The organism is Gloeocapsopsis sp. IPPAS B-1203 (genome assembly GCF_002749975.1).
In the GTDB taxonomy this organism is placed as follows: domain Bacteria; phylum Cyanobacteriota; class Cyanobacteriia; order Cyanobacteriales; family Chroococcidiopsidaceae; genus Gloeocapsopsis.
On sequence record NZ_PEIG01000003.1, the window covers coordinates 230,686 to 461,371 of the forward strand.

182 protein-coding genes, 1 tRNA gene, 1 other RNA gene and 8 pseudogenes (2 of these 192 running past the window's edge) are annotated in these 230,686 nt (G+C 41.9%); 108 read left to right on the plus strand and 84 right to left on the minus strand.

Annotated elements, in window-relative coordinates:
- Together CSQ79_RS07065 and cysH are read right to left on the minus strand one after the other, a co-directional pair.
- Positions 1–114 carry the start of a Crp/Fnr family transcriptional regulator gene (locus CSQ79_RS07065; RefSeq protein ID WP_099700475.1) on the minus strand. Its footprint begins 468 nt before the window's first position, so the window shows 114 of its 582 coding nt (coding positions 1–114); its start codon is at positions 112–114; its stop codon lies beyond the left edge, outside the window.
- A gap of 74 nt (positions 115–188) precedes the next feature.
- Positions 189–917, minus strand: coding sequence for a phosphoadenosine phosphosulfate reductase (cysH, locus tag CSQ79_RS07070; RefSeq protein ID WP_099700476.1), 729 nt, complete (start codon positions 915–917; stop codon positions 189–191).
- A 349-nt stretch (positions 918–1,266) separates the two neighbouring features.
- Here cysH and cysK point away from each other — a divergent pair, with 349 nt between their 5' ends.
- The gene (gene cysK / locus CSQ79_RS07075; RefSeq protein WP_099700477.1) at positions 1,267–2,244 is read left to right on the plus strand and encodes a cysteine synthase A; all 978 of its coding nucleotides are present in this window, start codon (positions 1,267–1,269) and stop codon (positions 2,242–2,244) included.
- Between the two features lie 241 nt (positions 2,245–2,485).
- Positions 2,486–4,159 carry a hybrid sensor histidine kinase/response regulator gene (locus tag CSQ79_RS07080; protein WP_099700478.1) on the plus strand — a complete coding sequence of 558 codons (1,674 nt, stop codon included), beginning with the start codon at positions 2,486–2,488 and terminating at the stop codon, positions 4,157–4,159.
- A 55-nt stretch (positions 4,160–4,214) separates the two neighbouring features.
- On the opposite strand, the gene CSQ79_RS07085 is transcribed toward CSQ79_RS07080, so the two are convergent.
- The 5 genes from CSQ79_RS07085 to CSQ79_RS07105 form a co-directional block, all read right to left on the minus strand.
- Positions 4,215–5,204 (minus strand): glycosyltransferase, encoded by a 990-nt coding sequence (locus CSQ79_RS07085; RefSeq protein ID WP_099700479.1) that lies wholly within the window; start codon positions 5,202–5,204, stop codon positions 4,215–4,217.
- 96 nt (positions 5,205–5,300) lie between these two features.
- Complete coding sequence (locus tag CSQ79_RS07090) at positions 5,301–6,203, minus strand: sulfotransferase family protein (RefSeq protein WP_099700480.1); 903 nt, start codon at positions 6,201–6,203, stop codon at positions 5,301–5,303.
- A gap of 54 nt (positions 6,204–6,257) precedes the next feature.
- Complete coding sequence (locus CSQ79_RS27485) at positions 6,258–6,494, minus strand: hypothetical protein (protein ID WP_099700481.1); 237 nt, start codon at positions 6,492–6,494, stop codon at positions 6,258–6,260.
- A gap of 21 nt (positions 6,495–6,515) precedes the next feature.
- A complete protein-coding gene (locus CSQ79_RS07100) occupies positions 6,516–7,916 on the minus strand; it encodes an arylsulfatase (RefSeq protein WP_099700482.1) in 1,401 nt (466 codons plus the stop codon).
- Positions 7,917–8,303: 387 nt separating this feature from the next.
- A complete protein-coding gene (locus CSQ79_RS07105; protein ID WP_099700483.1) occupies positions 8,304–8,792 on the minus strand; it encodes a DUF2243 domain-containing protein in 489 nt (162 codons plus the stop codon).
- 147 nt (positions 8,793–8,939) lie between these two features.
- Here CSQ79_RS07105 and ybiA point away from each other — a divergent pair, with 147 nt between their 5' ends.
- Positions 8,940–9,410 carry a riboflavin biosynthesis intermediates N-glycosidase gene (gene ybiA / locus CSQ79_RS07110; protein ID WP_099700484.1) on the plus strand — a complete coding sequence of 157 codons (471 nt, stop codon included), beginning with the start codon at positions 8,940–8,942 and terminating at the stop codon, positions 9,408–9,410.
- Positions 9,411–9,530: 120 nt separating this feature from the next.
- On the opposite strand, the gene CSQ79_RS07115 is transcribed toward ybiA, so the two are convergent.
- Positions 9,531–10,718 carry a glycosyltransferase family 4 protein gene (locus CSQ79_RS07115; protein ID WP_099700485.1) on the minus strand — a complete coding sequence of 396 codons (1,188 nt, stop codon included), beginning with the start codon at positions 10,716–10,718 and terminating at the stop codon, positions 9,531–9,533.
- A gap of 274 nt (positions 10,719–10,992) precedes the next feature.
- Between CSQ79_RS07115 and CSQ79_RS27490 the strand changes: the two genes are divergently transcribed.
- Entirely contained in the window at positions 10,993–11,163 is a 171-nt protein-coding gene (locus tag CSQ79_RS27490; RefSeq protein WP_289500758.1) for a hypothetical protein, read from the plus strand.
- 350 nt (positions 11,164–11,513) lie between these two features.
- A complete protein-coding gene (locus CSQ79_RS07120) occupies positions 11,514–12,500 on the plus strand; it encodes an RNA polymerase sigma factor, RpoD/SigA family (RefSeq protein WP_099700486.1) in 987 nt (328 codons plus the stop codon).
- 167 nt (positions 12,501–12,667) lie between these two features.
- Here CSQ79_RS07120 and CSQ79_RS07125 read toward each other — a convergent pair whose 3' ends face one another.
- Together CSQ79_RS07125 and CSQ79_RS07130 are read right to left on the minus strand one after the other, a co-directional pair.
- On the minus strand, positions 12,668–18,130 hold the full coding sequence (locus CSQ79_RS07125) for a non-ribosomal peptide synthetase (RefSeq protein ID WP_099700487.1): 5,463 nt from the start codon (positions 18,128–18,130) through the stop codon (positions 12,668–12,670).
- Positions 18,127–21,372 carry a non-ribosomal peptide synthetase gene (locus tag CSQ79_RS07130; protein WP_099700488.1) on the minus strand — a complete coding sequence of 1,082 codons (3,246 nt, stop codon included), beginning with the start codon at positions 21,370–21,372 and terminating at the stop codon, positions 18,127–18,129. Before CSQ79_RS07130 ends, CSQ79_RS07125 begins: the two co-directional genes overlap by 4 nt.
- A 152-nt stretch (positions 21,373–21,524) precedes the next feature.
- Between CSQ79_RS07130 and CSQ79_RS07135 the strand changes: the two genes are divergently transcribed.
- On the plus strand, positions 21,525–22,973 hold the full coding sequence (locus tag CSQ79_RS07135; protein ID WP_099700489.1) for an alpha/beta hydrolase: 1,449 nt from the start codon (positions 21,525–21,527) through the stop codon (positions 22,971–22,973).
- A 34-nt stretch (positions 22,974–23,007) separates the two neighbouring features.
- Here CSQ79_RS07135 and CSQ79_RS07140 read toward each other — a convergent pair whose 3' ends face one another.
- The 3 genes from CSQ79_RS07140 to CSQ79_RS07150 all read right to left on the minus strand — a co-directional run bounded on the left by CSQ79_RS07140 (position 23,008) and on the right by CSQ79_RS07150 (position 25,306).
- On the minus strand, positions 23,008–23,763 hold the full coding sequence (locus CSQ79_RS07140; RefSeq protein ID WP_099700490.1) for an SPOR domain-containing protein: 756 nt from the start codon (positions 23,761–23,763) through the stop codon (positions 23,008–23,010).
- Between the two features lie 296 nt (positions 23,764–24,059).
- A complete protein-coding gene (locus tag CSQ79_RS07145; protein WP_099700491.1) occupies positions 24,060–24,758 on the minus strand; it encodes an MBL fold metallo-hydrolase in 699 nt (232 codons plus the stop codon).
- 161 nt (positions 24,759–24,919) lie between these two features.
- Positions 24,920–25,306: an ArsR/SmtB family transcription factor gene (locus CSQ79_RS07150; protein WP_289500764.1), complete on the minus strand. Its 387-nt coding sequence runs from the start codon at positions 25,304–25,306 to the stop codon at positions 24,920–24,922.
- 163 nt (positions 25,307–25,469) lie between these two features.
- Here CSQ79_RS07150 and CSQ79_RS07155 point away from each other — a divergent pair, with 163 nt between their 5' ends.
- The gene (locus CSQ79_RS07155) at positions 25,470–25,925 is read left to right on the plus strand and encodes a protein tyrosine phosphatase family protein (protein ID WP_099700492.1); all 456 of its coding nucleotides are present in this window, start codon (positions 25,470–25,472) and stop codon (positions 25,923–25,925) included.
- 443 nt (positions 25,926–26,368) lie between these two features.
- On the opposite strand, the gene CSQ79_RS07160 is transcribed toward CSQ79_RS07155, so the two are convergent.
- Positions 26,369–27,181 (minus strand): type 1 glutamine amidotransferase, encoded by an 813-nt coding sequence (locus CSQ79_RS07160; protein WP_099700493.1) that lies wholly within the window; start codon positions 27,179–27,181, stop codon positions 26,369–26,371.
- 34 nt (positions 27,182–27,215) lie between these two features.
- Positions 27,216–28,556: a Mur ligase family protein gene (locus tag CSQ79_RS07165; protein WP_099700494.1), complete on the minus strand. Its 1,341-nt coding sequence runs from the start codon at positions 28,554–28,556 to the stop codon at positions 27,216–27,218.
- Positions 28,557–30,058: 1,502 nt separating this feature from the next.
- On the opposite strand from CSQ79_RS07165, the gene CSQ79_RS07170 reads away from it, so the two are divergent.
- Positions 30,059–31,480: a helix-turn-helix domain-containing protein gene (locus tag CSQ79_RS07170; RefSeq protein ID WP_099700495.1), complete on the plus strand. Its 1,422-nt coding sequence runs from the start codon at positions 30,059–30,061 to the stop codon at positions 31,478–31,480.
- Between the two features lie 31 nt (positions 31,481–31,511).
- On the opposite strand, the gene CSQ79_RS07175 is transcribed toward CSQ79_RS07170, so the two are convergent.
- The 10 genes from CSQ79_RS07175 to CSQ79_RS07220 form a co-directional block, all read right to left on the minus strand.
- The gene (locus CSQ79_RS07175) at positions 31,512–32,492 is read right to left on the minus strand and encodes a UDP-glucuronic acid decarboxylase family protein (protein WP_099700496.1); all 981 of its coding nucleotides are present in this window, start codon (positions 32,490–32,492) and stop codon (positions 31,512–31,514) included.
- A gap of 118 nt (positions 32,493–32,610) precedes the next feature.
- Entirely contained in the window at positions 32,611–32,868 is a 258-nt protein-coding gene (locus tag CSQ79_RS07180; protein ID WP_099700497.1) for a hypothetical protein, read from the minus strand.
- A 136-nt stretch (positions 32,869–33,004) separates the two neighbouring features.
- The gene (locus CSQ79_RS07185; RefSeq protein ID WP_099700498.1) at positions 33,005–33,757 is read right to left on the minus strand and encodes a sugar transferase; all 753 of its coding nucleotides are present in this window, start codon (positions 33,755–33,757) and stop codon (positions 33,005–33,007) included.
- Positions 33,758–34,372: 615 nt separating this feature from the next.
- Positions 34,373–35,656, minus strand: coding sequence for a glycosyltransferase family 2 protein (locus CSQ79_RS07190; protein WP_099700686.1), 1,284 nt, complete (start codon positions 35,654–35,656; stop codon positions 34,373–34,375).
- 41 nt (positions 35,657–35,697) lie between these two features.
- The gene (locus tag CSQ79_RS07195; protein ID WP_099700499.1) at positions 35,698–36,627 is read right to left on the minus strand and encodes an NAD-dependent epimerase/dehydratase family protein; all 930 of its coding nucleotides are present in this window, start codon (positions 36,625–36,627) and stop codon (positions 35,698–35,700) included.
- A gap of 80 nt (positions 36,628–36,707) precedes the next feature.
- A complete protein-coding gene (locus CSQ79_RS07200) occupies positions 36,708–37,724 on the minus strand; it encodes a glycosyltransferase family 2 protein (protein WP_099700500.1) in 1,017 nt (338 codons plus the stop codon).
- Positions 37,725–37,772: 48 nt separating this feature from the next.
- Complete coding sequence (locus CSQ79_RS07205; protein ID WP_099700501.1) at positions 37,773–38,810, minus strand: polysaccharide deacetylase family protein; 1,038 nt, start codon at positions 38,808–38,810, stop codon at positions 37,773–37,775.
- The gene (locus tag CSQ79_RS07210) at positions 38,807–40,486 is read right to left on the minus strand and encodes a glycosyltransferase (RefSeq protein ID WP_099700502.1); all 1,680 of its coding nucleotides are present in this window, start codon (positions 40,484–40,486) and stop codon (positions 38,807–38,809) included. The genes CSQ79_RS07205 and CSQ79_RS07210 overlap by 4 nt, the downstream gene beginning before the upstream one ends.
- Positions 40,487–40,547: 61 nt before the next feature.
- Positions 40,548–41,774: a glycosyltransferase family 2 protein gene (locus tag CSQ79_RS07215; protein WP_099700503.1), complete on the minus strand. Its 1,227-nt coding sequence runs from the start codon at positions 41,772–41,774 to the stop codon at positions 40,548–40,550.
- A gap of 17 nt (positions 41,775–41,791) precedes the next feature.
- Positions 41,792–43,585 (minus strand): ABC transporter ATP-binding protein, encoded by a 1,794-nt coding sequence (locus CSQ79_RS07220; protein WP_099700504.1) that lies wholly within the window; start codon positions 43,583–43,585, stop codon positions 41,792–41,794.
- A 707-nt stretch (positions 43,586–44,292) separates the two neighbouring features.
- On the opposite strand from CSQ79_RS07220, the gene CSQ79_RS07225 reads away from it, so the two are divergent.
- Entirely contained in the window at positions 44,293–45,405 is a 1,113-nt protein-coding gene (locus tag CSQ79_RS07225; protein WP_289500767.1) for a hypothetical protein, read from the plus strand.
- 304 nt (positions 45,406–45,709) lie between these two features.
- On the opposite strand, the gene CSQ79_RS07230 is transcribed toward CSQ79_RS07225, so the two are convergent.
- The 16 genes from CSQ79_RS07230 to CSQ79_RS07310 form a co-directional block, all read right to left on the minus strand.
- Positions 45,710–46,846, minus strand: a complete 1,137-nt coding sequence (locus CSQ79_RS07230; RefSeq protein ID WP_099700505.1) for a glycosyltransferase — start codon at positions 46,844–46,846, stop codon at positions 45,710–45,712.
- Positions 46,847–47,006: 160 nt separating this feature from the next.
- Positions 47,007–48,293 carry a lipopolysaccharide biosynthesis protein gene (locus CSQ79_RS07235; protein WP_099700506.1) on the minus strand — a complete coding sequence of 429 codons (1,287 nt, stop codon included), beginning with the start codon at positions 48,291–48,293 and terminating at the stop codon, positions 47,007–47,009.
- The gene (locus CSQ79_RS07240) at positions 48,293–49,738 is read right to left on the minus strand and encodes a glycosyltransferase family 4 protein (protein ID WP_099700507.1); all 1,446 of its coding nucleotides are present in this window, start codon (positions 49,736–49,738) and stop codon (positions 48,293–48,295) included. Before CSQ79_RS07240 ends, CSQ79_RS07235 begins: the two co-directional genes overlap by 1 nt.
- Positions 49,738–50,715, minus strand: coding sequence for a glycosyltransferase family 2 protein (locus tag CSQ79_RS07245; protein ID WP_099700508.1), 978 nt, complete (start codon positions 50,713–50,715; stop codon positions 49,738–49,740). The genes CSQ79_RS07240 and CSQ79_RS07245 overlap by 1 nt, the downstream gene beginning before the upstream one ends.
- 38 nt (positions 50,716–50,753) lie before the next feature.
- On the minus strand, positions 50,754–51,719 hold the full coding sequence (locus CSQ79_RS07250) for a glycosyltransferase family 2 protein (protein WP_099700509.1): 966 nt from the start codon (positions 51,717–51,719) through the stop codon (positions 50,754–50,756).
- A gap of 55 nt (positions 51,720–51,774) precedes the next feature.
- Positions 51,775–52,770 (minus strand): methyltransferase domain-containing protein, encoded by a 996-nt coding sequence (locus CSQ79_RS07255; protein WP_099700510.1) that lies wholly within the window; start codon positions 52,768–52,770, stop codon positions 51,775–51,777.
- A complete protein-coding gene (locus CSQ79_RS07260) occupies positions 52,767–54,230 on the minus strand; it encodes an O-antigen ligase family protein (protein WP_099700511.1) in 1,464 nt (487 codons plus the stop codon). The genes CSQ79_RS07255 and CSQ79_RS07260 overlap by 4 nt, the downstream gene beginning before the upstream one ends.
- The gene (locus CSQ79_RS07265; protein WP_099700512.1) at positions 54,217–56,376 is read right to left on the minus strand and encodes a GumC family protein; all 2,160 of its coding nucleotides are present in this window, start codon (positions 56,374–56,376) and stop codon (positions 54,217–54,219) included. The genes CSQ79_RS07260 and CSQ79_RS07265 overlap by 14 nt, the downstream gene beginning before the upstream one ends.
- Before the next feature lie 275 nt (positions 56,377–56,651).
- On the minus strand, positions 56,652–57,809 hold the full coding sequence (locus CSQ79_RS07270; protein ID WP_099700513.1) for a glycosyltransferase family 4 protein: 1,158 nt from the start codon (positions 57,807–57,809) through the stop codon (positions 56,652–56,654).
- Positions 57,810–57,819: 10 nt separating this feature from the next.
- On the minus strand, positions 57,820–59,061 hold the full coding sequence (locus CSQ79_RS07275) for a glycosyltransferase (protein ID WP_099700514.1): 1,242 nt from the start codon (positions 59,059–59,061) through the stop codon (positions 57,820–57,822).
- A 676-nt stretch (positions 59,062–59,737) separates the two neighbouring features.
- Positions 59,738–62,104 carry an NACHT domain-containing protein gene (locus CSQ79_RS07280; protein WP_099700515.1) on the minus strand — a complete coding sequence of 789 codons (2,367 nt, stop codon included), beginning with the start codon at positions 62,102–62,104 and terminating at the stop codon, positions 59,738–59,740.
- Between the two features lie 226 nt (positions 62,105–62,330).
- Positions 62,331–62,549: a hypothetical protein gene (locus tag CSQ79_RS07285; RefSeq protein ID WP_099700516.1), complete on the minus strand. Its 219-nt coding sequence runs from the start codon at positions 62,547–62,549 to the stop codon at positions 62,331–62,333.
- Between the two features lie 1,433 nt (positions 62,550–63,982).
- Complete coding sequence (locus CSQ79_RS07295) at positions 63,983–64,705, minus strand: Stp1/IreP family PP2C-type Ser/Thr phosphatase (RefSeq protein WP_099700518.1); 723 nt, start codon at positions 64,703–64,705, stop codon at positions 63,983–63,985.
- A gap of 15 nt (positions 64,706–64,720) precedes the next feature.
- Positions 64,721–66,406 (minus strand): ABC1 kinase family protein, encoded by a 1,686-nt coding sequence (locus tag CSQ79_RS07300; protein ID WP_099700688.1) that lies wholly within the window; start codon positions 66,404–66,406, stop codon positions 64,721–64,723.
- Between the two features lie 145 nt (positions 66,407–66,551).
- The gene (locus tag CSQ79_RS07305; protein ID WP_099700519.1) at positions 66,552–66,887 is read right to left on the minus strand and encodes a DUF6825 family protein; all 336 of its coding nucleotides are present in this window, start codon (positions 66,885–66,887) and stop codon (positions 66,552–66,554) included.
- Between the two features lie 97 nt (positions 66,888–66,984).
- On the minus strand, positions 66,985–69,732 hold the full coding sequence (locus CSQ79_RS07310) for a CBS domain-containing protein (protein WP_099700520.1): 2,748 nt from the start codon (positions 69,730–69,732) through the stop codon (positions 66,985–66,987).
- Positions 69,733–70,034: 302 nt separating this feature from the next.
- Here CSQ79_RS07310 and psbZ point away from each other — a divergent pair, with 302 nt between their 5' ends.
- The 5 genes from psbZ to CSQ79_RS07335 all read left to right on the plus strand — a co-directional run bounded on the left by psbZ (position 70,035) and on the right by CSQ79_RS07335 (position 73,078).
- Positions 70,035–70,226, plus strand: coding sequence for a photosystem II reaction center protein PsbZ (gene psbZ / locus CSQ79_RS07315; protein WP_099700521.1), 192 nt, complete (start codon positions 70,035–70,037; stop codon positions 70,224–70,226).
- A 230-nt stretch (positions 70,227–70,456) separates the two neighbouring features.
- Positions 70,457–71,032 carry a 6,7-dimethyl-8-ribityllumazine synthase gene (gene ribH, locus CSQ79_RS07320; RefSeq protein WP_099700522.1) on the plus strand — a complete coding sequence of 192 codons (576 nt, stop codon included), beginning with the start codon at positions 70,457–70,459 and terminating at the stop codon, positions 71,030–71,032.
- A 94-nt stretch (positions 71,033–71,126) separates the two neighbouring features.
- Positions 71,127–71,198: transfer RNA gene (locus CSQ79_RS07325), tRNA-Gly, on the plus strand.
- Positions 71,199–71,400: 202 nt separating this feature from the next.
- Entirely contained in the window at positions 71,401–71,811 is a 411-nt protein-coding gene (locus CSQ79_RS07330) for a hypothetical protein (protein ID WP_099700689.1), read from the plus strand.
- Positions 71,812–71,815: 4 nt separating this feature from the next.
- A complete protein-coding gene (locus tag CSQ79_RS07335; RefSeq protein ID WP_099700523.1) occupies positions 71,816–73,078 on the plus strand; it encodes a glutamate-5-semialdehyde dehydrogenase in 1,263 nt (420 codons plus the stop codon).
- Between the two features lie 9 nt (positions 73,079–73,087).
- Here CSQ79_RS07335 and CSQ79_RS27495 read toward each other — a convergent pair whose 3' ends face one another.
- Positions 73,088–73,222, minus strand: a complete 135-nt coding sequence (locus tag CSQ79_RS27495) for a hypothetical protein (protein WP_289500772.1) — start codon at positions 73,220–73,222, stop codon at positions 73,088–73,090.
- Between the two features lie 329 nt (positions 73,223–73,551).
- A complete protein-coding gene (locus CSQ79_RS07340) occupies positions 73,552–74,376 on the minus strand; it encodes an acyl-CoA desaturase (protein WP_099700524.1) in 825 nt (274 codons plus the stop codon).
- Positions 74,377–74,448: 72 nt separating this feature from the next.
- On the opposite strand from CSQ79_RS07340, the gene CSQ79_RS07345 reads away from it, so the two are divergent.
- Together CSQ79_RS07345 and CSQ79_RS07350 are read left to right on the plus strand one after the other, a co-directional pair.
- Positions 74,449–75,681 carry a methionine gamma-lyase family protein gene (locus CSQ79_RS07345; RefSeq protein ID WP_099700525.1) on the plus strand — a complete coding sequence of 411 codons (1,233 nt, stop codon included), beginning with the start codon at positions 74,449–74,451 and terminating at the stop codon, positions 75,679–75,681.
- 128 nt (positions 75,682–75,809) lie between these two features.
- The gene (locus CSQ79_RS07350; protein ID WP_099700526.1) at positions 75,810–76,352 is read left to right on the plus strand and encodes a sll1618 family protein; all 543 of its coding nucleotides are present in this window, start codon (positions 75,810–75,812) and stop codon (positions 76,350–76,352) included.
- 327 nt (positions 76,353–76,679) lie between these two features.
- On the opposite strand, the gene CSQ79_RS07355 is transcribed toward CSQ79_RS07350, so the two are convergent.
- Both CSQ79_RS07355 and CSQ79_RS07360 read right to left on the minus strand, forming a co-directional pair.
- A complete protein-coding gene (locus CSQ79_RS07355; RefSeq protein WP_041918760.1) occupies positions 76,680–77,162 on the minus strand; it encodes a TspO/MBR family protein in 483 nt (160 codons plus the stop codon).
- 54 nt (positions 77,163–77,216) lie between these two features.
- The gene (locus tag CSQ79_RS07360) at positions 77,217–78,005 is read right to left on the minus strand and encodes a class I SAM-dependent methyltransferase (RefSeq protein ID WP_099700527.1); all 789 of its coding nucleotides are present in this window, start codon (positions 78,003–78,005) and stop codon (positions 77,217–77,219) included.
- A gap of 153 nt (positions 78,006–78,158) precedes the next feature.
- Between CSQ79_RS07360 and CSQ79_RS07365 the strand changes: the two genes are divergently transcribed.
- The 6 genes and pseudogenes from CSQ79_RS07365 to CSQ79_RS27500 all read left to right on the plus strand — a co-directional run.
- Entirely contained in the window at positions 78,159–79,124 is a 966-nt protein-coding gene (locus CSQ79_RS07365; RefSeq protein WP_099700528.1) for a polyphosphate kinase 2 family protein, read from the plus strand.
- 176 nt (positions 79,125–79,300) lie between these two features.
- A complete protein-coding gene (locus tag CSQ79_RS07370; RefSeq protein WP_099700529.1) occupies positions 79,301–80,281 on the plus strand; it encodes a helix-turn-helix transcriptional regulator in 981 nt (326 codons plus the stop codon).
- 34 nt (positions 80,282–80,315) lie between these two features.
- The gene (locus CSQ79_RS07375) at positions 80,316–80,897 is read left to right on the plus strand and encodes a Uma2 family endonuclease (protein WP_099700530.1); all 582 of its coding nucleotides are present in this window, start codon (positions 80,316–80,318) and stop codon (positions 80,895–80,897) included.
- A gap of 27 nt (positions 80,898–80,924) precedes the next feature.
- Positions 80,925–81,626 carry an ABC transporter substrate-binding protein gene (locus CSQ79_RS07380; RefSeq protein ID WP_143755436.1) on the plus strand — a complete coding sequence of 234 codons (702 nt, stop codon included), beginning with the start codon at positions 80,925–80,927 and terminating at the stop codon, positions 81,624–81,626.
- Positions 81,627–81,684: 58 nt separating this feature from the next.
- A complete protein-coding gene (locus CSQ79_RS07385; protein WP_289500775.1) occupies positions 81,685–81,873 on the plus strand; it encodes a hypothetical protein in 189 nt (62 codons plus the stop codon).
- A 284-nt stretch (positions 81,874–82,157) separates the two neighbouring features.
- A pseudogene (locus CSQ79_RS27500) lies at positions 82,158–82,268 on the plus strand (type II toxin-antitoxin system HigB family toxin); the annotation flags it as partial.
- 73 nt (positions 82,269–82,341) lie between these two features.
- On the opposite strand, the gene CSQ79_RS07395 reads toward CSQ79_RS27500, so the two are convergent.
- From CSQ79_RS07395 to CSQ79_RS07405, 3 genes and pseudogenes are all read right to left on the minus strand, one after another.
- Complete coding sequence (locus CSQ79_RS07395; protein WP_099700533.1) at positions 82,342–82,563, minus strand: ribbon-helix-helix protein, CopG family; 222 nt, start codon at positions 82,561–82,563, stop codon at positions 82,342–82,344.
- Positions 82,564–82,574: 11 nt separating this feature from the next.
- Positions 82,575–82,817: pseudogene (locus CSQ79_RS07400) on the minus strand (PIN domain-containing protein); the annotation flags it as partial.
- Positions 82,799–82,936, minus strand: a complete 138-nt coding sequence (locus tag CSQ79_RS07405) for a hypothetical protein (protein WP_289500778.1) — start codon at positions 82,934–82,936, stop codon at positions 82,799–82,801. The gene CSQ79_RS07405 and the pseudogene CSQ79_RS07400, both read right to left, overlap by 19 nt.
- Before the next feature lie 199 nt (positions 82,937–83,135).
- Between CSQ79_RS07405 and CSQ79_RS07410 the strand changes: the two genes are divergently transcribed.
- From CSQ79_RS07410 to CSQ79_RS07440, 7 genes and pseudogenes are all read left to right on the plus strand, one after another.
- Complete coding sequence (locus CSQ79_RS07410) at positions 83,136–84,101, plus strand: helix-turn-helix transcriptional regulator (protein WP_099700534.1); 966 nt, start codon at positions 83,136–83,138, stop codon at positions 84,099–84,101.
- 75 nt (positions 84,102–84,176) lie between these two features.
- A pseudogene (locus CSQ79_RS07415) lies at positions 84,177–84,839 on the plus strand (Uma2 family endonuclease).
- 191 nt (positions 84,840–85,030) lie between these two features.
- Positions 85,031–86,011, plus strand: coding sequence for a helix-turn-helix transcriptional regulator (locus CSQ79_RS07420; protein WP_099700535.1), 981 nt, complete (start codon positions 85,031–85,033; stop codon positions 86,009–86,011).
- A gap of 33 nt (positions 86,012–86,044) precedes the next feature.
- A complete protein-coding gene (locus CSQ79_RS07425) occupies positions 86,045–87,004 on the plus strand; it encodes a DUF4351 domain-containing protein (RefSeq protein WP_099700536.1) in 960 nt (319 codons plus the stop codon).
- Between the two features lie 188 nt (positions 87,005–87,192).
- A complete protein-coding gene (locus CSQ79_RS07430) occupies positions 87,193–89,784 on the plus strand; it encodes a TonB-dependent receptor (protein ID WP_099700537.1) in 2,592 nt (863 codons plus the stop codon).
- A gap of 402 nt (positions 89,785–90,186) precedes the next feature.
- Positions 90,187–90,981 (plus strand): iron-siderophore ABC transporter substrate-binding protein, encoded by a 795-nt coding sequence (locus CSQ79_RS07435; protein ID WP_289500783.1) that lies wholly within the window; start codon positions 90,187–90,189, stop codon positions 90,979–90,981.
- Between the two features lie 34 nt (positions 90,982–91,015).
- Positions 91,016–92,014: a ferredoxin family protein gene (locus tag CSQ79_RS07440; protein WP_099700539.1), complete on the plus strand. Its 999-nt coding sequence runs from the start codon at positions 91,016–91,018 to the stop codon at positions 92,012–92,014.
- Here CSQ79_RS07440 and CSQ79_RS07445 read toward each other — a convergent pair whose 3' ends face one another.
- Positions 92,015–92,821 carry an Rpn family recombination-promoting nuclease/putative transposase gene (locus CSQ79_RS07445; protein WP_099700540.1) on the minus strand — a complete coding sequence of 269 codons (807 nt, stop codon included), beginning with the start codon at positions 92,819–92,821 and terminating at the stop codon, positions 92,015–92,017.
- Between the two features lie 6 nt (positions 92,822–92,827).
- Here CSQ79_RS07445 and CSQ79_RS07450 point away from each other — a divergent pair.
- Positions 92,828–92,983, plus strand: a pseudogene (locus tag CSQ79_RS07450) (DUF4351 domain-containing protein); the annotation flags it as partial.
- 70 nt (positions 92,984–93,053) lie between these two features.
- A pseudogene (locus CSQ79_RS07455) lies at positions 93,054–93,715 on the plus strand (Uma2 family endonuclease).
- A gap of 57 nt (positions 93,716–93,772) precedes the next feature.
- Here the strand turns inward: CSQ79_RS07455 and CSQ79_RS27505 are convergent.
- Positions 93,773–93,901 (minus strand): hypothetical protein, encoded by a 129-nt coding sequence (locus CSQ79_RS27505; protein ID WP_289500786.1) that lies wholly within the window; start codon positions 93,899–93,901, stop codon positions 93,773–93,775.
- On the opposite strand from CSQ79_RS27505, the gene CSQ79_RS07460 reads away from it, so the two are divergent.
- From CSQ79_RS07460 to CSQ79_RS07495, 7 genes and pseudogenes are all read left to right on the plus strand, one after another.
- On the plus strand, positions 93,900–96,497 hold the full coding sequence (locus CSQ79_RS07460) for a TonB-dependent receptor domain-containing protein (RefSeq protein WP_099700541.1): 2,598 nt from the start codon (positions 93,900–93,902) through the stop codon (positions 96,495–96,497). The genes CSQ79_RS27505 and CSQ79_RS07460 overlap by 2 nt on opposite strands.
- 160 nt (positions 96,498–96,657) lie before the next feature.
- The gene (locus CSQ79_RS07465) at positions 96,658–97,608 is read left to right on the plus strand and encodes a ferredoxin family protein (protein WP_099700542.1); all 951 of its coding nucleotides are present in this window, start codon (positions 96,658–96,660) and stop codon (positions 97,606–97,608) included.
- Entirely contained in the window at positions 97,609–98,616 is a 1,008-nt protein-coding gene (locus tag CSQ79_RS07470) for an ABC transporter substrate-binding protein (protein ID WP_289500787.1), read from the plus strand.
- Positions 98,617–98,638: 22 nt separating this feature from the next.
- A pseudogene (locus tag CSQ79_RS28830) lies at positions 98,639–99,354 on the plus strand (PDDEXK family nuclease).
- 142 nt (positions 99,355–99,496) lie between these two features.
- The gene (locus CSQ79_RS07480) at positions 99,497–100,483 is read left to right on the plus strand and encodes a helix-turn-helix transcriptional regulator (RefSeq protein WP_099700543.1); all 987 of its coding nucleotides are present in this window, start codon (positions 99,497–99,499) and stop codon (positions 100,481–100,483) included.
- Positions 100,484–100,720: 237 nt separating this feature from the next.
- A pseudogene (locus CSQ79_RS07485) lies at positions 100,721–103,261 on the plus strand (TonB-dependent receptor domain-containing protein).
- Between the two features lie 20 nt (positions 103,262–103,281).
- Positions 103,282–104,244, plus strand: coding sequence for an ABC transporter substrate-binding protein (locus tag CSQ79_RS07495; RefSeq protein WP_099700546.1), 963 nt, complete (start codon positions 103,282–103,284; stop codon positions 104,242–104,244).
- A 9-nt stretch (positions 104,245–104,253) separates the two neighbouring features.
- Here CSQ79_RS07495 and CSQ79_RS07500 read toward each other — a convergent pair whose 3' ends face one another.
- From CSQ79_RS07500 to CSQ79_RS07510, 4 genes are read right to left on the minus strand one after another with little or no spacing between them, the layout of a single operon-like run.
- Positions 104,254–104,838 carry a CPBP family intramembrane glutamic endopeptidase gene (locus tag CSQ79_RS07500; protein ID WP_502693913.1) on the minus strand — a complete coding sequence of 195 codons (585 nt, stop codon included), beginning with the start codon at positions 104,836–104,838 and terminating at the stop codon, positions 104,254–104,256.
- Positions 104,839–104,877: 39 nt separating this feature from the next.
- On the minus strand, positions 104,878–105,939 hold the full coding sequence (locus CSQ79_RS07505; protein WP_099700547.1) for a DUF3326 domain-containing protein: 1,062 nt from the start codon (positions 105,937–105,939) through the stop codon (positions 104,878–104,880).
- A 12-nt stretch (positions 105,940–105,951) separates the two neighbouring features.
- Complete coding sequence (locus CSQ79_RS27520) at positions 105,952–106,128, minus strand: DUF8621 family protein (protein WP_289500792.1); 177 nt, start codon at positions 106,126–106,128, stop codon at positions 105,952–105,954.
- A 15-nt stretch (positions 106,129–106,143) separates the two neighbouring features.
- Positions 106,144–106,470 carry a 2Fe-2S iron-sulfur cluster-binding protein gene (locus CSQ79_RS07510; RefSeq protein WP_099700548.1) on the minus strand — a complete coding sequence of 109 codons (327 nt, stop codon included), beginning with the start codon at positions 106,468–106,470 and terminating at the stop codon, positions 106,144–106,146.
- Between the two features lie 336 nt (positions 106,471–106,806).
- Between CSQ79_RS07510 and acnB the strand changes: the two genes are divergently transcribed.
- Positions 106,807–109,416 carry a bifunctional aconitate hydratase 2/2-methylisocitrate dehydratase gene (acnB, locus tag CSQ79_RS07515; RefSeq protein WP_099700549.1) on the plus strand — a complete coding sequence of 870 codons (2,610 nt, stop codon included), beginning with the start codon at positions 106,807–106,809 and terminating at the stop codon, positions 109,414–109,416.
- Between the two features lie 217 nt (positions 109,417–109,633).
- Positions 109,634–110,827: an endonuclease NucS domain-containing protein gene (locus CSQ79_RS07520; RefSeq protein ID WP_099700550.1), complete on the plus strand. Its 1,194-nt coding sequence runs from the start codon at positions 109,634–109,636 to the stop codon at positions 110,825–110,827.
- A 137-nt stretch (positions 110,828–110,964) separates the two neighbouring features.
- On the opposite strand, the gene CSQ79_RS07525 is transcribed toward CSQ79_RS07520, so the two are convergent.
- Positions 110,965–111,213, minus strand: a complete 249-nt coding sequence (locus CSQ79_RS07525) for a hypothetical protein (protein ID WP_289500793.1) — start codon at positions 111,211–111,213, stop codon at positions 110,965–110,967.
- Positions 111,214–111,367: 154 nt separating this feature from the next.
- Positions 111,368–111,658, minus strand: coding sequence for a hypothetical protein (locus tag CSQ79_RS07530; protein WP_099700552.1), 291 nt, complete (start codon positions 111,656–111,658; stop codon positions 111,368–111,370).
- Between the two features lie 504 nt (positions 111,659–112,162).
- Between CSQ79_RS07530 and CSQ79_RS07535 the strand changes: the two genes are divergently transcribed.
- The 3 genes from CSQ79_RS07535 to CSQ79_RS07545 all read left to right on the plus strand — a co-directional run bounded on the left by CSQ79_RS07535 (position 112,163) and on the right by CSQ79_RS07545 (position 114,916).
- Positions 112,163–112,702: a DUF7733 domain-containing protein gene (locus CSQ79_RS07535; RefSeq protein WP_502693917.1), complete on the plus strand. Its 540-nt coding sequence runs from the start codon at positions 112,163–112,165 to the stop codon at positions 112,700–112,702.
- Entirely contained in the window at positions 112,695–113,585 is an 891-nt protein-coding gene (locus CSQ79_RS07540; RefSeq protein WP_099700554.1) for a DMT family transporter, read from the plus strand. Before CSQ79_RS07535 ends, CSQ79_RS07540 begins: the two co-directional genes overlap by 8 nt.
- 305 nt (positions 113,586–113,890) lie before the next feature.
- On the plus strand, positions 113,891–114,916 hold the full coding sequence (locus tag CSQ79_RS07545; protein WP_099700693.1) for a helix-turn-helix transcriptional regulator: 1,026 nt from the start codon (positions 113,891–113,893) through the stop codon (positions 114,914–114,916).
- Here the strand turns inward: CSQ79_RS07545 and CSQ79_RS07550 are convergent.
- Entirely contained in the window at positions 114,889–115,233 is a 345-nt protein-coding gene (locus CSQ79_RS07550) for a type II toxin-antitoxin system RelE family toxin (protein WP_289500795.1), read from the minus strand. The genes CSQ79_RS07545 and CSQ79_RS07550 overlap by 28 nt on opposite strands.
- Positions 115,234–115,655: 422 nt before the next feature.
- Here CSQ79_RS07550 and CSQ79_RS07555 point away from each other — a divergent pair, with 422 nt between their 5' ends.
- The 3 genes and pseudogenes from CSQ79_RS07555 to CSQ79_RS07565 all read left to right on the plus strand — a co-directional run bounded on the left by CSQ79_RS07555 (position 115,656) and on the right by CSQ79_RS07565 (position 119,511).
- Positions 115,656–118,220: a TonB-dependent siderophore receptor gene (locus CSQ79_RS07555; protein WP_099700556.1), complete on the plus strand. Its 2,565-nt coding sequence runs from the start codon at positions 115,656–115,658 to the stop codon at positions 118,218–118,220.
- A 4-nt stretch (positions 118,221–118,224) separates the two neighbouring features.
- A pseudogene (locus tag CSQ79_RS28835) lies at positions 118,225–118,516 on the plus strand (TonB-dependent receptor domain-containing protein); the annotation flags it as partial.
- 14 nt (positions 118,517–118,530) lie between these two features.
- Positions 118,531–119,511 carry an iron-siderophore ABC transporter substrate-binding protein gene (locus tag CSQ79_RS07565; protein ID WP_099700557.1) on the plus strand — a complete coding sequence of 327 codons (981 nt, stop codon included), beginning with the start codon at positions 118,531–118,533 and terminating at the stop codon, positions 119,509–119,511.
- A 181-nt stretch (positions 119,512–119,692) separates the two neighbouring features.
- On the opposite strand, the gene CSQ79_RS07570 is transcribed toward CSQ79_RS07565, so the two are convergent.
- Positions 119,693–120,559 carry a DUF4351 domain-containing protein gene (locus CSQ79_RS07570; protein ID WP_099700558.1) on the minus strand — a complete coding sequence of 289 codons (867 nt, stop codon included), beginning with the start codon at positions 120,557–120,559 and terminating at the stop codon, positions 119,693–119,695.
- A gap of 460 nt (positions 120,560–121,019) precedes the next feature.
- Complete coding sequence (gene acs / locus CSQ79_RS07575) at positions 121,020–122,990, minus strand: acetate--CoA ligase (protein WP_099700559.1); 1,971 nt, start codon at positions 122,988–122,990, stop codon at positions 121,020–121,022.
- 345 nt (positions 122,991–123,335) lie between these two features.
- On the opposite strand from acs, the gene CSQ79_RS07580 reads away from it, so the two are divergent.
- Complete coding sequence (locus CSQ79_RS07580) at positions 123,336–124,097, plus strand: TerC family protein (protein ID WP_099700560.1); 762 nt, start codon at positions 123,336–123,338, stop codon at positions 124,095–124,097.
- Positions 124,098–124,192: 95 nt separating this feature from the next.
- Here CSQ79_RS07580 and ndk read toward each other — a convergent pair whose 3' ends face one another.
- Positions 124,193–124,642, minus strand: a complete 450-nt coding sequence (ndk, locus tag CSQ79_RS07585) for a nucleoside-diphosphate kinase (RefSeq protein WP_099700561.1) — start codon at positions 124,640–124,642, stop codon at positions 124,193–124,195.
- A gap of 266 nt (positions 124,643–124,908) precedes the next feature.
- Between ndk and speA the strand changes: the two genes are divergently transcribed.
- Positions 124,909–126,966: a biosynthetic arginine decarboxylase gene (gene speA, locus CSQ79_RS07590; RefSeq protein WP_099700562.1), complete on the plus strand. Its 2,058-nt coding sequence runs from the start codon at positions 124,909–124,911 to the stop codon at positions 126,964–126,966.
- A 197-nt stretch (positions 126,967–127,163) separates the two neighbouring features.
- On the opposite strand, the gene CSQ79_RS07595 is transcribed toward speA, so the two are convergent.
- Both CSQ79_RS07595 and CSQ79_RS07600 read right to left on the minus strand, forming a co-directional pair.
- Positions 127,164–128,327: a nucleotidyltransferase family protein gene (locus CSQ79_RS07595; RefSeq protein WP_099700563.1), complete on the minus strand. Its 1,164-nt coding sequence runs from the start codon at positions 128,325–128,327 to the stop codon at positions 127,164–127,166.
- 447 nt (positions 128,328–128,774) lie between these two features.
- Positions 128,775–129,599: a segregation/condensation protein A gene (locus CSQ79_RS07600; RefSeq protein ID WP_099700564.1), complete on the minus strand. Its 825-nt coding sequence runs from the start codon at positions 129,597–129,599 to the stop codon at positions 128,775–128,777.
- A 523-nt stretch (positions 129,600–130,122) separates the two neighbouring features.
- Between CSQ79_RS07600 and pdxH the strand changes: the two genes are divergently transcribed.
- On the plus strand, positions 130,123–130,767 hold the full coding sequence (gene pdxH / locus CSQ79_RS07605) for a pyridoxamine 5'-phosphate oxidase (RefSeq protein WP_099700565.1): 645 nt from the start codon (positions 130,123–130,125) through the stop codon (positions 130,765–130,767).
- Positions 130,768–130,805: 38 nt separating this feature from the next.
- On the opposite strand, the gene CSQ79_RS07610 is transcribed toward pdxH, so the two are convergent.
- Positions 130,806–131,639, minus strand: a complete 834-nt coding sequence (locus CSQ79_RS07610) for a DUF3153 domain-containing protein (protein WP_099700566.1) — start codon at positions 131,637–131,639, stop codon at positions 130,806–130,808.
- Positions 131,640–131,655: 16 nt separating this feature from the next.
- On the minus strand, positions 131,656–132,177 hold the full coding sequence (locus CSQ79_RS07615) for a tetratricopeptide repeat protein (RefSeq protein WP_099700567.1): 522 nt from the start codon (positions 132,175–132,177) through the stop codon (positions 131,656–131,658).
- Positions 132,178–132,364: 187 nt separating this feature from the next.
- On the opposite strand from CSQ79_RS07615, the gene gap reads away from it, so the two are divergent.
- From gap to CSQ79_RS07655, 8 genes are all read left to right on the plus strand, one after another.
- The gene (gene gap, locus CSQ79_RS07620) at positions 132,365–133,384 is read left to right on the plus strand and encodes a type I glyceraldehyde-3-phosphate dehydrogenase (RefSeq protein ID WP_099700568.1); all 1,020 of its coding nucleotides are present in this window, start codon (positions 132,365–132,367) and stop codon (positions 133,382–133,384) included.
- Positions 133,385–133,521: 137 nt separating this feature from the next.
- Positions 133,522–135,963, plus strand: a complete 2,442-nt coding sequence (gene ppsA / locus CSQ79_RS07625) for a phosphoenolpyruvate synthase (RefSeq protein ID WP_099700569.1) — start codon at positions 133,522–133,524, stop codon at positions 135,961–135,963.
- Positions 135,964–136,003: 40 nt separating this feature from the next.
- Positions 136,004–136,747: a 4'-phosphopantetheinyl transferase family protein gene (locus CSQ79_RS07630; RefSeq protein WP_099700570.1), complete on the plus strand. Its 744-nt coding sequence runs from the start codon at positions 136,004–136,006 to the stop codon at positions 136,745–136,747.
- A gap of 146 nt (positions 136,748–136,893) precedes the next feature.
- Positions 136,894–138,027: a cob(I)yrinic acid a,c-diamide adenosyltransferase gene (locus CSQ79_RS07635; protein ID WP_099700571.1), complete on the plus strand. Its 1,134-nt coding sequence runs from the start codon at positions 136,894–136,896 to the stop codon at positions 138,025–138,027.
- A 171-nt stretch (positions 138,028–138,198) separates the two neighbouring features.
- The gene (locus CSQ79_RS07640; RefSeq protein ID WP_099700572.1) at positions 138,199–139,092 is read left to right on the plus strand and encodes a TIGR02587 family membrane protein; all 894 of its coding nucleotides are present in this window, start codon (positions 138,199–138,201) and stop codon (positions 139,090–139,092) included.
- Positions 139,089–139,475, plus strand: coding sequence for a hypothetical protein (locus tag CSQ79_RS07645; protein ID WP_099700573.1), 387 nt, complete (start codon positions 139,089–139,091; stop codon positions 139,473–139,475). The genes CSQ79_RS07640 and CSQ79_RS07645 overlap by 4 nt, the downstream gene beginning before the upstream one ends.
- A gap of 212 nt (positions 139,476–139,687) precedes the next feature.
- Positions 139,688–140,383, plus strand: coding sequence for a hypothetical protein (locus tag CSQ79_RS07650; RefSeq protein WP_099700574.1), 696 nt, complete (start codon positions 139,688–139,690; stop codon positions 140,381–140,383).
- Between the two features lie 78 nt (positions 140,384–140,461).
- A complete protein-coding gene (locus CSQ79_RS07655; protein WP_099700575.1) occupies positions 140,462–141,037 on the plus strand; it encodes a DUF924 family protein in 576 nt (191 codons plus the stop codon).
- Between the two features lie 142 nt (positions 141,038–141,179).
- On the opposite strand, the gene CSQ79_RS07660 is transcribed toward CSQ79_RS07655, so the two are convergent.
- Positions 141,180–142,064, minus strand: coding sequence for a tetratricopeptide repeat protein (locus CSQ79_RS07660; protein ID WP_099700576.1), 885 nt, complete (start codon positions 142,062–142,064; stop codon positions 141,180–141,182).
- A gap of 347 nt (positions 142,065–142,411) precedes the next feature.
- Here CSQ79_RS07660 and CSQ79_RS07665 point away from each other — a divergent pair, with 347 nt between their 5' ends.
- Complete coding sequence (locus CSQ79_RS07665; protein WP_099700577.1) at positions 142,412–143,809, plus strand: LCP family protein; 1,398 nt, start codon at positions 142,412–142,414, stop codon at positions 143,807–143,809.
- Between the two features lie 238 nt (positions 143,810–144,047).
- Here CSQ79_RS07665 and CSQ79_RS07670 read toward each other — a convergent pair whose 3' ends face one another.
- A complete protein-coding gene (locus tag CSQ79_RS07670) occupies positions 144,048–144,974 on the minus strand; it encodes a homogentisate phytyltransferase (RefSeq protein ID WP_099700578.1) in 927 nt (308 codons plus the stop codon).
- 29 nt (positions 144,975–145,003) lie between these two features.
- Positions 145,004–145,852 (minus strand): methyltransferase domain-containing protein, encoded by an 849-nt coding sequence (locus CSQ79_RS07675; protein ID WP_099700579.1) that lies wholly within the window; start codon positions 145,850–145,852, stop codon positions 145,004–145,006.
- 116 nt (positions 145,853–145,968) lie between these two features.
- On the opposite strand from CSQ79_RS07675, the gene CSQ79_RS07680 reads away from it, so the two are divergent.
- The 3 genes from CSQ79_RS07680 to CSQ79_RS07690 all read left to right on the plus strand — a co-directional run bounded on the left by CSQ79_RS07680 (position 145,969) and on the right by CSQ79_RS07690 (position 149,521).
- Positions 145,969–147,303 (plus strand): TrkH family potassium uptake protein, encoded by a 1,335-nt coding sequence (locus tag CSQ79_RS07680; protein ID WP_099700580.1) that lies wholly within the window; start codon positions 145,969–145,971, stop codon positions 147,301–147,303.
- Between the two features lie 116 nt (positions 147,304–147,419).
- Positions 147,420–148,115, plus strand: a complete 696-nt coding sequence (locus tag CSQ79_RS07685) for a potassium channel family protein (protein ID WP_099700581.1) — start codon at positions 147,420–147,422, stop codon at positions 148,113–148,115.
- Between the two features lie 56 nt (positions 148,116–148,171).
- Positions 148,172–149,521 carry a four-carbon acid sugar kinase family protein gene (locus CSQ79_RS07690; protein WP_099700582.1) on the plus strand — a complete coding sequence of 450 codons (1,350 nt, stop codon included), beginning with the start codon at positions 148,172–148,174 and terminating at the stop codon, positions 149,519–149,521.
- A gap of 9 nt (positions 149,522–149,530) precedes the next feature.
- On the opposite strand, the gene CSQ79_RS07695 is transcribed toward CSQ79_RS07690, so the two are convergent.
- Positions 149,531–150,607, minus strand: a complete 1,077-nt coding sequence (locus CSQ79_RS07695) for an AI-2E family transporter (protein ID WP_099700583.1) — start codon at positions 150,605–150,607, stop codon at positions 149,531–149,533.
- Positions 150,608–150,800: 193 nt separating this feature from the next.
- Here CSQ79_RS07695 and minC point away from each other — a divergent pair, with 193 nt between their 5' ends.
- From minC to minE, 3 genes are read left to right on the plus strand one after another with little or no spacing between them, the layout of a single operon-like run.
- The gene (gene minC / locus CSQ79_RS07700; RefSeq protein WP_099700584.1) at positions 150,801–151,583 is read left to right on the plus strand and encodes a septum site-determining protein MinC; all 783 of its coding nucleotides are present in this window, start codon (positions 150,801–150,803) and stop codon (positions 151,581–151,583) included.
- Positions 151,580–152,383 (plus strand): septum site-determining protein MinD, encoded by an 804-nt coding sequence (gene minD / locus CSQ79_RS07705; protein ID WP_099700585.1) that lies wholly within the window; start codon positions 151,580–151,582, stop codon positions 152,381–152,383. Before minC ends, minD begins: the two co-directional genes overlap by 4 nt.
- Before the next feature lie 24 nt (positions 152,384–152,407).
- A complete protein-coding gene (gene minE, locus CSQ79_RS07710) occupies positions 152,408–152,689 on the plus strand; it encodes a cell division topological specificity factor MinE (RefSeq protein ID WP_099700586.1) in 282 nt (93 codons plus the stop codon).
- 1 nt (position 152,690) lies between these two features.
- On the opposite strand, the gene CSQ79_RS07715 is transcribed toward minE, so the two are convergent.
- Entirely contained in the window at positions 152,691–152,879 is a 189-nt protein-coding gene (locus CSQ79_RS07715; RefSeq protein ID WP_099700587.1) for a hypothetical protein, read from the minus strand.
- 138 nt (positions 152,880–153,017) lie between these two features.
- On the opposite strand from CSQ79_RS07715, the gene CSQ79_RS07720 reads away from it, so the two are divergent.
- Both CSQ79_RS07720 and CSQ79_RS07725 read left to right on the plus strand, forming a co-directional pair.
- Positions 153,018–154,319 carry a M28 family peptidase gene (locus tag CSQ79_RS07720; RefSeq protein ID WP_289500804.1) on the plus strand — a complete coding sequence of 434 codons (1,302 nt, stop codon included), beginning with the start codon at positions 153,018–153,020 and terminating at the stop codon, positions 154,317–154,319.
- Positions 154,320–154,518: 199 nt separating this feature from the next.
- Positions 154,519–155,007, plus strand: coding sequence for a hypothetical protein (locus CSQ79_RS07725; RefSeq protein WP_099700588.1), 489 nt, complete (start codon positions 154,519–154,521; stop codon positions 155,005–155,007).
- A gap of 170 nt (positions 155,008–155,177) precedes the next feature.
- Here the strand turns inward: CSQ79_RS07725 and atpC are convergent, their stop codons facing one another.
- Positions 155,178–155,591 carry an ATP synthase F1 subunit epsilon gene (gene atpC / locus CSQ79_RS07730; RefSeq protein WP_099700589.1) on the minus strand — a complete coding sequence of 138 codons (414 nt, stop codon included), beginning with the start codon at positions 155,589–155,591 and terminating at the stop codon, positions 155,178–155,180.
- A gap of 187 nt (positions 155,592–155,778) precedes the next feature.
- Positions 155,779–157,227, minus strand: a complete 1,449-nt coding sequence (atpD, locus tag CSQ79_RS07735) for a F0F1 ATP synthase subunit beta (RefSeq protein ID WP_099700590.1) — start codon at positions 157,225–157,227, stop codon at positions 155,779–155,781.
- A 343-nt stretch (positions 157,228–157,570) separates the two neighbouring features.
- Here atpD and CSQ79_RS07740 point away from each other — a divergent pair, with 343 nt between their 5' ends.
- The 3 genes from CSQ79_RS07740 to CSQ79_RS07750 all read left to right on the plus strand — a co-directional run bounded on the left by CSQ79_RS07740 (position 157,571) and on the right by CSQ79_RS07750 (position 161,635).
- On the plus strand, positions 157,571–159,490 hold the full coding sequence (locus CSQ79_RS07740; RefSeq protein ID WP_099700591.1) for a pentapeptide repeat-containing protein: 1,920 nt from the start codon (positions 157,571–157,573) through the stop codon (positions 159,488–159,490).
- 304 nt (positions 159,491–159,794) lie between these two features.
- A complete protein-coding gene (locus tag CSQ79_RS07745) occupies positions 159,795–160,604 on the plus strand; it encodes a pentapeptide repeat-containing protein (protein WP_289500808.1) in 810 nt (269 codons plus the stop codon).
- A gap of 26 nt (positions 160,605–160,630) precedes the next feature.
- Entirely contained in the window at positions 160,631–161,635 is a 1,005-nt protein-coding gene (locus tag CSQ79_RS07750) for a hydroxyacid dehydrogenase (protein WP_099700592.1), read from the plus strand.
- A 377-nt stretch (positions 161,636–162,012) separates the two neighbouring features.
- Here the strand turns inward: CSQ79_RS07750 and psb29 are convergent, their stop codons facing one another.
- Positions 162,013–162,744, minus strand: a complete 732-nt coding sequence (gene psb29, locus CSQ79_RS07755) for a photosystem II biogenesis protein Psp29 (protein WP_099700593.1) — start codon at positions 162,742–162,744, stop codon at positions 162,013–162,015.
- 681 nt (positions 162,745–163,425) lie between these two features.
- Between psb29 and CSQ79_RS07765 the strand changes: the two genes are divergently transcribed.
- From CSQ79_RS07765 to CSQ79_RS07785, 5 genes are all read left to right on the plus strand, one after another.
- A complete protein-coding gene (locus tag CSQ79_RS07765; RefSeq protein WP_099700595.1) occupies positions 163,426–164,484 on the plus strand; it encodes a chlorophyll a/b binding light-harvesting protein in 1,059 nt (352 codons plus the stop codon).
- A 70-nt stretch (positions 164,485–164,554) separates the two neighbouring features.
- Positions 164,555–166,057, plus strand: coding sequence for a chlorophyll a/b binding light-harvesting protein (locus CSQ79_RS07770; protein WP_099700596.1), 1,503 nt, complete (start codon positions 164,555–164,557; stop codon positions 166,055–166,057).
- Between the two features lie 77 nt (positions 166,058–166,134).
- Complete coding sequence (fldA, locus tag CSQ79_RS07775; RefSeq protein WP_099700696.1) at positions 166,135–166,644, plus strand: flavodoxin FldA; 510 nt, start codon at positions 166,135–166,137, stop codon at positions 166,642–166,644.
- A gap of 75 nt (positions 166,645–166,719) precedes the next feature.
- Positions 166,720–167,451, plus strand: a complete 732-nt coding sequence (locus CSQ79_RS07780) for an alpha/beta fold hydrolase (protein ID WP_099700597.1) — start codon at positions 166,720–166,722, stop codon at positions 167,449–167,451.
- 169 nt (positions 167,452–167,620) lie between these two features.
- The gene (locus tag CSQ79_RS07785) at positions 167,621–168,982 is read left to right on the plus strand and encodes an NAD(P)/FAD-dependent oxidoreductase (protein ID WP_099700598.1); all 1,362 of its coding nucleotides are present in this window, start codon (positions 167,621–167,623) and stop codon (positions 168,980–168,982) included.
- Between the two features lie 82 nt (positions 168,983–169,064).
- Here the strand turns inward: CSQ79_RS07785 and CSQ79_RS07790 are convergent, their stop codons facing one another.
- Together CSQ79_RS07790 and CSQ79_RS07795 are read right to left on the minus strand one after the other, a co-directional pair.
- Entirely contained in the window at positions 169,065–171,548 is a 2,484-nt protein-coding gene (locus CSQ79_RS07790) for an EAL domain-containing protein (protein ID WP_099700599.1), read from the minus strand.
- A gap of 222 nt (positions 171,549–171,770) precedes the next feature.
- Positions 171,771–173,339, minus strand: coding sequence for an NAD(P)H-hydrate dehydratase (locus tag CSQ79_RS07795; protein ID WP_099700600.1), 1,569 nt, complete (start codon positions 173,337–173,339; stop codon positions 171,771–171,773).
- A 249-nt stretch (positions 173,340–173,588) separates the two neighbouring features.
- Between CSQ79_RS07795 and CSQ79_RS07800 the strand changes: the two genes are divergently transcribed.
- Positions 173,589–174,419, plus strand: a complete 831-nt coding sequence (locus CSQ79_RS07800) for a DUF5995 family protein (protein WP_099700601.1) — start codon at positions 173,589–173,591, stop codon at positions 174,417–174,419.
- Between the two features lie 3 nt (positions 174,420–174,422).
- Here the strand turns inward: CSQ79_RS07800 and CSQ79_RS07805 are convergent, their stop codons facing one another.
- A complete protein-coding gene (locus CSQ79_RS07805; RefSeq protein WP_502693918.1) occupies positions 174,423–175,154 on the minus strand; it encodes an ABC transporter ATP-binding protein in 732 nt (243 codons plus the stop codon).
- A gap of 446 nt (positions 175,155–175,600) precedes the next feature.
- Between CSQ79_RS07805 and CSQ79_RS07810 the strand changes: the two genes are divergently transcribed.
- From CSQ79_RS07810 to CSQ79_RS27535, 3 genes are all read left to right on the plus strand, one after another.
- Positions 175,601–178,069 (plus strand): ATP-dependent Clp protease ATP-binding subunit, encoded by a 2,469-nt coding sequence (locus tag CSQ79_RS07810; RefSeq protein WP_099700603.1) that lies wholly within the window; start codon positions 175,601–175,603, stop codon positions 178,067–178,069.
- A gap of 163 nt (positions 178,070–178,232) precedes the next feature.
- Entirely contained in the window at positions 178,233–178,415 is a 183-nt protein-coding gene (locus tag CSQ79_RS07815) for a YlcI/YnfO family protein (RefSeq protein WP_099700604.1), read from the plus strand.
- A 101-nt stretch (positions 178,416–178,516) separates the two neighbouring features.
- Entirely contained in the window at positions 178,517–178,648 is a 132-nt protein-coding gene (locus tag CSQ79_RS27535) for a hypothetical protein (RefSeq protein ID WP_289500814.1), read from the plus strand.
- Between the two features lie 76 nt (positions 178,649–178,724).
- Here the strand turns inward: CSQ79_RS27535 and psbA are convergent, their stop codons facing one another.
- On the minus strand, positions 178,725–179,819 hold the full coding sequence (gene psbA, locus CSQ79_RS07820; protein WP_099700605.1) for a photosystem II q(b) protein: 1,095 nt from the start codon (positions 179,817–179,819) through the stop codon (positions 178,725–178,727).
- A gap of 205 nt (positions 179,820–180,024) precedes the next feature.
- Here psbA and CSQ79_RS07825 point away from each other — a divergent pair, with 205 nt between their 5' ends.
- The 12 genes from CSQ79_RS07825 to CSQ79_RS07875 all read left to right on the plus strand — a co-directional run bounded on the left by CSQ79_RS07825 (position 180,025) and on the right by CSQ79_RS07875 (position 191,623).
- Positions 180,025–180,684 (plus strand): TetR/AcrR family transcriptional regulator, encoded by a 660-nt coding sequence (locus tag CSQ79_RS07825; protein ID WP_099700606.1) that lies wholly within the window; start codon positions 180,025–180,027, stop codon positions 180,682–180,684.
- 318 nt (positions 180,685–181,002) lie between these two features.
- Positions 181,003–181,530: an Hsp20/alpha crystallin family protein gene (locus CSQ79_RS07830; protein WP_099700607.1), complete on the plus strand. Its 528-nt coding sequence runs from the start codon at positions 181,003–181,005 to the stop codon at positions 181,528–181,530.
- Between the two features lie 11 nt (positions 181,531–181,541).
- Positions 181,542–181,691 (plus strand): hypothetical protein, encoded by a 150-nt coding sequence (locus CSQ79_RS27540; RefSeq protein WP_289500820.1) that lies wholly within the window; start codon positions 181,542–181,544, stop codon positions 181,689–181,691.
- A 49-nt stretch (positions 181,692–181,740) separates the two neighbouring features.
- Positions 181,741–182,646, plus strand: a complete 906-nt coding sequence (locus tag CSQ79_RS07835; RefSeq protein ID WP_099700608.1) for a LysR family transcriptional regulator — start codon at positions 181,741–181,743, stop codon at positions 182,644–182,646.
- Positions 182,647–183,015: 369 nt separating this feature from the next.
- Positions 183,016–184,122, plus strand: a complete 1,107-nt coding sequence (locus tag CSQ79_RS07840) for a glycosyltransferase family 9 protein (protein WP_099700609.1) — start codon at positions 183,016–183,018, stop codon at positions 184,120–184,122.
- Positions 184,115–184,555 (plus strand): glycosyltransferase family 9 protein, encoded by a 441-nt coding sequence (locus CSQ79_RS07845; RefSeq protein ID WP_289500821.1) that lies wholly within the window; start codon positions 184,115–184,117, stop codon positions 184,553–184,555. Before CSQ79_RS07840 ends, CSQ79_RS07845 begins: the two co-directional genes overlap by 8 nt.
- Positions 184,556–184,586: 31 nt before the next feature.
- The gene (locus CSQ79_RS07850) at positions 184,587–185,567 is read left to right on the plus strand and encodes a glycosyltransferase (RefSeq protein WP_099700610.1); all 981 of its coding nucleotides are present in this window, start codon (positions 184,587–184,589) and stop codon (positions 185,565–185,567) included.
- A 5-nt stretch (positions 185,568–185,572) separates the two neighbouring features.
- Positions 185,573–187,513: a glycosyltransferase gene (locus tag CSQ79_RS07855; protein ID WP_099700611.1), complete on the plus strand. Its 1,941-nt coding sequence runs from the start codon at positions 185,573–185,575 to the stop codon at positions 187,511–187,513.
- A 49-nt stretch (positions 187,514–187,562) separates the two neighbouring features.
- Positions 187,563–188,135: a D-glycero-alpha-D-manno-heptose-1,7-bisphosphate 7-phosphatase gene (locus CSQ79_RS07860; protein WP_289500823.1), complete on the plus strand. Its 573-nt coding sequence runs from the start codon at positions 187,563–187,565 to the stop codon at positions 188,133–188,135.
- The gene (rfaE2, locus tag CSQ79_RS07865) at positions 188,125–189,600 is read left to right on the plus strand and encodes a D-glycero-beta-D-manno-heptose 1-phosphate adenylyltransferase (protein ID WP_099700612.1); all 1,476 of its coding nucleotides are present in this window, start codon (positions 188,125–188,127) and stop codon (positions 189,598–189,600) included. The genes CSQ79_RS07860 and rfaE2 overlap by 11 nt, the downstream gene beginning before the upstream one ends.
- On the plus strand, positions 189,597–190,688 hold the full coding sequence (gene waaF / locus CSQ79_RS07870) for a lipopolysaccharide heptosyltransferase II (protein ID WP_289500825.1): 1,092 nt from the start codon (positions 189,597–189,599) through the stop codon (positions 190,686–190,688). Before rfaE2 ends, waaF begins: the two co-directional genes overlap by 4 nt.
- A gap of 113 nt (positions 190,689–190,801) precedes the next feature.
- Positions 190,802–191,623 carry a glycosyltransferase family 2 protein gene (locus CSQ79_RS07875; protein WP_099700613.1) on the plus strand — a complete coding sequence of 274 codons (822 nt, stop codon included), beginning with the start codon at positions 190,802–190,804 and terminating at the stop codon, positions 191,621–191,623.
- Between the two features lie 307 nt (positions 191,624–191,930).
- Here the strand turns inward: CSQ79_RS07875 and CSQ79_RS07880 are convergent, their stop codons facing one another.
- Positions 191,931–192,203: a WGxxGxxG family protein gene (locus CSQ79_RS07880; RefSeq protein WP_099700614.1), complete on the minus strand. Its 273-nt coding sequence runs from the start codon at positions 192,201–192,203 to the stop codon at positions 191,931–191,933.
- Positions 192,204–192,408: 205 nt separating this feature from the next.
- Between CSQ79_RS07880 and CSQ79_RS07885 the strand changes: the two genes are divergently transcribed.
- Positions 192,409–193,422, plus strand: coding sequence for a glycosyltransferase family 9 protein (locus CSQ79_RS07885; RefSeq protein ID WP_099700615.1), 1,014 nt, complete (start codon positions 192,409–192,411; stop codon positions 193,420–193,422).
- Positions 193,358–194,497, plus strand: a complete 1,140-nt coding sequence (locus tag CSQ79_RS07890) for a glycosyltransferase family 9 protein (RefSeq protein WP_289500828.1) — start codon at positions 193,358–193,360, stop codon at positions 194,495–194,497. The genes CSQ79_RS07885 and CSQ79_RS07890 overlap by 65 nt, the downstream gene beginning before the upstream one ends.
- A gap of 101 nt (positions 194,498–194,598) precedes the next feature.
- Here CSQ79_RS07890 and topA read toward each other — a convergent pair whose 3' ends face one another.
- Complete coding sequence (gene topA, locus CSQ79_RS07895; protein WP_099700616.1) at positions 194,599–197,304, minus strand: type I DNA topoisomerase; 2,706 nt, start codon at positions 197,302–197,304, stop codon at positions 194,599–194,601.
- Between the two features lie 557 nt (positions 197,305–197,861).
- Here topA and CSQ79_RS07900 point away from each other — a divergent pair.
- From CSQ79_RS07900 to CSQ79_RS07915, 4 genes are all read left to right on the plus strand, one after another.
- Complete coding sequence (locus CSQ79_RS07900) at positions 197,862–198,611, plus strand: Uma2 family endonuclease (protein ID WP_099700617.1); 750 nt, start codon at positions 197,862–197,864, stop codon at positions 198,609–198,611.
- A gap of 131 nt (positions 198,612–198,742) precedes the next feature.
- Positions 198,743–199,771, plus strand: a complete 1,029-nt coding sequence (locus CSQ79_RS07905) for an AraC family transcriptional regulator (protein WP_099700618.1) — start codon at positions 198,743–198,745, stop codon at positions 199,769–199,771.
- 100 nt (positions 199,772–199,871) lie between these two features.
- The gene (locus tag CSQ79_RS07910; protein ID WP_099700700.1) at positions 199,872–202,388 is read left to right on the plus strand and encodes a TonB-dependent siderophore receptor; all 2,517 of its coding nucleotides are present in this window, start codon (positions 199,872–199,874) and stop codon (positions 202,386–202,388) included.
- 19 nt (positions 202,389–202,407) lie between these two features.
- The gene (locus CSQ79_RS07915; RefSeq protein ID WP_099700619.1) at positions 202,408–203,457 is read left to right on the plus strand and encodes an ABC transporter substrate-binding protein; all 1,050 of its coding nucleotides are present in this window, start codon (positions 202,408–202,410) and stop codon (positions 203,455–203,457) included.
- A gap of 86 nt (positions 203,458–203,543) precedes the next feature.
- On the opposite strand, the gene CSQ79_RS07920 is transcribed toward CSQ79_RS07915, so the two are convergent.
- Positions 203,544–204,341 carry an Rpn family recombination-promoting nuclease/putative transposase gene (locus CSQ79_RS07920; RefSeq protein ID WP_099700620.1) on the minus strand — a complete coding sequence of 266 codons (798 nt, stop codon included), beginning with the start codon at positions 204,339–204,341 and terminating at the stop codon, positions 203,544–203,546.
- 110 nt (positions 204,342–204,451) lie between these two features.
- On the minus strand, positions 204,452–205,012 hold the full coding sequence (locus tag CSQ79_RS07925) for a Uma2 family endonuclease (RefSeq protein ID WP_099700621.1): 561 nt from the start codon (positions 205,010–205,012) through the stop codon (positions 204,452–204,454).
- A 259-nt stretch (positions 205,013–205,271) separates the two neighbouring features.
- On the opposite strand from CSQ79_RS07925, the gene CSQ79_RS07930 reads away from it, so the two are divergent.
- Positions 205,272–206,822, plus strand: coding sequence for an NAD(P)H-quinone oxidoreductase subunit N (locus CSQ79_RS07930; RefSeq protein WP_099700622.1), 1,551 nt, complete (start codon positions 205,272–205,274; stop codon positions 206,820–206,822).
- Between the two features lie 214 nt (positions 206,823–207,036).
- Here the strand turns inward: CSQ79_RS07930 and CSQ79_RS07935 are convergent, their stop codons facing one another.
- Complete coding sequence (locus CSQ79_RS07935; protein WP_099700623.1) at positions 207,037–207,705, minus strand: DUF6875 domain-containing protein; 669 nt, start codon at positions 207,703–207,705, stop codon at positions 207,037–207,039.
- A gap of 825 nt (positions 207,706–208,530) precedes the next feature.
- Here CSQ79_RS07935 and CSQ79_RS07940 point away from each other — a divergent pair.
- Both CSQ79_RS07940 and cobJ read left to right on the plus strand, forming a co-directional pair.
- Positions 208,531–211,209, plus strand: a complete 2,679-nt coding sequence (locus CSQ79_RS07940; RefSeq protein ID WP_289500830.1) for a non-ribosomal peptide synthetase — start codon at positions 208,531–208,533, stop codon at positions 211,207–211,209.
- Positions 211,210–211,286: 77 nt separating this feature from the next.
- Entirely contained in the window at positions 211,287–213,116 is a 1,830-nt protein-coding gene (cobJ, locus tag CSQ79_RS07945) for a precorrin-3B C(17)-methyltransferase (RefSeq protein ID WP_099700624.1), read from the plus strand.
- A 39-nt stretch (positions 213,117–213,155) separates the two neighbouring features.
- Here the strand turns inward: cobJ and CSQ79_RS07950 are convergent, their stop codons facing one another.
- Positions 213,156–213,506 carry a phage holin family protein gene (locus CSQ79_RS07950; protein ID WP_099700625.1) on the minus strand — a complete coding sequence of 117 codons (351 nt, stop codon included), beginning with the start codon at positions 213,504–213,506 and terminating at the stop codon, positions 213,156–213,158.
- A 117-nt stretch (positions 213,507–213,623) separates the two neighbouring features.
- On the opposite strand from CSQ79_RS07950, the gene CSQ79_RS07955 reads away from it, so the two are divergent.
- The 5 genes from CSQ79_RS07955 to CSQ79_RS07975 all read left to right on the plus strand — a co-directional run bounded on the left by CSQ79_RS07955 (position 213,624) and on the right by CSQ79_RS07975 (position 218,593).
- Positions 213,624–214,115: a pentapeptide repeat-containing protein gene (locus CSQ79_RS07955; protein WP_099700626.1), complete on the plus strand. Its 492-nt coding sequence runs from the start codon at positions 213,624–213,626 to the stop codon at positions 214,113–214,115.
- A complete protein-coding gene (locus CSQ79_RS07960; protein WP_099700702.1) occupies positions 214,112–215,230 on the plus strand; it encodes a 5-(carboxyamino)imidazole ribonucleotide synthase in 1,119 nt (372 codons plus the stop codon). The genes CSQ79_RS07955 and CSQ79_RS07960 overlap by 4 nt, the downstream gene beginning before the upstream one ends.
- A 133-nt stretch (positions 215,231–215,363) precedes the next feature.
- A non-coding RNA gene (gene ssrS, locus CSQ79_RS07965) (6S RNA) lies at positions 215,364–215,550 on the plus strand.
- A gap of 304 nt (positions 215,551–215,854) precedes the next feature.
- Positions 215,855–217,123 (plus strand): M16 family metallopeptidase, encoded by a 1,269-nt coding sequence (locus CSQ79_RS07970; RefSeq protein ID WP_502693914.1) that lies wholly within the window; start codon positions 215,855–215,857, stop codon positions 217,121–217,123.
- 177 nt (positions 217,124–217,300) lie between these two features.
- Positions 217,301–218,593, plus strand: coding sequence for a M16 family metallopeptidase (locus CSQ79_RS07975; protein WP_099700627.1), 1,293 nt, complete (start codon positions 217,301–217,303; stop codon positions 218,591–218,593).
- Between the two features lie 141 nt (positions 218,594–218,734).
- Here CSQ79_RS07975 and CSQ79_RS07980 read toward each other — a convergent pair whose 3' ends face one another.
- Together CSQ79_RS07980 and CSQ79_RS07985 are read right to left on the minus strand one after the other, a co-directional pair.
- Positions 218,735–219,781: an oxidoreductase gene (locus CSQ79_RS07980; RefSeq protein ID WP_099700628.1), complete on the minus strand. Its 1,047-nt coding sequence runs from the start codon at positions 219,779–219,781 to the stop codon at positions 218,735–218,737.
- A 74-nt stretch (positions 219,782–219,855) separates the two neighbouring features.
- Positions 219,856–221,460: a sodium:solute symporter gene (locus CSQ79_RS07985; protein ID WP_099700629.1), complete on the minus strand. Its 1,605-nt coding sequence runs from the start codon at positions 221,458–221,460 to the stop codon at positions 219,856–219,858.
- Between the two features lie 605 nt (positions 221,461–222,065).
- On the opposite strand from CSQ79_RS07985, the gene CSQ79_RS07990 reads away from it, so the two are divergent.
- The 4 genes from CSQ79_RS07990 to CSQ79_RS08005 all read left to right on the plus strand — a co-directional run.
- The gene (locus CSQ79_RS07990; RefSeq protein WP_099700630.1) at positions 222,066–223,877 is read left to right on the plus strand and encodes an iron uptake porin; all 1,812 of its coding nucleotides are present in this window, start codon (positions 222,066–222,068) and stop codon (positions 223,875–223,877) included.
- A gap of 96 nt (positions 223,878–223,973) precedes the next feature.
- Positions 223,974–224,120 (plus strand): ribbon-helix-helix protein, CopG family, encoded by a 147-nt coding sequence (locus CSQ79_RS07995; protein WP_099700631.1) that lies wholly within the window; start codon positions 223,974–223,976, stop codon positions 224,118–224,120.
- A 434-nt stretch (positions 224,121–224,554) separates the two neighbouring features.
- Positions 224,555–227,902: an FG-GAP repeat protein gene (locus tag CSQ79_RS08000; RefSeq protein WP_099700632.1), complete on the plus strand. Its 3,348-nt coding sequence runs from the start codon at positions 224,555–224,557 to the stop codon at positions 227,900–227,902.
- 532 nt (positions 227,903–228,434) lie between these two features.
- On the plus strand, positions 228,435–230,686 hold the 5' portion of the coding sequence (locus CSQ79_RS08005; RefSeq protein WP_099700633.1) for a beta strand repeat-containing protein. 904 nt of this gene lie beyond the right edge of the window; only the first 2,252 of its 3,156 coding nucleotides appear in the window; its start codon is at positions 228,435–228,437; its stop codon lies beyond the right edge, outside the window.

A 230,686-nucleotide genomic window follows, 5' to 3' on the forward strand; every position in this document is an offset into this window, starting at 1 on the left:
GCGAACTGCTCCTGTTTTGACGAACCAGAGGTGGTCGCGCTTTAATGGCAGAAAACTGCGACGTGCAAATCTTGATGTTAGATGAGAAGACTGAGGCGCAACAACAGTAGTCATAGCTAGTTGTCAGTAGTAGTACGATAAACGCGATCGCCTTGGTGGCATATGAATCTTACGTGTCAAAGTTAAATTTATAGATGGATACCACATTCTGTTTTCCCCATACCTCGCCAACGTCCTGCACGTTCATCTTCACCAGTGCCTACTGGTGTTGTTGTTGGTTCGTCGCCAATACTCGGATAACCTCGATCGTGTAGTGGATTGTAAAGAACGCTATGTCTCATGACATACTTCCACACATCCTGGCGTGTCCAACTTGCTAACGGGTTAATCTTCAGGCGTCCGTGTTTGTCTCGTTCAAAAATTGGAGTTTGCGATCGCGTTGACGATTGATCGCGGCGTCTTCCGGTAATCCAAGCCGTTGCACCTAACTCGCGCAAGCCCCGCTGCAGTGGCTCAACTTTCGTTAAGTAATGGTACTTTTCAAAATCTTTTTCCCACAGCGATTCTCCGTAGCGCGCCGCAAAACTTTCCCGCGAGTCGGCATCAGGAACTCGATAAATGTGTAAATCTAATTCATAAAGCTTTTGAGCGTCGCGCACAAGCACCAATGTTTCTGGAAAGTGGTGTAGCGTATCCAGAAATAAAACTGGCACTGGAGGATTGGGAGCAATTTGGTACAGCATATGCATAATTGCCATACCATTAACATTAAAAGCACTACTTTGAACTAAACCTGGGCGCAAGTTTTCTAAGCACCATGCCAGGATATTAATTGGATGAACACTGGCAAAGCGCTGATTCAGGTTGTCTAAATCAAAGCTGTCTGTTGTTTTTGGTGCGACATCTTGAAGGAGCATAGTTAGCTTTTTTTGATCGTTTCTCTTGCGGCAAAATTACACCCAACATCTGCTTGCGCTGCTGTCACATCGTTACAAGTCCAAGCTTCTCAAGCTTTGTGGTGGCAATAGCGATCGCTTAGTGCCACTCCTTGTTTCCTTTGACAAAGTTTTTTGCTGATTCTGGGTATCTTCTCTTATTCTAATCTACGGTATCTTGGTAGGAATATCGTATTTTATTTCTTTGAGCAATTCAAAGTATGACATAGAAAGAAATCCAAAGCAAGCATTAAAACACTAAAAACCTATCGGAGAACCGGAGTATAATAGAACTACCTGTTAAGCTGGGGCTGATAGAGCCTATAAGACGATGCGAATTGCTCAAGATATTACTCAATTAGTTGGTCGAACACCCTTAGTGCAACTCAATCGAATTCCGCACTCAGAAGAGTGTGTTGCACGAATTGTGGTCAAGTTAGAAGGAATGAACCCCGCTGCTTCTGTCAAAGATCGCATTGGTGTCAGTATGATTGCAGCAGCTGAGGAAGCTGGTTTAATTGAACCTGGAAAAACCGTACTAGTAGAGCCGACTTCGGGTAACACGGGTATTGCTTTAGCAATGGTAGCAGCCGCTAAAGGTTATCGGTTAATTGTAACGATGCCTGATACAATGAGTATAGAACGGCAAACAATGCTCAAAGCTTATGGTGTGGAATTGATTCTGACATCAGGCACGCAAGGAATGCGAGGTGCGATCGCCCGTGCAGAAGAAATTGCGGCGAAAACTCCTAATTCATTCATGCCACAACAATTTCGCAATCCGGCAAACCCTCAAATCCATCGCGAGACAACTGCCGAAGAGATTTGGAATGATACTGATGGTGAAGTCGATATTCTGGTTTCCGGTGTAGGAACAGGCGGTACGCTGACTGGAATAGCTGAAGTTATCAAAGCACGTAAACCAAGTTTTCAGGCGATCGCTGTAGAACCGATTGCTAGCCCAGTGCTTTCTGGTGGCAATCCTGGAGGACACAAAATTCAAGGAATTGGTGCGGGATTTATCCCAGAAATCTTACGTACAGACTTGATTGATGAAGTTATCACAGTCAAAGACGATGATGCCATAAATTACGGTCGCCGTTTAGCGCGCGAAGAAGGATTGTTATCAGGCATTTCCTCTGGGGCAGCTTTAGCAGCAGCAATTCGAGTTGCCAAACGCCCAGAAAATGCCGGAAAGTTGATTGTGATGATTCAACCGAGTTTTGGCGAACGCTACTTAAGTACACCCATGTTTAGAGAAGTCGAACAACCAGAACCTGCTTTAGTTGGAGTCAGCGCTGATAATTGAGGTTAATTTGGTCATGGGTAACAGGGAGTTATGAGTTAAGAAAATTCAAAACTCAAAACTTTTAACGCGCCTTGAAGTCAGATTTATCTTCACCCACTTAGTTAAAATCTATCTTGGTGGTAATGCTTGAGCTTATAATCTTGTTTACAATAGTTCACAATAAAGAGTGAACGTAAATTAAAATACCATTCCAGTGAACGGAGACGAGTTTATTAAGCAGATTCAGCATGTCAATACACGCATGAGTGAACTGCAACAGAACGCCAGCTTATTACCCTCACAACAGCAAAGTCAAATTACGACAGCACTAGAGGAATTAAGTACGGCTTTACGAGACATCCAAGTCAATGAAGAAACAATCCGGCTGCTAGTATCTGCAGTACAGCAGTCGCGCGATTCTATTATCATTACTACAGAAAAACTCGATCCTCCAGGGCCGGAAATTGTCTTTGTCAATCCAGCCTTTAGCCAAATGACAGGTTATGCGCTTGCAGAAGTGATAGGCAAAACTCCCCGTTTACTGCAAGGAACCAACACTGATCGCCGCGTACTCGATGATCTACGTCAGCACCTTTTAGACGGGATACCATTCCACGGCGAAGCAATCAACTATCACAAAGATGGTACAGAGTTTTTTGTGGAATGGAATATTACCCCAATCCGTAATGTCAACCAATCAATTACTCATTTCATTGCGATTCAGCGCGAAATCACTACACGCAAACGCATGGAACAAGAACGCGATCGCCTTCTCCAACGCGAACAAGCAATGCGCAGCGAAGCCGAAGCTGCAAACCGAGTTAAAGATGAATTTTTAGCGACACTCTCCCACGAACTTAGAACGCCACTGACTCCCATTCTCGGTTGGTCAAAACTTTTACAATCAAACGCTTTACCTGCAGCAAAGCTGCAAGAAGCATTAATAAGTATTGAGCAACACGCCAAACGTCAGGCGCAACTTGTTGACGATCTGCTTGACATATCACGTATTATTCAAGGTAAGCTAACGCTCAATTTAACCGCTGTGAGCTTAGTGACTCCCATTTCAGATGCGCTAGAAACCGTTCACCTTGCAGCAGAAGCCAAGTCAATTCAGATTAAATCAACACTAAATGCGACAGTAGGGAAGGTTCTAGGTGATGCAGGTAGGCTACAACAAGTCATCTGGAATTTGCTTTCCAATGCAATTAAGTTCACTCCTGAAAAAGGTTGTATACAGGTGGAACTCGAACGTGTAGAGCATTATGCTCAAATTACTGTTTGTGATACCGGACAAGGCATTCATCCTGATTTCCTACCTTATGTATTTGACCGTTTTCGTCAAGAAGATAGTTCAATTACGCGCAGTTTTGGAGGTTTGGGGTTAGGACTTGCAATCTCTCGCCAAATCGTCGAAGCCCACGGAGGAACAATGACAGTACAAAGTCCTGGTGTAGGGCAAGGCTCAGCATTTACTGTCAGAATACCGCTAATCACATCTTCTCAAAAGTTACTAGTCAATACCGAACAGCCTCAATCAAACTTCAACTTAAGTCATACCAAAGTTTTAGTTGTAGAAGATGACGCGGGCACACAAGAGTTTGTGAGTTTTGTGCTTGAACAGTATCAAGCTGATGTGACTACAGTAAGCACTGCAATTGATGCGCTGCAAACAATACCTCGTTTCCAGCCAGATTTACTTGTCATTGATATTGGGCTACCTCAAGTTGATGGCTACGCACTAATACGCCAAATTAGGTCTATGTTTCCAGAAGGCGGACAAATTCCGGCGATCGCACTTACTGCGTATGCTAGCACTCAAGATCGACAACGGGCACTAGCAGCTGGATTTCAAAAGCATCTACCCAAACCTATAGAACCATACGATTTGGTTGCAGTTGTTGCTCAAATTGTCACTTCAATGCGATCGCGATAAGCAAAGGAATAAGTATCATTTAATTCTTACTGCAAGTTTAGTGTGCTACCTGCTATCACAGTAGCGAGCATGAAGCACTATTCTTCTGCAAAATTTCAGCCCATGCTTTGACAACGCTTTCTTCTTCTAGTTGCAAGGAGTACTGTAAAGCAGTATCTCTGCCAATCTCGCTAATCATTTCCCAATTTTCAATGGCTGCTGGACATTGGGTGATTGCCTCTATTGTTTTAGCAATCTCCAAGAAATCTCCAGGATTGAATAAAAATGTAGGATGCACATATTCAGTTATAGGTGCTACATTGTAAGCAAAAACTAAACACCCACAAGCCATCGCCTCCAAGGGCATTAGTGGAAAGCCCTCTTCTTTACTCAAGAAAATGAATATGAGCGACTCCTGCATAATTTGAGCAACTTCTATTTCAGTCTTATCTTCAATAAACACCCATTCATATTCACTCAAGTTATTTAATTCTTGTTCAGTGCGAGACTGTAAGATATGGTAAAGAATAGCAATATCTAATGGTCTTTTTGCTGGATTACAAGCTATCTTTTTTTTCTTTTTCTTTAACGGTCGAAACTTAAACTTATTTACATCAACTCCACAAAACACTCTAAAAATATCTAATTGAGGATAAGCAAACTTTAGGTAACTTTTATTGTGCTCTGAAACCACTAAAGTACCTTTTACTTCCGAATGAAGATAGGGATACATCTGTGGCTTTTTCTTATTAAAGATATGAAAGCCATAGTAAATATTCTGATTAAAAACTATTTTGTTGCCAGGAAAAGTAAGAATATCATTACCTACATCTTCTGGTAATACGATAAAATCTTGTCGTTTATCAAATATTTTATTAAAAGTATCTAAATAGACAATTTTTGCATTATGGTTGAACCAAGTAATTTTAAAATTTGTGGTGGTGTGTAGAATATATGATTCATAGCCATGTTTATTGAGGATTTCGCTATGTTTGTATATTTCCTTATTACCTCCAGATGATTGATTGTCACTAAAACAGAAGTAAAATATCTTTTGGTGCGTCATTTGATAAAGATAATAAACTGTTTGTTTATGACTATATAGTATAATTAAAATAAGACTTAACTAGATGTATAACTCTTTATCAAAAAACCATCGAAATCAAGTCACTTTTGTACGTTTTTTTAGTTCAAAGCGGAGACTTTTAATTTTTTTTTCTAAATGTCTAATTTTGATCCAATCCTGAAAAGCCCATTCCTCTTTTGGTGTTTCCTTACTCTGTTCAAGTAATGTTTCATCAGGAGAACTGCCCCCCAATATCTCTCTTTTATTAAGTTCCTCATATGCATTGATTGCTTCAGGAAAATAATAAGCAATGAGAGTAGGTCTATGAGGATCTGCTGTTTGTGTATAAAGCAGAGAACGGTCATAAATTTCTGCAGCAGGTTTGGTTAAATCCAAGTCAAATTTACTATTAATTTTATGAATAAACTCTTCTGCTTGACCAACTATGCTATAAACACTAGCTAGTACACACTGGTCGGGAAATTTATCAAAAAAATTCAATATTTTCTGATTGTAATGTATCCAAACTTTGACTGCTAGCTCTGGATTATTCATAAATATTTCATCGCCGCGACGATAAAGAGAATCTACAACTTCCCAGGGTGAACGATAAATAAAAAGAAACTTAGCATCTGGAAGTAGTTCAATCCAAAAATCCAAAAAGAGCGTTGTTCTAGGGTCTTTCCATCCCCAAATGTTTGTTTGGATATTTTTACCAATAATTTTTTTAGCTTGTTGTCTATAAGGTTCTTGAATTGGAATATTGTCTTCTAAAGTCCAACCAATCTCGTCTATATTTTGCGATCGCAGTACTTCTTCATGAAATCTGACAAAATCTACATTTTCAAAAAAACCTTTGACATTTCCATTACCAGCTTCTACTAATTTTTGCCCAATATTCAACCCTGCACTTTGCAGTAACGATGTTGTAAAAGACGTTCCAGATCGATGCATTCCAGTGAGTAACAACACTGAACATTGTCTTTTCTTATTTGGCATAACTTTATCAAAGTTATCTATTTTTACTATTCACAACACACATATTTAGTTAGTCTATGTAGATGATGTCACCCCTGGCATTATTTCCTCAATATCAACTTTTTTTGCTTCAGCAATGATCCAGATAGGCCAAGTAACTAAAACTATCAAGCTAGCTAGTAAAACAAAAATATTTTGCCAACAGGAAAAGGAAGCACGGTGACTTATATTTTTTACAAAAGCCAACCAAGAAATTAAACCAGAAAAAAGATAGCTGATAGCTATTAGGTATAGAAAAAAAGTACTAATCATAGCTTGTATTAATATCTTTGTTTACGCAGATAATTTATCTGGCATATGCCCTTTGGCTAACGAAAGATGTGCTGGATAAAGTTTAGAAAAAATAGGGAATTCTGAAGATTCTACACGTAAATTCTGACTCTGCAAAATATCTGCAATTCTACGTACAATTTCAGGATACTTATTTGCGACATTACGCTGTTCGCTTACATCCTTTTCTAGGTCATACAGTTCGATTGGTTGGTCAAGTCCATGACGTACAGCTTTCCATCGATTCATCCGAATTGCTTGCTCAAAGCCTCGTTCGTGAAATTCCCAGTAGAGAAATTCATGGTTGTTTGCTGGTTGACTCAGAAGTGCAGGTAGCATTGATATACCATCAATACCTTTAGGTGTTGGAATTCTTGCAATTTCTGTTACGGTTGGTAGAAAGTCCCATAGTGCATAAGGCTGATGATATTCTCCTGGTTGAATTGTTCCTAACCAACGAACAATCATTGGTACGCGAACGCCGCCATCATATAAATCGCGTTTAATGCCATTGAGCGAGCCATTACTATTAAAGAATTCTGCGGTAGCACCACCTTCTTCGTGTGGTCCATTGTCGCTGCTAAAGAAAACTATTGTATCTTCCTCTAAACCTAGTTCTGCTAACAATGCCAAAATTTTACCTACGTCTGCGTCTAGAAGAGAAATCATCGCAGCGTAATTTTTTTGCTGTTGTGGCCAAGGTTCTTGAGAATAGGGAGCATCACTTGGTACTTGCATTCCCTCATCCCCCAACTCATTATTAGCATGAGGGATGGTGTAGGGTAAATATAAGAAAAATGCCTCGTCTTGCTTGCGTCGAATAAAATCCAGCGCTTCGTGAGTAAACAAATTATGCGAGTACGTACCTGGTGAAATTGGAATTTTTTGCTGATTTCTCCAAAGATAGCTTGGATAATAATCATGGGCATGTACGTGATTTAGGTAGCCAAACCATTCATCAAATCCTTTCAGATGTGGCTCTCCTGTAGAACCAGTTCCACCTAAACCCCATTTACCAAACATTGCAGTGCTGTACCCTGCTGCTTTGAGAATCTCGGCTACGGTAATGTCTTCTGCTAGTAGGGAAATATCATCTGCGCCGTTGTTACCACGTATCCGGCAATGACCTGTATGATAGCCAGTCATTAGCGTACAACGGGAAGGAGCGCAAACTGTACTGCCAGAGTAAAAGTCAGTAAAACGCATTCCCTCTCTCGCCATTTGGTCGAGTGATGGTGTTTTAATCTGCTTCTGTCCATAACAGCCAAGATCGCCATATCCTAAATCATCTGCAAGAATCAAAATAATATTTGGTCGGCGTTGTGTTTGTGTCCTAATATCTACATCTCGGCTTTTTTTGGTGTACTGACTCGTAACCAAATTTTGGACAGATAGCTTACTCATGTACTTATCCTATAATCTACGGTAATTTGGTAGGAATACCGTTATTTGGTTGTAAGTAGCAGTATTGCACAGCAAATTTAGAAAAGCAAGAGCAAAATTTTAAAAGTTTAAGTCAAAAAATGTGTGGTTAAAAGCTTAAGTAAAACCGAGACTTACATAAAACAAGTCTTGCTCTGCCTAGATTACAAGCTTTATCAAAAATAAAACCTGAATTGTATCTATTTTTTTTGACATCAGAGAGCAATTAAAATAGAAATGTTTTAAACTGCAAACCCTAGCTACTAAAAGCTGAGTAAAGAACCGGAGATTAAAAAGTAATCGCAAGTGCGATTTTTGGTAAAAACTTACACTATTGCCATTTCAAGCATCATAGATTCTAATCTATGATCATTTGCTTGCGATCGCCTCTTGCCCAGCACGAACGAAAAGCCATCCAATTATGACAAGAATTGCTCCAACAACGAGAAAGCCGACATCCCAAATGAACTCGTTTGTTCCTGGTTTGACGTGGTGAATACCAAGAATCTGATGATCAATCAATCCTTCTACTAAATTAAATGTTCCTGCACCGACAAGAATCGAGCCAAAAAAAACACGAGACGACCAAGGTACACGATCGCGCTTCCCTGCTTGCCAAAGTAAAACAATTCCCACAATTGTCATCAACCACGTACCCGCCTCAAACAAACCATCTCCAACCATATTTAGCTCTAATGCCGGAACAGTTGTCGCAGGGCGAATACTACTTAGCATATGATGCCATTGGAGAATTTGGTGCAGTAGAATACCATCAAAGAACCCTCCTAAACCTAGACCAAGGAAAACACCAGCTACAACCAATGGGCTGTAGTGTTGCGTCTCGTCTCGCGCATCCATCTGAAAACCTCAATTACCTAACGATGCTGTTCTAAAAAGAAACAGTTACCAACTGGTAGTACTTGCTGCCACTTAATTTAAAAAATAAAATATGGTGCTTGCTCTATCTATAGGCATGATAATGGGCATGTACAAGATGTGTGGAAGATGACTATTTACTTTTACAAGGTGAATGAGCCTTATGGCTGTTTTTCTAATTTTTCACCTCACGGAGTTTTCTTACAGGATAAACATTGGCAAACCGTAGAGCACTATTATCAAGCACAAAAGTTTGTTGGAACAGCAGAAGCTACAACAATCATTCCTGTGATTTATGCAGTAAAAACTCCAGAAGAAGCAGCCGCTTTAGGACGTGATTGCACGCGCCAAGTACGTCCCGATTGGGAACAAGTTAAAATCCCTGTGATGCGAGAAGCTGTCTTACGCAAATTTCTAACACACAAAGATATTCAAGCGATTTTACTTTCGACTGGAGATACGATCCTTGTCGAAAACTCACCTACTGATTATTACTGGGGTTGTGGTGTAAACAAAACAGGTCAAAACCATCTAGGAAAAATTCTCATGAGTGTACGCCAGCAAATTCGTTCAGTGTATACTGCAGAAAATTGCTGCTAGCTTGGCAAATAAATTCGCAGCTTAATAAATCTGATCCACAAAGGTGGTGTTAATACTCCAATCGCTATAGTATGCGCAGGTAAACCTTGTTTGAGTAGCCCAAACTCAGTCGCAGGAAATCTACATCCAAAAAACTTGCGATCGCTCTTCTATCACCTGATTGTAAACATTCTCAGTTCGCTGTGCTAATTTATACCAATTAAACCGTCGCTCTAAATCTTCGTAAGCATTATCAATCAACCATTGTTTGTAACCAGGATGCTTTAAGATCTCCAAAATTCCCCAAGCAAGAGAATCTGGATTGTTTGTCCAAGTCACAATCCCAGTCTTCGTGTGCTGAACAACTTCTGGTAAACCGCCTGTATCAGAGACTACGACAGGAACTCTTGCGGCAAAGCTTTCTAATGCGACAATTCCAAAAGGTTCGTAGAGGCTGGGAAATACAGCACAATCTGCGATTGTTTGAAATTTATTAAGTGGTTCGTCACTCATGAAACCTGTGAAATAGCACTTATCCCAGATTCCTAGATCCCACGCTTGGCGTTTCAAGTGGTCAACATGACCACCACCAACCATGACAAACTTAACACGACCCTCCATTTCCCACAAAACTTTGGGAGCGGCATTGAGTAACACTGAAACACCTTTTTCATAGGTCATGCGACCTACATAGTACACAATACTTTCTCCATCCTCGGCAAACTGGCGACGCAAGTTCATCGCATCAAATTTATGGTGATGCTTTTTCTCAGGACGAATACCGTTAAAGATAACGTCAATTTTGTTCCAAGGAGTTTGTAGCGCCCATTCAACTTCTCGACGCATATAGTCGGTACATACTATCACTCGCCAAGCGTTGTATGCTAATAGCTTTTCCTTACCGTCAATATACTGCTGAATATCGTTGTGAATGCCATTGTGACGACCGTGTTCAGTTGCATGGATTGTGGCAATTAAAGGAACTTTGAAGTTATGCTTAAGGGCGATCGCGGCATCTCCTACTAGCCAGTCATGCGCATGAATGATGTCAAAAGGACCATCCTCTAGCATCAGTTTTGCTCCATGATGCCCCATACTCTCGTTAAAATTCACTACCCAGTGAAAAAAGTCGTGAGCTGGCGCTACTGGTAAGCGGTGTACATGAATTCCATCTACAACTTCATATAAAGGTGCTTGCCCAAATTCTACTGTCATTAAATGAATTTCATGCCCAAGCTTGACAAGTTCTGGATACAACTCCGCTACGTGGCGGGCAATTCCCCCAACAATTCGAGGTGGAAACTCCCAAGTCAAAACGAGAATTTTCATCTACCTCAATCTCACCAGTTTATTATTTCAAGATATATACAACTATCTAAAGATATATATCCACAAATTTAATTCGTGGAATTACGGAAATCTTAATGTATCTTAATAGTATAGTAATATATAAGCTTTTGTTAACGTTCAGAAAGTTATTAGTTCCTATCCTGTCATTACCATTACAGCTACTGGCTTATTTTGAAGTTTGAATCGTTCGCTTGCCAAAGGTGCCGCAGGCAATTATTCTTGAGTTTTGAATTATGAGTTATGAGAAGACCTTGTGGCATTCTTAACTCAACACTTAACATTCATCACTCTCTTAAGCTCAACACTAAGAACTCGTAACTCCCAACTTCCCCACATCAAGACAGCATACAAACAATCAATGTGGAATGTACCCCATCTAGACTTCGGTTATCCCGATACTGATGAGCATTCACTTGAGGGCTAGCTAAGTCATCATAGTAATAGTTACAATGTTTATTTTTCTTTAATGCCTGTTAGGCTTTACTCTTCTTGAAATTTACTATAAGATTAATAACAAAGTCATTATGACTTCAACTTAATGGGATGTAGTAGATTGATAAATTTCTAGCTTGACCAAGCGAGTGTGACTCTACAGCAACAATAAACCTGAATACGCGGGGAAACATCCCCAAGGGATTATCGTCTCTACATCTTCTGTAGGATGCTTATCCACCGAGATTTAGTTAATGTTCCTGATATAAAGTTTGCAATCCCTTTTCCCCTCTGTCCCAGCCAAAAAGTATCTGATTTGTTTACGGAGTTGACGACGCACCAATGCCCACTGTTAACACCCCAACCGAAGAAAACACCAACACCCGATTCACGGCTGATATGGTGCGCACTTATTTGCGCGAGATCGGTCGTGTACCACTACTAACTCGTGAGCAAGAAATTATCTACGGCAAACAGGTGCAGCAAATGATGTCTGTGCTAGATGCCAAAGAAGCTTTAGCAAAAAAATTGCACCGCGAACCAACAGCACAAGAGTGGGCTTCACATGTGAAAATGTCTGAAGCTGATATACACGACGTTGTGCGGCGGGGACAACGAGCTAAGCAGAAGATGATCGAGGCAAACTTGCGCTTAGTAGTTGCGATCGCCAAAAAGTATCAAAAGCGTAACATGGAATTCCTGGACTTGATTCAGGAAGGGACAATGGGACTTGAGCGTGGTGTTGAAAAGTTCGACCCTACACGCGGTTATAAGTTTTCCACCTACGCATATTGGTGGATTCGCCAGGCAATTACCCGTGCGATCGCTCAACAAGCCCGCACAATTCGTCTACCTATCCACATCACAGAAAAACTGAATAAGATTAAGAAAGTCCAACGAGAATTGGCACAGCGTTTAGGTCGTAGTCCTACCCCAGCAGAAATTGCAACGGAGTTAGAACTTGAACCAAGCCAAATTCGCGAGTACTTAAATCTTGCCCGTCAGCCAGTTTCTCTAGATGTTCGTGTTGGCGATAACCAAGACACAGAGTTACAAGACTTGCTAGAAGATGAAGGACCATCTCCAGAGCATTACATGACTCAAGAGTCGCTACGCCAGGATTTAGATCATCTGATGGCGGAATTAACCCCGCAACAGCGAGAAGTCTTGAACCTGCGATTTGGATTACAAGATGGTAACGAACTTTCTCTAGCAAAAGTAGGCGAACGTCTTAATCTTAGCCGCGAACGAGTAAGACAACTAGAGCATCAAGCTTTAGCACACCTGCGTCGCCGGAGAGCAAATGTACAAGAGTACATTGCAAGCTAATCGGCTGTTCTCCCTATATACCTGCGGTGTATAGACAAGTTCTCTAGCTCAAGTGTGAGGCGTAGAGAAGCCCCCTAAATCCCCCACACGTGGGGGACTTTGTTTTTGGAAGCACTTTCTATACCTCCTCTGCTCCTCAGATGTCGTAACTTTAAAGTGAAACGGTATCAAAGATATTGTTGCAACTGTTGTGCTAGGTTTTGAACGTGAGGCTGCTTCAGCATAGAAAGATGATTTCCTGGTACTTGATGAACTTGGATATCTTTAGCTAGTTGACTCCAACCTAGTGTTGAATCTTGGTGGTGAGAGGAATCATCAGTTTTAAATAGCGTAATGCGGTTAGGGTAATTTTGTGATGTATAGCGATATGCTGCTTGGCTATTGGCGTAATAAATCCGCAACATTGGCGCGATCGCAGATTCATCAACTAACCGTAATTGTGACTCTTCAGGAATCAAATTGGCGATCGCTAACCATTGCCAGCGAGAAAACCAATTGTGACGTCGGCGGCGAGTTAGATTTGTGACAATCGCACTATAATCTAGTAAAAACGGCAGCGTAGACCAAATTGCTGTTTTGAGGAGAAGCTTTAGGCTGTGACCAAGGGATGGTTGGTTGGCAGAGATTGGTGCTGGAGTATCTAGAATTGCCAAAAGTGCGACTTCGTGTCCTAACTGCGTTAGTTGTTGCGCCATCTCAAAAGCAACAAGTCCCCCGAAAGACCAACCGCCGAGGAAATAGGGACCATGCGGTTGCACAGTTTGAATGGCTTGGATGTAATACCTTGCCATCGCTTCAATTTGTTGAAAGGGAGTGTGTTTGCCATCTAATCCTAAAGGTTGCAGTCCATAGAAACTGCGATCGCTTCCGGTGCTGCGCTTTGCGCCATCGCCGTTTCTTAAGTGATGTGCTAACTCCAAGTAAGGAAAGACAATGCCAAAAATCGGATGAACGCAGAAAAAGGGTTGCTTGTGATTTCCCTTTGTGAGGAGGACTAATGGCGACCAAACTTCTGTAACCTGCTGCTGTGATGAAGTTTGAGTTTGTATTTGGGCTGACTTGTCAGTTGTTAACGACGATCGCAATCGGCGGTGTGATGCTCGATCGAGTCGAACTAAGGCGGGTTGTTGAGTAATGGTATCTTGTAATTCTTCTATGACAACAGCTAGTTGTGCAATCGTTGGTGATTCAAACACCCTACGCAACGGCACTTCAGTTCCAAAAACATCGCGCACGCGCGAGACAAGTTGTGTTGCGAGTAAAGAATGTCCGCCTGATTCAAAAAAGTTGTCGTGAATACTTGTAGATTTAAGATGTAATTCTTGCCAAATTTCAGCAAGCTTATATTCTGTAGGCGATCGCGATGCAATTGTTGTCCTTGATGTTGAAGTCACGTCTGGCAACGCACGGCGATCAATTTTACCCGTAGAAGTCAGACTAAATGATTCTATTGGAATAAATACAGAAGGGATCACGTATTCAGGTAAAGTTTGCCCCAAATAGTCGCGGAGTTGAGGAATGAGTTGATGCGCAAATTGAGCTTGTAGCGGATTATTAGCATAATCACTCCAGGTTGGTGGTGCTTGCTGCTGAACAAGAGGTAAATCAACTTCTCCCCCTCCATGCCGAATCAAGACGACATCATAATCACCTGTTTGTTGCGTAGACCATCCAATTTCTACGCGGTAGGGTAATACAGATTCTAGCTCCCACCAATCTTGGGGATCAATTGCTAGTTCAGTAGAGTGTAATTCACGCATTCGCCCCAGTGTTTTTGGCGCAGATTGATGAAATAACCAGTCAGCAGTTTGAACTGCGGTATGCACTCGAGAGTTGGTAACGTTAGCAACGCCAAAGATTTCCGGTTCAGTTTCTTGTAAATGATTTTGCACGTCAGTGATTGTGAGTGGCTGTTGTTTCCAGTTCCTCCATGTTGTTGAAGTCACAGTAGCCGCCTCGTCCATGTGAAGCAACACGTTGTAGCGAAATTGTGTCATTTCATTATGGCTATGACCTCGCGTCAGGTGAATTTGCACGCGCTGAATTCGGGGAAAGCGATCGCGTAAAGCATTAAAAAACTTCGGATCAATGACTAATTCAGGTTCCTCAAAGCGCGCTCGCTCAACTTGTTGTCGGAGTTGCTTTTGTTCTAATCCTGGATCAGCTTGTGAAGCCTGCATCCAAGTATGAAAGGCAGTCAGTAACGGCAAACTGCGGACATCACCAATAAACAACACACCTTTTGGTGCTAATGCCTCAATGGATTTTTCTAGTACTTGTATGAGATAATCTAGACTAGGAAAATACTGCACTACCGAGTTGAGAATCACAATATCAAATGTTGCGGCAGGAATTCCAGTAAAATCTGTTGCTGTTTGATGGAGTAGTTTAACTTGAGCTAAGCCATCTGACTGATTTTTAATCGCTTCTAGAGAGTTTGAAAAGTCTGTTGCCCAATAACTCTGACAATGCGGGGCAATGGGAAACAACAATAATCCTGTTCCACAACCGATTTCTAAAACTTTTTGGGGATGAAGTGCCAGAATCTGCTCAACGCGATCGCTTACCCATTCTTGCATTTGCTCAACTGGAATTGGCTGTTTGGTGTAACTGCTATTCCAACCAGTAAAATCACACTCACTGGCATTGATTACTGACTGATAGGTTTGGTTATAAAGCGTTTGCCAGTGTTGCACCTGCTGCATTTGCAGGGATTTTTCTATGTGCTGACGCTTGAGACTAAAATAGGCAATCAAACGCAAATCGTTCGCTGCTGCTTGAAATGCAATAGTAACAGCATCTTGTATAGCAGGATGTCGCTGTAGTGTTGCTTCAATTTCGCCCAACTCAACACGAAAACCGCGAATTTTAATCTGGTTATCAATCCGCCCTAAAAACTCAATTGTGCCATCAGGACGATAGCGGGCGCGATCGCCTGTGCGATAAAGGCGAGGATTGCGGCATTCATCATCAAAAGGATTGGCAATAAACTTTTGAGTTGTTAATTCTGGGCGATTGAGATAGCTGTGCGCAACTCCTGCACCACCAATATATATTTCACCAGGTACACCGATAGGAACTTGATTTAAAGCAGCATCTAGAATATGAACTTGAGTGTTAAATACTGGACGACCGATTGTAATGGGCTGTCCTGGAAATAATTCTCCCACGGTTGCCCAAATTGTTGTTTCTGTTGGTCCATACGCATTGAAAAATTGACGATTTACTGCCCAGCGATCTACTATTTGAGGCGAACAAGCTTCACCGCCTGTAATTAGCGTTTGCAGCGCAGGAAGTTCTGCAGATGGCAGAACATTTAAAACGCCTGGAGTCAGCAGTGCATGAGTAATGGCATTGTCTTGCAGAAATTGGATGAGTGCTGTTCCTGGTAACTGGGCACATTGAGGTGGAATATAAAGCGTACCTCCCGATCCGAATGCTAATGCTATCTCAAAGACAGAAGCATCGAAACTGAGAGAGCTAAATTGTAAAACGCGAGGACGTGATGCATGGAAAATTTGACGTTGTGCTGTAACAACATTACATAAACTACGATGTGTAATTAGTACGCCTTTGGGTGTACCTGTGGAACCGGACGTATAGATGACATAGGCAAGATTGTCACGCCCTACAACCTGACGCGGTTTTTTCTGATTGAGTTCTGGTAGTTGATCGAGGCATAAGTGTGCTAGCGATCCTGGAATTTTTTCAACTAACCATGACTGGGTTAGTACAATTGAAACTTGTGTATCTTCAAGAATAAATTGCAAGCGGTGCTGTGGATACTGAGGATCGAGCGGTACATAAGCACCACCTGCTTTGAGAATTCCTAAAATACCAACGACCATATCAGGCGATCGCTCGACACACAACCCTATTAAGTCATTCGGCTGAATAATTTGCTGTAATGTTTGTGCTAGTTGATCGGCGCGGTGGTTTAACTGTTGATAGGTAAGTGTTTCCTGTTCCCCAACGAGGGCGATCGCTTCAGGAAATTGCTGTGCTTGCGCCTCAAATATTTGATGAAAGCATTCCTGAATGGGTTCTTCTGATGCAGTATTGTTCCATTCACAAAACTGCTGCTGTTCTCCAGAGGTGAGGAGAGGAAGTTCTGACAAACGAGCATCTGGATTGGCAACAATACCTTTTAGTAAAGTTTGAAAATGTCCTATCAAGCGACCAATTGTATCCCGATCGAATAAATCTGTACTGTAAGATATAAAACCACTTAAGCCTGCTTGCGATCGCCAAAAGCTGCGTAGCCCGTGATTTGGTTCCCACAAATGAACTTCTAGATCGAACCGCGTTGTTCCTGGTTCTATAGCAACAGGTTCTAGTGTCACTCCTGGTAATTCTAAAGGCTGCATGGGGGCATTTTGAAGCGCAAATGCTACTTGAAAGAGCGGATTGCGGCTGAGATCTCGCTGGGGATCTAATTCTTCAACAAGTTTTTCAAATGGCAAGTCTTGATGCATATACGCTGCTAGGGCAACATCTCGAACTCGCTGGAGTAATTCGCGAAATGTCGGATTACCAGATAAGTTTGTGCGTAACACCAAACTATTGACAAAAAAGCCAATTAAGTTTTCAAGTTCACTGCGATGTCGATTCGCAATCGGAGAACCCACGGCAATATCTTCTTGCCCTGTATGGCGGTAGAGTAATGTTTGAAAGGCGGCTAGCAGCAGCATAAACAGCGACACGCCTGCTTTTTGGCTCAAGGTTTCTAACGCTTGAGTAAGGGTAGGAGAAAACTGTAAATGATAAGTTGCACCTCGGTAAGTTTGCACTGGAGGGCGAGAGCGATCGCCTTGTAACTCTAGCACTGGTAAATCTTGCAATTGCGATCGCCAGTAAGTCAGTTGTTCTAATTCTTGTAACTCATTACGTTGCCAGCAAGCAAAGTCTGTGTATTGAATTGGTAATGCAGGTAATGTTGGTGTTTCCTTTAGCACAAAAGCACTATAAAAGCAAGCAAGTTCGCGGACAAGTATCCCCAATGACCAACCATCTGCTACAATATGATGCATCGTTAGCAGCAAAATAAACTCATTAACGTCAAATTGCAGCAACGTGACTCGTAAAAGCAGATCGCTACTGAGATTAAACGGACGTTGTGCTTCAGCAGTTGCTAACTGTTGAATGAGGCGATCGCGTTCCTCTTGCGGTACAAATTGTAAATCCACTACAGGTAACGTCAGCTTGACTTGAGCAGCAATGACTTGAACAGGTCCATCAACAGTTTTAAATGTGGTACGCAGTGCTGCATGACGCCGGATAATTTCATTAAATGAGCGCTCTAATGCTGCTTGATGAAGTGTTCCTTGCAACCGAATTGCCGCAGGCACATTATAAAAAGGATTGTCGGGTGCTAGCTGATATAAAAACCATAAACGCTGTTGAGCAAATGATAGAGGATACGTTGTTGCACAAGCAGCAGGTTGAATCGGTGTCGAGTGCAAAGGTTGCTGATGCAGTGCTAAAATTTCGGCTTTGCGCTCAACTAACTGTTGTTGTAGTTCTGGCGTGAGAGTTCCTTCAGGTGCATGACAACGCAGGCGATCGCCTTCTACTGATACTTGCACATCTAAACTTTTTAAATATGCTAGGAAGTCAATAATTGTGGTCATAATTCTATTTCCTCGCGTCGCTGCTGGAGATGATCGGGAGTTTCTTGCCCTTGCACTGTTGAGACTGCATCGATTTTCTGTGCAAGTTGGGCGATTGTGGGAGATTCAAACAAACTTCTTAGTGGAATTTCGACTTGAAAGCGATCGCGGATGCGGGAGATTAGTTGTGTTGCTAGTAGCGAATGTCCCCCCAACTCAAAGAAATTATCGTGAATTCCTACCTGTTTACGTCCTAGTAGTTGACACCACAGATCTACTAAAGATTTTTCTACCGAGGTACTAGGAGTCACTAATATTGTGTCTGGTGCAATTATGGGTAACGGTAATGCTTGGCGATCAATTTTGCCGTTAATTGTCAAAGGTAGTGTCTTTAATGATACAAACACCGCAGGAATCATATATTGAGGTAGTTGCGTTTTTAAAAAAGAGCGCAAATCGCGATCGCTAACGACTGCTGTTGGTTGAGGAACAAAGTAAGCAATTAATTGACGATCAGCAGCAACTTCGCGCACGTTTACTACCGCAGTTTGCACGCTGGGATGTTGTGCTAGAACTGTCTCAATCTCGCCCAACTCTACCCGAAATCCGCGAATTTTAATTTGATTATCAATGCGACCTAAAAATTCAAGATTGCCATCCGCACGGCGACAAGCGCGATCGCCAGTTTTATAAAGACGAAGATTTCTATCTTGATCAAGCGGATGAAAAAACTTATCTGCAGTTAAATCTGGACGATTGAAATATCCTTGTGCTAACCCATCTCCACCAAGATAAATTTCCCCACTGATTCCCGCAGGAACTGGGTTAAAATGGGCATCTAATACATAAACTTGAGTATTGGCAATTGCCTGTCCGATGGGAATTGTTATGGCATTTTCTGGCACTTCTTGCACTTCATACCAAGTAGAAAATGTTGTATTTTCTGTAGGTCCATAAACATGGATAAGATGCTGAGGTTTACCGTGTTGTAGTACTGTGCGGACGCGATCGGGAGTTGCTGCTTCACCACCAAATAAGAGATATTTCAACGGTTGGAATGCATTAGGAACTTCAGCCACAGTTTGATTGAATAATGCTGTTGTCAAAAACATGACATTGATGTGCTGTTGCTGAAGCGCAGTTTTAAAATCTGTAGGTGACAGCGTTGTTTCTCGCTCAATATCTACTAACTCAGCACCATTAAGTAATGCGCCCCATATCTCAAAAGTCGCCGCATCAAAAGCAATATTTGCTACCTTAGCAACGCGATCGCCTGGTGCAATTTCTATGTAGTCAGTTTGGCAAACTAATCGATTAACTGCGCGGTGAGTTACCATCACTCCTTTGGGCGTTCCTGTTGAGCCGGAAGTATAAATCACATAAGCTAGCTGATCTACGTTGCAAGGAGTATCCAAATTCTCCTCTGATTCTTGTGCGATCGCTGTCCATTCTTGGGCTAAATCAATTATTTTGACATTAGGTGTATTTAAAAATACTTCTTTTTTATGTGTTATTATTAATGTAACTTGGGCATCTTCTACCAAAAAGCGCAGTCGTTCGGAAGGATAAGTAACGTCGAGAGGAACATAAGCACCGCCTGCTTTGAGAACTGCTAGCATTGCAGCAACGGTTTCTGTAGCTTGTTCTAGACAAATGCCTACACGTTCTGACTTGCCCAATTTCTGCAAATAACGTGCGAGTTGATTACTACCTTGATTTAATTGTTGATAAGTAAATTGGTTTTGTGCACGGATTGCGATCGCTTGTGGTTGTTGACTAACCTGTGCTTCAAATAATTGATGAATACAAACTTTGGGATAATTAGTACAAACACCATTTCCACTCAATAACACCTGTTGCTCTTGACTTGTTAATAACGGTAATAAAGATAAAGGCGTATCTGGATTTGCCACAATCGCTGCTAGAAGTGTCTGAAAGTGATGTCGCAGGGAGGCGATCGCATCGGCTTCAAATAAATCAGTATTGTAAATAACGACACCGCGTAACCCGTCAGATTGCTGCCATCCTTTGCCCCATAAATTTCTAAAATTACCTGTGCATTTCCACATATACACTTCTAGATCAAAGCGTGTTGTTTTCACCTCAAACTCAACTGGATTAAGAGCTAATCCTGGTAACTCTAGTTGTTCCATTGGAGTATTTTGGAGTGCAAAGACGACTTGAAATAGAGGATTTTGACTAAGACTGCGAACAGGTTGCAGTTCTTCTACAAGCTTTTCAAACGGTAAATCTTGATGTGCATAAGCGGTTAGCGTGACATCTCTGACTCGATTTAGTAATTCACGAAACGAGGGATCGCCTGCTAGATTTGTCCGTAAAACAAGATTGTTGACGAGAAACCCGATAATTCCTTCTAATTCACTGCGGTGACGATTAGCGATCGGCGAACCCACAGCAATATCAGTTTGTGCAGTGTAGCGATACAGTAAAGTCTGAAACGCTGCTAACAAGGCCATAAATAGCGTCACACCTGCTTGCTGACTTAACTCCTCTAAGGCATCAAGTAACTCTTGTGGTAACTCTAATAATTGACTTGCACCTTGATAACTTGGAACCAAAGGGCGAGGAGCAGAAGGTAAATTTAAAGTTGGTAGATCTTTTAACTGCTGTTTCCAGTAGTTTAATTGAGTATTTAACACTTCTCCTTGCAACCACTCACGCTGCCAATGGGCAAAATCAGCATATTGAATCGGTAACTCTGGCAGTGCAGCAGGTTGATTGTTCACAAACGCAGAATACAGTTTGCCTAACTCTCGAATGAAAATACCGCTTGACCATTCATCAAAAATGATGTGGTGTAGGAGAATCAGCAGCAGATGTTCAGAGTGGTTCAATTGCCATAAGTGTACTCGAAATAGCGGTCCCTGCTTTAAGTTAAAAGGCTGCTGAATTTCTTGGCGGATCTGTTCTAAAGCGACTTGTTCGCAGGTTGTTGGCAATGCTTGAAGATTGATTAAGGCAAACGGCAGTTGCATCAAAGCCGGAGAGATAATCTGTACCAATTCCCCATCGATAACATCAAAAGTTGTCCGTAGCGTTTCGTGACGACAAGCGATCGCCTGCACACTTTGTTCTAGTGCTGAGTGATGCAATGAACCTGTGAGTTGAAATACCAGTGGAATTGTATAAAGAGAAGCCCCTGGAATTAATTGATCGATGAACCATAATCGCTGTTGGGCAAATGAAGCTGGAAAGACAAACACTTCCTCAACAGAATTACACTCTGTGCTTAAATCATTCACGCCTTCACCTTCTCAACCTACTCTGTATTTAAAGTGAAAGTTCTGTTGCAAAACTATGCTTTGAGATAGATTTAAAGATAATTTTCTGTTGCCAACGCATCGCGAGTGAGGAAAAGCGTAGTATCAAATAAACCTTAAATTGGAGAACTCGGTTGAAACGCTGGCGGCGGCTGTTATTACTGCTATCAATTTTACTGATTGGGCTATCGTGGTGGGGAATTGTTGCAGCCCGAAATGGATTGGTTGTGCGATCGCTTGAACGAGATGTTCCATTACTGTATCTTGCACCACAACAAGCAACCGCTGCACCTGGAGTTTTAATTGCACATGGGTATGCAGGTTCTAAGCAACTCATGCTAGGCTACGCGCACGTTTTGGCTCGTGCTGGTTACGCTACGATGCTATGGGATTTTGACGGACATGGCGCAAACTCTCATCGATTGCAACGATTTGAATTACAGCAAAACCTAAATGTGGCACTAAATGCCTTACTAGAGCAACCGGAAGTTGATTCCACTCGCCTAGCTTTACTAGGTCATTCTATGGGAAGTGGCATCGTGATGAATGCGGGAATTGAGCAGGTTGATTTATTTGATGCTGCGATCGCCGTTTCGCCAACAGGTGCATCTGTCACACCTCAAGCACCGCGTAACTTACAACTGCAAGCAGGTAGTTGGGAAGGTCGATTTATTGCTAATGCCGAACGATTACTAACAGCAAGTGGAGGTACTAATGATAATTTTGCTGCAGGTACTGCTCGCGAATTGGTAATTGTTCCCAATGCCGAACACATCACTATTTTATTTAATGACGTCAGCCATCAAGCTGCGTTACGTTGGCTCAATGCTACCTTTAACCAGTCTAGTACTAGCAATTATCGCGATCGCCGCATGGCTTGGTATGGTTTGCATTTGCTTGGTTGGTTACTACTACTAACAGCGGTAGCTTCTAGTCTTGTACCGCGTCAACCTCACTTCAAAAAAGTTCCTGCGTCAAGACGTTGGAGTGGGTTATTACTTGCACCTCTAATTGCTGCGGGCAGTGTAACACTTCTAAATCAAGGCGGTATAGAACTTGCGGGTCTAGGTGGCGTGCAGGTAGGCGGAGCCGTTAGTTTGTGGTTTTTCGTTGCGGGAATTACTTGGTTAGCATTGCTAGCTCGTCTGCCACGTCCTACATTAAGAACAGCAAAATGGGGACTGATTTTATTTGCTCTATTGTGGATAGCGTTTGGTGCAATGGCACAAGTTGTTTGGTTGCAATGGTGGTTAATTCCTACGCGACTGCAAATTTGGTTGCCTTTGGCTGTTGCTTGTCTACCCTGGTTTTTAGCCTCTGGTATTGCCCAACAGGAAACCAGTACCAATGCCCGATTTGGTTGGTGGTTTGCTCAGAGTGTCATTTTAATTGGTGGTTTTCTATTAACGTTGAACTTTCTGCCCCAATTAGGCTTTATGTTTCTCCTATTGCCTTTATTTCCCCCTTTAATTGCTGTTCTCTCGTTAGTAGTTGCGTTTGTCAAAGAAGCGTGGATCTCGGCACTTGCGAGCGCTTTATTCTTCGGTTGGATTCTAGCCGCTGGTTTTCCACTTTCTAGTTAACGCCAATCGCTCTGACCTCTGACCTCTTGCTATATCAACGTCCATAATAAACTCGTGCATTACTTAAGCCAGAGTTGAGGAAAAATTGATTCCACTGTTCTGCTAGAGCACGATTGGAAAATGGTCCTACTCTAACATGAGATCCGCGTGGTTGTGTTCGCTGACTGACATCAATGACAGCATTTTGCTGTAATTGCCTGATTTGATCTGCGATCGCAGGTAAACTTTCTCGTCTATCTGGAATCACAACATAATAGGTGCGCGAATCTCCAGTAAAAGCTGTGTCGGTACCTGTGTTAAGATTGGCAATTCGTGCAACGACACCAGCAGATCTAAGTTCTTGGGCGCGTTGCTCAGCATTAGAATTTTGCTCAAATGCTCCAGCCTGAACGACTGCTCGTCCATTGTATTGTCGTACAAAGGCTTGTGGTTCGAGTTGTTTGACTTGTTCTAAAGTTGGGGAACTTGCATCATCAACATAAACTAAGTAACTTAAATTGCCACTGCTTGGAGTATTAACTGTAGGTGGTGTATTCGATGATGGTGCTTGAAAATCAAATTCACGCGGAACAAAAATCGACGATGGTGATTGTTGTGCTACATCTGGCGTCTGTGGTGGTGGCGGTAGGCGATCGCTTACTGCTTCAGCTATAAAAATATCCTGAGATGATGCGACTTCGATAGCTGTTACGAACCACCCCCCTAACACTATGGCAGTTAAGGAGATGATGAGAGATGGTTTAGCTTGAGCAAACCAACTGGCATTGCACAGTGGATGACGTGTGTTCATCTTGATGTGTTGTAATGCTGAGCGCAAACGGGAATTGATTTTTATGAGTGATAAATTAGACACTTTAGCGTCAAAGTAGGTTGCTTGACTGACTAAAATGCATAAATGTTACAAAAGCAAGTTACCGCTATTGGTATTGTCTGTTCAAGCGCAATTTTGCTGAGAAATATAGTAATTTTGGTGCTTATTTTATCTATCTATCAGTAAATATACAGTAGGCGATCGCGCTCAGCAAACTACCTACTCAAAGTTGATAGTTGTTGTCATAGTATTCTCAGTGTGAATTGAGTAAATTGCTACACGGCAACAGCAACGTTGCCACAACGTTCGTTGGCTGGAACTGCTTCCATAATTTTTTGGGGATTGGGCAAGTTGAGATTATCCATAAACTCAATGAAGCCGTCGCGCGTACGCCCTATAAAGCGGGGATTCCACTGCTTTTCTTCCCCGATTGTGGATACTGTATGTCCTCGATAGTCGTGTCCAGGATAAACTAAGGTATCGTCTGGAAGGGTAAACAGGCGCTGAGTTACAGAGTCGTATAATGTTCCGGCATCACCACTTTGAAAATCAGTACGCCCACAGCCACGAATAAATAAAGCATCACCTGTTAATAACTGCGTGTCATTGACAAGATATGCTACATGGCTATCAGTATGTCCAGGAGTGGCGATCGCTTGAATATAGACATCCCCAATCTGCAATGTTTCGCCATCTCGAATGAAGCAATTAGCACAAGCTGCATTGGCTTTTTCTGGTACAACTCCGTGACATCCTGTGAGTTCGCGTAGTTTCGCTGTACCAGTGATGTGATCGGCATGGATGTGTGTTTCTAAGCAATAACGGAGTGTTAAACCTAACTCATCAATAAGTTTGCGATCGCGTTCGACTTGTTCCACGACTGGATCGACAATTACTGCGTCTTTTGATTTGGAGTCTGCAATGAGATAGGTATAGGTTCCAGTATTTTGATCGAACAGTTGACGAAATAGCATATGCACTTGCTCCTGATTTTTCGCGATAGACTGTTGCTATCCTCAGTTAATGAGCCAAATATATAACTATATAGTAAAATGACTGAGATGTAATTGCAATACTATTTGTGTTGATTGACAAAAAATACCGCTTATCGGTGCTTTAATAAAAATGCTCAATATCAAGCACGACGTAATTTTCCTAGTTGCTCTAATTGTTCGCTTTGTTGAGTTATTTGAATAGAAAGGGCGTCACAAACCATCTCGCACAGATCAAATAAAATAGGATTCGCTATTTCGTAGTAAACGCACACACCGCGCTGTTCGCGGGAGACAATACCCGCCTGCGTAAGTATTCTTAAGTGCTTTGAAACGTTGGCTTGTCCGAGTTCAGTAGCTTCAATAATTTCACTCACATTTTTAGCTCCCGATTTGAGCGCACAGACAATTTGCAAACGGCTGACTTCTGACAAAACCTTGAAAAACTCGGCAATCAATCCTAGTGCTGCTGGCGACAATTGTGTCATTTCAGATGCTGTTAGAGAGGCATCACTGGAGTGTGGCGTCATATATAGTGACTAAATAATAAGATTAATTAGCTTTTATTTCTATTATATAGCTATTTAGTGATAAATCTTTCGGTCTCTGATTCAATTATCCATCCATAGCTAGATTATTCTATATGATTAACTAGTAATATAGCAAATAAGTAAGATGGTGAAATAGTTAAAAATGCAGAACATCAAAAAAATTAACGATGAAATTGCAGTAGCAACAAATCAATTGACACCAGAAGACTTGCAGCAAGCAGCACAAGCAGGATATCGCACCGTATTGAATTTGCGATCGCCTCATGAAGAGGGAGTGTTACCAGAAGAACAGCAGTATGCAGAAGCCGCAGGATTACAGTATGTCAACATTCCTGTGAAGCCTGATAGCTTGAATCAAGAACTAGCAGATCAGGTGCTACAGCAAATTGAGCAATCACCAAAACCTGTACTAGCTCATTGTAAAAGTGGTTTGCGTTCTGGTGCAATGGCATTGATGTATGTTGCCACTTGTGAAGGGATAAGTGCACAAGAAGCGATGCAGCGGGGACAGCAAATGGGATTCGACTGTAGTGCTAATCCAGCTATGAAAAAGTTTTTTGAAGATTACGTAACGACAGACTTCCAACGCTCACAGTAGCAAGCAGGAGAAAAAATTAATGAGGAACATTTGCACGAGCTACATCGGTCTAAGTGTATACTTACGTACTACGGTAGCGGTTTTCTGGCGTCAATTGCTGCTAGTCTGCTGAAAAAGCGTGGATTCGAGGAGTAGCGAATATTCCTAGCTCTTGGATTGCCTGGACAGCAAAGTTACCTGTTGAGACAACTAAAAAAAATTAAGCTCTTGGGAACTTTCCGAGTTTCGATCCCAAGAGCCTTTTCAATCCAGTTCACTCCTCACACAACTAAGTCTAAGATTTCTAGTAGGAGAAATATGAATAAGAGTGACACTTTTCATATTGTCATCCTAGGTTTAGAAAACAAAAAACACTGACATTGTAAGGAGAATACTCTTTAAATTTAACTTGACTAGCTTTCTGCTTTCCCAGAAACGCAATATTTTGTTACTGAAAGTTTCATTTAGTTTTGGGCGATCGCGGGAGTTTTTACGTGCAAGCGTTGAAACATAGCTTCCCGTGCTTGTTGTGCCAAAGTGTCATTGAGGGGTGAAAGTGATATTGCTGATTGATACTTTTGTCTGAGCGCAGTTTGAATGAGCCAGTCGGCAACAAATGGATTTTTGGGTAATAATGGACCATGCGAATAAGTCGCGATCGCATTTTGATAAAACGCACCTTCTGTACCATCTTCACCATTGTTACCTAAACCTTGGACAACTTTTCCCAGAGCTTCGACTTGTCCTAACTTAGTTCGTCCACCATGATTTTCAAACCCAATCAAGTATGCAGGAGAACCAATCATTGCTGCAAGTTCTTGTGCCAATCGTTTTGCGGTGACTTCAACAACAAGATTGCCAATACAACGGCGGGCGTTTGTTCCTGGATGAACTGAGATAAAATCTAGTAACCCTAATCCTTCAATTCGTTGTCCTAAAGCAGGTTCATAGTAGTGTCCGAGTAATTGTGGCGCACCGCAAGTAAATACACCAGGAGTCCCGTTATCAATTTTTTCTCGCAAGGTTTCAGCTTTAGTACCGCGTAAATCGCGCATCACAATTTCTTGTTGTCGATCTTGCGCACCACCACCGACAATCATATCTACGCTTTGAAAGTCTACTGCTGTGGCATTTTGATCGAGAGGTAATACTTTTACTGTATACCCGCGCCACTCACAACGTTTTCGCAGACAAATGACATTTCCGCGATCGCCGTAAGTACTCATTAAGGTGGGATATAGCCAGCCGATTGTTAGTTCAATTTGTTCTGGATGCATAGATAGCTGTTGGCAATTAGCAACAAGTCTTAGTTTAGAGAATCTTACGTCCTGTGAGGACTTCGCGCACTTCTAACATCGCTGAGTAAGTGGGGAGAATGTGGAGTGTTTGATCGGCTGGTGTGTGTTCTAAAGCGGTTGCGATCGCTTCGCGTAAGTTTTCCTTAACGATAAGTTGTAAATCTTCTTGCTGAGAGTAGCGTAACCGTAGTGCCATATCATAAACGCGATCGCCACTGACAATGAATGTTCCACCTTGATCGACCAGTTTTTCAGTATCGACATCCCAGATCCAAGAGACATCAGTACCATCAGGAATGCGATCGTTTAATACAAACAAGACTGGTGCAAGTTGTGAAGATTGTTGCCTTACCTGATTAACTGCGCGGATTGTCTCGTTCATTCCCACAGGATTTTTGGATAACAGAATACGTACGTGTTTGCCGTTGATCTGTAACTCTTCTGCACGTCCGAATGCTGCCTGAAAATTACTAATTGTGTCGCGGATTGTTGCTTCATCCACACCAAGTTGTTGCGCAGCTAAAACTGCAGCTAAAGTGTTGTACTTGTTGTATAATCCAATTAAAATCTGGGGGTGTTCTTGACTGTTAATTGCTACTGGTGCTTTATGGAAACCGCAGCTAGGACAGCGAAAATCTCCTAAATGAGATAGATAAACACCTTGGTAGTCAAGCGAATGTCCGCAGTTAGGACAGTAGATAGAGTCTACTGCGTGAGGAATTTCTTCTAGGTACTGTTCAGGTTCGTTTAAGCCAAAAAATAAGACTTTTTGAGGTAATTGTTGACCCATGTAAGAAAGGGTGGGATCGTCGGCATTAGGAATAACTACGGTATCGGGTGGTAAAGTGGCGATCGCTTTTCCCCAGCGTTGGCTGATAGTGTCTACTTCGCCATAGCGATCAAGTTGGTCGCGAAATAAGTTTAAACACAGAATAATTCTTGGTTCAATTGCGGCGACAACTTTAGGAACAACATTTTCATCGACTTCTAAAATTGCGTAATCGACATCGAGTTTGCCTACCAAGTTAGTGTTAGCAAGCAGTGTTGTCATTAAGCCATTCTCTAAATTTGCACCAGTTGCATTGTGTGCAATCCGCTTACCTTGACGTTCTAGCATAGTGCGTAACAGCAAAGATGTTGTTGTTTTGCCGTTTGTCCCTGCAATGAGAATCACACCGTGTTTGACTTGGCGACTGAGTAGCTGTAGTAATTGGGGCTGTAAGCGACGCGCAATTTCACCTGGTAAAACACTGGCTGCGCCGAGTCTAAGCGATCGCACTGCGAACGTCACTGTTTTTGCGGTTAATACTGCTAAACCTAGTTGTAGTCTATCTTTAACCTGAATTTTTGCCATTTCCCCTACTACATGTATATAAGCAATTGCAGCTAATCTTCACTTGCGCTTATATTTTTGCACTATCTTTATGCATCGTATAACTGACACGCTAGAAATCTTTAACCGACTATGATACTGCACCTATCTGAGTGATTTGAATCTGATGCTTTCGTTTCAAATAACGTGTGCGCTATAAATTCTGTCTTGGCATGGAATACCGCTAATAGCCCACTCATGATATGGGTATTTTGATACTGAAGCTTGACTTGACTAAAAAATAGCTGAGCATATTTGCGATCGCCCACAAGCACGTATAATAAAAGCTATTCTTCTTTTAAGACAAAATCAGATAAACATCAGAAAAAAGTTACTTAAAATTCGTATCTCAATGATAAAATTTGTATGCGTTCATCTTGATTAAAATTCAATCAGTACAGAGTACTTAAAGTGATTCGACTGGCTCACTAGAAGTCACCATAAGAGCTAAACAAAAGAAGGCTACTTCATTTGGTTAATATGTTGCGCTTAACTAACAAGCTAACAGATCGGTCATAAGTTCAAGCTTGCTCTGTTTGTCTTAAGTAATACTTACAGTACGTTTAACTTAGATATTTTTGACTAATATAGCGATTGTTTAATCAGAAATTATTCTTGTTTTTGCCTAAAGCTTTGACTATCAATAATAGTCTATTTTTGGAGCATTTAAGGCTTATAGACAAGAATGACAACTCATCATAATACCTGTAGCTTTGATGCTTATTGATTATATTAGTCAAATAAAAATTTGTATAAAATAACCGAATAGCGTTTCAGTATGTATTCTAATTCAGTAGTTATTAAAAGTTATAAATGTTTGAATGTTTACAGTTATCCTACTTTTAGTATTTTGTAATACAGCATTCTTCAAATGCTATTGTGTAATTTTGAGAGTAACGCATTTGACAACCTACCCACATATATGGTAAAGAAAAGATATAAAGCTCATTAAAGATATAATTTAAAAGCATGATTTTAGTAAAGTAAGCTTAAGTTTTTTGACAGGTACGTAATAGAAGTAAATATTATATAGATTGTCAACAGCTATCAGACAAGTTATTTTTATCTTAAAAATAAGAAATTCTTATATAGCAAGGAGAAATCTAAGATATTGTGATTTTTATGTCACCCTTTGTAGTTAAATAAAAAGATTGTAAGTTACTAACTTAAGGTTCAACCATAAGGTTTGTGAGTTCGCTTGAGTCAGAAATATACCAAGGTGCCAGAAAAATATTGTAAGGAGGTTCTGTAGAATCAACTAAGTCAATGCATAAAGCTAATTGAAATAACATTTAGTCCTTTTTTCATACTCTGAAAAACGGAATACACTTGTAGCTTATTTTAAATTTTACATGCATAGTGACCGCTACATAAAAATAGATTAACTTGTTTTTTTCATCAATAAGATAAGTATTAAGTTTCGTAAACTTTAGAAAAAATACTAAAAATGACCTGAGAAATTAATTAAATACTTTTGAATAAAAATGAAAATATCAGTAGAGGAAGCAATAGAAATAGTAGAAAGTGTCACTCAAGAAGGTGGTTTAAGTAAAGTACAAGAAATTGTTTTTCGTCAATGTTGGGAAGGATGCTCATACCAAGAAATTGCTAGAAAATCTGGATATCAACTAGGCTATATTAGAGATGTTGGTCATAAACTGTGGCAATCACTTTCAAAAGCTTTCGGTCAAAAAATTACAAAAACTAATTTTCAACGAGCTATTAAACAATATCAAATAACTGCATTATCTCCAAAGAATGAACTTCAGACAACACCAACAAGTGCTAGTAATGTACCCCCTGTACAATTAAGTACAGTCAGCCAAAAGCAAGATTGGCAAGAGAAAATTGATGTTTCCATGTTTTTTGGTCGTACGACTGAATTATCTAATTTGGAACAGTGGATAATTAGCGATCGCTGTCGTGTAATCTCGCTTTATGGAATGCCAGGAATTGGGAAAACGTTATTAGCAGCATTCTGTGCAGAACAGATGCAGTACAAGTTTGAGTATCTCATCTGGCGCAACGTGCGTAATGCTCAACCAATTAGAGAATTATTAACAGAAATCGTTTTATTTTTATCACAACGACAAGTAGGAGAATTGCCGCAGACAACAGACGACTTAATCTCATGTTTAATGAAGTACTTAAGGGAGCATCGTTGTTTATTGATCTTAGATAACTACGAATCTATTTTACAAAGTGGTGGAAAAGCTGGGCGTTATCGCGATACCTACGAAGGATATGGTCAATTACTACGGCAAGTAGCCGACGAAAGTCATCAAAGCTGCTTGTTGCTGACGACAAGAGAGATGCCCATTGGTTTAACAGTCAAAGAAGGCGATCAGTTACCTGTGCGATCGCTGCAATTAAGTGGTTTGTCATCAGAACCAGCCTATGAAATTTTAAGAACAAAAGGTCTAGTATTCAATAACGAAGAAGCACAAGGTTTAGTGACTCGTTATTCAGGTAATCCACTTGCTTTAAAAATTGTAGCTGTAGCAATTCAGTCTCTATATAAACAAGATATATCTAAGTTTTTGTCTCAAGGTCGAATTGTTTTTGGAGAGATCTGGGATTTGTTAGAACAGCAATTTAATCGTCTATCGAACCGTGAAAAGCAAGTGATGTTGTGGTTAACAAGTTATCAAGAAGACACCTCTTTATTGAAACTAGATGAAAACAACTTGCCTGGATTATCTACAAGAGTAGTGTTAGAAGCTTTGCAATCTCTACAAATGCGATCGTTCATAGAAAACAACTCATTGCGTTTTACCCAGCCCAATATGATTTTAGAGTACATTAAAGAAGTAACCCACTATAAAAGCGAATCTAGTATTCTCAAATTCGCAACAATCTCTTCAGAATTGAGTCAGCTTCCAATACTTACAAAAAACCAAGGTTAACTATAAGAGAAGTGTATTAATCGCACTACCATTAAAATTGCTTCTCTAGTTCTGCTGTTTGTGTTATGAATTGCTGAGTTTGCTCAATGTCTAAGCGAGAACAGAAATTTTCCATTGTCAGCTTTAAACCTTGTTGTAGAGAAATTGCCGGTTCCCAATTAAGCCAGGCTTTGGCACGTGTAATGTCTGGACAGCGATGGCGCGGATCGTCTAACAGTGGTGGTGCAAACTCAATCTTGACGTTAGGATTGACTAGCCTTTGCACATTTTGAGCTAGCTCTAGAATAGTACAGTTATTTGGGCTACCCAAGTTGACTGGACCAATGTATTCACTATTCATCAGCCGCATCAATCCTTCTACTAGATCAGAAACATAGCAAAAACTTCGAGTTTGATAACCGTCACCATATACCACCAAAGGCTGATTACGGAGAGCCTGAACTATTAAGTTACTTATGGCTCTACCATCATTTTCTAACATGCGCGGACCATAAGTGTTAAAGATGCGGGCGACACGAATTTTTACATCATTTTGCCGATAGTAATCGAAAGCAAGAGTTTCTGCAACTCGCTTACCTTCGTCATAGCAGGAGCGAATTCCGATCGGATCGACATTTCCTCTATAGTCCTCACTTTGAGGATGAATTTCGGGATCGCCATAAACTTCACCAGTAGAGGCTAAAAGAAATCTAGCTTTCACCCGCTTGGCAAGCCCTAGCATATTTAACGTCCCGATCACATTAGTTTTAACTGTTTTGACTGAATTAAATTGGTAATGCACCCGTGCTGTAGGACAAGCTAGATGATAGATTTGCTCAACTTCTAATCGTAAAGGTTCAGTGACATCGTGTCGTAGCAGTTCAAAATTTGGATACTCCATCCACTTAAGAATGTTACGTTTATGTCCCGTATAAAAATTATCTAAACAAATGACTTCATGTCCCTGTGCCATCAATCGATCTATTAAATGAGAGCCAATTAAGCCCGCACCGCCTGTAACTAATATTCTCATCTTTACCTTGCTCGTGAGCTATTTTCTATGCTTTGTTAGTCAAATTCAATTTATAAAGATTGACATCTTTGTTTGTTTTTTGTGTTTTACAAAATTAAAAACTCCGCTCAATATTTGTTTAAAATTTAATAAGTTCATTAGATTCTCTATTCACAGATAGATTGATTTGATAGTTTAGCTGTTGAAACTGATTGTGCATCCAAGTATAACCCTTAGCAATACAATGCGTACAAGCTTCACCACAGTTATTTCCCTGATCGTCACAAAGAATTACACTTGCTTCTTTTCTTTCAAAATGCTGCTGACATAAGTAGCAAAGCTGATAATTTTCACAACAGCTACTATTACTATTGTTATGTTCAATTTGAATTTGCATGGTCTCTAAATTTTACTTAAATGTTCATTTGGAGAAATAGTATAAATTAGTTATCAAATTAACGTAAATACTCTAGCCAGAAGCCTTCTCATACCTATTTTTCTAGTTAATTGTGAGGAGAATAACTAACCACTACTTAACAAGCACCGCGTTTAGTTAAAACAACATATAGCGTTTTGAAGAGTAGATACAAGTCATAAGTAACAGACCATTTACGTTGGTAATCCAAATCCATCAGCACGATCGCTTCAAAATCCTTGATACTAGAACGTCCATTTACCTGCCATTCACCTGTTATTCCTGGTTTAACCCACAGCCTTTGCCAGTGGTGAGGTGCGTAATGCTTGACTTCATCCTTTGTTGGTGGTCGAGTACCAACTAAGCTCATTTGCCCCAGTAACACGTTCCAAAACTGTGGCAATTCGTCCAGACTAGTGCGGCGCAGAAAGCTACCTACACGAGTAACACGGGGATCGTTTGAATTCTTAAAAATTTGTCCTTGAGCTTCATTTTTGACTAAATGTTGTAGTTTCTCAGCCCCAACCACCATAGAGCGAAATTTCCAAATGCGGAAAAGACGACCATTTAACCCACAGCGAATCTGGCTGTAGAAGATCGGACCAGGGCTATCCAATTGCATTGCAATTCCCACTGGAATCGCGATCAAGGCAGTAATTAGTAATCCAAACATAGCCCCAAAAATATCAATTAAACGCTTGGTGCGACTGACAGTAGAGGGATGTATAATTGACCTTAATACACAGTTATCGTATTCATTTAAAAGAAAATTTATTGATTCTTGCGTTTCAGTTTGCGTATGTTTTTCTTGACTAATATTTCCAATCTTTGGATTTGAAATACGTGATATCAATGGAACTATTTTTATCATTCTTCTACCTTAGAGTATACCTGTTTCTACAAAGTTATAAACCAGGTATTTAATAATTATTGCTTACTAAAATGTACAAAAATGATATATTATTGGGCTAACCTCATGCGTTGAATCTGTAATAACAGCTTTACTATTGGCACATTTACATTTAATTCTCCAAAATTAATGACCCTCACTTAAAAATGTCTATAAAATACAACAAGTTTGCCTTATCTATTTCCTTATATAGCAGAGGTTAGGAGTTAGAGATCAGAATTAAAAGCTAGTTGGCTCAAAAGTTCTAAACTTCGTATATTGATTATTACTATAAAAATAGTGCGATCGCATTTATTTAGGAGATTTATATAGATATAATTAACTTCATAAAAACAAAATTATCTTTTAGTTTATTTGCAAGAATAACGAGGCTTCGACGGAAACTCATCAAACGAATATTTAGAGTTTCATTATTAATTATCTAGAGGAAATGTTTACGATTATGTCCAAGAAAATGTTTGATTTAAGATATCAGTTGTATAACTTCTTAGTGTTTTTGTTGAACACGAGTTTTGCGAGCAGTAGCTACTTCATCCCTTGTGCTCATAACATTAATCGAGCCGAGTAAGTTAGATACTATTGCTTTTTAGAGAATGAGGACTTAACCGTATGTAAGTAAAAATTTACTCCTGAAAAACAACCTAAAACCTCTACTAATAGTGTGCTGTGTCTAGGTTCAAAACCTTTTAATAGCCCACGTAAAAACAGCTTTACATAGTACTTTGGTAGAGTAAGGAACAAGTGACGTAGATTACCCCAGTGCCGATACTTAGAAAACTGAATCAACCGAGCTGCTGTATCTCCTCGCAAATAAAAGTATATCTGCTGTTTCAAGTCATCCATATCTCGGCGATGATAGTGGTAAACGACAGCTGCTGGCTCATAACGACAAGCCCAGCCTTCAGCGAGCACTCGGTACCATAATTCAGAATCTCCATTACACCCAGCAGCTCCTGCGTCTAAACGTTCATCGAAATTCCCCACTAGTTCAAAAACCTTACGTCGAAAGGCCATATTGGCACCAGCTCCAATGTGCCAAACAGGAACACCCCAAGGCTTGCGCTGCTCAAAAAAGTGGGTATCAAAAGTTATAGCACGATACCCTCGATTAAAGCCCCAATATTTCTCAAAGATGAATTGTGCTTCTGTTTCTAGTTCTGCTGGTAGAACTAGTCCGGTAACAGCCATCACCGTAGGTTCATCAAAGCTTTGTTGCAGTCGAGCGAGCCAGTCAGGATGAACTGTCACATCATCATCAGTAAAGGCAATAATATCGCTTGTACTATGACGGATACCTGTATTACGTGCTACGTCTAAACCAGGGTTGGGTTCTAGCACATATCGGATATGGGGTATCTGGGCAACGAGCTGACGTGTAGTATCTGAACTTGGGGCATTGTCTACGACTATGATTTCTTGTGGATACTGGGATAGATTTTGTAACGAGTGCAGGCATCGTGCTAATCGTTCTGGTCTGTTCCGCGTACAGATAACTACGGAAACAGATTCATTAGTAGGCTGTGACCAACATTCACGGAGCTGAGCCAGTGGTCGCTGCAATTCCACTAATGCATCAAAGTTTGGAGGAATTGGATTTTTATGAGGCAGTTCAGGTAATAGTACTTTGAAGCCTTGCTCAAAAAGGCGATCGCCAACTGCTGGAGTAATAGTTTGCAGTACCAGGTTTGTCAGTTGCGTAGTGGGTATCGGTAACTGAGTGGCTTGAATTTCCAAATGACCAAGGGGGATGCCGTGCCACCAAAACACTATATATAACCCCTGATAGTCTGATTCAAGTAGTGTAGGAATGCCTTCACTCAGCTCAAGGTGCAGAATCTTCCAGGGAGCGAATGTATTCACAATTAACTTACCTCTAATTTCGCTCAGTCTATTAGCTACTTCTAAATCGAACACAATGACTTAAGGAAAAGGTTTACGCTAGACTGCACCGACCACTGAGGACTAAAGCCTAGAAGTAACTTTGCTTTTGATATATCTGCTTGCGAATGCTGAATATCTCCAGAACGAGAAAATGAAAATCTAGCTTCTGCGTTCCATTGAGGAAAACAAGCTTTGAGAATATCAACAAGTTGAATAAGAGAAGTTGCTTTTCCTGTGCCTAAATTACAAGTTACGTAGGAACTTGGGGCAAGTGGAATAGTTAAGGCTTTGGCAAAGGCGATCGCGACATCTTTGACATAGATGAAGTCTCGTGTTTGAGTTCCATCTCCATAAATTGCGATCGGTAGACCTTGCTGCATTGCTGAAACAAAAACCGAGATTACACCAGAGTATTGACTAGGTAATTGTCCCAAGCCAAATACATTAAACATTCGTAATGCTACAAATGAAAAACCTAGTTGCTGGGCGAACAAACTCGCATATTGCTCACAAGCTAATTTTTGTAAACCATAAGGAGAAATAGGACAAGTGTCTTGATGCTCTGAAATAGGCAAATAACTTTGTTTTCCATAGACAGCTGCAGAGCTAGCAAAGACTAACCTGCGGATATTTAGGTCTTGACACAGTCGAATCACTGCAACCATTGTAGAAAGATTATGATGATGAGCCTCTAGTGGTCTTAGCCAAGATTCTGTTACAGATGGAATAGCGGCTAAATGAGCAATTCCATCAATGCTCTCGGCAAAATCTTCTGGCTGACACAAAAATATATCTTTTTGCAGGAATTTTAAACAGGGGTGTTTAGGTAGGTTTTGTAAGTTACCTGTAGCCAGGTTATCGACTACTGTTACAGTGTGACCTTCTAATAAAAGCTGTTCCGTAACATAAGAGCCAATAAAACCTGCTCCTCCGGTGACGATAAAATGCATAAGTTTAAAGTTTGAATAAGCGGCTTGAGTATAAATAACTGTCGTTTTTCAAAATCTTCTCATCCTACGCCATCTGACGCTCACCAGCTCCATTGACGGACAATATTCACAATTTTGCTATTAGCCCTCTTAGTATTAGCCTTTAGCCAGAGATGAACAGGAGCAGGCGCTATCAGCTTTAATAGTGTTTTCACCCAGTACAAGAGGTAAAAGATCTTCATCTGATACAAGCGGTATAAAATTGGCTGCCGATAAGGCCATAGCGCCTGTTGTAGAGATTCCCAGACTTCGGTGTCTTTAACTCCTTGTTCAGACAAATACTTCTCTAACCAGTTCAAGAAAGTCAGTTGAGCAGAATTCATCTGGGAAAAATGAAATTCCCCTGTTTTTACTGCTACATAGCAACTGGAGTCTGGATGCTGTCGATACCTGTCCCAACAGCCACTTTCGACGAATACAGGTGCCTTGAGACACAGCTTGGCAAAGAATGCTTGATCCTCATGCAAACCTCGGAAGGTCTCGACAAATCCCCCTATGTCTTTTATTGTCTCCCGTCGGATCAGGACGCCACAAGTAGCAGGTGTTTCAGCGTCTTCTCCTTGTAAGAACAAAGCAAGCAGTTGCGGTGGCTGTACTAAAGTATCAGGCTGAACACCAAGTTTTCGTTTGCGATCGCGTTGAACATCTTTAGGTTTCCCTGTCCAGCTGTACCACATCTGAGTAGACCCATAAACCATTGCAGCTTCAGGTTGTGAGTTTAAAATTGCCACTTGTCGCTCTAATTTAGGCGGCAACCAAATGTCATCTGCATCCAAGAAGGCAATATACTTGCCTTTGGCGTTGCTGATACCCAGGTTGCGCGAAGCACTCATGCCGCAATTTTGATGATTGTCGTGTTCTAGATAACGTACTTTCTCAGGATATTGTGTTGCATAGCGTTGGGCAATGGCAGTACTAGCATCAGTTGAACCGTCGTCTACAAGCAACAATTCCCAGCGATCGTAGGTCTGGGCAAACACGCTTTCTATAGCTTCTTGGATGAACTTCTCAGCGTTCAGGAAAATGATAATACCAGAAACCAGTGGCTTGCTACTCATTGCCTTTCCTTCCTACTAAAGTTGTGTCCAGCTACACATATAAGCCATTCAGCCATCAAACCACTCCTTCAATCGACGAGCAAACTCTTCCCCATCCCAGTCCTCAACTACAACACGAGGAAGCTGAAAGCCGTTGGTGTGTGACCAGACAGTCTCAGCATCTGTGGAGCAGGCACAGGTAAATCCGGCTTGGCGAACAAGGGTAGCTGTCTCTGCCGTATAGTTGCCATGAGGATATGCAAAGCTACTCACTGCATGACCTACGATCTTCTCCAACTGGGCTTTACTTTGCAGAATTTCATCTTGTTGCAAAGCCAACGGAAGTGTAGAGAGAAACGGGTGTGTCACCGTATGAGAGCCGATTTCAATCAGTCCTTCTTGTTCTAAGGCGATCGCTTGCGCTACTGAAAGACAGCGGTGAGTTGGGCGGTTCTCTAGCTCGGTACCAGACCATACAAGGAGATCGTCTAGCACTTTTTGGCGATCGCCTGCGCGTAAAAAGCATAGTAGTTGATACACTGAGCGATAGAGAGCATGGCGCTGACTAGGGGTATCCTTGTGTTCAAACTGCCAGCAACAATGGCGTTGATATGCCTCCTCGGTATAATCAGCTGCTTCGCCTAACTTCCATTGGTAGGTATTGCCGTCAATGCTGAGATGAAGCGTTTCTGGTAGTGTCCCAGGTTGCAAAAGTAGCCGTTCTAGTTCGTCCCACCAAAATTCACGCTCGTGCCCAATATAGCCACTAGTCAAGAAAACTGTTGCAGGGATGTCGTAGCCCTCTAGCAGCGGTTTGGCATTGTGGAGATTATCAGCATAACCATCGTCGAAGGTAATGCTGACTGAGCGGTGTGTAAGCTTTCCATCCTGAAGATTCTGAGTTAATTGCTGCAGTGGCATCGGGCAACCGTATTTTTGCAAAACTTCAAGGTGTTCGGCAAAGTGCTGTGGAGTCACACACAGCGACCAAGGGTCCGAGTCCACTTCAGCCACGCGGTGATAAAGTAGGATGAGTCCCCCTGGCTCGAATCTGTTTTTGAGTCGTCTAGCAATCCGCCGCAATTTACTGAGTCCGCATATCCTCACGACGCCACCTCAGGTTTCAGCGCTCTGACTGTGATGATGACTTGATAATTGCGATCGCGGTAGTCTAGTTCTTCTCGATGCAGTTCCTCTGTTGCTAGCCCTTGCAGAAACGCAGTTGCCGCCAGCACATTTCCATAAGTCTCAACATTGACTGCTGTTGGAAAAACCTCCTCGAACAACCGCTGTGCTGACAGGCTGGTGAAACTCCAATACCAAGAATCACCCCACTCGTCGTTGCTGATTTGGCTGATACCTGGAAATGTTACTAGTGCAACTCCACCTGGCTTGAGAATGCGGTAGAGCGTCTTGAGTGCTGCTGGCACATCGTAAATGAGGTGGAGCGTCTGCGTCAGGATACAGCAGTTGAAGGTATTTGAGGGAATATGGTCAGCACAGGTGAGATCGCCGAAGATGGTGGCGTCTGTGTTGGTTTCTGCCACGTGTAGTACATCACTTTTCGTAACGCGATCGCCACCAAACTTGCGAGTATAGGAGTTGTCTCCGATCTCTAGTACACGCCCTTGAATATCATTAGCATGGCTGGCAAGAAAGTTCTCAATGTAGTAGCGGTCAACCGGAAGACCTCGGTCAAAACCAAATTCTTGGCTAATTGGTGTTACTCTTCGCAAGTTACCAAAGCGTACCCATCCCACTGGGGGATAATATTTGTGGTGCTGTTGAGTCCGTAACCAGCGGCGAATATGGACAGGCAATGTTCGCCGTCCTATTGACTTCAAGAGTCCTTTCATTTGTGCCGCCTGATCAGTTTCAACAACTTCTTTCATATGCTTTCTCAGATGCTGAGCAAGTTCCAATAGCCGGTACAAGCGCGGATGTTGATAGGGCCACAGTGCTTTTCGTAGCATCTGCCAGATCTCGTTATCCTTGACTCCTTGCGCGGACAAATACTTTGCTAGCCAATTCAAAAAAACTAGCCGAACGGAATGGTATTGTCCTGCCTTCGTCACCATAGAACTGCAAGAATCAGGGTGCAGTCGATACCTGTCCCAACACTCATTTGCTACAAATACAGTTTCTTTGAGGTACACCTTTGTCAAAAAGGCTTGATCTTCGTACATCTGGTACATACCCCGAAAGTCTTCTTCAAACCCCCCTATCCGTTCCACCACCTCACGGCGTAGTAAAAGATCCGAGGGGCATGGGGCACTAGCTTTTCCTAAGGGATAGCAGGCAGTTAGCAGCGTTGGTGGTTTAAATAAAGTGTCGGGTTGAACACCCAGATCTGGCACAAAGTCGCGTTGAATATCTTCAGGTTTCTCTGTCCAGCTGTACCAATATTGAGTGGACCCGTAAACCATAGCAGCCTCAGGCTGTGAATCCAGGATTGCGACTTGCCGTTCCAATTTGTGGGGCAACCACACATCATCAGCATCCAAGAAGGCAATATATTTACCTCTGGCATTGCGAATACCCAAGTTGCGCGTCGCACTCATACCACGATTTTGATGATTATCGTGCTCTAAATAGCGCACTTTTGGGTGTCGTGTTGCATAGTGCTGGGCAGTGGCAGTACTACTGTCAGTTGAGCCATCGTCTACTAGCAAAAGTTCCCAGTGGTCATAAGTCTGAGCAAATACGCTCTCTATGGCTTCTTGAATGAACTTCTCAGCGTTTAAGAAAATCACGATCGCCGAGACTAATGGTTTGCTGTTCATTTGATTTCCCTGCTACTAGCATTAAACGTGAGGTGTAGAATCTCCCAGAGGATAAAAGCGCTCATGAGCATTGCCTCCGGATTTGTTCAATACGTGCTAAGGAGCGGGAATATTCTCCCAAAAGCCCAACAACACCCCCCCACAGTTCCGCTAAAACTATGTCTGGGGGCAAGATATAACGACCTACCAAACTTTTCAGCAGGCGGCGCAACTGATCCTTAAACCACCAGCCAACGATACGGCGCAGCTTGGAGCGTTGGGATGGATCACTTTGATAAGACTTGACTACAAAAGCCATAAAGCCCATACCCCAACTTTGACAATATTGGTGGCGCAGTTTTTTATATTCTTGACGATGTTGGTGAAATACTAAATATTGAGGTTCATATACCAGTGGGTAGCCTGCCCGAATTACTCGATAAAAAATATCTAAGTCACCGCCGCCTGGAAGAGGGAATCCTGTATCAAGAGCCTCATCGAATCCGCCTAATTTCTGTAAAACCTCTCGGCGAAATGCCATATTACATCCATTTCCAAACATTCCGGCTCCGCAAGGGTACATGTAATAGCCAGGTAAGGTTTGTCCATAACGGATTTTCTCAAAACCATTACGAAAGCCCCCATTTTGTTCTGCTAGAATTTGCGCTTTTGTGGTCAATTCGTAAGGTAAAACTTGTCCTGTGAAAGCAGCTGCATCTGGATTTTCTACCCATGCTTCCATCAGTCCATCCAGCCATCTCCGGTCTACCGTTACATCATCATCAACAAAGGCTAAAATTTCGCTAGTTGCTTCGTGCAAAGCTCGATTGCGAGCAAAGTCTAAACCTGGTTTAGGTTCTCGAACGTAGCGCACACTTGGCAGTGAGGCGACCAATTCTTGGGTTTGTTCATTAGTAGGAGCATTATCAATAACTAAAATTTCAAAGCAATAAGAAGCTCTTGATATAGGCTGTTTTAAGTTCAGTAAAGATTTTAAGCAGCGAGCCAGGTTTTTAGGACGATCCTTAGTACAGATAGCAACTGTTAGTGAGGGCAAATGAGTCGCAGTCGCAGGAGAAACTAGTTCTTCTCGGATACTTTCCTGAAGTAGTTTTGTTCCGACTTCTCGGCTGATTAATTGAGCTAATTCTTCAGGGGTAAGCACACTTTTTGCTGGTAGTGCTTTCATCAAAAAGCCAATTAGTCTATCTTTGCGCCGCAGGATCAAAGCGATACCTGTATCGCTCTCAGGAACGCAGATGGTAGGTAGGGGTTGTGTAACTTCGATTTCAGTAATGGTATAGGGCATATGAGACACACTTGGTCTTAAGTCAGCACACTGCGGTATTGCAGGTGGTAGAGTTTGGCAAACATGCCATTGAGTTTTAACAAATGCTGTAAGTTACCTTGTTCGACGACTCGTCCCTCATCCAACACCACAATCTGATCGGCTTGTTCTATCGTCGATAAGCGATGGGCGATCGCAATTACTGTACGATCCTGACTAAAGGTGTTGATTGCCTTCTGAATTAGATGCTCCGAGACACTATCAAGCGCATTAGTAGCTTCATCTAAAATCAGAATTTCTGGGTTGCGTAAAATGGCACGCGCTAAGGCAATACGCTGTCGCTGTCCGCCTGAAAGGCGAATCCCCTGATCCCCTACTTGGGTATCGTAGCCTTGAGGTAGATTGCTGATAAATTCCTGGGCATGGGCTTGTCTAGCTGCTGCTATAATTTCGGCTTCTGTCGCCTCTAATCGACCATAAGCGATGTTCTCCCGCACAGTTGCATTGAAAATATGAATATCCTGACTAACAATGGCAATGCGGCTACGCCAGTCAGTAAGATTAAGCTGACGCAACGGGCAATCATCTACATAAATCTCTCCCTCCGTAACGTCGTAGAATCGGCAGATTAGGCTAATCAGTGTGGATTTACCTGCACCTGAAGAACCCACTAAGGCAGTAGTTTTAGCTCGTGGAATTTGGATGGAAACGTTACGCAATGCAGATTTATCCAGGGGGTTGTAGCAAAAGGAAACAGATTCAAAATAAATGGCTTGCTTCAGACCTTTGAAGGAAGTTCGACCAGAGCGAATATATGGTTTATCTGAACAGTCTAGAAAGGACATGACATCCTCTACAGAAGGTATCAAAGCATTCAGACCAACTCGGGCACTATCTAACTGCTTCACCTTGGGTTGTAGACGATAGAGAATAAAGATAAAAGTTAGCAAGGTCGGTAGGGTAGCTCGGTCTTGAAGAAGTGCGATGACTAGAATGCATAGCAGTAGAGCAGCAGAGAGAACTTCAGACAGCGGCTCTATAGTCGCGTAAAGCTGATCGAGCTTCATAGAAGTATTACGCACCTGCGCTGATGCTTGGTCAAAACGCTTCTGCTCGTAAGATTCTTGACCAAAAGCCCGAATGAGCCTCATACCATAAAACCCTTCGAGCATTCGGTTGGCAAGATGATCATTCGCTTGCACTGCCTGTTTCCCCAGCTGCTTTGCTTGGCGTGACACTTGCTGGATACTGAACGAAATTAGTATCAGGGCTACTGCAACCAATAAAGTTAGTTGCCAAGAGACAAGCAGTAGCAGCATGACAAAAACAAAAATTGTACAGGTACTGATAACGAGGTCAACCAAGAGTGACAGGGCATCACAGGCTCGCCAGGTTTCAGTGGCTAGTGTGTTCAGCAGTTTACCTGATTGATTAGAATCTAAAAAGCTGTAGCTTACTTTCAGTAGTTGCTTAAAAACACTGGAGCGTAATCGATAACTAATATGTGAGTAGAGCCAAGAAAAAAGAATCGCATTGCTGTAGGAAAGGCAATTTTTGAGAAGAACACTACTGAATATGCCTAAGGGAATAATTAAAAGACGATGATTGGACGGAACGTAAATAAATAATTGATTGAGAAAATTTAATAATAAATTGCTGCTGACTGATTGAGAAGTTGTTTGCTCCAAACTTTGAAGAAAAGGGATAAATAAACTAATTCCCAATCCTTCCGACAGAGAAGACAATAGCCCTAAGATGATGATTAATGGAATTACCCAAGGATAAGGCTTGAGCAGTGGTAGCAGTTGTCTAATTGTCTGTGCCTCTTTCATTGAGAATAACCTTCCGTATGAGGTGGAAGGGAATTAATTTGTTCCACTATATACAAATGCTGTTTAGCAACTCAGATATCTTTGCTGAATGAAAGTATTGAGCTTGGTATCTTGTAGAATTTGCTTTTACGCATTTCTTGAGAGCTTATAGCTGGTGGTAATTCTTAACCTCTGCTAGGTACAAGATAGCCACTCACTCTGGTGATTCGCCAATGATGTTGCAAATACTTACCTATAAGAGACTTTGCAACTTGCTCGCTTCTCTCGAGGCTATCACTGTGAAAATACTTATTTTTTTTCAGTCTTCATAACTGTTTTTTAGCTTTATTCATTTTCTTTAACTTTCACCTACTTTAGTTTAAGTATGCAAATGACCTGTTTGCGATCGCGTATATGAATAGGTATAAGTTATCTGACTACAGTACAAAAACTCGTAAAAGTAGATCTGCAAGACCAATCATTAATGGATCATTACTTATTTAGCACTACCCACAGCCAGGTCATAGCAACATGATCGTAAAATCACCAAACTAAAATTCACCTGTGCAGAATTTACTGAATTATACTGAAGTACTTCAAGTGACAACGAAAATATAATTTAATCACTAGTTCACAGAAACTAACTTTTGTGAGCATACCCTAGTTGTTTTCAAGTAATGTTAGAAATTATGTACATTATTTGTTGCTCAGGAATAAAGAAGCTTCTATTGCCTAGCAAAAGTGCACTTGTTCTGAGTATAACGGTTGGTATTGGTGTTGGAAATTATTCAACAATAGCTGCTAACAAAACCGCTAACTTTAACTCCAATATCGGTACTAGTGATAGTACCATCCTTGCTACCAATAAGCTACGTCCTACACGGAATAAGTGGCTGTGGCCTTTTGCATCCACATCTCCTTGGAATATGCCTATTGGCTCAAACGCACGCTACGTGCCAGCAAACATTCAGAAGGCAGAATGGGTATCGGCGGATGTGGAATACTTGTATAAGCTCAAAGCTGACAATCCTGTGCGGTCGGTCTATATCCCTGGCGCCTGGGGACCCGGACGTTGCACGGGAACTTCCCCTCAAGGAACGCTACAGCTTCCTGATGATCTAATCGTTCCAGATGCTACTAGATACAGTACGCCTAACAATGCGGCTGCTTTCCTCTTACCTGATGGGAAAACGCTCGTACAGCTTAACCCGCTTACACGTTGTACTGCGGGAGGAAATGTGTACGGATGGCGTACTGAGGACGTCAGTATCTACGGAGATGGGTTACGTGGAGGTCGCGGAGGATCTGGTCTTTCAAGTATCGGTGGCTCAATTCGTCTAGGCGAACTCACGGGTACTAAACCTATTCGTCATGCATTGAAAATAAACCTTTGGGCAAACAAATATTTACACTATTCCTCATCTAATCCAGGATATCGCTGGCCAGCAGATCGCGCTGATAGCTATGCTGCCCAGCACTACAAAGGTACTAATCCTAAACTTGTGATGGGGACACTGCTAGCAATCCCACCAAATGTGACAAGAGCAAGCCTTGGTCTTCAGACACCCGCTGGACGAAAACTCTTCCACGCACTCCAAAATTATGGAGGTTACGTTGTTGATGATTCTGCTGGGGATGCACACTACTTATCGATGGAAAAGGGAGTCTTGGAGGAGTTCCGTGCTACCTTTGGCTATGAATTTTATGGTACAAGTGGAACTTTTTACAACGACCTTACGAAGCTGTTCAAAGCGCTTTACATCATTGACAATAATGGACCAAATAGTGTCGGAGGCGGTGGTACACCACGAGTTTCTATGGCACCGCCAATCGGAAATTGAGACGCATATAGCTGATCAGGATGAGTATAAAAAGGCTGGGCGTGACCAGCGATTGACCACCTTAAGAATATTACTCTAGGTTATATCTTGCACCAAGCCTTGCGAATGGAATTCGCGGCTATACAAACTCTTTCCGCCGGCGCGGACTAACGAAAAATCGAGGTGTTTGTAACCTGCCTACGCAGGTTTTGTCTGATTAGCTGCGGTTGAAACCGCTAAGTGCAAGATGTGAATCTAGTAAATCTTGTGAAAGCCTAGCCAACTTAGAATTTTGGTGACGAGCGCAGCTTTCAAGGTGAGAGATTTACTTAGCAACGCCTGCTTCAAAAACAAACTTTGGAATACGTAGTGTGTCTAAGTATTTTTGGCAGACAGATTCTAGATTAAATTGGTCTAGCCAACCTGCATCAACAGGCTTGGAGCTACCAGATAATACACTCAAAATTGCCTCGGCCATAGCTTTGCTATCACCTACTGGTACTAGCCATCCATACTTGCCATTAGCAAGAACCTCAGCAGGACCACTTTGGCAATCAGTAGAGATTACAGGTGTTCCCACAGCCATAGCTTCAACAATTACGTTACCAAAACCCTCCCAAGCTGAAGACAAAGCTAGCACCTTTGCTTTAGCCATATAAGAATATGGATTTTGCACAAAGCCAAGCATAGTTACATCATTTTCTAAACCTAATTTAGCTATTAGGTTATTGAGATTCTGCTGCTCGCTTCCTTGTCCTAAAATCATTAGCCGGCATGGGCGTACTTTTCGTACCTGAGCAAAAGCTTGAATCAGCATAGGAAAGTCTTTTTGTGGCACTAATCTGCCCACTCCTATGATGACTGGCGGCTCTCCAGGTTTAAACCAAGAGTGCTCTACAGATTCTTGAGATTTTTTACCCAAATTAGGAGTCACTATTGGGTTATAAATAACCTCTATACGCTTCTTTGGCATACCAGTAATTTGTACTAAATCTGCAGCTACGCCTTGTGATACAGCTATAATCTTATGAGCCCAAGGATACAATAGCTTGGCAAAAAGAGGTGCACGGTGAACTCTGCCTGTTGACATTTTTGCATCTAACGAAAGGTTACTGTCTTCACGCACAACAATCTGCGTAGAGGAAAATGTAAGTAATTTTGCTACCAAAGCAGCTTCGATACATGGATGCAAACTGACAACCATGATCGAAGGTTTCTCATTTCTCAGGTAACGCATTAGTTGAGGAATACCGTGTCGAAATGGCTTTGGTGCATTCAAGTCAACGATTCTGACTTCTGATGGAACTTGTGGCAAGTAAGGTCCTGTGACGCTGTTAAGCACGAGATCGATTTTCAATCCTTGCCGGATAAAGTATTGCATCAAGTTGACTAAAACTCGCTCTGCCCCGCCACCATGAAGCTGATATATGTAAAACGCAACGTGAGTTTGATTTTTATGCATAGTAGAGTGTTGAAGTTAAATTAAGTTATAAAGGTGAATATAATACGCCTTTTGCCTAACACAATTCTTTTGCTTAAACGAGATATGAACAACTAACTTTAGGCAAATTTATAGTTCTAAATCAGTTATTTAAAGTTTTTCTATTGTTCAAAATAATGTTTTATAATTTCAATTTCTTATAAAAATTTGGCAGTAAAGTAAATCTACTAAATACTAGTTTAATTGCCAATATATTAAATATAACTGAAAGCAAAATATGAATCATCAGTGCCGTTAGAGATAACCAAAATATACCCCATCTCACTGAGATTAGTAAGAATGCTATAAAGATTACAGTATAGATGACATCGTAGGAGAGAGTAATGCGAGTTTTATCCACTGCATTTAAGAGCATAGAAGAAGCATCCTTAAAGGTACGAGGAATAACAGACAGACAAACCAATATCAACACAGGAATTGCTGCTGTCCACTTTTGACCAAAGATAATTGGCACGTAAATTGGTGCTAAAACTGACTGTAAAATCACAAGTGAGACTATAAATGTAGCAATTGTTTTTACACTTTTAAAATAGCGCTCCTTCAAATATTCATAGTTATTGCGTACAGCACAAATGTGAGGGTATAAAGCCAAAGTAAAGTTATAGGATATGTTCATTGTAATTCCAGAACCAGCATTGAAGGCGAAATAGTAAAGTCCTAATTCATTAATACCTAAAAACTTTCCAACTATTAAATAATCTAAGTGCATTCTTAGCTTATTTAATAAGTCAATGCCGATCAAATCTTTGCCAAATTTTACGATTTCTTGCCACTGTTTAAAAGTGAGATGTTTAGGAGGTCGCCAAGGATGATTTCTCCAGTTGATAATAATCCATACTGGAGTGGATAGCAGCATAGCCCAAACTATAGCCCAGACTCCCATACCCAAAAGAGCGAAAGTGACAATAATAATATTGCTAATTAATGCTTGAGTTGCATTACATATTGCTGTAACCTTTAATCGGTTTTCACGTTCTACTAGAGCAGAATTTACCAAAAATAAAGGAAACATTATATAGACTAAGGCAATAGTGCAGAGAGGCAAAACAAGATTACTATTGTTATAAAAGTAGGCAATAGGAAAAGCCGCAAGGCACTGAATCACAAAAATTGAGATACACAGAATCCAATTCAACCAGTAGGATGTATCTGATACAGTTTTGACATCCTCTTCCTTAGTCTGAATAATCTTGGCTCCTATACCATGTCTGAGGGTGAAGACAGTAGCAAATTCATAAATTGTGTAAATCACTGCCGTTAGTCCGTAATCTTCGGTACTGAACGTACGAGCTAGGGTAACTGTTGTTCCTAAGCGAAAGATCCGATTGACTAGCTCTGCTCCACCCAGCCAGCCAACATTACGAATAAATTCTCCGGATAATATCTGCTTTAGCCTATTGACTACCATTAGGAAAAATTAGTACTGTTACTTCTTTGTCTGTATTGGGTCAAGAGAACATTACGTAGTTGTTGGCCAATTACTTCAGGTGAAAAGCAACTCTCAGCACGGTAGCGAGCATGTTGACCTAACTCTCGACTCCAAGCTTCATCGTCCAAAACTCGACCAATTGCTGATGCTAGTGCTGTAGCATCACCACGCGGGACGACTATTCCACCAGCAGCCTCATCCCCTGCCAAAATGTCGGGTACGCCAGGAGCGTCAGCAGCTACCACAGGCAAGCCACAGGACATGGCTTCGATTGGCGCGACAGGAAAACCTTCTTGTCGAGATGGGAGAGTATAAACATCGGCTGCGCAGAGGTATTGCTGAATTATGGTGCGATCGCTGACAAACTCGTTTAGCCATTGCACGCCCTTTAACTGCATGGTGCTAAGGTGCTGGCGAAATTGATTAGCATCACTACCTGTTCCCACTAGTAGCAGGCGCAAGTCTTTATCGGGGCGACTGTCGCAAATTTGTTTCCAAGCCTTCAACAAAATATCTAGTCCTTTGCGCTCGATCTCAACTCGTCCGTGCCACACAACAACCTTAGCGTCAAGGGGAATATCAAGTTCTGCCCGTGCTTTGCTGCGGTCAATAGCTTGCCATGATGCTAAATCTAGTGGGTTGAAAATTTGAGCTATTTTGCTAGACGATATGCCGTAACGCGCGCGCACTCGCTCAATCTCAGTTTTGGTTGGGATAATTACACTCGTGCATAAACGAAACGATAGATATCGCAGCGGCACTTCAACAAAGCTATGAGTTTGAGCGCTTCCTTGAAAAGTTGCGAACACTGGTAGGCGCATCAACTGCCCCAAAAGCACACAAGTGTCAAAGCGAGCATATTCATATTCTTGACATAGGATAGCTTGACAGTTCTCGCGCTCTAGTTCGCGTGCTAATACAGCTAGTGGCGTTGATAAGTAAGTTCCCAGGCTCTTAGCTAGTTCCTTAATAATTGTCAGGAACGAATGGCGGGTCTGATTTTCATCCTGAATATCCTTAAAGGATGGAGCCTCGCTTCCTCCGTAAGCATTCAGCGACTTACGCCGTACAGCACGGTAGGCATGATAAATCTTAGCAGCAGGCAGCACGCAAATCTTGGTTCCAGTAGGCAGATGAATAAAGCGTGATGGTTGGTCAATCCGCGCTGAAATGCAAAACAGTACTGTCCGTACTCCGCTTTGTTTTAAAGCATTAACGTAGCCAAACATCCAGCTACCGACAAATTCTTTACAGAAAGTCTCGAATGAAATGTTGATGCTATCTAAAAAATCATCAATCAGATCGTAACAGTGGAGTAAAGCGATCGCTGGTTCTGGAGAACTATTAGCATCAGAAAGTCGGACTGTAGGTTCATGTATATCGCTTTGCTCAGTTTGCTCTAATGTAGAACGTTTTTTCATCATTAAACTCTAGGAGCGCTAATAGTAATTTGTTTTCTCACCCAATACAAGAAATAATTAGCAACTTGTGGTGGAAAAATTCGTTTCAACAACAATTTGAATGCTAATTTTTGGATTGTTTTATCTAGTAAAGTTGCAGGTTGTATGCGAATTGCTGATAATAAGTGTTGCTGAGCTTGGCTAATTGCACCGCTATCAGTGCGATGTTGTAAATATAAGCTGGCAGAATACTTATGAAAGTTAGTGAGGGTATAGCGTTTAAGATATTGCAGTTCTGGAGGAGCTGCTTGATATGCTTTTTCCATTGCAACTATAGCTTCTTTTTTCATCACCTCAACTTTAGATGACATCGAGCTAGGAGAGCGACGATAGAAAATTTGCTGCTTAGGCACGACAATAAAGTGCCAACGAGCAGCTAGCCGTAACCAATAGTCCCAGTCTGCACAGCCAGCACAAGCAGGATCGAACTTTCCTACCGAATCAATTGCTTGCCTGCGAATCAATGTATTTGAGCCACTGTGAACAAAATCACTGACTAACAGCTTTTCATAAACATTACCCGTAAAAGAATATGGGGGTGATGGGCGAAACGATAAAGCTTCTCCCTGTTCGTCCACGTCCATGAAACAAGTCCAGCTATAAGCAACACCTACTTGTGGATTCTTCTCTAGGGCTGCTACTTGTAACTCTAATTTATCTGGTGTCCACAAATCATCAGCGTCGAGAAAGGCAATAAACTCTCCAATGGCGTTAGATATACCGCGATTGCGAGCTATACACACTCCACTATTCTCATAGGAGAAAACTTTTAGGCGATCGTCTTTGATACTCTGAACTAATTCTAAAGTTCTATCCTTTGAGCCATCATTAATAACAATTAACTCAAAATCCTGAAAAGTTTGTTGCTGAACAGTTGCTATTGTTTTCCTAATAGTTTGTTCAGCATTATAAGCTGGAATAATAACAGAAATCAGTGTCATATATTGCTCAAGTCTAATAAACTATTAAAATTCTGCTTTTATTGTCCAATACTTAGTGGAAGCCTACGTAAGTTATTGATAAGTGTTAATGTTTTATTGTAACCATTTAGCCCCAGGCATCTGATTAAGCCAATACTGATAGTCAAGTTGATAAAAGATTGAAAGAAAAGTAGGCGAGGAGAGTTGACAAATGCTAACTTCCAGTAATGACTGACCAGTTTGTAATCTTGATTTTTAGCTTGTAATACTTTCCAAGCTAAAAAGAGATTTGTTAAACCGTAGCTGCGTTTTTTTAAAAATTGTAAGTTTGCTGGAACAGAATTAAATGTTTTTTCGATTACTTTATAAAAATTTTGTTCCATTGCTTGCAAATTTTTAGAGCCATTGTTTAAGTGTTGGCGATAATAAACTAAAGGTTCTTTTATGACTGCGAAAGGATAGCTAGAGGCAATCCGCAGCCACATATCCCAGTCTTCAACCCAAGAACCTAAATTGCGATCAAATACTCCCACTTTTTCAAAGCAGGAACGGCGTACCATAGCTACGCTTCCGCAACCGACGATATTAAATTCAGTTAGTTTTTTCCAAACGTTACCTTCTGCTAAACTTGCGAAGACTCTTCCTGTGGGTTTGCCGTTTGGATCGGCTACAACTGTCCACGTGTAAACTAAACCTACATCGGGGTTGCTTTGGAGCGATTGCACTTGCTTTTCTAGCTTGGTCGGTTTCCAAAGATCGTCAGCATCCAGAAAGGCTAAATATTCTCCTTGAGCATGAGCAATTCCAGTATTTCTTGCTGCAGCTAAGCCTCGATTTTCTTGGGAAATCAGCTTAACTCGTGGATCGGTAATTTGGGCAGCCCAGCGCTCAATTTCATCAGTGCTACCATCATTAACAATGATCGTTTCAAAGTCATCAAATGTTTGTTTGAGGAGACTGTCTAACGTCTCTGGAAGGTAATTCATTGCATTGTATGCGGGAATTATAACAGATACTTGCGGCATACTAAAAACTTTTTTACTTATTAAAAATTGCCTTGATTCTAAGATAGTAAGAATTCTAGAAAGAACTTGACTGCGTCCCTTTATATTGGGTAAGTAGCTGGCGATCGCTCAGAATGCGATCGCTCTTTCTTCCCATAAAGTAATATGATGATGCAGCATCAAATGTACCAGGTTGATTAATTAAATAATAGTCGAAATATTTCAACCAAAATGACGTTATTCTTGCAAAAGCTTTGACTAACATTCTTGCTTTATGTCCCTTGACAAAACTCAAAAGAAAGTATTGATATGACCAAGCTAGTGCCATTGCTGAACCACAAGCAGCACCACTACAAACTTCTTCAAATTTTTTGAACAAACGACGATGTCCTAAATGAGTGAAGCGAGTAAAATCATATTTACCCAAATGTACTTGTTGTATAAATGGAGTTTCTGAATAAACTAATCCATCATCTTTTAGTACTCGATGAATTTCTTCCACGCAACGATTCGGATCTACAACGTGTTCGAGTACAGCTTGTATAATTACACCGTCAAACGAATTATCATCAAAGGGAATGTCATGCGCGTCAGATATTAAAGCAGTACGAGAACCAAAACAAACGTCGCTTTCGACAAATTCAATTTCAGGAAAGGACAAGAGTGCGTCCATTCCCTCACCCAGGACACTACCACCAATTACGAGAACTCTAGATTTCATATTTTGTTGCAATAACATCTGGGCAAATTTTTTGTAATTCTGTTTGCCTTTGAGATTTTCTCCGATACTGGGAATCAAGTTGATCAGGATTCGTTCTTGTTTGGATTTCGGTTTAAGTTTGATACTTTCAGTATTTATAAAGTCAGCGATCGCGAATACGCTGTCCGAATCGTCAATCAAAATAGGTATTCCATCAATTATAGGAAACTCAGATTTGCATTGGAAATTCTTGCATTTAAAAGAGCGATCGCTCAATGTTAATTTAGATTTACAGACTGGACACTGAAGCAGTTTTTGTGTATCCTCTGTTAATTTCAATATAGTATCTACCGATTTAAGATTAGTATTCATACCTTAGTTCCTCTACTATTGATTGCCACCAAATTATTTGCAGGCTGTTGATTCCAATTCCAACCAGCAACCGCAAAAACGCTCCACCAGTAAAAAAAGAAAGGAGTGTGTCTCCAGATATTATCAGTAGCCATTGCTACAAGCATAGATATCAAAATAGCTAATAAAATAAAGCACAAGTTTCGTTGTGGACTGTTTTGGGGTGTAGTCCGCAGTAAGTAAACAAGTCGAATAAATTGAGCGCCAAGAAAGGCAAGAAAAGCTATTAGACCCACAATTCCTTCTTCTACTAACGCCCGAATGTAATCATTATGGGCATAATTATGAAAGACACTCAGGTAATGGCTAGTTGACAAGCCATGACCTAAAAACGGAGAATTTTGCCAAGACTGTAGCAGAAAAGTCCATTGGGCAAGCCGCCAATTAAAACTATTTAGATCTGTGCGCGACAGCAAAATTGCTCGCGACACATCTATGTTAGGGTTAAAAAGAGGCGTGTTAGCAAAGGTGTTGAGGCGTTCTTGACCAAACGGTGTACTAATAAATAGCCCTAGGACTATTACAAGTAAAAGTATTCCAGCGATCGCATTTTTTAACTTCAACTGAGAGGCAGTTGCAACTAAAACAAACGTCCCAAGCATAGCTAAGCCAGATAAAGATTTGCTACCCACAAAGACAAAAACAAGTAAGCCAAGTAAAATTAGCAAAGGCAAACTTCGCTTTGTTAATTTCAACTTCCAATAAGTCAAACCAATGAATAGTAACAAGTAAGTTGCTAAGCCACTTGGATGACCCAAAGTCCCCTTAATTCTGTTTGCTCCTTCTACTGAATATAAACCGCTTACGTTTTCAGTTGATAGCAAGGGCGGTAGAAGCGAACTAGGCACGAACATCTGCAATAGCGCTACTGTAACAGGTACAATGAGTGACACAAATAGCAATGATATTATCTTGTTGGGAGCGACTCTCCCCTGAAGTTGCATCACCAATAAGTAAAACGCCAACCACGAAAATATTCGCACCCATTCGCGGATACTGTCTGGCAGAACTGAGGCATCAAGTCCCAATCCGCCTAAAGGTAAGAGTATTACCCATAAGCCTTGTAGCGCTACCCAGCCAGCGAAGAACCACCAAAAGCGATCAGTTTGCACACTCTGGTGTGTTAGCAACTGTACAGTTACATAGAGCAAAGTTAAGGCATCAACTCCAATAGCAAATGCAGCTGGGATCTGCTGAGCAGAGAAAATATCAAGAGAACTGCGTAGAATCAGCAAGCCTAGTACTGCTCGCTCGAAGTCTGCAAAAAAATAGATAACTGCAACTACTGCAACTATAGCTAAACCCAAGTAAAGCGGTTGAGCGCCTGCGAGAAATCCTGCAACTATACCTACTGCCACACCTCCGATACTGACCCAGAAAGCTAAACGTGAGGAAGGCAGTTTGAGATCACTGATCAACATTTTCTAGTACTCTTCGCTCGTAATTTTGGTGTTCTAGAGGCTGGTAATCCTTGACCGGATAGCGGTAGTATTTTTCTGTCTGTGAATTTATTCCATTTAGAGTAATTCCTAAAATAGGTACTTGATTATTAGTTAAGTCGGAAACTACTTGTACCAGCGTGTCTTTTCGCGTGAAGTTTGGACGTGTAACCAAGAGTAAACCATCGCTGTTGTGACTTAAAGCGATCGCATCAACAGAGCTTGTCACTGATGGAGTATCTATAATAACTAAGTCATACTGAGCAGCCGCTTCAGCCAGCAAAGTCTGCATTCGGGCTGAATCTGAAAACCGTGAGGGATTAGCATGTGGTTTACCACAACCTAATACCCAGAGATTCTTGATGGTTGTCTGCTGTACTGCTTTAGCCAGGGTAACACGACCATCGATCGCATCTGTCAGCCCTGATCGAGCAACTAAATTAAATAGTTTTTGCTGTGTAGGACAGTGTAAATTGGTATCAATAAGTAAAGTTCGACGAGATGACATTGCTGCTACGGCAGCTAGATGCGAGGCAACAATAGACTTTCCCTCTCCAGGCTGGGCGCTACTAATAACGAAGACCTGTAGGTGTTTATCGCTGCGAAATTGTATTGTCCAGAGGAGTTTACGATAAGGCTCAACTAATCCTGAATTATTTAGAAATTCGGAGTTCTCCACATTCAGCGAAGAGTCGGGTAGCAGGGGTAACACCCCAATGATGGGTAGCTTTACTAGCTTGCCAACTTCAGTAGCATTGCGTAGTGTGCCATCTAAAAAATCTAGCAGCACTACAACGCCAACTGCCAGAAACATACCAGCTAGCGTAGCTACGATCAGCACAACTGGTTTATTAGGCCAGTTAGGGTTTACGGGTGGTGAAGCCGTGTCGATTATACTGATATTGCTAGCTAGTTGAACCTCAGCAATCCGCGCTTCTTCTAATTTTTTTTGCAACAAATCGACAGAGGTGGCAATGTCTTGGCGCTGACGAGTTAAGGCATTTAGGGCTTGTTCTTTGGTTGGAAGACGATTAACACGAGCCTGCAATTGTGCTTTGGCATTTTGCACTTGAGCTAGTTTAGCTTCAAGTCCTGCCTTTTCAATCTCACTCAAGATAACTTTTGTCGCCAGATCCTGGCTAACCGGATCAGATGCTATATCAGCAGAACTGTTAATTGAATTGTTTTGAGGCGACAGCTTAGACAGGTTTTGAGTGTATAGGGTGCGGGTAGCATCCCGCTGTTCGATGAGCTTAATTAGGGTTGGATTGTTGTCTGTAAAGCGCTTACGAGCGATCGCTACTTGCGACTCCAGGTCTGCTAACTTAGCACGTAATTGCTTGAGTTCTTCATCTTGACCAGCGCGCACCATTGCGTAGGCGTTTTCGAGTGTGTCAGCGTCTGTTGTTTGCCGCAGCGAGTTGTTACGCACCATTGCATCTTGCAGTTGAGTAGATAAGGCTAGTTCTTGTCGATCTAAATCTGCAAGACTTGTAACTAAATTTTGTGTTTGAGCGCTATCATTACCTTCAGAATCAGAAATAGAGACAATACCTTGAGATTGTTTGTATTGTGCAATCGCTGCTTCAGCGGAGGCAAGTTGCGATCGCTTTTTAGGAAGTTCAGTTTCCAAAAATTCTCGTGCTGAGCGAGCTTGAGAGCGAATTGCTTCGGCATTTTCCTTCACCATTGCCCCTGCAACTGCATTAAGCACGCTAGAAGTCAATACAGGATTTTGACTTTTATAGCTTATTTGCAAAATGTTAGTAGCGGGAATAGTGGTGACTTGCAAGTCGTCTTTGAGTGTTTCAGTTTTAGGAACATCATTTACTCCCTTTAGGGAGACTTGGGTTACAGCTTGCACTAAAACTCGTTCCGAGCGAGCTAATTCTGCTTGAGTTGCAATTGGATTAGATTGCCCTATTTCAGAAAGTTGAGTGAGATCGCGACCAATGTCAGAAACGCTTAACTGCTTGTCGTTTAGCATGACTCGCACTGACGTTTCATACTTAGGTGGTGTGACAACAAGGTAGACGAGTGAACCGCAAATAACAGAGATAAAGGTAAATATAGCAGGCCAGCGATGCTGCTTAAAGACTGATTTTAAGGAAGATATACTCTCTTGCATCACTAATAAAAATTGTATTTTTTATACCAAAGTTAGAAAAAATATACTGATTTAATCGAAATAAAATCTAGTTGTATAATTGCTCGATTCAAACAAGTTGATTTTGATATCGCGCCTGCTCTATAAAATGTACAACCATAGGTTTGAAATCAGTCACATTAACTAAACCTTTATTAGAGTAATTGTTCTTAATACACATGTGTGTTTTTTAACATAATTTATCTCGTTGGTATGTTTCTTGGGGTTATGTTTGGACTTTAAGATAGAAGCATTAGTTAATCCGTTTGCACTTTAAGTTGTGGCTCAAGTTTGTTAGACGAAGCATAAAGGCTGGTGTACAACCTCAAAGTTTCAGTGGTAATGTAATTCCAGTTATATTTTGCTTGGATATAGCTTTGTGCATTCTTGACCATCAGCTTCAGGTTCTGAGAATTATGAATTGCCCAGTTCAAACTATGAATAAAGGATTCTAAATTTCCCGACTGGAAGAGCATTCCCCGCCCTTCAGCTAAGAGTTGCTGATGGGGTGGAATATCGCTAGCTAGCACTGGAACTCCTTCTTGCATTGCTTCTAGCATTGCCAAAGGTAGCCCTTCCAACTCAGAAGGAAGTACAAATAGCCCTGCCCCGCGAACAATCTCTGCCAAACGGCTGCCATGAAGTTCGCCTGTGAACACGATATCTGTACTCTTGGCTACTATCTCAACTAACTTTGAGACGAATTGATTTGTATCGCTAACACCGCCAGCAAGAACGAGTTTCCATTCCAATGGTTTAAGAGCTTGAAAAGCTTTAATTAGTAGATCGGGGCGTTTTTCAGGGACTAGTCTGCCAAGAAACAGAATGTAGCGCTTTTGCTCTAAACCTAGCGATGTGCCATAAGAGAAATCAGGATCTGAGTTGGGAAATTTTGCCGGAGCATTGGGGATATAAGTTGTTTCTCTACTATAAGTTTGCGTAAAGTAAGAACGCAGATCTTCTGAGACAACAACTAGGCGATCGGCGCACCTTACAGCAGTTTTCTCCCCAAGCTGTAGTAGCTGGGAGGAAGCTTTACTCCACTTGGCTCGTTGCCAGTCTAATCCATGACAGGTAACAACAACTTTTGTAGAAGTAAATTTTGGTAGCCAGCTAAACAAACTCGGACCCAAGGCATGAAAGTGAACGATATCGTAGTCCATTCTGCTAGAAGCAACTCCTGCAATTGCAGAACAAAGTAACGCATCTACTCCTTTAAACTTTACAGAAGGTATAGGAAATACCCGAATGCCTTGAACATCATAATGGTGCAATGATTCAGAGTATGAGGAGCGGGCGAATAAGTCCACAGAGTGATTTTGCTTGACTATACGAGAGTAGAGTTCTTGGCAATGATGCTCAATACCACCCTGCTTAGCTGGTAAACCTTTCGCACCAATTACAGCAATTTTCATTATTAAAAGGTTATGTGAAACTTGTAAAACAGTTTTGGACTCTAGAACTGAGGTTTTGCTGCTCCCAGTAGTGCCACATATCTCTGTAGACAGCACCTACTACAGCACTAGCACTGTAAGGCTCAGCAGCTCGGACACAAGCCTCGATGGGATAATTGTCTGGATGTAGTAGTACTTTACGCAAGGCATCTGCGATCGCATCTGGGGTACGTTCTTCACAAACAATCCCGCTGTTAGCAGAAAGTAGATTTGGTGTTTCACCAGATCTAGTCGTGACTATAGGTGTGCCGCAAGCGAGTGCTTCGAGGACTACAAACGGTAGACCCTCAAAGGCACTGGTTAAGACGAAAACACTACAAACCCTTTGTAAATGCGCAAGTTCTTTTTGAGCTACCGGACCAAGCATCGTTACCTGCTTGGATAGATCGAGGCGGACAATTTCAGCACGCACCTCATTCTCTAAACTTCCCTCACCCGCTATGATTAGGTGTGCATTTGGTTCGTTTAAAACAGCTATCGAGCGCACCAAAAGCACAGGGTCTTTCTGGGGATGCAAACGACCAGCAAATAAAATAAAACGTTTATCCTCAGGTAAACCTAACTGCCTGGCGAGGTTACGCCTTCGCTCTTCACGTTCGTCCAAGGTTAACGGGTAAAAAATCTCATTATCTACTGTATTTTTAAGGAAGGATACGCGATCAGCAATCGCTGGGTAATGCTGTTGGTAGTATTCTACCGATGCAGTATTACAAGATAGAATATGACTAAACTGCCCCACAAGTATACGTTCTAGGGCAAAATAAGCTGCTGGGAAACGTTGCCAAAGGATTGCATTGTTTTTGCCCGACGAAGGCTCCACTTGCTTCTGAACATCATTTTGAACGAAAAGGGTTTTCTCTCCCTGCCAACGAAGAGTTGCTATAGTTGGTTCAATTCTGTAAAAGTGCATAAAGTCGGAAGCAAAACAACGACCAAAAAGAGCAGCAGTATACTTGAGTGTGGTCGGTATCCGGTTACTGAAGTTATCTTTCTGCACCTTAATTAGCGGCATGAAGTGTAGTACTTTACCTGCTATTTCGCCTTCTCGCCACTTACCTGTAGGCAAGTGTGGGTCTTCTTCTGTACCCACCAGTCGCAACTCAAACTCAGGCGGAGCGTATTTGATAAACGTGAGTATTATTGTTTGAATCCCACCAATAGTAGGACTCCAAGGATTAAACTGGTAAAAAATAGTTAAAACAGGTTTGCGCATGAATATAGAGCGTCAAGTCTGCTAATTACTTGAATAGAGAGCTTGTTCTTGGTGTTAAAGTATCTATTTACAAGTATGCAAACAGCCTATTTGCGATCGCGTCTAAGAATGTGAATGACTTGATGTACAATTTGTGTGATTTGTTTGTTTTTTGTTTGAGTTGAGCAATTCTTAAGTACCGATTAGCTTCAGGGGAGCTTTCACTTGCGCTCCACAAAATGTTTCATGGCGAGTTATGAAACATACATTAAGGTAAGATGCTGCTGGCAATACAATCGACTTTATATTAAGTAATAAAAGAGATAAGCAGCCAAAAAACACTTAGTAAGGCTTGAGAAAAGCGAATCACACTCAGCTTCCAAGAGTCATGAATATAGGTAAAATATTACTTATTTGATAGTTGTTGATAAAGTAAAACCAGAAGGCAATTTAACTAAAAGTTGTATGCTTATGGCAAAATGAACCTTTAAATAAGGTAGTAAACCAAAACTATCAATTTATTAAAAGATGAGTTAATCTTGGGTGAGAATACAAATTATTTTATATAACTATATAAAAGGATGGATAGATACGCGCCTAAAAATCTTAATATTGCGAAGTTTACCTCTATCGCTTGCAAAAAAATCTAATAACTTCTTCCACAAACTTAAGAAAAAAACAGTGTATTTAGAGTAGTTCAAACAAGCCCCAATTTTAAGTACTTTGATTTGGTATTTCTTAACAATTTTCTACTCTCAGTTAAAGGCAACAACAAAGTTTTTTCAATCTGTTGTCGCACAGTAGAACTGATTTCACCACTGCTCTTTAAGCAATATAGTAGTAAATGTTGGATAGCATAGTATTGATGAAGTGCTTGTTTTTGTTGCTCATTAAACTCCCATTGATAACCGACATTGCGATACCAAATTATCTGGGACTTTAATTGATTAACCCAAGTTTGACCATGAGCATTCCACCACTCTTTTAGTTTATCGTCATCTTGGTTGAATGTAGATATTTGATTTTTAAGTTCTTGTAGTAGAAGTTTCAATTTGGAGTGACAAATAAGCGCTAAATCATGGGGAAGGGCAGAATTTAGGGCAAGAATTTGTTCAGAAGAAGGATTGTCGGGGAGAGCTAAAATTAAGGAAAGCATGCGGATCGTAGCTAGATCCAAAGCTAATTCAGGAGCAAGATTACTGGCAAGTTTTGTATCAATAGCAAGTGCAAGAGATAAATCACGGGCTAAAGAAAGTTCGCTGCAAAGATCCAATGTCAGATAGAAAGCACGAATTGCTGCAGGTTTGTAAGGTGCTTCAATTGAAAGAGATTTTTGGTGAACCCAAACCAGAAACTGATGCAATTTTTCATCAGATGCCATTAGTTCCTCACTATATTGCTGCATTGATTGCATCAAAGCGTCTGTATCTTCCAGCATTTCCACTATCAGTAGAAAAACTTCGCGCCAGCGAGGCTTGCTCATGTGGACAGTCAACTGTATAAGGTTCTTATTGAGTTGTTCTGGTTCAAAGCTAGCGACAATGTTTCTTGCTGTTAAATACTCTTGAAATGTGAGATGGGAAAAAGAGTAAATTCCTTGTGCTTGCTCTACTAGTATTCCATGCTGTGCTAACAGTGACCTTAACACTGCCTCGCTCATCAGTTGTAATTCTTCAATATCATCTGGAGTATTTGGTAAAGTGCGCAGATAGTCTTTGATGTAGCGTAAGAGATTACATTGCGTAAAAAAGTAATGTCCTTGTTCAAAGGTGATGATAGCGATCTGACTCAGCAGTTTGATCTTGTGCAGCAAAGGCAGGTGATAATAGAAACTGCTATCTCGTTTAACCCCCCTCACTTCATCCCAGCGAACTAACAAAACGTCTAATGCTTGTTTGTATACTTTAGAGCGTTTAGCCGAGAAGTCTAACCCCGCTTGAAACATGGAGCAAAGCAAGTGAAGTAAAAGCGGTGTTTTAGCAAGTTCGCGAATTGGCTGATTTTCTGGTAGCAGAAGTTTCTGTATGAACTGAGTTGCTGTAGATTCTTCTTGTCTAAAGCTATTGTTGGCGTTGACAAACCACTTCTGAGTAAAGGCTTCAATTTGTGAAAAGCTAAAATCAGCCATTTCAACATCAGTAAATTCCTCAAACCAGTAGTGCTGGGCAGCAATTCGACATGTGATTATGAAATGATTTTTGTCGTACTTCTCAGACAACTTGCGAATTTGTTTTTGAACCTCTGCTTTGTCTTCCTCTGGAACTTCATCTAACCCATCCAACAAAATTAAAGCTTTACCGCTATCGAGCAAAGTTTCAACTTGTTGAGCTGAAACATCAATTTTACCCAACTCCTGGCTGATATAGTCCAATAAATTATAGTTTTGAATTTCGTTAGCATCCTCGGCAAAGTTTTGCAGTCGGATAAAGAGAGGAAATCGATTTGCTAGTAATTCACCCTGATTGCATTTGATCGCAATCTGCCGCAATAGGATAGTTTTTCCAGAGCCAGGTTTACCCAGAATCATCAGCTTAGAAGAGGTTGCAACTGCCTGCATTGCTGAAATTCGTTTCTGGTAGGCTTGACTGCAACTATAGCGATTCAGTTTTTCAACGTGAAGGCAATGTAACTGTGATGCATCTAACCATCTTTCGTTGGTTTTGTCTAATACATCAGCGCTGACGTAGACATCGTTTAGCTCAATTGATTGAGCAGTATCTAATAAACGTATAACACCACACTGAGCGTGAATCTTGTCGTAACGACGCGATCGCACTGTTTGTAACAAAGTATCAATATGCGATTGATGTTGTTCCTCTTCGACTATCGATGTGTTATCACTTGGAAGAATGGCAATTTCTTGCCAATCTAGATCTAGACGAAAGCAAATTTCTAGAAAGACCCGTCGCTCAATCGGTTTACCTGTAAAAAACTTCCAAATTGGTTGACGAGTTTCAATGCCTACCTCACACGCTAAATCTTCTTGCGTCCATCCTGTGCGTTTAAACGCTCTTTTCGCTTTTTCGATACCTGTTACAGATGCTTGTAGCGATCGCCGTGCCATATGCTATTCAAGTAGTTTATTTCAAAAAGGTGATGAAATGATGTGCCTGATATCGCTTGCAAATACTGTTTATGTTTAATCGAGCGCAATGTAACTTGACCTTTGGTCGTTGACCAATCAAATTATTAGGTAAAATTGAGGCTGCACGATTGTTTTGCAAAGTCTTAATCTCAGTAAAAGCAGCCTAGTCAAGATTTTCGTGCTTTGTAAACAACCTACAGAATAACTATTCCTGTTGTGAGTTAAGATCCACAACTTCTGCTGCAGACTTTTGTAGCGATGCGACGATATACTGGCTCACTTCTCGCTTAGACAAAGAACACTGCTGGAATTGCGCTACTATTGGATGTCCTCGACTTAAGTCAGATTGACGACAAGACAAATAACATTCGTCTAGCTTGTACTGAGTTAGGACAGGTAACTTTGTGACTCCATATTCAAACATATTTTTTTATACAAGCCGGTAACACTTCATCCTGCTTGAAACTCAATTAAATTGCAGGCATATGATCAAACGCAGACGTTCAGCAATGATTTAGTAGGCTGTACTCGAAGAATCAACAACACTTGATGTGTTAACGTCACTTCAGTAGTTGCAGGTGGCTAAAATTTACTATTTGTTATCTAAAATTACAAAAATAATCTCAATCTTGTACTGTGTGCATTATTTATTCATAATTTGCAATTAAAAACATAATTTTCCCTATTGAAAATTTACTAGGAGTATGTTAAACGTGCGTTACCTGATAACTTTATCGGTTTTAACTCGATTTGGCTAGCAGAATAGATCAGAACAAAGTTTTGCAAAAATCATGTGCAAGTCAGATTAAATTTAATGAGATTTTTAATATTATATTGGTAGTATAATGTGCGTATTTTCAGGGTAAGATCAACTAAATATCCACATAATAGCTATTTAGGAAGTTTCTTATCTTACTTAGCTGTCTTAAGAGTATTCATTCATCAAAGTTGAATGAACTTGCATCTAGTACATTGAGCGAATTTCTTATATGCAGAGCAGACAACCTAACTACCTGCACTCACTAGCAATATTTCAGTTTGATTGTCCACCTAGAGGTAATGTATCAACTGGAATAAAATATTATTTCTTCAATGTGATAGAGTCAGATCAAAACTTTGTAGCTATTGAAACAAGTCTGCTTCAACGTTCAGCGAGTACAGATCAAATCACTACAGGTATTCACTTCTAGGAATTTAGTTATTTTTCAACTTAGATATAATTGCTCAAATCAAGCTAACTTCTGTCTTGCACTACCCACTTTGAACAAAGCATGATAGGTTAATGTGTTCGATATATGAACTTATCTAGCTCTTTTTTTGTTGGAATAACTATTTTATTATTGCTTTTTTGCATTGTAAATTTGTTTTAAAGCTCAGCAGTTTTGTTGAAGAGAAACAAGAAAAATAAGGAGATTCTTGCCAAGAAAAACGTACGTTAAGGTGAATAAGATAGAGCTTTTATCCTGCTATTGAAAACTCTACTATTTTTCTACAAAACACAATTTCGATTAACAGTTGTTGTACTCGCAATAGACTTATAACTTTAACATAAAAGAAAATTGCTGTAGGTTAAAAGTAGCTTCGATTTTATTTCTTAGGGAAAAACGCATTTCTAATTTGCACAGCCATACTTTTATTGTATTTATCTGTGTTACAGTCTTTTTTAAAATGTTTTCAACGCAAAACCCGTTAAGTTAGTTATATTAATACTTAATTAAATAGCCATATCAAAGTTAAGGTTCTAGCAAACATTAATACTTTAAATCATTTGTTAATCCTTAATAAGGAAGTGTTAGTAATAGCACATCTAGCTTAATAAATAGTCTGAGCCAGGATTACCATAATCGCGATCAAAAGCTACTCTAGGGCTATAAGTACTACAGTGATATTGTCTTTCCCACCGCTTGCTAAAGCAGCTTCTAGCAGGGCTGCAGGTGCTTTCTCTATAGCAGGATGAGATTGAAGTTGAAAAGCAATGTGTTCGTCAGAGAGTTCTTCTGTGAGTCCGTCAGAGCAGAGTAGCAAGCGATCGCCTAGTTGGACGTTAATTGTTTGAATATCAATTAGATCTAGCTCTTCTCGACCCAAGCAGCGTGAAAGAATATGTCTCCAAGGATGATTGCGGGCTTCTTGTTTAGAAATATCACCTTGGTGTAAAGCCATGTTGATCCAGGTGTGATCTGTGGTTACTTGTTGTAATGCTGCTTCTCGAAACAGGTATAAACGTGAGTCACCAACATGTGCGATCGCAGGCTGTTGTTCTCGAAAAACTATAGTGACTGCGGTTGTTCCCATATCACTACATTGTGGTTGCAGCTTTTGTTCGCGGACAATTGCTAGATTAGCTTGCTTGAAAGCATTTTCTAATAAAACTTTAGTTTCCAGATCGCTCTGCCAATGCTGTAAGAGATAATCTCGAATGACTTGAGTAGCAATTCGACTCGCTTCTTCACCACCTGTATGACCGCCCATACCATCAGCGACAATAAAAAATCGCCCTTCCGGATCAATGTAATAAGCATCCTGATTCGAGAAGCGTACCAACCCTGGATTGCTAAGACCCGTGAAGCGCAGTTTCATAGTTGCCCACAAAAATTAATACATGCGGTCGTATCGGTCAAGGCGGATGAGCAGTCGCACAAGCGCTACCCCTACAGCTACAGCGATTGCTGCCGCAATTATTGCCAACCATATATAATGATTGACGAATAATAACGTAGCGGACAGAGTAAAAGCACTGATAATTATTGCGTAGTTTGTTCCTAATTGCAGGTTACTTTGACGACGTAGGAGTCGCTCAGTTTCAATTGAACGAACGCGCACGCGAATATCACCTCGCTCTAGCTTTTCTAGTGTATCTTCTAAACGTCGTGGCAGACCAAAAGCAGTGCTACCTACCTGTGCTGCTTGGCGACTAAGTTCATTTAAAAAGCTATTACCATCAACACCATTGCCGTTAGTCATAAGATCCATCGCAAAAGGTTTAGCAACTTCCATAAAATTAAACTCTGGATCTAAGCCCTTACCAACACCTTCTAAAGTTGAAAATGCCCGCATCACAAAGGTAAACGTTGCTGGAAAGCGAAAGGGCTGATCGTAAGCGATTTCATACAAATCGTCACTAATTGCTGCCACTGATTGATTCTCAAATGGCTTATCCATAAAGTGATCGAGCATATACTGAACTGAGCGCCGTACTGGTCCCATATCATCGGTGGGTGCCAACGCTCCTAACGCTACTAAAGAATCTACGACTTGTTGAGCATCTTTCTGAGCAATACCAAACAACGTCTTCATAAGTTGCTCTCGGATGCCAGTTTTGATCTGCCCCATCATGCCAAAGTCATAAAATATTAACGATCCCTCTGGGCTAACAGCAATGTTACCTGGATGGGGATCGGCATGAAAGAAACCATCATTAAGTAGCTGTTGTAAGTAAGCCTCTGCACCTTGACGGGCAATTAATTTTCTATCGATTCCTGCAGCTTCTAGTGCTTCATAATGACTAATTTTAATTCCTGGAACATATTCCAAAGTCAGTACTCTGGAAGATGTATAGCGCCAGTAAACTCTGGGAACTTTTACCCAATCGTAGGCGCGGAAATTACGCCGAAAAGTATCAGCGTTTCGTCCTTCGTTGATGTATTCAATTTCTTCCCACAAAATACGGCAGCACTCTTCATAAATTCCAATCCAATCGCGACCGCGTCCCCACTTAGGATGGTTTTGGAAATACTGCGTAATTCCTCGGAGAATTTTTAAATCGATTTCAAATAGCTTACGCAATCCAGGTCGTTGTACTTTGGCTACGACAATTTCGCCTGAATGCAATTGTGCTTTATGGACTTGACCTAAGCTAGCTGCTGCAATAGGAATTGGTTCAAAGCTTTTAAATAGTTCAGGAATTTTCTTGCCCAGTTCTTGCTCAATAATTGTCTCTACCTGGGCGTAGCCAAAAGCAGGGACTTTATCTTGTAACTTGGCAAGTTCCTCAACGTATTCACTAGGAAATAAATCTGCACGCGTCGAAAATAGCTGTCCTACTTTAATAAAAGTTGGTCCTAAATCCAACAATTTATTACGAATCCAGATAGCTTGCTGTTTGCGTCTTGCACTGCGCTTAGCTTCAGTAACTCCACCTGAGTAGCTCCATGACTTGTTGTTGTACCAAAAACCAGTTAGCAATCGAATCACAAACAGCCAGATGTCTACAAAACGGCGTTTGCTAGAGTAATTTTCCCGATTCCAACGGTAAGACTTTTCTCTGTAGCCCGTTTCCAAGTTATTAGTGTACCGTAGAGTTTTCACGGAGTCAGCAGGAAGAACAGACACTCAACGTTCCTAAGTTTGTTTTGTAAAGATTTGGTCAGAATAACTATTTATTATCAGTAGTAGAAAATTGTCAGTTACACATCTACCCTGATGTTTAGTTATTTGTACCAGAGCTACTGCGATAACGCTGTATTTCTGTACGTAACAAAGCAATTTCTGCACGGAGATCGTCAATCATTGCCTGTGTATCTACAGGCTGCGTGTCTGGTGTAAAAGTTGTCGTTGAAGTTCTACCTCTAGTAGTAACTTCCATTTCTCGGTTAGCCCGTTCCATGACTTCCTCAGAAAACTGGCGCATCCGTTCTCTCAGTTCAGCATCAAGTTTACCCAACTCGCTCAACGTGTCTGTTAGGGTATTTTCTAACTGTTCGTTGAAAATTTCAGCAACAGCTCTACCCACAAAAAAAGCTTGTACCAAAGGATTACTCATAAATATTTTTTTACACACATCCGCAAAAATTATAACTTGCCTGTCTGCTCTACTGCTGCGGCTAGAGTCGGGAGCTTGAAATTTTTGTTGCAGTAATTTACTGAGGATAGCGGTTTTTGACAAAAGCGATCGCCCAATTACGGAGATCTTCAAAATTTGTGCTGTGCTCAATAACACCATCAAGAGTTGCTGCTAGTAACTCATCTAAGATGATGCGATATTGAGGTCCAGGTTTGTAGCCTAAAATCTTGAGATCGTTGCCGTTGAGAGGTGGCTCAATCATGCTCCAGTGAGTAAAATACTGCCAAATTAGACGCCTAACATCACGGTGAGTGCGGATAGCAATTAAAACCAGCGTTGGCACATCGTAACGGCGGAGTAACTGTACTACTTGACTTGGTTGCTGATAGGAAGGTAAAAGTTCTTCAACCTCTGTTTGTGACTGGTCTAGCAATCCTAAACGCTTGATACTGTCATCAGGTAGTTGTAGATTTGTGGCTACTTGAACGCGGTATTCAGGTGATAGGTGAGCAGCGATCGCTTCAAGCCGCAATAACCAATGATGCAAATTTTGTTGCCGATCTCGTTGTTGTAAACAGCGTTCCAGCAAGCGAAGTTGTCGCCACAACTCGCGATCTAGTTCTAATGTAGGGTGAATGCATTTGAGAGCGCCTAAATCTGAAAGTAGCTTCAACGCACGCTTCCAGTAAGGTGCTTCGAGAATATATTTCAGTTCACCTTTGAGACGGGTAGATAAGCCAGGAAGTTTATCTCCTTGGACGCGGCTGTAGATACCACTTGCGATGCAGTAGCGAATGTAACTTTCGGTTTCTGGCTCAATTGTAAAATCTAGCCGTACCGCGAACCGTACCGCCCGATAAATCCGTGTGGGATCTTCAATAAAACTGTTGGCGTGTAAAACACGAATTTGCTGAGCTTGAAGATCGAGAAAACCACCAAAGAAATCTAGCAACTCTCCAGCGCGTGGTGATGTTAGTCTGACTGCCAAGGCGTTGATTGTAAAATCCCGTCGATATAAATCTTGGCGAATTGAACTGGCTTCAACTTCAGGATTAGCTGCTGGGTAAGGATAAAACTCAGTTCTGGCTGTGGCAATATCTACCCACAGAGAATCAAACGTTGAGTCTTTATGCCATAAAAGTGCTGCAGTTTGAAACGCGCCGTGAACTTCTAGGCGAGTATTTGGGTAAATTTGCTGTAGTTCTTGTGCAAGTTGGACGCCTGCACTAATACCGTTATTGGCAACGTAACCATCCACTACTAAATCAATATCGGTAAGAAGTAATGAGCTATTGAAAGTGCTTTCTGGCGAACTGCAGTTACTTTGTCGAAAGTGTGTCAGCAGTAAGTCGCGTACTGCACCGCCAACAAGATACAAGTGCCAACCGCGTTGTTGCGCGTGTGTTGCTGCTTTGGTAAGTAATTCCCACAGTTGAGGTGCTAAGCGATCGCGCAATAGTTGATATGCACCTTGTCGATAATTAGGTAAAGTATCTCGATCAACGTGATTCCAGTTGACTTCCTCCTGATGAATTTCGCGTAATACATCGGTGCGCGTGACAATTCCTACTAACTCGCCATTGTCTAGAACTGGAAGACGTCCGATATCGTAAGTCACCATCAGCGATTCGATTTCAGGCAATGTTGTTGCTGGAGTAATTGTTTTAACATTTGTTTTCATGTATCCCTTAACGGGTGCATGACTAAAGCCATGATGCAGCGCAATATCAAGATCCCGTCGAGAAACGATACCGACAAGTTGACCTTCAGGATCTGCAACACATAACCCAGAATGACCATAGCGCAGTAGAATACGCTGTGCCTCACCAATTGTTGTTTCAGGGCGAATTGTCCGCACGGGCGAAGACATCAAATCCCTGGCAATTGGTGGTTGAGGAGTTTGTTGTTTGAGTTTGTTTAAGATGGCTGCTAAGGTTTTTCTGGTATCAACACTCCGTAGCGAAATTGATGCTGCTTGCGAATGTCCACCGCCTCCGAATTCTTGAAAAATTTCATTGAGATTCGTTCCAGGAATTCGCGATCGCCCGATAATCGTCACTCGTTCGTCAGGTTCGATGAAATGTTGCGCTGCTAAAATTAAGGCATCGCTTTCGGTAATTTCCATTAGCTGCGAAGCAAGGCTAGACAAGCCAGTTACATAACCTTTTGTCTCTAACATTACCCAAGCCAGAGTGTAGCCGCTAACGATTTCAGTTTGAAGCTCAGCCAAGGCAGTTGTCAGTAATTCTTGCAGTTGGGCAGACAATCCTGGATCGATATAATCGCGAATGACACGTAAATTAGCTCCTTGCTGCATTAACCACGATAATGCGATCGCATCGCGTGCGGTTGCTTGAGTAAAAGTAAGCGATCCGGTATCAACATGAATCCCTAAAGCCATCACTGTTGCTTCAACAGAATTCAGACTGATGTTATGTTGCTGCAACTCTTCAACAACTAATGTTGTTGCCGAACCGACAGCCGCAATTTGAGCTTGAGTTGCTGGAATATCTGTTGAGACACCTATGTGATGATCGTAGACGCGAATTGCTTCTAAGTGTGGTAGATTTAACCACTCGGCTGCTTTACCTAGGCGATCGCGCTTTTGTGTATCTACTATTACTAAAGAACGAATTTGTTCGGGATGAACTGCACGACGTTCAATTAACGGATATTCATCGCGATGTAGCGCTAAAAAATCGCGCACCGCCGGATGACTACCACCAGTTAAAACAATTTTTGCCCCAGGAAACAACCTAGACACTCCTACTGCTGCACCGAGTGCATCAAAATCTGCTGTTGTATGACACAAAATTAAGTCCATCTCTCTATTGTGTAGTTTTTTGGAGTAGGGGAGATGGGGAGTTATGAGTTAAGAAAATTCTTTTAATGAATGCCTCCGACACCTTTGTTCGCTTTCCAAAACTCAAAACTCAAAATTCAAAACTATTCAAAGCGCCAAAGCACCACTAACTACTCTTTCACTGGTTCCTAGTCCCTTACTTTAATTTTTTACCTAAAAAGCTCGCATTTCTGATAGCGTACAAATAAGGAATAATCAGAAGATAGTCAGTTATTACGCTCAACACATTTGTCCACCTTGTTGCTGTCTTGGGAGAAGCACCTATGTTCTCAATTTTATTTCAAATAGCTCTAGTTGCTTTGGTTATCATGTCATTCGCTATGCTGATTGGCGTTCCAGTTGCTTACGCTACGCCTCAATACTGGGGTGAATCCAAACGGCTGCTTTGGTTAGGTTCGATTGCTTGGATTGGTTTAGTTTTTTTAGTTGGGGCATTAAACTTTCTAGTTGTTTAAAGCATTTTTCCTTGACTAATATAGACAGTGTGAAACGATTTCACTAGAGACATCAAGATACACTAGTACTTAGGGGCAGTTAGCAATTGCCCCTAAGTTGTCAAGTAAGGTCGTCATAAAACGATCTGAGGTAAATAGAGCAGATTTTAGTGATTTCAGCTTCCCTGTTGCAATTGCACTTACTTTCTGCAAGACATTGAGCACACGAGATTTTTACCGAAATTATAGTTATGACAGTTTTTGAGGGGACTTTTGCGCAAACAGAACCACTCCGCTTAGCGATCGTGATTGGACGATTCAATGATTTAATTACAGGAAAATTACTAGAAGGATGTCAGGATTGCTTGAAACGTCATGGTGTTGATGTTAATCCTCATGGCAACCAAGTTGATTATATTTGGGTTCCAGGAAGCTTTGAGGTTCCTATAGTAGCAAACCAACTTGCTCAATCTCGGCGCTACGATGCCATTATTTGTCTGGGTGCGGTAATCAGAGGACAAACACCTCACTTTGATTATGTTGCTAGTGAAGTAGCCAAAGGAATTGCAGCAGCTGGATTTCAAACAGGAGTACCAGTCGTTTTTGGCATTTTAACGGCTGATACAATGCAACAAGCATTAGAAAGAGCGGGTGTTAAAAGTAATAAAGGTTGGGATTACGCTATGAATGCTCTAGAGATGGGTAATTTGATGCGTCAACTGCATTCCAGGTTAAAAGCAGAACCGTATCGAGATCCTCAACTACCGGTAGCTCTCAGAAGCGCTCAAGCTCCAGATGTCTCAGTGGCTCCAGAAGCAATGGGTTAGAAGCTACCGACAGCAATTAGGATTTAGCTAATAGCTCTAAACGAAGCTTGACAAATTACGGTCAATTTGAGATGATAAGAATTACACAAATTTTGCGGGTATAGCTCAGTGGTAGAGCGTCACCTTGCCAAGGTGAATGTCGCGCGTTCGAATCGCGTTACCCGCTTAAAAAAAATAAACAACAAAGTTGGGTAAGGAAAGAGTAAAAGCTCCTAGGATAGATCGTAGGAGTGAAGTAGTGCATAAGTTTTAGAAAATACTGTAAAAAGTAGAATAAGAAACCAAAAAGCATCAAGATACAGTTGGTCATATAGGATCGGATTTAGATACACTCGTGAGATAGCTACTTTTTGCCTTTACTAGTTGTTGTGCAAGCTCAAAAGGGAAAAAAAATCGATCTGAGTTCAAACTATCCATGCCCGTGTCGTAGACGCGGTCATCTAGTACCGATTATGCTAACAGAAGCATTTGGTTGCGATCGCTGTCAGCAGTTATTTGTTGTAGAAGACAAAGGTTATTTGTTAGAACAACTTTCTACAACCTATCCGTACAAACGTTCATGGCGTTGGATGGGAGGTCGTTGGGTTGTTGCCCAGCCGCGTCTTGGACAAACGTATCTACCCATAGCATTGGGAATTATTTTAGTATTACTGATTGTGTGGTTGCCTTTGGCACTAAGATCCGATAATACAAACACAAATATTCTCCTTTGGGCAATGGTAGCAGTACTATTAGCTGTATTACCAGCATTAATGGTATGGCTTACTTATAGACGTTAATTAAATGACAGTTGATGCTTTTGACACCCCTGATGCGGTTGCAGTCGCCAATCATGCTTATCAAGCTTCCCTAAGGCTGGGCGTCACGAAGGGAACCGAACGAAGTAGTGCTGTGCTGGCAATGGCAAAAGCGCTAGAGCATTCATTTAACGACATATTAGAAGCAAATACTCTAGATTTGGAAGCTAGCCGCGAAATGGCAGTTCCCGATCTCATCTTGGATTGGCTAAAACTGACACCAAAGCGCTTACAAGCTACAGTGGAAATTTTAGAAAGGCTTGCTGCACTATCCGATCCAATTCGGCGGGTAAGAAATGCTGATTATCAATTACCAGACTCGCAAACGTATTGCCAGCTAATGCCATTAGGAGTCATTGCACTCATCTATGAAGCATTTCCTGAGTTAGCTGCGATCGCGGCGGGATTATGTATTAAAACGGGTAATAGCTTAATTTTGAAAGGCGGTAGCGAAGCAAGTAATTCTAATATGGCAATCGTAAATGCTTTACAGCTAGCCCTTGAAGAAGCCGGCATATCGCCAGGATGCTTAAATTTATTATCAGTAGATCGTGGCGGTATTGTTCGAGATTTAGTGACACAGGATCAGTACTTAAACTTAGTCATTCCTTATGGGCGCCCTAGCTTAGTACAACAAGTTGCCAAAGTAGCAACAGCACCAGTATTGCGCTCAGCAATGGGAAATTGTTATCTTTACTGGTCAGGTTCAGGAAGTCTTGATATGGCACGCACGATTATTTTAGACAGTCATCAAAGCGAACCCGATCCTGTCAATGCTATCGAGAAGGTACTTATTCACCGCGCAAGTAAGCCTTCGTCTTTAGTAAGCCTCTGGAGTAATTTACAAGAAAAGGGCTTTCAGATTAAAGGAGACACAGAATTAGTAGCAGCATTTCCCGAATTACAGCTTGCTGCTGAATCTGAGTGGGCAAGTCCTTATTTAGATCGAACAGTCGCATTCAAAGTAGTCGATCATTTAGAAGAAGCGATCGCGTGGATCAATCGACATAGCAGCGGTCATGCTGATTGTATAGTTACTGAGTCATATCAGGAAAGCCGTCACTTTGCCCTAGGAGTGAATAGTGCTTCAACATACATTAATGCTTCTCCACGCTTTTCACGTAATCCAGCCCAAGGTGATGCTGTTTTTTTAGGTATGTCCAATCAGCGAGGACAAAGACGAGGGTTTATTAGCTTGGAAACGTTAACAACAGTGAAACACATTGTTCAAGGAAACGGAAAATTCTAATTAGGTTTCCTAAGGTAATGGTTGTTGAGAGTACATCACCATCATAAATATTGTGATCCCCAATCCACAGATGAGCAGTAGTAAAGAACCCCAACTGGCTGAATGTTCTGTCATCTGTTGCCATACTCTATTACGGGTTGCCATAAAATTATTCTCCAAATCCCTATGTTTCTTAATCTATCGTTAAGGGATCGGCAATCTTCGATGAGATAAGAAAATTAACAGTACGGGGATCAGAAAAAGTCAGGGGATGTATTGGAGATTAAGGGGGACGTTGGCGCACAACTGTGGTTCAAGGAAACTCAATGAATGCAATTAATGAAGAGTTCCACTCTAATAGCTGCGACGTCTTCAAATGATTTTGCCAGTTTTTCACCAATGAATCTTGGGGCTGGAAATCAAACAGCGATCGCCTGTCTCAACTTAGCTTAGCTCTGAACTGAACGTCTGCGCCAGCGTCCTCCGACTGAACTCTAGTTCAATGATTCTCTAGCAGCAAGCTTAACTTTAGTTGCAAGACCTAAGGTTTGCAGTAATTGAATCGTCATCCAAGTCATATCAATTTCCCACCACTGTAAGCCGTGACGGGCAGAGTATTGAAATGCATGATGATTGTTGTGCCAACCTTCGCCGTAGGTAACTAAAGCGACCCACCAGCAATTTTTTGAGTTATCGTTTGATTCATAAGTACTGTAACCAAAAATATGGCTAGCGCTATTAACAAACCAGGTGCAGTGCCAAACTAAAACAAGGCGGACAAAAATTCCCCAAACAACGAAAGACCAACCGCCGATAGAGTATAGTAAAAGTCCTAAAGCAAATTGGATAGGAATAAAATACTTATCGAAGAAATTGTACACTGGGTCATCTGCAATGTCTTTAATATAGCGGGGAACTTCGGATTGAATAGGTGGGTGGAACAACATCCAACCCATGTGACTCCACCAGAAACCTTGGTTGGAATCATGGGGATCTGGTTCTTGATCCGAGTACAAATGATGTAGACGATGTAGTCCTACCCAGTCTAATACCCCTCCTTGGCAGGCAAGTGTACCGCAGAAAACAAAGAAATACTCTAACCACTTGGGGGTTTGAAAACTGCGGTGGGTGACTAAGCGATGGAATCCTAGCGTAATTCCTAATCCGCCTGTTATCCAGTGGAGTAATAAAGCTAAACCTACAGCACTCCAACTAAAATTGCTAGGCAGTAGGGCAAACGCAGCACCAATGTGAACAAAGGCGATAAAGAGAATAAACGCCCAATTTAGAGGAGGTTTAGTAGAGGTGGCAATGGTCATGCAATTATCTCGTATAAATCAGCTCAATCTCGGCAATAATAAACACCGCGTAGAATAAATAATGAGGTGTTGATGAATAGCTCTGAACAGCTACAAGCAGCCGAACAGGCACTATCTCCGATTTTTTCTGGAATTGACACTGCAGTCAAGCAAAATTTACAACGCGTGTTGAGGGCATTTCGCAATCAGCGTGTGGGAACACACCATTTTACTTCTGTTAGTGGTTATGGTCATGACGACTTAGGACGTGATGTTTTAGATCGTGTTTTTGCAGAAGTCGTGCAAGCCGAAGCTGCAGCAGTACGGGTGCAATTTGTTTCAGGGACTCATGCGATCGCGTGTGCGTTATATGGTGTCCTCCGTCCTGGTGACGAAATGTTAGCCGTTGTGGGTTCCCCTTACGACACATTAGAAGAAGTGATTGGATTACGTTCTCCTGGTCAAGGTTCCCTTTTTGAGTTTGGCATTCGCTACCGTGAATTATCTCTAACCGACGAGGGAACTGTCGATTGGTTCAAGTTAGAAAATGCTATTAAAAATGATACCCGTTTGGTGCTAATTCAGCGATCTTGTGGTTATTCTTGGCGTGCGAGTTTAGAAATTACCGAAATCGAAAAAATTATCCGCATTGTGAAACAGCAAAATCCTGAAACAGTGTGTTTTGTCGATAACTGCTACGGTGAATTTATCGAAGACCGCGAACCAACGGCTGTTGGTGCGGATTTAATTGCAGGTTCGTTAATCAAAAATCCTGGGGGGACAATTGTCACTGCTGGCGGTTATGTTGCAGGGAAAGCAGAATTGGTAGAAGCGGCGGCTTGTCGTTTAACTGCACCAGGAATTGGTAGTGCTGGGGGGGCGACTTTCGATCAAAATCGTCTGTTGTATCAAGGGTTGTTTCTTGCGCCGCAAATGGTGGGAGAAGCGATGAAAGGTAATCATCTGACGGCGTATGTCTTCGATCAGTTGGGGTATCCTGTGAATCCTGCACCGTTTGCACCCCGCCGCGATGTGATTCAGGCGATTAAGTTAGGTTCGCCACAAAAGTTAATTGCGTTTTGTCGGGCGATTCAACAAAATTCACCTGTGGGTTCTTATCTCGATCCGGTTCCCGCAGCGATGCATGGTTATGAAAGTCAGTTAGTAATGGCGGGTGGGACGTTTATTGATGGCAGTACATCGGAATTTTCGGCGGATGGTCCGTTAAGAGAGCCATATGTTGTTTTTTGTCAAGGGGGGACGCATTGGACTCATGTAGCGATCGCGCTTGAGGCGGCGATTGAGGCGGTGCAGAAAGTTGATTAGTGAAGAATGATCAACTAGGCAAGATTAAGGTGGTGATGACATAGTGGAACCACAAAGGCGCAAAGGTTATGCAGAACAAATGATTATTAGAATGACAGGGTACTTAATGACCTTTTGTCGTGTGAAAGATGAATGAAGATTTAGAAGTTTCAGCGGAGATTTCTTTTAAACAAGCGATTGATGTGACTCAGTTATTGCTAGATCAAGCTATATCTGGGCAGTTGCCAGAATCTGAAGTCAAAGTGGTTGTCTCTAATTTGGTGAGAACACAAAACGGTGCTAGAGGCTTTTTTGTGACTTATTTAACGTCTGATTTACCAGAGGACGATCGCTTAACAAATTCTGTTGTCGAAGCTTTGCGGTCGCATCCTGAAACTGTTGCAGAATTATTAATCAAAAATGTCGCAATGTCAGCAGCCCAAGCTGTTTATCACCGCCGCCATGACGCTGAAGAAATGGCACAAGGTTCGTTACGAGTTCAACAGCGTACGCAAAAGTTAATTCAATTAGTCAATCTTACCGCTGTCTATCAACACGCTCAGGATTTATTCGATACTGCCACAACTGGAGAAGGGCGCTATCAAGACTTTCTCAATCGCTGGGGTTACGATACTGAACAAAGACAAGTTATGTGCCAAGCACTACAACGAGTCTTATCTCACGCTAGTTAAGTCGCAACTTCAATATTTCACCCCAGTATTTGCGATTTTTAGCTGCATTAAGGCATCAATTTCTAGGGTTTCTACGCATACAAAAGTAGATTCATTGGAAATTTGCTGGCCTCCGAACCCTAACAAATTCAACTAGCCACTAAATCCGACTAAGAATACAGCGATCGCACCAATGACTGCCAAGATTGACAGGACTAATCCCGCGTTGGGGCTGCCTTTGAAGGAATAGTTTTTGTCTTTCATAGAAGTACCTACGTGTTAAAAATCTATATTTATTGTTACATTTATCGACTTATCTTTCATAAATGTTAACAAATTAAATAGCAACTAGACTCCTCCAACACCAGGATTAAGCTGAATTAGTACCCAAGTGAGATACGTGCCGATTGGTCCCCAAAGCATGTATGGTAGGAGTAACCAAGATGCTGTTGTTGATATCTTACGGACAGAAATCGCTACAACATAAGCTAATATCGTTGCTAATCCGCCGAAAATCAGCCCGCCAACGAGGCTACGTAGTTCGACAACAACAGGGCTGTAGAGAGTTGTCAAAAGTGCGATCGCAATATACAAGCCCATGAAGAACCACGGGCGATCGCGTCTTTGACGACGAGATTTTTCCCAGACTAAAATTGCCGAAATTGTGCCGCAAATCCAAACAACTGCCCAAATTAGGGGAATTAATGATTCAAACGTTAACCATCCAGGGCGAGTTAAGTTTTGAAACCAAGGATCGCGCAGGGAAGTCAGTAGATTTCCTCCAAAAAAAATGGCTACTGAAACAGCCAGTATTATCCATCTAGCTTTCATAGTAATTTGGTAACTGGTAATTGGTAATTGGTGTAGTTTAATATTATCTATTACCTAATTACTCGATTTGTTTTTGTTAATAGGCTCTTGAGATACGGTTTTAGCAAAAGTTATAATGTGTTGATTTGGTAGAGATTCATCAGTGTTTTGCCATTGCAGTCCTACTATTGCCATTTCTTTTTTTACTTGATTTTGGCTCATTTTGTGTAATCCCTTAATTGGGATAAAAGGATTTTCTTTGCAGTATTCAACTATTACAACTCTTCCTCCAGGTTTGAGAGCTTTTGTAATAGCTTGCATTACTTCATATGGATGAGAAAATTCATGATAAGCATCTACCATTAGAGCTAAATCAATACTATTGTCAGATAAGTTAGAGTTATTAATATTACCTAAGATTGTCTCAACGTTAGTAATTCCTGTATCTTTTTTCAGAAATTCAATAATATCCAACATTTCAGGTTGAATATCCACTGCCAATACTTTTCCATTAGGTAACTTTTGAGCCATCCGAAAGCTAAAGTAACCTGTCCCTGCACCAATATCTGCTACAACATCTGTGGATTGCAAATCAAGCGTGTCTAATACCTTTTGTGGTTGTTCTTCTGTTTCTCTACTTGGACGTTCTAGCCATAGTACTTCTGTATGTCCCATCACTTTGGCAATTTCACGCCCTTGGTAAAATTTACCAATACCGTCAGGGCTATGTATGGTGTGATACTGATAATTCTGACTGCTATCTACAACTGGAGTAGCTGCGAGTGTTGTGCAACTGACCAAAACTGTGCAATACAGTAATGCACACAATGGTAGTATTTTAAGTCTTAGTTGTCTCCAAAACATGGTTAAGAAAGATAAGTAATTAGACAAGGGTGGCTTGACGGTTGCAATTCTTGCTTTAACGATATCGTCTATCTTGTGATAGAAACGCGGATGTGTGTAGCTGAACTAATATCAAGAAAAGTAGTTTAGATTACAATCAGGCTACGAAAGCGTATGAATCCAGATAGCGATCGCACAAATAATTTTACTCCGACAGATGTGACTGAAGCTGAGGAGCAAGAAACAACTCAAGCTGTGGAACAAAAAGCAAGTAGCGTTGCTGATGTGGTATCACCAGAGACACTCGTTGTTAATGAACCGCCGCCTAAACCGGATTATCCTCGATATCGAGTCAGCCCAGATGAACCTATTAAACTTGCTGATATTAACTCCGATGCTTGCGAACACTACAAAAAAAAGAAAGATGTTGAAAAAGAGCTAGAAATTCAAAGAAAGCGGCTAGCAGTATTACAAGAACGCTTGTACGCTGAAAATGAGCGTAGTGTGTTGATTGTGTTGCAAGCAATGGATACAGGTGGAAAGGATGGCACAATCAAGCACGTTTTTCGTGGAATCAATCCGCAAGGTTGTCAAGTTTGGTCATTTAAGAAGCCTACCGACGAAGAACTGAGTCATGACTTTTTGTGGCGCTATCACCGCCGCGCACCACGTCGAGGAATGATTACTATTTTCAACCGATCGCACTACGAAGATGTGCTAATTGTGCGAGTGAAAGATTTAGTGTCTGAACAAGTATGGCGTCAGCGCTATCGCGTTATTAACGAGTTCGAGCAAATGCTAACGTTGGATAACATTGTTGTCATTAAATTCTTCTTACATATTTCCAAAGACGAACAACAGCGGAGATTAGAAAGCCGCTTGGAAGATCCTGATAAGCGCTGGAAGTTTTCGATTAATGATGTCAATGAGCGCAAGTTGTGGGATAAGTATCAACAAGCTTACGAAGATGCAATTAATAACTGTTCGACGGCTTATGCGCCTTGGTACGTCGTGCCATCAAATAAAAAGTGGTATCGTAATTTGGTGATTGCTAGGGCGATCGCAGATACACTTGAAGCGATGAATCCGCAATATCCCGCCGCTGCTGAGGGCTTAGAAAGCGTTGTGATTCCCACATAAAGAGGTATCTAAAAAGCTACTTGACTGTTGCCTGGAAATACATGAGAATAAGTTGCATTTAGTATTGCTGTTAAATGTGTGGATGTAATTGAATATGACACTTGTTGAGGTTGGATAACGGGGAGTGGCTCAATGTTCCTACCAATTACCAATTACCCACTTACTGACCATAAACTGTGACAATCACGATCGCCCACACAGATTATCAAGCGCTGTGGCAAGAAAGCAACCTAAAGCCACAGCACCCCGATCCTGTGGATGGTTGCGATCGCATTGAAGTATGTCCCGACTACCTCGGTACAGGTTATATTCGGAAACTTCAACTGCGTGGTATTGAGCTTAATATTTTCAACTATTCGGTACGCGAGGATGTGATCGTCACAAATAAGTCAGGTGGAACAGAGTGGGAGTTTGGTTTTCACCTTTCAGGAAATCGTTCGGGTAAGCAGACTGGAGAGAATTTTGTGTCTTGGGGTTATTTTGATGAAGAAAGTCACGATTACCCGACACACGCAGGCGAGAGAATTCTCAAACCAGATATTTGTTTCGACTCCCCTGATACTTTATCTGGATTTATCCCTAATCATCTCAAGTCATTTCCTCCAGAGTTAATGAAGGCGATTGAAGGTTCAAATCGCGAACATTTTTGGAACATTGACAAGATTGAGGTGGGAATGCGTTTAGCATTAGAACAGATGTTAAACTGCCCCTATCAAGGATGTACTAAACAAATTTATCTTGCAAGTAAGTGTTTAGAATTAGTGGCGCTAAAACTTGCACAACTTAACGAAGAACAAAGATTAGAAAGTTCACAGCTGCTCAAACCTGACGACGTTGAACGAATTTACCATGCGAGAGATATTTTATTGTGTAATTTAGATCGTCCACCATCGCTACTTGAATTAGCACGACAAGTCGGCTTGAATGACTACAAACTCAAACTTGGTTTTCGGCAAGTATTTGGAACAACAGCTTTTGGATATTTGCATGAGGTTCGCATGGAGCGATCGCGTCAGCTACTTTTAGAAAATCGCATGAGTGTTAAAGAGATATCACAGGCAGTAGGATATGTCAATCAGAGTCGTTTTGCGGCGGCATTTCGCAAGCGATTTGGTGTCACCCCTAAGTCTTACGGTGTAAATCGAGGTCTGGATTAGGGATAATTAATTGTAGCTATCTCACGCAATAGCGATGTCATTTCTCACACTAAACCTACGTCCTACGATTGAGTTGACAGATGAACAGTTTGAACAAATCTGCCGCAGTAATCCAGAATTGCGACTTGAGCGTACTGCGAGTAGCGAATTAGTCATCATGTCACCAACTGGCAGTGAGACGGGAGGACGAAATTCCAGCATAACAGGTCAGCTTTGGGCATGGAACCATCAAAGTCGTCTTGGGAAAACATTTGATTCTTCAACAGGTTTCAAACTCCCAAATGGCGCGACTCGCTCTCCAGATGCAGCTTGGATTTTGCTAAAACGATGGGAGACTTTAACTGCGGCACAAAGACGCGGATTTGCACCGATTTGTCCTGACTTTGTTGTAGAGTTGCGTTCTTCAGGAGATGACAAAGGAACGATTCAAGCAAAGATGCACGAATATATAGCGAATGGCTTGCGTCTTGGTTGGTTGATTGATCCTGAAGCGCGTTTGGTAGAAATTTATCGCGCTGATCAGCCTGTAGAAACCATAGACAATCCTGTAACGCTTTCAGGAGAAGCAGTATTACCAGGCTTTGTCCTTGATTTGACAGAAATCTTTGCAGGTTAGTCGTTAAAAAAATCCGTTTGGGATTGAGTGCGATCGCCGGTTGTAGGATTAATGCGCCGCGTAGTGTTGTTATCTACCAGAAACGCGGCTGAGTCGTGTAAAGTTATTGCACACGATTTGGGTAACACTGAAATTTGCGGACAACCTCAAAAAGTCGTCGCGGTTGATCCTCATATGCTTGATTTGATCCTGTCGCTTGGTATCCAACCCGCAGGATTTGCCGAAGTTGAGGCGGCGATTGTTAGTTCGCCTAAGTTGGGCGAACAAATGACACAAATTAAATATTTAGGCGATCGCATTACCAGTAATCCAATTTATATGGGAACGCGCAATCAGCCATCTTTAGAAACTATTTTGCGGCTCAAACCCGATTTAATTTTAGGCGAGTTGGGCGATTTATCGTTGTACAATAACCTCAATAAAATTGCACCTACGCTATTTCCTTTCAAGAATTTTGACAATTATCAATGGCAGCAAACTTTACTCAAACTAGGTCAAGCGTTTGAGCGCGAACCACGGGCTAAACAAGTCATTGCTGAACACAATCAACGAATCGGTCAGGTCAAAGCTGAACTTGCTAATATTACTCAAAATTCAAAATTACTGCTTTTAGGAATGTCGAAACTTGGCACAACTGGAGTGTTAAACGATCAAACTTTTCCAGGGGCTTTGCTTGAGGATCTCTGTTTTGAGCTTGTTATCCCCAAGCAGGTAGGCACTGATACCTAGCGCAGACGTAACAATCTCGCTCGAAGTTCTGCCACAACTTGATGCCGATATGATCATCGTGACAACGTTTGACGAAATGTCGCAAGTAGAAAAGATTTGGCAACAAAATTTGATTTTGCGATCGCTCAAAGCAAGTCAAAATAATCAAGTATATTTTGTTGATTATCAATTGTGGGGGCGCATTCGCGGACCAATCGCTGCTGAATTGATGATCGAGCAGATTCAAACTTTACTACAAAGACCTTGAAAATTGTGTTGTATTTTAGTCTACGATTTAAGTATTGCTACTATTTCAAAGCACGAAGCTTTAACTTTTCTCGCAGCGATCGCCTGTGTCATAAATTTCCCTAAGTTGCTTTCCGGTGTCAAACTGTTGTTAATTAAATTACTTATTTCTCTCCATTCTTCATGCACGTTATTAGCAATAAAAAACTACGGGAATTTTTTGATATTCATCCAGATGCTGAGATTCCCCTTGATGACTGGTACAGAATTGCTAATGTAGCACAGTGAAAATATCTAGTTGAAGTCCGGCAATTTTTGCCAAATGCAGACTCAGTAGAAAATTTTACATTTTTTAACATTAAAGGTAATGACTATCGACTCATTGTCAGTATTGATTATCAAAGACAAATAAATTAGTCAAATACAGCGGATTGCAAGTTTATGAGGTACGGTAACAGCAGTTTTTAAAAGTGAGATTCTGTTCAAATCATCAATTAGATAACTGAGAATCGAGTCGGTCGAGTAGTGCAAGTCCTGCTGATATACTTCCCTTGGTTGCCATAGCTCGAAATCTCGTCTCGGCATCAAATTCAGCTAGCGCGATTGTCGAGAGTTCTTCAATCAGCTTGTTAACACTCATATTTCTTCTTTTTGCCAATTCTTTCAATCGCTCGTGTTTGTCGTCGGGTAAGCGAATTGTTAAAGTAGCCATGTGCTGTCTCCTTAATTAAAGTTAATCATCTCGTCTGGTTTGAGAATCAACAATTCGGGAAAAGAAAGTTCTGCTTGCTTAAAGTCCTTAGTATTATGAGTAACAATAATCCTGGCATTGCCAGCGATGGCTAGCTCAATCAAGTGATTATCTGCTTCATCAATCAAATTTGGTCGCCACAAGTAGTAAATACGCATCCACTCACAGACACTCATAAATGAAGCCAAAAGCGTTTCTATCTCCTCAATTGATAGCGAATGAGTAAGTCAATTTGTTCTCGATGGCGATCGCTTTCCAAGGGTAGTTCATTACTCCACCAATTCTCGTCGGGGAAAATTATGACTTCTGTGGCGATCTGAGCCGGAGTAACCACCTTTTTTGACGCTATTTTTTAATCCTATCTCAAATTTTCTGATGAGTAGTGGGGAATAGAGAGTCGTGTTGTTAGCTCAAGTGATAGCTGATGTTAATAGCGTACCTCTATGTCTGAAAATCAAAACAGTGTTGTTATGGAAGATAATTAATGAGAATATATTTTATTAAGTGCAGCAACACTTCAGGGCGATCAAGTCATGCCTCTCATTCTCTCAGATCGAGATTTAAAAACTTCTTATCCAACCAGCTATGAGCTGAGTGTGAAGTGTTCTCAGTATATTAGTTCGGCTTATAAACGATCAATAAATCTTGGTCACGGGTTGCATTTACTCGTGCGCAACTATCAACTTGAAGAACCTTTACTCGAAGAGATTGCCTACGCCTACTCAGCAGTTGAACTTGAATTTGGATTCAATTTGGTTGGTAAGCCGCATCAGCAAACGAGTCGTTTCAGCTATCCAGGTAGTTTTTTACAGTTTGAGCAAACCAATTCTCGGACAGTTATGGGAGAATGGCTACCAGGACAAATTCTCAAGATAGACCTACATCTAACTGCGCCGAAAGATAGTCAAACACTCAGTTCAATGCAGATGGAATTGCTTCCACTAGAGTTGAGACAGCAACTCGAAAATCCAGACGATGGATTTTATACCGATTTGGGTATCGTCACTCCGGAAGTTCACCTGGTATTACAGCAAATTCTCAATTGTCCGTATCACGGAGAAATTGAGCAAATTTATTTACAAGCCAAAGCATTAGAACTGATTGCTATACAGTCAGCCCATGTATTGAAGCATAGCGATCGCAACCAAGCTGTTAAGTTAAAATCTTCTGATGTTGATCGCCTTTACCATGCTAGAGATGTATTGCTAAATAATGTTGAGAATCCACCTTCATTGATTGATTTAGCGCGATTGGTTGGAATGAACGATTGTACATTCAAACGCGGATTTCGGCAGGTATTTGGCACAACTGCATTTGGTTATCTCCGAAAACACCGGATGATTCAAGCACGGCAATTTTTATTAGAAAATAAAATGAGTATTGCCGAAGTAGCGTGTGCAGTTGGTTATTCGCATCCTGGCTATTTTGCTGCTGCATTTCGTCGTGAGTTCGGAATCAATCCTAGTTCCTTGCGGCGTGATGTTCCGGCTTGTGACTAGAAATGTTCCTTGCTTAGAAGATGCGATCGCGCTCCATTGCAGATAATGATATTAGAAGTCGTCAAGACAGATTCAATGACTAGTGTTGTCCTCAATCTAGAACCAATTGCACATTTAAGTGATGAGCAATTTTATCAACTGTGTGTTGCCAATCAGGATTTAAGCTTGGAAATGAGTGCCGCAGGAGAATTAATTATTGCGCCGCCAGTTGGAGGAGAAAGTGGAAATCGAGAAGCCGACTTGATTACAGATTTGAATAATTGGAATCGTCAAACAAAATTAGGCAAAGTTTTTAGTTCATCAACGATTTTCATTCTGCCCAACGGTGCTAAAACGTTCTCCTGATGCAGCTTGGGTAAAATTAGAACGATGGGAAGCTTCAACCCTTGAACAACGCAAAAAATGTCCGCCACTTGTCCCCGATTTTGCAATCGAACTGCGAAAAGTGCGTTGCGGAGGACACTGCGGTGGGCGGCTTCACCGACAGACGCGCAAGTGTCCGTAGGGGTTCCCCCCGTTGTAGCACCTTTTCAAGAGAGCGTTCCGAGACAGATCGACTGCAACCGATTCAAGCGAAAATGCAAGAGTACATTGAAAATGGTCTGCGTTTAGGCTGGCTAATTAATCCTCAAGCTCAGCAAGTAGAAATCTTATCGTTCCCAAGCTGTGGAAGTCGTTCAAATACCTACAATTCTTTCGGGAGACGATGTCTTACCTGGTTTTGATTTGCCAGTGTAGCTAGGCGATCGCTTTTGCCACTACAGTTAGTGCAATGCTTGAGTTAGGTTTAGCGATCGCCTACATCTTACGAAAGAACTTGGGTTATCAATAACCTTTGCTACGCGCCTGCTGACCTTCATTTTGAGAAAGATTCTTTAATAGCTGCTAACTTAGTTAGAAAGATTCCCTTTAAGTGCGTGCAACTAAAGATGACTGGTGTCTTATCAACCAAAGATATGGATGAATTGTTTGAAGAGACAGCTATCGAAAGTAATCAGCCTCATCCATCTGAAAATGATATCATTTTGAACTATTCTAAATCCATTGGTAAAGGATACTGGCAGCGAACTTTTCTACCGGATGGCATTTCTATAGATATTGAAAATAATGAATTCCTAAACCATATTATCTTGGAGTCACCAGACGGCGAGGGATGGCCGGAAATAGGGTTTCGTTTATCGGGAAACCGTAAATTATATACAGGTGAGGTGATGCAAGGTGGTCAAAACTTCTTGTGCTTGTCGGATGTCGGACGCGGAGGTAGAACAGAGTGGGCTGGTAATCAACGCCACCTGAAAGTTGACATCAACCTCACGCCTGAAATGTGGGCAATGATGATTAGTCAACACTCACAATACTTATCTTTGCATCAGCAACTTCCTCTTTTTGGGGCTAAAAATGCACCGTACTACGAATTGCGAACCACTACACCTGTAATGCAGTCGGTGTTATACCAAATTCTGAATTGTCCTTACCGAGATTTTATCCGAGAGATTTATTTGCAAAGTAAGACACTGGAAATAGTGGCACTGTGGCTAGCGCAAGAACTCAATTATCGTCAGGTAAAGCTGTCTACGGTCAAACTTTCCCCAGATGATGTAGAACGCATCTATTATGCCAGAGATATTCTCATTACCAACTTGCTTCATCCGCCAACATTGCTAGAACTAGCACGTCAAGTTGCTGTTAATGAACGGAAACTGAAGCAAGGTTTTCGTCAGATATTTGGAACTACAGTTTTTGGCTACCTGCATAATTATCGCATGGAACAAGCTAAACAAATGTTGGCAGAACAAAAATTGACTGTTGCCCAAGTTGCCCATGCTGTGGGCTATTCTCACTTGAGTCACTTTGCTGCTGCCTTTAGAAAAAAATTTGGGGTAAATCCCAGTGCTTACCGATCAAAATAGTCCTTCTTAGGTATACCATCTACCCATTAATTCATGAGTGAGGAACTGTCAAGAGCAGATAACGATAGTCCGTGGAAAGAAATTCTAGAAGCCTACTTTCCCCAAGCGATGCAATTTTTCTTTCCTCAAACCGCCGCCTTAATTAATTGGCAACGTCCCCACGCATTTCTGGACAAGGAATTTCAACAAATCGCTCGCGATGCTGAACTTGGGAGACGATATGCCGATAAATTAGTCAAAGTTTGGCACATTCAAGGACAAGAACTTTGGCTCTTAATTCATGTGGAAATTCAAGCCAAAGCCGAAGACACATTTGCACAAAGAATGTTTTCTTACAACTTGCGAATTTTTGATAGATTTGCTCAAGGAGCCATTAGTTTAGCAATTTTGTGTGATGCTGATTCGACATGGCGACCAAATCAATACAACTATAGTTACCCTGATACTAGACTTAACTTTGAATTTGGCATCGTCAAGCTGTTAGATTATCAAAATCGGTGGACAGAATTAGAAGCCAGCAATAATCCTTTTGCAACTGTAGTCATGGCGCATTTGAAGATGCAGCAAACAAGTAAAAGGCTCAAAGACCGGAAAACTTGGAAATTTAGCTTGATTCGCCGTTTATATGAACTAGGATTGCCAGAAACAGATATACGTAACCTGTATCGATTTATCGATTGGGTTATGATTTTACCAAAAGGCTTGGAAGCAGAGTTTTGGCAAGAGTTTAAGCAGTTTGAGCAGGAGCGGACTATGAGCTACATTACCACAGGCGAGCGCATTGGTTACGAGCGGGGAAAGGAAGAAGGAAAACAGGAAGGTGAGCAAACTTTGGTGCTACGGCAACTACAAAGACGGGTGGGAGAATTACCACAAGAGGTTAGGGGGCAGATTCAAACTCTTTCTGTAGAGCAATTAGAAGCCTTGGGTGAAGCTTTATTAGATTTTACCGCTATTGAAGATTTACTGAACTGGTTGGGGAACATCCCTTAGCTTAGCCAATTTTGTGATTTAGCAGGAGTGGACTATGAGTTTACTATATAAAAAATAGTCCTTCTAGGGATAAACAAAGTCCGTAAAGGGATAGACTCAGTACCTACAAAACCATAAAGATATTTGCAAGATAGTTGAAAACTATTCTTAACTAGCAGGTGAAAACTTTATTTGTCATTTGCTTGCTGATGTCATGTAACTGTGGTTTGAGTGTGAGTACTGTGAATCGACTTTATGCCATTTGCTTAACAGGTATTGTATCTGCGTTGATTGTGCAATCTGCGTCTGCTGAGGTGGTTCAGCCGAAATCAAGCGTTTCGCAAAATATTACGCGCAGAGAATTACGTGAACGTCTTGTGAATCAAGCTGAATTGCTTTCTCAAGTACCTAATTCTCCGACACTGGTGGAAGTGACAGGAGTGGAAGCTACTCCTACAGATAAAGGTGTGGAGGTAATTTTACAAACAACTCAAGGACAACAGTTACAAATCACCAATCGTAGTGCCGATAATAACTTTATCGCTGATATTCCCAATGCTCAACTGCGTTTACCTAGTGGCGATGGGTTCATATTCCGTTCCGAAAACCCAATTGAGGGAATTACTGAAATAACGGTAACAAACTTGGATGAAAGTACTATCCGAGTGACAGTGATAGGTGAGGCGGGATTACCTACTGTGACGTTATTTGACAGTGATGAAGGTCTGATTTTTGGCTTCACACCAGTTGTATCTTCTGCCCAGACTCCACAATTACCCGCAGAACCGGAAGGTGAAACTCAAACAGAACAACCATCAACTCCAGACCAGCCGATTGAATTGGTGGTAACTGGTCAGCAAGATGGATACAGTGTACCCAATGCCACAACTGCTACCAGGATGGATACACCCCTGCGTGATATTCCCCAATCAATTCAAGTGGTTCCCCAACAGGTGTTAGAAGACCAACAGGTGATTCGCGCCTCCGAAGCATTGCGTAACGTCAGTGGTGTGCAGAGGGGAAATACATTAGGTGGTATCATTGAGGTATTTAGCATTCGCGGTTTTCAACAATTCGGTGGGACTCTCCGCAATGGCTTTAGAAACCGTTTTTCTGTTGCAGAAACGGCAAATTTGGAACGGATAGAAGTTCTCAAGGGACCGGCTTCTGTACTCTACGGAAATTTAGATCCTGGTGGTGTGATTAACTACGTTACAAAGCAACCGCTTTCAGAGCATTTTTATGCTGCGGGATTGCAAGTTGGAAGTTTTGGTTTAGTGCGACCAACCCTTGATTTCTCAGGTCCCTTAAATCCAGAGCGAACGTTGCTCTATCGGTTGAATACAGCTTATGAGAGAGGCGGAAATTTTCGGAACTTTGATACGGAAGTTGAACGATTTTTTATCTCGCCTGTAGTTACCTGGAAAATTAGCGATCGCACTGACTTAATTCTTGAATTAGAATACGTAAATGGTCAGCGTCCTTTTGATCGGGGACTAGTCGCTCTTGGGACGGGAATTGCTGATATTCCCTTTGATAGGATTTTGGGCGAACCCGATGATTTCATGGAAGCTACAAGTTTTTCAACGGGATACCGATTAGAACATCGTTTCAATGACGACTGGACAATTCGCAATCAGTTTCGATACTCTTTCTCTAATAATATAAATAGTCGGATTGAGCCGGGCAGACTGAATGAAGCCACTGGAGAACTAAATCGAGAGTTTGCTGAGGCAGAAACCACAGAACGAAATTATGAATTGCAAACCAATTTAGTGGGAAATTTTGCCACAGGATCAATCCAGCACACTCTGCTATTTGGCGTTGATTTATCTTGGGTAAATGAAGGAGGAGAATCTCGTTTTGAACCCGCTCCTAGCATTAATATCTTTAATCCTGTTCATGGAATCGCTCCCCGACCTGGTAGAGATGAATTTTCAGATGTATTTCCTTTGGAGTCTCAAACAAATACTCTTGGCTTTTTTCTGCAAGATCAAATTACCCTAGCTGAAAACTTAAAACTGTTGATAGGTGGACGCTTTGACAATATCGATCAAAGCTCTCCTTCTGATGAACGGCAAGATCAAGCCTTTAGTCCGCGAGTGGGTATCGTCTATCAACCGATTGAGCCAATTTCTCTATATACCAGTTTCAGTAGATCATTTCAACCTAACTTTGGAAATCGTGCAGATGGTTCGCTCCTTGAACCAGTGCGCGGTACGCAGTATGAAGTGGGAGTTAGAGGTGAGTTTCTTAACGGTAGCTTGATTACAAACTTGGCTGCTTATGAAATTACCAGGAGTAATCTTGCAGTCACTGATCCTGATAATCCAAATTTCTCCATTCCATCAGGAGAGCAAAGAAGCCGGGGTGTGGAGTTAGATGTTACAGGACAAATTCTTCCAGGATGGAATATTATTGCGTCCTACGCTTACACCGATGCCAGAGTTACCAAAGATGACAATCTACAGCCAGGTAATTTACTTGATGGTGTGCCGTTTAATTCAGCCAGTTTGTGGTCAACTTATGAGATTCAAACAGGTAATTTCCAAGGCTTAGGATTTGGTTTGGGTCTATTCTATGTTGGTGAACGCCAAGGTGATTTGAATAACTCTTTTCAAGTGCCTAGCTATGTACGTACTGATGCCAGTATATTTTATCGACGAAATAACTGGCGGGCTGGCATTAATATTAATAACCTTTTCAATGTTGATTATATCGAAGGTACTGGTCAGCGTCGGAATCGCATTGATCCTGGTGCGCCGTTCACGGTGAGAGGAACACTGTCAGTGGAGTTTTAGATTGACCTCACCCCGATCAAGCTATGCTTTACAGCAACCGCCAAGGCGTTTAGTACATGAGAAAATCCCAAAACGATTCAATTTTAACTTTTAACTTTCCCTCTCCTTACTAAGGAGAGGGGTTAGGGGTGAGGTTTTTATATGTATCTCATGCACCTAGTAAACGCTACACTTTCTCAATACTCCAAAAATCAATTTATATCAGTTAAATAAATGAAGTATTGGTTCAGACATCTTAAACTATTGCTAATTTCAATATGTTCACTAATTTTAGTAGTCGCCTGCAATAGTAGTACACCTCAACTAAATACCAATCAAACACTCACAAGCAGACCTTCAGATTGTCGGGTAATTAATCATGACGGGGGAGAAACAGAAATTTGCGGACAACCCGAAAAAATTGTGGCATTTGGTCCACCCATATTAGATATTTTGTTATCTTTAGGAGTGCAAGCCGCAGGTTATTCGGAAGTGGATTTACTCAACAAAAAAGTATTTGATAATCCTAGTGAGCAGATTCCTTATCTAGGGCATTTAGTAACAAATCGACCTGTAAATTTAGGCGATCGCAATAATCCCTCGCTAGAAACATTTGTGCAACTTCAACCTGATTTAATTATAGGTGAAGCGTATCATATCAAGGAAAAATACAAATTATTCTCCAGCATTGCACCAACAGCATTTTTTGTAAATGAAGGAGAATCAGATTGGAAAACCACTATTAAGGCAATTGCACCAGCACTAAACCAAGAAGAACAAGCACAACAAGTAATTGCATCCCATAATCAACTTATAGAAACTGCTAAACAACAATTAGCACCAGTGATATCAGGACAAACTATTATTGTTCTAGGCTGGTCAAGTGTTACCAAGCAATCATTTATTTTTCCGGACACTTTTATTACCAGGTTGTTAGAAGATTTAGGCTTTAAAACTATTTTAGGAGCAGCCAACAGACCTAGAACATCAATTGAAGCTATAGCAAACCTGAAAACCGATCACATTTTACTTTTGCCGGCTGGTGATAACACCATTGATAATGCGAAACAGGAGTGGCAAAACAATCCTATTCTGAGTTTAATTCCCGCTGTTCAAGCTGGAAACATTCATTTTATGGATTATCAACTCAGTCGTATTCGCGGACCAATTTCAGCTGAAATATTTATCAATCAAATTCTTCAACTGTTGCAAACTTAAAATATACCTACTGTTTTCTGTATTAGAAGTAATCATGAATATCTCAACCCAAAAGACTCACAACAATTGCCGTTTTTGTTCCGAGATTTCTCAAGCTAACGGTGAAGATCCCATTGGTTCAGCGAACAACGCCGAACAATACTTCATTATTGAAGCGGCACAACCTTGGTCAGATAACATTTGGATGGAACCTAACTCCATACCACAGGGTGTATTAGACCCATTAAAATTTATTTGGGAAAATGGTGGGGCAATTCGACCACTAGCGATCGCACCAGATAAAGAATACTCCCATCCAGATTATACTCGTGTATTCTACTATCGCCGACCAGCTAAATTTTTTGCTCAATTTGAGAAACATGAATTTATCGTACCTCATGCTTTACTGGGTTCTTTGGCATTAGCTTTACTCAAAAATCCCGAAGAATTACCAAACTTTGAGCAATATCGTCAACAAACAAACCACATTCGAGAAATACTTGTTTGCAACCACGGGAATGTGGATGTGGCTTGTAGTAGATTTGGTTATCCAATTTATCAAAAATTGCGTTCTGAATACGCTACTGCAAATAATAATTTGCGTTTTTGGCGATGTAGTCATTTTGGTGGACACGAGTTTGCACCTACTTTAGTTGATTTACCCCAAGGACAATATTGGGGTCATTTAAAGCCAGAAATTTTAGATTTATTAATCCTACGTAATGGTTCAGTCAAAGAACTGTATTCCTACTATCGAGGTAGGGCTAGTTTATCCTTTTTTGAACAAATTGCCGAACGAGAAATTTGGATGCAGGAAGGTTGGAAATGGCTGGAATATCACAAAGCAGGTCAAGTTTTAGCAAGTGATGAAATTAATCAGGAATGGGCTGATGTTCGCATTGATTACACCACAGCCGATGGAAATATCAGCAGTGCATATCAAGCCAGGGTGGAGGTGAAAGGCTCAGTTATGACAGCCTGGAAATCAGGAGCAAACCCAACTTTAGAGGAAGTCAAGCAGTATCACGTCACTAGTCTAGTGAAATTGACATGATCAAAATTGGACACGCGCAGCTTTTCTAACTTCTGCAACATCTAATTCTAGTGCTTGTGCTACCTGTTCTAAAGTCAACCCCAACTTCAATAACCGAGGTACTGCTTCAAGTTTACCTTCGAGTTTACCCTCAACACGCCCCTTACGCTCTCCATCTTCCAAGCCTTCTTGGTAAACCCTGGTTTGTTTCAAATCGCCTAATCCTAACATTGCTTGAATCTCCGCTTGACTTTTGTGAGGAAACTTATAAACAATGATTGTCTCTATTAATTCTACTAATTTTCTCCTGACCTGTTCATCAGGAACTTGTTTACTTCTATCAATTAAACTCCGCGCTTTTGCACTGGCTTGTTCTGGTGGTTCCACTACTAATGTGAGAGTTCCTAAACCAATTGATTGATTAGCAAAATTCCTCAACTCATCTAGGTAAATGACTTGCACTCGTTGACTTTCAAAAAACTCCCAATAGCGTATCGGGATACCAGGATCGAGGCGGCGACTCATCCAAATCACAGTTCCTCGCCAATCGTTGCGTATTTCTGTCTTATCCAGATACATAAAAATTTCCGTGAGGAGGCGGGAATAAAGTCCGGTATCTGGTTGAAACTGAAATTCAGTGAAATGAATGGGACGTTCTAAATCTGGTTGTTTGGGTAAAAATGCCCCGTCAATCCGAAAATTTGTTTGCTTGACTTCTACTGACAAAAATTCATAGGCTTGTGCTTCCAATGGCGATTGACCGAGTAATTCAAAGAAAACGCCAGGAAATGTTTTGAACAGTCGATAGAGAATTGAATCAGTTTTCACACACTAATACTCAAAAAACGGGTAGGAGAGTTACCACAAGAGCCTCAGGGGCGAATTCAAACTCTTTCTCTAAAACAGTTAGAGGCACTAGGTGAAGCTTTATTAGATTTTACAGCCATTGAGAATTTACTGAATTGGTTGGAAGTAAATCAAACAGTGTAGCAAGTTCCTTACAAGGGCGATCGCACTAAACTTAGAACTAAAGCTAACTAAAAACTAACAGACAGATTCAATGAATAATGTTGTTCTCAATCTAGAACCAATGGCACATTTAAGTGATGAGCAATTTTATCAACTGTGTGTTGCCAATCAGGATTTAAGCTTGGAAATGAGTGCCGCAGGAGAATTAATTATTGTGCCACCTGTGGGAGGTGAAAGTGGAAATCGAGAAGCCGACTTGATTACAGATTTGAATAATTGGAATCGTCAAACAAAACTAGGCAAAGTTTTTAGTTCATCAACGATTTTCATTCTGCCCAACGGTGCTAAAACGTTCTCCTGATGCAGCTTGGGTAAAATTAGAACGATGGGAAGCTTCAACCCTTGAACAACGCAAAAAATGTCCGCCACTTGTCCCCGATTTTGCAATCGAACTGCGAAAAGTGCGTTGCGGAGGACACTGCGGTGGGCGGCTTCACCGACAGACGCGCAAGTGTCCGTAGGGGTTCCCCCCGTTGTAGCACCTTTTCAAGAGAGCGTTCCGAGACAGATCGGCTGCAACCGATTCAAGCGAAAATGCAGGAATACATTGAAAATGGTCTGCGTTTAGGCTGGCTAATTAATCCTCAAGCTCAGCAAGTAGAAATCTATCGTTCCCAAGCTGTAGAAGTCGTTCAAATGCCAACGATTCTTTCTGGTGAAGATATCTTACCTGGTTTTGAGTTGCCAGTGTAGCTAGTTGGGGGTATGGGAGCAAGAGAGAGTAAATAGTAAAATTGTTCCGGCTTGTGACTAAAAAATTCCGTCGCGTAGCAGACGCGATCGCCCAAATAACTTTATAGTTTGCTTTAGCTTTCTTGCAAAGAGTTTGCAACGAGCATCACAGGGTAAGTGATATTGAGCGTGGGCATTGAGTGACATGAGGCAACGATTGATTGGGTTGATGCTATTAGGGACAGTGTGGGCGATCGCGATTCCATCTGTAACAGCACAAGAGGAAATACCGAGTAAAACGCTTGCAGAATGGATTGCGACAACAAGGAAATCACAAAATTCTGACATCGCGCAAAATGTTGCTGTACAAGTCACTGGCGTAAGTGTCTTTGATACAGACACAGGGCTAGAAATTGTTTTAGAAACCACAGGGGAATTGTCGCAACCTATAACGTCTGTTGTTGGTAATACTTTAATTGCAGATATTCCAAATGCAGTTCTGAATCTACCAGAACCACAAGAACCTCAATTTGTCAATCCATCAGCAGAAATTGCATCGCTATCGGTAACAAATTTGCCGAATAATCAAATTCGAGTTGCCATTGAAGGAGTCAATGCACCACCGACGGCACAAGTCAGTGCATCTGCTCAAGAATTGATATTAACTGTGACTTCCAGTGCCGCAGCAGATGTCACTGAAGATGATGAAGCAATTCAGATTGTCGTCACAGCAACACGCACAGAAGAAGCCGTAGAGGATGTACCGCGTTCGGTTACAGTGGTAGAGCGCGAACAAATCGAGCAACAAGTCACTGTTTCGCAGTCAAGAAACCTGCAAGATATTCTGGGTAATCTCGTTCCTGGGTTAGCACCGACAACGCAAAGTAACAACAATACAAATCAAACCCTTCGAGGCAGACAAGTTCAGGTTCTCATTGATGGCGTACCGCTGCGTTCAAACTTAACAAACCAACCGCGAGATTTTAGAAGTATCGATCCCGATTCGATTGAACGTGTTGAAATTGTACGCGGACCAAGTGCAACTTATGGTGATGGTGGTACTGGAGGTGTAATTAATATTATTACCCGCCGACCTCCAGAAGGAGAAATCTTAAGCACTGTCGAAGTTGGTGTCAATGCTGCTGCGGGTGGAGGCGATTCATTTTTACTAGGTGACAGTTTTGGTAACTTCTTTAAATACGGGCTTGCGGGTAATGAAGGCATTGTCGATTTTGTATTTGACTTCTCGCGTTCGTACACTGGTGGATTTTTTGATGCACGAGGCGATCGCATTCCGCAATTTGCCCAAGATTCGGATGCAGAAACGTTAAGTGTACTGGGTAAAATCGGCTTGAATTTCACCGAAGATCAACGCTTGCAGTTTAGTGCTAGCTACTTTGAAGCTAACGAAAACTTTCGCATTATTAGCGATCCTATTATCGAAGATATTCCAGGAATTCAGTATGCCCGCGCGCTGGAAGTTCCAGGAATTGAAGTTATTGGCGGTAATGAAGCAGGGAATCACACGAGTGTTTTTAACGTCAGCTATACGCACGCAAATCTTTTAGGTAGTCGCGTCCAAGCACAAGCATTTTACCGCAATGGTCCTGCATCATTTACACCTGAAGACTTTAGACCGTTTGATTTTGTCGATCCTGGAATTTTTCAAAGTACGATTGAACGCGAGTTATTTGGCGGTAGACTCCAGGTAGAAACACCTTTTTCCTCAACATTGAGCGTGTTATGGGGTGCAGATTACCTCGATGAAGATATCTCGCAGGTAATTACGTTCTTCGATCCTGAAGTGTATGATGCGACAAACCGTCGAGTCTTTCAAGCAATTGGTACGCGAAGCTATATGCCACCGCATAATTTTACCAACCTTGGCTTATTTGCTCAAGCACAGTGGAATTTGACTGACGCTTTGCGTCTTAGTGGTGGAATACGTTACGAACGCTTTGCCTTAAGTGTGGATGATTACACAACGGTTGGGTTTGGGTTGACTCCAGATCGGGCGATCGCTGGTGGAGATGTTAGCTTTGATGACGTTTTGTTTAACATTGGCGCAACGTATAATTTAACTGAAAATCTCAGCGTGTTTGCCAGCTTTGCACAAGGCTTTTCCGCGCCAACTTTTGGCACAATTTTGCGCGATCCACCCGAAGATTTCACCTCAGTTACGGATGATTTTGATGTCATTAGTCCGCAACTGGTAAATAGTTATGAAATTGGAGTGCGGGGAAATTGGGCGAATATCCAAGCTTCACTTGCGGGTTTCTACAACGAGTCAGAACTCGGGATCGGATTTGAAGAATCTCCCTTAGGTACTCGCATTGCGCGTCAACCGCAACGGTTTATCGGGTTAGAAGGAACTGTAGATTGGCAACCTATCAATAATTTGGCGTTAGGTGGAAGTGTAACGTTACTTCGAGGTGAATTTGAAAATGAAGATGGCGATTACTTAGCGATTGATGGATTTACGGTTTTTCCACCGAAGTTAACGGCTTACGTACAACACGAAACTGATTTTGGCTGGCGGAATCGTTTGCAATTACTTTATGTTGGCGATCGCAGTGCGGCTTTTGATGATGGTGTCGATCCGGTTCCCGTGACAGGTTACACAACACTTGACTTGATTAGCAGTATCCCACTACTTGGAGGTAGACTATCATTTAGCGTTGAAAATCTCCTCAATCGACAATACGCACCTTTCTTGAATCAGGTTGATGGTGGATATTTTGAACCTGGAAACGTTGCTGCACGAGGTCGTACGATTAGTGTTAACTATTCGATTGATTGGTGACATTTGGGTAATGGGTAATGGGTAATAGGTAATGGGTAATGGGTAATAGGTAATGGGTAATGGGTAATGGGTAATAGGTAATGGGTAATTCTAGATGAATATTACTTCCAATTACTAGTTACCAACTTTTCAGTTACGTTTGTTTTCGCAATACTTGTTTATGATTCGTTCCTTTTGTGCTGATGCGTCGCGTCATGCGGGAGAAGATCCTATTGGTTGGGCGAGTTTTGATGAAACCTTGATCCTAATTGAGTGTCCGCCGCCTTGGAGTGCGAATAAGTTTGAGTCTAAAGCCGCGCCAGCAAGTCTAATTTCTTTGGTAGATCAATTTGATGAAGTTGAAGCATCGCTGAGGGTGTTATTGATTTACGGTGAAGCGCTGCAACAGCATACGCGCTTAATTATCTTTCGCCAAAAATCAGAACTGTCAAATGGTTATTGCAAACAAGAAGCGCAATTTTCAGATATTGATGCTGCGGTACAGAATTTACCCAACTATTTAGCCGATTCTACGCTGGGTGCTGATGCGACACCAACGCGAGATATTTTAGTTTGCACGCATGGTAGTCACGATCGCTGCTGTGGAAAGTATGGCTATCCGTTTTATCGGCAAGCTGCGGCAATTGTACACGATTTGGGTTTAGCAAATGTCCGCGTTTGGCAATCAAGTCACTTTGGCGGACATCGATTCGCGCCTACAATCCTTGATTTTCCCGATGGGCGGTGTTACGGAAGACTCACACCAGAAACTTTTATCTCAATTCTGACTCGTCAGGGTGATATTCAAGCGTTGAAAAATGTCTATCGCGGTTGGGGAATTCTTGCGGGTTCTGAGTACCCCATCGCCGCCCAAGTTATGGAACGCGAATTGATGTTACAACACGGTTGGGACTGGTTTAATTACAAAGTTGCTTATCGTATTGTGGAAGAAAGTGCCGATCGCGTTTTTAGTCGTGTTGAATTGACTGTAGCTCAGCCGAATGGTTCATTGCATTGCTATCAAGCTGATGTTGTTGAAGATGAAAGTCGCGTACTTCACATAATTGGTGATTGTCATGGTGAAGTTGAAAAGTTACCGCATCGCGTTGTCAAAAATTTAGTAGAGGTTTGAGTGTTGGGAGCGATCGCACATCATCGCAGACTGAAAATCATTGTATTAAGTGTTCTGACTTGCTTGTTAGTAACCGCTTGCGGAACGATTCGACACATCAATTCTCCTAATGTCTCTGTTGCATCAAACTGCCAAATTGTCAAGCATGATGTTGGTGAAACTCAAATTTGCGGTCAACCGGAAACGATTGCGGCGCTGAGTCCGCCACTCCTCGATATTTTATTGTCATTGGGAATACAACCTGCTGCGTATGCGGAAGTCAATCCCTTAAGTGATCGCGTCTTTAGTCGCCCCAGCGAACAAATTCCGTATTTAGGTAAGCGTGTCACAAGTCAACCTGTTAATTTAGGCGATCGCCAAAATCCCTCAATCGAAACACTGCTGCAATTAAAACCTAACTTGATTTTGGGTGAAAATTACCTTGAAATTAATTACAAATTATATTCTAAAATCGCTCCAACACTACTATATGAAGTACAAGGAGATCGCTGGCAACAAGTTATTTTGCAAATTGGTCAAGCTTTAGGACGCGAGGCGCAAGCACAGCAAACTCTGATCAATCATAACCAGCGACTTGCTCAAATCAAAGCACAATTAGCACCTGTCATTGCACAACAGAAAATTCTTGTTTTAGGCTTTGCTAACGAAATTTCGAGTTCGTTCTTATTTGATCGCAATGATTTTGTCTGTGGCTTACTCGCAGATTTAGGTTTTCAAGTTGTCAATCCTGAAGAAGAACGCAGTAGCGGTATCTTTTCAGTGGAAGTATTACCGCAAATTGATACCGATGTAATTTTAGTGTTGCCTTCAGGAGAAAATACAGTAGAAAATGCTAAACGCCAGTGGAGTCAAAATTCAATTTTGCGATCGCTGCCCGCAGTTCAAAATCAAAAAGTTTATTTCATCGACTATCAACTTACCCGTATTCGCGGACCAATTGCTGCTGAAGTCTTGATTAATCGAATACAAGAACTATTACAAGCAGATAAAATAAAAACAAATCCATAATAGGTAGTCTTGATGGCACCGGCTGGAGCAAACCAAAGCGCTACAACTGGTGGTAACTGGGGAAGCGTTGTCCGACGATTTTCAGCTAGAAGACAAACTAGTAGAGAAATAGGTCAACGTGCGTTGCGTGAAAGTCTAGAAATTAGTGGTTTTATCCAACAGCAAATGTTGATGGCGTCGAATTTTGGTTTGTGTGCAACTGTAAATGGGCAATTCATTGTTAAAGCACCAGATTGGGTTTATATTGAACGAGTTAATCAAGAGTTAGGCGATTGCGCTACGCGATCGCAAGCGCTATACACCAAATCTAGAAAACGACGTTCCCCAAGTCGCGATCAAATTTTTATCTGACACTGATGAGCAAGAATATACGGTAAAGCGAACTTATCCACCAGGAAAATGGTTTTTTCCGAGCAAATTTTGCAGATTCTGGTTGATGTGATTTTTGACTTTAGTGATGATTTATTAGAATTGTATCAACTCGAAAATGGACGTTATGGGTTAAAGCAACCGGATGAAAACGGTCGTGATTGGATTGACTCAATAAATTTATTTCTAGGAACTTGACAAGGTAGAAAAGAAGCGCGAACGGGTTATTGGTTGCGGTGGTGGGATGACGGAGGAAATGCGTTACCTTGGGCAGTAGAACTGATTGAAATTGAACGCTAGCAAAAAGAACGATTGATTGCTTTTTTGCAATTTCAGGGCATTGATCCGAATAATTTGCCCATAGACTAAACTATCGCTTCTCTGCTTATCTTATTGATAGTGCTTACGTTATGCTTTTAAGCAAAAACTTGACTTTTCTTGATAAATAAGAATAATTGCATTTAGCTAAAAATAAATTTGTTTGTTATTGCAGACACGAAAGGAGCCGTCTGTGGCAATTACCCTCTTAGAAAGGGAATACGCGGATTTGTGGTATAACAATCACATTCTAGAATTAGAGCCTTTTGAAACTGTAGAAAAATGCCCTGAGCAATTGGGTAGTGGTTATCAACGATGGATCTTACTGAATGGGATTGATTTATTAATTCACGACTACGAATTTTGTGATGATGTTGTCATAAAGTTAGAGGAAACTTCTGGCTGTATTGAATTTGGATTTCAAGTGTTGGGTCATCACCAATACCCCGATTGTGCGCAGCACAGCGCTGGAAGCTATCGCATCCGTAGCAGCGGTCAAAACTTTGTAGAATGGGGTGTCATGCAAAATGCGATCGCTCAAAAGTCGGCGGGGAAAATTCTCCAAATAGACATTCATCTCGATTCGCCTGAACTCCTACACTGCTTTTGTACATCTGGATCGTCTCTACCTTTAGCTGTTCAGCAGCTAATTGCAGGCAACGAGCAACCTTATGCTCATATCGGTAATATCACACCAGCGATGAAGTTGGTGCTAGAGCAGATTCTTAACTGCCCTTATCAAGGTGCAACAAAGCAAATGTATCTTGGGGCAAAGTGTTTAGAACTGATCGCAATGAAGATTGCCCAGCTGGGAGAAGTTAATCATAAGACTTACCCACGATTAAGCCGCAGCGAAATAGACCAAATTCGGCAAGCAAAAGACATTATCTGTCAAAATCTGTGCGATCCGCCTTCATTACTCTCGCTAGCACGGCAAGTTGGTTTAAATGACTGCACTTTAAAACGTGGATTTCGTCAAATCTTTGGTACAAGCGTTTTTGGTTACTTACACGATCGCCGGATGGAGTACGCGCGTCAGCTACTGCAAGAACAAGCAATAACGATTACAGGTGTCGCGGCGATGGTTGGTTATGCCAATCGCGGACATTTCGCAGCTGCATTTCGCAAAAAGTTTGGCGTGAGTCCGAGTCATTATTTATCGCAACATGGGAATGGGTAATAGAAAAGCACTTAGCCTTTAGCAGTTAGCAGTTAGCAATTCCCTGAAAAGCTAATCACTATTTAATGACCAGTTACCAGTCCTTACGTTATTTTGATTTTCACCTACTTACTTAACAAATTCCGTTTTGGGATCTAATCATTCCGGCTTTGAGTCGCATCACTTCGCAGAAACCTTTAATATTTTGATCTGGATTAATTAGGAAAGTTTTTCAACTTGTGGGTTGGGTAAGGAGTGATGGAGCGATCGCATTTTCGGTTTGTGGCAATAGTCAGCATTGTATCTGTTGTGGGTACGCAGTCAATTTGTGCGCAAGAATTACCAACAGTACAGCAAAATGTAACTACACCTACTCAGTGGCTAGCGCAATCTCAAGCTGTGGTAGAAGTTACAAACGTCGAGGTGACTCAGACTCCTGAAGGCTTGGAGATAGTTTTGCAAACTCCAGCAGGCGAAATATCACTTCCGATAACATCGGTTGTTGACAATGCCTTGATTGCAGATATTCCCAACGCCGTGTTGGTACTTGCTGATACTGAACAATTTCAAGTGACGAACCCAACTCCAGGAATTACATCAATTTCAGTAACAAATACACAAAACAATCAGATTCGAGTTGCAATTTCTGGTGAGACAACTCCACCAGTTGCAGAAGTGATTACCGCAGATCGAGAACTCATATTCAGCGTGACTCCTGAAGCTGATACAGCAGAAGCACCAATCGAGATCGTTGTCACTGCAACCCGTACCGCCGAAGCGGTGCAAAATATACCACGGTCGGTAACAATCATCAATCGCGATCAAATCGAGCAACAAACCGCGTTACGCAGAGATTTGCAAGATATTCTGGCGCAAACGGTACCAGGCTTAGGCGATGTTTCTCCTGACGGTAATACATTTTCGCAACAACTGCGCGGTCGGCGGGTGCAAATATTAATTGATGGCGTTCCAATCAAATCGAACCTTTCAACAGTACAAGCCAGAGATTATCGCAGTATTTCGCCCGATGCGATTGAAAGAATTGAGGTTGTACGCGGACCAACCGCGATTTATGGCGATGGTGGAACTGGTGGCGCGATCAATATTATTACTCGCCAAGCTGGTGAAGAGCAATTTACTTCAACTGCTGAAATCGGAATCGATGCGGCTGCGGGTGGAGGAAACTCATTTTTGACTGGAGATAGTTTCAGTAACTATCTAGAGTACGGATTTTCGGGAAATGAAGGCATTTTTGACTTTGTATTCAATATCTCACGTAACGATGTCGGTGGCTTTTTTGATGCAGAAGGCTCGCGCATTCCGTTTGAAAGCGTCGCCGATACGGAAATATTTAATGTATTTGGTAAAGTAGGAGTTAATTTAAATTCGCAACAACGTCTACAAGTTTCGCTCAATCACTACAACGAAGGCGAAAACAGTACAGTTAGACCCGACGAAAGCATCTTAGATATTCCTGGAATTCAAAAAGCACGGGGAATCACCGTTCCAGATGTCGAATTTATCGGCGTTCCTGGGCGGGGTAATCGTAACACGGTCGCCAGTGTTAACTATACAAACGACGCACTTTTCGGCAGCCAGTTGCAAGGGCAATTATACTATCGTTTGAACTCGCGTGGCTCAGACGCATTCGACTTTCGAGATTTTGGCGATCCGCTCCAGCAACAGCAGTTTGATAAAGAACAGTGGGGCGCACGACTTCAGATTCAAACACCGTTATCGTCAGCAGCAAGTTTGCTGTGGGGTGCAGACTACTCGAACGAAAACATTCAACTTGATTTCAATTTTGGTGATGATGCCGAGTTTGATAATACCCAAGGACGAGTGTTTCGTCGCATCGGCGGCATATCGATTCCTTATGATTTTAGTAACTTGGGATTGTTTGCGCAATTGCAATGGGATTTAAATGACCGCTGGTTAGTCAGTGGTGGTGCTAGGTATGAGCGATTTAACTTGAGTGTAGATGATTTTCAAACTCCTTTTGTCCCCTATCGCAATATCACTGGCGGCGATCTCAGTTTTGACGATCTGGCGTTAAATCTGGGTACTCGATACCGCGTTACTGAAGAAGTGAGTTTGTTTGCAAATTTTGCACAAGGTTTTTCTGCGCCTGATTTTGGGCGTTTACTACAAGGTCCACCCGATGAGTTAACTTAGATTGAAGATGATGTCAATGTGACGCAGCCGCAAAAAGTTGATAATTACGAAATTGGCGTTCGCGGCGAATGGACAAACGTTCAAGTATCACTCGCTGGATTTTACAATGAATCAGAATTAGGAACGCGATTAATCCCTGGTGCAGCCCTCGCCGAAATTGTCCGTGTTCCCGAACGCATTTATGGCGTTGAAGCTACTATTGATTGGCAACCAGGGGGAAACTGGCAACTTGGCGGTACAGCGACTTGGCAGGAAGGTGAATTTGAAGAAGATGACGAATTTTTGGCGATTACCAGCGAACGCATTTCACCGTTGAAACTGAGTGCATACGTTGAACACGAAACTTTACCAGGTTGGAGTAATCGATTGCAGTTACTTCTTGTAGGAAATCGCACCCGCGCCTTTAACGACGGAACCGAAGAAGTTCCCATTTCCGGCTACATCACCTTAGATTACATCGGGAGCATTCAACTAGGACCAGGAACGCTCAGTATTGGCATTGAAAACCTGTTGAACGAACAGTATTTTCCTGTCGCGTCTCAATATCTGGGTGGCTTCTATGAACCAGACAACATCGCAGCCAGAGGACGCACGCTGCGAGTCGGCTATCGCGTAACTTGGTAAAGCCTCAATATCTCCAACAAATGTACAAGTTCCTCCTAAGCATTCTACTGTTCTGCTGTTTTACATCCGCTTGCGATCGCACTCCTAATCCTCTTATCCAAAGCACTAATACATCCTGTCAAGAGATCCAGCACGAATTTGGTCAAACACAAATTTGTGAAACTCCCCAGCGCGTTGTCGCCCTCGATCCGCGATCGCTTGACTTATTACTTTCTCTCGACGTTCAACCCATAGGCTATGCTGAAGATGCCAGAGTTTTACTCAAAACTCCGCAATTTGGGGCGACGATTGATGTTAAATATTTGGGCGATCGCATTACGACTAATCCTGTATACGTGGGGACTTGGCAAGCACCATCACAAGAATCGGTATTAAAACTCAAACCCGATTTAATTCTGTTAGGGTACGGCGGCGAACAATCGCTGTACATGAATTTTTCCCAGATTGCCCCAACACTACCTTTATCGCAAAGCGATCGCCACTGGCAAGAAGATTTACTAACGCTTAGTCGAGTTATGAATCGCGCACAACAGGCGCAACAAGTGATTCAAAACCACAATCAGCGAATTGCAGACACGAGAGCAAAACTGAAGGCTGTCGCAAAACAACAGCTATTACTGTTATCAATCTCAGGATTGGACAGTATTGAAGTCTTTACCGAAGAAACTTTTGCCGGTAATCTCCTCACAGAACTAGGGTTTGAATTAGTAGTTCCCCCACTACCTGTGCGCTATGGTGCAATACCAATTTCTCTAGAAATCTTACCACAGCTAGATGCAGACATTGTCATTGTGATGGCGAGTGGAGATAGTACAGTTTCACAGATCCAAAAACTTTGGGAACAAAGCCCCGTGTTGCGATCGCTTCCGGTTTATCAAGCAAATCAAGTACATTTTGTTGACTATCATCTTTGGAGTCGAATCACAGGACCAATTGCCACTGAGTTGATTACTAAGCAACTCCAGCAAATATTAAGTATATAATCGCGTTACTTACCGCGAGTGTTCCCACTTCCAAAAGTAGCTAGAAAATAAATTTGTGATGACGTGCGCCACAATTGGTACTAGTAAGTTACCTGTATACAAAGCACTACACCCTAGCAAGAATCCTACCGCTGTTGCCCAAATAACATAAGGCCATTGCTCAGTTCCACTAAGGTGAAGAACGCCAAAACAAAGGCTTGATACAATCACCGCAGCTAGATTCAAACCGAATGCGGGTAGCATGACACCACGAAACAACAATTCTTCGCTGAGTCCTGGAAGTAGCCCTACCCAAATTAAATCAGCCCAGTTTAAAGGCTTGAGAACCAATTCCAGGTAAAAATTGGCACTACGGCGATATGCTGACCAAATGCGGTAAACTACCCAACTTGCGATCGCAATTGTTAACGCGACAGCAAACCCCTTCAGCAAAGCTGTTATGGTAAATTGCACAGGTAGTAAAGCAAAATTACCAAATTGCAGCCATAGCTTAGAAACAATTAATAACAACAACGCGGTGACACCCATAGCAATTAAGATCTGGGTACGCGACAAGGGCTGAATGTTCGGGTCAAAATTTTGTTTTTCGGTCACTGTCTTAAAGGGCGAAGGCTTGTACCTGACATCGTTATGTTATGTCGATAAGTGATACATCGATGAAATAACAGGGCTAAGTGCAGTAGATGCAATTCCTGCTTTGTGAGTTGCTAAAATACCTATTGCTTCTAGGTAAGAGTTTACACATATTGTTTTCAATCCTAAAGGTTCTGGAGGAACATAAAGTTGTGTTTGATTTTCTTGTACTGTAACGATTTGCACCTTTGATTGACTAAGACTTAAAACTGCGCTACCACCACAAGCAGTTGCAGGAATAATCACAGCGTCAACTTGATTTACCCAAATGTCATGTGGCGCCGATTGATGTTGTGACGTAACGAACTGTGGGGCGCGGCTTAAGCCTACAAGTACACTAGGTAAGAAGGTATAGCCAATTTCTTCTGCAGCAGAACGTGGTGAGATATCAGGATCGAGGGGTAGCGGTAACAAAGCGGGTGCATGGGCACAAGGAACCTGAAATTCTCGGACAATTAAGTGGCTAATGACAGCTTCGGCACCCGCAAGCGGGTCAATACCTTTGCCGTGACGATATTGTTGTAGTGCAGGACTGTCCATATCATCAGGAAAACGGGCAACAACAGCGATCGCGTCTACTCTTGCTTTGCTAATTAAAGTCTCTGCTGCACGCAGTAAAGTTCCCGAGTTTTGAATCGTACCCCAACTTGTCCCTGAATCTGAAGTACGTAATTCTACGTTTATTGGCGTATCAGTAACAACATAATCGAGTAAATTGAGTCCAAGAGTAGCACGGGTTGCATCTGCAGCTTGAAGTTGTCGTAGTTGTAGATCTGGCTCAATACCTTGGTCTAAGATTAAACCGATACGGTTTTGATGCACCGGACGCAAACCCCAGTATCCTGCAGCAAATTGATCGAGTCCATAGCCTTCTACATAGAAAGCATTAGGCAAAGACCAGTATAGTTGTGCGCCATTGAGAACATTTGGGTGAGTAATCAGGCGATCTGCAATTGAAGCGATCGCCCGCGCTACTGGTATAGCATCTCCGGCATATCCACCAATTGCGGCACCAATACCAGTTGGTATAATTAAGATAACAGTGTAAGGACGCTGGTTCACGCAGGTTTTGAGTTAATCATCTAAAGTAACAACGGCTTCGACAGTAGCTGTTTGTCGCTGGAGATCCAAAGCTGTAATTGCCCAGCGCAGCGGTTCCCCTGATAAGCGTAATTCTGCCTCAATTACTTGAGAAAGCAGTGCTGGAGAATCGTGAAATTTGACTTCAGTGGTAATAAAATGCGTAGTCATTTTTACTTACCCTTATTAACTGCGTTGAAACTGACCAAACTGTAAGTCGTACACTTCGTCTTCCTTTTCTGTCTCAATCTTTAAATTTGAGCGTGGATAGGAAACACAGAGTAAGGCGTATCCTTTTTGCTGTAGCTCAGGACTAAGACCCATACCGTCACCTTGTTCTACAGTACCTTCGACTAGTAAAGCAGCACAAGTAGTACAAACACCTGCGTTGCAAGAACTAGGCAGATCTAAACCAGCGGCACTTGCAGCACGTAAAATGATTTTGTCTTCGGGGACTTCAATTGTATGCGTTTGACCTTGGTGTTGAATTTGAACAGTATAAGTTTGAGGCATAGACTAAAAAACCGTTTTACTAAATGCCGATTGAACTACGTAATGTCAGCCATAATTTATTACTAATAAGTCATTGTATCCTGAGCAATTAGCTATTGGCTTGTTAGGGCTGAGTAAGCCTTGCACCATAGTTAACCCATGACTTCTATAGAAAAGAAAACGCCCAGCATCTTTATTCAAGCTACCGACTTTCAGATCGTGGAGTTCAGCTAATAGCTAAAAGCTAATCACCAATCGCTTTTTTTGATAGACCGTATCATGGTCAACTGTAATTGTGGTCATGCGGCGTTAACCTTGCACTAAAAAGACAAAATGCCTGATTTAATGGAGATGAGAATGCTGGAAGAATATCAGCAACACGTTGCCCAACGGCAAGCGATGGGAATTCCCCCTTTACCTTTGGACGCCCAGCAAATAGCGACTGTGTGCGAACTACTCAAAGCACCACCAGCAGGGGAAGAGGAAACTTTATTGCATTTGTTACGCGATCGCGTTCCTCCTGGGGTCGATCCCGCAGCATATGTGAAAGCAGGATTTCTGACGGCGATCGCTAAAGGTGAAGCAACAAGCCCGTTAATTTCTCCCATCTACGCAGTTGAACTGTTAGGCACAATGATGGGTGGATACAACGTGCGATCGCTTGTTGAGTTTCTCTCTAGTGATGATGAAGCATTAGCAATTGCAGCAACAAAGGCTTTAAGTAAAACTTTGTTGGTTTATGACGCTTTTCACGATGTTGAAGAATTAGCAAAAACAAATTCCCGCGCCCAAGAAGTTATGCAATCATGGGCAGATGCCGAATGGTTTACAGCACGATCGCCTTTAGCAGAAGCAATCACTGTCACAGTTTTTAAAGTACCAGGCGAAACCAACACTGACGATCTTTCACCGGCTACGCACGCGACGACACGCCCTGATATTCCCTTACACGCGCTAGCAATGCTAGAGTCACGAATGCCAGATGCGTTAGATACAATCGCCCAATTAAAGCAAAAAGGACATCCTTTAGCATACGTTGGTGATGTTGTTGGTACAGGTTCCTCGCGAAAGAGTGCAATCAACTCGGTATTATGGCACATTGGGCAAGATATTCCTTACGTACCCAATAAACGTGCTGGGGGCTATGTTTTAGGAAGTGCGATCGCGCCAATTTTCTTTAACACTGCTGAAGATGCAGGGGCTTTACCAATTCAGTGCGACGTCACTCAGATGGAAACTGGTATGGTTGTCACCATTCATCCTTACAAAGGTGAAATTACCAACGAAGCCGGAGACGTTATTTCTACCTTCAAACTGAAACCCGATACAATTACTGACGAAGTTCGTGCAGGTGGGCGTATTCCGTTACTTATTGGACGTACTCTCACCGACAAAACGCGCATGGCAATGAAATTAGAACCAAGTTCTGTGTTTATTCGTCCTCAACAACCAACAGATACAGGCAAAGGTTATACTCTCGCCCAGAAAATGGTAGGTAAAGCCTGCGGATTACCTGGCGTTCGCCCTGGAACATCGTGCGAACCGATCATGACAACAGTTGGTTCTCAAGATACCACAGGACCAATGACTCGCGACGAACTCAAAGAACTCGCCTGTCTCGGCTTCAGTGCAGATTTGGTGATGCAAAGTTTTTGTCACACTGCAGCTTATCCAAAACCTGTAGATATTAAAACCCATCACGAACTTCCTGATTTCTTCTCCTCGCGGGGTGGTGTTGCTTTACGTCCTGGAGATGGCATTATTCACTCATGGCTAAATCGAATGCTGTTACCCGACACGGTAGGAACAGGCGGTGACTCGCATACGCGTTTTCCCTTGGGAATTTCTTTTCCTGCTGGTTCAGGATTAGTTGCGTTTGCGGCGGCTTTGGGTGTGATGCCATTAAATATGCCAGAATCAGTTTTAGTGCGGTTCAAAGGTGAACTACAACCAGGCGTGACATTACGCGATATCGTTAATGCGATTCCCTATGTTGCCATGCAAAAAGGGTTACTCACTGTTGCTAAAGAGAATAAGAAAAATGTTTTCTCTGGACGCATTATGGAAATCGAAGGCTTACCTGACTTAAAAGTTGAACAAGCATTTGAATTAACTGATGCGACAGCAGAACGCTCTTGTGCAGGTTGTACAGTTAAATTAAGTGTCGAAACAATCTCTGAGTATCTGCGTTCTAACATTGCGCTGATGAAGAATATGGTAGCGCGGGGTTATCAAGATGCCAGAACAATCATGCGTCGCGTTGCCAAGATGGAACAATGGCTAGCCGATCCAGTACTTATGGAAGCGGATGGAGATGCGGAGTATGCGGAAATTATTGAGATTGATCTCAACGAAATTACAGAACCAATTGTTGCCGCACCCAATGACCCCGATAATGTCAAGTTGTTATCTGAGGTTGCTAACGATCCTGTACAAGAAGTCTTTATTGGTTCTTGTATGACGAATATTGGTCATTACCGCGCTACAGCTAAAGTACTAGAGGGCGCAGGTTCAGTACAAACTCGATTGTGGATTTGTCCTCCTACCCGCATGGATGAAAATCAACTGAAAGAAGAAGGCGTTTATGGCGTCTTTGGTGCAGCGGGGGCGCGAACAGAAATGCCTGGTTGTAGTTTATGTATGGGGAATCAAGCACGAGTTGCTGATAAAACAACAGTGTTTTCTACCTCTACAAGGAACTTTAACAACCGCATGGGTAAAGATGCACGAGTTTACCTCGGTTCTGCTGAATTAGCCGCAGTTTGTGCGCTACTGGCACGAATTCCCACAGTAGAGGAATATATGAATATTGTGGCACATAAAATTCATCCATTTGCAGATAATTTGTATCGCTATCTCAACTTCGATCAGATTGCTGGTTTTGAAGATGAAGGAAGAGTGATTCCTCTAGAAGAAATGCCCAAAATTGAGGACATTTTAGGGATTCCCGCAGGTACATTATCTTAAATAAAACTAGGGTGGGCATTGCCCACCTTCACAGCATCAGCAAAATTTTACACAGTAATTGTAATTGAGTTTTAATTAGAGACAAATCACATGGATGCAGCCTTCGTGTAGGATAGAACTCAAAGTACACAAAGAAAAGAAAAGTAAGGGAGGCTGTAGACAAGTATTTCTAAATACTATCTTGGGAAGACAAGATTTGTCTAATGATTGAAATTTTATGCCTTACTTAAAAGCAAAAAAATTAACAGCTAACCTTAAAAGATTTGATAAAGAATCAAATAAAGCTAATCGTAAACTAATATATATTGGTGGAGAAGTTCGCTTTCAATCAGAGATAGATTTAGAGAATTACATAGAATCTATTTTTCAAAAAATATTTTCAGATTTAGTTTTAATTAGACGTCAATATACTATTAAAGCACAGCGATGCGATCTATTATGTTGTAATAAATTAAGTAAGCAACCAGTTATAATTGAACTAAAAAATGAAGAGGACAGAAATATAGTCTCTCAGCTAACTCGGTATCGTAAAGTAGTTTTGCTAAATAAACCTTTCGCAGAGCAAATAGATTATTCGTTGCCAGTAAAATTGGTAGCGATCGCACCTACCTTCCATGAGGATAGCTATTGTGACAAAGAATCCTCTAAGTTTGAGAACGATTTTTATTTTTGGGAATTTAGCATTGAAGTTCATAATAATTTAGGTCAATTTAAACTGCGCGAGCAAACTTATAATATTCCTTATCCTATATACGGTTTACCAAATAGCATACCTAACTCAGAGTTACGCAATCATTTACCAGCTTTTACTTCTAATTTTTTAGGTAAACTGCCTAGAAACTATCATGATAGTTTTATAGCTTTACGAACGCTACTTATATCTCAACCTAAAATTAAGGAAATGGTTAGTAGTAGCTATAATAAATTACTATATGGTACTGGAGAAGGAGAAAGTTATAAAAAATTAGCAGAAATAACTAACACAAGCAAAGGAGTATTTTTATTTCTTTGGTTGCCTGCATGTGTTAGAACAAATATAAAAATACCAGTAGCAAGGTTTGGTTTTATTTTATTGGAAGGAAACAGTCCTTTGTCTCGAGATTCTCTGATTGAATGGGTAGTATATACAAAGAGTAACTTTGTTCTGAGAGATGAAATAAATGACGATACCAGATTGTCTTTTAATAGACATGGTATGTTGAAATACTGCGAACCTAATTTATATCTTCCACAAGCATCTGATTTTTCAAAAAATACATTCCGGCTACTTGTATATCTTTTGAAAGGAATTAAACCACCAATTGATGAGGCTACTTTAGAATGGTGGAAATCATACAAAACGCAAAATCACAATACTTTGGGATGGTATATAGACTTAGCTATTAAAACTTGGAACTATAGAGTCAAGTAAGCTGTTAAATTATACAACAGTATATAAATAGAGAGATCGTATACAAGTTTACTACCACAAGTGCGATCGCATTACTAAAACTTTTTAACGTTAGCCAAACCAAAGATATTTTTTATGCATATTCATTGTTAGCTTTCTTAATTTGTCCAAGAAGAAACTTGCTCGTTATTAACTGATACAATGCGATCTAACCGAATCTTGGTTCCATTATACAATTGCAAAAATTCGGCTTTATTTGCCACATAAACATCTATAATTCGACCTTGTACTTTTACTAATTCACCTGATGCATTTTGGTACACAATCTGGCATTCTTTACGCAAGGTGGCTAATGCCTCTAACTGATCGTGAAAGCCACAATCAACTGGAACATAGGCGTCCATCATTTAGCTCTCTAGACTAGGCTGATATCTTAAATTATATTGGCAAAAACATCAGCGATCGCCTTCTATTAAACTCATCCCTTAATTCTCCTTCCTGACGATAAGATACATTCTCAAACAAGAGGTATAGAAGCGGGTTAGTTTCTGGTCAATAATGCTAAACCAATTCTCGATCGAGAAAGGTTTCTGTCTCTTCTTGTTTGTCTCTAATGTAGCTAAATACTCTTGCTGTAAACAGTGCATAAGCAATAGTCTGAGCATAGATATCTACAAAGCTATAATCTTGTTTGTTATCTGCAGTCAGTTGCAGTGTTGGCAGTAGCTCTCTTTCAGAACTTTCTAGCAGTTTATCCAAAGATTCGTCTGTCTTTTCGGCTACATAAACTTGAGATATTGCTGATTTGATACGACGTGCAGCTTCTCTAAATTTGATGGCTAGTTCACTCACAGTTTCTACAAGTTTGTAAAAACTCCTTTAACAAAGGAAACCGAAGTGCTGTTTTTGACTGCTAGTGGTTTAATTTCAATCATGTATTCAATTCTTACTCATTGCAATTTATAATTTGCCATGTGATTTCGCTGTAACCTATCTTCACTAGTGATATGTAACAATAAACACATTAATACACCATAATCTTAGACGCAGTGTGCGAACAAAGTTACTCGTTTTTAATTGTCTGTACCTTAATTAATTGACATCTCTTTTAAAACAAAATACTTGATAGTAAATAATATAGATTGCTTTGTATCGTATTTATAAATAATAAAAATGCCCTCAGTACAATCACGGTAAAAAATAAATCAGAAAAATTGCGGAGAATTGATCTACCCTTTAAAATAGCAGCGAGGCAAAAGCAGAAAATTCACTGAAATTGGATGAATAATAGCTAAAAAATCAAAAACTGACAAATCAATTAAGTTGCTGATTCAACTAAAGATAATGTAATTTTTTATACTTGCGGCAATTCTCATGATTTCAATTACAGAACGCCTCATTGTTGAAAACCTACTATTTTTCACACTCGCTACGTCTTTTTTAATTTTCGCAGGTTGGTTGTGGCGACACGCTAAGCCTTTTAGCCTTCCTCAACCACTGCCAAACTGGTTTCAAGCTTGGTTAACAATTGTCATAGGATTGGGAGTACTACTTCCATTAGTAACAATGTTGTGGGCAGCGTCGCAAGGCGATCGCATTGTTGTGCTAGTGCTTATTTCTTATTTTGTCATGCTATGTTTGCAAATTTTATCTGAAAGCTTGACAGTAAACCGTTTTCAATCTTGTGTATGGGTGACAATTCCTTGCTTGTACTTACCCTATCGTCTTTGGCAGCTCTATAGCGGATTAATATTGATAAATAGAGAAAATGGCTCGTGGATACAAGGAATACTCATCTTTGAGATGGTTTTATGGACATTCAACTATGGCGTACACTTATCGCAAATTCCCTGGCTATTGCGCTGGGAGTCTTCTCAAAAAGAATTAAATGTCTAACTTAACGGGTGAATTTGCTGCTTTATCTGCTGCTTTTTTGTGGGCGCTGGCTTCAGTTATTTATAGTCGTGTTGGACAATCTATTCATCCACTCGAACTCAACTTATTTAAAGGCGCGATCGCAGTTGTTCTCCTTCTTTTCACAATTCTCATTAGTGGCGACGTACTTCCAGCACTGGCGTTTAATAATTATTTCCTCTTAATCCTTAGTGGAATGTTAGGCATTGGCTTAGGTGATTCTGCATTCCTCACGGCGCTAAAATACCTTGGCGCACGCCGTACTCTACTCATGGAAACTTTAGCACCACCCATGACCGCAGTTTTGGCATTGCTCTTTCTTCAAGAACAATTGAGTTTAGCTGCATGGTGTGGTATTATAACTACTATTCTAGGAGTGGCGTGGGTATTAAGCGAAAGAGTACCTAGCACTAGCACACATCACTCAACACATTTATTACGTGGTATCGGTTTTGGAATTTTAGCAGCGATCGCCCTCTCTACAGGTGCAATACTTTCCCGTGCTGTCTTTACAACAACAACATCTATTAGTTCCTTGTGGGCTGCACTGCTGCGCTTGAGTGGTGGCTTACTCATTTTAATACCGTGGGTGGGCATAAAACGACGTTCTCAGGTGAAACTTCCCTCACTCCAAATTACAGCCGCAATTTTCTTGGCGTCTTTTGCTGGTACTTATCTAGGAATTTGGCTACAACAAACCGCTATTAAATTTACCGCAGCCGGAATTGCTTTAACACTGACAAATACTAGCCCTTTATTTGTATTACCAATAGCCGCAGCAATGGGAGAACACATTAGCCTAAGAGCGATCGCTGGTGTTGGAGTTGCGATCGCCGGAATCGCCATTTTATTTTATTTGCAATAATTTTGAGTAAATAGCATTTAGTACTCAGCTTGAGATGTCACAAAAAGAAGCGATCGCACATATTTTAAACTAAGTAGGCAAGAAATAACTTAGAATTCCTAGCACAGTAATTCTCCTTAAAACACTTGATGAATCTGCAAATAATGGCTACTAGGATAACAATTGCGATCGCAAGCGCGTACCGTAGGTAATCGTGCATTATCTCATCATACTCAACGCACTCTCAACTGCACAGCTCCCACTTGAATTATCTTGCGAGCAACATTACAATCTTTTTGTTAATGCAACTCAGTCTCATTTTTAAAATGAAGATCTTACCAGCAGAAGAATATTGGCAAGTGCGTGAAGAAAGTATCAAAACCAATGGTAAGTGGCTCTTAAACCATGATGGATTTGATGAAATTTGGCAATGTGACAATCAATTTTCTAATGATCAAGTTTATTTGCTTGAACTTCGTCCTGGTTTAGATATGTCAATAGGAAAACATCTACAGCATACTGATTTAAATTATGTAAGTCCTCATTACGAGATACCCTATCCAATAACATCTAAATTTCATCTTTCAGGAAATTATCGAACAATTACTCCAGGAATTAAAGAAATTTGTGATGAGTATATTGAACGAATAGGAAACCATTACTTATTTTATTTACCCGATTTATATGAAATTCATCAAGTTTTAGCTGAAGAAGATTTCCTTATTGTATCTATTTATATTGAGATTGATGTATTCAAAACTTTCAGCCAAGGTTTTGAATCGTTACCAACTCCTTTACAAGCATTAATTAATAAAAAATCGCCACCCAGGTTTCATTATCCTGTAGGAGAAATCACGCCAGCAATGTTTAGGGTGTTGCAGCAAATTCTTAATCCGCCTTTTCAGGGAATGATGAAGCGGATGTATTTAGAAAGTAGAGTTTTGGAGTTGTTAGCGCTGCAACTAAATCAGTTTCTGCATCACGAACGAGCCATTAAAGCAGTTACAAACTTAAGAGCGATAGATATTGAAAAAGCTTATCATGCCAGAGATATTTTAATTCGTCGTGCCGAAAATCCACCATCGCTGATGAAGTTAGCAGAATTAGTTGGTGTGGGCGATCGCAAACTGCGTTACTGTTTTCGCGAAGTCTTTGGAACTACCGTATTCGGCTACTTACACGATTATCGCATGGAACAAGCAAAAGTGATGTTAGGTGGAACCAAGATGCAAGTTGCAGAAGTCGCGAATGCAGTTGGATATTCACACCTCGGTTATTTTGCGAAAGCTTTTAAAGCAAAATTTGGGATTTCGCCGAAAGAATTTCAATTTGGGAAAAAGCCGCTCAGGTAATGCATCAATTTTAACTTCTCTTCGCGGTATACTTCCCTACGATGACCTATTCTGATCGCAATTATCAATAAAATACTATCATAAATCTCATACAAAATTCGATAATTACCTACTTTAATCCGATAACGATTGTCACCACCTTTTAGTTTGCCAACACCACTTGGACGTGTATTATTGGCAAGTTCATCAATTTTAGTTTGTATACGTTCTTGAAATTCAAGGGGAAGTTTATTAAACTGTTTCAACGCACCCTTTGAAAATTCAACTTTGTAAATCATGTAATATTTCTTGTCATTTCTTTTTTGATTTTTTCCCAAGAAATAGTGCCGTTTTCTGCTATATCTTTTAATCCTTCTTCAAATTCTTCCTCATCTTCCTGCTTGCGGATTCTGAGTAATTCTAAAATTTCTTGTAGAGCATGAATCGTAGATGCCCTCCGACTTCAGTCGGGGCTATCCAGGCAAAGTGTACCTTCGTACACTAAAATGAGATTTTTAGTAGTAAGTCCACCTCCGTGGACTTTGTTTATTTAGGTGCGAATTTATTCGCCCAGTATTCACGCAGGAGGTCTATTGAGTTCATTCGATTGCGACTCAACGACGAAGCACCTCCTTGATTTTGGAAAAAGCCGCTTAAGTGACAAAAAAATGCAGTTTTACAGATAGACAGTAACAAAGCAAACCTCGTAATCTAAGCCTGATGGAGTTTTTGAGAATCTTTCTCCATAGGTGTGAGTGGTATGCAAAAATTTCGAGTGGCTTTTGGGCGGTTAAATTGGCAATTATGGATTGTAGCTTTGGTGTTGATTGCACCTTCTCCAGTGCGGGCGGATACACAGACACCTCAACTAAGCGAAATCAAACTTCCCGCCAATAGCACTCAACTACTGGTACAAACACCAACCATCCCTGCAAATATTGTCCTGATTTCGGGAGTAAGAGCGAATCCTACTGATACTGGTGTAGAAGTTATTTTAGAGACGACTCAAGGAGAACAACTGCAAGTCATAAATCGCAGTAGTGGTAATAACTACATTGCGGATATCCCAAATGCACAACTGCGTTTACCTAATAACGATGCTTTTGCATTTCGTTCCGAAAACTCAACTGCGGGTATTACTGAAATAACAGTTACGAATTTTGATGCAAACACAGTGCGAATCGCAGTTATAGGCGAAGCAGCGTTACCAACGGTTGAGTTATTTGACAGTAACGAGGGTTTAATTTTTGGGATTGTAACAGCTACGTCTTCTGCACAGCAACCAGTAACACCGTCTACTGAAGATGATGAACTAATCGAAATTTTGGTGACAGGAGAACAAGATGGGTACAAAGTACCAAATGCTTCTGTAGGAACTAGAACCGACACACCACTGCGTGATATTCCGCAATCGATTCAGGTTGTTCCGCAAGAAGTCCTGCAAGAGCAACGAGCCACACGCTTAGGTGATGCCTTGAGAAATGTTACTGGTGTGAATCCCACCAGAGGATCTGGTGATAGAGCTGATTCTTTTACAATTCGTGGCTTCGAGATTTTTAGTGGTAACGTCCTCAATAACGGGCTACTAGATCGCACAACGACTGAAACTAGAGATTTATACAATGTTGCAAGAGTAGAAGTTCTCAAAGGACCAGCCTCTGTGCTTTATGGTTCAGGTAACCCAGGCGGTACAGTCAATATTGTCACCAAGCAGCCCCTTGCGATTCCTTTTTATGAAATAGAAGCCACAGTTGGGAGTTATTCATTATATCGAGGTAGTCTTGACTTTTCTGGCCCATTGAACGATGCCAAAACAGTACTATATCGTCTGAATCTGGCGTATCAAAATTCTGGTAGTTACATTGATTTTGTTGGTAATAGATCATTCTTTATTGCACCTGCAATTAAGATGACACTCGGCGAAAATACAAATTTAACTTTTGAGGGAGAATATTCTAATAAAATCATTGATTCTCGGACAGTTGTTGTCCTACCGGCAGTTGGTACAGTGTTACCTGGTCCAGGTGGTCGTCGGATTCCTCGTAATCGCACAGTCTATGAACCAGAAGGTGATACTATAATTGAAACCACAAGGCTAGGATATCGATTAGAGCATCGATTTAGCGATACATGGTCATTGCGAAATGATTTTCGCGTCACCTTTGAGCATAATGCTGATAACAATCAAGCATTTTTTCTTGGTCTTGACTCTGATAATCAAACTGCCAATCGTATTACTTATGGTTCAGAGGGCGATTCTCGTATTTATAACCTGACAACAGATATATCTGGACGCTTTTCTACTGGCTTCATTGAACATCAGTTATTGTTCGGTGTAAATTTGAGCCGATTTGATAACTTTAACAATTTCGGAATCGATCTGGCGGAGCTAGCTCCACTTGATATCTACAATCCTGTTTATAGTCAGCCAATTGTTGGCCGGATTGATACCGTATACGAGGATGGTTCTCGTTTAACAGACGCACTAGGCATTTATATTCAAGATCAGATTAAATTTACTGAGAACTTCAAGCTTTTGCTAGGTGGTCGGTTTGATTTATTCACACAAACAAATCAAAATTTTTTAGACGATACGACTGATATTCAATCGGGTGATGCATTCACACCTCGTGTAGGAATTGTCTATCAACCGATTCCTGCCATTTCGCTGTACGCCAGTTATAGTCAGTCTTTTAACCCTATAGAGGGTAGGTCTGCTAATGGTAGTCTATTTCAACCAGAACGGGGTACTCAGTATGAAGTTGGTGTCAAAGCCGATTTAAATGAGCGACTAGCAACAACCCTGTCCCTTTACAGCTTGACACGTTCCAACCTGTTGACCACAGACCCTAATGATTCCCGCTTTTCTATTCAAACCGGTGAACAACGTAGTCAGGGAATTGAATTTGATATTACTGGAGAAATCTCACCAGGCTGGAATATCTTGGCAGGGTATGCTTACACGGATGCCAAAATTATTGCAGATAATAATTTTCCATCTGGTAATCGTTTGACTAATGCTCCCGAACATAGCTTTAATCTGTGGACAACTTACGAAATCCAATCAGGGGATCTCAGAGGGTTGGGATTTGGCTTAGGGCTATTTTATATTGGCGATCGCGCTGGAGATTTAGAAAATTCCTTTGACGTGCCTAGTTATTTACGTACTGATGCAACCATTTTTTACCGCCGAGATCGGCTCAGAGTCGCATTGAATGTGAAAAATTTGTTTGATACAGACTATTTTGTCTATGTTACTAATAGAGATTTCGTACTCAGAGGCGATCCATTAACCATATCAGGTACCATTTCTTGGGAATTTTAAATAATTTTACGCTAGTTTCGGGATACGGAGCAGCCAAGGAATCGAGCTTAGCCTTGCTGGTGAAATACTACTAGGATGGAATGTGTTTGCCAGTTATGCGTACAACGATGCTCGCGTCACGGAAGATAATGTGATATCAGTTGGCAACCGCATACAACGAACAACGCCTCATGCGGCTAGCTTATGGACGACTTATGAAATTCAACGTGGATTATTTTGAGGGTGCTTTTAATCGAAATCGGGTTTTTCCTGGCACGCCATTTACTGTTGAGGGAACTGTTTCCTGGACATTTTGAAATAGTTAGGTTTCATGATGAAGTTTCTCCGCCGCCTTACCTATTGGATATGTCTAGGAATTGTGGCATTTGCACTTGTTACTGGCTGCCATACCAGCAATCGAACCGCCACTCCAGCATCTTCAGCACAAAATTGCCGAGTTGTACAACATACTGCGGGTGAAACCTGCGTTCCACTCAATCCGCAACGAATTGTGGCTTTAGATATTCTGAGTCTGAGTAACATTGTTGCTTTGGGAATCAAACCAATCGCAGCAGCAACATGGTCTTCTATAGAGGGCAAAATAGACTTTCCTCCGCATTTGGCAAATAATATCAAAGGAATTTCTTTACACAGCTATGCTACTGCCCAACCTAATTTAGAGAAGATTCTGCAACTTAAGCCTGACTTAATTATTCTTCCTTCAGATCCGTCATCACAAAGCATATATCAACAATTGTCACATATTGCTCCTACCGTGTTAGTTCCCTGGGCAGAAATTTCACGCGATTGGAAACAACACCTAATAGAAACCGCAAAGATTTTTGATAAGACGGATGTCGCCACTCAACTTTTAGATAGCTATGACCAAAGAGTGGAAGAAGTAAAGCAAAGCTTAGGCGTTTTACACACCAGTTTACAGAAGCAAGCGTTTTATGCATCATTTGCTTATGTTAGCGATCGATTAACTCTTGCTGCTAAAAACTCCTTTTCCGGCACAATTTTGAATGATCTTGGTTTACTATCTCCTAAATCATCTGATGGTCTTGCCTTACCAATTTCTGAAGAAAGCTTGCCCAAAATCGATAGCGATGTTCTTTTTATTGGAGTTTATCAAGAAAGCGATCGCTCAACTCTAAAACGCCTTCAGCGCAAACCCCTCTGGTCTAAAATCAAGGCTGTTCAGCAAAACCAAGTTTATACTGTCGATTTCCAAACCTGGTATGGCTTTGATTTTCTTTCGGCTCATGCGGTACTCGATGATATTGAGAAGTACTTAGTCAATGCACCGTAAACTTTTATTCAGTAAGCGTTACTAGGATTTTGACAATAAAACTATTAGAAAATCAACTGTGCGATGTCACAGACCAGCCGCTACTCTGCGAGAACGCTTCGCCAATGCGTCTACGCATAATTTTCTTGACACATTCAATTATTTGTGTATTTAAATAGCGAACTTAAAATGTAGCTTCAAACTAAACGCCTTGACTCAACCAAGCTTCTAAATCGGTGATTCCTTGAAAGTCTAGTAATGCTTCAGCCAGATTTTCGATTTGTTCTAACGATAAAGTATCAATATGCGATCGCACATCTTGCGGTAACTCCCCTACGCGTCGATTGAGTTGACGCAGCACAAGCTCGCGCCCTTCTGCTAAGCGCCCTTGTTGTTCTCCACGTTGTTCTCCACGCTGTTCGCCAATTTGTTCGCCCTCAGCTAAGATCTCTTGATAAATTACCGACTCGCGCATCATCCCCTCCCGAAAGATTCGTCGGATTAACTCTTTGTTATATTTTAACCCCGCTAATATTTGTGTATACGCCGCGATTTCGGAGCGTTGTTCAACAGCTTCAAGTTGATTGACTCGTTGGACGACTTGTTGTAGTAAGCTTTGCGGTTGTGTTGTTGCGGTTAATGGGGCAAATGGTAATAATGCGGGTTCATCTAGAAATTGTGCCACATCTTCTTCCCACATCCGTATTACGCGATACTCATGACGAGTCATTTCTACATTAAAGGCAGTTTCGATAATTGTGTCGGGTGCGGGTGGAAGTAATAAAACAACGACTTGCGTAACTGGAAGATGATATAAACGATACAACCTTACCCAATAGTCGAGCATTCGTATCGGTAGGGGTGGTGTGGATTCTAGTTTGGTTTGGAATTCTAGATGTAAGATGCGTCCTTGTAGCTGTAAAAATGTCACATAATCTGCGCGAATTGGTTCAATACTCAATTCGGTTTTGAGGACTGTAACTTCAGTTTGCGGTGTACCTAACACCCAACTAGCAAATGTTGCAGGATGTTTTTCGGATAGGAGTTTGCACAGGTTATCAAATGACATGAAAAATTGATGGCAATCAAATTAGATATTGCCATTATCTTGATAAAGGTCAACTACGATTAGCAATAATAGACCTCTTGCAAAAGGTACTTTTGCTTATTGGTGGGTAAAGGTTAAAGGAAAATTTCATCTTTTTCACCTTGTCCCTTTCCCCCTTTCCCGACTTTTGCAAAAAGTTTAATAGACCTCCTGCGCGAATACTTAAAACTGTCATGTTGAGTGAAGCGAAACATCTCCTGAGATTCTAGCCTGCGGCAATGCTGCGCGAACACTACACTGTGTTTCGTTCAGAATGACATCCATATTTTTTTGATTCATGCAGGAGGTTTAATGAATAAAATTCAACAAATTAGCCCACGTGACGCAACGGTTCAAGCGTTGATTGCGCCATTAGATAAGTGTTAAAGAATGAGAGCGATCGCCCCTCAAGATAAACGCGATCGCATCCTAACCCAAAAAATTAAGCCCCCTCACGCAGTTTATCGAGTACACCACGATCTTCTAATGTAGAAGTATCTCCAGAAACTTCTTGCCCAGAGGCGAGATTGCGTAACAACCGCCGCATGATTTTACCCGAACGAGTTTTTGGCAACGCATCAGTAAAGCGAATTTCACCAGGACGCGCGATCGCACCAATTTCTTTAACAACGTGCTGCTTGAGTTCTTTACTCAGTTGTTCGCTCGGTTGATACGTACCCTCTAAAGTCACAAAAGCAACAATATCTTCTCCTTTGACCTCGTCAGGTTTACTGACAATTGCTGCCTCAGCAACAGCAGGATGCGATACTAGTGCAGATTCAACCTCCATTGTGCCTAAACGGTGTCCAGAAACATTAATCACGTCATCAACACGCCCCATCACCCAAAAATAACCATCTTCATCACGTCTCGCACCATCACCAGCAAAATAAACATATTTGCCATCTTGTGGTGGGATATGTTCCCAATAAGTACGCCGGAAGCGATCGGGATCGCCGTATACCGTACGCATCATTCCAGGCCAGGGATGACGGACAATTAAATAACCACCTGCGTTGTCACCTACCGAATTACCTTCTAAATCAACAACATCTGCGAGAATACCAGGAAAAGGACGTGTTGCCGAACCAGGTTTTGTCGGAATTGCCCCAGGTAGGGGGGTAATCATAATTCCTCCGGTTTCCGTTTGCCACCAGGTATCCACAATTGGACAGCGATCGCCGCCGATGACGCGGTAGTACCACATCCAAGCTTCAGGATTAATTGGTTCGCCCACAGTTCCTAACAATCGTAAAGAAGATAGATTTCTGGCTTTGGGCAAGTGTTCGCCCATTTTAATAAAGGCTCGAATCGCTGTTGGTGCAGTGTAAAAAACTGTCACGCCGTACTTCTCAATCACATCCCAAAAACAACCAGGATTAGAGGAACGCGGCGCACCTTCGTACATAACTGTTGTTGCACCGTTGGAAAGTGGACCATAAATAATGTAACTGTGTCCAGTAATCCAACCAACGTCAGCTGTACACCAATAGACGTCCGTATCCTGTAGATCAAAAATCCATTTGGTGGTCATATGCGTGTATAAGTTGTAACCACCTGTGGTATGTACTACTCCTTTAGGTTTACCAGTACTCCCCGAAGTGTAGAGAATAAACAGCATATCTTCACTGTCCATCGGTTCAGCAAGACAATCTGCTGAAACACTTTGCTGAAGATCGTGCCACCAATGGTCGCGTCCTGGTTCCATTTGGACTTCTTGTCCAGTTCGCCGCACAACAAGCACATTTTCGACGCTAGTCACATCTCCACCTGCTAAGGCTTTATCAACTTGTTCTTTCAGCGGAACTGCGGCATCTTTACGATAACCACCATCAGCAGTCACAACAACTTTAGCTTCTCCGTCAATGAGGCGATCGCGCAATGCTTCGGCACTAAAACCACCAAAGACAACAGTATGCGGCGCACCAATTCGCGCACAGGCTAACATCGCGATCGCTGCTTCAGGGATCATCGGCATATAGATTCCCACGCGATCGCCTTTTTTGACACCTAAGTGCTTTAGCACATTAGCAAATTGGCAGACTTCGCGGTGTAGCTGAGCGTAGGTGAGTGTACGCGAGTCTCCTGGTTCACCTTCCCAAATCAACGCGGCTTTATTTTTACGCCAAGTAGTGAGATGGCGATCGAGACAGTTGTAAGAAATATTGATTTTGCCGTTGACAAACCACTTAGCAAATGGTGGCTGCCAATCGAGTACTTTGTCCCACTTTTGAAACCAGTGCAACTCTTGTTGGGCAAGTTCTGCCCAAAAACCCTCAGGATCAGAAGACGCTTTATCGTATAGTTGCTGGTATTCTTCTAAGTTTTTAACTTGGGCATTTTGCGAAAACTCAGCCGGAGGATGAAATAAACGTTTTTCTTGGAGAATTGATTCAATTGTGAGTTGAGACATATCTCTTGCTCTTGGCATTGCTACTCAAAACCATTGTGCGCGTAGATTTGCTTGAAAGTGTTTTGAGTTTCTTTAAGCTTTAGAATTATTGCCCGCAATACACGCGATCGCGATTGATTTTGCTAATATTTGCTGCTTAATCCCTCAGTTATGAATACTTAACTTATCAATCAAGGTACATCAGTTATTCTTGATTCAAGCCTTCAAGCTTATCTAGATCTTCTCTGAATTGAGGATTTCCTATCTAAAGGTAAATTTATCTACAGTGTAGCGATTTGTTAAAATTATTAAATTAAGCTGTCCACTAGTGTTGGTTTTGCTGTATTCAGGTGCGAAAAATTTTTAATGATAGATCAAGTTTTTGATTCTCCCTTTAACGTAGGGATTGAAGCAACTCTAGTATTAATTATCCTAATTTTTTTAGAGTCGGTACTTTCTGCAGACAATGCAATCGCGCTGGCAGCAATTGCTCAAGGATTAGAAGATAAAAAGTTAGAACGTCAGGCACTCAACTTTGGTTTAGTTGTCGCTTACATATTGCGGATTAGCTTAATCCTCACAGCTACCTGGGTAACAAAATTTTGGCAGTTTGAACTCTTAGGCGCTGCATATTTACTTTGGCTAGTATTTCAGTATTTCACTTCAGACGACAATCCGGAACATCAACATCATGGTCCGCGCTTTGCTAACTTGTGGCAAGCAATTCCTGTAATTGCATTCACCGATTTGGCATTTTCCTTGGATAGTGTGACAACAGCGATCGCCGTTTCGCAAGAAAAATGGCTTGTGATTACCGGTGCAACTATAGGCATTGTGGCGCTACGATTTATGGCTGGACTGTTCATTCGCTGGTTAGATGAATTTACCCACTTAGAAGATGCAGGTTATATTACCGTAGCGCTAGTAGGCTTACGATTGTTATTGAGAGTTATAGACAAAGATTTGGTTCCACCTGAATGGTTAATGATTAGTGCGATCGCCGCAATTTTTGCTTGGGGTTTTTCCCAGCGAACTAAAACTGCAGCTCAAGATGAACGAGAAAAAAGCAATCAAGAAGCAGAAATTAATGTTGTAAAAGTTGGAGAAGCTGAGGGAAATCAGAGATGAGACAGCTTGAGTAGGCGGGTAGTAGGGTAGTAGGGATAGCATTTTCGTCCCTCCCACACGCCCACACGCCCACACTCCTACACTCCCCTCATCAGCTACTCCCGAATCCAAGAACTTAGACTAGGTTGCCAACTAACAAGTTCTTCGTCTGTAAACCACAGACTAACTTCCTGGGTTGCGGTTTCAGGTGCATCTGAACCATGAATGATGTTACGTCCAATATCAACACCTAAATCTCCGCGAATTGTACCTGGTTCAGCATTTAAAGGATTTGTTGCACCAATCATTTTGCGTGCTGCGGTAATAACCCCATCACCTTCCCAAACCATGGCAACAACAGGACCAGAGGTGATAAAGTCTACTAACCCAGCAAAGAAAGGTTTTTCCCGATGAACACCATAATGCTGTTCGGCGAGTTCACGGCTGACTTGCATAAATTTTAAGCCTACCAGAGTAAACCCTTTAGCTTCAAAGCGGCTAATAATTTCGCCTACAAGTCCACGTTGTACACCATCGGGCTTAATAGCTAAAAATGTGCGTTCCAAAACTGTCTCCTGTGAAGATGAACAATAAAGCGATTTGCGTAAATGTGCTATCAGACTTTTCGCCCATTGTGTAGCGCATCCAAAATCTCCTAAATTTAACTTCTAGTTAAATCCAGATTAAATTTGAATGCTGATAGTGCAGATGAATCGCTATGTAACAACAAAAATCAGATTATCTCAGAAAGTCTCTCTTAGTTCAGAATCCGCTTTGAATTAGATGAGTTAAACTGGCTATTCGTGGGTGAAACATACGAGGTCAAGACATAATGGGTGTTGAGTTAAGCACAAATTCAGCATTAGAGGGACAGCCCCCTCTTGAACTCCAACCACAGAAGCAAGAAGCTTCTGAAGGTAGAAAGACGGCAAGCGATGGAAAAGCGGAACCAAACAACAAAAAATCCTCATCAAATCCGAAAACTGAACTTTTGCCGCGAAAAAAATGGAAAATTGAGGATAGCGAAGCCCTTTATCGAATTGATGGTTGGGGTGAACCTTACTTTTCTATCAATGCTGCTGGTCATGTTACAGTTTCCCCCAAAGGCGATCGCGGCGGTTCTTTAGATTTATACGAATTAGTAAACGCCCTCAAGCAGCGTAACTTATCCATGCCGTTGCTCATTCGCTTTTCTGATATTTTGGAGGATCGGATTCAGCGATTGAATGCTTGTTTTGCCAAAGCGATCGCTCGCTATAACTACCCAGGCGTTTATCGTGGTGTTTACCCAGTCAAGTGTAACCAACAAAAACACTTAATCGAAGATCTCGTTCGATTTGGGAAACCTCATCAATTTGGCTTGGAAGCAGGATCTAAGCCTGAATTAATGATCGCCTTAGCAATGTTAGATACTCCTGGTGCGCTTTTGGTGTGTAATGGCTACAAAGATCGCGAGTATATCGAGATTGCCATGCTCGCAACACGCTTAGGGCAGACTCCCATCATTGTGATAGAACAAGTTGAAGAAGTTGATCTCGTGATTAATGCGAGTCGTCAGTTGGGAATTCGACCAATTTTAGGGGTACGAGCAAAGTTGAGTACCCAAGGTATGGGACGCTGGGGAACATCAACCGGCGATCGCGCTAAATTTGGTTTGACGATTCCTGAAATCATTCAAGCTGTCGATAAGTTACGCGATGCTAATCTCCTTGAATCGTTACAACTTCTTCATTTCCACATTGGCTCGCAAATTTCAGCAATTAACGTCATCAAAGATGCAATTCAAGAAGCTAGCCGCATTTATGTCGAATTAGCCCAGCTTGGGGCAGATATGAAGTATCTCGATGTGGGTGGCGGCTTAGGCGTAGATTACGACGGCTCGCAAACCAACTTCTACGCCTCAAAAAACTACAATATGCAGAATTATGCCAACGACATTGTGGCAGAGCTAAAAGACGCCTGTGCTGAGCGGAAAATACCTGTACCGACATTGATCAGTGAAAGCGGTAGGGCGATCGCATCGCACCAATCAATTTTAATTTTTGATGTTCTCAGTACTTGTGATGTGCCTTCAGTTGTGCCAAATCCACCACAAGCAGAAGAACCACCGATTATTCACAACCTATGGGAAACTTATCAATCAATTAACGTTGAAAACTATCAAGAAGCGTACCACGACATCACTCAATTTAAGGAAGAAGGCATCAACCGATTTAATTTAGGCATCTTAACGCTAAGAGAGCGTGCCAGGGTTGAGCGAATTTACTGGGCTTGCTGTGAGAAAATCACAAACATTACTCGTCAGCAAGAATATGTGCCAGATGACTTGGAAGAACTGGAAAAAATTATGGCTTCCATCTACTACGTCAATCTGTCTGTATTTCAATCTGCGCCAGATTGTTGGGCAATAGATCAACTATTTCCCCTCATGCCAATTCACCGCTTGGATGAGGAACCTACACGGCGAGGTATCTTGGCAGACTTAACTTGCGACAGTGATGGGAAAATTGACAAATTCATTGATTTACGTGATGTCAAGTCAGTTTTAGAACTTCATTCTTTTAAACCTGGAGAACCCTACTACTTGGGAATGTTCCTCAGCGGCGCTTACCAAGAAATTATGGGTAATTTGCATAACTTGTTTGGTGACACCAATGCAGTTCATATTCAATTAACACCTAAAGGATATCAAATTGAACACGTAGTTAAGGGTGATACTATGACCGAAGTCGTGGGTTATGTGCAATACGACTCAGAAGATTTAGTTGAAAGTATCCGCCAGCGCACTGAGCAAGCACTCGAAGAAAAGCGAATTACGCTGTCTGAATCTCAACGATTGCTACAAACATATGAGCAGAGTTTGAGTCGATATACTTACTTGTCTCCATAAATAGGAGTAGAGGTGCAGGGGAGATATGAGTCGTGAAGTGTTGAGCTTAAGGAAGTGATGAGTGTTGAGTTATGAGTTATTTTCTTGAATTCAAAATGTGCTAACGCACCGCTACGCTAACAAAATGTGCTAACGCACCGCTACGCTAACAAAACTCAAAACTAATCACTAGCCACTCTTTGAGTTGCTCCTCGCTCCTAATTTCCATTCCCCAGTAACTCAACGATCGCGCGATGTTCTAATGGTGGTTGTGACGGTTGGGGATAGCGAGAATCGGTGATTAGCCAGTCAAGAGCTGCCGCTTGCACATCAATTGTTGCACCATTTTTATCAACGCAGTAGCGTCCAAACACTAACTTGTCAACTAAGCGGACTCCAGGTCCCAAACGCGAGTAATCAAAAATTACACTGTTGTCTACTGTCGCGCCACTGCAAATCCAGCAATTAGGACCAATCATTGCTGGTCCAATAATTTTTGCACCGTCCTCAATGCGTGTCATGCCACCAATGTAAACTGGACCTGTGATATCTACTTTGTCCCAGTTCACAGCAACATTCAAGCCAGTATAGATTCCTGGAGCAACCTGATGACCAGGAATTTCCACATTTTTGATTTCTCTGGAGAGAACACCACGAATAGCGTGCCAGTAATCAGGAACTTTACCAATATCTACCCATTGGAAATCCATCACTAAACCATAAAATGGCGCACCAATTTCTACTAATTTAGGAAATAATTGGCTACCGATGTCATATTGCTGACCAGAAGGAATGTAATCCAAAACTTCAGGCTCAAAGATATAAATACCTGTGCTGATATTAGTACTCAGTGCTTCTTCGACTGCAGGCTTTTCTTGGAAAGCTTTAACACGTCCTGCATCATCAGTAACAACGATACCGTAACTAGAAACTTCCTCGCGAGGAACTGAGCGCATAATTACAGTTGCGATCGCACCTCTAGATTTGTGCCACTTGACAGCCGCAGTGAGATCTAAATCAATCAAAGCGTCACCACACAGAACCACAAACGTATCGTCAAAAAATGGCGAAAAATCCTGTATGCGCCGCATTCCACCCGCAGAACCAATTGCTTCACCAACTAATTCACCATCTTCAATGCGCCCCTCAAAAGAATAAGCAATCTGAACTCCAAAGTGTTGTCCGTCACGAAAATAGCTTTCAATTTCACCAGCTAAATGGCTGACGTTGACCATAATTTGGTCAAACCCATGCTGGCGTAGTAATTCTAAGAGAAATTCCATCACTGGCTTTTGCAGGATTGGAATCATTGGTTTAGGAATTGTGTAGGTAATTGGGCGTACGCGAGTACCCTTACCAGCCGCTAGGATCATCGCTTTCATAAATAGTTGCTCCTCAACCTCATGTTTTTATATACCTAAATTAATTGATACCTAATAATCGCCTAAATTCCAGCATTTAGTCATCATTGAAACCACTGACAGCTTTAAGTAGGGAGTAGGAGCGTTAGCGCAGCGGGACGAAGTCCGGAGCGAGAGGCGAGGGGAACCTGTGATTAGTTTTGAATTTTGAGTTTTGGAAAGCGAACAAAGGTGCCGGAGGCAACTATTTTAAGTTTTGTTAGCGTAGTGGTGCGTTAGCACGCTTTGTTAGCGTAGCGGTGCGTTAGCACATTTTGAATTGAAGAAAATAACTCATAACTCAACACTCAACATTCATAACTCTCTTAGGCTCAACACTTCACGACTCATAAATCCTATTCTCTCCTGCTTCCTCAGTTTCCCTAGTTCTCGAAAAACCCTGATCTTTGATTTTTGCTCCCTAACCTCTTATATTGCAGTAATTGTCCGAATTTTGATCTCTTGATAAAACTCATCTTGGGATAGCTCTACTTTTGACTGAGCAGATAGTAACAATAATGCCCAAAAAACGCTGACTCGTTCTTGAACAGGTGCGTGATTGGATGCGATCGCCTGTGGCGCTGCGCTGTGGGCAATCGCTCTTGAACACTTCATGCGAGTCCACAACTCTACCAATTGATCTAAGTTCAGCCACGTCTGTTCCTGCTGTCGATCATTATGCCAGCCAGAATTTAAAAACTGCTCAATTTCTGCTGCTACCTCGGTGAGGTTTTCCTGGTGCGCTAATTCAAGTGCTTGGCGTAGTTGTGTACGTGATGGCGAGGAAAGCTTGCGAGTGCGCGTGTTGTGTGACGATTCTGGTTGCGAAAGTTGCAATTGATTTGCCATTAATTGCAACTGAGTGATGAGTTCTTGCAGCGTAACTCGGCGCTTTTGTGGTGGCAAAGCTGCTGGGCGGCGACGTAATTGTTGTTCTAAAGGTAAACGCACTCTTGTGTTTTCGTTGGCGTCAAGAAAAATATCTTCTGCTGGTTGTAATTCAGCTTGCTGAAATTCTAGTTCAACCAATGTATTGGCTTTAAACAATACGAGCATTGATGCCGATAAAAAGGCTTGTCCTGATTGTGATAAATCTGCTTCAGTAGCTGTTTGGGCAATTTCATCTGCAGCAAGTACTTCACTCAAATATCGATCAATTACATCAATGACCTGAACATCCCAAGGATCAATTTCTCCTTTTTGGGCAAGATCAATCAAAAGTGTAATTTTTTCTAGTAGGTGCGCAGCATCCATAAGGTAAGGATCAGAGTCAGGGATCAAGGGTCAGGGGGTAACAATGATTTAACAGTAGGGGTGTCATACTACTTGCAATTCCTAAATACAATGTTTCCCTCATGGCATTGAGGAGCATTGTAGGGAATAGTAACGTTTTAAACAACTGATGAAAAATCTGAAAATTTAGCTGTAGTCAGGTGCTTGATGGTATGGTGATTATAGGTGGTCAAAAATTGACTAAAGTATATCAAACTCAATCGCCACACAGTAGCATATAAAATGCTAGTGCGATCGCCAAAATCTTAAATCTTTTGGACATAAAACGCTCCTGTCCTATTGTTGATCGCTGTAACTTAGCTTGATTGTTTTGATGGCAGCCGCCATAGGTGAATTACAGTACGGCAAATCATTTTGATTAAAGTGCGGCCAAGATGACAGCTAAACCTTAATCAGACAATAATGTTGAATCAACCTGACACGCTAGCCTTGCTTAATCTAGAATTTAAAATCTAATCTAGGGCACAAACAGCGATCGAGCAACATGAACATTAGCGTAGCGGATCTTCGTAAAGATTACACTCTCCAAGGCTTGCAGGAAAAAAACGCTGATCCTAATCCCTTTAGACAGTTCCAACTATGGTTTGACCAAGCGTTAGCTGCACAGATACCTGAACCTAACGCAATGACATTGGCTACTGCGACTTCAGACGGTAAACCTTCAGCAAGAATGGTGTTATTAAAAAACTTTGACGAGCGAGGTTTCGTATTTTTTACAAATTATTCCAGTCACAAAGGACAAGAACTTGCAGCTAATCCGCAAGCCGCCCTCGTATTTTGGTGGGCGGAACTAGAACGCCAAGTTCGGATTGAAGGACGTGTGGAGAAATCATCTGATGCAGAATCTAACGAATATTTTCAAAGCCGCCCATTAAACAGTCGTTTGGGGGCTTGGGCGTCAGATCAAAGCCAAGTCGTAGTTAGCCGCGAAGTTTTAGAACAGCGCTTGCAAGCACTTCAGCAAAAGTATGAACACGAGGATGTTCCTCGTCCACCTCATTGGGGAGGATATCGTTTAATTCCTCATCTGATTGAATTTTGGCAAGGACGCCCTAGCCGACTCCACGATCGCCTCAACTATCGTCGTCAGGAAGATGGTAGTTGGCAAAGGGAACGCTTGTCACCGTAAATAGGGGTGAGCGAAAGAGTGACTAAAGTGCTAAGCATTCAGGTTGCTTTACTTTCAGGAGTTAAACTTGGTGCTATCTGAGTTGTGGGATCGGGCATGAAGTTATAGCGCAAGTAAATTCCGGCTGTTATGAATAAAATAATGATAAAAGTGCCAATTCCTAATGGATTAGGTAGCCAGAAAATAGCTTCGAGGTGATTGAGTGCGCCTGGCTTAAATGTCCAAACAAGTTGTTTTTGTGCAATTTCGGGGGACACGGCATTTTCGTCAGTTTCGACGCTTTTAGCGCCCCAAGGAGTATTTAAGCGAAACTCCAAGTCAAGGATTTCATTAGGATTGACAAGGACGTTACCGTTAGTTGAAACCAAAGAAAGCGATCGCAGATCTAGTTCGTAAATAAGTCGATTTTTCAGTAAAAAGATAAAGTTGTTTTGGTTGAGCTTGAGCTGGGAATTGACAACTGGGATTTCAGATGGTTGGGTAATAGCTGTATTTGTTTTAGCAGTTGGATGAAAGAATTCATTGAACTTAGATTCAAGTTCTGCACCGTTATTAAAAGGAATTGTGACGGTGAGTTCTTCACTAGAAATGCGTTTGACTTTGCCATCAAGTTTACGGGCACGGCGTTCGATGCTATCTAACCACTCAGTAGCAGAATCACCACTGAAAGTCATTAAGCGATCGCCTAACTTAATATGCTGGATAATTTCGCCATGATTGGGGCTATCAAAATTAACTCCGGCTTGATACTGCACGCAGCCTGAAAGAAGCAGCGATGATAAAAGAACGATCCACAATAGCCGCCATCGTGCTAGAAATCGTAATAAAGTACGCAAAAAGCGAGTTTTATGCATTGTCAAAACTGCGGACATTAATCCTCCTATCGATTCAAATCGACCAAATCAACCCAACAAGTGTTAAAGCGATCGCTATCAGTGCTACCCAGATAAAGCGATTGTCTTTTGTATTTACTTTACTAGGATCAATAGGTTCAGGAATCACTGGTGTTTGGGACGGACGTTTTTTACTCACCGTACCACTAGCCAATCGCATTTGACTTTCATTATCGGGTAATGTACCCAAGTCAGGAATTTGTGTTAACCATTCTTGAGGGCGCTTGAGTTGCGGTGCTTGCAATATGTATAGTAATCGCCGCGCTTGTTTACTTGTTTCCGCATGGGGATGGCGCTTAAGTTGTTCGCACAATGACACAGCTTCTTGTCGCTGTTCTGCGGCTTCATATGCTGTTACTAGCCATATCTGAATCTCTCCTCCTAACCGAGTATTTCGGGCAACAAGGGCGCTGGCTTTTTCCAGATGTTGCACTGCTTCGCGGTACTTTCCCCGTTCAAATGCGGCTTTTCCCGCTTGGTACTCACTTTTAACAATTGCTTGTGTATCTGAACTCACGGTCTACTACAAGATATCTTCTTTCTTGATATTGCCACTTATCATCTGATTTTAGATGGAGTAAGTTCTATGCTACTTGCTCAAGCACGGGTTAAACTTTCCTAGCCGTGTTCTAAGCTACGGCATCGTTTGAAGTTAGTTGCTAACACTTAACTAGTAAAAAAATACTTTAAATCAAGAGGTAGTCATGAAACGAGTAGCCATTAATGGATTTGGACGGATTGGACGTGCGTTTTTACGGATTGCTTATGGTAAGCCAGATTTAGAAGTTGTTGCGATCAACGATATTGTATTAAAACCCGACTTAGCTGCGTATCTACTGCAATATGACTCAGTATATCGGCAGTTTCCTGCGGAAGTAGGCTATGACGATACAGGTTTGATGATTGATGGGAAAAAAATCGCACTTGTCGCAGAAAAAGATCCGGCGGCGCTTCCGTGGAAGCAGATGGATATCGATGTTGTTATCGAATCCACAGGGATTTTCCGCAGTGCAGATAAAGCCGGATTACACATTGAAGCTGGATGTAAAAAAGTGATTATTAGTGCGCCCGCTAAGGGTTCTACTGTACCCACGTTTGTGTATGGCGTAAATCACGAAAGTTACGCTCCAGAACGCGATTCTATAATTTCCGCAGCGTCTTGCACCACCAATTGTCTCACACCAATCGCCAAGATCCTGAATGATGAATTTGGCATTGAGAAGGCACTGATGACGACAGTTCACGCTTATACTGCCGATCAACGATTAGTAGATACAGGACATCCTTCAGAATGGGCGCGCGGACGTGGTGCAGCCCAAAATATTGTACCAACGACAACAGGCGCAGCAACGGCAGTTGCTTTGGTGTTACCAGAATTGAAAGGAAAACTTGATGGCATGGCGTTACGCGTACCGACTCCCACTGGTTCAGTAACCGATTTAAATGCAGTGTTGCAAAAGTCTGTGTCAGTAGAGGAAGTTAATGATGCTTTACGCAAGTATGCAACGAACGGAATGCGCGAGATTCTCAAAGTTAGTGAAGTTCCTCTGGTTTCTTCAGATTGTGTAGGAGATCCGCACTCGGCAATTGTAAACCTCTCTTCCACAAGTGTTCTTGGTGATAACTTTGTCAAGGTTCTCGCTTACTATGACAACGAATGGGGCTATGCAAATCGCTTGGTAGATTTAGCAAGTTACATTTTAACAGGGGTGAGGGGTGAGTGACTGGTGGCTAGTAGGAGAGTGGGAGAGTAAGAGAGTGGATTCTAATTGTTAATCCTACCCGCCTACCCTACTACCCTCTACCCCTCTGCTGCTCGTACTTTTTTTAGATTGGTAGGTATCATTAGTAGAAAAGAGCTATGGTAAAAGCCGCTAAAGAACATTTTTCGTCTTCGCAAGCGCGATCGCTCATTCTCTGGTTCGATCAGGTTGGCATTGCGGATATCCCTTTAGTAGGTGGTAAAAATGCCTCCTTGGGAGAGATGATTCAACATAACACATCGCAAGGTGTTAATGTTCCTAATGGTTTTGCAACAACAGCCCAGGCGTATCGCTACTTCATTCAAGCAGCGGGGTTAGAAGAAGAACTGCGATCGCTGTTTTGCGATCTTGATGTTGCTGATATTAATAATTTACGCCAAGTGGGGAAACGAGCGCGATCGCTGATTTTAAATACACCGTTTCCTCAAGACTTGCAGCAAGCAATAAGTCAAGCTTATCAAGAAATGTGCCTCCGCTACGGTACAGATACTGACGTTGCGGTTCGTTCGAGTGCGACTGCTGAAGATTTACCCGATGCGAGTTTTGCTGGACAACAAGAAACATATCTTAATATCAGCGGCATTCACAGAGTACTAGAAGCCTGCCATCGTTGCTTTGCTTCCTTATTTACCGATCGCGCGATTTCCTACCGACAAATTAAAGGATTCGACCACGTTGATGTAGCACTTTCTGTCGGCGTCCAGAAGATGGTGCGTTCCGATTTAGCAACTTCTGGTGTGATGTTTTCCATTGAAACCGAAACAGGTTTTCAAGATGCAGCACTAATTACAGCAGCCTATGGCTTAGGAGAAAATGTTGTTCAAGGTGCGGTAAATCCTGATGAATACTATGTTTTTAAACCAACTTTAAAAGCTGGATTTCGCCCAATTTTAGACAAAAGATTGGGAAGCAAAGAATTAAAAATGGTGTATGATGATGGTTCTAAACTCACTAAAAATATTAAAGTATCGCCTGAAGAAAAAAATCAATTTGCCCTCAATGACGAAGAAATCTTACAACTTGCACGATGGGCGTGTTTAATTGAAGATCATTATTCGCAAGTCCACGGCAAACACACACCGATGGATATTGAATGGGCAAAAGATGGAATTACTCAAGAATTGTTTATTGTCCAAGCGCGTCCTGAAACTGTACAGTCGCAAAAAAGTACTAATGTGCTGCGTAGTTATGAGTTTACCACTCAAGTTAAGGCACAGCCATTAATTATTGGACGAGCCGTGGGAAATGCGATCGCTCAAGGTAAAACCCACGTAATTACCGATGCAAGTAAAATTGATCAATTCCTACCAGGAGAAGTATTAGTTACCGATCGTACCGATCCTGACTGGGAACCAATTATGAAAAAAGCAAGTGCAATGATCACAAATCAAGGCGGGCGCACTTGCCATGCTGCAATTATTGCAAGAGAATTAGGGATTCCAGCAATTGTAGGATGTGGTCATGCAACATCTACTTTGCATACTAATCAAGATGTGACAATTTCTTGTGCAGAAGGTGAAGAAGGAAAAGTTTATGCAGATTTGTTGCCATTTGAAGTTAAAGAAATTACTCTAGAGAATTTACCTCGTACTCGTACGCAAATTTTAATGAATGTTGGCAATCCACAAGAAGCTTTTCGCCTAGCTGCAATTCCTAATGATGGGGTAGGTTTAGCCCGTTTTGAATTTATTATTGCTAACCATATTCAAGTCCATCCTTTAGCCTTATTAAACTACAACAAGTTAGACAATTTCGTTAAAACAAAAATTGCAGAATTAACTGCACTTTACGACAATAAACCACAATACTTTGTTGATAAATTAGCACAAGGTGTAGGAAGAATTGCTGCAGCTTTTTATCCTAAGCCTGTCATTGTACGGATGTCAGATTTTAAGAGTAACGAATACGCAAATCTGCTAGGTGGCAAACAATTTGAACCGGACGAAGAAAACCCGATGTTAGGGTGGCGAGGTGCAGCGCGATATTACGATGAAGGCTACCGCGATGGTTTTGCATTAGAGTGTCAAGCGATTCTGCGGGTACGCGAAGAAATGGGTTTAACGAATATTATTCCGATGATTCCTTTTTGTCGCACTCCCGATGAAGGGCGGATGGTGTTAGCAGAAATGGCAAAAAATGGCTTGAAGCAAGGTGAAAATGGCTTGCAAGTCTATGTGATGTGCGAATTACCCAACAATGCGATCATGGCGGAGGAATTTGCCGAAGTTTTTGATGGATTCTCGATTGGTTCTAATGACTTGACTCAGCTAACACTAGGAATTGATCGCGATTCTGCACTTGTCGCGCGATTATTTGACGAACGCAGTGCAGGAGTCAAACGAATGGTAAAAATGGCGATCGCTGCTGCAAAAAAACACAATCGCAAAATTGGTATTTGCGGACAAGCACCCAGCGATTATCCTGAATTTGCCCAGTTTTTAATCGAACAAGGAATCGATACAATTAGTCTAAATCCTGACTCTGTATTAAAAACAACGCTGATAATAGCAGCAGCAGAAGCAGAAGTTGAGGAGAGATGACATGATGTGTTGAACTATTTTTCAAATTGGTACTGCATAGATGAATGCTGGTGTTGAGTGGGCAAATCCACCGTCGAACCTCTCTTTACTTAGTAACGAAGTTCATGTGTGGCGGGTGACTTTAGATATTGATGCAACAATTGTCCGCAGTCTTTTTGCTACTTTGTGCGCTACAGAAAAGCAGCGAGCAGAACGTTTTTATTTACAATTACATGGCGATCGCTTTATCGTTAGTCGTGGGGTACTCCGACAAGTTCTCGCTAGCTATCTCCAGATTCAACCCAACGAAGTTGACTTTAGCTACAACTCCCACGGTAAACCGAGTCTTGTTGTCGCAGATAAAGAACCTCTACGCTTTAATGTATCGCACTCGCAGGAACTTGCCTTAATTGCAGTTACCCAAAATTGTGATGTCGGAGTCGATCTTGAATACATCCGCAATGATTTTCCTTGTCAAGAAATTGCAGAAAGATTTTTTTCACCAACTGAAGTCGCTGTGCTGCGATCGCTTCCGCCACATTTACAAATAACTGCCTTTTTCAACTGTTGGACTCGCAAAGAAGCTTTTATCAAAGCAACAGGAAAAGGGTTATCACTGCCATTAGACAAATTTGATGTTTCCCTCACCCCAGGAGAACCCGCGAAGTTACTATACACTTCGTGGGATGAATCTGAAGCTCAACTTTGGACACTGCAAGAAATTATTCCTGATGCTGGATATGTAGGAGCGATCGCAGTACCTAGAAATAATTGGTGTATTCAGCAGTATAAGTATGATTTTTAGTTCGTAGTAGTTGCCTCCAGCACGCTACGCGAATGTAATTCGTAATTTTAGTTATATTATCTTCCTACCCTCGTTTCTAGATTGTGCTAGCAATGAACTCAGACGTCCGTTAAAATCTAAATCTGCATCAACATTCTAAAAAAGCAATGACAAGGAACGGCATTGGTATTCGCACAGCGCAACTACGTTCTCACCGAGTTGTCGGACAAATTCACGTTTACGATGGTGCCGGAAAAGGTAAGTCTCAAGCAGCTTTAGGCGTTGTTTTACGCTCCATTGGATTGGGAATTAATACTCGTAGCGCTACCCGCGTTTTGTTACTGCGGTTTCTTAAAGGACCAGGACGTGCTTATGATGAGGATGGCGCGATTGAAGCATTGCAACAAGGTTTTCCGCATCTCATCGATCAGGTACGCACTGGAAGAGCAGAGTTTTTTAGTGCTGATGAAGTGACTCGTTTTGATCGTCAAGAAGCACGGCGCGGTTGGGATGTTGCTAAAGGCGCGATCGCTTCTGGCTTATATTCAGTTGTCGTGTTAGATGAACTGAATCCTGTGTTGGATTTAGGATTACTTCCCGTTGAAGAAGTTGTTCAAACACTCAAATCAAAGCCAGAGGAAGTCGAAATTATTGCGACAGGAAGAGGTGCGCCACAACAACTGCTAGATATAGCCGATTTACACTCGGAAATGAAACCTCACCACCATGCGACAGCCGCCGAAAAAGGAATTTCTGGAATTGAAATCTACACAGGTGCTGGTAAAGGTAAATCCACCAGTGCATTGGGTAAAGCCTTACAAGCGATTGGGAGAGGAATTAGTCAAGACAAATCACACCGCGTTTTGATTATGCAATGGCTCAAAGGTGGCAGTGGTTACACTGAAGACGCCGCGATCGCAGCTTTACAACAGTCATATCCTGCCTTAGTCGATCATCAACGTTGTGGGCGCGATGCCATTGTTTGGCGCAGTCAACAGCAAGAATTAGATTATGTAGAAGCAGAACGCGGTTGGGAAATTGCCCGTACAGCGATCGCCTCTGGTTTGTATAAAACTATCATCCTCGATGAACTCAATCCTACAGTTGATCTAGAGCTATTACCCATAGAACCGATTGTCCAAGCACTACTGCGCAAACCCCGCGACACTGAAGTTATCATTACAGGGCGCTGCCACAATCCACCAGCCTATTTTGATTTAGCTAGCATTCATTCTGAAGTATTCTGCCACAAACACTACGCAAACCAAGGAGTTGAATTAAAGCAAGGCGTAGATTTTTAGTAATATAGAATACATTAAGGTGCAATAATGGAAAATACTCAAGTTCTCGATCTCGTGGCAGGCGGTTTAGCAGTCGTCATTCTCATCGGCGGCTACTTAATGATGTTCACTGACATCTTGACAAAAAAGAAGTAGTGTGATTTTTGTACAGGCATTTTGTCTGTCAGCGCGATGAACGATCAAAGTCAGCAGCAACGATCGCTTGTGCGATCGCTCCAAGAATACCTGCGGGGAATTGCCGGAGGGTTACTATTTAGCTTACCCTTGCTTTACACAATGGAAGTTTGGTGGGCTGGATTTATTACCCATCCTTTGCGCCTACTGATATACGTTCTTGCCACTTTTAGCTTGTTGCTTGGTTACAACCGTTACGGCGGTTTACGTCGTTCAGCGAGTCCATTGGAAGTTGCTATTGATTCGGTTGAAGAAATGGGGCTAGGATTAATCATTGCTGCGATATTTCTCTGGCTTTTGGGGCGAATCACGGCAGAAATGACTCTTAATGAAATCGCTGGCAAAATTATCATCGAAGCCATGACAGTTGCAATTGGTGTATCTGTTGGTACGGCACAGCTAGGTGGAGGTGAAGGCGGACAGCAAACAGATAGTGGCATGAAAAGCAATTCATCGCTAGACGATCCTGATCCCACACCTTTTTTGACAAAAAGCAATGGTGACTTCGGCGGACAGTTAACAATCGCTTTATGTGGTGCAGTGTTATTTGCTGCTAATGTTGCCCCTACAGAAGAAATTATTCAGCTCGCAGTAGAAAGTAATTCATGGCGGCTTGTAGGTTTTGCCCTTGTCTCAATGCTCATGGGGGCAATGATTCTGTTTTATAGTAACTTCACTGGCACACAGCGATTCTCTAAAAAACGCGGCATCGTCAACGTGATTTATGGCACAGTTGTTACTTATGCGATCGCTTTAGTTGCTTCCGCCGCAATTTTATGGTTTTTTGGGCGCTTTGATAATATGTCCTTGATGACTTGCTTAGCACAAACCGTTGTTTTAGGACTTGCTGCAACTTTAGGCGCTTCAGCAGGAAGACTTCTACTGCAATGAAACAACTAGAAAAAAACTGGTTAGAGTGGATTGTGTTTGCAATTAGTCTTGTCTTAGTGGTTGGAACATTAGGATATCTAGTCTACGATGGAACAAATACAGCAAACTCACCTCCAAGCTTTGAATTTCAACTTGGGCAACCACAGCCTCAACAAAATTACTTCGTTGTCCCAGTATCAGTAACTAATCAAGGTGACGAGACGGCTGAGGGAGTTCTTATTGAAGTTGTCCTAGAAAGTGATGGAACTGAACAAGAAACAGCCGAATTTGAAATTGCCTTTTTACCAAGACAATCTACCCGTGAAGGTTGGGTAACATTTAAAACCGACCCGCGTACGGTAGATCAGATGTCAGCACGAGTCATGGGTTTTGAAAAACCTTGAGAGAGAAGTAGATTCTTGTTAGCTTTTAGCGTTGAACTCGGAACCTTATTTTTTGCTTTGAAGTCTGGATAGATAACAGTGTTTGATACTAATGCGCTACTCTATTGCATCAAATCATACTGAGAAGCACTCTCCTGCAATTGTTCTCAGGAATGATGGCAATTCTTAAGTATGCGAAATAGTGATTTCGTTCTTAAAGGAGAACGTTTAATATGAATCGTGTTAATTCTTGGCATTCTGGAACAGCTGCATTTATGGCACTTGCCGTAACAACGAGTACCATCACTCCTTTAATGTTATCAACTCCTGCAGCTGCGCAACTCTTTCCTCAACAACCTTATCCTTCCAGAACCTATCCTTCACCAAATTATCCTTCTACTACACAAGTCACAATTCCGGCAGGCACTACAATTCCAGCGCGGTACGATGAAGCTGAACGAATCGTTGTCACTCCCAACGAAACGATGTCCCTAACCCTGACAGTAGCAACAAACATCATTAACCGTAGCAATACTGTATTAGTTCCCGTTGGCAGTCAAATTGTCGGACAAATCCAACCTGTTTATGGTGGTTCGCAGTTTGTGGCAAGAGAACTTGTATTGCCAAATAACCGACGGCAGGGTATTAATGCTTCTTCAAGAGTGTTTAGCCAAACTCAACAAATCACCAGAGGTTCCAACACGAATTCGATCTTAAAAGGTGCAGCCATTGGCGCAGCAGCAGCAGCAGCAGTCGCAGCAATTACAGGCGATCGCGCGATCGCAACTGAAGAAGTCCTCGGTGGTGCTGGATTAGGAGCATTAGGAGGAGTTTTACTAGGACGCAGACGCGCGGAAGTTCTTGTCATCAATCCTACGACGGACCTTAACCTAACGCTTAACTCAAATCTACCCCTGTCTACCTACTAACTTAAGAAGCTGCTGAACTCCCAACTATGTATACACTGAAAAGCGGATAGCTAGTTGTCTGTTGTGGGAGAAGTACTGATGTCGCAAGTAGACGAAATTCTCGCGTTTTGGTTTGAACAACCGAATGCAGCTGATTACGGTAAACAACGCACGTTCTGGTTTACTAAAAGCCCTGAGATTGATCGAGAAATCTGCGCACGATTTTTGAGTGACTACGAACAAGCTGCGACTCATCAATTAAGCTCTTGGCAAGAGTCACCCCGCAGCTGCTTAGCATTAATTTTGCTACTAGACCAGTTTCCCCGCAATATCTTTCGCGGTACTCCTAAAGCTTTTGCTACCGACACCGCTGCTCTTACCACAGCACAGCACGCAGTTACTCAAGGTTTTGATCGAGAACTACTCAACGTACAGCGCTGGTTTATTTATTTGCCCTTTGAACACAGTGAAAATCTTGAGCATCAACGCCAGTGTGTTGAATTGTTCGCATCACTAAAGGACGATCCTGAAAGTGCTTCAGCAATAGACTACGCTCAGCGTCATCTAGCAGTCATAGAGCGGTTTGGGCGCTTTCCCCATCGCAACGAAATCCTCGGTCGCAAGTCAACTCCAGAAGAACTAGAGTTCCTCCAACAGCCAGGTTCGTCATTTTGAGTGGCAAGTAGTGGTTGGTAGCTAGCGATTAGTGGGAGTGTAGGAGTGTGGGCGTGTGCGCGTGTAGGAGAGATCTAAATGCTATGTTTCCCTGATACCCGCCTACTCTACTACCCTACTACCCGCTGACCTCTGCTCTCTTCTACTGTGGAACAACTTGAATCTGTGCTGGTTGCGAGGGTGGTTCTTGTAAAGCAGCTTGAATGCGAGGTGAAGCAAGTAGTTTTTGCGTATCGGCAATCAAACGATCGCCCCATAACTGCTCGCGTAAAAACTGCACATCACCATAACGTTGGTCGATGCGTAAAGCGGCTTCTCCCATTGCGATTGCGCGTTGCTGATCGCCTCTAACATAAAGTGCAACTGCCATAGCAAGTTGTGGTTCTGCAGCTTGTTTGTCAATACTTAATGCGGCTTGCCAATGCTTCACTGCTGCATTTATATCGCCTTGTTCGTATTTAATTAAACCAATATTATTTGTTGCAGGCCAGAACTTTTTATCAGAGGCGATCGCTCTGTTGTACTGATTGATTGCTTGCGGAAACTGTCTAAGCTTATAGTAGGCATTACCTAAATCAAACAGTCCCTCTGGATCGTTGGGTTTTAACTTCAACCCAGCTTGCAAAGTATCCACGGCTGCTTGGTATTTACCTTGTTGAAAATGAGCTGATCCCAAGGCAAACATAATCGATGCATTTTTTGGATCTAACACCCTAGCTTGATCCAAGGCGGCGATCGCTTCATCGTATCTGTTCGTCTGCAAATACAAACCACCCAACAAAAACCATGACTGATAGCTTCTTGGAGCTAATTGAGTTGCTAGTCGCGCTCTTGGTAAAGCTTGTTCATACTGTTGAAATTGTGCCAGTTGCGCTGCTTCCTGCGCCAAACTTAACCCTTGTTGCTCTAAAGCAGCTGAATTTAGTTGCGGTGTGCGGGGAATCAGTGCTTGTCCCAATGCTGGTTTTGTGACACCCAGTAAGGCACAGACAATCAAGAATTTTATCCAGAATTTGTGATTCGGCACAGTACAGCCTCAAACAATAATCTACAGAACCTTCAGCTAGCTTAAACTATTCCGGAGGGAATATGTAGGGGATAGTAGGGTAGGCGGGTAGTTGGGGAGACTAAGAGAGTTATGAATGTTGAGTGTTGAGTTATGAGTTAAGAAAATTCTTTTAATTCAAAATGTGCTAAGGCACCGCTACGCTAACAAAATTCAAAACTCAAAACTCTATTACCTACACTCCCACACTCCTACTCTCTTACTAGTCATTCGCCCTTTGTTCATCTTTTGTGATAAAAATCTCTACTTGTCTTTCACAGCTTAGATTAACATAACGTGTAAAGTGCGGTAGTGAGAGGACAATTGTTGTGGCTAAGGGAGTAGAAACGCACATCAGGGCGAAAATTCAACCTGTGGCAGTACAAGCCAAAAGGCAAGCGAAAGAAGCTAAACAGCATTTACTGCTGATGCTATGGTCAATGCGCAAGCGCAACCCTTTATTATTTTGGGGTGGCATCATTTCGATGTCTATGGCTTTTGGAGCAAGTGTGGCATTGTTTGCGCCAATATGGCCGAATAGCAATACTTTTAATCAAGAAAGACAATTCACTGGGCAAGGATTTATTAAAAGGCGATCGCCTGTAGACTTTTGGGCTGATGCTTCCCAATATCAAATATCACGTCCAGTTAACATTTTGGTAATGGGGATTGATCCTCCAAAAAATACAACCAACCATGCATCAGGAGTTTTTGCTGGTTCTAGCGATACAATGCTGCTTGTGCGCTTAGACCCTACAAACCAATCTATGAAAGTGCTTTCTATCCCCAAAGATAGCCAAGTTGTCATTCCTGAAATGGGGTTAGAAAAAATATCTCTAGCTAATGCTAACGGTGGTCCTGCTTTAGCTGCAAGAGTCGTTAGCCGTACTTTAAATAATGTTCCGATTGATCGCTACGTTCGGATTACCACAAATGCTTTTCAAGAACTCATTAATGCGTTAGGTGGTGTTGAGGTTTTTGTCCCTCAACAAATGTCATATGTAGATGCGACTCAAAAGTTAGAAATTAACTTAGCCGCAGGATGGCAAACTTTAGATGGCGACCAAGCACAACAATTCGCGCGATTTCGTAATTCAAATGTTGGTGATTTAGAACGCTCGCAGCGACAGCAGATGTTACTCAAGGCAATTCGCGATCGCCTGACTAGCCCTACTGTATTACCAATACTGCCTAGACTAGCTCGGTCAATGCAAAGTCATATAGATAGTAACTTGAGCTTAATTGAAATGCTCGCAATCGTAAACTTTGGCATTACAGTAGAACCACAAAATTTTCAAATGATACTAGTTCCAGGTAGTCTCAGTCCTCTTAGTTTAGATCCGAGTAGCTACTGGTTGGATGGTATTGGTATTAACCAAGTAATGAGCGAGTATTTTGATGTTAGACCTCTTGGGGGAATGCAAGCATCCCGCAGGCGATCGCTGACCTCTCTCAAAATTGCAGTGCAAAACGCTTCTGGCGACCCTAGTTTAAGCGATCGCGTCATCAAGTATTTACAAGAGCGTGGTTTTGAACGAGTCTACACTGTTTCTGATTGGCTTGACTCGCAGCGTCAAACAGAAATCGTTGCTCAACAAGGTAATTTAACAGCCGCAACCGATCTGCAACAGATTTTGGGTTTAGGGATTGTAGAACCTACTGCAACTGGCGATCTCGATTCACATCTAACGATTCGTATTGGTCAAGATTGGACACAGCAACAGTAACTAAAACGGGGCTAGTAGCTAGTTATGAGTGATAGCGATCCTACTTAAGTTGTAAGGTTTTTTTGGAAACGAACTATTAAGAACACATTGCCTGTAAGAGTTGCTGTTAGCCGCAGGCGTTAGGATAAGTCACAAACAGAAGAGAGGAGGAATTCTGATGAATTATCTAGGATTGCTGTAAGAAAATTCTTCAAAATTCAAAACTCATATCACTCTCTCAAATTTCTCCGTTTTTACTTTAGGCTAATAAACAGGCAGCAGGAAAAATCAGATATTCTAGAAAAAAGAGCTTCCAAATAAACTGATAGAAGTTTGCGATCGCGCTTTTGTCTTGTAAATCGACCTGCCAACTGCGCCACCACATCAGCCCTAACAATAGCAAATGAATACTGATTAAAAATACAACATTAACTTGAGGCAGCCATGCAGCAAAAAGCATTCCTAAATAGCAAATTGTCAGTACCCAACGTGCAAGATCAAAGACAGTCTTCTGTCCTAACTTGATCGTCAATGTTGTAATTTGATATTGGCGATCGCCTTCGATATCTGGAATATCCTTAAAAATAGCGATCGCCAACGTAAACACCAAAATGAACGCTGTTAGTGTCCAGACAACGGCAGGAATCGAGCGTTCAATCTGCAATACCCAACTAAAGTGCAAAAATAGTCCCAAATTTACGATGGCACCGCGTACTGAGAAGATGCACAGCGCTGCCCAGAAGGGAAACCGCTTCAACCGAATTGGTGGTAAAGAATAAACAGTACCAATTGCTAAGCTAATTGCCACCATTCCTAACAAATATGGTCCCAACATCCACGCTAAGAGTAACGCTAGCAAACCTGTCACTGCAACAATAGTTTGCCCCGTACGCTGCGAAAACTCACCAGATGCGAGCGGTAAATGGGGCTTGTTGATTTTGTCAATTGCGACATCTTCTAGTTGATTTAGCCCCACAATGTAGACATTGCCACACAAACAAGCAACCCAAGCACCCAAAGGAGAAAGTAAAGATATATTGCTTCGGGCGATCGCATAAGTCAGCACATACACTCCCCACACACTTAAACTTGTACCAATAATTGTGTGCGGACGCGCAAACTTCCACAAAGCATGTAACCAGCCACGCCACCCCAACTGCTGCAATCGCTCAAAAACTTGACTCATCAACTCCTCTGCCCCTCTGATCCTCTGTCCTACTTCCTGCCACACAATAAACCAAACCGAATTAACCCGCGTTCATAACCGCGACTCATCAACCCCAAAGACAAAGCTGCTTGAATCGTATCCCAACCCGAAAACAGCAACCCCAAAAGCGCACCAGGATTAAGCGCTGAATCAATCACAACATTCCAAAATGGGGCAACAGCCGTTGACCAATCAGCAGTGCGCAGATCTTGTAAGCCAAGATTGCGGGCGATCGCTTCGTATTCTGGTAGCGAAATGACATAAGGTAAACAATAAACTCGGTAAATTTCCTCTAAGTGTTTGCGTTCATCAGCAGTCAGTTCTCCTGCACTACCACCAGTAGGACGATGACACCAAGTGACCATTAACAACGTGCCACCAGGTTTTAGCACTCGATAGCATTCCTGCATAAACTTTGCCTTATCAGGCATATGTTCGCCACTTTCGAGGGACCAGACAAAGTCAAAACTTGCGTCTGCAAAGGGCATATTTAAGGCATCTGCCACTTGAAACTGAGTTTGTTGACTTAATTGGGCAGCAGCCGCGCGATCGCTTGCTCTTGCCGCTTGCACAGGGCTAAGGGTAATACCTGTAACATGAGCTTGCAGTTTTTCTGCTAAATATAAAGAACTGCCACCAATTCCACAGCCTACATCAAGAATGTTTTGTGCTTGTTCGACTTGGGACCACTGCAGTAATTCTTCAATCAAGTCAATTTGGGCTTGTCTGCGCTCTTTCTTATCCTTACCTGCTGCACCATAATACCCGTGGTGCATATGTTCGCCCCAAATTTGTTCCCACAGTCCAGAAGAAGCGTCATAAAATTGTTGAATTCTTTGATTTAGTGTTGCACTCATGAACCTACCACAGTGAGCCAAAAACCAATTAGCCTAGCAATTGATACTCGTAGGCTACCATGTGTGGTTTAAATTAAGTTGAGCTTTTTCTCATTTCTTACTTGTCCTTTCCTCATATGACTGTTTCTCGCTCGATTTGCTTTGGGTTTCTTGCTGTCATTACCGTAGGAACTATTTTACTGATGATGCCGTTTTCTACCAGCAGTGGGATGTGGAATAACCCAATTGTTGCTCTATTTACTGCGACTTCTGCAGTATGTGTTACAGGATTAGCTGTGGAAGATACCGGAACCTATTTTTCTTTCTGGGGTCAACTTTTTTTACTAATATTGGTGCAGATCGGCGGACTTGGCTACATGACAGCCAACACCTTTCTTTTACTGCTACTAGGACGCAGATTTAGCCTCAAGGATAAAATTGCCATTCAGCAATCTTTAGATCGACCAGGAATTCACGGTAGTACGCAAATCTTGCGTTCAATTATTGCTTTAACAGCAGTTATGGAAATTACAGGAATCTTAGTGCTACTACCAGTATTTAATGCTGATTATGGATTTACTCAAGGTTTATGGTTAGCAGTTTTTCATAGTATTAATTCTTGGAATAATGCAGGTTTTAGTTTGTTTCCTGATAGTTATATCAGATATCAGTTTTATTTACCTCTAGTCATTCCAGTTTCTGCCTTAATTATTCTTGGTGGTATTGGCTACCCAGTCATTTTTGAAATGTATTTATGGATGCGCGATCGCCTCTTAAGAAAACCATATCGCACCGTTTTTTCATTAAACTTTAAAGTAGCCACAAGTACAACTTTAGCATTACTGGTTATTGGAACAATTGCTTTTTTATTTATTGAATTAAGAAATCCTGAAACTTTTGGCACGGTCAATTTTGGCAATCAACTAGTTTTAGCTTGGTTTCAATCAGTGACAACACGAACTGCAGGTTTTAATTCCATTGATATCGGTCGAATGACAACAGCAGGACTCTTTTTAACAATTGCTTTGATGTTTATAGGTGCAAGTCCTGGTGGTACTGGCGGTGGAATTAAAACAACAACAGCTAGAGTACTCGCAAATTGCACTAAAGCAATTTTACAAGGTAAAGAAGATGTAGAAATGTATCAGCGACAAGTTCCTATATCGTTAATATTAAAAGCTATTGGTGTTGTCGTTGGTTCAACAGTAACAGTGATTTTGGCAACAATTTTAATGTCTATTACAGATCCAGCAGTCAACTTTATCAAAATCCTTTTTGAAGTTGTTTCTGCCTTTGCAACAGTTGGACTTTCAACAGGAATCACTGCTAGTGTTTCTGCATCTGGTAAGCTAATTTTGATCGTCACAATGTTTGTCGGACGAGTCGGAATTTTACTACTAATGGCTGCTTTACTCGGAGATCCCCGCCCTCGCGCCATCCGCTACCCCGAAGAAAACCTCTTGGTAGGATAGTTGTAGAGAAAATGTCTGGTTAGTTACGAATATGAACCATACACTGCTAGGGTAGAAATCAAGCATTTCGTACAGAGTTTTAATCAAACAAGGTTTTCTCATTTAAGGGATCAAGCGTGAATCTATCTTCTTTAGGTTTTTTCCGCAGTCTACGCCAAGGTAATCATCAATTTGCAGTTATTGGGCTAGGACGATTTGGCAGAGCGGTATGTTCGACACTATATCATCTAGGTTACGATGTGTTGGCAACAGATATTGACGAAAAAAGAGTTTCCCAGGTTTTGACAGATCAAATTGCTGCTCATGCAGTTCAACTTGATTCAACTCAGCCTACAGCACTAAGAGAAGCGGGAGTTTTTGAGTTTGATACGGTGATTATTGCGATTGGTAACTATCTTGAGGAGAGCATAATTACTACGTTAAACGTGAAAGAAGGCGGAGTTCCTCACGTCGTTGCTAAAGCTTCTTCCGAAGTTCATTATAAGTTATTACAAAAAGTAGGAGCAGATCACGTTGTCTTTCCAGAATATGAAGCAGGATGTGCATTAGCGCGATCGCTAACGAAACCAGCAATTTTAGATCGCTTTGATCTTGACCCAGATAATAGCATTGTGGAAATTATCGTACCCGATGAATTTAACGGCAAAACAATTGCTGAATTGAAACTCCGCAGTCGCTTTGGTTTGAATTTGATTGCCGTCAGTCACAATGGTAAGTTTGTGATTAATCCTGAACCAAACGATCGCCTAGAAAAAGGATGCGCAATGGTTGTGATTGGCTCAAATCGAGATATCAATCGATTACCTATATAATAGCGGCACGCAAGCACGAAGTGCGAAAATGACAAGCGCAGCTCCTAAAATTAAAGATGGCAACTCAACTCAAAGTCATTGTTCTTGATGACGATCCTACAGGTTCGCAAACTGTTCACAGTTGTTTACTTCTGACGCGCTGGGATGAAAAAACTTTACAACTAGGATTAAGTGATGACTCGCCAATTTTCTTTGTTTTAACAAATACGCGATCGCTTCCGCCAGAACAAGCAGCATCAGTCACTCAAGAAGTATGCCACAATCTCAAAGCTGCGATCGCCGCCGCTGGAATTGACGATTTTCTCATTGTCAGTCGCTCAGATTCAACCTTACGCGGACATTACCCGATTGAAACTGATGTCATCGCTGCAGAACTTGGTTCCTTTGATGCTCATTTTTTAGTTCCAGCGTTTATTGAAGGCGGGCGGATTACTCGCGACAGCATTCATTATCTCATTGTTGATGGCATTCCAATTCCAGTACACGAAACTGAATTTGCTCGTGATTCAGTTTTTGGCTACACCTACAGTTACTTACCAGATTATGTTGCCGAAAAAACTCAAGGACGCATTAGCCCCGCTCAAGTTGAACGATTTTTACTCAATGATATTCGTAGTGGTACAGACGTTGCCGGAAATGTCTCAACACTTGAAAGACTACAAAATCTCACAAATAATCAATGTGTTGTAGTTGATGCAGAAACACAAGACGATCTCAACCGCTTTGCGCAAGATGTTCTCGCCGCAGCAAAGCAAGGTAAACGCTATTTATTTCGCAGCGCAGCAAGTTTACTCACAGCACTAGCACAATTACCACCACAGCCAGTACCACCAGAGGAAATGTCGCAATATGTCCGCGCAGGTAAACCAGGTGTCGTGCTTGTTGGTTCTCACGTCAAAAAGACAACAGAACAATTAGAAAAACTCTTGCAAGAATCTGACGTAGTAGGCATCGAAGTTGATGTCGCCCAGTTACTCACCGACTCATTAGAACAACCCCATCAGTTATTAGACGCAACGCTAGAAAAAATCTATGCTACCCACGCGGCTGGTAAAACTCCTGTAGTATTTACTAGCCGTGAAGAACTAGTTTTTGCTGATGTTCAGACACGTTTGCAGTTTGGTATATCTGTTTCAGCACTGCTGATGGATATTGTCCGCGGCTTACCCAGCGATATTGGGTTTTTGATTAGCAAAGGAGGCATCACGTCTAATGATGTCTTAAGTACAGGTTTAGCTTTAACAACAGCACGGCTTCTTGGGCAAGTTTTAGCTGGTTGTTCAATTGTCCGCACTCCATCAGATCATCCTCATCCTGACTTACCCGTAGTCTTATTTCCTGGTAATGTTGGCGATGCTAATGCTCTGACGACGGTTTACAGAAGACTACAAAGACCTCACGAATAACTTACCAATCTAAGAGTTGATTTTAGTTTTATCTACCGTAGATACAGTGCGATGGTCGCTTGCTGCATGCCATTTGTTGAGTACATCTTTAATCAATACTTCTTTAAGCCAAATCTGAACCACAATCAGTAGTGGAATGGCGAGAAACAAACCCAAAAACCCAAAAAAACTAGCAAACACTATCACTGCCAAGATCGTAAATACTGGTAAGAGCGCAACTTCTTGTTGCATAATTAGCGGTACTAAAATCAAACTCTCAACTTGTTGAATGACAACATACAAACCAATGACAGCAGGAGCTTTCCAAGGTGCATCAAGTAGAGCAAGTAAAGCTGGAGGAAAAACACTCAAAGTTGGTCCAATATTAGGAACAAACTCCAGTAACCCTGCTAAGGCAGCATTGACTAGTGGCAGTGGTACGCGTAGCACGGATAAACCAGTAAAGCTCAACAAACCTACAAAAAGCATTGTGATTAAAGTCCCTTTGATCCAGCCAATCAGAGCAACTTCACACTCTCGCAGAATGAGATCAACTCGCCGTCGATAAAAAGCAGGAAAAATCCGCATCAAAAGCCGACGGTAGGGCGCAGGATTAGCTAGCAACATCAGAGTGATAACTAAAAACAACAGCAAGCTCAAAAATGCGGTCAGTGAAACATTAAGCAAGATTAAAAAATTGCCCAAAATTTGAGCAATCAAAGATTGCAGCTGCCCTGCAAGACTGCTGAGAATAACATTAAAATTATTCAAAACTTCTACAGGAACGACTGTTTGCAGCCAGTTGTACCAAATTCTGAGTCGATTGGACACCACAGGTATGAGTAATACCAGTTCTTGTAATTGCTCAATAATTCGCGGCACAATAACTGCAAAAAAGCTGATAATTAAAGCTAGCAAGACAGTCATTGTCATAGCGATCGCAATACCTCGATTGATGCGATATCGCTCGATACTGCGCACAACCCGATTTAAAAGTGTTGCCAGAACAATAGATGCAAATACTAAAAGAGCTATTTGCTGAACCTGCCACAAAATGTAGAGTGAGATTGCAAGAGCAAGCAAACCCAGCCATTGCCCAAATGTCACGGTTTTGCCTCCATCTTCAAGCTATTGCATGAGGTGTGCTGATACTGTAGTCTTTAGAAACTTAGGTGTCGTCCTCCTTAAGTCTTGGCAGTCAACTAATTGCTAACGGCTAATCTTTTGACTGAAAAAGATCCAGTTCTCCTTCAGAACTAATCTAAGATGATATTAAGTTGGTTTCCCAAACCAGTGTTACATGACTGATTCTGCCTTGCCAGAAATAGAAAACGCAGCAGTCCCTCCCTCAAATACGGTGAATGTTAACTTACAAGTTCGCCTCAAGGGTGAGGGAGAAAAGTTGTTATTGATTTTGCCGACAGAAACCGATGCGACGGCAACAAATTGGTCTGATCTTTGGCAACAATTAAAGCAGCGGCTAAATGGCGGCGATCGCTTTTGGCAACCCAGCACAAATGTCCATCTCATAGCGACAGATCGGTTATTAGACGCTCAACAACTTCAAGCAATTGCCGATGCTTTATCAGAAGTTCAACTGCAGTTAACCCGCGTGTTTACTAGTCGCCGTCAAACAGCTGTTGCCGCAGCAACCGCAGGCTATAGTGTCGAACAAACATCTGTTACTAAAATTAATCAAACATTAAACGCCACCCCTGTACCCCTGGCAGAACCACTGTATCTCCAAATGACTGTGAGATCTGGTATGGAAATTCGTCATGCAGGTTCCGTAATTGTGTTAGGAGACCTTAACCCAGGTGGTACTGTAGTGGCAAATGGCGATATTCTAGTTTGGGGTCGTTTGCGCGGAGTTGCCCATGCAGGTGCTGCTGGTAATTCTAAGTGTCTAATTATGGCACTGCAAATGGAACCAACGCAGCTGCGGATTGCAGAATTTGTCGCGAGGGCACCGACGAATGTTCCATCTCAGTTTTATCCAGAGGTTGCTTACGTCATGTCTGAAGGTATTCGGATCGCTAAAGCTGCTGATTTTTCTAAATCCCAATTTTCGTTACCATCATGAAGCGCATTATCGTAACTACCTCTGGTAAAGGAGGGGTAGGTAAAACCACAGTCACCGCCAACCTGGGCATGGCATTAGCCCGACTAGGGCGTAAAATTGTTTTGGTGGATGCAGATTTTGGGTTAAGAAACTTAGATTTGCTTCTGGGATTAGAAAATCGGATTGTCTATACGGCAATGGAAGTCGTATCAGGTGAATGTCGTTTAGAGCAAGCCTTAGTAAGAGATAAACGCGAATCAGGGTTGGTCTTGCTTCCTGCGGCACAAAATCGCAACAAAGAGGCAATCACTGCTGAACAGATGAAACAGCTTGTAGATTCTTTGACAGAAATGTACGACTATGTTGTCATCGACTGTCCGGCTGGCATCGAAATGGGGTTTAAAAATGCGATCGCCGGTGCAAAAGAAGCATTAATCGTCACGACACCAGAAATTGCGGCAGTACGAGATGCCGATCGCGTCATTGGTTTACTCGAAGCTCAAGGAATCAAAAATATTCATTTAATTGTCAACCGCCTGCGACCTGCAATGGTACAGGTAAATGACATGATGTCTGTACAGGATGTTCAAGAAATTTTATCTATTCCTCTGATTGGTGTTGTTCCAGAAGATGAGCGTGTCATCGTTTCAACTAACCGAGGCGAACCTTTAGTGTTGTCTGAAACTGCCTCACTTGCAGGAACGGCATTCGATCATATTGCTCGACGATTAGAAGGGGAAAAAGTAGAGTTTCTCGATTTGGAACCTACCCAAGACAACTTCTTTGCTCGCCTGCGTAAGCTGTTGTTTTCTATCATCTAAGCTTCTACCCCTGCACCCACTGTCATGATTACCGAATTTCTCGATCGATTTTTTCCTGTACCGCGTAATGAGAATACCAGCCGCAGTGCAGTTAAGCAGCGACTGCAATTAGTACTTGCCCACGATCGCGCTGATCTGAGTCCGCAAGCACTGGAGAAAATGCAACAGGAAATTTTAGAAGTTGTCTCGCGTTATGTAGAACTCGAACCAGATGGATTAGAGTTTTGTCTAGAAAATAACCAACGATCAACAGCACTAATTGCTAACTTACCAATTCGGCGTGTGAAAGACGTTGACGTTTCATAACCTAGCGAGTGACTAAATGAGCGATTGATTGGCGATCGCCTGATGTTGGTTTCTCACCGCTAATCTTCGTATAAATTTTTATAAAAAAGCCTTGACTGCCAAACCATAGAACATGGGCAGGTAAGATGCATAACCCATATTTCTTGTTAAATTCGGTTAACCCACTTACCAGTAGAAAGTAGATCAACATAAAAACTATTGACCACTCTATATTTTCTTTTGCTCTGACATACTCGCGTCATATCAGTGCCATATCTAGCACTCAAAATTGAAAATAGTGATATTTATAAGTATCTTATCTTCATTTACATAGCGCACACGGTACTTCGTGACTTATCAAAATTTGCACTTAAATAAACTATCTAACTCCCGACCTTCCCTACAGCAAATCGCTAAGTTGCTGGTTGCAGGCGTAAGTGTTCTGAGTATTGGCTTTACAGGGTGTACTACCGTTTTAGAAGAACGAGCGGAGCGTGGCACTTTACTTAGCCAAGCTGAGAGTACAGTTGCATCTGAAAGTGCAATTGCTGATGTCCAAGCTTTAGTCGAACTAGGTCCTAGGGTAACAGGCACACCTGTCATGGAAGAAGCTAGAGCTTATCTAATTGAGCAATACACCCGTGCTGGCTACGAAACAAGAACTCAAACCTTCACATATCCAAAATTTGAGGATCTTGGCTCAAATATTACAGTCAATGGTCGCACAATTAATGGACGCGCTCTAAATGGCTCAATTGCTGGTAAACAAAGTGCGCGGCTTGTCGCTGTTCCGAATGTTGGACAAGCATCAGATTTTGCTGCGGTTGATGTCAAAGGCGCGATCGCACTCATTCGGCGCGGTGAAATTCCGTTTCTCCAAAAAGCTCAAAACGCAGCAAAGGCAGGAGCAGTAGGGGTCGTTATTGTTAATAATGAGCCTGGCGATTTGTACGGTACGCTTGGTGGAGAAGTGCAAATTCCGGTATTAGCACTGTCTGGAAAAGTAGGTAATTCTCTATTCGAGTCGCAGCAGCCACAAGTGTCTCTTGCAATCAATACTCGCCAACGTACTGTCACTGGGACAAATGTCATTGCTCATCTTCCTGGTGTCACACAACCGCGTGTTGTTGTTGGCGCACATTATGACTCTGTTCCAGAGTCTCCAGGAGCAAACGATAATGCCTCTGGAACTGCTGTTGTCTTAGACGTTGCCCGCAAAATGGCTCAAACACCTTTAGCACGTCAAGCTTGGTTTGTGGCATTTGATGGCGAGGAAGATGGTTTGCACGGTTCAAGAAGTTTTGTTAGTCAAGCGCAACCTAGTTTTCTGAAAAGACTGGATGCTATGCTGAATTTTGATATGGTCGGTGTTAATGACCAGTTGCTTGTTGGTGGAACACAATCACTCACAAAACTTACGCAAGCAACGCAATCTGATATTTCTGTCTTTGGTGGTCGAGGAGGTAGCGATCATGCTCCCTTTGCAAGAGCAGGTGTGCCAGTCCTCTTCTTTTATCGAGGTCAGGAACCAAATTACCACACTCCTAACGATAAATCTGTCGAACCAAGGTTACTAGATGAAACGTCTCAGGTTGGACTTAATGTTCTCAAGCAGATACTTAATTCTGATACCGTTTCAGTTGCAATGTAAAGTCATTTTTTATTGTTTGTAATTAGTAGAACTCTGCTGTTATGACCATGACTGATGCGGCGATCCGTACTCTCATCTTATATAAATGCGAAGTCATAACGAGTACGATTATATTAGCAATAGTCAAATATTTCTTTGAAATGTGAGGGGCAGTTAAAACGTTTATCAATTCATTAAGTTGTACATATCCTAAAAAGCCATGCTGAAATTGTTACCTATAGGCGCTGCCTTAGCTACTATCATAAGTGCTCAAGTTCCTGAAATTTTACCATTTGCAGTCAAAACTACGGAACACAGAGCAAGTACTGCGGCAATGTTTGCAACTCAGCCAACCCATGCTACAAACTTACCCCACACGATCGCCCAAACTCGTTATCGTACACCACAACAAAGCGATGACTCTGGTCAAGTTGGCACATTAGTTGTTTTAGGAGCAATTGGCGCTACAGCAGCAGTAGCAGTTGCCAGTAGTACAAATAAATTCTCGCTTGGTAATACAACCAATCAAGGTAGTTTTAATCAAGCTAGCCCTAGATTGCAAAAACGATTAATGACGCTACTACACAATGACCAAGCAGCTGCTAACCGTCTCATAAATAACATCAAACTCAATCATCCGCACCAATCGACAAACTGGGCGATTGAAAAAGCAATTTATGACCTAGAACGCGATCGCGGTGGGAGATAATAAGCAGAGGGTAGTTGGGTAGGCGGGTAGTTGGGGAGACTAAGAGAGTTATGAATGTTGAGTGTTGAGTTATGAGTTAAGAAAATTCTTTTAATTCAAAATTCAAAATTCAAAACTCAAAACTCTATTACCTACACTCCTACACTCACCCCTCACCCCTCACTCCTTCTTTACAACATTCCACCAGCAGCTTGGAAACGAGCGCGTGCTCTTTTTAAGGCTTGATTAGCTTGAATTTGCTCTTGACGTGAAGCATTTTGAATTTGATTTATTTTTGCTTCTGCTTGATTGTAAGCAGTACGAGCAGATTCTAAATCAATTTTGTCGCCACGTTCTGCGGCATTAACGAGAATAGTGACTTCATCACTTTCAACTTCAGCAAATCCACCCATTAGCGCGATCGCAACCCAATCTTCGTTAGGATTAGGGCGAACTCGCATAACGCCTGTATCCAATGCTGTTAGTAGGGGTGCGTGACCGCTGAGAATACCTAGCTGACCAGTAGTACTTGGTAGAATCACTTCTTGTGCTGTTGCATCCCAAACGGTTTTATCCGGTGAAACAACACGAACAGTTAAAGCCATATTTCTTAAAAAAATCAGGGAAGTTATCAAGTAGCGGGAACTGAAGGTTTTTAAGCAATAAAAGCTGGGGAGACTAGGAGACTAGGAGTTACTCATTAAGAGTGTTGAGTTATGAGTTAAGAAACGTCTTCAATTCAAAATTCAAAACTAATCACTCGCCCCTAATCCCTCGCTCCTCACCCCTCTTCTAGCTTTTCATCTTTTCAGCTTTAGCGATCGCTTCATCAATGTTACCGACCATGTAGAATGCTTGCTCAGGTAGGTCATCAAGTTCACCAGAGAGAATCCGCTGGAAGCCTTTGATTGTTTCTTCAAGCTTCACGTACTTACCAGGAGAACCAGTAAAGACTTCTGCAACAAAGAACGGTTGCGACAAGAAACGCTCAATTCTCCGAGCACGAGCTACTGTTAGGCGATCGTCTTCAGACAGTTCATCTAAACCAAGAATTGCGATAATGTCTTGAAGTTCCTTATAACGCTGTAGCGTTGCTTGAACTGCGCGCGCAGTGCTGTAGTGCTCATCTCCTACAATACTAGGCTGCAACATCGTAGAAGTTGAATCAAGTGGATCTACAGCGGGGTAAATTCCTTTAGATGCTAAACCACGCGATAGTACCGTGGTTGCATCCAAGTGCGCAAATGTTGTTGCAGGTGCAGGGTCAGTCAAGTCGTCTGCAGGTACGTATACTGCTTGAATCGAGGTGATTGATCCTTCATTAGTTGAAGTAATTCGCTCTTGCAATGCACCCATTTCGGTTGCCAATGTTGGCTGATATCCTACTGCTGAGGGCATCCGTCCCAAAAGTGCTGATACTTCTGAGCCTGCTTGGACAAAGCGGAAAATATTATCAATAAATAAGAGTACGTCTTGCTTACTGACATCGCGGAAGTACTCAGCCATTGTCAGAGCCGCCAGTCCGACGCGCATTCTTGCTCCAGGTGGCTCGTTCATCTGACCGTAAACCAAAGCCACTTTTGAATCATTGAGGTTTTCTTCGTTGATTACCCCAGATTCTTTAAATTCATTGTAAAGGTCGTTACCTTCACGCGTGCGCTCGCCCACACCGCCGAACACAGACACACCGCCATGCTCTTTAGCGATATTGTTGATTAATTCCTGAATAATGACAGTTTTACCAACACCAGCACCACCAAACAAGCCAACTTTGCCACCACGACGATAGGGAGCAAGTAAGTCTACTACTTTAATACCAGTTTCAAATACTGAGGCTTTCGTCTCTAATTCAGTTAGTTTTGGTGCATCGCGGTGAATTGGAAACCTTTCTTCTGTATTGACAGGTCCCATGTTGTCAACGGGTTCGCCAAGGACATTAAAAATCCGTCCCAAGGTAGCTTTACCAACGGGTACGCTAATGGGAGCGCCTGTATCGCTCGCTTCCATACCGCGAATCAAGCCGTCGGTAGAACTCATAGAAACGGCACGTACTTGGTTATCACCCAGCAACTGCTGCACTTCGCAGGTCACGGAAACCTCTTGTCCGGATTCGTTGGTTCCTTTGACGATTAAAGCGTTGTAGATTTGCGGCATTTTGCCTTCGGGAAATTTAACGTCTACAACAGGACCAATAATTTGCGTAATGTAGCCAATATTTGCTTTTTCTGCGGTAGTGACCATTCTCTCGCCTCGGAGTGTAATTCAGCTATCTGGGAGATACAGTTTTTAATAGACTGTTTTTAAGATTATCACTGAATAGGTAGCGAACTGCACTTTCAGTGGTATTCCTGCAAAATCTATTATGGTGCATTATTGGCAGGAATTACCGCCTTTCGAGCGGAGTTATGAATGTGTTGAGTTTTGAGTTAATGACGAATTATTCAATCCTCAGTAGCGATGGGATTATCTCATGATTCATTGTCAAATAGGTATTCACCTGAAACAATATAAATAAACATCGATTCCGGAAACGTCTTCGTTGGCTCTGTAGGACATAAGAAATTCCCTCCTCCACAATGTGTTTATGCCCCAGAACTTCTCTGGTCAAAACCTCCGAGGATACTCTTTTAAAGGACAAGACTTAACAGGTGCTAATTTCAGCCGTGCAGATATTCGGGGAACAAACTTCACAAATGCCATTCTCAAAGATGCTAACTTTAGCCATGCTTTAGCAGGATTACAGAACTACCGGATTGCAGGTTTACTCGTTATTTCTTTAGTGTTCGCAGTTGTTCTAATTGTTAACATTAAAGCAGGGCTACAACTGCGGTTATGGCCTTTAATTGGTGCAGTGAATGGAGCTGTTGCTGTCTCTGCAGCGATCGCTACTTCGGTAATTGTTGCTGGAGAAGCCGCTGCAATTCTACATATCGTTGTTGCTGTTCTGGTTGGCACGTTCATAATAGTGACAAACCAAGAGCCTTGGTGGACTGTTTGGACAGCATGGACTGTGATATTTTTCAGCGCTTACGTTAGTTGGGGGGCTTTGGGCGATGCTCAGCATTATGGCTTAGTCCGCAAAGTTGCTATTACTGTTGCTGCTATAGGTGGTACTCGTTTTTGCGGTGCTGATTTAACCGGTGCTAACTTTACTAAAGCCACATTGAAAGCTGTACAGTTTAGTCGTGCAAAATTAATTCGTACGAATTGGTTTCAAGCAAGACTTGACTTTGCTGATGTCGCACTAACGTATCTTGAAGTATCAAAAGTACGACAGTTAGTCGTCTCTAAAGATGGCAGAAATAAAAACTACGATCGCCTCACAATATCAGGTATCAATTTACAAGATGCTGATTTAGAAGATGCTAGCTTTATCGCTGCAGATCTCAGTGAAGCGACTTTACAAAATGCAAATCTATGCCGAGCCAAGCTGGTACGGACACAACTGTATCACGCTAACTTGACATCAGCTTGTTTAACTGGAGCTTACATTCAAGATTGGGCGATCGCTACTAATACCAAACTAGAGCAAGTTGAATGCGAATATATTTATACACACTTGCCAACAAAGGACGATCCCGACCCTTGTCGTAAACCAGATAATAAATCGGAAAACTTTCAACCTGGAGATTTTTCTGACTTTATTGCACCAATAATTAAGACGCTCGATCTGTATCGTCAACAAAATGTCGATCCGCGTGCCGTTGCGCTTAAGACACTTGATCTTTACCATCATCAAGGCATCGATCCTGGTGCAGCTGCAATTGCGCTGCAGCAGTTAGCCGCAAACCACCCCAATGCTGAGTTAAAAATTATCGCCTTAGAAGGACGAGGGCAAGACAAAATTCGCTTACAAGCCAAAGTTGCAGGTCATAGCGATCGCTCGCAACTGAGTGCTGAATATTTTGCTACCTACAGCGAAATTAAAGCTTTACCCTACAAGGATATGCAAGCATTACTTGCAGGAATTGCAGAGAAAGATCAACGCATTCGCAGCTTAGAAAACATGGTTGTTACTGCGATTCAAAGCAATAAATTTTACGCAGAAACTTACTATAACTTTGGAGATACCATGTCTGACAATCAAGGAAGTATCAATATCAGTGGCGTTCAAGGTAGCGTTAGCGGTGTTGCAGCGGCGGGACAAAATCAAAATATGACAGGAGTCGCGATCGGTCAAATTAGTGGTGCTGTCACAAACACAATCAGTCAACTGCAACAAGCTGAGTCTCCAGAAGCGCTGCAACTTGCCAAATTACTTGAGCATTTAAAGGCAGCGATTGAGGATGAAGCAGACTTGAACTCAGAGGATAAAGCAGAAGCACTAGAGCAAGTAAAAGTTTTAGCAGAAGCAGGACAAACTCAAGCAGGAATGCAAAATGCGGCAAAAACCGCAATTAAGATCCTCAAAGGTACTGCCGCTAGTTTACCAAGTGCTACTGCCTTTGTCGAAGCGTGTAATAAGCTGTTACCGTTAGTTGCCAAACTGTTGGTTTTGTGTTAAGCTCAAATCTTCAAAAAGAAGCATAAATCACTGATGCCCTACGACTTCCTTCGGGGCTATCCAGGCAAAGTGTACCTTCGTACACTAAAACAAGATTTTTATGAGTAAGTCCACGGAGGTGGACTTAGTTTATTAAGCGGCGGATTCATTCGCACTCGCATTCTACATTTTGTGCGCTCTTGTCTGTACCTATAATTAGAACATCTCTATCAACCAGTTTTGACTACACCCCTTCTTTCTGTAGTCAGAATCAACTATGCGATCGCATCTTGACGCTTAGCACTTCTCCTCCCTCGCACGGAAGATGGCATCAACTTTAAGTATCCTTGAAACTGACAAAAAGTTAACTTACAGAGCAGCCTTTATGGATATTGATGAACTTCTTAATAAGTATGCGGCAGGAGAGAGAAACTTTGGTAGTGCCAACTTGCGCTCTGCAGATTTGACACGAGCAACGCTGAATACAGTTGACTTGAGTGAAGCAATTTTAAGCGAAGCTATTTTGACTCAAGCTGAGTTAAGTGAAGCAAATCTTAGTCGAACAATTCTCACAAAAGTAGACTTGACAGAAGCAGTTTTGGCAGGAGCAAAGCTAACTGGTGCAGTTTTAACAGAAGCAGAACTCAGTCGAGTTAATTTATACGATGCTTTTTTACTTGGTGCAAATTTAGCAGGAGCTAATCTTACTGAAGGTAATTTAGGAGGCGCTAACCTTAGTCAAGGAAACCTCAGTGGAACTAACTTAAGTGGAGCAAACTTGGCTCAGGCAAACTTGCAAGGAACTAACTTAACTGAAGCAAACTTAAGTAGAGCAGATTTGACCGAAGCAAATCTGAGTGGGGCAGATCTCAGTGGCGCAATTTTGAGCGGAGCAATTTTAAGTGATGCTAACCTAAGTGATGCCATCCTCAGTCGAGCAGTTCTTACCGAAGCTGTTTTACAAGGCGCGAACTTGAGTGGAGCTGTCTTGAGCGGTGTTAACCTTACTAAAGTAAACTTAGAAAAAGCAAACTTGAGTAACGCAGTATTAACTAGTGTAAACCTCACAGAGCTAGACCTGAGTCAAACAAACTTAAGTGGAGCAACCATGCCTGATGGTAGCACCCACGACTAAACTTAGAGCCTATCAAAGGAGCATCTGTGAAAATTACCGTCTTTGAAATTGAAGACTGGGAGCGCGAACTTTTTGATAAGTTGAGTGGCGAACATATTATTGAATACTGTGATGAGCCGCTAACGAGTGAAAATGCCAGTCAATTTACTGATGCTAACGTCATTTGTGCATTTATCTACTCGAATCTCAGTCAAAATATTCTACAGCAGTTCAATCAATTGCAACTCATCGCTACGCGATCAACTGGGTTTGACCAAATTGACACGACTTACTGTCAGCAAGAGAATATCAAAGTTTGTAATGTGCCTAACTACGGAGAACATACAGTTGCTGAACACGTATTTGCCTTGTTATTGGCGTTAAGCCATAGAGTTGTTGATGCTGTTGATCGCACTCGTAAAGGTGACTTTTCTTTTCAAGGATTACAAGGCTTTGATTTATTAGGTAAAACTTTGGGTGTGATTGGTACTGGTGCAATTGGACGTTGTGTGATCTCAATTGCTAAAGGTCTTCGGATGAATGTTGTTGCATACGAACAAAATCCCCGTGAAGAGTTAGCATCGCAATTGGGATTTTATTATGCTCAAATGTCAGAAGTATTAGCAAGTGCAGACATCATTACATTGCACGTTCCTGCAAATAAAAAAACGTATCATCTGCTTTCTGACGAGCAATTTTCTCAAATGAAAGATGGTGTAGTGTTGATTAACACAACCCGTGGAAGTGTAGTGGATATCAAAGCATTGTTACAAGCTTTAGCAACCGGAAAAGTTGCTGCTGCTGGCTTAGATGTCTTACCAGAAGAATTTGTGATGCATCACGAAAGAGAATTACTAAAGTCTTTAGTGCAGAAGCAAGGTAACTTAGAAGAACTACTTGCGAATCAAATATTGCTGCGTCTATCAAATGTTATTGTGACTCCCCATAGTGCCTTTAATACTTATGAGGCTAGAACGCGAATTTTAGATACAACGATTGATAATATTATGAGTTTCTGTCAAGGCAAACCGCAAAATGTCGTTGTTGATTAATAGGTATTAAGCAGGTTCGCGGCTTTCTATGGCAGAGATAATGTTTGATGTTCTTTTTAGATTATCCTCGTTGGTGCAGATGATAAAGCCAAGTTTTGTCCTCTACTGTTTCTGTTAGTTGAATAACAGACTCAGATTTTGAGTACGCAGGTTTAAACTTGACTTTATCCGTTGCTAGAGCTAAATAGCGCATTTTTAACGCAGTGTAACATCTGGTGCAAACCAGATATTTTCTAATAAGCTAGCGTATTTCTGATTCAAGAATGCCTAGATCAAAAATAGAAATTATCAGGAGTAATTATGATAGGTCGCCTTTACTTCACTAAGATCTATCAATTACTCCTAACTTTGAATCAAGAACCAAAAGGAGTTTTGTCTTACGGTGAACCAGGGGCTTGTGAAGGATCTTCGGAATCAGGAGTTGTTACGGCAATACCTTTATCTGGGGTGAGTTGCTGACGCTTCTTACGGTCAGCAGAAAGAATATCTGCAATTGTTGCTAATGCTTGCTCCATTTTGTCTACATTAGCGCGGTACAGTTCTAAATCCTTGTTGAGTTTATCTTCTGAGATGTTCAAAGTAGCAGCAATATTTTTCAAAGCTTCGACTCGCTGCTTTTCGTCTTTGACTAATGCAGGGTCTGATAGTTCTAATAAGCTAAACACTCCGATCGCAAACAAGCGGCTGTATTTAAAGTTGGGATTATGGGCGATCGCTCCAATTTGTTGTTGGAGATCGCCTACTTCTTCTTTGTGAGATTCCCCACGTACCCATGCCATTAACTCAGTATTTGACACATTCTTCGCAAATAAACCAAGACGTTCGGCATCCTGGCGATATTGTTGCGGATCGCTTTCTACAGCTTGACACAAGGCATTAAAAATTGATTCTTTATCTTTTTCAGGTTGATAACCTTGCATAAACCGCTCGAAAGCAGTGACTACGCCCAAAGCATAAATTGGGTTGTAGCTAAAATCGACATTCACTGACAGCAAGTGCATTTCTACCATCAGTTCTTCCACCACTCGACGATAAATTGTGTTGATCGGACGAGTGTGAGATGTGTAGAAAGCTCGCTTGGTATCGGAAACAGTACGGACGTTATTCACTGGACGATTTCAAGGGCGACGTAAACTTATTGTCGCGCTTAATAGCCACTTTGCCAAGTTGAGCTTTGATCCCCAGCTAGAGGAATATATTCTGAGGTGATACATCTTACGATTTAGTAATCAAAAGGGCTAATCAGCTAAACACAAGCTGATGGCTACTAAATGACGCGTTATCAACTTTTAACTTCATTTTCCTATTTGCACGTTTTTGTACAGCGAGGTGGATGTGTTGTAGGTTCGTAATCTAAACAATTAATTGCATCCTCCGTAAGTGCTTTGCAAGGATGTACAGTACATTTAAGTCGATAATCTCCAGTGAAGTAGGCGCAGCGGCTACAAGGAACTTGGTGCAGTTGCTTCAGTCGAGTGATACCATCTCGCGTTGCTATCAAGACACTCCACAAAAAAACTGCTAGCAAAGATGAAACCGAAAGCAAACACAGGGGGGTTGTAATCGGTTGGACAACTTGAAGCAATAAATTAAACATATGCATTATGCCGAGTGAGTGTAAGTTGCAGTGTTTCTGCATCCTTGATGCCGGTTCAACAGGGTGCACTAATTGCTAAAAATCAAGAATTACAGAAATTTAATGAAAAGGATTGTCAATAACTAACGGTATAGTGTAAGCTATCTTGCAAGTTTTTGAAAAAGATTTTCAATAATTAGGAGGTTAGATTACAGTGACAACTGTTGCTAAGAGTCCACTTTCAGTAGAGCAAGATCTATCAGAGTCTCCTTGGTGGGCGGGTAACGCCCGTCTCACAAATCTATCGGGTAAGTTACTCGGTGCTCATGTTGCCCATTCCGGCTTAATTGTGTTGTGGGCTGGGGCAATGACATTATTTGAACTGGGTCATTTTAATCCGGCAAAACCAATGTACGAGCAGGGCTTAATTTTGCTACCGCATCTAGCAGCCCAAGGTTGGGGAGTTGGTGCTAACGGTGCTGTAGTCAATACGCACCCATACTTTGCGATCGCTGTTATTCATTTGATCTCGTCAGCATTTCTAGGGTTTGGTGGTATCTTTCATTCACTACGTGGTCCAGAAAGATTAGAAGGCAGATTTTCCTTTTTTGGCTATGACTGGGCAGATACCAACAAAATGACAACAATTTTGGGCATTCACCTTGTTTTACTCGGAATAGGTGCATTTCTCTTAGTTGCCAAGGCAATGTACTTTGGTGGTTTATATGACCCAAATGTTGAAAATGTCCGGCTTGTAACTAACCCGACGCTCGATCCTACAGTCATTTACGGCTATCTCTTTGGTGCTGTTGGTAGGTTCTGGATTGCTGGCGTTGACAACCTTGAAGATGTTGTTGGCGGTCATATCTGGGTTGGCGGAATGTTGATTTTTGGTGGGTTGTTCCACATTGTGACTAAGCCTTTTCGCTGGACATACCCGTTCTTTGTTTGGTCAGGAGAAGCTTATCTTTCCTATAGTTTGGGCGCTTTGGCATTGATGGGATTTATTGCAACGCTGTTTGTCTCAGTCAATACGACTGTTTATCCTGAAGTTTTCTATGGTCCAGCATTGGTAGTACGGCAAAATATTGTGCCTTACTTTTCATCGCCCGATCCTAATTTAGTTACCTCTCGGACGTGGCTTGCTAATGCTCATTTTTGGTTAGCGTTTTTCTTTTTGCAAGGACATATTTGGCACGCTTTGCGATCGCGTGGTTTAGATTTTCGCAAAGGTCGCATTAGTGAAGATGCTGTGATTCCTCAACCTAGTTAATGCAAGTGATTAGTGTTTGTTCTAAAAAATTTAGTGTTGCAATAACGCAAGTAATTCTCAAGGAGTTGCCATGACTGCGGTAATTTCAGATAGCCCTTACAAGAATCAAATTCCTGATGTAGGCTGGTGGGCTGGTAATTTTCGTCTGACAAACTTATCAGGTAAGTTATTAGGTGCACACGTTGCACATTCAGGGTTAATCTTGCTGTGGGCTGGAGGAATGACACTGTTTGAGTTGTCACGCTTTCATCCTGATCAACCGATGTACGAGCAAGGGTTGATTTTGCTACCGCATCTAGCCACATTAGGCTTTGGTGTCGGGGCTGGCGGACAAGTTGTTAGTACCTATCCCTACTTTGTCATTGCTGTTTTGCATCTCATACCCTCAGTTATCCTGGCAGCAGGGGGGCTTTATCACGCTCTATTAGGGCCCGAAGTTTTAGAAGATAATCCTACTTTAGCTGGGTTTTTTGGCTACGACTGGAAAGATAAAGACAAGGTCACGTCTATTTTAGGCATTCACCTGATACTTTTAGGCTTAGGTGCTTTACTACTCGTTGCCAAAGCGATGTTCTGGGGCGGATTGTTTGACCCTTGGGCAAGTGGCGGCGGTGACGTGCGTGTCATCAGTCATCCCACACTCAACCCTGTCCGCATTTTTGGCTATTTATTCGGGGCTTGGGGTTCAGAAGGAATGGCGGCGGTAGATAACTTAGAAGACGTTGTCGGCGGTCACATTTGGGTTGGATTAATGCTCATTGGTGGTGGACTGTTCCACATCTTGACGCAACCGTTTGCATGGGCGCGACGCATTTTAATTTATTCAGGCGAAGCTTATCTTTCTTACAGTATTGGTGCTGTTGCCTACATGGGCTTCTTTGCTGCCTACTTTGCGTGGGTCAACAATACTGTATACCCAGAAGTTTTTTATGGTCCGGTACATGCTTTAGAATCTGCGCCTGGATTGGTTTCTGTTCGTGGTTGGCTAGTGACATTTCATGTTGTTTTAGCCTTAATCTTTCTCATCGGTCATATTTGGCACGCCCTCCGCGCCCGCGCTGTTGCTGCTGGATTTGATTTCAAAAAAGGCGACATGGTTCAGCCACCACAAAATCCTCAAACAGCAACCGCAATCAGTTCTCAAGATGTGACATTGAACTTTCTCAAATACCTACCAATTTATCGCCCAGGAATTAACCCTTTGGCGCGAGGATTAGAAATTGGGATGGCACATGGTTATTGGCTAGTTGGACCTTTTGCTGTATTAGGCTCTATCGGTACATTACGCAATGCTAATGTTGGCGATCTTGTTGGTTTACTCGCTGCTGGAGGTTTAATTCTCCTCCTCACAATCGGTTTTTCAATTTATGGCAGTACCAAATTAGAAAAACGCCTAGAAACTTTACCAAGACCAGCTTTTGCAGCGACAGTTCCCAACGTTCCTGAAGCTTTACAAAATGTAGATGAGTGGAGTCAGTTTACAACAGGCTTTTTCATTGGTGGCATTGGTGGCGCAATTTTTGCGTACTTGCTTTTAAATAGCTGGAGTGCATTTGTGGCGATCGCCAATTAGTAAAACAGGGGCAAAAAAGTATTTGAAACGTGCTTAATGCCCCTACAAATTTTGACTCAAATATTGTAGGTAAAAAGATGTCAGGTATTGGTTTATTTTACGGTTCGACAACTGGAAAAACCGAAATTATTGCCGAGATGATTCAACAAGAATTAGGCGAAGAAGTTGTAGGACTGCATAATATGGCAGATGTAGAGGGTAGTGAATTTAATGATTACGAAAACCTCATTATTGCTTGTCCTACTTGGAATATTGGTGAATTGCAAAGTGATTGGGATGGTTTTTTCCCTGAACTTGATGACATAGATTTTAGTGGGAAAAAAGTGGCTTACTTTGGAACAGGCGATCAAGTTGGCTATGCTGATAATTTTATGGATGCTCTAGGAATTCTAGAAGAAAAAATTTCTGAATTAGGCGGAAAAACAGTCGGTTATTGGTCAACTGATGGATACGAATTTAACGAATCGAAAGCAGTTAGAGATGGCAAGTTTGTCGGTTTAGCGCTTGATGAAGATAATCAATCTGAGATGACTGAGCAGCGCGTTAAAACTTGGATATCTCAACTGAAGCAAGAATTCGGAGTGTAGTTAATGACATTGTGGCATAGGCATCTTGCCTGTGCTTTTATCTATATTTCTAGGGATGTTTATTAGAGACTTTATATGTCGATAGTTCCAGATGTTTTGTGGATAAACACTAGTCCTAGTCTGCAATGCTTTCATCGTCCATTGTTGTGCTATTTATCCCATCATTTAACAGTAGCGCAGTGGGAATATTGCCAAACTCAAGATGAACCAAGTTCGCTTGATATTGCTTTAGAATTACTACATGATTACTTACAATCGTGCGATCGCCCTGTTCACTTAATCGGTCACAGTACAAGTGGTTTACTAGGATTACTGTATGCACGCCGGTATCCAGATAAAGTTAAATCACTCACTTTACTAGCTGTAGGTGCAGATCCTACTATTGATTGGCAACTTCATTATTATAATCATCGCAAAATTATGAGTCGTCAAAAAGTGTTAACTTCGATGGCTTATAATTTATTTGGCTCGCATGATAAATGTACAATTAATAGTTTTATCAAACGCTTATATAAAGACTTATATTGTTCGCTCTCACCACACTCATTGTTACAACGAGCCAGTTTACCTACAAGTGGTGTACCAGTGCCATTAATGGTTTGTGGCGGTAGTGACGATATAATTATCGAGCCAGCAGATTTGCAAGGTTGGAAAGAGTATTTTAAAGCAAGCGATCGCCTATGGCTATGTCCTCAAGGTAAACACTTTTTTCATTACTGTCAACCTCAACTTGTAGGGGAACAAATACTTAATTTTTGGCAATTTACTCATCAATCAGCTTTACTTCACGCTAGCTTGTTGCTTTAAGCTTGGTGACTAAAGTTCACAGCTTGACAAACAAAGTCCACCTCCGTGGACTAATTAAATAAGTAATGTGCGATCGCTTCACTTTTGACCTGTAGCGATTGCTACGCATATTTCTTTTAGTTAAGCTAATATAAATGTTCGTAAAGAAATTAGCTAAAAGTCACTTTATATGGTTAATGCTGTCGAAAAGCAATCTCCGCATCGTGTAGTGATAGTCGGTGGTGGATTTGGCGGGTTATATGCAGCGAAATCCCTCGGCAGTGTTCCTGTAGAGGTAACATTAATAGATAAACGCAACTTTCATTTATTTCAACCTTTACTCTATCAAGTTGCAACAGGGACGTTATCGCCAGCGGATATCTCTTCTCCCTTACGTGCTGTCCTCAGCCGCAACAAAAATACGACAGTACTCATGGGAGAAGTTGTTGACATTGATCCAGAACAGCGCAAGGTGACACTGCAAAATCAAGAACTACAATACGATAGTTTAATTGTCGCTACAGGGGTAAAACATTCGTATTTTGGTAAAGATGAGTGGTCAGAATTTGCTCCAGGCTTGAAAACCGTTGAAGATGCACTAGAAATGCGGCGACGGATTTTTGTTGCGTTTGAAGCTGCTGAGAAAGAAACTGATCCAGAAAAACGCCGCGCTTGGTTAACGTTTGTGATTGTTGGTGGTGGACCTACTGGGGTTGAGTTAGCAGGAGCGATCGCAGAACTTGCTTACAGTACATTAAAGAAAGATTTTCGTAACATCGATACAGCTGAAGCCAAAATCTTATTACTTGAAGGGATGGATCGCTTACTTCCACCCTATGCAACAGAATTATCGACAAAAGCAACAACATCTCTCCAGCAATTGGGCGTAACAGTGCAAACAAAAACACTAGTTACCGATATTACAGATGACATTGTGACAATGAAGCAAGGAGATGAAGTCACGCACATTGCTGCTAAAACAATTCTTTGGGCTGCGGGCGTCAAAGCTTCTGCTATGGGAGAAATTTTAGCTAAGCGTACTGGCGCACAACTTGATCGTGCCGGACGAGTTATCGTTGAACCAGACCTCAGTATTCCAGATCATCCCAATGTTTTTGTTGTTGGTGACTTAGCAAATTTCTCTCACCAAAACAGTAAACCCCTACCTGGTGTTGCACCTGTTGCTATGCAACAAGGACAATATGTTGCAGCACTACTTAAACAACGGTTACAAGCAAAGACACTACCACCGTTTAATTACTTTGATCGCGGCAGTTTAGCCGTTATTGGACGCAATGCAGCAGTTGTAGACTTTGGTTTTGTTAAATTCTCTGGTTTCTTAGCATGGCTGACATGGGTATTTGTCCACATTTATTTCTTAATCGAATTTGATAACAAACTTGTGGTTCTCTTGCAATGGGGTTGGAACTACTGGACGCGCAAGCGTGGTGCAAGATTAATCACAGGCGAAGAATCTTTATTGACAGTAGGAGTTGATAATCAAGGAGATTTCTACACACCAACTAATAGCAATTCAGCCGTTAAAGTGTAATTTTATTAATAGATATTAATATAAATCTGGTTGGTTAGCGGCGATCAAAAGTGACTATTGGCTAGTGAATAATAACTAGTCCTTACCACTGGGGATTGCTTTTTAGTAAAGCTTTTACTTGCTCAGCGTTGAGAGATTGAGATATAAAGAACCCTTGCGCATATTCACATTCTAATGTTCTCAGGTAGGCAAGTTGTGCTGATGTTTCTACACCTTCTGCTGTGACGTCAATATTTAGTTTATGGGCAAGAGTAATAATTGTTTCAACAATTTCAGCGCTAGCTTGCTCAACACCAATACGTGAAACGAAAGAGCGATCAATTTTTAATCCGTTGATGGGAAAATGATATAAACGTGCTAGAGATGAGTATCCTATTCCAAAATCATCAATTGATAACTGAACGCCCAAATCTCTTAACTGTAAAAGCTTAGTTGAAATAGAATCATTTTCTTCCATAATGACGCCTTCAACAATTTCTAGTCTTAAGTGTGAGGCGATTAAGTTAGTCTGCTGTAAAACTTGCTGAATTTGCTCGACAATATTAGGTTGAGAAAACTGCTTGCCAGAAAGATTAATACTTATAATTAAGTCTTTTGCTTCTGTAAGTTGTCGTTGCCATTGACACAATTGATAGCAAGCCGTGTAAAAAATCCATTGACATAAGCGAGTGATCATCCCAGTTTCTTCTGCTGTTGCAATAAATCTATCTGGGTTTTGCAAACCATATTGGGGATGCTGCCAGCGTATCAGGGCTTCAAAACCAGTAATTTTGCCTGTCTGCAAAGAAATAATTGGTTGATATTGCAAAATAAATTCTTGTCTTTCAATTGCATTACGCAGATCTGTTTCTAATTGTAGGCGTGCAACAGCTTTGGTATACATTGCAGGATTAAAGATTTCGTAGCGCCCCGCACCTTGGTTTTTAGCACGATACATAGCAATGTCAGCGTTGCGTAGAAGTGCTTCTGGCTGATCGTAATGAGTGGCACTTAGTGCAATACCAATACTTGCAGAGGTAAATATTTGTTGTTCTTCAATTTCAAAAGGTAACGAAAGTACTTGTTCAATTCTTTCAGCTACACGAATGGTATCGCTGGCATCTTGAATACCGTCAAGTAAAATTGTAAACTCATCTCCGCCCAAGCGGGCAACAGTATCAGTTGGTCGCAAGCATTCTTGTAACCGAGATGCGATCGCTACAAGTAACTTGTCTCCAAGAAGATGCCCTAAACTGTCATTAATGACTTTAAAGCGATCTAAATCAAGAAAAAGAACTGCAAATAGATAATTTTGATATCTCTTAGCGTGTTGAATTGCCTGTTCTAGACGATCTAAAAACAGTGCACGATTGGGTAAACCTGTCAAGGCATCGTGAAAGGCATTTTGAAGCAATTCCTCTTCTGCTTGCTTGCGTTCAGTAATGTCTCGACAAATTGCGTGTAATTCTATTGGTTCGCCCTCGTTGTCAATCACTAGTTGATTGCGTTCGCGTACCCAAAGCACTGAACCATCTTTACAAACTTTGCGCAGTTCTACTTCACTACTAGTAATCTTTTCGCGAAAGATACTTTCCATCCAATCTTGCATCCAGTCGCGATCAGCTTCATAAATTGTCATCAATGCAGGTTGACCGATCAACTCTTGTTTGTCGTAACCTAAATACTCAGCAGCATAGTTATTGACCGATTTGAGAGTCCCATCAGCGGCGATCGCAAAATAAGCATCAGGCGCAAAATCAAACAACTTTTGATAGCGCTCCTCGCTTTCTTTTAAAGCTTCAGCATTGGCAATTTTAGCACTGAGACGCTGACCAAAATAGGAACCTACTGATGCCAACAGCAAAATACTTAAACTAGCAGTACCAGTAGCAATTGCTAAAACAAATCTATCGATTCCGGTAGAACCTTGGGCAAGAAGTTTAATTGAAGGGTAATAGTCAACTGCCATCATGCCTAGATAATGCAAGGCATCAATGGCGACACCAGCAAAAAGTGCACTAACAACTTTACCCAGACTTTCAGATCTGACAATTTTTTCAGCACTAGCATGAAATGCTAACCACAACGCACTAGTTGACATAAAAATTGTGAAAGCCCCTGCAAAAATAAGAAATTGTGGACTATAAACTGGCATTGCACCGAGTCGCATTCCCCACATTGCAGTAAAGTGCATCGTAATAATGCCCAACCCTACAAAAATGCCTCCTGTCAATAAAGGCAACCACCTCAACGGTCTTTGGCTAGCAGTTGATAATCCGATTCCACAAAAGGCGATCGCGACTAGTAATGAGAGTAAGGTTGTTGGAATATCGTAAGTAATTGGTATAGGTAGCTCGTAGGCAAGCATGGCAATAAAGTGCATGACCCAGATACTAATCCCTAAAGCGATCGCACTACCGCTTAACCACAACTTTCTTGCTGTTCCTTGTGTGACAGGAACTTGCCCAGCCATATCAAGTGCTGTATATGAACTGATAATTGCTACCACAAGGGAAAGTACAACCAAACGCAGATCGTAAGTAGCGCTTAAGGCTGTACTGATGGAAGTTATATCTTTGACAACCATAAAGTATGATATTAGTTACCTTATGCATAATTGAGTAAATTTTTTATCTTATACTCGAAATAACACTTACAGAGTTTGCGTAACTACTGGCATTTCAAAAATATTTATTTATTTTCAACTAAAAATCGTAAAAAATATACACTTTAAGTAGCTTTTAAGCGTTTGATAGTGCCAAAACTCCTAAAAAATAATAATTTTAATACGCAATGTCATTCGTATTCATTATGAAAATCTGCTGACAACAAACATTAAATATTTTGCCAAAGTGAATGCATCGACTCCCATTTCTGTACGTTCACGTGCTGCCAAAATACCAGCTTGAGAATGCCACCACGCAGCACTTGCAACAATTTCTAGTATGGGTATATCTTTGGAAGTCGCCTGTGCAATCAATCCTCCCAACAAACCTGTGAGCACATCACCACTACCACCACGCGCTAAAGCTGGGGTACTTTCAGGATTAATCCAGACACAATCAGCTTGGGCAATCGCAGTCCTTGCACCTTTCAACAACACAACTGCACCACTTTGTTCAGTGGCTGCACGTACAGCGGCAATGCGGTCTTTAGTAGGGTCAACAATATCAGGAAACAATCGCTTAAATTCGCCTGCGTGGGGTGTTAAGACGGTGGATGCTTGTCTATGTTGCAATGTCTGAGTTGTTCCCATTTGGGCAAGAATATTTAAACCGTCAGCATCTAAAACCAAAGGGCGATCGCTATCAATCACTTCTTGTAAAATTGGCTTGGCATCTACTGTTAAACCAGGACCACAAGCGATCGCATCAAACGAACTCAAATCGATCTCTGGTAACTGCAGTTGTGCGATCGCACCGCTTTCGGTTTCAGGACAGCCGATAATTAAAGCTTCAGGTAATTGTGCAGACAACAGTGGTTTAATCGATTCTGGAACAGCAATTGAGAGCATGCCAACACCACTTGCTCTTGCGCCCAAGCCTGTCAAAATTGCCCCGCCTGTATAACGCCGCGAACCGCAGATGAGTAAAAGATGTCCCTGTTTATATTTATGCGTAACAGGAGAACGCTTGAGAGGGAGAGTTGCGATCGCACTTTGTGAAGTGATGCGTTGGATTTTTGGTGTTTCTAATATTGCTTGGATATCTGTCAGCGGAATATCAAAATCAATTAACTCTGCTGCACCAACATAATCTAAAGCTTGGTCTTGCAACAATCCTAGTTTCCACAAACCTAAACAAAAGGTATGTGTTGCTTGTACGGCTGTTCCTAGCACTTCCCCAGTATCAGTGTGTAAGCCAGATGGTAAATCAATACTGACAACTGGCTGTGACCATTCATTCAACTGATTGACAATTTGGTCTACAGGAGAAGACAGCGATCGCTCTAACCCAAATCCAAATAAACCATCAATAAATAAATCGCATTCTGCTAGAGGTTCTAAAGATTCATGAATTAGAATCTCTAAACTCTTGACATATTGTGCGTGTTGTGAAGTCAAATCTTTTAACTTAGAAAAAGGGCTGCAAACTGCAACCTGATATCCTTGAAAATGCAATTCTCGTGCTACAACTAGCGCATCACCCCCATTATGCCCAGGTCCTCCTAAAATACCGATACGCGATACTTGTGACAGAGGATAAAGCTCTATAATACGACGTGTAACGAGTCCGGCTACCTTCTCCATCAACGCAGCCACTGGCATTCCTCTAGTAAAGATCCGCTCTTCAATATTCCGCATCTGCTGCGCAGTAACGACTATACGAGAAATTGGTTCGCGTTGTACCGCAAGATGGGAATGATTTTGATTGAACATAGTTTTATTAGGGCTACACTGAGTTACTTACTCTCATTTTCCTAAATTCATCAGAACGCCACCTGTAGTAAGAGAGAAATTTTATAGGGACAGAGGGGCTTTAGATGCAGGGAAGCACAGGAGTAGAAAATTATGTTTTGTTATAACCATTTTTTATTTAGTTGAATGAACGAGTCTTGTGTAAAAGATGCAGCATTGAGAGAATTATCCGTATTTAACTCATCGCTGAAAAACACGAGCTAAAAAATTATGAAAAACTTCTTTCTCAGCACGGCTGTGTTTTTACTCGCCTTTTCTCCAGTTTCTCTAGCAAGCGATCGCCAACTGATAGACACAGTTTGTCAGACAGGAAAGCCAAAATGCGTGGAACTTGTTATTCGGGCAATGAAGCAACGCTACCAACCACTTGCAAAGCAGTGCGATCATGATGCTTTGTTTGCACTTGCTTACTTGCGAACGACACAAACCTTTCTCAAAACAATTGATGAGATTAACTACAACAATCCTGCATCTGTGATTCGAGAAGATGCCTTGTTTGCCGATTATTATTTTCGAGCTTATGATGCTTACCATACAGGTAAAGGTTATGTTCCCCCAGTTTGGCAAATCGCGTTTGATGCAGCACAGCGTCGCTCAGTGTCAGGCTCTGGCAATCTCATTTTAGGCTTTAATGCACACATTCAGCGCGATTTGCCGTTTGTACTTTATGAGCTTTATTTAAAAGGTCATCCAGTAAGCTATGAAGACCACACTCGTGTCAATGAATTTCTTCAACAGGTAAATATATTATCGGAAATAGCGCGCAAGTTTGATCCGACAGTTGATGATGAAGATATACCAGGTGATACAGATGACTTACAACGGTTTCAACTCATTGCTCAGTGGCGTGAGGGTGCATACCGTAATTTTGAGCGCCTCCGCGATGCAAATACAAATACTCAACGCATCCAAATAGCAGCAGAAATTGAAGCACAGACTGCAGCTACTGCTTTTCTATTACAACAAAATTCCAGCTATCCGCCTGGGATAAATAGTTCTGAACGGGATACTTATTGCCAAGCGCAGCGGAAACAAAGATAAAGTCTACTCTTGCCGCAACATTCCATCTTCCATGTACGCTACACGGTCAGCTACATCAATAATACGTGAGTCATGAGTTACCATTAACACTGTACAGCCTTCTTCTTTGGCTAATAACCGTAGTAACTCAATAACATTGTGTCCGCTACGCGAGTCTAAAGCAGCAGTAGGTTCGTCTGCCATGATTAACCGAGGATTACCTGCTAACGCCCGTGCGATCGCAACTCGCTGTTTTTGTCCGCCAGATAAATCTCCTGGTTTATAGTTCGTATGACTTGCTAAACCTACTTGTTCGAGTAGGTATTTCGCTTGGTTTCTTGCTAACCGTCCTTTAATGCCTTTAATATTCAGCACTAATTCTACATTCTCGGCTGCTGTCAGCGCTGGAAATAAGTTAAACCCTTGAAAAATAAACCCAATATTTTGCAGACGAAAGTTTGCTAACTTATCGCGAGGCATTTTTGTAATCTCTTCGCCGAGTAAGTATACGCTTCCTGCAGTTGGCGTCAGCAAGCCTGCCAAAATTGACAGTAAAGTTGTCTTTCCTGATCCGGATGGTCCCATTAATAGTTGAATATCACCAGGAGAGACTTCTAAATCAATTCCTTTAAGGACTTGAAAGCAATCGCGTCCCGATTTGAAAGCCATCTCAACACCTTTTGTCAAGATTGCTTTTGTTTTACGTTGGTTCGTTGGTTTTATTGATGTGGGATCAACCAGGGTACGGCTTGTTATAGACACAATAGGCTTACTTCAAGAATTGTTCAGAACTGAGACTACTTCAATGTATTCAGTTTTAAGGATCTTAATAGTATTAGACGCTGCTCGCCACAAAAAAGATTCTACTAATAGGAACAAATTTAGGAGTGAGCAGCGAGGGTGAGGAGTGAGTGTTGAGTTTTGTTCGCGAAGAAAGTGCCGGAGGCATTTATTAAAAGAATTTTGCATTTTGAGTGCTGAGTTACGAAAATTCTTCAATTCAAAACTCAAAATTCAAAACCAATCACTCACCCCTCTCAACAATAACGTTTACGTCAAAGATAGACGGGTAATACTCCTTCATGATTACGGCTGTTCCCACTGTGGGAGTTGTTTGTCCAAAGTTACATTAAACATAACTACATAAAAGTTTATGTAAGGGTAAATGACCCTACTTAAACAGCTCGGTAAAGGAAACCACGATGTTTGAATACTTTACAGATAAAGCCATCAAGGTAATCATGCTATCCCAGGAAGAAACACGTCGCCTGGGACACAACTTGGTAGGAACCGAGCAGATTCTTTTAGGCTTGATTGGAGAAGGTACGGGAGTAGCAGCAAAAGTGCTGACCGAGCTGGGAGTATCCCTCCAAGATGCACGCACAGAAGTAGAAAAAATTATCGGTAGGGGAGATCGATTTGTCCCTACTGAACTTCCTTTCACTCCCAAAGTCAAGCGTGTTTTTGAGCAAGCCCTAGCTGAAGCTCGGCAACTCGGAAACAACTATATTGATACAGAACACATTTTGTTAGGATTACTCCGCGAAGGCGACGGAGTAGCAGCGAAAGTCCTCAGTAATTTGGGTATTCACCCAGAGCAAATTCGCACCGCAGTTATCAAAAAACATGGAGAGGTAGCGGCAGTTTCTGTCGGTAGTACTGAACGTCGCAGCGGTCGGACTGCAAGTAAAACAGCAATTTTAGACGAATTTAGCACTAACTTAACAAAGCTTGCTGCAGAAGGTAAGCTTGATCCTGTTGTTGGACGCGAGAAAGAAATTGAACGCGCGATTCAGATTCTTGGACGTCGCACGAAGAATAACCCCGTGTTAATCGGTGAACCTGGTGTTGGGAAAACTGCGATCGCCGAAGGACTCGCCCAACGGATTGTTGCCCAAAACGTTCCTGATATCTTAGAAGATCGCCAAGTCGTCAGCTTAGATATGGGCTTACTAATTGCTGGTACGCGCTTTAGAGGTGACTTTGAGGAACGCATCAAAGCCATCATGGATGAAATTCGCGCTGCGGGTAATATTATCTTAGTGATTGACGAAATTCACACTTTGATTGGTACTGGTGGTGTTGAAGGTGGTATGGATGCAGCAAACATCCTCAAGCCAGCACTAGCCCGTGGTGAACTGCAGTGTCTTGGTGCAACTACTTTAGACGAATACCGCAAGCACATCGAACGCGATGCAGCACTTGAGCGTCGTTTCCAGCCGATTATGGTTGGCGAACCTTCGGTAGATGAAACGATTGAGATTCTGCACGGTTTACGTGGTACTTACGAACAATATCACCGCGTTAAGATTACTGATGTTGCGCTACAAGCCGCTGCGAAGCTATCAGATCGTTATATTAGCGATCGCTTCTTACCTGATAAAGCCATCGACTTGATTGATGAAGCTGGTTCGCGTGTCCGCTTAAGACACTCCCAAGTATCTGCAACTAGTGAACTCAAGCGCGAATTAGTACAAGTATCGCGCGATAAAGAAGCCGCCGTTAGAGCACAAGACTTTGATAAAGCCGGACAACTACGCGATCGCGAGTTAGAACTCGAAACCCAAATCAAAGCGATTTCTGAAAATCATAACAAAGACGTCAACACTCCTGCTGTTGATGAAGAGGACATCGCACAAATCGTTGCTTCGTGGACTGGTGTACCTGTCAATAAGCTGACCGAAACCGAATCTGAGTTGCTGTTGCACTTAGAAGACACCCTACATCAGCGGATTATCGGTCAACAAGAAGCTGTCACCGCAGTTTCAAGAGCAATTCGCCGTGCGAGAGTTGGCTTGAAGAATCCCGATCGCCCGATTGCTAGCTTTATCTTCTCAGGTCCTACCGGAGTTGGTAAAACCGAATTAACCAAGGCGCTTGCTTCCTATTTCTTTGGTTCAGAAGAAGCGATGATTCGCCTCGATATGTCCGAGTTTATGGAACGCCACACAGTTTCCAAACTGATTGGTTCACCTCCAGGATACGTTGGCTACGACGAAGGCGGACAACTCACAGAAGCAGTACGTCGCAGACCTTACACCGTAGTGCTATTCGACGAAATCGAGAAAGCACACCCTGATGTCTTCAACATGATGTTGCAAATCATGGACGATGGTCGCTTGACTGATGCCAAAGGTCGTACAGTAGACTTCAAAAACACGCTACTGATCATGACTTCCAACATTGGTTCGCGAGTGATCGAAAAAGGTGGTGGTGGTATCGGTTTCGAGATTGCTAACAGTCAAAGTGAGTCTAGCTACAATCGCATTCGCAATCTTGTGAATGAAGACCTCAAACAACACTTCCGTCCTGAGTTCCTCAACCGCGTAGATGACATTATTGTCTTCCGTCAGTTGACTAAACCAGAAATTACACAAATCGCTGACATCCTATTAGGTGAAGTTTCCACCCGCTTGGTAGAACAAGGAATTGAACTCAATGTAACCGCTAAGTTCAAAGATCGCGTAGTTCAAGAAGGTTACAACCCCAGCTACGGTGCAAGACCATTACGTCGCGCAATTATGCGACTGCTTGAAGATAGCCTAGCTGAAGCAATGCTAGCAGGTTCAATCAAAATCGGAGACACAGCCATTGTTGATGTTGACGATCGCGGTGAAGTGAAGATAGAAAAAGCAGCCAACAAAGAGTTACTACTATCTTCCGTCAGCTAATCACCTAGCTTATCCCAAACCCCTAGCAATCACGCTGGGGGATTTTTTTTATCTGACAGTTGCGATCCCCGCCAACTTTCCCAATCACCTTTGTGCTCTTTGTGCCTTTGTGGTTCGTTAAAGTAAAGAATATTCCGGTTACGTTAATCATGACCCTGCTACTATGAGCAAACGAGATCTCAAGTCTGGGAAATTTGTGACTGATTCTGAGCCAGTGATCAGTAAGCCAATCAGCATTCGTCTTCCACCAAGTTTAGAAGCCGAACTACGAGCCGTTGCGGGCGATGCGGTTGCGCCTTGGATTCGAGAAGCGATCGCGGAAAAATTGGCAAGAGACAAACATTAGCGGACTAGTGCACCCACGTCTACGTGGTAAAATTATGATCGCAAACGCCCAGCAATTTTCTAGAATCATTTAGTGCAGATTTGAAGCGTTATACCGATGCAATGAACAGTATAACGACTCGAATTAATGGTGTCATTGCGACAAGTAATCAAGACAGCCAAGAAACAAATTCTCGACTTGCTGCGATTCAAAGACAAGTGAGTGCGATCGCGCAACACTTAGGTGTTAACTAATTTGCTTGACAAGAAAAAGCGCCCCCGTGAAAGAGCGCTCATTAAGCAATCATAGAAGACAAACTTTTAAGACAATTTAGCTGTTAATTGCAGGTGCAGTCATTGCAACTGGTACTGCTTCTCCTGTAGCTAAATCAAGTGGGAAATTATGTGCATTGCGTTCGTGCATCACTTCCATACCCAAGTTGGCGCGATTCAACACATCAGCCCAAGTACTAATCACACGTCCTTGCGAGTCCAGAACCGACTGATTGAAGTTGAAACCGTTCAAGTTAAACGCCATAGTACTGATACCCAGAGCAGTAAACCAGATACCAACTACGGGCCAAGCTGCAAGGAAAAAGTGAAGCGTACGACTGTTTGCTGTGGTTCCTAAGATAACCTCGTTTGTGCGTCCAACTAGGCGACCAAAGTAGCCGTGAGCAGCAACGATATTGTAAGTCTCTTCTTCTTGCCCAAACTTGTAGCCGTAACTTTGAGACTCAATTTCAGTCGTTTCGCGTACCAGAGTTGAGGTGACGAGTGAGCCGTGCATTGCACTAAACAGCGCACCACCGAATACACCTGCTACTCCCAGTTGATGGAAAGGGTGCATCAAGATGTTGTGTTCTGCTTGAAACACCAACATGAAATTGAAAGTACCACTGATCCCTAAAGGCATTCCATCCGAGAAACTTCCTTGACCGATAGGGTAAATCAAGAATACTGCGGTAGCAGCGGCGACAGGTGCAGAGTAAGCAACAGCAATCCACGGACGCATCCCTAGACGGTAGCTGAGTTCCCACTCGCGTCCCATGTAGCAGAATACGCCAATGAGAAAGTGGAAAATCACCAGTTGGTAAGGACCACCGTTATACAGCCACTCATCTAAACTTGCAGCTTCCCAAATTGGATAAAAATGCAAGCCGATCGCATTCGAGGACGGTACAACTGCACCAGAAATAATATTGTTGCCATACAACAGCGAACCTGCAACAGGCTCTCGAATTCCGTCAATATCAACGGGTGGCGCAGCAATAAAAGCAATGATGAAACAGGTGGTTGCAGCAAGTAATGTTGGAATCATGAGAACACCAAACCAGCCTACATAAAGGCGATTATCGGTGCTAGTGACCCAATTGCAGAACTGCTCCCACAGATTCGCGTCGCGTCTCTGTAGAGTTGTGGTCATGATGTTGGATGATGACGTTAAAGTGGAGAGTCAGTTCTCTATTTTAATTAATTAACTGACCTGTTAGTTAATATGCCGCAATAAACTTTTTTTGTCAACACCTAAGTGTGTTTTAGCGATCAAAAAGTCTCAAAGCTTTGACGGAAAAGCATTTCAGCACCTATGATCGAACAGGATGATACGTTAATGGTGTAAAAAAGTCGTAGTGGTCACTAAAGCAGGAAAAGCAGCCAAACAGGTTCGAGATGCAGAGGCGACGAGAACAGCAATCCTCGATGCAGCTGAAGCAGAATTTGCACAGTACGGTTTAAATGCGGCGAAGACGGAAGAGATTGCTGCGAAGACAGGCGTTACTAAGGCGATGATTTACTACTACTTCAAAAGTAAAGAAGATCTCTATGTCGCTGTGTTGGAGCGGATATTTTTTGGTAGGTACATGGATTCGATTCAACCAGAGGAACTCGAACAGTTATCGCCTGAAGAAGCACTAGAAAAGCTCATCCGGCGACAAATCGCTACTGACTTTCATCATCCGCATCTCAACCCGATTCAGATTCATGAAGCGTTGCAAAATCAAGGCAAGTATTACAAACACGTTCTCAGTAGCGATCGCGCACAGCAAGTCTTTGGTATTGTTACAAAAATTCTAGAACGCGGAATGGCAGAAGGATGTTTCCGCAAACTTCATCCACAGCATACTGTGATGAATATCTTGGGAGCTTGTAATTTCTACTTTACTGCCTACGAGAACTTTAAGTATCTTTGGCAAGAAGCACCCTTACTAAGTCCAGAAATGGTAGAAGAACACTCTCAAGAAGTTGTGAATCTAATTCTTGCTGGTGTCAGAAATACAAAAGATAAATAGCTATAAGTATGATATTTTTTTTAGCTGCTTATCAACTTTATAAATAAACTTATCATCATTTTTAATACGTAGCGCTCGCTTTCTGTAAGGATACTCAATTCTTGAATTTATTAATAAACTCTAATTACGAAAATTACTACTGACAATTGCTGTTTTGAAGATGCGATCGCCTCTAACAAAGTTAAAACGAAAAATTCGGGTATCTCCCCTGAAACTTCTCCGGTTTACCCTACCTCTAAAAGCATGGTAGCTCGGCATTATAGAGATGTGCAGCAAATATGATTAAACAAAGCTAAGAGTAAAAGAGAGAGTTTAAATATGACACTGATTCGTTGGCAACCTTTCCAAGAAATTGAAACACTACGTCGTCAAATGGATCAAGTTTTTGAAGAATTAGCAGGCAATAACCAACAGCCAGAAACATTTTGGAAGCCTGCAGTAGAGTTAAAAGATACTGAAGATAGCTTAATACTTCGGGCTGAAATTCCTGGAGTAGAAGGTAAAGATTTAGACGTTCAGGTAACAAGAGAAGCAGTAGCAATTCGCGGTGAATATCGTCGCGAACAGCAAGCTCAAGAACGCGGACTTTTCCGCAGTGAATTCCGTTATGGTAAGTTCCAGCGTGTTGTTGGTTTACCTGTTGCTGTTCAGAACGACCAAGTACAAGCTGACTTCAAGAACGGTATTTTGACCTTAACACTACCTAAAGTAACAGAAGCTCGTCGTAAAGTTGTTAAAGTCAACATTGCAGATACTTCCGCTGCTACTCCTGCAATTGCTAGCGAGCAATCTGATAATAACAATCATGTAGACACAACTGAGGCTGAACCTGCATCAGTTTGGTAGTAGCTTAGCGAATGAATTCGCTGCTAGACAAACAAAGTCCACCTTTGTGGACTTTTATTTTAGTGTGCGAAGCCACACTTCTTTTGGGTAGCCCTCCGACTGAAGTCGAGGGCTTTGGTTATTTGGGGTTTGTCTGCGATCTGTATGCTAGAGAGCGATAATTTGCTAAAGCGTGCTTTTACAATAGAGCTTTGACATCTACCCCATGGTATGAAAGTAAACCATCATAACCAAATGAAATTGTCTCAGTTGCGGATCTTAGTTGCTGTTGCAGAATGCGAGAATTTTAGTGAAGCAGCTTTGCAGTTGGAGATGTCACAATCAGCCGTTAGCCATGCGATCGCGACTTTAGAAGATCATTTAGGTGTCATCTTATTTTCGCGAGGTCGTCATGGTGCGCGTTTGACCCCAGTAGGTAAAAGAATTGTTGAACACGCCCGCGTTATTGTCAATTGTGCCGAGGAAATCACTAAAGAAGCCGAGTCAGCGAAGGGATTAAAAGGCGGACAAGTACGCATTGCTTCATTTCGCAGTGTTGCTACGCATATTTTGCCACAAGCGATCGCCGAGTTTCATCGCCATTTTCCATCGATTGCAGTTCATCTTAACGAACACGATAGCTGTGATGATGTAGAACATGCACTACGCGAAGGACGATCTGATATAGGGTTTACGCTACTACCTGCGGGTGAAAGCTTGGAAACATGGGAGCTATTGAATGATGAGTACATAGCTTTATTACCACCAAATTTCAAGTCTCAATCAAAATTAACTTGGGAGGAGTTGATTAATTATCCCTTGATAATGCATCCACTCGAAGACACCATGATGCAGCCAGTTGATGCTCATGTTCGAGCTTGCGGTTATAAATTGCAACCAGCTTACGAAGTCGAAACCGATGCTGCTATTGTAAGTTTAGTTGCGCAAGGTCTAGGTGCGACAATATTACCACGTCTAGCTGCGCAACCTATTCCAGCAAATGTGCAAATATTTAGTTTGCCAGTTCCCCTCAAACGAGTTATTGGTATTGCTGTTTTAGCAGATGCACTGCAAACACCTGCGGTTTATGCTTTTTTGGATACGATTAAACATAAATCCTTAATGGAGAATTTGTGACAAGAATTTTAACTTCACGCGCAAAGCCTACTTCATGAGTCGTGCATACCATAGTCATTTCATGAGCGGGCGATCGCGTCACTGATAGAACTTCCTAAACCACTTTGAGATTGTGTACTGATTTTGGTTCTTCAATGAGCATAACGTTGAGTTGCATTGCCAAAGCAAGAAAGAATGGGCAACGTATAAGTAGATACTTTTTTTAAATCTAGAATGATTAGCAGCGACAAACATTAAACGAATTAAAAACTCGATTGTGCAATTGCCCAAGGGAGTAGTTGCAAGAACCAAGCTTGTTTAGTCAAATGCCCAATGAAGTACAGAAACGAGATCGTTAAAGTTAAACGAGTCGTTGCAGAAACATGATGAGTGGTTAAGCAAAACCGCTGGGAACTACAACCTCGAATTGCGATTGTGCGTGCTTTACCAGGATTGGGCGATCTTTTGTGTGCCATTCCAGCATGGCGATCGCTCCGTGCAGCACTACCGCAAGCAAAAATTACTTTAATTGGTCTACCGTGGGCAAAAACTTTTGTTTCGCGTTTTAGCCAATATATTGATGAATTGTGGGAGTTTCCTGGTTATCCTGGAATTCCTGAAGTGTCACCGCAAATTACAGATTTACCAAAGTTCTTTACTCGCGTACAGCAACAAGGCTTTGATCTGGCGTTGCAGATGCACGGAAACGGTAACATTATCAACTCGTTCACTGTTTTATTAGGTGCGCAGGCGAATGCTGGATTTTACCTACCAGGACAGTATTGTCCCGATCCCGAACGCTTTTTACCTTATCCTGCTAGTGAACCGGAAGTGTGGCGACACCTACGCCTGATGGAGTTTTTAGGAATTCCCTTGCAAGGAACTGATTTGGAGTTTCCTTTAACTGAAGAGGATTTTGTTGCATTCAAGGCAATTCCTGAAGTTAAACATCTGACACGCAAAGAATATGTATGCATTCATCCTGGTGCGAGTGTAGCAGAACGACGCTGGTCAACAAAGAAGTTTGCTATCGTTGCTGATTTTCTTGTCAGACGCGGCTTGCAAGTTGTTTTAACAGGGACTACAGCCGAAATTGAAGTCACCCAAGCAGTGCGATCGCAAATGCAATATGGCGATTGTGTGATTGATTTGGCAGGACATACTAGTTTAGGTGCGATCGCCGCACTATTGAGTCAAGCAAAATTATTAGTCTGCAACGATACAGGAGTATCGCATCTCGCCGCCGCACTCAAAGTAAAAAGTGTGGTGATTTTTAGTGCTTCTGATCCTCATCGTTGGGCACCTTTAGATCGCGATCGCCACCGAATTCTGAGTACTTACTCGCATGTTTCTTGTGAAGAAGCCAGTCATCAAAAATGTTTGCGGGAAGATTGCACAATTGCGACTATCACTAAAAATTCAAATCAACGTTTGATTCCTCCAGAAGCAGTCATTACTGAAGTAGAAAATTTGTTGTCAGAGGTAACTTATGTCTGATAACTGGCAATTACAACGAGTTTTAGTCATTCAACTAGACTCAGTATCGATTGAGTTAGCATTACAAAAATTGCGTCAGTTACTTCCTGCTGCATCAATCACTTTAATGACAACTGCAAGTCAACCACCAGAATTATTTTGGATTGACGATGTTCTGATTTACAAGGAGCCAGTATTTGATAATCCTGAGCAAGAACTTAAGTTAATTGAACAACTAACGCAACGTCACTTTGACGCAGCAATTATTTTTACCACTACTCAATCACCTTATCCAATAGCTTATATGTGCTATTTGGCAGGCATTCCAATCCGTGTAGGGCGATCGCCAGAATTTGGTGGTAGCGTGCTTTCACATTGGGTGAAGTCACATTCAGATACGGATTTAGCAGATCAACAATCTTTCCTGCATCTAATATCAAGTCCGGCTAATTAATTCTAAATTAGTTTTTTTTAATCTTATACCTATGCAACCGTTACGTATTTTAACTTGGCACGTCCACGGTAACTATCTCTACTATTTGACACAAAAAAGTTGCCATCAGTTTTATCTCCCAATTAAACCTGATCGACCTGAAGGTTATGGCGGACGTCTCCCTGGATTTGCTTGGTCTGATAATGTCTGTGATGTTCCTGCACAAGAAGTTAGGAATCTCCAATTTGACTGTATTTTGTTTCAGTCACAAAAGAATTATCTAGAAGATCAATACGAGATTTTATCACCAACCCAGCGCCAACTGCCTCGGCTTTATCTCGAACACGATCCGCCGCAAGATCACCCGACAGATACCCGCCATATCGTAGACGATCCTGAAGTACTACTAATTCATGTAACTGCGTTTAATCAGTTGATGTGGGATAGTAGGCGTACTCCGACTTGTGTCATCGAGCACGGCGTTATTGTGCCGGATGACGTGCAATATAGTGGCGAACTCGAACGCGGGTTAGTGATTGTTAATAATCTGGCATCGCGAGGACGTCGCCTGGGTGCAGATATTTTTGAGCGTGTCCGCGCTGTAGTTCCTTTAGATTTAATCGGGATGAATTCTGAAGACATAGGCGGTTTAGGTGAAATAGGACACGAAGAATTACCTCAATTTGCGGCACGTTATCGTTTTTTATTTAATCCAATTCGCTATACCAGCTTAGGGCTTGCGGTGTGTGAAGCAATGAGTATTGGTTTACCCATTATTGGATTAGCAACCACAGAAATGGTCACAGTTGTAGAAAACGGATCTGGCTATGTCAACACTGATGTCACCAAGTTAATAGAAACCATGCACGAACTACTGCAACATCTTAGTAAGGCGCAATCGCTCAGTCACGGTGCCAGAATAGCAGCGCGATCGCGATTTAATATCACCCGTTTTACTCAAGATTGGAACGCAGCTTTTGCCACCTCGCAGCAACTAGCGTTTAACAAACTCGATTTAGCCCCTCATCCTTAACCTCTATGAAACGTATTGCCCTTATTAGCGAACACGCCTCACCACTGGGTACGTTTGGTGGTGCAGATAGTGGTGGTCAAAATGTTTACGTCGGTCAAGTCGCGAAGCATTTAGCTGCATTAGGGTACGAAGTTGATATCTTTACCCGCAGAGATTGCCCAAAGTTACCCGAAATTATTTCTTGGAATGGCGTACGTATTATCCACGTTCCTGCAGGTACGCCAAAATACATCTGTAAAGAAGAACTTCTTCCTTGTATGGAAGAATTTACAGCGTATGTACTGAACTTTTTTCAATCCACGCACTATGACTTGATTCATGCTAATTTTTGGATGTCAGCAATGGTTGCTACTGAGGTGAAGCGATCGCTTGGTATTCCCTTTGTCGTCACGTTTCATGCACTTGGGCGTGTCCGCCGCTTTTACCAAGGCAAAGCTGACGGTTTTCCTGATGCGCGGTTTGCGATTGAAGACCGCATTGTTGCTGAGGCAGACTTTATCATTGCAGAATGTCCTCAAGATCGAGAAGACTTGCTGTGTCTTTATCATGCCGATCCTGAAAAGATGACAACTATTCCCTGCGGCTTTGATCCCTCAGAGATTTACCCAATCGAGAAAACTGAGGCGCGGGCATTCTTAAGGCTTAATCCTACTGAACCACTGATTTTACAACTAGGAAGACTTGTACCGCGTAAAGGTGTTGATACGGCAATTTGTGGTTTTGCCAAATGGCTTCAGCAAGATCGCGTTTCAGCGCAACTCTTAATTGTGGGGGGTGAATCAGAAACACCTGATCCTAGCTTGACGCCTGAAATTGGTAGATTGAGAGCGATCGCTCGCAGACACAGTATTGAGGATCAGGTGAAATTTGTTGGTCGCAAGTGTCGCGACTTACTTAAGTATTATTACAGCGCAGCAGATGTCTTTATTACTACTCCTATTTATGAACCTTTTGGCATTACTCCTATAGAAGCAATGGCGTGTGGTACACCTGTGATTGGTTCGCGTGTTGGAGGTGTCAAGTTTACAGTTAAAGACGAGGAAACAGGGTATTTAGTACCTGCAAAAAATCCACAAGCGATCGCCGAAAAGCTCACAACTCTCTACACAAATCCACATCGCGATCGCATGAGTCAGCACGCTATACACCGCGCTCAAGAACACTTTACCTGGCAACAAGTAACGCGTGAGATTGCTGCACTTTATACAAAGATTATTCAGAAAGATAAGTTAGTAGCAAATATTACAACCTTTGCTGAAATTGACCAAAGCTTTATAGCAGCGATTGATGCATTCACGCGATCGCGTCAGCAATTAATTCCGGCAATTAGTCAAGCAGCACAGGCAATTTTTGATTGCGTCAATGCAGGTGGTAAGGTGCTTGTTTGCGGTAATGGTGGAAGCGCAGCAGATGCACAACATTTTGCTGCTGAATTAGTCGGGCGGTTTCGCACTCCTAATCGCGCTGGAGTACCGATATTAGCACTGACGGCAGATACAGCGTTTTTAACAGCATGGGCGAATGATGTTGGTTTTGAGTATGTGTTTTCACGACAGGTAGAAACTTTTGCTCAACCTGGAGATTTGTTATTGGGAATTAGTACGAGTGGGCGATCGCCAAATATGATTGCAGCTTTTGAAACTGCGCGATCGCAGCAACTACAGTGTGTTGCTTTGTTGGGTGGTAATGGAGGTGAGTTAATTAATCTAGCTGATATTGCGGTTGTTGTTCCTGCGTTTGACACACAACGCGTTCAAGAAGTGCAGATTTTTGTTTTGCATCTTTTGTGTGAGTTGGTGGAACACTATTTAGGATTGTCTGGTGGGAAGAAGATGGGGATGAACGAACCACAGAGGAGCCAGGCGAAAGGTGCGGAGGTGTCTTGCGTTGAGGAGCCACTCTCGTGCGGGGGTGGCGCTATCGTGGACTTCGTCGCCCCCCGTTGAGGGAAGTGGCGTACAACTGGCGTGCACAAAGAGTACAGAGAGAATAGAGATGCGAGCAGTGTTTCTTGATAAGGATGGTACGCTGATTGAGGATGTCCCTTACAATGTCGATCCGAAGAGGATTAAGTTTACAAAAGGGGCGGTGACTGGTTTGCAGCAACTCTCTGGGGCTGGATATGTGTTGATTGCGATTACGAATCAGTCGGGTGTTGCGCGGGGGTATTTTCAGGAATCGGCTTTGCAAGGAGTTGAGGAAAGATTACAGCAGTTGCTGGAGTCAGCAGGTGTTGCTTTGTCGGGATTTTATTATTGTCCTCATCATCCTCAGGGTGTGGTTAAGGAATATACAATGCAATGCGCTTGTCGTAAGCCTGAACCTGGTTTATTGTTGCAAGCAGCAGCAAATCACCAGCTTGATTTATCGCAATCTTGGTTTGTTGGTGACATTCTTAATGATATTGAAGCAGGGCGTCGTGCTGGCTGTAAGACTATTTTGATTGATAACGGCAATGAAACTGAGTGGCAGTTATCTCCTTTACGAATACCACATCATACTGTTGCTGACTTAGCTGAAGCAGCCCAGGTGATTATTAAGGAGTCAGGGCTGGTGTATGGTAAATGATTTGCTCGATGCGATCGCTGGTTTGAGAGTGCTTGTGATTGGCGAGGCGATGCTCGATTGTTATCTTCATGGTGCAAGCGATCGCTTGTGCCCAGAAGCACCTGTTCCGGTTGTGAATGTTACGCATATTGATCGCGCTCCTGGGGGTGCAGCAAATACTGCTGTTAATGCTCGTTGTCTTGGTGCTGATGTCATGCTGCTTTCGGTTGTTGGTGATGATTGGGAGGGGACACTGCTACAGCAAGCACTTGCAGAACGTGGCGTGTCTTCAGATAACATCTATACGCAACTCGATAGGCGATCGCTTAGTAAGCAAAGAGTTGTTGCCTCTTCGCAAATTTTAGTCCGCTTCGATCAAGGTAGTACTACACCCATTTCAACAGAGATTGAGCAAAAGCTAATCGTTCAAATCCATCAATTATTTCCTCAATGCGATGCGGTGATTGTTTCCGACTACGGTTATGGAATTTTGACACCAAGAGTGATTGAGGCGATCGCTAAACTTCAGCAAGTCACACCGCGAATTTTGGTTGTTGATTCTAAGCATCTAGCGACATACAAAAATATTGGGGTGACTGCGGTAAAACCTAATTACGCTGAAGCGTTGAAACTACTCGATTTGGAGACAACAGCTAACGATACTAGAGTTAACCAAATTCTCCCACACGGGCAAAGGCTTCTCGACATCACAGGTGCAGAAATTGTGGCTGTTACTTTGGATGCTGAGGGGGCGATCGTGTTTGAGCGTTCTACTGCAAATGGCATTAAGCTACATCGTACTTGTACCAAAAAAGCAACAAATCATGCGACAGGTGCTGGTGACACTTTCGTCAGTGCACTCGCACTTGCCCTGGCAGCAAAAGTTTCAACAAAGGATGCGGCAGAATTTGCTGCGGCTGCAGCTGCAGTTGTTGTGCAAAAAGACGGTACAACAGCTTGTACTGCTCAAGACTTAAGGGAAGCACAAGTAGCACCAACGGAAAAATATATCAGCGATCGCACTCAACTTATGAAAGTATTAGCTGCACACCGTGCTGCTGGGCGTCGGATTGTTTTTACTAATGGCTGTTTTGACATTCTTCATGCCGGACACGTTTCTTATCTTAATCAAGCGCGTACCCTAGGAGACATTCTTGTTATCGGCGTCAATTCAGATGCAAGTGTCAGCCGCATTAAAGGATCGACACGTCCAATTAATTCACTCTTTGATCGCATTCAGGTACTTGCTGGGCTTGGTTGTGTTGATTATCTTGTCTCCTTTGATGAAGATACTCCACTTCATCTTTTACCATCGGTGCGCCCTAATATCTATGTCAAAGGTGGCGACTATACCAAAGCTACACTACCAGAAACACCTTTAGTAGAACAATTGGGAGGTGAGGTACACCTTTTGCCATTTGTAGAAAATTGCTCGACAACAAGCATCATTCAGCGCTGTCAATCATTACACAAGGAAGCATCATGAGCGCGATCGCAACTTGGGATTGTGTTGAAAATGTTTTGTGTATTCGACTCGATACGATGGGTGATGTATTGATGACAACACCCGCAATTCGTGCTTTAAAAGTATCGCATCCTCAACGACGGATTACGCTTCTAACATCTTCAGCAGGAGCAACAACGGCATCACTGATTCCAGAAATTGATACAGTTGTGGTTTACGATGCCCCGTGGTTAAAAGCAACTGCCCCCCGCAAAAACAGCCTTCCTGAATACGAAATGGCAGAACACTTGCGGAATTTACAATTTGATGCTGCAGTAATTTTTACAGTGTATAGTCAAAATCCTTTACCATCAGCATTTCTTTGTTACTTAGCAGATATTCCTCTGCGATTGGCACACTGTCATGAAAACCCTTATCAGCTACTCACTGATTGGGTTAAAGATCCCGAACCAGAACAATTTGTGCGTCATGAAGTGCGTCGCCAGTTAGATTTAGTGGCAACTGTCGGGTGTCAAACAAATAATGACAAAATGTCTTTGCGTGTTTCAGAAAAAGCACTGAATCGCGTGCAAATGATGTTAGAACAACTGAGAATTAAACACCAACCTTGGGTTGTGGTTCACCCTGGTGCAACTGCACCATCGCGGCGTTATCCACCAGCAGGCTTTGCCGAAGTTGCTCGTCGTTTGGTGACAATGGGTATTTCAGTTGTTTTTACTGGTACTGAACCCGAAAGACAGTTAGTTGAAGAAATTCAAACACGCGCTGATGTGACGACGCGATCGCTTGTTGGGTGTCTTGACTTAGAGGAAATGGCTGCCTTAGTTGCGATCGCCCCATTGCTAATTGCTAATAATACAGGTCCTGTGCATATCGCGGCGGCGGTTGGGACTCCTGTCGTTGATTTATATGCACTCACAAATCCTCAGCACACCCCTTGGGGCGTTCCTCATCGCGTTCTATTCCATGATGTTTCTTGCAAGTACTGTTACAAAAGTGTTTGTCCTGAAAGTCATCACCACTGTCTAGAATTGGTGACACCAAATTCTGTTGTTACAGCTGTTTGCGAACTTTTGCAAGAAACCCAGGCTCATCCTATTCTGCTTTGATACTACTCCACCAAGCACAGTGGCTCTTAAGTGGAAAGAACTCACACAGCAAAGGTTTCACCTACATCTTTCTAACCCCTGACCCCCGACCTCTGACCCCCGATCCCTACTCTATGAGTACTATTGATATCCTTCTTCCTACTTATCGCCGTCCTGCTGCCTTAGCTGTCACGCTTACAAGTCTTATTGCCCAAACCTACCGCGACTTTCGGATTGTCATTTCTGACCAAACTGAGGATAGCAACCCAACAGCAACGGGTGAAGTGCAAGCTGTATTGCGAGTACTTCGTGCCCACGGTCATACTGTTGAAATTCATAAGCACTTACCGCGTCGTGGCATTGCAGAACAACGGCAATTTTTATTAGAACAAGCTAACGCACCTTATTCGTTATTTATTGATGATGACTTGATTCTTGAACCTGATGTCGTTGAAAAAATGCTGGTTGCAATTCAGGAGGAAAGATGTGGTTTCGTTGGATGTGCGTTTATTGGCTTGAGCCACATTGATCGCGTTCATCCTGACAAACATAATATTGAATTTTGGGATTCTCCCGTTCAACCAGAAGTTGTGAGACATCATACTCCTCAATGGGAGCGCTGGCGGTTGCATAATGGTGCAAATATCTACCACATTCAACAGAAATTAGGCATTACATCAGCGAACCCCCGTAAATATCGCGTTACTTGGGTTCCGGCTTGTGTTATGTATGATACTGCTAAGCTTCGCGAGCTTGGTGGATTTAATTTTTGGCGCGAACTTCCTCCAGAACATTGTGGCGAAGATGTTTTAGCTCAACTGCGTGTTATGGCAGTATATGGAGGTTGTGGTATTCTTCCTTCTGGTGTTTATCACCAAGAACTACCAACAACAATTAGCGATCGCCTAATCGCTGCAGATAATGTATTGAACTGGGGTGATATTGTGTTTAGTTAAAAGCTTTTGGTGAAGGTAGCAGAGGAGTAGGGGGTATTAGGGTAGTAGGGTAGAGGGTAGGCGGGTAGTTAGGGAAAAACAACAATTAAATCTCTCAATCTCTCCCACACTCCCACACTCCTACTCTTTCACTAACCACTAATCACTCACCCCTCAACGCCAGTTTGACACCACTTGCTACAACGGGGGACACCCCCAAAGGCGCAGTGGCTCACGCGGAGTTCTACAGGGCGCGGGAACCTCCGCAACGAATCCACTCCTCAACGGAGGACACCTCCGCACACGACTGGCTTCTCCTCACCCCTCTTTAGTATCTAGGTGTAGTGGTGCTTCCTGTCTCGGCAGGATCTCTGTAAGCAACAGTACGTTTCTGCTGGCGAAATAGACCAGCTAAGCCTATGAGTCCGAGAAGACCTAGCCATCCCCAGTTATTGTCATCTTCTCTTGTTTCTTGGACTGTTGTTGTAGTTGTTGTATCTGGAGTAGTAGTTGTTGCAGCAGCAGGTAGCGATAACGGTAGCACAGCTACACTCATTGCGATGAGGCTTGCCCCGATTGTTTTAGACAAAGAAGGTTTCATATTCGAGTCAACTTTTGGGTGGAGGTACTTTTGGCGGTTTGAGATAATAATTTTGGCTGGTGTAGCTAAGTGAAATTAGCTATAAATTGAAGTTATCAATTTTTACAAAAGCCTAAATCAATCTTCAGTAATAATTCTAGGTTTTTCTTGGATCTAACTGTAGAAGTAAAACAATATTTATAACTGTGGTAGATAAGATTTTGTGATGACAAGCAGTACATTTTGTAACATTCTCTTTGTTGAGTTGCTAGGAGGAATCGGCGATATTTTAATTGCATTGAGTGCAATTCAGGCATTAGCGCGATCGCACTCTCAAGCTCAAATGACAGTTTTGACATTATCTCCTGGAGGGAAGCTATTAGAAAGCGATCCTCTGATTACTCACGTTATTTATGCAGATCGCAATAATCCACGAAAATCTGTAGAAACACTACTAGCAAGTCAAAATTTTGACTTGATTGTATCAGATACCAATTACGATGGCATTGAGCAAGTTATTCAACAAAGCGGTGTATTGCATTGTGTAACTAACTTGTGGCGAGAACCACCCACAAATCAACTTGTCAGCGATCGCTTTATTGGGATTTTGTTAGCAGAAAAAGTTATTCACAAGCAGGCGATTGCTAACGTACGTCTCCAGCTACCTTCATTAAATCAACAACGCGCTCAAGCAGTTTTACATCATTATCCTCGTCCATTAGTGTTTTTGATCCCTGATGCTGGAATGTCAATTAAGCGATGGAATCCCATTAACTTTATTACTTTAGGTAAAGCATTAAGACACGCTTACGGTGCAACTTTGCTTATACCTGTTGGTGCTGATATCGAGCAAGCCGCAGAAATTGTTGATGGAATTGGCAACAACGCCTATATCTTTCCTCGTGGCGAACTTGTTGATTTAGCTGCGGTGCTGTCTTGTGCTTCTTTGGTTATTGCTGCTGATACAGGTTCTGCACGAATTGCAGCTGCTTTGAACATACCAACAATTACACTTTTTGGTCCTTCCTGGTACGGACGTTATGGACAACCACAGCCACACATTGACCTACAGGGCTACCCTCAATGTCCTGAACGAAATCTGAGCAACTTTACTGAGCAATCTTGCTGGTACAGTGGCGTTTGTTCACTACAGCAACCTTGGAGGAATTGCGTTGATGACATTTCGCCACTTGATGTTTTTGCTGCTGCTGAGTCCTTGTTGGGGGTGTGGGGTGAGTAATTCTCTAAAATTACTGAGCGAGTGGAGTAATGTGCGCAATATTCTTGTCATGCGGCTAGATAATATTGGCGATGTGATTATGACGAGTCCAGCATTACGGGTAATGAAGGAAAATTTACCCGCGTGTCATTTAACGCTGATGGCAAGTCCGAGTGGGGCGCAAGCTGCATCATTGTTACCTTGGGTTGATGAGGTATTTCCGTGGCAAGCACTATGGCAAGATTTGGGGAGTCTTGATTTTGCTCCTAAACGTGAGTGGCAGTTAATTCAAAAACTCCGCGATCGCCGCTTTGATGCTGCAGTCATTTTCACAAGTTTTAGCCAAAGTCCTCATCCTCCTGCTTTTGTGTGTTACTTGGCGGGTATTCCTTTACGCTTAGGTGAATCAAAGCAACAAGGAAATGGCGTATTAACTACAGAAGTACCAGCCGCACCCGATGAAATTCACCAAGTAGAACGTAATTTACGCTTAGTTGAAGCAATTGGGTTTCAAGTACGCGATCGCAGTTTGTCGATTCAGTTTGATTTGGACGCAAAACAAGCCGCATTACAATTACTTGCTCAACACGGTATAGCTGATCGCCCGTATATCCTGCTTAATCCCTGGACAAGTTGTCAATCTCGTAACTACGATTCCTTACGCTTCGCCATTGCTGCAAAACAACTTACGCAACAAACAGGTATGCCAATTGTGGTGACAGGCGTTCCCAAAGACCGCGATCGCGCTCAACCTTTACTGACTACACTTGCGTCTCATGCCATCGACTTGGTTGGTAGTACTACCCTACCTCAGCTAGCAGCTTTGATTGCAAGCGCTCAATTAGTTTTAACCAACAATACATCAACAATGCATATTGCCGACGCTACACGCACTCCCAGCGTTGTTATGTTTGCCGGAACAGAGTATGAATCGCAATGGCGACCTCGCTATAACTTATCACATCTTCTGCGCCGTCCTACTGCTTGTAGTCCTTGTTATGCCTTTAGCTGTCCCTACCAACTAGAATGCCTTGATATTTCTCCAGAGGATGTCGTAATGGCAGGATTAGATTTGTTAGCGTCGGCTAGATTATAGATATCCTGCAACTGAAGTCAGAGCTAGCAGCAAGAGTTTTGAATTTTGAGTTAACCTCATTCATAATTCACTCCTGCACCCTCTGCACCCTTTACTTCTAATTACTTAGCCTTGGAACTAGATGCTGTGCTCGTCCTGCTACCAGATTGACTGCGAGTTGTCTTTTTCTTAGCAGTAGTTGATGACTTTGATGCCGATTTACCATTACTGCTTGTTGAACTACGACGAGTTGATTTTTTACTAGTCGCTTTTGTTGCTAGTAGTTCGAGTGCGATCGCGAGCGTGATATCTTCTACCGATTTACCTTCGGGTAAGCCAACGTTTGTTTTACCATGCTTGACATAAGGACCGTAAGGACCATCGTAGATATTCACTGCTTCTCCATCATCAGGATGCGAACCTAGCTCTTTTAAAGGTGGCTTAGTCTTACTCCGACCGCCACCGCGTCCTTTTTTAGGTTCTGATAATAATTCTAAAGCTCTTTCCAAAGTCACCGTAAAAACATCATCCCCAGCTTTGAGCGATCGGTAGTCTTTTCCTTCTTTTCCTTGGTCATGTGCTACATATGGACCAAAAGGACCAATAGATGCTTGGATTTTGCCACCTGTTGCGGGGTGAGTGCCTAACAACCGAGGCAAAGACAAAAGCCCAACCGCTTTATCGAGTGTCAGGTTTTCAATTGTCATTCCTTTAGGAAATGATGCTGTTTTAGGTTTAGGATTCTCTTCAGTAGCGTCTCCCAGTTGAATATAAGGACCGCGACTACCAATCAGTACATAAATCGGTTCTCCTGTTTCCGGATGGCGACCTAGTTGATCGGGACCTTCAGTTTTTTGCCGCAGCAATACTTCGACTTGCGCCGGATCTAAATCTGCTGGATTAACATCTTTGGGAATTGACGCCGTGACAACACCATCACCATTTTCCACTTCAATATAAGGACCAAATTTCCCAATGCGGACTTTCGCAGCTAAGTCTTCAAGTTCTACAGTGCGGGCTGTATTCGGATCGATTTGGTTTTCGCGTTCTTTTACGAGAGTTTCTAACCCAGAATCGCCCAAATAAAATTCTTGTAAGTAAGGTAGCCAGTTCACTTCACCTGTAGCAATATCGTCTAGCGTTTGCTCCATTTTGGAAGTAAAGCTGGTGTTGACCAAATCAGGAAAATGTTTTTCTAGTAATCCTGTGACGGCAAAAGCAGTAAACGTGGGAACTAGTGCATTACTAACAAGTTGAGCATAACCACGGTCAATGATTGTGCCAATAATACTTGCGTAAGTACTCGGACGACCAATTCCTTCACTTTCTAGAGTTTTGACTAATGAAGCTTCAGTATAACGGGCTGGCGGCTGTGTTTCGTGTTTAATTGCTTCGAGTTTCTTACAATTCGGGCGATCGCCAACTTTAAGATTTGGCAAAATCACCTCTTGATCTTCCAATGCTGCTTCAGGATCGTCAGAACCTTCGACATAGGCGCGTAAATATCCTGGAAAATCAATGCGCTTACCACTTGAACGAAATCCCGCATCTTCGACTTGCAAATGCATCACAATTTGAGTTTGCTTCGCATCTGCCATTTGACTAGCAACAGTACGTTTCCAAATCAAGTCATATAGCGCGAGTTCCCGCCCACTTAAACCAGTTTCTTGTGGTGTTCTAAACGTACTTCCCGCTGGACGAATTGCTTCGTGGGCTTCTTGCGCGCCTTTACTTTTAGTTGTGTATTGTCGGGGTGAAGGGTTGAGGTATTGTTTACCGTAGAGTTGTTCAACACAAGTTCGCGCGGCGGCGATCGCCTGATCTGATAAATGCACCGAATCAGTTCGCATATAGGTAATATACCCTTGCTCGTACAAACTTTGCGCTGTCCGCATTGTATCCCGTGCTGATAGCCTTAATTTTCGGTTAGATTCCTGTTGCAGCGTTGAAGTTGTGAATGGTGGTGCAGGCTTGCGCGTGACTGGACGTTCTTCTAAGTCTGTAACTTTCCATTGTTTTCCTTTGAGGCGGTCTTTTAAAGCTTTCGCTTCCGCTTCATTGAGTAAAACAACCTTCCGCCCAGCAATTAATTTTCCAGTTGCTTCATCAAAATCACTACCATTCGCTATCTTGGTTCCACCCAGCGTCACTAGTCGTGATTCAAAAGCGTTGTTTGACGCACTACCAGCGCTTTCCGCCTCCAATTCTGCCTTCAAATCCCAATAAGTCGCTTGACGAAAAGCACGACGCTGGCGTTCTTTTTCTACCAACAGCCGCACTGCTACTGACTGTACTCGTCCTGCTGATAAACCCCAAGCGATCTTCTTCCACAGCAGGGGCGACAGAGTATAACCAACAAGTCGATCTAAAATTCTTCTTGTTTCTTGAGCGCGTACCAGCTGCTCATCAACATCACGGCAATTTTTCAATGCCTTACGGATTGCATCTTGCGTAATCTCATGAAATACCATTCGCTTGATTGGAACTTTCGGCTTGAGTAGCTGCAATAAATGCCAACTGATACTTTCACCTTCGCGGTCTTCATCTGTCGCAAGTACCAGTTCATCTGCATTTTTCAGCGCTTCTTTCAGTTGGGTAACAACCTTTTTTTTATCTTTGGGGACGATATACAACGGTTCAAAGTCAGCGTCCACATTAACACCCAGCTGCGCCCATTTTTCTCCCTTCACTGCTGGGGGGATATCGCTAGCCGACTGCGGAAGGTCGCGGATATGACCCATAGACGCTTCCACGCGATAACCATTTGGCAAGTAGTTACGAATGGTACGGGCTTTAGTGGGAGATTCGACAATGACCAGAGTTGACATGGGTTCTTGCAAATAAAAATAGCAGCTAGGCTAAACAGACAACTTTAAAGAAATTGCCTCAATTGTCAAGAGGCACTGTTAGAGGACAAGGGTAAGAGGGAAGCAACTCCCAATTCAGATTTAAATCTAAATTGTTCTCTTTTAATAGTGGTACCCCTAGATCTCTACGTTATAACTAACAAATTTACCTTCGACAAAAGTTTCTCAAGCTACATTTCAGCTTAATGAGAATTTGTCAGCTCCACAAGTACCCTCATAAATGTAAAAAAAATTACCTAAAAATTAGGGAAAAATCCTTAGAAGTTAAATTGTGGCTTTGCTAGAAGTGATGCGATGGAATTGAGTGTATTGTTCCAGTTTTAAACCGTCATCATAAAAGAGCTACACCATGATTAAGACCTCTTACAAAGATGTTTGGTGGTTTTATGTAGTCTAATACATTACCCTCTAGGGATTTTTGCGATCGCAGACAAAAACAAACTGCATAAATAGCGCACAATTTCTCAGAGTTGTCTATCTTATCTAAAATAAAAACAAATCCATACTAGGCAGTGTTTATGGCAACCCAACTTGAGCAAACCAAAGCGCTACAACCAGTGGTATCTTGGGAAGCGTTGCCCGACGACTTTCAATTAGAGGATGAACCTGTGGAATATACAGGTCAACCAATTATCGCAGGTGCATTGCGTGAAAGCTTAGAAATTAGTGGTTTTATTCAACCACAAATGTTAATCGCATCGAATTTTGGTTTGTGTGCGACTATCAGCGGGCAATTTGTCGTTAAAGCACCCGATTGGGTTTATGTTGCTCATGTTAACCAAGCATTGAGCGATCGCAAAAGCTACACCCCCAATCTCGAAGGCGATGTTCCCCAAGTCGTGATGGAATTTTTATCCGACGCCGATGGGCAAGAATATTCGGTAAAACGCACCTATCCACCAGGGAAGTGGTTTTTTTACGAGCAAATTTTACAAGTTCCGATTTATGTCATCTTTGACCCCAGTGATGGATTATTGGAATCCTATCAACTCGAAAACGGACGCTACGAGCTTCAGCAACCGGATGAAAATGGTCGCCATTGGCTTGAGTCAATGAAGTTGTTTTTAGGAACTTGGCAAGGAACGAAAGAAGCACGAACGAGCTATTGGTTGCGGTGGTGGGATCAATCGGGTAATTTGTTACCCTGTGCGGTGGAATTGATTGAAATTGAACGCCAACGCGCTGAACAAGAACGTCAGCAAAAAGAACGACTGATCGCCTTTTTGCGATCGCAGGGCATTGATCCGAATAATTTGCCAACAGCATAGATATTACAGAAAAAATGTTGGGGTGCGATCGCCTTTTACATCCGTGTCGTACGTAAATATCTTTTCACATCTTCAGCTAGAAAAGATATGAGATAATTTCTCAATAAATTTGAGAATAATACTTGGCTAAAATGACAAAAATTTATACAAGCAAGGAGTGGCCAGAAATCGAGGAAGAGGGTTATCGAAATGGCAAGGTTTCTTACCATGATGATGGTATTGAAAGTGTTGAAATCTGGCAACATCCACTTCAAAAAGGTTTAGTAAGTGCGACTCCACTTTGCTTGGGACTTCAAACCGATGTTGTTAACGTTGAGTATCCAGAGACTTATGCGAATGATTGTCTAGAGACAGATGCTACCGGATACCCTACAATAACTCTGGTTTTTCGGAGTGCTGGGGTGCAATTAGAGCAAATTTTTGGTGTGAATGAAGATGCTTGCGAACAGTCTGGAGAAAGCTATTTATTTTACTATCCCGTAGAAACGCGAGAGGTTGAGACACACATTGCGGGACAAGATATAAATGTCAGAATTCGCCTACAACCGCATTTGCTGCGATTACTGAGTAAAGGTCAGGAAGCAAATTTACCTTGCTTGCTTAAACCATTTTTGGAAACGGACACCCCATCTTCATTTTATCAATCATTGGGCAAGATGACTCCGGCGATGCAAGTAGCGTTGCAGCAACTGCTACATTGTCCATTTCAAGGAATCATGCGACGTACTTATTTAGAAGCAAAAACACTCGAACTGATTACTCTACAATTGGCTCAATTGTTTAACGATGGTACACCTTCGTACCAGCAAGTTAGCTTAAAAAGCAGTGATATTGAGCGCATCTATCAAGCGAGAGATATTCTGATTCAAAATTCTACTAATCCACCGTCATTAGTTGAATTAGCACGACGAGTGCAGTTAAACGATCGCAAACTCAAGCAAGGATTTCGCCAAATCTTCGATAATACAGTATTTGGCTACTTGCACGATTATCGTTTAGAGAAAGCTTGTCAACTCCTCATCGAAGACCGAATGAATATAGCAGAGGTGTCTTATGCGGTAGGGTTTGCCAATAGAGGTTACTTTGCGGCTGCATTTCGCAAGAAGTTTGGCATAAATCCCAGTGATTATCAAGCACAATGGCGTAAAAAGTCCGCCTAGCGATCGCATTTGACCCTGTAGAGATCACCTAAAGTCACAAAATACCCTATGGTAACTACGAGTTATTGAAATCTAGTTGCAAGTGTTTAGCGCGGTCGTGGTGTGTAAAGCTATAGGTCAAAAATATCAAATTCTTGTCGCCATAGGTGCGATTTCAATTCTGACAGTAAAACCTGCTCAAGCAAATTCAACGCGGATTCAGGATATTATTCATCATCAAAGTGCGGCACTACTAGCGCAAGAATCTAGTGTAACAGTAGTGCCAGTAACGGGAGTGCAAGTCAATCCTACAGCGAAGGGCGTAGAGGTGATTTTACAAACTCTTCAAGGAGAACAGTTACAAGTTACAAACCGCAATGCTGGTAATAACTTTATTGCTGATATTCCCAATGCCCAATTGCGTCTGCCTAGCGGTGAGGCTTTTACATTTCGCTCAGAAAAACCAGTTACGGGAATTACTGAAATAACGGTTGCTAACTTTGATGCTAATACTATCCGCGTGACAGTGACGGGTGCAGCAGGAATACCAGTTGTAGAATTGTTTGACAGCGACGAGGGTTTAGTTTTTGGCTTCACACCAGTTGTCTCCTCTGCCCAAACTCCACCAAGCGATCAGCCATCAAATCAAGGCGATGAACTGATTGAATTAATCGTCACAGGACAGCAAGATGGTTATCGCATACCTGAAGCCTCAACTGCAACGAGAACCGATACGCCTTTGCGAGATATCCCTGGTTCAATACAAGTGATTCCCCGACAGCTACTAGAAGACCAGAATACGATACGAATACAGGATGCACTACAGAACGTCAGCGGCGTAAACAGGCAAGGAAATTACGGAGGAACAGATGCGGGTGGATATACCATTCGTGGTTTTGCACAAGAGGGAAACTTTCGCAATGGTCTTGCTGATAATGACTTCTATTCCTCGGTAGATACCGCCAATATTGAACGCATTGAGGTTCTCAAAGGACCTGCTTCTGTTTTATTTGGTCAGGTTGAACCAGGAGGGATTGTTAATGTTGTTACGAAACAACCCCTCAGTACTCCCTATTATTCGGCTGACTTTAGTGTCGGCAATTACGCATTTTATCGTCCCAGTTTTGATTTATCAGGACCCCTCACCGATGACGGTTCGCTGCTATACCGACTCAACGTTGCTTATCAAAATGCTGGGAGTTTTCGCGATTTTAACTTTACAGAACGTCTGTTTGTTGCGCCTGTCATTACTTGGAATATTAGCGATCGCACTTCATTAACTTTTGACTTAGAATACCAGAACAATAATTATCTGTTTGATCGCGGACTTCCTGCTATCGGAGATAGACCCGCGCCCGTCCCTATTAGTCGTTTGGTTGGTCTTCCTGAAAGTATTTATGATGATAGTACCTTTCGGGCTGGCTACAGGTTTCAGCATCAATTTAGCGACGATTGGGAGTTACGCAATGCCTTTTCTTTTGTGTCTGGCAGATCGGGAGGCACTTATGCTATTGGTGGTAGTGAGCTTATTGATGAGCAATTCAGCCCAATAAGTGTGGGGCGCGATGACTTCTTGCGAGAAATTTATACACTACAAACAGAATTAGTCGGACGGTTCAATACGGGTTCGATTCTCCACCAACCTTTATTGGGGGTGGAGTTAAGACGCAATGTGTGGAATTATACTTCATTCGATGTGACAGAACCCCTACTTCTCGACATTTTTAATCCTAATTATGATGTTGCGTTTCCTGATATACCTGATGAAGAAACTTTCTCGTATACAACTCGCCGAGATACTTTAGGAATTTACCTCCAAGATCAAATTACCTTTGCCGATAATTTAAAGCTCTTGATTGGCGGACGTTTTGATGCTTTTCACCGCAGAGATGACTTCGGAACACCAGAAGAGGAATCGCTGACGAGCTTTAGTCCCCGTGTTGGTATTGTCTATCAGCCCATTGAGCCGATTTCGCTCTACGCCAGCTACACGCGATCATTTCAACCCGATCGATTTCTCGGTCGTTCTGTAACCAATACCCCCTTTGAGCCAACTATCGGTAGGCAGTATGAAATTGGTATCAAGGCAGATATCAGCGAACAACTTTCAGCAACACTAGCAGCCTTCGAGATTACTAAAACCAATGTTCTAACAACCGATCCCATTAATCCAGATTTTTCTATTCAAGTGGGCGCACAAAGAAGCCGAGGTATCGAATTAGACATTAGTGGTGAAATTCTTCCAGGTTGGAATATTATCACATCTTACGCCTACATCAACGCGATTACCTCAGAAGACAACACCATTCCCGTTGGCAATCGGCTGATTAACGTTCCCGAACACGCGGCTAGTCTCTGGACAACTTATGAAATTCAAAGCGGTGATTTGCAAGGTTTGGGTTTTGGTTTAGGACTCTACTACGTAGGAGATAGAAATGCTGATCTTGAAAACACAGCCATTTTGCCCAGCTATTTTAGAACTGATTCAGCAATCTATTACAAACGGGAGAACTGGAAATTAGCATTTAATTTCCAAAATATTTTCAATGAAACCTACTACGAGACTTCTCAAACCAGAAATATTATCTATCCTGGCGCACCTTTCACTGTGATTGGCTCATTTTCTATCGAGTTCTAATGTTTTTGTTTAGCTCACAATGTTCCTAGATTGCCACAACCTGAATCGATACGTTAGTCTTGTCTTTCTCACCGTCATTTTGATCGCAGCTTGCCAAGGTGGTATTACTAACAGTCCTAGTTTAGATGAGCCGCCATCCACTGATTGTCGAATGATTAACCATGCTGGAGGTAAAACCACGATTTGTGGCAAACCTCAAAAAGTAGCGGCTTTGGAACCAAAAATACTAAGTATGATGCTTGCGCTTGATGTGCAACCTGCTGCTTACGCTGATGCTTATTTGGTACAGTCACCCCAATTTGACAACCCTAGCACACAGATTCCTTACTTGGGCAATTTTATCACGAGTCAGCCGGTGAATTTAGGCGAGCGATCGCAGCCCTCTTTGGAAACTTTAACTCTAGTCAAACCAAATTTAATCTTAGGCGTAAGCTCTCAGGAAAATAAACTGCTGTCTTCAATTGCTCCTACAGTGCTAATAAACATTGATACACAGGGATGGCAAGATAATATTCAAATTGTCGCTAAAGCACTCAATCGAGAAGATAATGTACAACAGGTGATTGATTCGTATCAGCAACAGCTTGCCGAAGTTCGCACTAAACTAGCCCCTTTCGTAAACACTCATCCGCGAGTGTTGAATGTCATTTGCAGTCAATCGATGGACTACATTGAGATTGCATACGCTGGGGATGCAGTTCGGATCTTGGAAGCCGTTGGATTTCAACCTGTATTACTTAACAATGTGGAGCAAAAACCAGGAGTCCGACCCATAGTTACTATTGAAACATTATCTCAACTCGATGCAGATATTATTATTGTTCATACTTGGCTTGAGCAATGGGAAGGCAATTCTACTTATAACGTCCCGCTAGCAGAACTCAAGCAAAAATGGGTTAAAAATCCCCTGCTGCATAATTCACGAGCATGGAAAGAAGGTCGAGTTTACTTCGTTGACTATCAAATGTGGGGTAGTGTTATTGGTGGACCTATTGCTGATTCTCTGATATTAGAACAGTTGCCAACACTTCTACTTTCACCTTCCCAAGGTAATTTAAATCCGACATGAAATAGGTAGAAATGGGAATTTTTGCAGCCTGTGCAGTGCTAGATAATTCAAGTATCTAACTAACAAACCCTAGATGATGAGGGTTTTTATTGTTCATGCGATCGCCCTGCTTCTCTCACTGCTGCAACATCTAATTCTAGTGCTTCTGCAACTTGTTCCAAAGTTAATCCTAACTTCAATAACCGAGGCACTGCTTCCAATTTACCCTCAACACGTCCCTTACGTTCTCCGTCTTCCAAGCCTTCTTGGTAAACCCTTGTTTGTTTCAAATCGCCTAATCCTAACATTGCTCGAATCTCCGCTTGACTCTTGTGAGGAAACTTATAAACAACGATCGTTTCTATTAATTCTACTAATTTTCTACTTACCTGTTCATCAGTAATTTGTCTACTTTGCTCAATTAGACTCCTGGCTTTTACACTTGCTACTTCTGGTGGTTCAACCAATAGTATAAGAGTTCCTAAACCGATTGATTGATGAGCAAAATCTTTCAACTCATCTAAGTAGATTACTTGCACCCGTTGACTTTCAAAAAACTCCCAGTAGCGCGTAGGTACTCCCAGATCGAGGCGACGACTCATCCAAATCACTGTTCCCCGCCAATCGTTGAGCATTTCCGTCTTATCCAGATAGATAAAAATCTCGGTGAGGAGGCGAGAGTATAACCCAGGATCAGATTGAAACTGAAATTCGGTGAAATGAATTGGTTGGTTTAACTGTGGTTGTTTGGGCAAAAACACCCCATCAATGCGAAAGGCTGTTTGCTTGACTTCCACTGATAAAAATTCATACGCCTCTGCTTCAACTGAAGATTGACCCAGCAATTCAAAAAAAACACTCGGAAATGTCTTAAACAGTCGATAGAGAATTGAATCAGTTTTCACACAATAAAAAGACTATCTCAGAATAAATATAATGGGTAGAAATAAACGTAACTAAAAGGTTGGTAATTGGTAACTGGTAATTGGTCAAGCTAAAGAATTTCTATGACCTGTTACCCGATAAAAGATTTCACGGTTAAAGTAAATCCAGGAACAACATCCTCCCCACTCAAAACTGCTGTTGCTGGATACTGTGTAATTGATTGATCTGCCCTGTATACCCAAGCTTGTTGATTTTGACGGTCAAATAACCATCCCAACCGTACGCCATTTTCGATATACTCGCGCATTTTTGCTTGTAGCGTTTCCAAACTATCAGTTTTAGAGCGAATTTCTATCACAAAATCAGGAGCTAAATTCAAAAAAGAATCTTCCTGCTCGTCCCAATTTTCTGGTAATCTGCCTTTAGCAACAAAAGCCGCATCAGGAGATCTTACAGCAGTATTTGCTAAGCGAAAACCACAACTTGAGCTAAAGACTTCACCAAGATCGTTACTTTCCACCCAGTTTAGTAGGTAAGCTCCTGCTTTAATTTCGCGATTACTAGAAATCCCTCCTGTAGGTGGCATAATGACTAACGTCCCGTCAGCATTCCGCTCAAATTGTAAATCTGGATTTTTGGAACTGATTTGCATTAACTCTTCATCAGTTACAGTAGCCCAAGATGAAATCATCACTTTTTACCTTGAATTCAAAATCTAGTGATAATTTGGCATTTAACTATAAATTGATTGTAACCATAGCTATATGGAATAGTTCTTCTGTGCAAGTAACTTATTATACCTGTAATAGTTACTTGCAATCTCTCATCAGCGCTGGTAATGAGTTGTGTCGCAGTCATTACCGAAAAGATGAAACACACATAAAAGGAACCATATGATAGACAATAAAGTTAACACAGCGATTGTCTCATAGCCAAAACCTATATCACTCATGGATTTTGCTAATCTTGTAGACCAGTTAAATGCTGGAACAATTTTGCCGGAGGGGATAGTGCTAACTACCTTGATGGTAATAGTCATAGGCGATTTGATTGTCGGACGTAGTGCTTCGCGCTGGATTCCTTATACAGCGATCGCAGGTTTACTCGCCGCTGTCGTCGCGTTATATCTTCAATGGAATAACCCAAATCCGATTTCATTTCTTGGTGCTTTTAATAGCGATGACCTCAGTATCGTCTTTCGCGGCATCATCGCGCTATCAACTGCGGTAACGATCTTGATGTCGATTCGCTATATTGAGCAATCTGGCACAGCTTTAGCAGAATTCATTGGAATTATGCTGACAGCAACACTAGGAGGGATGTTCTTATCTGGGGCTTCTGAATTAGTGACAATTTTCATCTCACTAGAAACCCTCAGTATCTCTTCGTACTTGATGACAGGATACACCAAACGCGATCCCCGCTCAAACGAAGCTGCACTGAAATATTTGCTGATTGGTGCTTCAAGTACAGGTGTTTTCCTTTACGGTGTTTCTCTACTGTATGGTTTATCTGGAGGTGAAACTCAATTAAGTGCGATCGCATCGGCAATAACTGACGCTAACTTAAGTCAATCACTTGGTTTAGTAATTTCTTTGGTATTTGTGATTGCAGGTGTTGCATTTAAAATTTCTGCTGCACCCTTCCACCAGTGGACACCTGATGTTTATGAAGGTTCGCCAACTCCAGTCGTTGCATTTTTATCAGTAGGTTCTAAAGCTGCAGGATTTGCTTTAGCAATTCGCATGATGAATAGTGCTTTCCCCCTACTCATTGATGAGTGGCAATTTGTTTTTACTGCGCTTGCTGTCCTCAGTATGGTGCTAGGTAACGTCGTTGCGCTGGCACAAACCAGTATGAAACGAATGTTAGCTTATTCCTCAATCGGACAAGCTGGATTTGTGATGATTGGTTTAATTGCGGGAACCGAAGCAGGTTATGCCAGTATGGTATTTTACCTATTGGTTTACCTGTTCATGAACTTGGGAGCATTTACCTGTCTCATTCTGTTTACGCTACGGACAGGTACTGACCAAATTAGTGAATACTCTGGTCTTTATCAAAAAGATCCTCTGCTAACGCTGTGTTTGAGTATCTGCTTACTATCTTTAGGCGGTATCCCACCTCTTGCAGGATTCTTTGGTAAAATTTACTTATTCTGGGCAGGATGGCAAGCTGGACAATATGGATTGGTTCTACTCGGTTTAGTCACCACGGTAGTTTCTATTTACTACTACATTCGTGTTGTGCGGATGATGGTTGTTAAAGAACCACAGGAAATGTCTGAAGCCGTGAAGAACTATCCTGCAGTACAATGGAATTTACCTGGAATGCGACCGTTGCAAGTCGGCTTGGTATTGACTCTAGTGGCTACTTCTTTGGCAGGGATTTTGTCGAATCCACTATTCACCATAGCTAACAGTTCAATTGCGCGCACACCCACACTGCAAACAACGGTAATTAGTACCCACATACCCGCGAAAGAACAGAACAGGGGTTAGATTAACGAGAAAACGGTCGTGAATTAAGGAAGTGCTTAACTAGCAATCTTACACTTTTCTTCACGACCGATTGAAAACAAATACTACTAAATTCTTCTAGGTTAAAATACAAGTTTATTTTTTAAGAAATCCGCAGAATATTAAGTAATTCAGCTTTAAGTACAAAGCTTACCATAACTAAAATATATTAAGACAAAAATTAATGGTTATTACTTTAATTAACTAAGCTGAATTGTTCTAGTTGATATTTAGCTAAAGACAATGCTTCCTGAGCTAACTTAACTTTTTCATCTTTTAACACATTGTGCAAACGCGATAGATAAGCCTCAAGATATCTAATACGCAAGCTTGGCTCAGAATTTAAATCATTAAGAAAAGGAAGATCAGACTCGACCATAAAGCGAATACCTAGCATTGGAATTGGGCTACGAAGGGGACGGAAGTTGGGATTATGTAGCCCAGAACTGCTGTTTTGCTTGTGAAATTCTCCTATCATTAGTCCTGCCTCAACAAAGGAAGGCTTCAGCTGGCGTTGGATACTATCAATTAATTTAAAAGCTTCAGTACTGATATCAGGAAAAATGAGCATGAGAGCTTTGTAAAATGCAGCTTCTCCTTCTGTTGGTTCTAAGTTAAAGAAAATATTTTGGTAGCCTTTGACAATCTTTTCAACTTGCTGTTGCTCCAAGTTTTGAGTACGAATTACTGTTAGTCGTATGCTATTTAACTGTAAAGCACGAGGCAAAAAAGGACAAACAGGACCAGCTCTTCCTAAATCAGGGTGAGGCTTTGCTAAAAACATTTTAACCCACTCCATAGTTTGACTTAAGTAAGGTATATCTTCTTGGATTTGGTCAAGCTCAATTGGTGAATATAGTTGCATTCTACTAAATAATTAAATGTATTTGTACAGCTTTTGAAAAAGAGAGAAATGTAACCAGCGCACCAAAGAGTATATTGTCAAAGTCTGGAAAAAATTAGGCTTTTTAACATTTACAGCCTCAATAGTGCCAACTATTATTGGAATGTTTTATAAAACACCCTATCAATTCATAAAATTGATAAAAACAAATAATCCAGAATATTAATGAACGTTTATTAACTAAAGTAGGAGTATTGTTCCTTAAACTCATAAAAATTCTGTTTTACAGAAAAATAATTATTAAATATAGTGTTATTAATCTTATCCAGGTAGTCTGATTAAGGTAAATTACGTTTTCAGTGCTATTTTATATTGAAATTTCTAGAAATAAACTATGGTTTATTAAGAGCTTAATTAACCTCAAACAAAACTTGAATTTTACATACCTAACTACATAATAAAAATTCAAAAATCTAAATAAGTAGGCGGGCATAATTAGACATCACACATAGCATTTGTTGGGTAATGGGTAATAGATACTGCTTGACCAATTACCATTTACCAGTCACCAGTTACCAGCCCTTAAGCTATGTTTATTTTTACCCACTTACTTAGTGTTTTTTGATTTAAACAAAGTTTTGTATTTTCTATAACTTATTGTCATTTTTAACAATGTATCAATAGAAAGCAGTCATTAAAAAACTATTCACATAAGAAAAAATATTTGTGGGATTCAATCAACATACTTTTTCTGATACTAAACATACCTTTAAAAACGTTTACAGCTACCTAAGTGTTCTAAATTTTAGAAGTATTAATATCTAGCTAAAAATGGTAGAAATGAGTATGAAAATAAAAAATGAAAATTTTTATCTCAAGCAAGATATCCAAAGAGAACCATTAAACGAAACCAACTTCCTTCAAAATTTAGAAGTAGAACATAATGCTTCAGACTTGTCTGTCAATTCTACGTACATTCATCAAATGTTTGAAGCTCAAGTAATGCAAGCTCCTGATGCTGTAGCTGTAGTTTTTGACAATAAATACTTTACTTATCAGCAGTTAAACCAACGAGCAAATCAGCTAGCACATTACTTGCAGTCACTTGGGGTTGGTCCTGAAGTGTTAGTTGGCATTTGTATAGAGCGATCCTTAGAGATGGTTGTAGGGCTGTTAGGAATTCTTAAAGCTGGAGGAGCTTATGTACCTCTAGAACCCGAGTATCCTTTAGAACGCTTATCCTTTATTTTGCAGGAAACCCAAGTAGAAGTATTACTGACTCAAAAACGACTAGCGCAGAGCTTACCAACCTCTAGAGCACTAATTTGTTTAGACTCAGATTGGGAAGTTATATCCCAGCAGAGCAAAGAAAATTTAGTCTGTGAGACAACGGGAAGTAACCTAGCATATGTAATCTACACCTCCGGTTCTACAGGACAGCCCAAGGGAGTGATGATTTGCCACGCTGGAATTTGCAATCAACTGTGGTGGAGACAAAATACTTTTCCACTTACTACTGCGGACAAAGTTTTACTATCATTTTCGTTTAGCTTCGATCCCTCTGTTTGGCAGATATTTTGGCCCTTATCTTGCGGGGCGCAGTTGGTTTTGGCTCGTCCAGGTGGGCATCAAGATAGTGCTTACCTCGTTAAGTTGATTGCCGAGCAGCAGATTACTACAATTGCTATGGTACCTGCGATGCTCCGCTTATTCTTAGAGGAAAGGGAAGTTGATGCTTGTAAATGCTTGAGGTATGTCTTTTGCGGTGGTGAAGCCTTACCAGCAGAACTCCAGACCCATTTCTTCACCCGTCTGAACTTGGACAATGTTTTGCACAATGTCTATGGTCCCACAGAAGCCTCAATAGATGCTACTTATTGGTGTTGCGATCGCAATAGTAATTACCAAATTGCCCCGATTGGTCGTCCAATTGCTAATACACAAGTTTACATCCTAAGCGCTGAGTTACAGCCTGTATTTGTAGGAGTACCAGGCGAGCTATACATTAGTGGAGCAGGGCTTGCTAGGGGGTACCTCAACCGCCCACAGTTAACTGCCGAGAAATTTATTCCCCATCCCTTCAACAGTGAACCAGGTAGCCGTTTGTACAAAACTGGAGATCTGGCGCGTTTCTTACCAGACGGTAACATTGAATTCCTTGGTCGTATTGATCACCAATTAAAGATTCGTGGCTTCCGCATCGAGTTAGAGGAAATTGAGGCAGTATTGCGCCAACATGACTGTGTCAAGCATAGTGTGGTTATGGGTCGAGAGGATACACCTGGTGATAAGCGTTTAGTGGCTTACATTATTCCGTCTCAGGAGCAAGCACCAACCACTAGTGAATTACGTTGCTTCTTAAAAGAACGACTGCCTGACTACATGATTCCCGCTGTGTTCATTATTCTGAAAAGTTTACCACTCAACGCTAATGGTAAAGTAGACCGTCATGCCTTACCCGCACCTCAACCCGAACGACCTTCGTTGCAAACACCCTTTGTTTCACCTCAAGATCCTTTAGAACTTCAACTAACAAACCTCTGGGAACAGGTTCTCAAGACTTACCCTGTTGGAGTGAGGGATAATTTCTTTGAACTAGGAGGAAACTCACTACTAGCTGCACGTTTGTTTTCTCGTATTGAAGAAATGTTCAGTGAAAAACTTCCATTAGCCACTCTTTTTCAAGCACCGACGATTGAACAGTTAGCTTGTATTCTTCAAGAGAAAGGACGGAACACTTCTTGGAAATCGCTGGTAGCCATTCAACCCAAAGGCTCTAAACCACCATTTTTTTTCGTACACACTAAGGGTGGTAACGTTTTGGGCTACCGAAGCTTGGCGCATTATCTAGGTGATCAACCCTTTTATGGGCTACAAGCAAAAGGATTGGATGGTAAACAAACTCCTCATACCCGTATTGAAGAGATGGCAGCTGACTACATCCGAGAAATACAGGAACTCCAGCCCTTTGGTCCTTACTTTATTGGTGGTTACTCTTTTGGAGGTTTAATAGCATATGAGATGGCAAGACAATTGCAAGCTCAAGGGCAAAAAATAGCTGCATTGGTTTTAGTAGATACCTATAACAGACAAGGGCTGTGGTTTGAAAAAGTGTCTTTACGTAGTAAGTTTTCTCGGCATCTAAATAACTTGTTACGACTTACACTCAAAGCAAAATTTGCTTATATAAAACAGAAGTTGAAGCAGGGATTTTATTTGCCAAAACAATCTACAATATCTCTGCAAACGACGCCATTGCAAGCAGCTTTTGATCAAGCTATTAAAACTTATGTACCTCAAGCTTACTCAGGTAAGTTACTTCTATTCCGAGCAACTCAACAACATAAATATTGGTCGCCATCTATGAAAATTGATTCCCAATTGGGCTGGAGTAAATTAGTTGCTGAGGGTATAGAGATTAAAGATCTTCCTGGGCATCACTTCAATCTGTTACGCGAACCCTGCGTACAAATTTTAGCGGAGTCGCTACAAGCTTACCTCGATTCAATGCAAGCAAGTAAATAAGTGGTGCTCGTTCAAGCAGAATCTCAGTTAGATGGTAAAACTATTTACGTGGAGCCTAGATTTCTTTATTATTAATTGTGTTAACTTTGCAAAACTTTCAACCGATAGCGGCGATCGCCACAACCCCAACAGCAGCTAAAACGTTACAGCCACTATGTCAAAATGGCGTCACACTCTGGATTCCAGAATCAGTTGTAGGTATTGCAGAAGCAAAGATCTATACAGGTTCACTCAAAAGTCATATTGCTGAACTTTGGCAAACACACCAAGGTTTGATATTTGGTTTAGCAACAGGGGCTGTAGTCCGGCTAATAGCGCCTTTACTGCAACATAAATCCTGCGATCCAGCAGTTGTCGTTGTTGATGAAACTGGTAAATTTGCGATCAGTTTGTGTAGCGGACATCAGGGTGGGGCAGATAAATTGACACAAGCGATCGCACAGCTACTCAATGCGACACCTGTCTTAACTGGTGCTGCGTCTACATTAGGATTACCCGCAGTCGATATTGTCGGAATTCCCTTTGGTTGGCAACGCGGTGCAGGAAACTGGACAGAAGTCAGTGCAGCAGTAGCACGCAATGAACCAGTACAAGTCATTCAAGAAGCCGGTTCTACGCTCTGGCAATCTACAACTAGTTTTCAGCATTCCAGTTTAACCCTCGAATCCACTCCAGATCCAACACCTAAAGTTTATATTACCCCTCGCCCCTCATCTCTAGCCCCTCACCCCTTCATACGTTGGCATCCTCGTGTTCTCTGGCTAGGAATTGGTTGCGAACGTGGGACATCGCGTGAATTGATTGAAAGCGCAATTACGCAAGTTTGTCAAGAACATCAATTAGCCGAACAAGCGATCGCAGGTATTGCCACGATTGACATCAAAGCCGATGAAGTAGGCTTAATTGAATTATGCCGCGATCGCAACTTGCCTTTACGTACTTTCTCCGCAGATATTTTACGTTCTGTTACGGTACCCAATCCTTCAAAAATTGTTAATGCTGAGGTGGGAACCCCCAGTGTCGCTGAGGCTGCGGCATTATTTGCTGCCAATGCTCAAAATTTACTTGTTGCTAAGCAAATTTTTCGTGCTGCGGAATTTAAAGGTGCGGTTACTGTTGCGATCGCCCAAGCTGAACAAGAATATACTGGACGTACGGGCAGATTGTTCCTCGTTGGGATAGGACCAGGACAATTAGATCAAATAACCCCTGCTGCACAAGCTGCGATAAGTTCTGCGGATGTTGTTATCGGTTACTCGCTGTATATCAATTTGATTGCCCCACTCCTCCAACCAAATCAAATCATCGAAGCCTTACCAATTACTCAAGAACGTCAACGGGCGCAACGGGCAATTTCACTCGCACAGTGGGGTTTAACTGTTGCTGTAGTCTCCTCTGGTGATATTGGCATTTATGGGATGGCGGGTTTAGTTCTAGAGGAACTCCAAGCACAAGGCTGGGATGGTAAAACGCCATCTGTAGAAGTATTTCCAGGAATTACCGCAATGCAAGCCGCTGCAGCACGTTTGGGTGCGCCCTTAATGCATGATTTTTGTGCAATTAGTTTAAGCGATCTACTGACACCGTGGGAAGTCATTGAAAAACGCTTACACGCCGCAGCCCAAGCAGATTTTGTTACGGCGCTGTATAATCCGCGATCGCAAACACGCATTCAACAACTAACAAGCGCAATTAAAATATTCTTACAATATCGCAATCCGCAAACTCCAGTTGCTGTGATACGCTCTGCTTACCGTCAAAATGAACAAATCACCTTAACAACACTCAAAAAACTGCAAGATGTTCCTGTTGATATGCTGACAACAGTTTTAATTGGCAACCAAAGTACGCGGACTCAAGGTAATTGGATGATTACACCACGAGGCTATAATACTGGTTTGCCTTAGAGTTGCTGCGTTTGGGAAAGCAGGAAAAGACAACCATCCTTAACGGCGAACGCTACCAACTAAAAAAGTAAGTAGGCTTGTTACCAGTGTTAAAACAATTGAACCTAATAGGGCTGGAAAAAATCCTGTAACGACAAAGCCAGGAGTAATTGCACCAGCTAACCAAATAACTAAGGCATTAATAATAAATAAAAATAAGCCTAAGGTGACAACAGTGAGTGGTAGTGTCAACAAAACTAATATTGGCTTCGCAATTGCATTAAGTAATCCTAAAATCACCGCAGCAAGTAACGCAGAGGCAAAACTAGTGACAGCAAACCCAGGAACAATGTAAGCAGTGATTACTAATGCGATCGCACTTAAAAGCCAAATCAGAACAAACTGGATCATAACGTTCACTCCTCAATATGCAGTAAGCAGCACCAAAATACTTAAATTAGAGATGCGCTAAGCTGAAAAAGCACTTTAGTCGCAAAATAGATCTTGGCACTTCACTTGCTACCTAGTATGTTTTGGCGAAAACTAACTTTTCTTTTGTTGATTTTCATATTATCTCTTTGGGCGTTACCTGCGAAAGCTTTAGACTATCCGCCTCCTTTATCTTTTAGTAATGCTGAGTTGAAAGGGCGCGATTTTTCAGGACAAATGCTACGTGCATCGGAGTTTTCTAACGCCAATATGGAGCAAACTAATTTTACCGATGCTGACTTAAGAGGAGCAATCTTTAGTGCTTCAGTAATGACTAAAGCAAATTTACACGGTGCAAACCTGACAAATGCAATGGCGGATCAAGTTAACTTTACTGACGCCAATTTAAGTGAAGCAGTTCTTGCAGAAACAATTTTACTGCGCTCTGTGTTTGATAATACAGATATTACCGCTGCTGATTTTAGTGATGCCATTCTAGATGCTGTACAAGTGAAAGAATTGTGTCAACGTGCTAGTGGTGTGAATCCTACAACTGGTATTGATACGCGAGAATCATTAGGATGCAGATAAAACGAGTTGGTGTCATTGGTGGCGGACAACTTGCTTGGATGATGGCAATTCCAGCCCAAGCAATGGGTATAGAATTAGTGATTCAAACACCTAATTCTGACGATCCGGCAGTGGCGATCGCCTCGGATACAATTTTTGCTGCTATTGATGATGCTGATGCTACCAAGGAATTAGCACGTCGCAGCGATGTCATCACTTTTGAGAATGAATTTGTTGATTTAACTGCGTTATTTCCTCTAGCTGCAAGTGGTGTTTGCTTTCGCCCTCGCTTAGAGGCATTATCTCCTTTACTTGACAAGTATCACCAACGCTGCTATCTAGAAAAGCTGGGCATACCACAACCTAAGTTTACTCTCCCACCTGACACTTGTTTAAAGTTTCCCATTGTTTTAAAAACTCGTCGTCATGGTTATGACGGTCAAGGTACATTTATTATTAAAGACCTAGCGACTTTGCAACAGAAGTTAGATACTTCACACAAGTCTTCAGAAGTGCTTTTAGAAGAGTTTATCCCTTTTGAGCGCGAACTTGCTGTTATTGTGGTGCGATCAGTTAATGGTGATGTTGTGACGTTCCCCATTGTAGAAACTCAGCAAGAAGATCAAGTGTGTCGGCGTGTTATTGCACCAGCAGATATCAGTGCTTCTGTCGCTCAAGAAGTTGAAGCGATCGCATCTAAACTAATGACTAGTTTACAGGCGGTTGGTGTATTTGGTATTGAGCTATTTCTCACAAGAGATCAACAAGTATTAGTCAATGAAATCGCTCCGCGTACCCACAACTCTGGACATTTTACAATTGATGCGTGTACAACTTCGCAGTTTGAGCAACATTTACGTGCTGTATGTGACTTGCCACTAGGTCATGCTGGCTTGACGTGTAGCGGTGCAGTGATGGTTAATCTTTTAGGTTACGAACAGGCACAAGACGATTATATTGAGAAGCGAGCGCAAATTAGCGAAGTTCCCCACGCACGCGTTCATTGGTATGGTAAGCAAGAATCGCGTCCAGGGCGTAAACTTGGTCATGTTACAGTGTTGTTAGATGAACATAATCCGCAAGCGCAAGCGATCGCTCATCAGATCGAATCACTTTGGTATCCTCAGCCCAATTAAGTAAATATTCTTATTTCAACCCTCATGAGTGCAAATTGCAGGGTTTTCAGTGTTTTGTACCTTACAGATGAAGCTAAATTAAAGTTATCGACAACTAACGACACCACACAAATTAATCGCTATAATAAATAAAGTTCCACTGCAGCGTTGGTGACTGCCAATAATGTTTTTGGATCTATGCTTTGTCGAATTAGGGAACCACTGAGTTCTAGCGGCAGTAGACCGAGCTTAGCTACTCGGAAACTTTAAGTTAGAGAAGAGGTACCCACCTGGATTTATCCAGGTCTAAAACTGAGGTAAAACGGCACTGCGGTGAACTTAAGCATCATAAGGCTCTCTTGGTTTTAACTAAGAGAGTTTTAATTATTGGTAAGTGGTAATGGGTAACTGGTAATTGGAAATTGAGATAGTGTATCTCGTATTTACAATTGGTGTTTTCTAACTAAGATGTTGGATCACTAAACATAATTTTTCATTGAGTTAGTAGCTTGAAAAACTAGAGTCAATTACCTATTACCCATTACCAGTTACCACCAGACTATTTCTCTATGCTGTATCAATTGCTGCGAAATTGTTATCCAGGATACGTTAGGATAATTAAATTCTGATTCAAGTTGCGCTACTTTGTCTCCATTGCTGACTACTCCAGTATTTCCAGCGGCTGTTTTTCGGCTAGACAATGGTTTAACAATTATTCATCAGTATGTCCCTGCTACCCCTGTTGTTGTTGTAGACGTTTGGGTACGTGCTGGTGCAGTTTGCGAGCCAGAACCGTGGTATGGTATGGCACACTTTCTCGAACATATGATTTTTAAGGGCACCTCAGTCATACCTCCAGGGGTCTTTGATTACGCGGTTGAAAACTTAGGAGGAACGACAAATGCAGCCACAAGTCATGATTACGCTCATTTCTTCCTAACAACTGCTGCGCCATACCTCGAAGACACACTACCATACTTAGCAGAATTACTTCTCAATGCGGCAATTCCTGAAGAAGAATTTATCACAGAACGCGATGTTGTTCTTGAGGAAATTCGTTGCGCGTATGACGACCCTGATTGGATAGGCTTTCAGGCTTTGGGCGCAAGTATTTATCAGCAACATCCTTATGGGCGTTCAGTACTGGGTAGCGAGACAGACTTGATGCAGCAATCACCTGAAGCGATGCGTTGTTTTCATCACGCGCACTATCAGCCAGAAAATATGACTGTAGTCATTGTCGGTGGTATTGCTCAAGAGTCTGCAATTGACATTGTCAGTCAAGCTTTTCAGGAATTTGCACCGCGTAGTGAGTGTCCGCAAACCGAGATTGCAGTCACTGAACCGTTACTTGCAGGAGTTCGCCGTCAAGAAATCTATTTACCTAGATTAGAGCAAGCACGATTATTAATGGCTTGGACAGCTCCAGGAGTAGATCAGTTACGCAATGCATATGGCTTAGATCTACTTTCTGTGCTACTCTCCGAAGGTCGTTCATCGCGATTAGTGCGCGAGTTACGCGAAGAACAGCACTTAGTTCAAGGAATCACGAGTAATTTTTCGCTGCAGCGCGACTCTAGTTTATTTACAATCACTGCTTGGTTAGAACCAGAAAACTTAGAACGAGTGGAGTCATTAATTCGCGCGCACTTAGAAGATTTACAAACAACCCTTGTGACTTCAGGAGAATTAGCGCGGTGTAAGCGTTTACTCTGTAACGATTATGCATTTTCAACCGAAACTCCTAACCAAATGGCAGGGCTTTATGGTTACTACAATACAATTGCGCAAGCAGAATTAGCGGTTATCTATCCTGAACAAATTCGCTCTTTTCAAGCAGATGAGATACAGCAGTTAACACAACAATATCTCTCACCATATTCTTATGCAGTGACAACTCTCAATCCCTGCTAGCCTAAAGTAAGGGGTCAGGCGTCAGAGGTCAGAGAGTTTAAGTGAGTTATGAGTATCGAGTCATGAGTTAAGAAAATTCCTTTAATTCAAAACTCAAAACTGGTCACTAGTTACTAATCACTATTACCTCGCCCCTCGGACAAACTCGCCTCTCACATTGCACGAATAGACAGATAGATGAAAACGGATAACGGACAATATATCGCGATCGCATCACCACCTCATAAACAGATTACCCGCACGGTTTTAAGTAATGGCATTGTTGTACTTGTAACCGAAAATCCAGCTGCAGATATTGTGGCTGCGAGAGTATTTGTAAAAGCAGGAAGTTGTCGTGAAGCAGCACAGCAATCAGGATTAGTTCATCTACTTAGTTCGGTACTTACCAAAGGAACACAAAAACTTTCTTCGTTGGAAATTGCGGAGCAAGTAGAATCGGTGGGAGCAAGTTTAGGTACTGATGCAGCTGCTGATTATTTTTTACTGAGTTTGAAAACTGTTAGCTCAGATTTTCTAGAGATTTTAGCATTAGCTGCAGAAATATTGCGATCGCCTTCGTTTCCTGAACTAGAAGTCGAGTTAGAACGACGGTGGTTGATGCAAAACATTCGTTCACAGCAAGAACAGCCATTTACTATTGCGTTCGACCAATTACGTCAAGCAATGTATCAAAATCACCCCTATGCATCATCAGCATTGGGAACTGAAGTGACAGTAGCAAATCTCCGTCGTGATGATTTAATTGGCTATCATCAAATGTATTTTCGTCCCGATAATTTAGTTGTTAGTATTACAGGTCGCATTGCTGCAACAGCAGCCGTAGCTGCTATTGAAAAGGTTTTTGGGGATTGGCAAAATCCTGCAACTCTGATACCTGAGTTGCAATTACCTCATATTGAGCCACAGCCGTATCAAATTAATAAACCTCAACCCACCCAGCAATCAATTGTGATGTTAGGGTATCTTGCGCCGTCAGTACAGCAAAATGATTATGTTGCTTTGAAGTTACTGTCTACGTATTTGGGTAATGGACTTTCGAGTCGTTTATTTGTAGAACTGCGTGAAAAGCGGGGACTCGCTTATGATGTTTCCGCCTTCTATCCTACGCGTCAGGGAATCGCGCCTTTTGTCGTTTATATCGGGACAGCACCTGAAAATACCGCGATCGCCCTCGAAGGACTAAGAACAGAAGTTGAGTTACTCTACACGCAACCACTAGAAGAATACGCCCTGCAAGCCGCTAAAAATAAGATTCTTGGACAATACGCTTTGAGTAAACAAACAAATGCTCAGATTGCTCAAGCCTACGGCTGGTATGAAGCGTTAGGATTAGGAATTGCATTTGATACACAGTTTCAGCAACAAATTGCGGCGGTAACTGCACAGCAGTTGCAACAAGCGGCTTGTCGTTATTTTCTAGAGCCTTATATATCGATAGTTGGTCCAGAAGAAGCGATTTCAGTAATTTAAATTCCTTCGATTAAAGTCAAGTCTACTAGATCAAAGTGTGCAAAGGCAAACTATAAGTAATAAAGTTATGAGTAAGTCCACCTCTGTGGACTTTGTTTATCTAGTAGCGAATTTATTTACACTTATGCAGGAGGTCTAGTGTTAGTAAAAATTTAGGGTACGTCTTTGCGCGTGACTTTCCATTGCCCGCTCAATAATTTGAATTGTATTTCTTGCTTGTTCTGGTTTGACAATGAGTTTTGATTGCTGAGTAATAGCATCATACACATTTTGGTAATATGCCGGATAACAACCAGGGAGCGTTTCAATTTTTCCGTAAAAATGTAATCCGTTAATATCAGTATTCAGCGTACCCCAGCTTTCTTGTGATTCTTTACCCCAGTCAATACCTTCAGGAAGTCGCCCTTGTTTCAGTGCATCTTCTTGCGGGTCCATACCATATTTAATAAAAGAACCTGCTGTACCATGCAAGATAAAATGTGGTCCCAATTCTCTAACTAATTGACCAGCTTTTGCTGTAACTTTTAGATTGCCGAAATTTAAAATTAACTCAAATGCATCTGCTGTTTTTACCCCTGGGCGCTGCATTCTAATGTCAGCGGTTACTGTATCTGGTAAACCAAAAAGATCTAGTGCTTGATCGATTAAATGCGAACCAAGATCGTACAAAATACCTGATCCTGGTTCGTCGTATTCACGCCAGTTTGTTTTAATTTGGTTGCGAAAGCGGTCAAAATGCACTTCGTATTCAACTAAATTCCCTACTAAACCATTTTTAAGAATCCGCTTAACAGTAAGAAAATCACCATCCCATCTACGGTTGTGGTGTATGCTAAGTAATCTGCCGCGCTGTTGTGCTAGTTCAATTAACTCAGTGGCTTGCTGTGACGTTGGGGTAAAAGGTTTTTCGACAACGACATGTTTATTTGCGAGTAGTGCTTTTTGAACTAACTCAAAGTGCGAAGTATTTGGTGTAGCGACAACGACAAGATCGATATTCGGATCTTGTAATAGTTCCTCAGTGTCATTGACTATTTCTACCCAGGGATAACGGTTTTGACATTTAGTACTGCGTCGTTCTACGACTTTGGTTAGTTTGAGTTCGGGTATAACTGCGATCGCAGGCGCGTGAAAAACTTCTCCAGCCATTCCATATCCAATTAATCCCACCCGCACGACTTGATTCATATTGATACTACATCTCCATGAGGGTATGGCGTAGGAAAGAGAAATATCTCTTTCCTTTAATCATCTGCGATCGCCTAAAACACCGCAGGGCTAAAAATGACCCAGAATACAACAACAATTACTGCTAAACTCGCACTATATATGACATTTTGACGGTGTACATTTCGCGAACCAAGTGCTTTTTGTACTCTTTGCTCTGATGTCAAGAACATACTGAGATGCTTTTGACTCGGTGCTGCGCTTGTCAAACTCACGAGTACTAAAATAAACACCGAAACCACAAACAATAAAATCGCAAAATGCAAGAAGTTAATGGTAGCGTAGGCAACTAACGGTCTCCAAGTAATCCAACCGGCATTTGTTCCAAGTTCAGCAATAAATCGAATTGCACCCAGAATAAATCCAGCAATCAGAGTATTAATTGCACCTCTACCGTTAGCGCGTTTCCACAAAAGTCCCACTAAGAATACAGCTGCGATCGGGGGTGAAATATATGCTTGTACTGATTGAAGATACACATACAATTGATCGCTCATCAAGCCAATAAATGGCAGCCAAAGTAAACCAGAAATGACAAGAACAATTGTTGATAGCTGCCCAGCACGAACTAGTTCTCTTTCACTCGCCTCAGGACGCCAGCGCTTGTAGAAGTCCATTACCACTAAGGTAGAACTGCTGTTGAATACGCTTGATAGCGAACTCATCAAAGCTGCAAGTAAGCCAGCAACAACCAAACCTTTAATTCCCGTTGGTAGCAGTTCATTAACCATTGTGGCGTACATCTGGTTAGGAGCAACATCGGGAAAGAGTTCTCTACCAGCAATCCCAGGAAGTACAAGAATAAAAACTGGTAATAACTTCAAAAATCCAGCAAAAATTGTTGATCGCCTTGCGTTTTCAATATCTGGAGCTGCCAGCGTTCTTTGCACAATCATTTGATCTGTACACCAGTACCAAAGTCCGAGAATAGGTGCACCGAACAAAATTCCTGTCCAAGGAAATTCAGGGTGATTGACACTCTTCCACAAATTGAAGAATTCGGGTTCAGCGCGTTGTACAAAGGGACCAAAACCACCGACATCGGTAATAGCGATCGCTGTTAGAAAAATTCCACCCCCAATTAGAATAAATGCTTGCAGAAAATCTGTATAAATGACTGCACGCAAACCTCCAAAAACTGTGTACAATCCTGTTGCCACAATTAAGACAATCGCACCTAGCCAAATATTCCATCCCAAAATTGTTTGCAGAACCAGTGCCCCTGCATAAACTGCTACGCTAATCTTGGTGAAAATGTATGCAATTAGAGAAACAATAGATAAGTACGTGCGGCATTGCGTATTAAAACGCTTCTCCAAAAACTCTGGCATTGTAAATACGCCAGTACGTATATAAAACGGCACAAACAGCCACCCTAGTAGTAGCAGCATAAAGCAAGCAATCCATTCAAATTGCCCTACTGCTAAACCTGAACTCGCGCCTGTACCAGCTAACCCAATAAAGTGTTCTGCAGATATATTGCTAGCAAACAAACTAGCACCAATCGCCATCCAACCAATTCCACCACCACCTAGAAAGTATGATTTACTACTTTCTAAACTTGATCTACTTGACCAGTAGCCAATTGCACCAACAGCAACAAAGTAAGCAATGAGAACAAAGATATCTAACCCACTCACAATAACCCTCCTCAAACTCCAGTGATTCTACTGAAGACAAAGCATCAACTTTAACCTGTATCAACAATTCAAGACAAACCTTCACAAATTTTTATGCATATTTTCCTTTCTTTCTGCTACTAACTTGACAGAGAAAATATACTTATTTGAACTAAGTAAAATTGAAAAATAAGGAGTCAGGAACTTATCTAGTTCCCTATTTCAACTACTAAGATAATCGGGCAGCTTGATTGAGATCCTCATTATATAATTAATTTCACTGCAAGAACTAAGTTGCTATCGCTCTTAAGATAGATGTTGATAGTTCTTATTTCCATTATTCAGATAAATCTAGGTAAATCCTGATTGTTGAGATTATTTTACCTTAATAAATACAAAATCGTTGCTCTTCTATTAGTCGGCTAAATGTTTTATTTTTGTAAAGTGTTGATGATATAAACAGACTAATTTTTATAAAATTATGTGAGTGATTGAACAACCTAGTATGCCTGCAAGCAAAGAAATATAGAACTTGTAAGGCTAATTTGTGCGTGCAATGTCTACTAAAGGTGTTGCTCTGTTTTTGCTAACACGCAGCTCAATCGAACAGAGCAAATTGAGGAGAAATGAAAAAAAAAACACACTACGTTTTAGTTCCACTTGCAACTGTTATAACTGCAAATTTAATTGGAACAGTTCCCACATCTGCACAAGTTATTCAAGAAGATATTGAAGGTTCTGCTGAACCAAGTATTGTTGAAGAACAACCTGGAGTTTTGAGCAAATCTCAACAAAGTTTAGCAATTGAATTAAGTGCTGAACTAGAGAAATCAACATTTGTAGCAGATAATTCTATATTGCAAAATGATAGTATATCTACTGTAAAGTCATCACAAACAAATACTTTATCAGTTGATGTATTGGCTGCAAATAATCAACAGCCAATGGCGCAAGTGACTTCTGTATCGCAACTATCAGATGTTCAACCTACTGATTGGGCATTTCAAGCATTACAGTCATTAGTTGAACGTTACGGTTGTATAGCTGGTTATCCTGACGGTACTTACCGAGGTAATCGCGCATTAACCCGATATGAATTTGCTGCTGGTTTAAATGCTTGTTTAGATCGTGTTAATGAGTTGATCGCTACAGCAACCTCTAATCAAGTTACGAGAGCAGATTTAGACGTTTTGCGTCGATTGCAAGAGGAATTTACTGGAGAACTAGCGACTATACGCGGTCGTGTTGATACTTTAGAAGCCCAAGTTGCTGAATTGGAAGCAAACCAATTTTCGACTACAACGCGGCTAAATGGAGAAATTGTTGTAGGTGCTACTAGCGTCTTAGCCGGAGACAATGCAGCAGGACAACCAATTGATCGCATTCCTACGCTAGGTCAACGAACGCGTCTTAACTTAGAGACAAGTTTTACTGGTGCAGATCTGTTAACTACACGTCTACAAGGAAACAATATAGTACCTCTTGGCGGTACAAACAGTGGTCCTACACTCACAAACGAAGGTCGGGTAGAATTTGACGGTGACAGTGGTAATGACATCGGACTAGCATTATTGCGATATCGCTTCCCAATCACTCCTAGAACAAACGTCTACCTTGCAGGTGTAGGTAATGGTTTTGTTGACTTAGATGCTTCTTCCCAACTTAACCCTTACTTTGATGGTGGTGCTGTTTCGCTGTTTGCGCTGCGCAACCCAATTTATAACTACAGTGGTGGTACTGGATTAGGTGTAAGACATCTGTTTAGTGACAACTTGGAATTAAATTTGGGTTATCTTGTTCCTAGCCTCAATGCAGGAAGATCTGCAGAAAAAAACGGTTTATTTGATGGTAACTATGGCGCCTTGGCACAGGTCATTTTTAGCCCTAGTGATAATGCCAGAATTGGATTAACGTATATTAATAGTTACAGTCGTTCGTTCTTCTTTGGTGAAGGTTTAGATCCCCAACTTAATCCAGACTTTATCCCCTTCGGAACAAGTACTGGTAGTAACTTGTCGAATGACACTTTTGGCAGACCTGTTTCAGTTAATGCTTATGGCGTATCAGGAACATTAGGGCTTGGTGCTAACTTGGCAGTTAGTGGTTGGGTAGGATATGCCAACCAACGCTATATTGGGAGAGGAGATGCAGATGTTTGGAACTGGGGAGTGGGGCTTGCCTTCCCTAATCTAGGTAGAGAAGGCAACTTAGGCGGTATTTTTGTAGGAATGGAACCTAAAGTCACAGAAATCTCAAGTACTATCAATGGTGGACAAGCCGATCCGGATACTTCACTCCACCTGGAAGCGTTCTATAGATATCAGTTAACAGACAATATCCAAATTACACCTGGTGTAATTTGGTTGACTGCACCAAACCACAATGCAAATAATGATGACATCGTTATTGGTGTATTGAGAACAGTATTCCGCTACTAATACTGTTAGCTAGCTGCCACAATTCCTGAGAAGCTAAGCTTGTGGCTTTCTTGGCTGTGTCATAATGATACCATATTGGTACAGTGGAGCATAGCTATGAAGGAGAAAAAGCACAGTTTGACCCTCAGGCTTGATGATGTGGAGAAAGAGAAACTAGAAAAGCTAGCAGAAGCTTCAGGGTTAAGTTTAGCAGCAACAATGAGACAACTCATTAGAAACGCTAAAGTTAAGAGCAATACTTAGCTTAATTCTACTAACTGTGCTGTAGTCACTAAGTAGTGATGAAAGAGTCCCTCTAATATGGGACTCTTTATTTATTGGTGTGAAGTAAGCGCGATCGCATTTCTCTAATCTCAAGTGATCGCGATCGCACTTATTACCTAACTCAAGTCACAAGTATTTTTGTTGGTTTTTATCTAGCTTGACAACTATTCAAAGCTTTGCTGTAATGAACTTTCTTAGATTTAACTTTACCAAAAATTTATATTTTGTTGAGCTTTTTCATCTATTCTATATTTTAGAAGAAAAATTGATTCTTCTTTTACAAAAGATTAATAAATAAAGATTTGGATTGCATATTCTCTTAACAGAAAGACAACTACATTTTTCCAGCAATTAACCAAATTAAAAACAAATTAATCGTTGGTATTTCCTACAAACTTAAAGTAAAAAATCTTATGGTAATCATCCGAGGCACACCTAGTAACGATACGTTAGTTGGTACGCGATTTGCTGATACGATTTATGGCTTGGTAGGCAACGATCTACTACTAGGGCTAGCGGGTAGTGATACGCTCTACGGTGGATTAGGCAATGATACGCTCAATGGTGGGATAGGAATTGATTCTCTGATAGGTGGACTCGGAAACGATGTCTATGTTGTCAATAATTTGAGAGACACAGTTGTTGAAGCTGCCAACGCAGGGATAGATACTGTACAGTCTTCTTTGTTAAGTTACGATCTCCCAAGTAATGTCGAAAATCTCACACTCATTGGCAGTCGCAACATGAATGGCGGAGGTAATGCACTTGCCAATCGCATTATTGGTAACAGTGGCAACAACTATCTCTACGGTGATGCGGGAAACGATACGCTCTACGGCGGTGCAGGAAACGATACTCTTAATGGTGGAAGTGACAACGATATTCTCTACGGTGGTGAGGGGAATGACGCACTGTATGGCTATGCAGGAAACGATACGCTCTATGGCGGCACAGGAAACGATACTCTTGATGGTGGAGATGGCAACGACGTTCTCTACGGTGGCACAGAAAATGACAATCTTTTCGGCAATGCTGGAAGTGACATTCTCTACGGTGGCGATGGTAACGATACCCTAAGCGCGAGTAGTATCTTCTCTCGTTACAATATTTTTTATGATTTTTTATTTTTTGAAGGCGATGGAGAGCCGGATATTCTCATTGGTGGCGATGGTAATGATACGTACATTGTAGGTGAATCAGGCGATCGCATCATAGAAGCACCCAATGCCGGTAGAGATACAGTTATTACTTATAGCAGCTATATCTTGGGAGATAACTTAGAAGACCTGACACTTGCTGAGCAAACATATTCAAGTTCTAGCATTAATGGAACAGGCAACCGTTTAAATAACGTAATTATTGGCAATTCATCTAGTAACACTCTGCGGGGTAAAGCTGGTAGTGACTTGCTCAATGGCGGTAGAGGTGAGGATATCCTCATAGGTACAGATCGTGGCATTGCTGAACGAGATACGTTAACTGGTAGTGCTGGTAGAGATATTTTTGTTTTGGGGAATGCAACAACTATTTTTTATGATGATGGCAACCCAATAACTCCAGGTTTTAACGATTATGCTGTCATTACAGACTTCGACATTAACGAAGATGTCATTCGACTGAATGGCAAACGCGCAGATTACTACTTAACCACTTCCCCAAGGGGTTTGCCAACGGGTACAGCACTCTTTCATAAGCAACAAGATGCAACGGATGAACTTATTGCAATTATCCAAAGCACTACAGCGTTGGATTTGAATAGTGCTTATTTTAGCTTGACAGAGAGTGGCAGTAACTTGTTTGTACTGGAACTTGATGGTAGCAATGGCTTTACCCTGCAAGGAGACTATCGTTTTCCTTCAGGTTCCTCAGTGAGTAGTGCTGATATTAACGGTGATGGATTTGATGACATCATTATTGGTGGTGTCAGCGGTGTTGGCGGTAGTGGGCGATCGCTAGGCTATGTTGTGTTTGGTAAAGCTTCTGGAATTAACTCTCGTGTTGATTTAACAACTCTTGATGGTAGTAATGGCTTTATCCTACAAGGACTTAATTACTACGACTTTCCCAACATTTCCGTAAGCAGTCCTGGCGATATCAACGGTGACGGGTTTGCCGATATTGCAATTAACTTCAGTGGTTCCTCTCGAAACTTCGACTACAACAGTGGTTTTGAATATGAGTTTGGAGCGCGAAGCTATGTCATATTTGGCAAAGCTTCTGGGTTTAGTGCCAACGTTGATTTAAATAACCTTAACGGTAGTAATGGTTTTGCTTCTGATTTTCCTGTACTAGCTGCAGGGGATATTAACGGTGATGGGTTCGATGACATGCTTATTTCTGGTAACTATGTCGTATTTGGTAAAACCTCAGAATTTGATGCCCGCGTCGATTTGACAACACTTGATGGTAGCAATGGCTTTTTCCTTGAGGGAATTCCTAATGATATCTATTACGGTTTTGATTTCTCAGTGAATAGTGCTGGAGATATCAATGCTGATGGTTTTAATGACATCATTGTTGGTGCTCCATTTGCTGACCCTGATGGTCGTGCTAATGCGGGAGAAAGTTATGTTGTATTTGGCAAAGCTTCAGGATTTGATGCCCGTGTGGATTTGACAACACTGAATGGCAGCAATGGCTTTATTTTGCAAGGAATTAACACCAATGATCGTTTGGGTGACTCACTAGGAAGTGCTGGAGATATTAACGGTGATGGTTTTAATGACATTATTATTAGTGCTTCTGGCGCAGGAGAAAACTACATCGTATTTGGCAAAGCCGCAGGATTCGATGCGCGTGTTGATTTAACGACGCTTGATGGTAACAATGGCTTTGTTCTTGGGGGAATTAACGCCTATGACGATTTCTCATCAAGATTCTCACTCAGTAGGGCTGGAGATGTTAACGGTGATGGGTTTGATGACCTTATTATCGAAACTCCTAGGTCAGCAGAAAGCTATGTTGTATTTGGCAAAGCCGCAGGATTCGATGCGCGTGTTGATTTAACAACGCTTGATGGTAACAATGGCTTTGTTATTAGTGATACTCTTAACCACTATTTTGGTCGCTCACTTGATAGTATTGGTGATATCAACAGTGACGGCTTTGATGACATTATCATTAGTATTCCTAGTGCAAATCCTAATGGTCGCGCTAATGCAGGAGAAAGCTACATTGTATTTGGCAAAGCCTCTGGCTTTGATGCTCGTATCGATTTAACAAATTTTGATAGTAGCAATGGTCTTGTCCTGCAGGGAGTTAATACTAATGACCGTTCTGGCTCCTCAGTAAGCAGAGGGGATGTTAACGGTGATGGGTTCGATGACATCATTCTTGGTGCTCCTGGTGCTGATCCTAATGGTCGTGGTGGCGGAGAAAGCTACGTGATTTACGGACAGGACTTTAGACAAAGAGTGACCGGTCAAGGAATAGCAGACAATGACATTCTCATTGGTGAAAGAGGTAATGATACCCTGCGTGGTGATGCTGGCGACGATGTGCTCATCTTCAACCCTCAAAACCGCCGCATGGATGGCGGTAGCGATGCAGATACTTTAGCGATTAATACCAGGCTACTCAATTTATCCGATTCAACCGATCAATTAACTATCAAAGGAAACAGTGGTGAATCAATAGTTTCGACAGGACAAGGATGGCTATTTGATGCAACTACAATACTTGATGGCAAACAATACAACTGTTACATTGCTGGACTTGCCAATCTTTTAGTCAATACAAATATTACACAAACACTCAGTTGAACGACGAATATCTGATGCAGTTACTAGACCTGCTGCATGAATCACACTCTTCCTACGACTCCCTTCTGGGCTATCCAAGCAAAGTGTACCTTCATACACTCAAAGATTTGCCTTCTAGCAGTAAGTTCACCTTTGTGGAATTTGTTGATTTAGCTGGCTAATTCATTCTCTCTTTAATTGTTGCAATGAAGTCAGTGCGATCGCATTTTATCAAGTGATTACGATCGCACTTATTACCCGACTCAAATCACAAACAATTGTATTAGCTTTTACCAAACTCAATACTCCTCCAAAGCCTTGACATAGTGGACTATCCTTGATTTAACTTTACCAAAAATTTATATTTTATTTTATTTTTTCACCTATTCTAAATAGTAGAAGAAGGGTTTCATATCTCTGGACAAATTGTTAATAAATGGACATTTAGATTGCATACTTTATAACACAAAAATAATTCAAGAATTTAAGTATTTATCTAAATGTAAGTAAGTTACTTGTTTCGATCTACACAAAAGTAGCACAAGGAATTTTTATGGCATTTATCCGAGGCACTGCTAATAATGAGACTTTAATAGGTACGCGATTTGCTGATACGATTTATGGTTTGGCAGGCAACGATCTGCTGCTGGGGTTGCCTGGTAATGACACTCTCTACGGTGGAAGAGGTAACGATACTCTCAATGGTGGGGCGGGAATTGATTCTCTAATTGGTGGTGTGGGAAATGATGTTTACATCATCAATAATCTAGGCGATATCGTTGTTGAAGCTGCCAATGCAGGAATAGATACTGTACGGTCTTCTGTAAGATACACTCTTCCAAGTAACGTCGAAAATCTCACACTTGTTGGAAATCGAAATATCAGTGGTTCAGGCAATGGACTTGACAACCGAATCATTGGTAATAGTGGCAACAACGCTCTCTTGGGCGGTGAGGGCAACGATACTCTCTTTGGCAGAGCAGGCAACGACACTCTGAACGGCGAAGGTGGTAGCGACATCCTTTTTGGTGGTGACGGTGACGATACTCTGATTGCAAGTAATGTTTACATCCGCCGGAGTTTCTTTTTATACGACTTTCTCTTTTTTTATGGAGACGGAGATCCAGATATCTTAATTGGTGGTGATGGCAATGATACATACATCGTAGTTGAGTCAGGCGATCGCATTATTGAAGCTCCTAATGCAGGTATTGATACAGTTATTGCCTACAATAGCTACTCCTTAGGAGATAACATAGAAAATCTCACGCTTGCTGAACAAGGAGATTTTAGTTCTGGTATTAGTGGCACAGGCAACCACTTAGACAACATCATTATTGGCAATTCATCGAGTAACACCATACGAGGACAAGCTGGTAATGACTTTCTTGATGGTGGTGCAGGTGACGATCTTATTGCTGGTACAGATCGCGGTATTGGTGAAATAGACACGCTGACGGGTGGAAGTGGCAGCGATCGCTTTATTTTAGGCAGTGCCACAACTGTCTTTTACAATGATGGCAACCCGACAACTCCTGGTTTTGGCGATTATGCCTTGATTACAGACTTCAACTCTGATGAAGATACCATTCGACTCAACGGCAGACGTTCAGATTACTACTTAGCCACATCCCCCGAAGGCTTATCAACAGGCACAGCACTCTACTATAGGCAACAAGGTGCAACTGATGAACTAGTTGCCATTATCCAAAGCACTACAGCACTTAATATTAACGAAGCTTACTTTAGCTTCAACAACAACGGCGCTAACTTGTCTTTGTTTGAACTCGACGGCAGTAATGGCTTTACTTTGCAAGGTGACTTCCGTTTTCCTTCTGGTCGCTCGGTAAGTAGTGCAGGAGATGTCAATGGTGACGGGTTTGACGACCTCATCATTGGTGGAGGTAGCAATATATTTACCGGATTGTCGCGTAGCTATGTAGTCTTTGGTCAAGCTTCTGAGTTTGATGCTAATGTCCAATTAGCAACTCTTGATGGCACCAACGGCTTTGTCATTGAGGGGATTGATAACTATGACTTTTCTGGAGTTTTAGTAAGTAGTGCTGGTGATATCAATGGTGATGGTTTTGCTGATGTTCTGATTGGTACGAGTGGTTCCTCTCGTAGCGGCTTTGATAATTATGGTACTCGCATATATAACTCAGGAACACAAATATATGTGGTATTTGGTCAAGCTGCAGGATTTGATGCTCGTCTTGATTTAGCAACTCTCGATGGTAGTAATGGTTTTGCGATCGAGGGGAAGAATGTTGATGCCATAGGCTCTATTTCCTTTCCGCTTTCAATAAGTAATGCAGGAGATGTCAACGGTGATGGCTTTGATGACATCATTATCGGCACTTCTGATGCTAATCTTTATGGTCAAACATCTGCAGCAGAAAGCTATGTGATATTTGGCAAGGAGACAGGATTTGATGCTCGTCTTGATTTGGAAACACTTGATGGTAGTAATGGTTTTGTTCTGCAGGGAATTGATTTGAGTGGTTACTCTGCTGCTATTTCAGTAAGCAATACGGGAGATGTCAATGGTGACGGGCTTGATGACATCATTATCGGTGCTTCTGGTAGGCAAGAAAGCTATGTGATATTTGGCAAAACCACAGGATTTGATACCCGCGTTGATGTTGCAACTCTCGATGGCAGCAATGGCTTTGTCGTTGATGGAATTAATATTAGTAATGACTCTACTAACATTTCAGTAAGCAATGCCGGAGATGTCAACGGTGACGGGCTTGATGACATCATTGTTAACGCGCCTGGTGCGCAAGAAAGCTACGTAGTATT

What these genes read in the sequence shown, in the direction of transcription:
- psbA (WP_099700605.1), bottom strand. Translation starts at nt 179,819, where the DNA reads ATGACCACAACTCTACAGAGACGCGACGCGAATCTGTGGGAGCAGTTC.
- CSQ79_RS07080 (WP_099700478.1), top strand. Translation starts at nt 2,486, where the DNA reads ATGAGTGAACTGCAACAGAACGCCAGCTTATTACCCTCACAACAGCAA.
- CSQ79_RS07310 (WP_099700520.1), bottom strand. Translation starts at nt 69,732, where the DNA reads ATGGACTTAATTTTGTGTCATACAACAGCAGATTTTGATGCACTCGGT.
- CSQ79_RS07195 (WP_099700499.1), bottom strand. Translation starts at nt 36,627, where the DNA reads ATGCATTTTATCGTCACCGGAGGAGCAGGTTTTATTGGCTCTTATGTT.
- CSQ79_RS07860 (WP_289500823.1), top strand. Translation starts at nt 187,563, where the DNA reads ATGCGAGCAGTGTTTCTTGATAAGGATGGTACGCTGATTGAGGATGTC.
- ybiA (WP_099700484.1), top strand. Translation starts at nt 8,940, where the DNA reads ATGACTATTTACTTTTACAAGGTGAATGAGCCTTATGGCTGTTTTTCT.
- CSQ79_RS07295 (WP_099700518.1), bottom strand. Translation starts at nt 64,705, where the DNA reads ATGAAACTGCGCTTCACGGGTCTTAGCAATCCAGGGTTGGTACGCTTC.
- waaF (WP_289500825.1), top strand. Translation starts at nt 189,597, where the DNA reads ATGAGCGCGATCGCAACTTGGGATTGTGTTGAAAATGTTTTGTGTATT.
- CSQ79_RS07715 (WP_099700587.1), bottom strand. Translation starts at nt 152,879, where the DNA reads ATGTTGATCTACTTTCTACTGGTAAGTGGGTTAACCGAATTTAACAAG.
- CSQ79_RS07510 (WP_099700548.1), bottom strand. Translation starts at nt 106,470, where the DNA reads ATGCCTCAAACTTATACTGTTCAAATTCAACACCAAGGTCAAACGCAT.
- CSQ79_RS07365 (WP_099700528.1), top strand. Translation starts at nt 78,159, where the DNA reads ATGAATCCAGATAGCGATCGCACAAATAATTTTACTCCGACAGATGTG.
- CSQ79_RS07630 (WP_099700570.1), top strand. Translation starts at nt 136,004, where the DNA reads ATGAATGCTGGTGTTGAGTGGGCAAATCCACCGTCGAACCTCTCTTTA.
- CSQ79_RS07650 (WP_099700574.1), top strand. Translation starts at nt 139,688, where the DNA reads ATGAATCGTGTTAATTCTTGGCATTCTGGAACAGCTGCATTTATGGCA.
- CSQ79_RS07525 (WP_289500793.1), bottom strand. Translation starts at nt 111,213, where the DNA reads ATGATGGACGCCTATGTTCCAGTTGATTGTGGCTTTCACGATCAGTTA.
- CSQ79_RS07360 (WP_099700527.1), bottom strand. Translation starts at nt 78,005, where the DNA reads ATGTTTTGGAGACAACTAAGACTTAAAATACTACCATTGTGTGCATTA.
- minC (WP_099700584.1), top strand. Translation starts at nt 150,801, where the DNA reads ATGACTGATTCTGCCTTGCCAGAAATAGAAAACGCAGCAGTCCCTCCC.
- CSQ79_RS07565 (WP_099700557.1), top strand. Translation starts at nt 118,531, where the DNA reads ATGATGAAGTTTCTCCGCCGCCTTACCTATTGGATATGTCTAGGAATT.
- CSQ79_RS07785 (WP_099700598.1), top strand. Translation starts at nt 167,621, where the DNA reads ATGGTTAATGCTGTCGAAAAGCAATCTCCGCATCGTGTAGTGATAGTC.
- CSQ79_RS07460 (WP_099700541.1), top strand. Translation starts at nt 93,900, where the DNA reads ATGAGGCAACGATTGATTGGGTTGATGCTATTAGGGACAGTGTGGGCG.
- CSQ79_RS07250 (WP_099700509.1), bottom strand. Translation starts at nt 51,719, where the DNA reads ATGCCGCAAGTATCTGTTATAATTCCCGCATACAATGCAATGAATTAC.
- CSQ79_RS27520 (WP_289500792.1), bottom strand. Translation starts at nt 106,128, where the DNA reads ATGACTACGCATTTTATTACCACTGAAGTCAAATTTCACGATTCTCCA.
- CSQ79_RS07410 (WP_099700534.1), top strand. Translation starts at nt 83,136, where the DNA reads ATGCCTCTCATTCTCTCAGATCGAGATTTAAAAACTTCTTATCCAACC.
- CSQ79_RS07465 (WP_099700542.1), top strand. Translation starts at nt 96,658, where the DNA reads ATGATTCGTTCCTTTTGTGCTGATGCGTCGCGTCATGCGGGAGAAGAT.
- CSQ79_RS07285 (WP_099700516.1), bottom strand. Translation starts at nt 62,549, where the DNA reads ATGTTTGAATATGGAGTCACAAAGTTACCTGTCCTAACTCAGTACAAG.
- CSQ79_RS07335 (WP_099700523.1), top strand. Translation starts at nt 71,816, where the DNA reads ATGACAGTTGATGCTTTTGACACCCCTGATGCGGTTGCAGTCGCCAAT.
- CSQ79_RS07235 (WP_099700506.1), bottom strand. Translation starts at nt 48,293, where the DNA reads ATGGTAGTCAATAGGCTAAAGCAGATATTATCCGGAGAATTTATTCGT.
- cysK (WP_099700477.1), top strand. Translation starts at nt 1,267, where the DNA reads ATGCGAATTGCTCAAGATATTACTCAATTAGTTGGTCGAACACCCTTA.
- CSQ79_RS07600 (WP_099700564.1), bottom strand. Translation starts at nt 129,599, where the DNA reads ATGGATGCTGCGCACCTACTAGAAAAAATTACACTTTTGATTGATCTT.
- CSQ79_RS07125 (WP_099700487.1), bottom strand. Translation starts at nt 18,130, where the DNA reads ATGACCACAATTATTGACTTCCTAGCATATTTAAAAAGTTTAGATGTG.
- CSQ79_RS07935 (WP_099700623.1), bottom strand. Translation starts at nt 207,705, where the DNA reads ATGCAACTATATTCACCAATTGAGCTTGACCAAATCCAAGAAGATATA.
- CSQ79_RS07845 (WP_289500821.1), top strand. Translation starts at nt 184,115, where the DNA reads ATGTCTGATAACTGGCAATTACAACGAGTTTTAGTCATTCAACTAGAC.
- acnB (WP_099700549.1), top strand. Translation starts at nt 106,807, where the DNA reads ATGCTGGAAGAATATCAGCAACACGTTGCCCAACGGCAAGCGATGGGA.
- rfaE2 (WP_099700612.1), top strand. Translation starts at nt 188,125, where the DNA reads ATGGTAAATGATTTGCTCGATGCGATCGCTGGTTTGAGAGTGCTTGTG.
- CSQ79_RS07155 (WP_099700492.1), top strand. Translation starts at nt 25,470, where the DNA reads ATGCAGAACATCAAAAAAATTAACGATGAAATTGCAGTAGCAACAAAT.
- CSQ79_RS07740 (WP_099700591.1), top strand. Translation starts at nt 157,571, where the DNA reads ATGCCCCAGAACTTCTCTGGTCAAAACCTCCGAGGATACTCTTTTAAA.
- CSQ79_RS07830 (WP_099700607.1), top strand. Translation starts at nt 181,003, where the DNA reads ATGACACTGATTCGTTGGCAACCTTTCCAAGAAATTGAAACACTACGT.
- CSQ79_RS07995 (WP_099700631.1), top strand. Translation starts at nt 223,974, where the DNA reads ATGAAGGAGAAAAAGCACAGTTTGACCCTCAGGCTTGATGATGTGGAG.
- CSQ79_RS07240 (WP_099700507.1), bottom strand. Translation starts at nt 49,738, where the DNA reads ATGATGAAAAAACGTTCTACATTAGAGCAAACTGAGCAAAGCGATATA.
- CSQ79_RS07430 (WP_099700537.1), top strand. Translation starts at nt 87,193, where the DNA reads ATGTCATGTAACTGTGGTTTGAGTGTGAGTACTGTGAATCGACTTTAT.
- CSQ79_RS07645 (WP_099700573.1), top strand. Translation starts at nt 139,089, where the DNA reads ATGAAACAACTAGAAAAAAACTGGTTAGAGTGGATTGTGTTTGCAATT.
- CSQ79_RS07200 (WP_099700500.1), bottom strand. Translation starts at nt 37,724, where the DNA reads ATGAGTAGCAAGCCACTGGTTTCTGGTATTATCATTTTCCTGAACGCT.
- CSQ79_RS07745 (WP_289500808.1), top strand. Translation starts at nt 159,795, where the DNA reads ATGGCATCAACTTTAAGTATCCTTGAAACTGACAAAAAGTTAACTTAC.
- CSQ79_RS07610 (WP_099700566.1), bottom strand. Translation starts at nt 131,639, where the DNA reads ATGTCCGCAGTTTTGACAATGCATAAAACTCGCTTTTTGCGTACTTTA.
- cysH (WP_099700476.1), bottom strand. Translation starts at nt 917, where the DNA reads ATGCTCCTTCAAGATGTCGCACCAAAAACAACAGACAGCTTTGATTTA.
- CSQ79_RS07545 (WP_099700693.1), top strand. Translation starts at nt 113,891, where the DNA reads ATGAAGATCTTACCAGCAGAAGAATATTGGCAAGTGCGTGAAGAAAGT.
- CSQ79_RS07725 (WP_099700588.1), top strand. Translation starts at nt 154,519, where the DNA reads ATGCTGAAATTGTTACCTATAGGCGCTGCCTTAGCTACTATCATAAGT.
- CSQ79_RS07930 (WP_099700622.1), top strand. Translation starts at nt 205,272, where the DNA reads ATGGATTTTGCTAATCTTGTAGACCAGTTAAATGCTGGAACAATTTTG.
- CSQ79_RS07980 (WP_099700628.1), bottom strand. Translation starts at nt 219,781, where the DNA reads ATGAATCAAGTCGTGCGGGTGGGATTAATTGGATATGGAATGGCTGGA.
- psbZ (WP_099700521.1), top strand. Translation starts at nt 70,035, where the DNA reads ATGTTCTCAATTTTATTTCAAATAGCTCTAGTTGCTTTGGTTATCATG.
- CSQ79_RS07245 (WP_099700508.1), bottom strand. Translation starts at nt 50,715, where the DNA reads ATGACACTGATTTCTGTTATTATTCCAGCTTATAATGCTGAACAAACT.
- CSQ79_RS07580 (WP_099700560.1), top strand. Translation starts at nt 123,336, where the DNA reads ATGATAGATCAAGTTTTTGATTCTCCCTTTAACGTAGGGATTGAAGCA.
- CSQ79_RS07940 (WP_289500830.1), top strand. Translation starts at nt 208,531, where the DNA reads ATGAAAATAAAAAATGAAAATTTTTATCTCAAGCAAGATATCCAAAGA.
- CSQ79_RS07375 (WP_099700530.1), top strand. Translation starts at nt 80,316, where the DNA reads ATGTCATTTCTCACACTAAACCTACGTCCTACGATTGAGTTGACAGAT.
- CSQ79_RS07810 (WP_099700603.1), top strand. Translation starts at nt 175,601, where the DNA reads ATGTTTGAATACTTTACAGATAAAGCCATCAAGGTAATCATGCTATCC.
- CSQ79_RS07185 (WP_099700498.1), bottom strand. Translation starts at nt 33,757, where the DNA reads ATGATAAAAATAGTTCCATTGATATCACGTATTTCAAATCCAAAGATT.
- CSQ79_RS07355 (WP_041918760.1), bottom strand. Translation starts at nt 77,162, where the DNA reads ATGAAAGCTAGATGGATAATACTGGCTGTTTCAGTAGCCATTTTTTTT.
- CSQ79_RS07255 (WP_099700510.1), bottom strand. Translation starts at nt 52,770, where the DNA reads ATGAATACTAATCTTAAATCGGTAGATACTATATTGAAATTAACAGAG.
- CSQ79_RS07090 (WP_099700480.1), bottom strand. Translation starts at nt 6,203, where the DNA reads ATGCCAAATAAGAAAAGACAATGTTCAGTGTTGTTACTCACTGGAATG.
- atpC (WP_099700589.1), bottom strand. Translation starts at nt 155,591, where the DNA reads ATGGCTTTAACTGTTCGTGTTGTTTCACCGGATAAAACCGTTTGGGAT.
- atpD (WP_099700590.1), bottom strand. Translation starts at nt 157,227, where the DNA reads ATGGTCACTACCGCAGAAAAAGCAAATATTGGCTACATTACGCAAATT.
- CSQ79_RS07855 (WP_099700611.1), top strand. Translation starts at nt 185,573, where the DNA reads ATGAAACGTATTGCCCTTATTAGCGAACACGCCTCACCACTGGGTACG.
- CSQ79_RS07770 (WP_099700596.1), top strand. Translation starts at nt 164,555, where the DNA reads ATGACTGCGGTAATTTCAGATAGCCCTTACAAGAATCAAATTCCTGAT.
- CSQ79_RS07215 (WP_099700503.1), bottom strand. Translation starts at nt 41,774, where the DNA reads ATGCCCTATACCATTACTGAAATCGAAGTTACACAACCCCTACCTACC.
- CSQ79_RS07925 (WP_099700621.1), bottom strand. Translation starts at nt 205,012, where the DNA reads ATGATTTCATCTTGGGCTACTGTAACTGATGAAGAGTTAATGCAAATC.
- gap (WP_099700568.1), top strand. Translation starts at nt 132,365, where the DNA reads ATGAAACGAGTAGCCATTAATGGATTTGGACGGATTGGACGTGCGTTT.
- CSQ79_RS07955 (WP_099700626.1), top strand. Translation starts at nt 213,624, where the DNA reads ATGTTTTGGCGAAAACTAACTTTTCTTTTGTTGATTTTCATATTATCT.
- CSQ79_RS27485 (WP_099700481.1), bottom strand. Translation starts at nt 6,494, where the DNA reads ATGATTAGTACTTTTTTTCTATACCTAATAGCTATCAGCTATCTTTTT.
- CSQ79_RS07180 (WP_099700497.1), bottom strand. Translation starts at nt 32,868, where the DNA reads ATGCAAATTCAAATTGAACATAACAATAGTAATAGTAGCTGTTGTGAA.
- CSQ79_RS07150 (WP_289500764.1), bottom strand. Translation starts at nt 25,306, where the DNA reads ATGACGCCACACTCCAGTGATGCCTCTCTAACAGCATCTGAAATGACA.
- CSQ79_RS07170 (WP_099700495.1), top strand. Translation starts at nt 30,059, where the DNA reads ATGAAAATATCAGTAGAGGAAGCAATAGAAATAGTAGAAAGTGTCACT.
- minD (WP_099700585.1), top strand. Translation starts at nt 151,580, where the DNA reads ATGAAGCGCATTATCGTAACTACCTCTGGTAAAGGAGGGGTAGGTAAA.
- CSQ79_RS07835 (WP_099700608.1), top strand. Translation starts at nt 181,741, where the DNA reads ATGAAAGTAAACCATCATAACCAAATGAAATTGTCTCAGTTGCGGATC.
- CSQ79_RS07570 (WP_099700558.1), bottom strand. Translation starts at nt 120,559, where the DNA reads ATGTCATTTGATAACCTGTGCAAACTCCTATCCGAAAAACATCCTGCA.
- CSQ79_RS08000 (WP_099700632.1), top strand. Translation starts at nt 224,555, where the DNA reads ATGGTAATCATCCGAGGCACACCTAGTAACGATACGTTAGTTGGTACG.
- CSQ79_RS07220 (WP_099700504.1), bottom strand. Translation starts at nt 43,585, where the DNA reads ATGAAAGAGGCACAGACAATTAGACAACTGCTACCACTGCTCAAGCCT.
- CSQ79_RS07975 (WP_099700627.1), top strand. Translation starts at nt 217,301, where the DNA reads ATGAAAACGGATAACGGACAATATATCGCGATCGCATCACCACCTCAT.
- CSQ79_RS07395 (WP_099700533.1), bottom strand. Translation starts at nt 82,563, where the DNA reads ATGGCTACTTTAACAATTCGCTTACCCGACGACAAACACGAGCGATTG.
- CSQ79_RS07115 (WP_099700485.1), bottom strand. Translation starts at nt 10,718, where the DNA reads ATGAAAATTCTCGTTTTGACTTGGGAGTTTCCACCTCGAATTGTTGGG.
- CSQ79_RS27540 (WP_289500820.1), top strand. Translation starts at nt 181,542, where the DNA reads ATGAATTCGCTGCTAGACAAACAAAGTCCACCTTTGTGGACTTTTATT.
- CSQ79_RS07495 (WP_099700546.1), top strand. Translation starts at nt 103,282, where the DNA reads ATGTACAAGTTCCTCCTAAGCATTCTACTGTTCTGCTGTTTTACATCC.
- fldA (WP_099700696.1), top strand. Translation starts at nt 166,135, where the DNA reads ATGTCAGGTATTGGTTTATTTTACGGTTCGACAACTGGAAAAACCGAA.
- CSQ79_RS07345 (WP_099700525.1), top strand. Translation starts at nt 74,449, where the DNA reads ATGAATAGCTCTGAACAGCTACAAGCAGCCGAACAGGCACTATCTCCG.
- CSQ79_RS07120 (WP_099700486.1), top strand. Translation starts at nt 11,514, where the DNA reads ATGCCCACTGTTAACACCCCAACCGAAGAAAACACCAACACCCGATTC.
- CSQ79_RS07160 (WP_099700493.1), bottom strand. Translation starts at nt 27,181, where the DNA reads ATGCATCCAGAACAAATTGAACTAACAATCGGCTGGCTATATCCCACC.
- CSQ79_RS07875 (WP_099700613.1), top strand. Translation starts at nt 190,802, where the DNA reads ATGAGTACTATTGATATCCTTCTTCCTACTTATCGCCGTCCTGCTGCC.
- CSQ79_RS07795 (WP_099700600.1), bottom strand. Translation starts at nt 173,339, where the DNA reads ATGTTCAATCAAAATCATTCCCATCTTGCGGTACAACGCGAACCAATT.
- CSQ79_RS07950 (WP_099700625.1), bottom strand. Translation starts at nt 213,506, where the DNA reads ATGATCCAGTTTGTTCTGATTTGGCTTTTAAGTGCGATCGCATTAGTA.
- CSQ79_RS07230 (WP_099700505.1), bottom strand. Translation starts at nt 46,846, where the DNA reads ATGCATAAAAATCAAACTCACGTTGCGTTTTACATATATCAGCTTCAT.
- CSQ79_RS07555 (WP_099700556.1), top strand. Translation starts at nt 115,656, where the DNA reads ATGCAAAAATTTCGAGTGGCTTTTGGGCGGTTAAATTGGCAATTATGG.
- CSQ79_RS07890 (WP_289500828.1), top strand. Translation starts at nt 193,358, where the DNA reads ATGACATTTCGCCACTTGATGTTTTTGCTGCTGCTGAGTCCTTGTTGG.
- CSQ79_RS07540 (WP_099700554.1), top strand. Translation starts at nt 112,695, where the DNA reads ATGTCTAACTTAACGGGTGAATTTGCTGCTTTATCTGCTGCTTTTTTG.
- CSQ79_RS07640 (WP_099700572.1), top strand. Translation starts at nt 138,199, where the DNA reads ATGAACGATCAAAGTCAGCAGCAACGATCGCTTGTGCGATCGCTCCAA.
- CSQ79_RS07270 (WP_099700513.1), bottom strand. Translation starts at nt 57,809, where the DNA reads ATGAAAATTGCTGTAATTGGTGCGAAAGGTTTACCAGCTAAGCAGGGT.
- pdxH (WP_099700565.1), top strand. Translation starts at nt 130,123, where the DNA reads ATGAACATTAGCGTAGCGGATCTTCGTAAAGATTACACTCTCCAAGGC.
- CSQ79_RS27535 (WP_289500814.1), top strand. Translation starts at nt 178,517, where the DNA reads ATGAACAGTATAACGACTCGAATTAATGGTGTCATTGCGACAAGTAAT.
- CSQ79_RS07145 (WP_099700491.1), bottom strand. Translation starts at nt 24,758, where the DNA reads ATGCTATTTCGTCAACTGTTCGATCAAAATACTGGAACCTATACCTAT.
- ppsA (WP_099700569.1), top strand. Translation starts at nt 133,522, where the DNA reads ATGGTAAAAGCCGCTAAAGAACATTTTTCGTCTTCGCAAGCGCGATCG.
- CSQ79_RS07165 (WP_099700494.1), bottom strand. Translation starts at nt 28,556, where the DNA reads ATGGCAAAAATTCAGGTTAAAGATAGACTACAACTAGGTTTAGCAGTA.
- CSQ79_RS07990 (WP_099700630.1), top strand. Translation starts at nt 222,066, where the DNA reads ATGAAAAAAAAAACACACTACGTTTTAGTTCCACTTGCAACTGTTATA.
- CSQ79_RS07100 (WP_099700482.1), bottom strand. Translation starts at nt 7,916, where the DNA reads ATGAGTAAGCTATCTGTCCAAAATTTGGTTACGAGTCAGTACACCAAA.
- CSQ79_RS07175 (WP_099700496.1), bottom strand. Translation starts at nt 32,492, where the DNA reads ATGAGAATATTAGTTACAGGCGGTGCGGGCTTAATTGGCTCTCATTTA.
- CSQ79_RS07790 (WP_099700599.1), bottom strand. Translation starts at nt 171,548, where the DNA reads ATGGTTGTCAAAGATATAACTTCCATCAGTACAGCCTTAAGCGCTACT.
- CSQ79_RS07780 (WP_099700597.1), top strand. Translation starts at nt 166,720, where the DNA reads ATGTCGATAGTTCCAGATGTTTTGTGGATAAACACTAGTCCTAGTCTG.
- CSQ79_RS07635 (WP_099700571.1), top strand. Translation starts at nt 136,894, where the DNA reads ATGACAAGGAACGGCATTGGTATTCGCACAGCGCAACTACGTTCTCAC.
- CSQ79_RS07265 (WP_099700512.1), bottom strand. Translation starts at nt 56,376, where the DNA reads ATGCAAGAGAGTATATCTTCCTTAAAATCAGTCTTTAAGCAGCATCGC.
- CSQ79_RS07880 (WP_099700614.1), bottom strand. Translation starts at nt 192,203, where the DNA reads ATGAAACCTTCTTTGTCTAAAACAATCGGGGCAAGCCTCATCGCAATG.
- CSQ79_RS07905 (WP_099700618.1), top strand. Translation starts at nt 198,743, where the DNA reads ATGACAAAAATTTATACAAGCAAGGAGTGGCCAGAAATCGAGGAAGAG.
- CSQ79_RS07210 (WP_099700502.1), bottom strand. Translation starts at nt 40,486, where the DNA reads ATGAACAGCAAACCATTAGTCTCGGCGATCGTGATTTTCTTAAACGCT.
- CSQ79_RS07275 (WP_099700514.1), bottom strand. Translation starts at nt 59,061, where the DNA reads ATGCGCAAACCTGTTTTAACTATTTTTTACCAGTTTAATCCTTGGAGT.
- CSQ79_RS07085 (WP_099700479.1), bottom strand. Translation starts at nt 5,204, where the DNA reads ATGACGCACCAAAAGATATTTTACTTCTGTTTTAGTGACAATCAATCA.
- CSQ79_RS07800 (WP_099700601.1), top strand. Translation starts at nt 173,589, where the DNA reads ATGAAAAACTTCTTTCTCAGCACGGCTGTGTTTTTACTCGCCTTTTCT.
- CSQ79_RS07680 (WP_099700580.1), top strand. Translation starts at nt 145,969, where the DNA reads ATGACTGTTTCTCGCTCGATTTGCTTTGGGTTTCTTGCTGTCATTACC.
- CSQ79_RS07520 (WP_099700550.1), top strand. Translation starts at nt 109,634, where the DNA reads ATGCCTTACTTAAAAGCAAAAAAATTAACAGCTAACCTTAAAAGATTT.
- speA (WP_099700562.1), top strand. Translation starts at nt 124,909, where the DNA reads ATGGGTGTTGAGTTAAGCACAAATTCAGCATTAGAGGGACAGCCCCCT.
- CSQ79_RS07850 (WP_099700610.1), top strand. Translation starts at nt 184,587, where the DNA reads ATGCAACCGTTACGTATTTTAACTTGGCACGTCCACGGTAACTATCTC.
- CSQ79_RS27505 (WP_289500786.1), bottom strand. Translation starts at nt 93,901, where the DNA reads ATGTCACTCAATGCCCACGCTCAATATCACTTACCCTGTGATGCTCGT.
- CSQ79_RS07340 (WP_099700524.1), bottom strand. Translation starts at nt 74,376, where the DNA reads ATGACCATTGCCACCTCTACTAAACCTCCTCTAAATTGGGCGTTTATT.
- CSQ79_RS07420 (WP_099700535.1), top strand. Translation starts at nt 85,031, where the DNA reads ATGACTGGTGTCTTATCAACCAAAGATATGGATGAATTGTTTGAAGAG.
- CSQ79_RS07280 (WP_099700515.1), bottom strand. Translation starts at nt 62,104, where the DNA reads ATGGCACGGCGATCGCTACAAGCATCTGTAACAGGTATCGAAAAAGCG.
- CSQ79_RS07140 (WP_099700490.1), bottom strand. Translation starts at nt 23,763, where the DNA reads ATGAACACACGTCATCCACTGTGCAATGCCAGTTGGTTTGCTCAAGCT.
- CSQ79_RS07670 (WP_099700578.1), bottom strand. Translation starts at nt 144,974, where the DNA reads ATGAGTCAAGTTTTTGAGCGATTGCAGCAGTTGGGGTGGCGTGGCTGG.
- topA (WP_099700616.1), bottom strand. Translation starts at nt 197,304, where the DNA reads ATGTCAACTCTGGTCATTGTCGAATCTCCCACTAAAGCCCGTACCATT.
- CSQ79_RS07305 (WP_099700519.1), bottom strand. Translation starts at nt 66,887, where the DNA reads ATGAGTAATCCTTTGGTACAAGCTTTTTTTGTGGGTAGAGCTGTTGCT.
- CSQ79_RS07440 (WP_099700539.1), top strand. Translation starts at nt 91,016, where the DNA reads ATGAATATCTCAACCCAAAAGACTCACAACAATTGCCGTTTTTGTTCC.
- CSQ79_RS07595 (WP_099700563.1), bottom strand. Translation starts at nt 128,327, where the DNA reads ATGAAAGCGATGATCCTAGCGGCTGGTAAGGGTACTCGCGTACGCCCA.
- minE (WP_099700586.1), top strand. Translation starts at nt 152,408, where the DNA reads ATGATTACCGAATTTCTCGATCGATTTTTTCCTGTACCGCGTAATGAG.
- CSQ79_RS07655 (WP_099700575.1), top strand. Translation starts at nt 140,462, where the DNA reads ATGTCGCAAGTAGACGAAATTCTCGCGTTTTGGTTTGAACAACCGAAT.
- CSQ79_RS07105 (WP_099700483.1), bottom strand. Translation starts at nt 8,792, where the DNA reads ATGGATGCGCGAGACGAGACGCAACACTACAGCCCATTGGTTGTAGCT.
- CSQ79_RS07885 (WP_099700615.1), top strand. Translation starts at nt 192,409, where the DNA reads ATGACAAGCAGTACATTTTGTAACATTCTCTTTGTTGAGTTGCTAGGA.
- CSQ79_RS07915 (WP_099700619.1), top strand. Translation starts at nt 202,408, where the DNA reads ATGTTCCTAGATTGCCACAACCTGAATCGATACGTTAGTCTTGTCTTT.
- ribH (WP_099700522.1), top strand. Translation starts at nt 70,457, where the DNA reads ATGACAGTTTTTGAGGGGACTTTTGCGCAAACAGAACCACTCCGCTTA.
- CSQ79_RS27495 (WP_289500772.1), bottom strand. Translation starts at nt 73,222, where the DNA reads ATGGCAACCCGTAATAGAGTATGGCAACAGATGACAGAACATTCAGCC.
- CSQ79_RS07260 (WP_099700511.1), bottom strand. Translation starts at nt 54,230, where the DNA reads ATGTTGATCAGTGATCTCAAACTGCCTTCCTCACGTTTAGCTTTCTGG.
- acs (WP_099700559.1), bottom strand. Translation starts at nt 122,990, where the DNA reads ATGTCTCAACTCACAATTGAATCAATTCTCCAAGAAAAACGTTTATTT.
- CSQ79_RS07900 (WP_099700617.1), top strand. Translation starts at nt 197,862, where the DNA reads ATGGCAACCCAACTTGAGCAAACCAAAGCGCTACAACCAGTGGTATCT.
- CSQ79_RS07690 (WP_099700582.1), top strand. Translation starts at nt 148,172, where the DNA reads ATGGCAACTCAACTCAAAGTCATTGTTCTTGATGACGATCCTACAGGT.
- CSQ79_RS07425 (WP_099700536.1), top strand. Translation starts at nt 86,045, where the DNA reads ATGAGTGAGGAACTGTCAAGAGCAGATAACGATAGTCCGTGGAAAGAA.
- CSQ79_RS07350 (WP_099700526.1), top strand. Translation starts at nt 75,810, where the DNA reads ATGAATGAAGATTTAGAAGTTTCAGCGGAGATTTCTTTTAAACAAGCG.
- CSQ79_RS07815 (WP_099700604.1), top strand. Translation starts at nt 178,233, where the DNA reads ATGAGCAAACGAGATCTCAAGTCTGGGAAATTTGTGACTGATTCTGAG.
- CSQ79_RS07675 (WP_099700579.1), bottom strand. Translation starts at nt 145,852, where the DNA reads ATGAGTGCAACACTAAATCAAAGAATTCAACAATTTTATGACGCTTCT.